At 65.6% G+C, this 226,458-nt stretch carries 206 protein-coding genes and 4 tRNA genes (2 of these 210 cut by a window edge); 102 read left to right on the top strand and 108 right to left on the bottom strand.

Annotated features, from left to right (window positions below; genetic code table 11):
- Together RAM80_RS27570 and ada are read left to right on the top strand one after the other, a co-directional pair.
- Positions 1 to 258, top strand: partial view of a cupin domain-containing protein gene (locus tag RAM80_RS27570; protein ID WP_416423544.1) — the 3' end only. 291 nt of this gene lie to the left of the window's left edge; 258 of the gene's 549 nt are visible here — the last part of the coding sequence; the start codon falls outside the window, past its left edge; the stop codon is at positions 256 to 258.
- A 76-nt stretch (positions 259 to 334) separates the two neighbouring features.
- On the top strand, positions 335 to 1,168 hold the full coding sequence (ada, locus tag RAM80_RS27565; RefSeq protein ID WP_416423543.1) for a bifunctional DNA-binding transcriptional regulator/O6-methylguanine-DNA methyltransferase Ada: 834 nt from the start codon (positions 335 to 337) through the stop codon (positions 1,166 to 1,168).
- Here ada and RAM80_RS27560 read toward each other — a convergent pair whose 3' ends face one another.
- Both RAM80_RS27560 and RAM80_RS27555 read right to left on the bottom strand, forming a co-directional pair.
- Positions 1,169 to 3,289 (bottom strand): ATP-binding protein, encoded by a 2,121-nt coding sequence (locus RAM80_RS27560; RefSeq protein WP_416423542.1) that lies wholly within the window; start codon positions 3,287 to 3,289, stop codon positions 1,169 to 1,171. It lies immediately after the preceding gene.
- A 200-nt stretch (positions 3,290 to 3,489) separates the two neighbouring features.
- On the bottom strand, positions 3,490 to 4,128 hold the full coding sequence (locus tag RAM80_RS27555) for a Dps family protein (RefSeq protein WP_416423541.1): 639 nt from the start codon (positions 4,126 to 4,128) through the stop codon (positions 3,490 to 3,492).
- Positions 4,129 to 4,390: 262 nt separating this feature from the next.
- Here RAM80_RS27555 and RAM80_RS27550 point away from each other — a divergent pair, with 262 nt between their 5' ends.
- Positions 4,391 to 5,452 (top strand): NAD(P)-dependent alcohol dehydrogenase, encoded by a 1,062-nt coding sequence (locus RAM80_RS27550; protein WP_416423540.1) that lies wholly within the window; start codon positions 4,391 to 4,393, stop codon positions 5,450 to 5,452.
- 105 nt (positions 5,453 to 5,557) lie between these two features.
- Here RAM80_RS27550 and RAM80_RS27545 read toward each other — a convergent pair whose 3' ends face one another.
- The 7 genes from RAM80_RS27545 to RAM80_RS27515 form a co-directional block, all read right to left on the bottom strand.
- A complete protein-coding gene (locus RAM80_RS27545; RefSeq protein WP_416423539.1) occupies positions 5,558 to 6,133 on the bottom strand; it encodes a flavin reductase family protein in 576 nt (191 codons plus the stop codon).
- A 52-nt stretch (positions 6,134 to 6,185) separates the two neighbouring features.
- A complete protein-coding gene (locus RAM80_RS27540) occupies positions 6,186 to 7,115 on the bottom strand; it encodes a 2-hydroxyacid dehydrogenase (protein ID WP_416423538.1) in 930 nt (309 codons plus the stop codon).
- The gene (locus RAM80_RS27535; protein WP_416423537.1) at positions 7,096 to 8,430 is read right to left on the bottom strand and encodes an MFS transporter; all 1,335 of its coding nucleotides are present in this window, start codon (positions 8,428 to 8,430) and stop codon (positions 7,096 to 7,098) included. Before RAM80_RS27535 ends, RAM80_RS27540 begins: the two co-directional genes overlap by 20 nt.
- 171 nt (positions 8,431 to 8,601) lie before the next feature.
- A complete protein-coding gene (locus RAM80_RS27530) occupies positions 8,602 to 9,972 on the bottom strand; it encodes a gluconate:H+ symporter (RefSeq protein WP_416423536.1) in 1,371 nt (456 codons plus the stop codon).
- A gap of 197 nt (positions 9,973 to 10,169) precedes the next feature.
- Positions 10,170 to 10,967 (bottom strand): sulfite exporter TauE/SafE family protein, encoded by a 798-nt coding sequence (locus tag RAM80_RS27525; protein ID WP_416423535.1) that lies wholly within the window; start codon positions 10,965 to 10,967, stop codon positions 10,170 to 10,172.
- Positions 10,968 to 10,978: 11 nt separating this feature from the next.
- Positions 10,979 to 12,232, bottom strand: a complete 1,254-nt coding sequence (locus tag RAM80_RS27520; RefSeq protein WP_416423534.1) for an NAD(P)/FAD-dependent oxidoreductase — start codon at positions 12,230 to 12,232, stop codon at positions 10,979 to 10,981.
- 11 nt (positions 12,233 to 12,243) lie between these two features.
- Entirely contained in the window at positions 12,244 to 12,597 is a 354-nt protein-coding gene (locus tag RAM80_RS27515) for an ArsR/SmtB family transcription factor (RefSeq protein ID WP_416423533.1), read from the bottom strand.
- Positions 12,598 to 12,678: 81 nt separating this feature from the next.
- Here RAM80_RS27515 and RAM80_RS27510 point away from each other — a divergent pair, with 81 nt between their 5' ends.
- From RAM80_RS27510 to RAM80_RS27495, 4 genes are all read left to right on the top strand, one after another.
- On the top strand, positions 12,679 to 13,542 hold the full coding sequence (locus tag RAM80_RS27510; protein ID WP_416423532.1) for an MBL fold metallo-hydrolase: 864 nt from the start codon (positions 12,679 to 12,681) through the stop codon (positions 13,540 to 13,542).
- Between the two features lie 88 nt (positions 13,543 to 13,630).
- A complete protein-coding gene (locus RAM80_RS27505; RefSeq protein WP_416423531.1) occupies positions 13,631 to 14,737 on the top strand; it encodes a Gfo/Idh/MocA family protein in 1,107 nt (368 codons plus the stop codon).
- 17 nt (positions 14,738 to 14,754) lie between these two features.
- Positions 14,755 to 15,279 (top strand): hypothetical protein, encoded by a 525-nt coding sequence (locus RAM80_RS27500; protein ID WP_416423530.1) that lies wholly within the window; start codon positions 14,755 to 14,757, stop codon positions 15,277 to 15,279.
- A 78-nt stretch (positions 15,280 to 15,357) separates the two neighbouring features.
- On the top strand, positions 15,358 to 15,759 hold the full coding sequence (locus RAM80_RS27495; RefSeq protein WP_416423529.1) for a low affinity iron permease family protein: 402 nt from the start codon (positions 15,358 to 15,360) through the stop codon (positions 15,757 to 15,759).
- Between the two features lie 124 nt (positions 15,760 to 15,883).
- Here RAM80_RS27495 and RAM80_RS27490 read toward each other — a convergent pair whose 3' ends face one another.
- Both RAM80_RS27490 and RAM80_RS27485 read right to left on the bottom strand, forming a co-directional pair.
- Positions 15,884 to 16,360, bottom strand: a complete 477-nt coding sequence (locus RAM80_RS27490) for a cupin domain-containing protein (RefSeq protein WP_416423528.1) — start codon at positions 16,358 to 16,360, stop codon at positions 15,884 to 15,886.
- 60 nt (positions 16,361 to 16,420) lie between these two features.
- A complete protein-coding gene (locus tag RAM80_RS27485; protein ID WP_416423527.1) occupies positions 16,421 to 16,738 on the bottom strand; it encodes an EthD family reductase in 318 nt (105 codons plus the stop codon).
- Positions 16,739 to 16,850: 112 nt separating this feature from the next.
- On the opposite strand from RAM80_RS27485, the gene RAM80_RS27480 reads away from it, so the two are divergent.
- Positions 16,851 to 18,173 (top strand): cation:proton antiporter, encoded by a 1,323-nt coding sequence (locus RAM80_RS27480; protein WP_416423526.1) that lies wholly within the window; start codon positions 16,851 to 16,853, stop codon positions 18,171 to 18,173.
- Here RAM80_RS27480 and RAM80_RS27475 read toward each other — a convergent pair.
- The gene (locus RAM80_RS27475; RefSeq protein ID WP_416423525.1) at positions 18,170 to 18,811 is read right to left on the bottom strand and encodes an HAD family hydrolase; all 642 of its coding nucleotides are present in this window, start codon (positions 18,809 to 18,811) and stop codon (positions 18,170 to 18,172) included. The two genes, RAM80_RS27480 and RAM80_RS27475, sit on opposite strands and share 4 nt — an antisense overlap.
- 183 nt (positions 18,812 to 18,994) lie before the next feature.
- Here RAM80_RS27475 and RAM80_RS27470 point away from each other — a divergent pair, with 183 nt between their 5' ends.
- Positions 18,995 to 19,477 carry a DUF4142 domain-containing protein gene (locus RAM80_RS27470; RefSeq protein WP_416423524.1) on the top strand — a complete coding sequence of 161 codons (483 nt, stop codon included), beginning with the start codon at positions 18,995 to 18,997 and terminating at the stop codon, positions 19,475 to 19,477.
- Between the two features lie 77 nt (positions 19,478 to 19,554).
- Here RAM80_RS27470 and RAM80_RS27465 read toward each other — a convergent pair whose 3' ends face one another.
- Both RAM80_RS27465 and RAM80_RS27460 read right to left on the bottom strand, forming a co-directional pair.
- A complete protein-coding gene (locus RAM80_RS27465) occupies positions 19,555 to 19,842 on the bottom strand; it encodes a type II toxin-antitoxin system RelE family toxin (protein WP_416423523.1) in 288 nt (95 codons plus the stop codon).
- A gap of 12 nt (positions 19,843 to 19,854) precedes the next feature.
- Complete coding sequence (locus RAM80_RS27460; RefSeq protein WP_416423522.1) at positions 19,855 to 20,148, bottom strand: type II toxin-antitoxin system Phd/YefM family antitoxin; 294 nt, start codon at positions 20,146 to 20,148, stop codon at positions 19,855 to 19,857.
- Between the two features lie 200 nt (positions 20,149 to 20,348).
- Here RAM80_RS27460 and RAM80_RS27455 point away from each other — a divergent pair, with 200 nt between their 5' ends.
- From RAM80_RS27455 to RAM80_RS27445, 3 genes are read left to right on the top strand one after another with little or no spacing between them, the layout of a single operon-like run.
- Entirely contained in the window at positions 20,349 to 20,567 is a 219-nt protein-coding gene (locus RAM80_RS27455) for a hypothetical protein (protein ID WP_008368335.1), read from the top strand.
- Positions 20,568 to 20,576: 9 nt separating this feature from the next.
- Positions 20,577 to 20,999 (top strand): 3-isopropylmalate dehydratase, encoded by a 423-nt coding sequence (locus tag RAM80_RS27450; RefSeq protein ID WP_416423521.1) that lies wholly within the window; start codon positions 20,577 to 20,579, stop codon positions 20,997 to 20,999.
- A gap of 39 nt (positions 21,000 to 21,038) precedes the next feature.
- A complete protein-coding gene (locus RAM80_RS27445) occupies positions 21,039 to 21,620 on the top strand; it encodes a GNAT family N-acetyltransferase (protein WP_416423520.1) in 582 nt (193 codons plus the stop codon).
- Positions 21,621 to 21,726: 106 nt separating this feature from the next.
- Here RAM80_RS27445 and RAM80_RS27440 read toward each other — a convergent pair whose 3' ends face one another.
- The 6 genes from RAM80_RS27440 to RAM80_RS27415 form a co-directional block, all read right to left on the bottom strand.
- Entirely contained in the window at positions 21,727 to 23,160 is a 1,434-nt protein-coding gene (locus tag RAM80_RS27440; RefSeq protein ID WP_416423519.1) for an efflux transporter outer membrane subunit, read from the bottom strand.
- A gap of 17 nt (positions 23,161 to 23,177) precedes the next feature.
- Positions 23,178 to 26,285, bottom strand: coding sequence for an efflux RND transporter permease subunit (locus tag RAM80_RS27435; protein WP_416423518.1), 3,108 nt, complete (start codon positions 26,283 to 26,285; stop codon positions 23,178 to 23,180).
- On the bottom strand, positions 26,282 to 29,479 hold the full coding sequence (locus RAM80_RS27430; protein WP_416423517.1) for an efflux RND transporter permease subunit: 3,198 nt from the start codon (positions 29,477 to 29,479) through the stop codon (positions 26,282 to 26,284). The genes RAM80_RS27435 and RAM80_RS27430 overlap by 4 nt, the downstream gene beginning before the upstream one ends.
- A complete protein-coding gene (locus RAM80_RS27425) occupies positions 29,476 to 30,558 on the bottom strand; it encodes an efflux RND transporter periplasmic adaptor subunit (RefSeq protein ID WP_416423516.1) in 1,083 nt (360 codons plus the stop codon). Before RAM80_RS27425 ends, RAM80_RS27430 begins: the two co-directional genes overlap by 4 nt.
- 510 nt (positions 30,559 to 31,068) lie before the next feature.
- Positions 31,069 to 31,701, bottom strand: coding sequence for a TetR/AcrR family transcriptional regulator (locus RAM80_RS27420; protein WP_416423515.1), 633 nt, complete (start codon positions 31,699 to 31,701; stop codon positions 31,069 to 31,071).
- Between the two features lie 61 nt (positions 31,702 to 31,762).
- A complete protein-coding gene (locus RAM80_RS27415; protein ID WP_416423514.1) occupies positions 31,763 to 32,368 on the bottom strand; it encodes a LysE family translocator in 606 nt (201 codons plus the stop codon).
- A 238-nt stretch (positions 32,369 to 32,606) separates the two neighbouring features.
- Between RAM80_RS27415 and RAM80_RS27410 the strand changes: the two genes are divergently transcribed.
- Positions 32,607 to 33,602 carry a LysR substrate-binding domain-containing protein gene (locus tag RAM80_RS27410; protein ID WP_416423513.1) on the top strand — a complete coding sequence of 332 codons (996 nt, stop codon included), beginning with the start codon at positions 32,607 to 32,609 and terminating at the stop codon, positions 33,600 to 33,602.
- A 5-nt stretch (positions 33,603 to 33,607) separates the two neighbouring features.
- Here RAM80_RS27410 and RAM80_RS27405 read toward each other — a convergent pair whose 3' ends face one another.
- The gene (locus tag RAM80_RS27405) at positions 33,608 to 35,134 is read right to left on the bottom strand and encodes an aldehyde dehydrogenase (NADP(+)) (RefSeq protein WP_416423512.1); all 1,527 of its coding nucleotides are present in this window, start codon (positions 35,132 to 35,134) and stop codon (positions 33,608 to 33,610) included.
- Positions 35,135 to 35,296: 162 nt separating this feature from the next.
- Positions 35,297 to 36,253, bottom strand: coding sequence for a LysR substrate-binding domain-containing protein (locus RAM80_RS27400; protein WP_416423511.1), 957 nt, complete (start codon positions 36,251 to 36,253; stop codon positions 35,297 to 35,299).
- 132 nt (positions 36,254 to 36,385) lie between these two features.
- Here RAM80_RS27400 and RAM80_RS27395 point away from each other — a divergent pair, with 132 nt between their 5' ends.
- The 7 genes from RAM80_RS27395 (at position 36,386) to RAM80_RS27365 (ending at position 44,297) form a co-directional block, all read left to right on the top strand.
- On the top strand, positions 36,386 to 37,345 hold the full coding sequence (locus RAM80_RS27395; protein ID WP_416423510.1) for an ABC transporter substrate-binding protein: 960 nt from the start codon (positions 36,386 to 36,388) through the stop codon (positions 37,343 to 37,345).
- A 14-nt stretch (positions 37,346 to 37,359) separates the two neighbouring features.
- The gene (locus tag RAM80_RS27390; protein ID WP_416423509.1) at positions 37,360 to 38,388 is read left to right on the top strand and encodes an amidohydrolase family protein; all 1,029 of its coding nucleotides are present in this window, start codon (positions 37,360 to 37,362) and stop codon (positions 38,386 to 38,388) included.
- A gap of 14 nt (positions 38,389 to 38,402) precedes the next feature.
- Positions 38,403 to 39,248 carry an amidohydrolase family protein gene (locus RAM80_RS27385; protein ID WP_416423508.1) on the top strand — a complete coding sequence of 282 codons (846 nt, stop codon included), beginning with the start codon at positions 38,403 to 38,405 and terminating at the stop codon, positions 39,246 to 39,248.
- Between the two features lie 30 nt (positions 39,249 to 39,278).
- Positions 39,279 to 40,136 carry an HpcH/HpaI aldolase family protein gene (locus tag RAM80_RS27380; protein ID WP_416423507.1) on the top strand — a complete coding sequence of 286 codons (858 nt, stop codon included), beginning with the start codon at positions 39,279 to 39,281 and terminating at the stop codon, positions 40,134 to 40,136.
- A gap of 3 nt (positions 40,137 to 40,139) precedes the next feature.
- Entirely contained in the window at positions 40,140 to 41,690 is a 1,551-nt protein-coding gene (locus RAM80_RS27375; protein ID WP_416423506.1) for an acetolactate synthase large subunit, read from the top strand.
- 28 nt (positions 41,691 to 41,718) lie between these two features.
- Positions 41,719 to 42,597 carry a hypothetical protein gene (locus tag RAM80_RS27370; protein ID WP_416423505.1) on the top strand — a complete coding sequence of 293 codons (879 nt, stop codon included), beginning with the start codon at positions 41,719 to 41,721 and terminating at the stop codon, positions 42,595 to 42,597.
- 152 nt (positions 42,598 to 42,749) lie between these two features.
- On the top strand, positions 42,750 to 44,297 hold the full coding sequence (locus tag RAM80_RS27365; RefSeq protein ID WP_416423504.1) for a phosphoenolpyruvate carboxykinase: 1,548 nt from the start codon (positions 42,750 to 42,752) through the stop codon (positions 44,295 to 44,297).
- On the opposite strand, the gene RAM80_RS27360 is transcribed toward RAM80_RS27365, so the two are convergent.
- Together RAM80_RS27360 and RAM80_RS27355 are read right to left on the bottom strand one after the other, a co-directional pair.
- Entirely contained in the window at positions 44,272 to 45,426 is a 1,155-nt protein-coding gene (locus RAM80_RS27360; RefSeq protein WP_416423503.1) for a lactonase family protein, read from the bottom strand. The two genes, RAM80_RS27365 and RAM80_RS27360, sit on opposite strands and share 26 nt — an antisense overlap.
- A 55-nt stretch (positions 45,427 to 45,481) precedes the next feature.
- Complete coding sequence (locus tag RAM80_RS27355) at positions 45,482 to 46,789, bottom strand: MFS transporter (RefSeq protein ID WP_416423502.1); 1,308 nt, start codon at positions 46,787 to 46,789, stop codon at positions 45,482 to 45,484.
- 290 nt (positions 46,790 to 47,079) lie between these two features.
- Here RAM80_RS27355 and RAM80_RS27350 point away from each other — a divergent pair, with 290 nt between their 5' ends.
- Together RAM80_RS27350 and RAM80_RS27345 are read left to right on the top strand one after the other, a co-directional pair.
- Positions 47,080 to 48,018, top strand: a complete 939-nt coding sequence (locus RAM80_RS27350) for a helix-turn-helix domain-containing protein (RefSeq protein WP_416423501.1) — start codon at positions 47,080 to 47,082, stop codon at positions 48,016 to 48,018.
- A 307-nt stretch (positions 48,019 to 48,325) separates the two neighbouring features.
- Positions 48,326 to 49,315: a hypothetical protein gene (locus RAM80_RS27345; protein ID WP_416423500.1), complete on the top strand. Its 990-nt coding sequence runs from the start codon at positions 48,326 to 48,328 to the stop codon at positions 49,313 to 49,315.
- A gap of 480 nt (positions 49,316 to 49,795) precedes the next feature.
- On the opposite strand, the gene RAM80_RS27340 is transcribed toward RAM80_RS27345, so the two are convergent.
- The 3 genes from RAM80_RS27340 to RAM80_RS27330 form a co-directional block, all read right to left on the bottom strand.
- A complete protein-coding gene (locus tag RAM80_RS27340; RefSeq protein WP_416423499.1) occupies positions 49,796 to 51,712 on the bottom strand; it encodes a TolB family protein in 1,917 nt (638 codons plus the stop codon).
- A 126-nt stretch (positions 51,713 to 51,838) separates the two neighbouring features.
- On the bottom strand, positions 51,839 to 52,825 hold the full coding sequence (locus tag RAM80_RS27335; RefSeq protein ID WP_416423498.1) for a hypothetical protein: 987 nt from the start codon (positions 52,823 to 52,825) through the stop codon (positions 51,839 to 51,841).
- Positions 52,826 to 52,894: 69 nt separating this feature from the next.
- The gene (locus RAM80_RS27330; RefSeq protein WP_416423497.1) at positions 52,895 to 54,160 is read right to left on the bottom strand and encodes an MFS transporter; all 1,266 of its coding nucleotides are present in this window, start codon (positions 54,158 to 54,160) and stop codon (positions 52,895 to 52,897) included.
- Between the two features lie 556 nt (positions 54,161 to 54,716).
- Here RAM80_RS27330 and RAM80_RS27325 point away from each other — a divergent pair.
- Positions 54,717 to 55,526 (top strand): glycosyltransferase family 2 protein, encoded by an 810-nt coding sequence (locus tag RAM80_RS27325; protein ID WP_416423496.1) that lies wholly within the window; start codon positions 54,717 to 54,719, stop codon positions 55,524 to 55,526.
- Positions 55,527 to 55,634: 108 nt separating this feature from the next.
- Complete coding sequence (locus RAM80_RS27320) at positions 55,635 to 56,816, top strand: YncE family protein (protein ID WP_416427575.1); 1,182 nt, start codon at positions 55,635 to 55,637, stop codon at positions 56,814 to 56,816.
- Between the two features lie 218 nt (positions 56,817 to 57,034).
- Here RAM80_RS27320 and RAM80_RS27315 read toward each other — a convergent pair whose 3' ends face one another.
- The 6 genes from RAM80_RS27315 to RAM80_RS27290 all read right to left on the bottom strand — a co-directional run bounded on the left by RAM80_RS27315 (position 57,035) and on the right by RAM80_RS27290 (position 63,553).
- Entirely contained in the window at positions 57,035 to 58,087 is a 1,053-nt protein-coding gene (locus tag RAM80_RS27315; protein WP_416427574.1) for a DUF1615 domain-containing protein, read from the bottom strand.
- Positions 58,088 to 58,138: 51 nt separating this feature from the next.
- On the bottom strand, positions 58,139 to 59,413 hold the full coding sequence (locus RAM80_RS27310) for a histidine-type phosphatase (RefSeq protein ID WP_416423495.1): 1,275 nt from the start codon (positions 59,411 to 59,413) through the stop codon (positions 58,139 to 58,141).
- Entirely contained in the window at positions 59,403 to 61,532 is a 2,130-nt protein-coding gene (locus RAM80_RS27305) for a TonB-dependent receptor (protein ID WP_416423494.1), read from the bottom strand. Before RAM80_RS27305 ends, RAM80_RS27310 begins: the two co-directional genes overlap by 11 nt.
- 69 nt (positions 61,533 to 61,601) lie before the next feature.
- Positions 61,602 to 62,021, bottom strand: coding sequence for an ExbD/TolR family protein (locus RAM80_RS27300; RefSeq protein WP_416423493.1), 420 nt, complete (start codon positions 62,019 to 62,021; stop codon positions 61,602 to 61,604).
- Positions 62,021 to 62,749, bottom strand: a complete 729-nt coding sequence (locus tag RAM80_RS27295) for a MotA/TolQ/ExbB proton channel family protein (RefSeq protein WP_416423492.1) — start codon at positions 62,747 to 62,749, stop codon at positions 62,021 to 62,023. The genes RAM80_RS27300 and RAM80_RS27295 overlap by 1 nt, the downstream gene beginning before the upstream one ends.
- Before the next feature lie 102 nt (positions 62,750 to 62,851).
- Entirely contained in the window at positions 62,852 to 63,553 is a 702-nt protein-coding gene (locus tag RAM80_RS27290) for an energy transducer TonB (protein WP_416423491.1), read from the bottom strand.
- 1,001 nt (positions 63,554 to 64,554) lie between these two features.
- Here RAM80_RS27290 and RAM80_RS27285 point away from each other — a divergent pair.
- Positions 64,555 to 65,055: a GNAT family N-acetyltransferase gene (locus RAM80_RS27285; RefSeq protein ID WP_416423490.1), complete on the top strand. Its 501-nt coding sequence runs from the start codon at positions 64,555 to 64,557 to the stop codon at positions 65,053 to 65,055.
- 112 nt (positions 65,056 to 65,167) lie between these two features.
- Here RAM80_RS27285 and deoC read toward each other — a convergent pair whose 3' ends face one another.
- Together deoC and RAM80_RS27275 are read right to left on the bottom strand one after the other, a co-directional pair.
- Complete coding sequence (gene deoC, locus RAM80_RS27280) at positions 65,168 to 65,830, bottom strand: deoxyribose-phosphate aldolase (protein WP_416423489.1); 663 nt, start codon at positions 65,828 to 65,830, stop codon at positions 65,168 to 65,170.
- A 93-nt stretch (positions 65,831 to 65,923) separates the two neighbouring features.
- On the bottom strand, positions 65,924 to 66,064 hold the full coding sequence (locus tag RAM80_RS27275) for a hypothetical protein (RefSeq protein ID WP_416423488.1): 141 nt from the start codon (positions 66,062 to 66,064) through the stop codon (positions 65,924 to 65,926).
- Here RAM80_RS27275 and RAM80_RS27270 point away from each other — a divergent pair.
- The 6 genes from RAM80_RS27270 (at position 66,063) to RAM80_RS27245 (ending at position 68,403) form a co-directional block, all read left to right on the top strand.
- On the top strand, positions 66,063 to 66,230 hold the full coding sequence (locus RAM80_RS27270; protein ID WP_416423487.1) for a hypothetical protein: 168 nt from the start codon (positions 66,063 to 66,065) through the stop codon (positions 66,228 to 66,230). The genes RAM80_RS27275 and RAM80_RS27270 overlap by 2 nt on opposite strands.
- A gap of 10 nt (positions 66,231 to 66,240) precedes the next feature.
- Positions 66,241 to 66,561 carry a YXWGXW repeat-containing protein gene (locus RAM80_RS27265; protein ID WP_416423486.1) on the top strand — a complete coding sequence of 107 codons (321 nt, stop codon included), beginning with the start codon at positions 66,241 to 66,243 and terminating at the stop codon, positions 66,559 to 66,561.
- A gap of 79 nt (positions 66,562 to 66,640) precedes the next feature.
- Complete coding sequence (locus tag RAM80_RS27260; protein ID WP_416423485.1) at positions 66,641 to 67,216, top strand: RNA polymerase sigma factor; 576 nt, start codon at positions 66,641 to 66,643, stop codon at positions 67,214 to 67,216.
- Entirely contained in the window at positions 67,206 to 67,640 is a 435-nt protein-coding gene (locus tag RAM80_RS27255; protein ID WP_416423484.1) for a hypothetical protein, read from the top strand. The genes RAM80_RS27260 and RAM80_RS27255 overlap by 11 nt, the downstream gene beginning before the upstream one ends.
- On the top strand, positions 67,637 to 68,110 hold the full coding sequence (locus RAM80_RS27250; protein WP_416423483.1) for a periplasmic heavy metal sensor: 474 nt from the start codon (positions 67,637 to 67,639) through the stop codon (positions 68,108 to 68,110). The genes RAM80_RS27255 and RAM80_RS27250 overlap by 4 nt, the downstream gene beginning before the upstream one ends.
- 83 nt (positions 68,111 to 68,193) lie before the next feature.
- On the top strand, positions 68,194 to 68,403 hold the full coding sequence (locus RAM80_RS27245) for a YXWGXW repeat-containing protein (RefSeq protein WP_416423482.1): 210 nt from the start codon (positions 68,194 to 68,196) through the stop codon (positions 68,401 to 68,403).
- Positions 68,404 to 68,486: 83 nt separating this feature from the next.
- Here RAM80_RS27245 and RAM80_RS27240 read toward each other — a convergent pair whose 3' ends face one another.
- Both RAM80_RS27240 and RAM80_RS27235 read right to left on the bottom strand, forming a co-directional pair.
- Positions 68,487 to 69,770, bottom strand: coding sequence for an MFS transporter (locus tag RAM80_RS27240; protein WP_416423481.1), 1,284 nt, complete (start codon positions 69,768 to 69,770; stop codon positions 68,487 to 68,489).
- Positions 69,771 to 69,910: 140 nt separating this feature from the next.
- Positions 69,911 to 70,813: a cupin domain-containing protein gene (locus tag RAM80_RS27235; protein WP_416423480.1), complete on the bottom strand. Its 903-nt coding sequence runs from the start codon at positions 70,811 to 70,813 to the stop codon at positions 69,911 to 69,913.
- A gap of 121 nt (positions 70,814 to 70,934) precedes the next feature.
- On the opposite strand from RAM80_RS27235, the gene RAM80_RS27230 reads away from it, so the two are divergent.
- Positions 70,935 to 71,435, top strand: a complete 501-nt coding sequence (locus RAM80_RS27230) for a hypothetical protein (protein ID WP_416423479.1) — start codon at positions 70,935 to 70,937, stop codon at positions 71,433 to 71,435.
- Here RAM80_RS27230 and RAM80_RS27225 read toward each other — a convergent pair.
- The 5 genes from RAM80_RS27225 to RAM80_RS27205 all read right to left on the bottom strand — a co-directional run bounded on the left by RAM80_RS27225 (position 71,387) and on the right by RAM80_RS27205 (position 76,808).
- A complete protein-coding gene (locus tag RAM80_RS27225) occupies positions 71,387 to 72,862 on the bottom strand; it encodes a PLP-dependent aminotransferase family protein (RefSeq protein ID WP_416423478.1) in 1,476 nt (491 codons plus the stop codon). The genes RAM80_RS27230 and RAM80_RS27225 overlap by 49 nt on opposite strands.
- 17 nt (positions 72,863 to 72,879) lie before the next feature.
- Complete coding sequence (locus RAM80_RS27220) at positions 72,880 to 74,316, bottom strand: transporter (protein WP_416423477.1); 1,437 nt, start codon at positions 74,314 to 74,316, stop codon at positions 72,880 to 72,882.
- Between the two features lie 94 nt (positions 74,317 to 74,410).
- A complete protein-coding gene (locus RAM80_RS27215; RefSeq protein WP_416423476.1) occupies positions 74,411 to 75,175 on the bottom strand; it encodes an alpha/beta fold hydrolase in 765 nt (254 codons plus the stop codon).
- A gap of 103 nt (positions 75,176 to 75,278) precedes the next feature.
- Positions 75,279 to 75,740, bottom strand: a complete 462-nt coding sequence (locus RAM80_RS27210; protein ID WP_416427573.1) for a cytochrome P460 family protein — start codon at positions 75,738 to 75,740, stop codon at positions 75,279 to 75,281.
- A 36-nt stretch (positions 75,741 to 75,776) separates the two neighbouring features.
- Positions 75,777 to 76,808 (bottom strand): alpha/beta fold hydrolase, encoded by a 1,032-nt coding sequence (locus tag RAM80_RS27205; protein ID WP_416423475.1) that lies wholly within the window; start codon positions 76,806 to 76,808, stop codon positions 75,777 to 75,779.
- Between the two features lie 187 nt (positions 76,809 to 76,995).
- Here RAM80_RS27205 and RAM80_RS27200 point away from each other — a divergent pair, with 187 nt between their 5' ends.
- The gene (locus tag RAM80_RS27200; RefSeq protein ID WP_416423474.1) at positions 76,996 to 77,739 is read left to right on the top strand and encodes a response regulator; all 744 of its coding nucleotides are present in this window, start codon (positions 76,996 to 76,998) and stop codon (positions 77,737 to 77,739) included.
- On the top strand, positions 77,736 to 79,046 hold the full coding sequence (locus RAM80_RS27195; protein ID WP_416423473.1) for a sensor histidine kinase: 1,311 nt from the start codon (positions 77,736 to 77,738) through the stop codon (positions 79,044 to 79,046). Before RAM80_RS27200 ends, RAM80_RS27195 begins: the two co-directional genes overlap by 4 nt.
- Positions 79,047 to 79,532: 486 nt before the next feature.
- On the opposite strand, the gene RAM80_RS27190 is transcribed toward RAM80_RS27195, so the two are convergent.
- Positions 79,533 to 80,465, bottom strand: a complete 933-nt coding sequence (locus RAM80_RS27190) for a LysR family transcriptional regulator (protein WP_416423472.1) — start codon at positions 80,463 to 80,465, stop codon at positions 79,533 to 79,535.
- Positions 80,466 to 80,563: 98 nt separating this feature from the next.
- Here RAM80_RS27190 and RAM80_RS27185 point away from each other — a divergent pair, with 98 nt between their 5' ends.
- From RAM80_RS27185 to RAM80_RS27155, 7 genes are all read left to right on the top strand, one after another.
- Complete coding sequence (locus RAM80_RS27185; RefSeq protein ID WP_416423471.1) at positions 80,564 to 81,304, top strand: SDR family oxidoreductase; 741 nt, start codon at positions 80,564 to 80,566, stop codon at positions 81,302 to 81,304.
- Between the two features lie 22 nt (positions 81,305 to 81,326).
- The gene (locus RAM80_RS27180; RefSeq protein ID WP_416423470.1) at positions 81,327 to 82,175 is read left to right on the top strand and encodes an ureidoglycolate lyase; all 849 of its coding nucleotides are present in this window, start codon (positions 81,327 to 81,329) and stop codon (positions 82,173 to 82,175) included.
- Between the two features lie 109 nt (positions 82,176 to 82,284).
- A complete protein-coding gene (gene denD / locus RAM80_RS27175) occupies positions 82,285 to 83,259 on the top strand; it encodes a D-erythronate dehydrogenase (protein ID WP_416423469.1) in 975 nt (324 codons plus the stop codon).
- Positions 83,260 to 83,312: 53 nt separating this feature from the next.
- Complete coding sequence (locus RAM80_RS27170) at positions 83,313 to 84,671, top strand: MFS transporter (RefSeq protein ID WP_416423468.1); 1,359 nt, start codon at positions 83,313 to 83,315, stop codon at positions 84,669 to 84,671.
- Complete coding sequence (locus tag RAM80_RS27165; protein ID WP_416423467.1) at positions 84,668 to 85,552, top strand: NAD(P)-dependent oxidoreductase; 885 nt, start codon at positions 84,668 to 84,670, stop codon at positions 85,550 to 85,552. The genes RAM80_RS27170 and RAM80_RS27165 overlap by 4 nt, the downstream gene beginning before the upstream one ends.
- A 16-nt stretch (positions 85,553 to 85,568) precedes the next feature.
- On the top strand, positions 85,569 to 87,353 hold the full coding sequence (locus tag RAM80_RS27160) for an IlvD/Edd family dehydratase (protein WP_416423466.1): 1,785 nt from the start codon (positions 85,569 to 85,571) through the stop codon (positions 87,351 to 87,353).
- Between the two features lie 16 nt (positions 87,354 to 87,369).
- Complete coding sequence (locus RAM80_RS27155) at positions 87,370 to 88,539, top strand: fumarylacetoacetate hydrolase family protein (RefSeq protein ID WP_416423465.1); 1,170 nt, start codon at positions 87,370 to 87,372, stop codon at positions 88,537 to 88,539.
- 118 nt (positions 88,540 to 88,657) lie between these two features.
- On the opposite strand, the gene RAM80_RS27150 is transcribed toward RAM80_RS27155, so the two are convergent.
- Both RAM80_RS27150 and RAM80_RS27145 read right to left on the bottom strand, forming a co-directional pair.
- Positions 88,658 to 90,001 carry a histidine kinase sensor domain-containing protein gene (locus RAM80_RS27150; protein WP_416423464.1) on the bottom strand — a complete coding sequence of 448 codons (1,344 nt, stop codon included), beginning with the start codon at positions 89,999 to 90,001 and terminating at the stop codon, positions 88,658 to 88,660.
- Positions 89,998 to 90,711, bottom strand: a complete 714-nt coding sequence (locus RAM80_RS27145; RefSeq protein WP_416423463.1) for a response regulator transcription factor — start codon at positions 90,709 to 90,711, stop codon at positions 89,998 to 90,000. Before RAM80_RS27145 ends, RAM80_RS27150 begins: the two co-directional genes overlap by 4 nt.
- A 233-nt stretch (positions 90,712 to 90,944) precedes the next feature.
- On the opposite strand from RAM80_RS27145, the gene RAM80_RS27140 reads away from it, so the two are divergent.
- On the top strand, positions 90,945 to 93,155 hold the full coding sequence (locus tag RAM80_RS27140; RefSeq protein ID WP_416423462.1) for a TonB-dependent siderophore receptor: 2,211 nt from the start codon (positions 90,945 to 90,947) through the stop codon (positions 93,153 to 93,155).
- A gap of 115 nt (positions 93,156 to 93,270) precedes the next feature.
- Positions 93,271 to 94,689 (top strand): YncE family protein, encoded by a 1,419-nt coding sequence (locus RAM80_RS27135; protein WP_416423461.1) that lies wholly within the window; start codon positions 93,271 to 93,273, stop codon positions 94,687 to 94,689.
- A gap of 301 nt (positions 94,690 to 94,990) precedes the next feature.
- On the opposite strand, the gene RAM80_RS27130 is transcribed toward RAM80_RS27135, so the two are convergent.
- The 5 genes from RAM80_RS27130 to RAM80_RS27110 form a co-directional block, all read right to left on the bottom strand.
- A complete protein-coding gene (locus tag RAM80_RS27130; RefSeq protein ID WP_416423460.1) occupies positions 94,991 to 95,686 on the bottom strand; it encodes a TerC family protein in 696 nt (231 codons plus the stop codon).
- Between the two features lie 9 nt (positions 95,687 to 95,695).
- Positions 95,696 to 96,985 (bottom strand): CitMHS family transporter, encoded by a 1,290-nt coding sequence (locus RAM80_RS27125; RefSeq protein WP_416423459.1) that lies wholly within the window; start codon positions 96,983 to 96,985, stop codon positions 95,696 to 95,698.
- An 82-nt stretch (positions 96,986 to 97,067) separates the two neighbouring features.
- Positions 97,068 to 97,757, bottom strand: a complete 690-nt coding sequence (locus RAM80_RS27120) for an RraA family protein (protein ID WP_416423458.1) — start codon at positions 97,755 to 97,757, stop codon at positions 97,068 to 97,070.
- 14 nt (positions 97,758 to 97,771) lie between these two features.
- Positions 97,772 to 98,746, bottom strand: coding sequence for a hydroxyacid dehydrogenase (locus tag RAM80_RS27115; protein ID WP_416423457.1), 975 nt, complete (start codon positions 98,744 to 98,746; stop codon positions 97,772 to 97,774).
- Positions 98,747 to 98,831: 85 nt separating this feature from the next.
- Positions 98,832 to 99,737 (bottom strand): LysR family transcriptional regulator, encoded by a 906-nt coding sequence (locus RAM80_RS27110; protein WP_416423456.1) that lies wholly within the window; start codon positions 99,735 to 99,737, stop codon positions 98,832 to 98,834.
- A 105-nt stretch (positions 99,738 to 99,842) separates the two neighbouring features.
- Here RAM80_RS27110 and RAM80_RS27105 point away from each other — a divergent pair, with 105 nt between their 5' ends.
- The 5 genes from RAM80_RS27105 (at position 99,843) to tal (ending at position 103,950) form a co-directional block, all read left to right on the top strand.
- Positions 99,843 to 100,265 (top strand): NUDIX hydrolase, encoded by a 423-nt coding sequence (locus tag RAM80_RS27105; RefSeq protein ID WP_416423455.1) that lies wholly within the window; start codon positions 99,843 to 99,845, stop codon positions 100,263 to 100,265.
- Between the two features lie 216 nt (positions 100,266 to 100,481).
- Positions 100,482 to 101,279 (top strand): endonuclease/exonuclease/phosphatase family protein, encoded by a 798-nt coding sequence (locus tag RAM80_RS27100; protein WP_416427572.1) that lies wholly within the window; start codon positions 100,482 to 100,484, stop codon positions 101,277 to 101,279.
- On the top strand, positions 101,276 to 101,704 hold the full coding sequence (locus RAM80_RS27095; protein WP_416423454.1) for a hypothetical protein: 429 nt from the start codon (positions 101,276 to 101,278) through the stop codon (positions 101,702 to 101,704). The genes RAM80_RS27100 and RAM80_RS27095 overlap by 4 nt, the downstream gene beginning before the upstream one ends.
- Before the next feature lie 122 nt (positions 101,705 to 101,826).
- Positions 101,827 to 102,828, top strand: coding sequence for a tRNA dihydrouridine(20/20a) synthase DusA (dusA, locus tag RAM80_RS27090; protein ID WP_416423453.1), 1,002 nt, complete (start codon positions 101,827 to 101,829; stop codon positions 102,826 to 102,828).
- A 195-nt stretch (positions 102,829 to 103,023) separates the two neighbouring features.
- A complete protein-coding gene (gene tal, locus RAM80_RS27085) occupies positions 103,024 to 103,950 on the top strand; it encodes a transaldolase (protein WP_416423452.1) in 927 nt (308 codons plus the stop codon).
- Positions 103,951 to 104,073: 123 nt separating this feature from the next.
- Here tal and rssC read toward each other — a convergent pair whose 3' ends face one another.
- Positions 104,074 to 104,556 carry an anti-sigma factor antagonist RssC gene (gene rssC, locus RAM80_RS27080; RefSeq protein WP_416423451.1) on the bottom strand — a complete coding sequence of 161 codons (483 nt, stop codon included), beginning with the start codon at positions 104,554 to 104,556 and terminating at the stop codon, positions 104,074 to 104,076.
- Complete coding sequence (gene rssB / locus RAM80_RS27075) at positions 104,553 to 105,737, bottom strand: two-component system response regulator RssB (protein ID WP_416423450.1); 1,185 nt, start codon at positions 105,735 to 105,737, stop codon at positions 104,553 to 104,555. The genes rssC and rssB overlap by 4 nt, the downstream gene beginning before the upstream one ends.
- A 269-nt stretch (positions 105,738 to 106,006) precedes the next feature.
- On the opposite strand from rssB, the gene RAM80_RS27070 reads away from it, so the two are divergent.
- Positions 106,007 to 106,306, top strand: coding sequence for a PilZ domain-containing protein (locus tag RAM80_RS27070; protein ID WP_416423449.1), 300 nt, complete (start codon positions 106,007 to 106,009; stop codon positions 106,304 to 106,306).
- A gap of 50 nt (positions 106,307 to 106,356) precedes the next feature.
- On the opposite strand, the gene RAM80_RS27065 is transcribed toward RAM80_RS27070, so the two are convergent.
- Positions 106,357 to 107,058, bottom strand: coding sequence for a VacJ family lipoprotein (locus RAM80_RS27065; protein ID WP_416423448.1), 702 nt, complete (start codon positions 107,056 to 107,058; stop codon positions 106,357 to 106,359).
- Between the two features lie 197 nt (positions 107,059 to 107,255).
- On the opposite strand from RAM80_RS27065, the gene RAM80_RS27060 reads away from it, so the two are divergent.
- On the top strand, positions 107,256 to 107,843 hold the full coding sequence (locus RAM80_RS27060; RefSeq protein WP_416423447.1) for a phosphonoacetaldehyde phosphonohydrolase-related protein: 588 nt from the start codon (positions 107,256 to 107,258) through the stop codon (positions 107,841 to 107,843).
- Between the two features lie 122 nt (positions 107,844 to 107,965).
- A complete protein-coding gene (locus RAM80_RS27055) occupies positions 107,966 to 108,229 on the top strand; it encodes a DUF4404 family protein (RefSeq protein ID WP_416423446.1) in 264 nt (87 codons plus the stop codon).
- Positions 108,230 to 108,337: 108 nt separating this feature from the next.
- Here the strand turns inward: RAM80_RS27055 and queF are convergent, their stop codons facing one another.
- The 4 genes from queF to RAM80_RS27035 form a co-directional block, all read right to left on the bottom strand.
- A complete protein-coding gene (gene queF / locus RAM80_RS27050) occupies positions 108,338 to 109,168 on the bottom strand; it encodes an NADPH-dependent 7-cyano-7-deazaguanine reductase QueF (RefSeq protein ID WP_416423445.1) in 831 nt (276 codons plus the stop codon).
- A gap of 133 nt (positions 109,169 to 109,301) precedes the next feature.
- Positions 109,302 to 110,546 (bottom strand): lipoprotein-releasing ABC transporter permease subunit, encoded by a 1,245-nt coding sequence (locus RAM80_RS27045; RefSeq protein WP_416423444.1) that lies wholly within the window; start codon positions 110,544 to 110,546, stop codon positions 109,302 to 109,304.
- Between the two features lie 60 nt (positions 110,547 to 110,606).
- Positions 110,607 to 111,290: a lipoprotein-releasing ABC transporter ATP-binding protein LolD gene (gene lolD, locus RAM80_RS27040; protein WP_416423443.1), complete on the bottom strand. Its 684-nt coding sequence runs from the start codon at positions 111,288 to 111,290 to the stop codon at positions 110,607 to 110,609.
- 7 nt (positions 111,291 to 111,297) lie between these two features.
- Complete coding sequence (locus RAM80_RS27035; RefSeq protein WP_416423442.1) at positions 111,298 to 112,545, bottom strand: lipoprotein-releasing ABC transporter permease subunit; 1,248 nt, start codon at positions 112,543 to 112,545, stop codon at positions 111,298 to 111,300.
- Positions 112,546 to 112,639: 94 nt separating this feature from the next.
- On the opposite strand from RAM80_RS27035, the gene RAM80_RS27030 reads away from it, so the two are divergent.
- A complete protein-coding gene (locus RAM80_RS27030) occupies positions 112,640 to 113,227 on the top strand; it encodes a PilZ domain-containing protein (protein ID WP_416423441.1) in 588 nt (195 codons plus the stop codon).
- Positions 113,228 to 113,271: 44 nt separating this feature from the next.
- The gene (locus RAM80_RS27025; protein ID WP_416423440.1) at positions 113,272 to 113,994 is read left to right on the top strand and encodes a glycerophosphodiester phosphodiesterase; all 723 of its coding nucleotides are present in this window, start codon (positions 113,272 to 113,274) and stop codon (positions 113,992 to 113,994) included.
- A gap of 42 nt (positions 113,995 to 114,036) precedes the next feature.
- Here the strand turns inward: RAM80_RS27025 and sthA are convergent, their stop codons facing one another.
- Both sthA and RAM80_RS27015 read right to left on the bottom strand, forming a co-directional pair.
- On the bottom strand, positions 114,037 to 115,431 hold the full coding sequence (sthA, locus tag RAM80_RS27020) for a Si-specific NAD(P)(+) transhydrogenase (protein ID WP_416423439.1): 1,395 nt from the start codon (positions 115,429 to 115,431) through the stop codon (positions 114,037 to 114,039).
- Positions 115,432 to 115,584: 153 nt separating this feature from the next.
- Positions 115,585 to 116,607, bottom strand: coding sequence for an FAD:protein FMN transferase (locus RAM80_RS27015; protein ID WP_416423438.1), 1,023 nt, complete (start codon positions 116,605 to 116,607; stop codon positions 115,585 to 115,587).
- Between RAM80_RS27015 and RAM80_RS27010 the strand changes: the two genes are divergently transcribed.
- The 3 genes from RAM80_RS27010 (at position 116,602) to RAM80_RS27000 (ending at position 120,086) form a co-directional block, all read left to right on the top strand.
- Positions 116,602 to 117,225 carry a chalcone isomerase family protein gene (locus RAM80_RS27010; RefSeq protein WP_416423437.1) on the top strand — a complete coding sequence of 208 codons (624 nt, stop codon included), beginning with the start codon at positions 116,602 to 116,604 and terminating at the stop codon, positions 117,223 to 117,225. The genes RAM80_RS27015 and RAM80_RS27010 overlap by 6 nt on opposite strands.
- A gap of 159 nt (positions 117,226 to 117,384) precedes the next feature.
- The gene (locus tag RAM80_RS27005; protein ID WP_416423436.1) at positions 117,385 to 118,674 is read left to right on the top strand and encodes an MFS transporter; all 1,290 of its coding nucleotides are present in this window, start codon (positions 117,385 to 117,387) and stop codon (positions 118,672 to 118,674) included.
- A 270-nt stretch (positions 118,675 to 118,944) separates the two neighbouring features.
- A protein-coding gene (locus tag RAM80_RS27000) for an IS3 family transposase (RefSeq protein WP_416422999.1) occupies positions 118,945 to 120,086 on the top strand; the annotation gives its coding sequence in 2 pieces (ribosomal slippage) (positions 118,945 to 119,194 and positions 119,194 to 120,086; 1,143 coding nt in all).
- A 617-nt stretch (positions 120,087 to 120,703) separates the two neighbouring features.
- Here the strand turns inward: RAM80_RS27000 and RAM80_RS26995 are convergent.
- On the bottom strand, positions 120,704 to 122,167 hold the full coding sequence (locus tag RAM80_RS26995) for a glyceraldehyde-3-phosphate dehydrogenase (RefSeq protein WP_416423435.1): 1,464 nt from the start codon (positions 122,165 to 122,167) through the stop codon (positions 120,704 to 120,706).
- Between the two features lie 188 nt (positions 122,168 to 122,355).
- On the opposite strand from RAM80_RS26995, the gene mfd reads away from it, so the two are divergent.
- Positions 122,356 to 125,805: a transcription-repair coupling factor gene (gene mfd / locus RAM80_RS26990; protein WP_416423434.1), complete on the top strand. Its 3,450-nt coding sequence runs from the start codon at positions 122,356 to 122,358 to the stop codon at positions 125,803 to 125,805.
- Between the two features lie 38 nt (positions 125,806 to 125,843).
- Positions 125,844 to 128,141 carry a DEAD/DEAH box helicase gene (locus tag RAM80_RS26985; RefSeq protein WP_416423433.1) on the top strand — a complete coding sequence of 766 codons (2,298 nt, stop codon included), beginning with the start codon at positions 125,844 to 125,846 and terminating at the stop codon, positions 128,139 to 128,141.
- 203 nt (positions 128,142 to 128,344) lie between these two features.
- Here RAM80_RS26985 and RAM80_RS26980 read toward each other — a convergent pair whose 3' ends face one another.
- From RAM80_RS26980 to RAM80_RS26970, 3 genes are all read right to left on the bottom strand, one after another.
- Entirely contained in the window at positions 128,345 to 129,097 is a 753-nt protein-coding gene (locus RAM80_RS26980) for an S-methyl-5'-thioinosine phosphorylase (protein WP_416423432.1), read from the bottom strand.
- 9 nt (positions 129,098 to 129,106) lie between these two features.
- On the bottom strand, positions 129,107 to 130,117 hold the full coding sequence (nagZ, locus tag RAM80_RS26975; protein WP_416423431.1) for a beta-N-acetylhexosaminidase: 1,011 nt from the start codon (positions 130,115 to 130,117) through the stop codon (positions 129,107 to 129,109).
- Between the two features lie 171 nt (positions 130,118 to 130,288).
- A complete protein-coding gene (locus RAM80_RS26970; protein WP_416423430.1) occupies positions 130,289 to 130,996 on the bottom strand; it encodes a TetR family transcriptional regulator in 708 nt (235 codons plus the stop codon).
- Positions 130,997 to 131,261: 265 nt separating this feature from the next.
- On the opposite strand from RAM80_RS26970, the gene lexA reads away from it, so the two are divergent.
- Together lexA and sulA are read left to right on the top strand one after the other, a co-directional pair.
- The gene (lexA, locus tag RAM80_RS26965) at positions 131,262 to 131,870 is read left to right on the top strand and encodes a transcriptional repressor LexA (RefSeq protein WP_027978423.1); all 609 of its coding nucleotides are present in this window, start codon (positions 131,262 to 131,264) and stop codon (positions 131,868 to 131,870) included.
- A gap of 10 nt (positions 131,871 to 131,880) precedes the next feature.
- On the top strand, positions 131,881 to 132,357 hold the full coding sequence (gene sulA, locus RAM80_RS26960) for an SOS-induced cell division inhibitor SulA (RefSeq protein WP_416423429.1): 477 nt from the start codon (positions 131,881 to 131,883) through the stop codon (positions 132,355 to 132,357).
- An 88-nt stretch (positions 132,358 to 132,445) separates the two neighbouring features.
- On the opposite strand, the gene RAM80_RS26955 is transcribed toward sulA, so the two are convergent.
- The 7 genes from RAM80_RS26955 to RAM80_RS26925 form a co-directional block, all read right to left on the bottom strand.
- Complete coding sequence (locus RAM80_RS26955; protein ID WP_416423428.1) at positions 132,446 to 132,679, bottom strand: hypothetical protein; 234 nt, start codon at positions 132,677 to 132,679, stop codon at positions 132,446 to 132,448.
- A 50-nt stretch (positions 132,680 to 132,729) separates the two neighbouring features.
- Positions 132,730 to 133,254: a DUF6586 family protein gene (locus RAM80_RS26950; protein WP_416423427.1), complete on the bottom strand. Its 525-nt coding sequence runs from the start codon at positions 133,252 to 133,254 to the stop codon at positions 132,730 to 132,732.
- A 129-nt stretch (positions 133,255 to 133,383) separates the two neighbouring features.
- Positions 133,384 to 136,014 carry a type I DNA topoisomerase gene (topA, locus tag RAM80_RS26945; RefSeq protein ID WP_416423426.1) on the bottom strand — a complete coding sequence of 877 codons (2,631 nt, stop codon included), beginning with the start codon at positions 136,012 to 136,014 and terminating at the stop codon, positions 133,384 to 133,386.
- 97 nt (positions 136,015 to 136,111) lie between these two features.
- Entirely contained in the window at positions 136,112 to 136,363 is a 252-nt protein-coding gene (locus RAM80_RS26940; RefSeq protein ID WP_416423425.1) for a DUF1653 domain-containing protein, read from the bottom strand.
- Between the two features lie 77 nt (positions 136,364 to 136,440).
- The gene (fadA, locus tag RAM80_RS26935) at positions 136,441 to 137,616 is read right to left on the bottom strand and encodes an acetyl-CoA C-acyltransferase FadA (RefSeq protein WP_416423424.1); all 1,176 of its coding nucleotides are present in this window, start codon (positions 137,614 to 137,616) and stop codon (positions 136,441 to 136,443) included.
- 30 nt (positions 137,617 to 137,646) lie between these two features.
- Positions 137,647 to 139,794, bottom strand: a complete 2,148-nt coding sequence (gene fadB, locus RAM80_RS26930) for a fatty acid oxidation complex subunit alpha FadB (protein ID WP_416423423.1) — start codon at positions 139,792 to 139,794, stop codon at positions 137,647 to 137,649.
- Positions 139,795 to 140,422: 628 nt separating this feature from the next.
- Positions 140,423 to 140,860, bottom strand: a complete 438-nt coding sequence (locus tag RAM80_RS26925; protein WP_416423422.1) for a hypothetical protein — start codon at positions 140,858 to 140,860, stop codon at positions 140,423 to 140,425.
- Between the two features lie 111 nt (positions 140,861 to 140,971).
- On the opposite strand from RAM80_RS26925, the gene RAM80_RS26920 reads away from it, so the two are divergent.
- A complete protein-coding gene (locus RAM80_RS26920; protein ID WP_416423421.1) occupies positions 140,972 to 141,412 on the top strand; it encodes a universal stress protein in 441 nt (146 codons plus the stop codon).
- Between the two features lie 76 nt (positions 141,413 to 141,488).
- On the opposite strand, the gene RAM80_RS26915 is transcribed toward RAM80_RS26920, so the two are convergent.
- Positions 141,489 to 143,411 carry an ATP-binding cassette domain-containing protein gene (locus RAM80_RS26915; protein WP_416423420.1) on the bottom strand — a complete coding sequence of 641 codons (1,923 nt, stop codon included), beginning with the start codon at positions 143,409 to 143,411 and terminating at the stop codon, positions 141,489 to 141,491.
- A gap of 201 nt (positions 143,412 to 143,612) precedes the next feature.
- On the opposite strand from RAM80_RS26915, the gene RAM80_RS26910 reads away from it, so the two are divergent.
- Positions 143,613 to 145,541, top strand: coding sequence for a transglycosylase SLT domain-containing protein (locus tag RAM80_RS26910; RefSeq protein WP_416423419.1), 1,929 nt, complete (start codon positions 143,613 to 143,615; stop codon positions 145,539 to 145,541).
- Positions 145,542 to 145,574: 33 nt separating this feature from the next.
- Here RAM80_RS26910 and RAM80_RS26905 read toward each other — a convergent pair whose 3' ends face one another.
- Both RAM80_RS26905 and RAM80_RS26900 read right to left on the bottom strand, forming a co-directional pair.
- Positions 145,575 to 146,378: an MOSC domain-containing protein gene (locus RAM80_RS26905; protein WP_416423418.1), complete on the bottom strand. Its 804-nt coding sequence runs from the start codon at positions 146,376 to 146,378 to the stop codon at positions 145,575 to 145,577.
- A gap of 119 nt (positions 146,379 to 146,497) precedes the next feature.
- Positions 146,498 to 147,424, bottom strand: coding sequence for a chemotaxis protein CheV (locus tag RAM80_RS26900; RefSeq protein ID WP_416423417.1), 927 nt, complete (start codon positions 147,422 to 147,424; stop codon positions 146,498 to 146,500).
- A 520-nt stretch (positions 147,425 to 147,944) separates the two neighbouring features.
- Here RAM80_RS26900 and RAM80_RS26895 point away from each other — a divergent pair.
- From RAM80_RS26895 to RAM80_RS26885, 3 genes are all read left to right on the top strand, one after another.
- The gene (locus RAM80_RS26895) at positions 147,945 to 148,409 is read left to right on the top strand and encodes a hypothetical protein (RefSeq protein ID WP_416423416.1); all 465 of its coding nucleotides are present in this window, start codon (positions 147,945 to 147,947) and stop codon (positions 148,407 to 148,409) included.
- 580 nt (positions 148,410 to 148,989) lie between these two features.
- Positions 148,990 to 149,880, top strand: coding sequence for a sensor histidine kinase (locus RAM80_RS26890; protein ID WP_416427571.1), 891 nt, complete (start codon positions 148,990 to 148,992; stop codon positions 149,878 to 149,880).
- A complete protein-coding gene (locus RAM80_RS26885; RefSeq protein WP_416423415.1) occupies positions 149,877 to 150,536 on the top strand; it encodes a response regulator in 660 nt (219 codons plus the stop codon). The genes RAM80_RS26890 and RAM80_RS26885 overlap by 4 nt, the downstream gene beginning before the upstream one ends.
- 85 nt (positions 150,537 to 150,621) lie before the next feature.
- On the opposite strand, the gene yegS is transcribed toward RAM80_RS26885, so the two are convergent.
- Together yegS and RAM80_RS26875 are read right to left on the bottom strand one after the other, a co-directional pair.
- Positions 150,622 to 151,524: a lipid kinase YegS gene (gene yegS / locus RAM80_RS26880; protein ID WP_416423414.1), complete on the bottom strand. Its 903-nt coding sequence runs from the start codon at positions 151,522 to 151,524 to the stop codon at positions 150,622 to 150,624.
- Entirely contained in the window at positions 151,500 to 151,658 is a 159-nt protein-coding gene (locus tag RAM80_RS26875) for a hypothetical protein (RefSeq protein WP_416423413.1), read from the bottom strand. The genes yegS and RAM80_RS26875 overlap by 25 nt, the downstream gene beginning before the upstream one ends.
- A gap of 237 nt (positions 151,659 to 151,895) precedes the next feature.
- On the opposite strand from RAM80_RS26875, the gene RAM80_RS26870 reads away from it, so the two are divergent.
- The 11 genes from RAM80_RS26870 (at position 151,896) to RAM80_RS26820 (ending at position 166,108) form a co-directional block, all read left to right on the top strand.
- Entirely contained in the window at positions 151,896 to 153,332 is a 1,437-nt protein-coding gene (locus RAM80_RS26870) for an undecaprenyl-phosphate glucose phosphotransferase (protein WP_416423412.1), read from the top strand.
- A gap of 1 nt (position 153,333) precedes the next feature.
- Entirely contained in the window at positions 153,334 to 154,788 is a 1,455-nt protein-coding gene (locus RAM80_RS26865; protein ID WP_416423411.1) for a mannose-1-phosphate guanylyltransferase/mannose-6-phosphate isomerase, read from the top strand.
- A 75-nt stretch (positions 154,789 to 154,863) separates the two neighbouring features.
- A complete protein-coding gene (locus RAM80_RS26860) occupies positions 154,864 to 155,640 on the top strand; it encodes a polysaccharide biosynthesis/export family protein (RefSeq protein WP_416423410.1) in 777 nt (258 codons plus the stop codon).
- Between the two features lie 24 nt (positions 155,641 to 155,664).
- Entirely contained in the window at positions 155,665 to 157,653 is a 1,989-nt protein-coding gene (locus RAM80_RS26855) for an exopolysaccharide transport family protein (protein WP_416423409.1), read from the top strand.
- A complete protein-coding gene (locus RAM80_RS26850) occupies positions 157,653 to 158,831 on the top strand; it encodes a glycosyltransferase (protein WP_416423408.1) in 1,179 nt (392 codons plus the stop codon). The genes RAM80_RS26855 and RAM80_RS26850 overlap by 1 nt, the downstream gene beginning before the upstream one ends.
- Positions 158,832 to 158,833: 2 nt before the next feature.
- Positions 158,834 to 160,153, top strand: coding sequence for a beta-xylosidase (locus tag RAM80_RS26845; protein WP_416423407.1), 1,320 nt, complete (start codon positions 158,834 to 158,836; stop codon positions 160,151 to 160,153).
- Between the two features lie 13 nt (positions 160,154 to 160,166).
- Positions 160,167 to 161,384 carry a glycosyltransferase family 4 protein gene (locus tag RAM80_RS26840; protein WP_416423406.1) on the top strand — a complete coding sequence of 406 codons (1,218 nt, stop codon included), beginning with the start codon at positions 160,167 to 160,169 and terminating at the stop codon, positions 161,382 to 161,384.
- On the top strand, positions 161,375 to 162,475 hold the full coding sequence (locus RAM80_RS26835; RefSeq protein ID WP_416423405.1) for a glycosyltransferase family 4 protein: 1,101 nt from the start codon (positions 161,375 to 161,377) through the stop codon (positions 162,473 to 162,475). Before RAM80_RS26840 ends, RAM80_RS26835 begins: the two co-directional genes overlap by 10 nt.
- Positions 162,475 to 163,872, top strand: a complete 1,398-nt coding sequence (locus tag RAM80_RS26830; protein ID WP_416423404.1) for an O-antigen ligase family protein — start codon at positions 162,475 to 162,477, stop codon at positions 163,870 to 163,872. The genes RAM80_RS26835 and RAM80_RS26830 overlap by 1 nt, the downstream gene beginning before the upstream one ends.
- On the top strand, positions 163,869 to 164,690 hold the full coding sequence (locus RAM80_RS26825) for an acyltransferase (protein ID WP_416423403.1): 822 nt from the start codon (positions 163,869 to 163,871) through the stop codon (positions 164,688 to 164,690). Before RAM80_RS26830 ends, RAM80_RS26825 begins: the two co-directional genes overlap by 4 nt.
- An 8-nt stretch (positions 164,691 to 164,698) precedes the next feature.
- The gene (locus RAM80_RS26820; protein ID WP_416423402.1) at positions 164,699 to 166,108 is read left to right on the top strand and encodes a lipid II flippase MurJ; all 1,410 of its coding nucleotides are present in this window, start codon (positions 164,699 to 164,701) and stop codon (positions 166,106 to 166,108) included.
- Between the two features lie 52 nt (positions 166,109 to 166,160).
- On the opposite strand, the gene RAM80_RS26815 is transcribed toward RAM80_RS26820, so the two are convergent.
- The 3 genes from RAM80_RS26815 to moaB form a co-directional block, all read right to left on the bottom strand.
- Positions 166,161 to 167,087 carry a glycosyltransferase family 2 protein gene (locus RAM80_RS26815; protein ID WP_416423401.1) on the bottom strand — a complete coding sequence of 309 codons (927 nt, stop codon included), beginning with the start codon at positions 167,085 to 167,087 and terminating at the stop codon, positions 166,161 to 166,163.
- A gap of 141 nt (positions 167,088 to 167,228) precedes the next feature.
- Complete coding sequence (gene glp, locus RAM80_RS26810; RefSeq protein ID WP_416427570.1) at positions 167,229 to 168,416, bottom strand: gephyrin-like molybdotransferase Glp; 1,188 nt, start codon at positions 168,414 to 168,416, stop codon at positions 167,229 to 167,231.
- A gap of 22 nt (positions 168,417 to 168,438) precedes the next feature.
- A complete protein-coding gene (gene moaB / locus RAM80_RS26805; protein WP_027978453.1) occupies positions 168,439 to 168,978 on the bottom strand; it encodes a molybdenum cofactor biosynthesis protein B in 540 nt (179 codons plus the stop codon).
- Between the two features lie 76 nt (positions 168,979 to 169,054).
- Between moaB and mobA the strand changes: the two genes are divergently transcribed.
- The 9 genes from mobA to RAM80_RS26760 all read left to right on the top strand — a co-directional run bounded on the left by mobA (position 169,055) and on the right by RAM80_RS26760 (position 175,414).
- Positions 169,055 to 169,639, top strand: coding sequence for a molybdenum cofactor guanylyltransferase MobA (gene mobA / locus RAM80_RS26800; RefSeq protein ID WP_416423400.1), 585 nt, complete (start codon positions 169,055 to 169,057; stop codon positions 169,637 to 169,639).
- A gap of 87 nt (positions 169,640 to 169,726) precedes the next feature.
- Positions 169,727 to 169,948 carry a YgdI/YgdR family lipoprotein gene (locus RAM80_RS26795; protein WP_027978455.1) on the top strand — a complete coding sequence of 74 codons (222 nt, stop codon included), beginning with the start codon at positions 169,727 to 169,729 and terminating at the stop codon, positions 169,946 to 169,948.
- A 78-nt stretch (positions 169,949 to 170,026) separates the two neighbouring features.
- Positions 170,027 to 170,103, top strand: a tRNA-Pro gene (locus RAM80_RS26790).
- Positions 170,104 to 170,252: 149 nt separating this feature from the next.
- Positions 170,253 to 170,576: a DUF4258 domain-containing protein gene (locus RAM80_RS26785; protein ID WP_416423399.1), complete on the top strand. Its 324-nt coding sequence runs from the start codon at positions 170,253 to 170,255 to the stop codon at positions 170,574 to 170,576.
- A gap of 4 nt (positions 170,577 to 170,580) precedes the next feature.
- Positions 170,581 to 171,021 carry a transcriptional regulator gene (locus RAM80_RS26780; protein ID WP_416423398.1) on the top strand — a complete coding sequence of 147 codons (441 nt, stop codon included), beginning with the start codon at positions 170,581 to 170,583 and terminating at the stop codon, positions 171,019 to 171,021.
- Between the two features lie 91 nt (positions 171,022 to 171,112).
- On the top strand, positions 171,113 to 171,679 hold the full coding sequence (locus RAM80_RS26775) for an NADPH-dependent FMN reductase (protein WP_416423397.1): 567 nt from the start codon (positions 171,113 to 171,115) through the stop codon (positions 171,677 to 171,679).
- A gap of 257 nt (positions 171,680 to 171,936) precedes the next feature.
- A complete protein-coding gene (locus tag RAM80_RS26770) occupies positions 171,937 to 172,617 on the top strand; it encodes a polyphenol oxidase family protein (protein ID WP_416423396.1) in 681 nt (226 codons plus the stop codon).
- A 90-nt stretch (positions 172,618 to 172,707) separates the two neighbouring features.
- On the top strand, positions 172,708 to 173,727 hold the full coding sequence (locus RAM80_RS26765) for a transporter (RefSeq protein ID WP_416423395.1): 1,020 nt from the start codon (positions 172,708 to 172,710) through the stop codon (positions 173,725 to 173,727).
- Positions 173,728 to 173,800: 73 nt separating this feature from the next.
- Positions 173,801 to 175,414 carry an inorganic phosphate transporter gene (locus tag RAM80_RS26760; protein WP_416423394.1) on the top strand — a complete coding sequence of 538 codons (1,614 nt, stop codon included), beginning with the start codon at positions 173,801 to 173,803 and terminating at the stop codon, positions 175,412 to 175,414.
- 156 nt (positions 175,415 to 175,570) lie between these two features.
- Here the strand turns inward: RAM80_RS26760 and RAM80_RS26755 are convergent, their stop codons facing one another.
- The 8 genes from RAM80_RS26755 to RAM80_RS26720 all read right to left on the bottom strand — a co-directional run bounded on the left by RAM80_RS26755 (position 175,571) and on the right by RAM80_RS26720 (position 182,412).
- On the bottom strand, positions 175,571 to 176,467 hold the full coding sequence (locus RAM80_RS26755; protein WP_416423393.1) for a pseudouridine synthase: 897 nt from the start codon (positions 176,465 to 176,467) through the stop codon (positions 175,571 to 175,573).
- 56 nt (positions 176,468 to 176,523) lie between these two features.
- A complete protein-coding gene (locus RAM80_RS26750) occupies positions 176,524 to 176,838 on the bottom strand; it encodes a transcriptional regulator (RefSeq protein ID WP_416423392.1) in 315 nt (104 codons plus the stop codon).
- 134 nt (positions 176,839 to 176,972) lie between these two features.
- Positions 176,973 to 177,404, bottom strand: a complete 432-nt coding sequence (locus RAM80_RS26745) for a D-Ala-D-Ala carboxypeptidase family metallohydrolase (RefSeq protein ID WP_416423391.1) — start codon at positions 177,402 to 177,404, stop codon at positions 176,973 to 176,975.
- 116 nt (positions 177,405 to 177,520) lie between these two features.
- On the bottom strand, positions 177,521 to 177,757 hold the full coding sequence (locus RAM80_RS26740; RefSeq protein WP_416423390.1) for a glutaredoxin family protein: 237 nt from the start codon (positions 177,755 to 177,757) through the stop codon (positions 177,521 to 177,523).
- Positions 177,758 to 177,799: 42 nt separating this feature from the next.
- Positions 177,800 to 178,762, bottom strand: a complete 963-nt coding sequence (locus RAM80_RS26735) for an acyltransferase family protein (RefSeq protein WP_416423389.1) — start codon at positions 178,760 to 178,762, stop codon at positions 177,800 to 177,802.
- Between the two features lie 122 nt (positions 178,763 to 178,884).
- Positions 178,885 to 179,859, bottom strand: coding sequence for an acyltransferase family protein (locus RAM80_RS26730; protein WP_416423388.1), 975 nt, complete (start codon positions 179,857 to 179,859; stop codon positions 178,885 to 178,887).
- Between the two features lie 48 nt (positions 179,860 to 179,907).
- A complete protein-coding gene (locus RAM80_RS26725; RefSeq protein WP_416423387.1) occupies positions 179,908 to 181,002 on the bottom strand; it encodes an acyltransferase family protein in 1,095 nt (364 codons plus the stop codon).
- A 201-nt stretch (positions 181,003 to 181,203) separates the two neighbouring features.
- A complete protein-coding gene (locus tag RAM80_RS26720) occupies positions 181,204 to 182,412 on the bottom strand; it encodes an ammonium transporter (protein WP_416423386.1) in 1,209 nt (402 codons plus the stop codon).
- Positions 182,413 to 182,707: 295 nt separating this feature from the next.
- Between RAM80_RS26720 and RAM80_RS26715 the strand changes: the two genes are divergently transcribed.
- The 5 genes from RAM80_RS26715 (at position 182,708) to RAM80_RS26695 (ending at position 185,509) form a co-directional block, all read left to right on the top strand.
- Positions 182,708 to 183,022: a DUF883 family protein gene (locus tag RAM80_RS26715; RefSeq protein WP_416423385.1), complete on the top strand. Its 315-nt coding sequence runs from the start codon at positions 182,708 to 182,710 to the stop codon at positions 183,020 to 183,022.
- 15 nt (positions 183,023 to 183,037) lie between these two features.
- Positions 183,038 to 183,412, top strand: coding sequence for a phage holin family protein (locus RAM80_RS26710; protein WP_416427569.1), 375 nt, complete (start codon positions 183,038 to 183,040; stop codon positions 183,410 to 183,412).
- Positions 183,409 to 183,741: a hypothetical protein gene (locus RAM80_RS26705; RefSeq protein WP_416423384.1), complete on the top strand. Its 333-nt coding sequence runs from the start codon at positions 183,409 to 183,411 to the stop codon at positions 183,739 to 183,741. The genes RAM80_RS26710 and RAM80_RS26705 overlap by 4 nt, the downstream gene beginning before the upstream one ends.
- Before the next feature lie 93 nt (positions 183,742 to 183,834).
- Positions 183,835 to 185,001 (top strand): EAL domain-containing protein, encoded by a 1,167-nt coding sequence (locus RAM80_RS26700; protein WP_416423383.1) that lies wholly within the window; start codon positions 183,835 to 183,837, stop codon positions 184,999 to 185,001.
- Between the two features lie 343 nt (positions 185,002 to 185,344).
- Positions 185,345 to 185,509 carry a hypothetical protein gene (locus RAM80_RS26695; RefSeq protein ID WP_416423382.1) on the top strand — a complete coding sequence of 55 codons (165 nt, stop codon included), beginning with the start codon at positions 185,345 to 185,347 and terminating at the stop codon, positions 185,507 to 185,509.
- An 87-nt stretch (positions 185,510 to 185,596) separates the two neighbouring features.
- Here RAM80_RS26695 and RAM80_RS26690 read toward each other — a convergent pair whose 3' ends face one another.
- Genes RAM80_RS26690 through RAM80_RS26680 form a run of 3 tightly spaced genes read right to left on the bottom strand, consistent with a single transcriptional unit; the run spans position 185,597 to position 188,507 of the window.
- Complete coding sequence (locus tag RAM80_RS26690; RefSeq protein ID WP_416423381.1) at positions 185,597 to 186,427, bottom strand: amidohydrolase family protein; 831 nt, start codon at positions 186,425 to 186,427, stop codon at positions 185,597 to 185,599.
- A gap of 27 nt (positions 186,428 to 186,454) precedes the next feature.
- On the bottom strand, positions 186,455 to 187,747 hold the full coding sequence (locus tag RAM80_RS26685; RefSeq protein ID WP_416423380.1) for an MFS transporter: 1,293 nt from the start codon (positions 187,745 to 187,747) through the stop codon (positions 186,455 to 186,457).
- A gap of 28 nt (positions 187,748 to 187,775) precedes the next feature.
- Positions 187,776 to 188,507 carry a GntR family transcriptional regulator gene (locus RAM80_RS26680; protein WP_416423379.1) on the bottom strand — a complete coding sequence of 244 codons (732 nt, stop codon included), beginning with the start codon at positions 188,505 to 188,507 and terminating at the stop codon, positions 187,776 to 187,778.
- A 177-nt stretch (positions 188,508 to 188,684) separates the two neighbouring features.
- On the opposite strand from RAM80_RS26680, the gene RAM80_RS26675 reads away from it, so the two are divergent.
- A complete protein-coding gene (locus RAM80_RS26675; protein WP_416423378.1) occupies positions 188,685 to 189,152 on the top strand; it encodes a MarR family winged helix-turn-helix transcriptional regulator in 468 nt (155 codons plus the stop codon).
- 53 nt (positions 189,153 to 189,205) lie between these two features.
- Here RAM80_RS26675 and RAM80_RS26670 read toward each other — a convergent pair whose 3' ends face one another.
- The 4 genes from RAM80_RS26670 to mhpT form a co-directional block, all read right to left on the bottom strand.
- A complete protein-coding gene (locus tag RAM80_RS26670) occupies positions 189,206 to 191,029 on the bottom strand; it encodes a feruloyl-CoA synthase (protein ID WP_416427568.1) in 1,824 nt (607 codons plus the stop codon).
- A gap of 61 nt (positions 191,030 to 191,090) precedes the next feature.
- A complete protein-coding gene (locus RAM80_RS26665; protein WP_416423377.1) occupies positions 191,091 to 192,539 on the bottom strand; it encodes an aldehyde dehydrogenase in 1,449 nt (482 codons plus the stop codon).
- Between the two features lie 128 nt (positions 192,540 to 192,667).
- Entirely contained in the window at positions 192,668 to 193,498 is an 831-nt protein-coding gene (locus tag RAM80_RS26660; protein ID WP_416423376.1) for a p-hydroxycinnamoyl CoA hydratase/lyase, read from the bottom strand.
- A gap of 71 nt (positions 193,499 to 193,569) precedes the next feature.
- The gene (gene mhpT, locus RAM80_RS26655) at positions 193,570 to 194,793 is read right to left on the bottom strand and encodes a 3-(3-hydroxy-phenyl)propionate transporter MhpT (protein ID WP_416423375.1); all 1,224 of its coding nucleotides are present in this window, start codon (positions 194,791 to 194,793) and stop codon (positions 193,570 to 193,572) included.
- 225 nt (positions 194,794 to 195,018) lie between these two features.
- Here mhpT and RAM80_RS26650 point away from each other — a divergent pair, with 225 nt between their 5' ends.
- The gene (locus RAM80_RS26650; RefSeq protein ID WP_416423374.1) at positions 195,019 to 195,288 is read left to right on the top strand and encodes a hypothetical protein; all 270 of its coding nucleotides are present in this window, start codon (positions 195,019 to 195,021) and stop codon (positions 195,286 to 195,288) included.
- A 98-nt stretch (positions 195,289 to 195,386) separates the two neighbouring features.
- On the opposite strand, the gene RAM80_RS26645 is transcribed toward RAM80_RS26650, so the two are convergent.
- The 5 genes from RAM80_RS26645 to RAM80_RS26625 all read right to left on the bottom strand — a co-directional run bounded on the left by RAM80_RS26645 (position 195,387) and on the right by RAM80_RS26625 (position 203,621).
- Complete coding sequence (locus tag RAM80_RS26645; RefSeq protein ID WP_416423373.1) at positions 195,387 to 198,986, bottom strand: transporter substrate-binding domain-containing protein; 3,600 nt, start codon at positions 198,984 to 198,986, stop codon at positions 195,387 to 195,389.
- A gap of 9 nt (positions 198,987 to 198,995) precedes the next feature.
- A complete protein-coding gene (locus tag RAM80_RS26640; protein WP_416423372.1) occupies positions 198,996 to 199,622 on the bottom strand; it encodes a response regulator in 627 nt (208 codons plus the stop codon).
- A gap of 31 nt (positions 199,623 to 199,653) precedes the next feature.
- A complete protein-coding gene (locus RAM80_RS26635; protein ID WP_416423371.1) occupies positions 199,654 to 200,382 on the bottom strand; it encodes a molecular chaperone in 729 nt (242 codons plus the stop codon).
- Positions 200,383 to 200,526: 144 nt separating this feature from the next.
- Entirely contained in the window at positions 200,527 to 203,046 is a 2,520-nt protein-coding gene (locus tag RAM80_RS26630) for a TcfC E-set like domain-containing protein (protein WP_416423370.1), read from the bottom strand.
- 89 nt (positions 203,047 to 203,135) lie between these two features.
- On the bottom strand, positions 203,136 to 203,621 hold the full coding sequence (locus tag RAM80_RS26625) for a CS1 type fimbrial major subunit (RefSeq protein ID WP_416423369.1): 486 nt from the start codon (positions 203,619 to 203,621) through the stop codon (positions 203,136 to 203,138).
- 244 nt (positions 203,622 to 203,865) lie between these two features.
- On the opposite strand from RAM80_RS26625, the gene RAM80_RS26620 reads away from it, so the two are divergent.
- The 8 genes from RAM80_RS26620 to csrA all read left to right on the top strand — a co-directional run bounded on the left by RAM80_RS26620 (position 203,866) and on the right by csrA (position 214,999).
- Entirely contained in the window at positions 203,866 to 204,921 is a 1,056-nt protein-coding gene (locus RAM80_RS26620; protein ID WP_416423368.1) for a DNA topoisomerase IB, read from the top strand.
- An 852-nt stretch (positions 204,922 to 205,773) separates the two neighbouring features.
- The gene (locus tag RAM80_RS26615; RefSeq protein WP_416423367.1) at positions 205,774 to 206,442 is read left to right on the top strand and encodes a TIGR02466 family protein; all 669 of its coding nucleotides are present in this window, start codon (positions 205,774 to 205,776) and stop codon (positions 206,440 to 206,442) included.
- Between the two features lie 114 nt (positions 206,443 to 206,556).
- Positions 206,557 to 207,762, top strand: coding sequence for a hypothetical protein (locus RAM80_RS26610; protein WP_416423366.1), 1,206 nt, complete (start codon positions 206,557 to 206,559; stop codon positions 207,760 to 207,762).
- Positions 207,763 to 207,869: 107 nt separating this feature from the next.
- Positions 207,870 to 209,060, top strand: coding sequence for a hypothetical protein (locus tag RAM80_RS26605; protein ID WP_416423365.1), 1,191 nt, complete (start codon positions 207,870 to 207,872; stop codon positions 209,058 to 209,060).
- 69 nt (positions 209,061 to 209,129) lie between these two features.
- Positions 209,130 to 211,652 carry an excinuclease ABC subunit A gene (locus RAM80_RS26600; protein ID WP_416423364.1) on the top strand — a complete coding sequence of 841 codons (2,523 nt, stop codon included), beginning with the start codon at positions 209,130 to 209,132 and terminating at the stop codon, positions 211,650 to 211,652.
- Positions 211,653 to 211,923: 271 nt separating this feature from the next.
- Positions 211,924 to 212,724, top strand: coding sequence for a glucose 1-dehydrogenase (locus RAM80_RS26595; RefSeq protein WP_416423363.1), 801 nt, complete (start codon positions 211,924 to 211,926; stop codon positions 212,722 to 212,724).
- Positions 212,717 to 214,528 (top strand): glycoside hydrolase family 15 protein, encoded by a 1,812-nt coding sequence (locus RAM80_RS26590; RefSeq protein ID WP_416423362.1) that lies wholly within the window; start codon positions 212,717 to 212,719, stop codon positions 214,526 to 214,528. Before RAM80_RS26595 ends, RAM80_RS26590 begins: the two co-directional genes overlap by 8 nt.
- Positions 214,529 to 214,801: 273 nt before the next feature.
- The gene (csrA, locus tag RAM80_RS26585) at positions 214,802 to 214,999 is read left to right on the top strand and encodes a carbon storage regulator CsrA (RefSeq protein ID WP_027979421.1); all 198 of its coding nucleotides are present in this window, start codon (positions 214,802 to 214,804) and stop codon (positions 214,997 to 214,999) included.
- 90 nt (positions 215,000 to 215,089) lie between these two features.
- On the opposite strand, the gene RAM80_RS26580 is transcribed toward csrA, so the two are convergent.
- The 4 genes from RAM80_RS26580 to RAM80_RS26565 form a co-directional block, all read right to left on the bottom strand.
- The gene (locus tag RAM80_RS26580) at positions 215,090 to 217,501 is read right to left on the bottom strand and encodes a response regulator (RefSeq protein ID WP_416423361.1); all 2,412 of its coding nucleotides are present in this window, start codon (positions 217,499 to 217,501) and stop codon (positions 215,090 to 215,092) included.
- Positions 217,502 to 217,541: 40 nt separating this feature from the next.
- A complete protein-coding gene (locus RAM80_RS26575; RefSeq protein ID WP_416423360.1) occupies positions 217,542 to 218,000 on the bottom strand; it encodes a response regulator in 459 nt (152 codons plus the stop codon).
- A gap of 21 nt (positions 218,001 to 218,021) precedes the next feature.
- On the bottom strand, positions 218,022 to 220,280 hold the full coding sequence (locus RAM80_RS26570) for an ATP-binding protein (RefSeq protein WP_416423359.1): 2,259 nt from the start codon (positions 220,278 to 220,280) through the stop codon (positions 218,022 to 218,024).
- Positions 220,281 to 220,508: 228 nt separating this feature from the next.
- The gene (locus RAM80_RS26565) at positions 220,509 to 221,249 is read right to left on the bottom strand and encodes a hypothetical protein (protein ID WP_416423358.1); all 741 of its coding nucleotides are present in this window, start codon (positions 221,247 to 221,249) and stop codon (positions 220,509 to 220,511) included.
- A gap of 344 nt (positions 221,250 to 221,593) precedes the next feature.
- On the opposite strand from RAM80_RS26565, the gene RAM80_RS26560 reads away from it, so the two are divergent.
- Entirely contained in the window at positions 221,594 to 221,875 is a 282-nt protein-coding gene (locus RAM80_RS26560) for a type II toxin-antitoxin system RelE/ParE family toxin (RefSeq protein ID WP_416423357.1), read from the top strand.
- Between the two features lie 8 nt (positions 221,876 to 221,883).
- Positions 221,884 to 222,189 carry a HigA family addiction module antitoxin gene (locus RAM80_RS26555; RefSeq protein WP_416423356.1) on the top strand — a complete coding sequence of 102 codons (306 nt, stop codon included), beginning with the start codon at positions 221,884 to 221,886 and terminating at the stop codon, positions 222,187 to 222,189.
- A 48-nt stretch (positions 222,190 to 222,237) separates the two neighbouring features.
- Here the strand turns inward: RAM80_RS26555 and RAM80_RS26550 are convergent, their stop codons facing one another.
- The 6 genes from RAM80_RS26550 to uvrC form a co-directional block, all read right to left on the bottom strand.
- Positions 222,238 to 223,602: an ArnT family glycosyltransferase gene (locus RAM80_RS26550; RefSeq protein WP_416423355.1), complete on the bottom strand. Its 1,365-nt coding sequence runs from the start codon at positions 223,600 to 223,602 to the stop codon at positions 222,238 to 222,240.
- 149 nt (positions 223,603 to 223,751) lie between these two features.
- Positions 223,752 to 223,838: transfer RNA gene (locus RAM80_RS26545), tRNA-Leu, on the bottom strand.
- Positions 223,839 to 224,056: 218 nt separating this feature from the next.
- Positions 224,057 to 224,130, bottom strand: a tRNA-Cys gene (locus RAM80_RS26540).
- 43 nt (positions 224,131 to 224,173) lie between these two features.
- Positions 224,174 to 224,249: transfer RNA gene (locus tag RAM80_RS26535), tRNA-Gly, on the bottom strand.
- Positions 224,250 to 224,315: 66 nt separating this feature from the next.
- A complete protein-coding gene (gene pgsA, locus RAM80_RS26530) occupies positions 224,316 to 224,876 on the bottom strand; it encodes a CDP-diacylglycerol--glycerol-3-phosphate 3-phosphatidyltransferase (protein ID WP_416423354.1) in 561 nt (186 codons plus the stop codon).
- Positions 224,877 to 224,909: 33 nt separating this feature from the next.
- Positions 224,910 to 226,458: the 3' portion of an excinuclease ABC subunit UvrC gene (uvrC, locus tag RAM80_RS26525; protein WP_416423353.1), read on the bottom strand. Its footprint extends 275 nt past the window's final position; 1,549 of the gene's 1,824 nt are visible here — the last part of the coding sequence; the start codon falls outside the window, past its right edge; it ends in the stop codon at positions 224,910 to 224,912.

The following is a 226,458-nucleotide window of genomic DNA, read 5'->3' as shown; positions in this document are numbered from 1 at the left end:
CCCGGCCGTGACATGCGCATGCTGCGCGAGCTGTACGCCCCCGGCGCGCACTCGGGCGACGAGTTCATCGTGCACAACGAAGGCGAGGAATGTGGCGTGGTCACCCGCGGCACCATCGAGCTGACCATCGACGGCCAGACCAGCATCCTCAATGCCGGCGACGGCTACTACATCCCCACCACCCTGCCCCACCGGTTCCGCAACATCGGCCAGGACGAGGCAGAGATAATAAGCGCCAACACCCCGGCCAACTTCTAAACGCGCAAGACTCGGAGTGTTTTGCCGGCCCCCGCAGGGCTAAGCTGGGGCCACGTTCAACTGCCAGGCCACGCCCATGAGACCCACCACCCACGATGCCCACGCCGCCCTGGTCACCCGTGCCTGCGCGGTACTGGACGCCGCCGCCAGCCCGCCGTCGCTGGCGCAGCTGGCGGCCGAGGTGGGGCTGAGCCCCTACCACCTCCATCGGCTGTTCAAGCGTTTCACCGGCCTGACGCCCAAGGCCTACGCCGACGCACGCCGCGCCCAGCGCGTGCGCGAGCAGCTCAAGCCCGGCGGCACGGTGACCGAGGCGGTGTACGAGGCCGGCTTCAATTCCAACAGCCGCTTCTACGAGTCCAGCAACCAGCGCCTGGGCATGAAACCGGTGCAGTTCCGCAACGGTGGCGCTCGCGCCACCCTGCGCTTCGCCCTGGGCCGCTGTTCGCTGGGCGATATTCTGGTGGCAGCCAGCGAGCGCGGCGTCTGCGCGATCCTGCTGGGCGACGACCCCGAGCAACTGCTGCAAGAGCTGCAGGACAGCTTTCGCAACGCCGAGTTGATTGGCGCCGATGCCGAGTTCGAGCAATGGGTGGCCCAGGTGGTGGGCTTCGTCGAGGCGCCCGGCATTGGCCTGGACCTGCCGCTGGACGTGCGCGGCACGGCGTTCCAGGAGCGGGTATGGCAAGCGCTGCGGGCGATACCGGTGGGCAGCACCGCCAGCTACGCCGAGGTGGCACGGCTGATCGGCGCGCCCACGGCCACCCGCGCGGTGGCCCAGGCCTGCGGCGCCAACCGCCTGGCCGTGGCCATTCCCTGCCACCGGGTGGTGCGCAGCGACGGCGCGCTGTCGGGCTACCGCTGGGGTGTGGAGCGCAAGCGCCAGCTCCTTGCGCGCGAGGCGCGCTGATCAGTCCTGTTCGGCCTGCAGCACGCGGCGTACCATCGCGGTCAGCGCGTCGGGCCCATAAGGTTTGCGCAACAGGTGCTGGTGCGGCGCCAGCTCATAATTGCGCGAGATGATGTCGCGGGTGTGCCCCGAGGCGAACAGCACCGGCAACGGCGGCGTGCGGGCCTGGGCCCAGGTGGCCAGGTCAGCGCTCTTGACCTGGCCGGGCATGACCACGTCGGTGAAGATCAGGTCCACCCGCAGGCCGTCGAGCAGGAAGCGCATGGCCACGTCGCCGTTTTCCGCGGTGATCACCCGGTAGCCTGACTGCTCCAGCAGCTCGGCGGCGGTGGCGCGCACCTGCTCGTCGTCCTCGACCACGAGGATGGTCTCCTCGCCATCGATCATGACCGCCGCCCCCGGCACCTCCTCGACGCTTTCGGCCGCGTGGCTGCGCGGGAAATACATCTGCACCGTGGTGCCCTGGCCCTCAACGCTGCAGATTTCCACGTGCCCGGCGCTCTGGCGGACAAAGCCGAACACCATGCTCAGGCCCAGGCCGGTGCCGTGGCCATCGGGCTTGGTGGTGAAGAACGGCTCGAAGGCCTGGGCCAGGGTGGCCGGCGCCATGCCCACGCCGTCATCACTGACCGACAGCCGCACATAGTCGCCGGGGCTCAGCTCCTTGCCGGTGCAAAACTCATGGCCCAGCACCACGTTGTCAGCGCTGATCACCAGCTCGCCCTCGCCGCCCATGGCATCGCGGGCGTTGAGGGCCAGGTTGAGCACGGCGTTTTCCAGCTGGTTGCGGTCGACGTGAATGCTCCACGGCTGCTCGGGCGTGTGCATGCGCACCTGGACGGTTTCACCCATGGCGCGCAGCAGCAATTCGCCCAGGCCGTCGTACAGCCGGCGCAGGTTATAGACGCCTGGGGACAGCGGCTGGCGACGGGCGAAGGCCAGCAGCTGCGCCGACAGCTTGGCACCGCGCTCCACGGCGGCCAGGGCGGCGGCCACCCGGCGCTGGATGGGCGCGTTGTCCTGCTGCTGGCGACCCAATAGGTGCAGGTTGCCGGCGATCACCTGCAGCACGTTGTTGAAGTCATGGGCCACCCCACCGGTGAGGCCGCCCAAGGCTTCGAGCTTTTGTGACTGGCGCAGCTTTTCCTCGGCCTCGGAGCGGGCGCGCACCTCCTGCTCCACCCGCTGTTCGAGGTTGCGCGTGAGCTGCAGCAGGGAGTCTTCGGCGATCTTGCGCTCGTGAATGTCGATCAGCACCCCCGGGAACCGCGAAGGCGCCCCCTGGGCGTCGTAGTCACAGCGGCCGCTGGCCTGCACCCAGCGGTAACTGCCATCGGCACGCTGCAAGCGGTACTCGGCGTTGTAGCCCGAGTGCTGCTGGATGGCGACGTCGATGGCCGCCTGCACGCGTTGGCGATCATCATCGTGGATGGCCGCCAGTGCCTGCTCGGCGGGCAGGTGCTCCAGCGGCGTGCCGGGTGGGTAGAGGAAAGTACGCGCAAAACGCTCGTCACCCGAGAGCTGGCCGCCCTTGATGTCCCACACGAACGAACCCAGCACCGCGCCGGTGTTGAGGGCCATCTGCAGGCGCTCACTGGTGGCCCGGTGCGCACGCTCGGCGGCTTCACGGGCACGCTCGGAGAGCACGTGGGCGGTGGTTTCCACGACGATGGCCATGACCCCGGCGGGGCTGCCGTCGTCGCCCGGCACCGGGCTGTAGTAGAGGTCCATCCACACGTCTTCGGGCACGCCGTTGCGCAGCAGCACCAACTCCTTGCTGTGGTAGCTCAGGGTGCCGCCGGCCAGGCAGGTGTCGACCACGTTGCGGTTGAAGTCGGCGACTTCCGGCCAGCCCATTTCCACGGGCGAGCCCAGCAGGTACGGGTGGCGGCCACCGGCGAACAGCGAATAGGCGTCGTTGTAGATCATGTAGCCGGGGCGGCCCCAGAGCATCACCAGCGGCACTGGCGAAGCCAGCAGAAACTGCGTGGCCATGCGCAGGGCGGGCGACCAGAGGTCGAATGGGCCGAGTTCGGTCAGCGACCAGTCAAAGCCGCGAATACGCGTGGCCATTTCACCACGCCAGCCTTCACAGCCGTGGTCTTTGGAAAGGAATTGCATCGCGGGGCTCGGACTCCGTGGGCGGGGTTGCGCCCTACGAGTCTAACGCTGGGGAGAGGGAAAGCACATAGGCGGCGCGACGCTCCCGTAGCCGCTGCCGAAGGCTGCGCTGGCCCGCGTGCACCCTGGAGATCTTCGGTGCATGGGAAGGCCAGCGCAGCCTGGCGGCAGCGGCTACGGGTTGCGTGGCGTGGCTGGCATCAGTGGCCGGTGACGTCGCCGTTGCGGCTGGTCTCGAACAGGAACCACGTGCGCTGTTCGGTTTCGTCGATCCAGTTCTCGATCAGGCTGGCGGTGGCGATGTCGTTGTACTTGTCGCACAGTTCGTGGACTTCGCGCATGTAGGCGGCCAGGCCTTTGTTGTCACCCTGCAGCTCGGCCAGCATGTCCAGCGGCTGGACGAATTCGGCGTCGTTGTCGAGCACCGACTTCAGGCGCGCGATGTGGCCGATGGAGCGCAGCGAGTTGCCACCGATTTTACGGGTGCGCTCGGCGATGGCGTCGACCATGGCGAAGATCTCGGTGGCGTGGTCGTCCAACAGCAGGTGGTAGTCGCGGAAGTGCGGGCCGCTGACGTGCCAGTGGAAGTTCTTGGTCTTCAGGTACAGCGCGAACACGTCGGCCAGCAGGCGGTTCAACGCGCCGCTGAGGTCACGGGTGGCGTCGCTGCCCAGGTCGGTGGGAGTGGCCAGCGCGCGGGCGCGGGTCTTCAGGGCGGCAGGCTTGTCGAGTGCGGCCTTGGCAGCGGCAGGCGCTTTTGCCGAGGCAGGCTTGGCGGCGGGCTTTTTCGCCACTGCAGGTTTCTTCGCGGCGGCGGGCTTCTTGGTCGGGGTAGCCATTGCGGTAGTTCTCCTTCGGTCTTGGAGCGGAAGATTCATGCAGCGGCCGAATGTCTCGACGACGCGCTGATCCCCCAGCCTAACAGGTCGCTTTCCAGCAACTCAATCTGATCATTACCTTGGGCTTTGGTTTCGTCATTTCAAGAGGTGTTCGCGGCAGATCGCCTCGACCTGCCAATCTTCATTCATCGGTGAAACGTTTCATGGCACTTAAGCGGGACTATGCTGTTCCAAGCTTTTTTCCCCCACCAAGGTGAGTGTCATGATCAAGACATACAGCTACGCCGCCCAGAGCGCCAGCGACGCCCTCAAGCCCTACCGGTTCGAACGCCGCTCCCCCGGCGCCGACGATGTGCAGATCGACATTCTCTACTGTGGCGTGTGCCACTCCGACCTGCACACCGTGCGCAACGAATGGCACAACACCCTGTACCCGTCGGTGCCGGGCCACGAGATCGTCGGCAAGGTGACGGCGGTGGGCGCCAACGTGAAGCACTTCAAGGTCGGCGACCTGGCCGGCGTCGGTTGCATGGTCGACAGCTGCCAGCACTGCGCGTCCTGCGCCGAAGGCGAGGAACAGTACTGCGAGAACGGCTTCACCGGCACCTACAACGGCCCGGTGTTCGGCGGCGAGAACACCTTCGGCGGCTACTCCGACACCATCGTGGTGAAGGAGAAATTCGTCCTGCGCATCCCCCACAAGGACAACCTGGCGGCCGTGGCGCCGCTGCTGTGCGCGGGCATCACCACCTACTCGCCGCTGAGCCACTGGAAGGTCGGCCCGGGCAAGAAGGTGGGCGTGGTGGGCCTGGGCGGCCTGGGCCACATGGCGGTGAAAATCGCCCACGCCATGGGCGCCCACGTGGTGCTGTTCACCACCTCGCCCAGCAAGCGCGAAGACGGGCTGCGCCTGGGCGCGGACGAGGTCATCGTGTCGAAGAATGAAACCGAGATGGCCACCCAGGCCAACCAGCTGGACTTCATCCTCAACACCGTGGCCGCGCCGCACAACCTCGACCCGTTCCTGGCGCTGCTCAAGCGCGACGGCACCATGACCCTGGTGGGCGCGCCGGACTCGCCGCACCCCTCGCCTACCGTGTTCAACCTGATCTTCAAGCGCCGCAGCCTGGCCGGCTCGTTGATTGGCGGCATTCAGGAAACCCAGGAGATGCTCGATTTCTGCGCCAAGCACAACATCGTCTCGGACATCGAGATGATCGCCATGAAGGACATCAACCAGGCGTACGAGCGCATGCTCAAGGGCGACGTGAAATACCGCTTCGTGATCGACATGGCCACCCTCAAACAGGAAAACGCCGCGTAACCCCGTAGCAGCGGCCACAGGCCGCGTCCCGGGAATACGCGGTGTTCCGGACGCGGCCTGCGGCCGCTGCTACGGGTGGTGAAACGGGTTTGTGTGGCGCCCTGGTTAAAGCATGTTGCCTTTTACTGGCGCACCGATCGCCATGAAATGCCCGCCCGCCACGTGGTGCAGCGTGCGCAACGCATCATGCCCTTCAAAATGCCAATGCCCTTCGCTGAACACCCGCGCATCCGCCTGGGCGCTGATCACTTCGCCCAGGAACAGGTCGTAGGCGCCCTGGTTGTGCGGTTCGGGCAGCAGGCGGCACTCCAGCCAGGCCACGCAGCCTTCCAGCAGCGGCGCGTCCAGCTGTTCGCCGGCGAAGGTCTGCAGGCCGTAGGTGGCAAACTTGTCCAGGGTCTGCCCGGCGGTGTTGCCCACGGTCTGGACGATGTCGGCCTGGGCCACGCAGGGCACCTGCAGCACGAAGGTGCCGCTGGCCTCCAGCAGTTGCCGGGTCCAGGTGGACTTGTCCAGCACCACCGCCACTTTTGGCGGCTCGAAGTCCAGGGGCATGGCCCAGGCGGCGGCCATGATGTTGCGCTGGCCCTGGTGGGCGGCGCTGACCAGCACGGTGGGGCCGTGGTTGAGCAGGCGGTAGGCCTTGTCCAGCGGCACGGGCAGGCGGTGGTGGGCGGTCATGGCATGGGCTCCGGCAAAAGCACGCAGTGTACCAAGTTGCCGCCCGCCCGCGTCAGGCCGGGATCGGCGTGGGCAGCGGCCGACCGGCGAAATGCGCCGCCAGGTTGGCCAGGGTCAGGTCAGCCATGGCCTGGCGCGTGGCCCAGGTGGCGCTGGCCATGTGCGGGGTCAGCAGCACGTTGTCCAGCCCCAGCAAGCCTGGGTGCGGGCGCGGTTCATCCTCGAACACGTCCAGCGCCGCGCCCGCCAATTGGCGGGTGGCCAGGGCCTGGAACAGCGCCGCCTCGTCCACCACGCTGCCGCGGCCGACGTTGATCAGGTAACCCTCGGGCCCCAGCGCTTGCAACACCTGGGCATCCACCAGGTGGAAGGTCTGGGCGCCACCGCCCACCGCCACCACCAGGAAGTCCACCGCCGCGGCCAGGCTCTGCGCATCGGGATAGAAGCGGTAATCCACCGGCTGGCGATTACGCCCGCAGTAGGCGATGTGCATGCCAAAGCCTTCGGCACGGCGGGCAATGGCCTGGCCAATGCGGCCCAGGCCGATGATGCCCAGGCGTGCGCCGCTGACCTTGCGGGTCCAGGCAATAGGGCCGTCGGCCCAGCGGCCCTGGCGCACGAAACGGTCGGCCGGGCCGGTGCCACGGGCGATGCCCAGCAGCAGCGCCATGGCGAAGTCGGCGACGTCGTCGGTGAGCACGTCGGGCGTGTGGCTGACGGCGATGCCGCGCTCGCGCGCCGCCGCCACGTCGACGCCGTCGTAGCCCACGCCGAACACCACGATGACCTCCAGCGCCGGCAGGCGCTCGATGAGCGCGCGGCTGACCCGCGACTCGCCGTTGGCCACCAGCGCGCGAATATGCGCGGCGCCCTGCCCCAATTGGCTGCCCTGCTCGTCGCCCTCGAGCACGGCGAAATCGGCCAGCAGGCGTTCGGTGAGCTTTTCCGGCAGGCGGGCGATCTTAAGCACGTTTGCGTTCATTGACGGTTCCTTGCAGGTGAGCCTGGCCACGGGCGCGCTCGGCGCCCAGGTAAAGCCCCAGCACGCCGCCGGCCAGCAAGGCGCAGGCGACCAGCAACAGGGCGTAGTCGTAGGTGTGGGTGACGTCCTTGATCCAGCCCATCACCGGCGGCAGGCCCAGGCCGGCCAGGTTGGCGATGGAGTTGATCAGGGCAATGGACACGGCGGCGGCCGGGCCCGACAGGTATTCAGTGGTGGTGGCCCAGAACACCGGCGTGGCTGCCCAGTTCAACGCCACGGCAACCACCAGCAGGCCGTAGGCCAGGCCATGGTTGCCGCAGAACACCGCCACGCCCAGCACAATGCCGGCCGCCAGCAGGGGCCCGCCCAGGTGCAGGGCGCGTTCGCCATTCTTGTCGGAATGCCGGCCGTTGGCGTACATGAACACGCAGGCCAGCAGGAACGGCAGCGCCGACATCAGGCTGACCACGAACGAGCCCTGCCCCGACACCGACTGCACGATCAGCGGCAGGAACAGGGTGATGCCGATGGTGCCGAACGCCTGCAACAGCCAGAACAGGCTTAGCAGCCACACCACCGGGCTGCGGAACGCCTTGTGCCAGGCATCGTTATGGGAGATCAGCGTGGTGCTCTGCTCGGCGGCGATGGTGCTGGCCAGCCAGGTCTTCTGCCGTGCGTCCAGCCAGTGGGTGGTCTGCGGCGAGTCCGGCAGGTAGCGCAGCACCACCACGCCCAGCATGGCGGCGGGAATGCCTTCGAGCAGGAACAGCCAGCGCCAGCCGCTCACCGAGGCCATGCCGTCCAGGTGCAGGAACGCGCCGGACAGCGGCAGGCCGATCACCGAGGCCAGCGCCGCGCCGATGTAGAAGAACGACATGGCCTTGGCCCGGTCGCTGCGCGGGTACCACTGCGACAGGTAATAAATGATGCCCGGCGTGAAGCCAGCCTCGGCGGCGCCCAGCAACAGGCGCATCACATACAGCTGGTTGGCGGTCTGCACCAGGCTCATGCCAGCGGCGACGATGCCCCAGGTGATCATGATGCGGGCGATCCAGCGCCGCGCGCCGACCTTGGTGAGGATCAGGCTGCTGGGCACTTCCAGCAGGATGTAGGTGAGAAAGAACAGCCCCACGCCCAGCCCGTACATCGCCGCCGACAGGCCCAGGTCGGCGTTCATCTGCAGCGCCGCCACCGAGATGTTCGACTTGTCGATGTAGGCCACCATGTACAGCAGCATCAGGAAGGGGATCAGCTTGAGATTGAGCTTGGCCAGGGTGCTGGCGTGCAAGCCGTCGTTCAGCGTGGGCTGGGTCATGACGGGTCTCTCTATTGTTGTCGTTATGGAGGTGCAATGAGGGAGACCATAAACCAGCACAGATGCAGATTCAATATATGAATTATCATCCCGATATATGGGATAAAAACTGAAACGTTACAGTTCCGCAGGCAGCCACGTAGCAGCTGCCGCAGGCTGCGTCCTACAGTCTCAAGCCAGGAAATGCCACAACAGCAACGTCCCCACCAACCCCACCACCGAGACAATCGTCTGCAACACCGACCACACCCAGATGGTCTGCTTCAACTGCAGCCCGAAGTACTCGCGCACCATCCAGAAGCCCGCATCGTTCACATGGCAGAAGAACACCGAGCCAGCCCCGATGGCCAGGGCCACCAGCGAACTCTGGGTCGCGGCCAGCCCGGCCATCATCGGCGCCAGGATACCCGCGGTGGTGGTGGTGGCGACGGTGGCGGAGCCTGTGGCCTGGCGCAGGGCCACGGCGATCAGCCACGCCAGCAGCAGGTACGGCAGGTGCGCGCCCTCGGCGGCCTTGCTGATGGTCTGGCTGACGCCGGCGTCCAGCAGGGTCTGTTTGAGGCCGCCACCGGCGCCGATGGTCAAGAGCAGCACGGCGATCGGCCCCAGCGCCTTGCGCAGGGTGTTGCCGACCTGCTCGCGCGGCAGGCCGTTGGCCCAACCCAGGCAGACCACGGCGGCCAGTACGGCGATACCCAGGGCAATCAGCGGCTCGCCGAGGAACTTCAGGGTCAGCGCCAGGGTGGTCTCGGGGGCTAGGGCCACCTTGGCCAGGGTGCTGCCGAGCATCAGCAGCACCGGCAGCAGGATGATCAACAGCGAAATGCCGAAGCCGGGCTGGCGCTGGGCCTGGGGCTTGGCGCTGAACAGCGCGCCCAGCTCGGCCGGCTCCTGCACGTCCATGCGCCGCGACAGCCAGTTGCCGTACAGCGGGCCGGCGAGGATCACCGCCGGCAAGGCAATGCTGAAGCCCAGCAGCATGGTCAGGCCCAGGTCGGCGTGCAACGCGCTGACCGCGATCAGCGGCCCCGGGTGCGGGGGCATCAGCGCATGCAGGGTGGTCATGCCGGCCAGCGCCGGGATGGCGATTTTCAGCAGCGGCTGGTTGGACTGGCGAGCCATGACGAAGATGATCGGCACCATCATCACCAGGCCCACTTCGAAGAACAGCGGCAGGCCGATCACCAGCGCCACCAGGGCCATCACCCACGGCAGGCTGCGGCCCTTGCCCAGCCCCAGCAGGGTGCTGGCGATGCGGTCGGCGGCGCCGGACTCCGCCATCAGCGCGCCAAGCATGGAGCCCAGCGCAATGATGATGCCGGCCTCGCCGAGGATGCCGCCAGCGCCCTTGCTGAACGCCTTCGCCACCTCCTCCGGCCCCAGCCCGGCACCGACGCCGGCAATGAAGGTGCCGACCAGAATGGACAGGAAAGGCGGTAACTTGGTGGCGCTGATCAACACGATGATGGTGGCGATGGCCACCGCACAGCAGACGATGAGGCGGGTGTCGTGGGCAAGCCAGGCGAGGTTGTTCGGGTCCACCGGGTACTCCTTATTGTTGGCAGATACAGCTGCAACATTTTGTTGCAATTTGCCAACAGAATACCCCATTGCACCGTAGCAGCGGCCACCAGGCCGCGTCCTGTCACACCGTAGCCGCTGCCGAAGGCTGCGCTGGCCCTGTGCCCCACTGGAGATCTCCAGGGTTCACCCCGGCCAGCGCAGCCTGGCGGCAGCGGCTACAAGGTTGAGCCCAGGTAGATGGCGACAGCCACGCACAGGCCCGCAAACCCTACCTGCAACACCCGTGCGGGAATGCGCGGCGACAGTAGCCGGCCCGCCACCATCCCGGCCACGCTGGCAGCAATGAACACCCCGCCCTGCAGCGGGATGCGCACCCCGGCGTGCAGCGCACCGACCACCGCCATGCCCGACACCAGGGCAATCACCATCAGCGAGGTGGCGATGATGCCGTGCACGCGGATGTCGGTCAGCTGCCGGAACGCCGGCACCAGCAGGAAGCCGCCGCCCACGCCGAGCAGGCCGGTGAGGAAGCCGCAGCAGGAGCCCACCAGCGACAGGGTGATGCTGCAGCGCAGGGTCCATTTCAGGCGCCCGGTCTGGTCGTTGAGCATGCAGTTCTTCTGCTCCCAGCCGTGGTCGATGCCCGACCCCGCGCACTTGGCCTCGCGCGCCTGGCTGAACATGCGCCAGGCGACGATCAGCAGCACGCCGCAGAACAGGCCCACCAGCAAATGATCCGGCAAGCGGTGCGCCACCAGCAGCCCCAACGGCGTGAACAGCGTGCCCAGCGCCGCCATCAACAACGCCGCACGCCAGCGCACGATGCCCTTGCGCAGGCCGTCGATGGCGCCCACCGCTGCTGCAGCGCCCACGGCCAGCAGCGCCACCGGCGCCGCCTGGGTCATGGGCCAGCCCAGGCCAAGCACCAACGCCGGCACCGCGAGAATGCCACCGCCGGCGCCGGTGAGGCCCAGCACGATGCCGATCAAGCCACCCAATACCAGTGCGAGCATGCCCCGCCCTCCTATTCAGCAGCGCTGCAGCGAGTCAGCCATTCGCGGCCCTTGAGCATGCCGTTCCAGTAGAACCACGGCAGGAAGCTGGCCTTCAACCACCAGGCCGAGCGCCGCGCCACGGTGGAGTCCCAGGGGAAGCTGGGCAGCAGCTTGCCGCCGTAGCCGAACTCGGCCAGCACCACCCGGCCCTTCTCCACCGTCAACGGGCAGGAGCCGTAGCCGTCATAGCGCAGCGGCAAGGCGCGGCCGGCACGCAGGGCCAGCAGGTTCTCGGCCACCACCACGATCTGCTTGCGCGCCGCGGCGGCGGTCTTGGCGTTGCTGGTGGAACACACGTCGCCCAGGCCGAACACGTTGGCGTACCGCACGTGCTGCAGGGTGCCGGGGTCTACCTCGCACCAGCCGCCCGCGTTGGCCAGGCGGCTTTCACGCACGCAATCGGGCGCCACCTGCGGCGGCACCACGTGCAGCAGGTCGAAGGGCTTGGCCTGGCGGACGCGGGCGCCGTTGGCGTCCAGGCTTTCGAACCAGGCGGTCTTGGCCGGGCCATCGACCTTGACCAATTGCGAACCGAACGCCAGCTGCGCCCGGTACTTTTCGATGTACTTCATCAACGCCGGCACATACGTGGCCACGCCGAACAGTGCCGGGCCGGCGAGGTTGAACTCCACGTCAATGTGCTTGAGCACGCCGCTGCGCCGCCAATAGTCGCACGACAGGTACAGGGCCTTCTGCGGCGCCCCGGCGCACTTGATCGGCATGCCCGGCTGGGTGAACAGCGCCTTGCCCTGGCGCAACTGCTGTACCAGTTGCCAGGTGTAGGGCGCCAGGTCGTAGCGGTAGTTGGACGTCACCCCGTGCTGGCCCAACGTCTGCTCCAGGCCCTCGATCTGCTCCCAGGCCAGGCGCAGGCCGGGGCACACGACCAGCTGCCGGTAGCCCACGTGGCGGCCGTCGGCGAGGGTTACCCGCTGGCCATCGGCATCGATGCCCTGCACCGCCGCCTGCAGCCACTGCACGCCCTTGGGCATCACCTGGGCCATGGGCCGGGCGGTGCTGCCGACGTCGTAGGCGCCGCCGCCCACCAGGGTCCACGCCGGCTGGTAGTAGTGGGTGTCGCTGGGTTCGATGAGGGTAATGGCCAGGCCCGGCTGGCGCTTGAGCAGGCTGGCGGCAAGGCCGATGCCGGCAGCACCGCCGCCGATGATCAGGATGTCCGCGTTGCTGGCGGTCGCACCCTGTTGCTGCGCATTATCGTGCATGGGGTCCACACTTATTGAGGAAGAACGGACGAACCGAGGCTGGCCAGCACCGTGCCGCAATACAGGCCCGACAAGGTCTTCATGACCTGGATGACTTCATGGCTGGCGAGCCCGTAGTAGATGTACTTGCCCTCGCGGCGGGTGGCCACCAGGCCTTCGTCGCGCAGCACGCCCAGCTGCTGGGACAGGGTGGGCTGGCGCACGCCGGTGCCAGCCTCCAGCTCGCCGACGTTGCGCTCGCCCTGGGTGAGTTGGCACAGAATCAGCAAGCGGTCTTCGTTGGCCAGCGCTTTCAACAGCGCACAGGCCTTGGAGGCACTGGCGCGCAGGCGCACGACGTCGTCGGTGGTCAGGCAGGTTTCCATGGCGGGGTCGCTCTCGATCACTTTCTGTGATTACATTATGTTTAAATATAGATTATTGAACAATAGACTGTGGAGCAATTCATGACCCCACGTATCCAGCCCTTCTTCGACAGCGGCTCGTCGACCTTCAGCTATGTGGTGTATGAAGCGCCGGGCAGCGCCTGCGCAGTCATCGACTCGGTGCTGGACTACGACCACAAGGCCGGCCGCACCGGCACCGAACAGGCCGACGCCATCATCGCCTTCGTCCGTGCCCAGGGCCTGCAGGTGCAGTGGCTGCTGGAGACCCACGCCCACGCCGACCACCTGTCTGCCGCACCCTACCTGCGCGCGCAACTGGGCGGGCGCATCGCCATCGGCGAGGGCATTCGCCAGGTGCAGAAGGTGTTCAAGACAGTGTTCAACCTGGAGCCCGGCTTCCGCCTCGACGGCTCGCAGTTCGACCAGTTGCTCACGCCCGACCAGACCTTCAGCATCGGCAACCTGCCAGTGCGCGCCCTGCACGTGCCCGGCCACACCCCGGCGGACATGGCGTTCCTGATCGGTGCGCACGACCTGTTCGTCGGCGACACGCTGTTCATGCCCGACGTTGGCACTGCCCGCTGCGACTTCCCCGGTGGCGACGCCGAGCAGCTGTACCAGTCCATCCAGACCCTGCTGGCCTTCCCCGCCGACACCCGCCTGCACCTGTGCCACGACTACCCGCCCGAGGGCCGCGAAGCGCAATCGCAGACCACCGTCGCCGCCCAGCGCCAGGGCAACATCCACGTGCGCGACGGCATCGACCAGGCGCAGTTCGTGGCCATGCGCACCGCCCGCGACGCCACCCTGCCCATGCCCGTGCTGCTGATGCCGGCGGTGCAGGTGAACATCCGCGCCGGGCAGTTGCCGCCCGCCGAGGACAACGGCGTGCGCTACATCAAGATCCCGCTTGACCGGCTGTAACGCAATCGGGCGGAACTTGTAGGGCCCAGGCTTGCCCATTCCTGCATGGCGCCGGTATTTCACCGGCCGGTCTTGCAGGAGTCATGACATGCCTGATGCACACGGCAAGGTTCGCTACGCAGTCGTCGCCGGCGGCTGGATTTCCCAGGGGGCGTTCATGCCCGGCATCGGCCAGACCGACAATTCGGTGATGACCGCGCTGGTCACCGGCGACCCCATCAAGGCCCGCGACCTGGCGGCCGAGTACCAGCTCAAGAGCTACCACTACGACGAGTTCGCCACGCTGCTGGCCAGCGGCGAGATCGACGCGGTGTACATCGCCACGCCCAACTTCCGCCACCGCGAATTCGCCGTGCCGGCCCTGGAAGCCGGCATTCACGTGCTGCTGGAAAAACCCATGGCCACCAGCGAGGCCGACTGCCTGGCGATCAACGCCGCGGCCAAGCGCAGCAACGCGCTGCTGATGGTCGCCTACCGTCTGCACTGCGAGCCGGCCACGGTGGAGATGATCGGCAAGGTGCGCGCCGGCGCCATCGGCGAGCCGCGGCTGTTCACCTCGACCTTCACCCAGCACACCAAGGAATCCAACCACCGCGCTCACAGCGGCTACTGGGCCGGCCCCGTGGCCGACATGGGCCCCTACCCGCTCAACGCGGTGCGCAACCTGTTCGGCGAGGAGCCGCTGGAAGTCTCGGCGGTGGGCATCCACACCCCCGGCCGGCATTTCGACAGCCATGACACCGTCACCGTCACCCTGCGCTTCAGCCAGGAACGCCTGGCGCAGTTCATCGTCAGCTACAGCCTGCCCGGCAGCCAGCGCTTCCAGTTGCTGGGCAGCGAAGGCGAGATCGAGGCTTCGCCGTGCTTCGGCTTCGGCGAAGGCGTGGCCATCGGCTACCGGCTGATCAAGGACGGCGAGCCTCACGAACATGAACACCCGGTGGTGGACCAGTTCGGCGGCGAGACCCAGTACTTCTCCGACTGCATTCTCAAGGGTGAGCAACCCGAGCCCGACGGCGACGAAGCCTGGCGCGACGTGCGCGTGCTGGCGGCCATCGAAAAAGCCCTGGCCAGCGGCACGCCGCAACGCCTGGAGCCACTGGCGCCGCGCCGCGGCATCCAACCCGGCCAGGCCCGGCAGCTGCCGTTGGCCAAGGTGCCGCCGTACATCAACACCGCCGAACCGAACGACTGAGCCAGGGGGCCGAACGCTTGAGCCGAATCATCACTTCACGCTTGCCGCACGACACCGACGAAGCCCGCGAAGCGCAAATGTTCGGCAGCCCCAAGGACCGCCTGGATTTCTACCGCCGCGAGATCCAGTACGAGACGGCGATCCTCTCCAACCGCACCAACGCCTACCTCTCGGCGCAGGCGTTCCTGGTGATCGCCTACGCCTCGTCCATGGCCAACCTCAACCCCGAATGGGGCAAGCTGTTCACCCTGGTGGTGCCGCCGGTGCTGGCGCTACTGGGGGTGCTGTGCTCGCTCAACGCCTGGCCGGGCATTCGCGCGGCCTACGACATCATCGACCACTGGCACTTCAAGCAGAGCGGCCTGCTGCGCGACACCCCGGCCATGGGCCTGGCCTATGACGACGAGCCGCTGTTCAGCGAAATGGAGTCCAGCCACAAGGGCTACCGCAAGTCGCTGATGTTCTCGATGCGCGCGCCGTGGCTGTTCGCGGTGTTCTGGATAGGCCTGGGGGCGTTCGCCCTGGCGATCCAGTTGGGCTAGATGAAATCGCATCTGTAACAAAGAATTTCGACGCAGCGCCGAGGTCTATCCCTTAACCCCCTTCAGGACCCCACTGCCATGAAATTCGCATTGTTTTCCAACGCCTTGTCCAAGGCCTGCGGCAGCCCGCGGACGTTTATCGTCGCGGTGTTGCTGATTGTGGTCTGGGCCGTGACCGGGCCGTTCTTTCATTACAACGACACCTGGCAGCTGATCATCAACACCTCGACCACCATCATCACCTTCCTGATGGTGTTCGTGATCCAGAACACCCAGAACCGCGATAACGACATCCTGCACATCAAGATCGACGAACTGCTGCGCGCCACCAAGGACGCGCAAAACGCGGCGCTGGACCTGGACGACCTGGACGCCAAGGAGCTGACCACCATTCGCAAGCAATACCGGTCAATGGGCACCAATGAGACCATCGAGGTGACGGAATCCAAGACCACACTCAAGGACGACCCGGCGGCCTGACGTGCCCACCGTTACGCGGTGCCTGGGACGCGGCCTTCGGCCGCTGCTACGGATGCCCTGGGACGCGTCCGGAAACGCCACGGTGTACCTGCCCTTACGCGACCGGGAACGCCGCGGGGTGCGCTCAAGCCCAGATCGCCCCACCCACCACCGGGTCCTGCGCCGGCAGCGCCAGCTTGGCGATGCGCGTGCGCGAGGCATGGTGGGTGGCGGCCTTGGGGCGCTGGATGTCGTAGTCTTCCTGGCCCTGGGGGTAGGCGCCCACCACCAGGAAATCGTCGCTGTGGGACAGCGCGCAATGGCCGGTGCCCGCCGGCAGCACCAGCACGTCACCCTGCACCAGGCTGATGATCTGCCCCTGCTCACCGCCCAGCATCACCCGTGCGCTGCCGCCGGCCACGCCCAGCACTTCGTGGGCGTTGGAGTGGTAATGGTGGTAGTCGAAAATCCCGTCACGCCACAGCGGCACCCACTGGTGCCGCGCGAACAACTGCTCGAACGCCGCCGCATCGCCGGCCACCTGGTGGTAAACCAGGGCCGGCAACGGGTTGTTGGGCACGCGCCCATCGTCACGAAAGTACAGCTGCTCTGCTGGGGTCATGGGGGGCTCCCGGTGGCTGTGCATGTGGGTTGGAAACCCCGGACCCCGGGATTGTTCCCCTCACACCTCGACCAGCACTTCGCTGATCTGCACCACTGGCACCAGGTCGGTGTAGTTGGGGATGTCGCCGTTGAGCACCGCGGCGTGGGGCACGAAGGCCTGCTGGAAGGTCTCCAGCGACTCGCAGTAGAAATGGCACAGGCCCAGGTACGGCGGCGTGGAACCCGGCAGGCCACCGGCCAGGCCCTTCTCCACCGAATACTTCAGGCAGGCCGCGCCCATCAGCTCCTTGAGCAGCGGCATGTGCTTGTCGCGGTAGTAGTCGAAGTCGAACCGCGCGTCCGGCTGGTAGGGGTACATCACGCTGACTTTGATCATCACGGTCTCCTGGGGGAATGAATTGACCGCTCGATAGTAACGCCAATTCAACTAACCGGTCGCGGCAAAGTCACAGTTAGTACCTGCCACGCACCAAGACGTTGAGGAATCAATGAGTTTCATTCTGTGGATGTCAGTGCTCGGCGCCCTGCTGCTGTTGCTGGCGCTGACCTCGTCCTACCTGCGCTGGCTGCCGATGACCACCTCGGCGGTGTGCCTGGCCTTCGGCATGGCGCTGGGGCCGGTGGGGCTGGGCCTGGTGAACATGGACTTCGCCCGCGCCGCCAGCTGGCTGCAACGCCTCACCGAAATGGCCGTGCTGTTCTCGCTGTTCGGCACCGGCATCAAGCTGCGCCTGGGCCTGCGCCGCACCGCCTGGCGCGCCGCCTACCTGCTGGCCGGGCCGGTGATGCTGCTGTCGATCGCCGGCGTGGCGCTGCTGGCCCACTACGGCCTGCACCTGTCCTGGGGCCTGTCGGCGTTGCTGGGGGCAATGCTCGCGCCCACCGACCCGGTGCTGGCCGCCATGGTCCAGGTCAGCAGCGCCCACGACTTCGACAAGGTGCGCTACGGGCTGTCAGGCGAGGCTGGGCTCAACGACGGCGTGGCCTTCCCGTTCGTGATCTTCGCCCTGATGCTGATCGACCACGTGGAACTGGGCCTGCCCGACATCGGCGCCTGGGCCCTGAAGAACCTGGTGTGGGGGGTGCCGGCGGGGCTGGCCATCGGCTACGGCCTGGGCCGCCTGCTGGGGCAGATGATGATTGCCCTGCGGGTGCGCCACGCCGACAGCGCCGAATCACCCAACGACTTCGTCGCCCTGGCGCTGATCGCCATCAGCTACGTGGTGGCCTATGGCGTGGACGCGTTCGGCTTCCTCGCGGTGTTCGCCGCCGGCGTCGGCCTGCGCCAGGCCGAGGCGCGCGCCTCGCACACCGACATTCCCGCCGAGCACCTGGCCCGGCCGCTGGACCCGCACACCCGCCCCACGCCCCAGGAAGAGCAGGACGACAGCCAGCTGGCCGCCGGCACGATGATGGCCGACATCCTCACCTTCGGCGACCTGGTGGAGCGTTCCATGGAGGTGCTGCTGATCACCCTGCTGGGCGCGGCCCTGTCGCTGTACTGGGACTGGCGCGCCATCGGCCTGGGGCTGGCGCTGTTCTGCGTGATCCGCCCGCTGAGCGTGTGGCTGCTGGTGCGCGGCAAGTACCTGGACGGCCACCAGCGGGCGCTGCTGGGTTGGTTCGGCATTCGTGGCATCGGCTCGCTGTACTACCTGTGCTTCGCCATTGCCCACGGCCTGCCGGCGTCCATCCAGCACAGCGCCATCAGCCTGACGCTGTCGGTGGTGGCGCTGAGCATTCTGCTGCACGGCGTCAGCACCCAGCCGTTGCTGGCGCACTATGAACGCCGCCACCGCAAGGCCGGCTAGAGGCTGGCGAGCAAGGCCTTGAGCGCCTGGTAGTCCGGCACGTGATGGAAGCCGGGCTGGCCGTCGAACTGGGCGAAGTCAGTGTCACCATAGCCGGCGACCCGTGCGCCGGCGGCCAGGCCTGCCTGCACGCCGGGGATGCTGTCATCCACCAGCAGGCACTCATCGGGCGCCAGCTTCAACAACTGGGCGGCGGCCACGATCAGCTCCGGCGACGGTTTCCAGGCATTGACCTCGTAGGCGCTGACGATGTTGCCGTCGAAGGCGTCCCACAGGCCCGCGGTCTTCAGGCAGGTCTCGATCTTGGTGCGCGGGCCGTTGGAGGCCACGCACTTGGGCAGTTTCAGTTCGCGGACGAAATCCAGGGCGCCGGGCATGGCTTCCAGGCCGGCGGCGAACAGCTCCAGGCTGCGGCTGCGGAAGTCGCGCATGAAGGGCTCGGCGTCCAGGTGCGCGTGCTCTTCGCACAACTCGCCGACGAAGATGGCGAACTGCACACCGCGAAAGCGCCGCAGCACTTCCTCGTGGGGCAGGTGAATGTCGCGTTCGGCCAGCAGCTGGCGCAACAGCCCGGCCGCCATGCGTTCACTGTCGACCAGGGTGCCGTCGCTGTCGAAAATAACGCCTTTGATGGTCAATGAGTGGCTCCTGTGGTGGCGTGGTATCAGGCAAAGCCTGCCCCGTGGGCGACACTTTGTCCACCCTGGCGCCCCGGACGCCGCCTGGCGGCAGCTGCTACAGTGCAACTGAGCAAAGCTTCATTTGTCCAAAGCCGGCAAAGCGATTCTCATAGCCCATTTGCTCCGCCCGAGACCTTACCCATGAACCACCGCACAACCCTGCAACTGGGCCTGGCCCTGCTGATCGCCAGCACCGGCACCGCCTTCGCCGCGCCCAACGCCTTCGTCACCAAGGCCATGACCGGCGCCGCCACCCAGGTGCTGCTGGCCCGGCAAGGCGCCGGCAAGTTCCAGCAGCCCGACATGCAGACCTACACCGGGGTGATGGTGAAGGACAACACCATCATCAGCGAGCAGCTGACCGACGTGGCGAAGAAGCTCGATATCGACCTGCCGCCAGCCCCCACCAAGGCCGCCCCCGCCCCTGCCGTGGCCGGCAAGACCGCCGAAGCCAGCTTCGCCCTGTACCAGGTCAAGGTCACCCAGGACCTGGCCAGCCTCTATGAAGCCGAGGTCAACAGCAACGACGCCCCCGAGCTCAAGGCCTTCGCCCTGGCGCAGCTCAAAGACGTGCAACGCCACGGCAAGATGGCCCAGCGCCTGTCCAAAACCTACAAAAAGTAACCCCAGCCCCCCCGTAGCAGCTGCCGCAGGCTGCGTCCCCAGCCACCGCGAACCCCGGACGCAGCCTGCGGCAGCTGCTACACGCGCTCGGCGGCTGCGTCATAGACTTCGCTGTCGCGCCGGGCTCCCACGGCAATGATCAGCACGATGATCGACTGGCCGTCCACCCGGTAGACAATCCGCGTGTCCCCCGTCCTGATCCGTCGGCAGCCAGCAAGGCTGCCCCTCAGCGGCTTCCCGACCTTGTCGGGCTCGCCATTGACGATGCGCTCCTCAATCACGTCGAGTATGCGGTTGGCCGCGTAGGCGCCAAGCTGATCGAAGTCGTCCGTGACTTCCGGATGGTAAATAACCGCCCAAGTCATTGGGCCTCCTTGTCATTGATCGTTGTTGGCGTAGCGCGCACGCATGTCCGAATGAGAGATGACCTTGGCGGCGTCGAACGTCGCCAGCCGGTCACGCGCAGCCGCTTCAATGCGCAGGTTCTCCAGCTCATCCTGCATATCCTGGTAAGCCTGGACGTTCAAAATGACCGCCGCAGGCTCGTTATCTTTGAACACCACCAGCCGATCGGTTGCCCGGCTGGTCACTTCCTTGAGCTTGGCACTGAAGCCCCGTACCAGGGCCGTGACCGAAACAGCCTGTTCAGCACGGTCAAGCAATGAAGCCATGACGACCTCCTTAACAGATAATTACGCATACTTTTGTACATGTTTTAAAGCATACAGCATTACAGTGGGCGGGATCAGAAGCCAAGGCTGCCGCCGGTCGCCATATCCACCCCATCACCTCGCCCAACGATTGTCCCGCCCCTGTCACCATTGAGTGCTACCTTGATGTGATCCTCGCAAAACCGCCTCAAGGAGCGATCATGGCCCATCAGATGTTTTCCAGTGTCATTGCCTACTCGCAGCACTGCGAACGGGTGATCAAGGAGATGTTGCATGCCCGCCCCAGCCTCGACCGGCAGAAGGTGATGACCTGGGTGGACGAGCAGAGCCACGCCCATTCCGAAGGGGAACCGCTGGAGTACCTGAAGGCGCTGAGCGCCAAGGTGCGCGCCGGCCTGCCCATGCCCTGGGACAAGTGAGGGAACGCCATGCGCCTGATCTGTACGGCAATGTGTGTAATGCTGGTCAGTGGTTGTTCGTCCTACCGCAGCGACCACCCCGACCCCGTGCCCAAGGAACGCCTGCTGGGCCTGCAAGCGCCGCTGGACAACGCCAGCACCCTGGTGGTGCGCCGTGACATCGGCATGCTCGGTGGCGGCTGCTACGTGGCGGTGAAGGTCGACCGCACCGTGGTGGCACGCATCGGCATCGGCGAGATCGCCACCTTCAACGTGCCCGCTGGCGACCGCATCGTCGGCATCGCCACCGACACCGCCGACGACACCCTGTGCGGCAAGGGCAGCCTGAACCGCGAGATCCTCGTGCAGGCCAGCGCCGGGCAGGCGGAAAACGTGCGCATCGTCAGCGAAAACAAGCAGGGCTTCGCGATTTTGCAGGACAAAAAGCCGTAGACTTCGCAGGTCATTCACTCGCGTATTGGCAGGACCTGCATGCAAGCACTCGAAGGCCCGCGCATTCTGTTGCGGCCGCTGCAACCCGACGACGCCACCGCCCTGGTGGCCGCCGCCAGCGATGGCGAACTGTGGACCCTGCCCTTCACCGTGGTGCCCTCGGCCGCCACGGTGCAGGGCTATATCGAAGCGGCGCTCAAGGGCCGCGACGCCGGCACGGTGCTGCCCTACGTGACGGTGCTCAAGGACACCGGCGAGGTCATTGGCAGCACGCGTTTCTGGAAGGTCGACCGGGTGAACCGCAAGCTGGAGATCGGCAGCACCTGGATCGCCGCGCGCTGGCAGCGCAGCTTCGTCAACACCGAGGCCAAGTACCTGATGCTGCGCTTTGCCTTCGAGACGCTGAATTGCGTGCGGGTGCAGTTCACCACCGACGAGATCAACGCCAGGTCACGGGCGGCGATCCTGCGCCTGGGGGCAAAACAGGAAGGGATCGTGCGCAACGAACGGATCATGCCTGACGGGCGCAAGCGCAATTCGGTGCGGTTCAGTGTGATTGATGAGGAATGGCCGCAGGTGCGGGCGCAGCTCGAAGCGCGATTACAGCCACACCGCCCGTAGCCGCTGCCGCAGGCTGCGCTGGCCCTATGCCTCGCTGAACATCTCCAGCGGACGCCAGGGCCAGCGCAGCCTGGCGGCACCGGCTACAGGTAGGGGGGCCGGCCGCTTATTCCCCGGTCCACGACCCACCCAGCGCCGCCTGCAGCTGCACGCTGGTGACCAGCTGCGTCGCCACCAGGCTCAGCAGCGTCTGCCGCTCGCTGAGGCTGGTGGCCTGGGTGGTCGCCACGTCCAGGTAGTCGATCACCCCCGCCTCATACTGGTCGCGGCTCACCGAGGCCGACTCTTCCGCCGACTGCGCCGAGGCGCGGCGCGCCACCAGCTCCGGCTCCAGGGTACGCAGCTCCACCAGGTAGTCCTCGACCTCGCCCAGGCCGGTCAGCACCGTCTGCCGGTAAGTCGCCACCTTGGCGTCATAGGCAAATTTCGCCTGCTCCACCGCGGCCTTGGTAGCGCCGAAGTCGAGGATAGTGCCGGTCAGGCTCGGGCCGATGGACCAGAAGCGGTTGGGCACCGAGAACAGGTTGCTGATGGTCGAACCCTGGTAGCCGCCGCTGGCGCTCAGGGTCAGGTCGGGGTAATACGCGGCGGTCGCCACGCCCACGGCGGCATTGGCGGCAGCCATCTGGCGTTCGGCGGCGGCGATGTCCGGGCGGCGTTCCAGCAGGCGGCTCGGCACGCCCAGGGGCACGGTAGGCACGTGGTACTGCCAGCCCGCGTCCACCGCCAGGGCGAAGTCGGCCGGCGCCTTGCCGATCAGCAGCGCAATGGCGTGCTCGTACTGGGCGCGCTGCCATTGCAGGTCGAGCATCGACGCCTGGGCACTCTGCAGCTGGGTCTTGCCGGTGGCCAGGTCGGCACGCGAGGAGATCTGCTCGTCGTACTTGTTCTGGATCACCTGCAGGTAGCGCTGGTAGCCCTTGATGGTCTCGCCGTACAGGGCAATGCGCTGGTCGAGGATGCGCAGCTGGAAGTAGTCCTGGGCCAGGGTCGACTGGGCGCTGAGGGTGGCGTTGGCCAGGTCCGCGGCGCTGGCCTGGGCGCTGGCGCGGTCTTCTTCGACGGTGCGGCGCAGCTTGCCCCAGATGTCGGCTTCCCAGCTCAGGCTGAGGCTGGCCGAGTGTTCGTTCTTCGGCGAGGCGGCGCTGGAGGTGCTGGTGCTGCTGCTCGACGAGCCGGTGCCGGTTTCGCTGCGGGTGCTGGACGCCGTGCCGGTCAGGGTGGGGAACAGGTCGGCGCGCGACTCGCGCACCAGCGCCAGGGCCTGGCGGTACTGGGCAGCGTACAGCGCCACGTTCTGGTTATTGACCTGCACCTGGGCCACCAGCGCGTTCAGCTGCGGGTCCTGGTACAGCTCCCACCAGGGGCCCTTGGGCAGCTCGTCCTGGGGGCTCGCCGCTTTCCAGCCCTCGGCCTCCTTGAAGGTGGTGGAGATGGGCGCGGTGGGCTTCTTGTAGTCCGGGCCGACCATGCAGCCGCCCAGCAGGGTGCTGGCCAGCAGCACGGCAACGCAGAGACGGGAAGGCAGTGGAGCGTTCATTCATTAACCCTTGTCAGTCAGCCGGGCACGTGGGTGCGGCGGATACGCGTGTGCCAGAAGTGCCGGGTGGCGCGGCTGGCACGGTCGAGATAGAGGTACACCACCGGGGTGGTGAACAGCGTCAACAATTGGCTCAACGCCAGGCCGCCAGCGATGGCCACGCCCAGCGGCTTGCGCAGGTCGGCGTCGCCGCCGCTGCCCAGGGCCAGCGGCAAGGCGCCGAAGAACGCCGCCAGGGTGGTCATCATGATCGGCCGGAAACGCATGCGGCAGGCTTCGATGATCGCCTGTTCGGGCGGCAACTTGCGCTCGCGCTCGGCCACCAGGGCGAAGTCGATCATCATGATGGCGTTCTTCTTGACGATACCGATCAGCAACAGGATGCCGATCAGCGCGATCACCGTCAGCTGCATGTTCACCGCCTTGAGCAGCAACAACGCCCCTACCCCCGCCGACGGCAGCGTCGACAGGATGGTCAGCGGGTGGATGTAGCTCTCGTACAGCACGCCCAGCACGATGTACACCGCCAGCAAGGCCGCGGCGATCAGCCACGGCATGCTCGCCGCCAGCGCCGCGTAGGCCTGGGCGGTGCCGGCAAAGCCGGCCTGGATGTCCCGTGGCAGGCCGACCTTGTCGACGGCGGCGTTGATGGCTGCGGTGGCCTGTTCCAGCGACACGCCGTCCTGCAGGTTGAAGGCGATGGTGCTGGTGGCCGACTGGCCCTGGTGCGCCACTGCCAGCGGCGCGTTGTCGGGGCTGAAGGTGGCGAACGCGGTCAGCGGCACCTGCTGATTGTCACTGTTGATCACGTACATGCGTTGGAGCATGGTCGAGTCACTGGTGTACACCGGGTCCAGGCCCATCACCACGTGGTACTGGTTGAGGGTCTTGTACAAGGTGGCCACCTGGCGCTGGCTGTACGAGTTGTTCAGCAGGTTGTCGATGTCACTGACGCTGACGCCCAGGCGGCTGGCGGCGGCGCGGTCGATGTGCAGCTTGAGCTCCTGGCCGCCGGTCTGGCTGTCGGAGTCGATGCCGGTCAGCTCGGGCAAGGCGCGCAGCGCCGCCTCCACCTTGGGCTCCCACACCCGCAGCAGGTCGAGGTCGTCGGCCTGCAGGCTGAACTGGTAGGTGGCGTTGGCGCTGCGGCCGCCCACGCGGATGTCCTCGGCGGGCATCAGGAACAGCTGGATGCCGGCGACCTTGTTGTTGGCCTTGGTCAACCGGTTGGCGATGGCCGCGGCGCTGCTGGTGCGCTGCTTGTAGTCCTTGAGGCGGATGAAGAAGTCGCCGGTGTTACGCGAGCCGGCGCGGCCGCTGCCGGTGGACGACATCACTGCCTCCACGTCGGGGTCGGCGGCCAGGTCGTGGGCGATCTGCATCAGGTGCGGCTTGAGCGCCTGGAACGAGATGTTCTGGTCGGCGCGCACGGCGCCCATCAGCACCCCGGTGTCCTGGGCCGGGAAGAAGCCTTTCTGCACCGTGGCGTACAGGTAGACGTTGAGCACCACGGTCAGCAGCAGGCTGAACATGGTCAGCAGGCGGTGGCGCATCACCCAGCCCAGCGCGGCGATGTAGGCGCCCTGCAGGCGCGCCAGCGCGGCTTCGATCCACTGGTAGATGCGCGGCTCCCGGGCGTCGTGCGCCGGCTGGCGCAGCAGCATCACGCACAGCACCGGGGTCAGGCTCAGGGACACCACCATGGACAGCGCCAGGGCGATGCTCAGGGTCACGGCGAACTCGCGGAACAGCCGGCCGACGATGCTGCCCATCAGCAGGATGGGGATGAACACGGCGATCAACGACAGGGTCATGGACAGCACCGTGAAGCCCACCTCGCGGGTGCCCATCAGCGCCGCCCGCAGCGGGCGCATGCCCATCTCCTGGTAGCGGGCGATGTTCTCCAGCACCACGATGGCGTCGTCCACCACGAAACCGGTGCAGATGATCAGCGCCATCAGCGACAGGTTGTCGAGGCTGTAGCCCAGCAGGTACATGATCGAACAGGTGCCGATCAGCGACACCGGCAGCACCACCGCCGGAATCAGCGTGGCGCGCAGGTTGCGCAGGAACACGAAGACCACGGCGATCACCAGCAGGGTGGCGATCAGCAGGGTTTCCTCGGTGTCGTGCAGCGAGGCACTGACCGTGGGGCCACGGTCGATCACCGGGATCAGCTGCACGTCGCCGGGAATCTCGCGTTGCAGCTCGGGGATCAGCGCCTTGATGCTGTCGATGGTCTGCAGCATGTTGGCGCCGGCCTGGCGGGTGACGCCCAGGGTTACCGACGGCTGGCCGTTGTAGTAGCCGCCGACGAAGGCGTCTTCCACCGAGTCGTAGACGTTGGCCACGTCACTCAGGCGCACGGCCGTGCCATTCTGGTAGGTGATCACCAGCTGCTGGTAATCCACTGCCTTGTCGATCTGGTCGTTGCCGTCGATCACCCAGCTCTGGCCGTCGCCCTGGAGGATGCCCTTGGGCTTGGCCTTGGTGGCGTTGTCGATGGCTTCGCGCACGGTCTCAAGCGAAATGCCGGCGTTGGCCAGCAGGTTGGGCTGGATATCGATACGCACCGCCGGCAATGCGCCGCCGCGCACCGACACCTCGCCCACGCCGTTGACCTGGGAGATTTTCTGCTGCAGCTTGCTGTAGGCCAGGTCGTAGAGCTCGCCCGGGCTGCGCGTGGACGAGGTCAGCGCCAGCATCAGCACCGGCGCCTCCGAGGGGTTGGCCTTGCGGTAGGTGGGCAGCGACGGCATGGAGCTGGGCAGCAGGCTGCGCGAGGCGTTGATGGCGGCCTGCACGTCGCGGGCGGCGCCGTTGATGTCGCGGTCCAGTTCGAACTGCAGAATCAGCGTGGTCGAGCCCTGGCTGCTGGTGGACGTCATCTCGGTGATGCCGGCAATCTGCCCCAGGCTGCGCTCCAGCGGCGTGGCCACCGTGGCGGCCATGGTCTCGGGGCTGGCGCCGGCCAGCGAGGCGCTGACCATGATGGTGGGGAAATCCACCTGGGGCAACGGCGCCACCGGCAGCAGCTTGTAGCCCAGGATGCCGGCCAGGGTGATGCTCAGGCTCAGCAGCAGCGTGGCTACCGGCTTGCGGATGAACAGCCGCGACAGGTTCATGCCTGCGCCCTGCCACGGTTGAGGCGGGCCTTGGCGCGCTCGCTGATGCGGTCAAACATCAGGTAGATCACCGGCGTGGTGAACAGCGTCAGCACCTGGCTCAGCAGCAGGCCGCCGACGATCACCAGGCCCAGCGGCCGGCGCAGCTCGGCGCCGGCGCCGGTGGCGAGCATCAGCGGCAAGGCGCCGAACAGCGCCGCCAGGGTGGTCATCAGGATCGGCCGCAAGCGCAGCAGCGCCGCCCGGTGGATGGCGTCGCGCGCGTTCAGGCGCTGGTGCTGGCGGCCCTCCAGGGCGAAGTCGATCATCATGATGGCGTTCTTCTTGACGATACCGATCAGCAGAATCACCCCGATCAGGGCGATCAGGCTGAACTCGGTGCCGGTCAGCAGCAGCGCCAGCAAGGCGCCGATGGCCGCCGAGGGCAGCGTCGAGAGGATGGTCACCGGGTGGATGAAGCTCTCGTAGAGCATGCCCAGCACGATGTACATGGTGATCAACGCCGCCAGGATCAGCCACAGGGTGTTGCCGGTGGCGGTCTGGAACGCGTCGGCGGCGCCCTGGTAGCGCAGGGTAATGCTGCTGGGCGCCTGCAACTCGGTCATCACTTCGCTGATGGCCTGCTGCGCCTGCTCCAGGGAATAGCCGTCGGCCAGGTTGAACGACAGGGTCACGGCCGGGAACTGGTCCAGGCGGCTCAGCGACAGCGAACCGGTGCGCTGGCCGACCTTGGCGATGTCGGTCAGGCGCACCATCTGCGCGGCGGTGGTGGTGGTCGACGAGCTGGTGGTCGAGGCACTGCTGCCGGTGGTCGTGCCCGTGGTGGTGGTCACCGTGCTGCTGTTGCTGCCGGTGGTGCTGGTGGTGGCCGCGGCCAGGTAGATGTTGTCGAACGCCGCCAGGTTCTGCTGGAACTTGCCCGGCACCTGCAGCACCACGCGGTACTGGTTGGACTGGGTGAAGATGGTCGAAATCAGGCGCTGGCCGAAGGCGTTGTACAGCGCGGTGTCGACGTCGGACGCGGTGATGCCGTAGCGCATGGCTGCGGCGCGGTCCAGTTCCACGTAGGCCACCAGGCCCTGGTCCTGCAGGTTGTCGATGACGTCGCGCATTTCCTTGCGGTGCTGCAGCTTCTCCATCAGTTTGGGGATCAGCGCCGACAGGTTGGCGCTTTCCGAGTCGTCCAGGGTGAACTGGTACTGGCTGGGCGTCAGTTGGTCGTCGACGGTGAGGTCCTGGGAGCTGACCAGGTTCAACTGCAGGCCGGGCACGTCCTTGGCGGCCTTTTCCAGGCGGGTGATGACCTGGGTGGCGGTGTCGTCGCGGTCCTCGAACGGCTTGAGTTCGATCTGCAGGCGGCCGTTGTTCAGCGAGCCGTTATTGCCGTCCACGCCAATGGTGGACGACACCGATTCCACCGCCGGGTCCTGGCGCACCACCTCGACCATGGCCTGCTGGCGCCGCTCCATTTCACCGAAGGAGACGTCCTGGGAGGCGCGGGTGAAGCCCTGGATCAGGCCCGTGTCCTGGGTGGGGAAGAAGCCCTTGGGCACCACCAGGTAGAGGAAGCCGGTAAGGGCCACGGTGCCCACCGCCACCAGCAGGGTCAGGCGCTGGTGGTCCAGCACCCACACCAGGCCGCGGTCGTAGGCGTTCAGCACCTTGTGGTACTGGTGGTCGCCCCATTGCGCGAAGCGGCTCTGGCCGCCTTCGGGCACGTGGCGCAGCAGGTGCGCGCAGAGCATGGGCGTCAGGGTCAGGGAAATGACCATGGACACCAGGATCGCCACCGCGAGGGTGATGGCGAACTCGCGGAACAGGCGGCCGACCACGTCGCCCATGAACAGCAGCGGGATCAGCACGGCGATCAGCGAGAAGGTCAGCGAGATGATGGTGAAGCCGATTTCCTGCGAGCCTTTCAGCGCCGCAGCCATGGGCTCCTCGCCCTCCTCAAGGTGCCGCGAGATGTTCTCCACCACCACGATGGCGTCGTCGATGACGAAGCCGGTGGCGATGGTCAGGGCCATCAGCGTCAGGTTGTTCACGCTGAAGCCGGCCAGGTACATCACGCCGAAGGTGCCGATCAGCGACAGCGGCACCGCCAGGCTGGGGATCAGGGTGGCGGTGAAGTTGCCGAGGAAGGCGAAGGTCACCAGCACCACCAGGCCGATGGACAGCAGCAGCTCGATCTGCACGTCCTTGATGGAGGCGCGGATGGTCTGGGTGCGGTCACTGATGACGGTGAGCTTGACCGAGTCGGGCAACGCTGACTGCAGGGTGGGCAGCTTCTGCTTGATGCTGTCCACCACCTCGATGACGTTGGCGCCGGGCTGGCGCTGCACGTTGATGACGATGGCCGGCTTGCCGTTGGCGCTGGCCGACAGGTACTGGTCCTGGGGCGCCTCGGCCGTGGTGGCGACGTCTTTCAAGCGCAGGGCCGCGCCGTTTTCATAGGCCAGCACCAGCTCGCCGTATTCCACGGCGTCGCGCAGCTGGTCGTTGGCGTCGATGGTGATGGAGTGCGAGGGGCCGTCGAAGCCGCCCTTGGAGCCGTTGACGTTGGCGGCGTTGACCTTGTCGTACACGTCTTCAAGCGTCAGGCCGTGGGCCGCCAGGCTGGTGGGGTTGACCTCGATCTTCACCGCCGGCTGCTGGCCGCCGGCCAGGCTGACCATGCCCACGCCGGAAATCTGCGAGAGCTTGAGCGCCACGCGGGTGTTGATCAGGTCCTGCACGCGGGTCAGCGGCAGGCTGTCGGAAGTGGCGGACAGGGTCAGCACCGCCGTGTCGGCCGGGTTCACCTTCTTGTAGGTGGGCGGGTTCGGCAGGTCGCTGGGCAGCAGGCTGTCGGCGGCGTTGATGGCCGCCTGCACTTCCTGCTCGGCCACGTCCAGGGACAGGTCCAGGGAGAACTTCAGGGTAATCACCGAGGCACCGGCCGAACTGGTCGAGTACATCTGCGACAGGCCCGACATCTGCCCCAGCTGGCGCTCCAGCGGCGCGGTGACCGCCGAGGCCAGCACGTTGGAGCTGGCGCCGGGGTACAGGGTGCTGACCTGGATGGTGGGGTAATCCACTTCGGGCAGGGCCGAGGTGGACAGCAGCCGGTAGGCGAAGATACCCGCCAGCATCACCGCCAGCATCAGCAGCACGGTGGCGACCGGGCGCTGGATAAAGAGTCTGGACGGGTTCATTCGGTTTGCGCGCCGGCTGCGGGCTTGGCGGTTTTAGCCGGCTTGGCGCTGGCGCCGGTGTCGGGTTTCTCCACCTCGACCTTGCTGCCATCGCGCAGGTGATCGATGCCGCGGGTCACCACCTGTTCGCCGGCGGCCACGCCCTGGGTGATCACGGTCTGTTCGCCGAACACCGGGCCCACCTTGATGGTGCGGCGCTGCACCTTGCCGTCCTTCACCGCGTAGAGAAACTCACCGTCGCTGCTCAACTGCACGGCCGCCGAGGGCACCACCACCGCGTTGTGCAGGGTGTCGGTGGTCAGCTTCACGTTGACGAACTGGTTGGGGTAGAGCTTCTCGTCCGGGTTGTCGAACAGCGCCTTGAGCTTGATGCTGCCAGTGCTGGTGTCGATCTCGTTGCTGATGAACTTCAGGGTGCCGTTGGCCAGCGGCGTGGTGCCCAGCTGGTCCAGCGCCTGCACGCCCAGCACTTCACCCTTGCGCACCTTGGGCAGCAGGGTTGCCAGCTGCGCCTGGGGAATGCTGAAGGTCACGGCGATGGGGTTGGTCTGGGTCACGGTGACGATGCCGGTGGTGCTGCTGGACGCGACGATGTTGCCCGGGTCCACCAGGCGCAGGCCGACGAAGCCATCGATGGGCGAGACGATCTTGGCGTAGATCAGGTTCAGCTTGGCGGCGTCGATCTGCGCCAGGTCGGCCTTCACCGCGCCCTGGTACTGGCCGACGGTGGCCATTTGCGTGTCCAGGTCCTGCTTGGCGATGGAGTCCTTGGCGAACAGGCGCTGGTAGCGCGCGGCGGTCAGCTGGGCGCTTTTGAGCAGCGCCTGGTTCTGCGCCAGGTCGCCCTGGTACTGGTCCAGGGTGGCCTGGTAGGCCCGCGGGTCGATCTGCGCCAGCAACTGGCCCTTCTTCACGAACTGGCCTTCGGTGAAGTACACCGCCATCAGCTCGCCGTCGACGCGGCTGGTGACTGTCACCGAATAATTGGGGATCACCGTGCCCAGCGCCTGCTGGATCACCGGCACGTCGGCGGTGCCAGCGGTGCCGACCGCGACGCTGACCGTGGCGTTGGCATCCATGCCCGGCCCACCGTGCCGGCCACCCGGGCCTGCGGCACGCGCGGCACCGGCTTCAGGGGTTTCGCTGGACGACGGGGTGTGCCGAACGTAGATAAAGGCCGCACCAATGGCTGCGGCTATCAGGAGCACAAGCACGAGGCGCTTGCGAGAGCGGGCTGCCGGGATCTGGGTCATTGAAAGCTTCTGCGTGGGCAATGGACAAGGGAGGTAACGGGCGTCAGGTCTGCTTTGGGCACATCACTTGGCAGCATAGCCAGTAAATGTGCAGGGAATGTGCAGACATCGCCTGCGAGGCGAGCCGCAGGGTAAGAGCAGTGAGGGGCCGGTAAGTTCATTGGGGCATTTGACCCTGCCCTGCCCCCCATGCCAACCCTGACGAACGGGCTTTGCCATTTATTTACAAAATGTTGACGAAGAGCCCACACCCCCGTAGCAGCTGCCGCAGGCGGCGTCCGCTCTCACCGCGGTGTCCCGGGAAAACCGCAGCGGCCGCTGCTGCGGGTTTTGCGATCACGCGCGAATGGAGGCTTCCAGGTGCGCCAGGTAGCCATCGAACCGCGCCACCAGGTCCAACTGCTCCGGGAACCGCAGCCATTGCAGCTGCAACCCGTCCATCATCGCCAGGCACTCCTGCACCACCCCGCCCAGGTCGACGTCGGCGCGCACCTCGCCCAGCGCCACCAGCTCCTGCAACTGCCCCACCATGCGCGCATGAATGGTGCTGTAGCGCCCCTGGAACCAGGCCCAGGCCGGGTGGCCTTCCACCAGGCTTTCGGCGTTGAGCATGCTGAAGGCGCGGATCACCCCCGGCGCCGTGGCGTTGGAGCGGTTGATGGCGCTGAGGCTGCCCAGCAGCCCGCTGAGGGTGGGTTCGCCGCGCACCTCGTCGGCGATTTTCTGGCTGACCGCGTCGCGGCGGTCCAGCACGCCCATCAACAGCGCGGTCTTGTTGGGGAAATGGTGCAGCACCCCGGCGACGGAAATACCGACGATTTCGGCGATGCGCGCAATGGAGGCGCCGCCGTAGCCTTCCAGGGAAAACATCTGCAAAGCCGCGTCCAGCAGCTCTTCGCGGCGTTTCTCGCCCTTGGGCGCGCGGCGCTGGCGCGGCGCGGGTTTGGCAGGTTGGGAATCAGCAGTCATGAACAGCGTCTTTTATTATCCAGGCCCCACCCTAGCGCGATCCGCCCGGCCACGGCAAATCTCAGCCCTTGAGCAGCGGGTACAACGACAGCACCAGCATCAGCGCCATGCCCCAGTTGAACAGGCGCAACCAGCGCGGCTGGCTGAGCACCGTGCGCAGCGCGCTGCCACAACTGACCCACAGCGCCACGCTGGGCAGATTGATGAGGGCGAACAGCGAGGCAATCACGAACACGTTCACCAGGTAGCCCTGGGCCGGCGCGTAGGTGGTGATGGCGCCGATGGCCATGATCCAGGCCTTGGGGTTGACCCACTGGAACGCTGCCGCGCCCAGGAAGCTCATGGGCCTGCGGGTATCTTCCACGGCGGCGGACGGCGGCCCGGAGCGGGCAATTTTCCACGCCAGGTACAGCAAGTAACTGGCACCGGCCCAGCGCAGCACCGTGTAGGCCCAGGGCAGCACCTTGAACACCTCGCCCAGGCCCAGCCCCACGGCAATCACCATCACCATGAAGCCCAGGCTCACCCCCAGCGCGTGGGGCATGGAGCGGCGGAAACCGAAGTTCACCCCCGAGGCCAGCAGCATGGTGTTGTTGGGGCCCGGAGTGATGGACGACACCAGGGCGAACAGGGCGAAGGCGTACAGCAGGTCGAGGGAGGACAGCATGGGAAGGACTCCGGGGGGCAGGCTGAGAACACTACGGCATCACCCTGCGGGGCAGCAGATACAGCTAGGCAAAATTGGACCAGTACAATTTTTAAAACACCAAAACAGCACCATTACAGATTGCCGTGCGATGCCCCTCCTTAACCATTCGCTCAAACCCGATGATGTTTTTCTCAATGGACGCAGCCCCTCCCCTACCCCCACCTTGAGTCACGCTAAAATGGCCGAGGTACACACTGTGAAGCATCTCGACTGGTATCTGCAGATCAACCTGAAGGCGCGGCACTTGCGCCTGCTCGTGGCGATCGACACCTACCGCAATCTGACCCAGGTGGCCGAGGTCACCCATGTCACCGTGCCTGCCGTGTCGAAGTCACTGGCGGAACTGGAGCGCGGGCTTGGCCTGGCGTTGTTTTCACGCACGGCACGGGGCTTGATGCCCACGCCGTACGGCGACTGCCTCATTCGCCACGCGCGCACCATGCTGGGAATCCTGCACCAGGCCCGCGACGAACTGAAAGCGCTGAGCTCGGGCGCCGAAGGCAAGGTGCGCATCGGCATGTTGCCGGCTTCGGCGTCGGTGCTGGTGCCGCAGGCGTTGAGCCTGCTCAAGGAGCAATCGCCGGGTACCAACGTGACGGTGATCGAAGGCACCACCGAATCGCTGCTGCCCGAGCTGTGGCAGGGCCGTCTTGACCTGGTGGTGGGCCGCCTGCCGCCCCCCGACACCCTCGGCAGCTTCGAGGAACAGGAACTGCTCGAAGAACCCGTGGTGCTGATGACCGGCCGCCACCACCCGCTTGCCCGCAGGAAAACCCTGGAATGGTCGGACCTGTGCGCCTACCCCTGGATCCTGCCGCCACCGGGCTCGATCCTGCGCGACCCGCTGGAACGGGCGCTCGAAGCGAATGACGTGCCCCTGAGCAACAACTACATCGAGACCCTGTCGATTCACGTTGTCCGCGCCCACCTGCAAGTCTCGGACTTCATTGCGGTCATGGCCGAGTCACTCGCTAATGACGCGGTACAACCGTTCCATAAGCTGCCACTGAACCTGCCCCGGCTGCTGCGCCCGACCGGGGTGCTGTGGAACCGCAACCGTGGCCTCACACCCAGTGCCGAGCTCATGGTGGCCTGCCTGCAAGGGGCCGCCGAGCAGCTCCTCACAGGCTTTACCCCCACGTCCTCCCCGGCCAAGGCCAGGCGCACCCGCCCAGCAACGGATGCGCGCTGATACGGCTACTGCAGATCGTTCGGCAGGACGCTGTCCGGCAGGTTCTGGTAGCAGACCGGACGCAACCAGCGGCGAATGGACAGCGTGCCCACCGAGGTGGCGCCAAAGTTGGTGGACGCCGGGTAAGGCCCGCCATGGACCATCGCATCGCAGACCTCCACGCCAGTGGGGAAGCCATTGACCAGCACGCGCCCGGCCTTGCGTTCAAGGATCGGCAGCAGGTCGTTGGCGATGGCGCAATCCGCCTCATCCATGTGCAGGGTGGCGGTCAATTGCCCGCCGAGGGACTGGGCGACTTCGCGCATTTGCGCCAGGTCGTCCACAGTGACGATCATGCCGAGTGGGCCGAAGACCTCTTCGCCGAGCAGGTGATTGGCCAGCCAGTCCCGGCCGCTCACGCAGAAGAGGTCAGGCGAGGCGTCACGCACGTCGCAGGACGAAGCCAGCAGCGAGCGCACGCTGGCGTGTGCGGCAATGCGGTCGCGCCCGCCGCGGTAGGCCGCCGCGATGCCGGCGGTGAGCATGGCCTGCGGCGGGGTCTGGGCCAGGGCGGCACGCGCGGCCTCGGCAAAATCGACGCCGTCGGTGCCTTGCATCACCACGGCGATGCCCGGGTTGGTGCAGAACTGCCCCGCGCCCAGGGTCAGCGAAGCGGCCCAGCCGGCACCGATTTCCGCACTGCGCGCCGCCAACGCGGCCGGCAGCAAGAACATCGGGTTGACCGACCCCAGCTCACCAAAAAACGGGATGGGCTCAGGCCGCGCCATGCACAGGTCAAACAGCGCCCGGCCACCGCCAAGGGAGCCGGTGAAGCCCACGGCGCGGATCAACGGGTGCTGCACCAGCGCTTCGCCCACGTCGCGCCGGCCACCTTGAATCAGCGAGAACACGCCGGGGTGGATGCCACAGCGCGTGATGGCGGCAACCACCGCCTGCGCAACGATTTCGCTGGTGCCAGGGTGCGCGGAATGCCCCTTGACCACCACCGGGCAGCCCGCCGCCAGCGCCGACGCGGTGTCGCCGCCTGCCACCGAAAACGCCAGCGGGAAGTTCGAGGCGCCGAAGACCGCGACCGGGCCAATCGGCCGTTGCATCAGGCGCAGCCTGGGGCTCGACGCGGATTGTGGGTGGGTCAGGTCGGTATCGGTGCGGCGGTCCAGGTAGTCACCCTGGCAAATATGGGCGGCGAACAGACGCAGTTGCATCACGGTGCGCCCGCGCTCGCCGATCAGCCGGGCCACGGGCAAGCCGGTTTCCTGGCTGCCGATCTCGGTGATCAGGTCGGCGCGTGCCTCGATTTCATCGGCAATGGCCTCCAGGAACACCGCGCGCGCCTCCCGGGAGCTGTAGCCAAAGGAGCAGAACGCCGCTTCGGCGGCCCGGCAGGCCTCATCGACCAGCGCGGGCGTACCCACCGAGAACGAGTGCGCGGGCCCGTGGGCCGGGGCAGAGCTGAACCGGGCTGGCGTTGCAACCTGCACCCCCGCGATAAAGTGTTGCCCGTGGGGGACGAAAGTAGACACGACGCTCATGGGGCATCCTTCAGGTAGGTCAGTAGGGGACTGGAGCGCGCCGGACAGGCGCACCCAGACAGGCACCGCGATAGTGTCGATGCCCCCCTTCAGGGTCCATTGAGAAAACCCACCCACGCTTTAAGCGTATGGTTAACCCCAGGCCCGACTGCCTGCGCGCGACTACGCGGGTGACAGCTCGCCCAGGCGCGCCGACTGGTGCCGGGCAGCCTCTTCCAGGCACTCGACCATCAGCTCGGCACTGGGTGTCAGACCACGGTCGCGGTTCCACAACACGCCCACCGGCCGCACCAGCCTGGGCATTTTCAAGGGCAGCACATGCAGGGGCTGCACGGGGTCGCTGGCGATCGACACCGCCATGATCGCAATGGCATCGGACACGCGCAGGTGCGCGCGGACGACGTGAATCGAAAGCGTCTCGATGTAATCGCTGCTCAGCGGTACGTCATTGGCTTCCAGCACCCGCTCCAGCGGGTCGCGCAGCAGCGAGCCGGGGGGCGGCAGTATCCAGGCGTAGGGGCTGAGGTCCGACCACTCCACGGTCTTCCTGCGGGCCAGCGGGTGATGCAGGCCGGTCATCAGTACCACCGGTTCTTCCAGCAATTCCTTCTCTTCGAAGCTGCCGAGGGTGCCCGGCGGTGGCATGCGGCCGACCACCAGGTCGAGGCGGCCCTGCCAGAGCTCGGGCAGCAGCGACTCCATGGTGCCCTCGATGATCGTCACATTGGTGCTGGCCGAGCGTTGCTTGAGCAGGCCAAGCGCCTGGGGCAGCAGCACCGAGGCCGAGGCCGGCAGCATGCCGATGCGGATCTTGCCCTCCGCCCCCGAACTCAAGGCCTTGAGCTGGTCGCGGGCGTCATGCAGCACCGTCAACATGGAGCGCGCATGCCGAATCAGGCACTCGCCATAGGGTGTGGGCATCAGGCCCTGGGTGGTGCGCGAGAACAACGCCAGCCCCAGGCCGCGCTCCAGTTCGCTCAATGACTTCGACACCGCCGGCACGGTCACGTGCGTGACCTCGGCCACCTGGGTCAGGTTGCGGTACGTGTCGATGGCCACCAGCAGGCGCAGGTGGCGCGCCTTCAGGTTGACCTGCAGGTACCAGTCGAACTCTGCCATGCGGTGCTCCTCAGCGTCTTTACCATTTCGTTAAGCCTAACCCATTTTTACTCAATCGACCGGCACGCCACTCGCGAGCACCATAGGTCCACACGTAGCCGTTTGACAAAAATCACCCCTCAGGAAAGATCAATGTCAGTTCATCTCAAGATTGCCATCGCCGATCATCCCCATACTGCTGCGATCCGCAGCGGCGCCATCAAGATCGAAGGCGTGGAAGCCGAATTCGTCACGGTGAAGCCGCAGATCGCCGCGTTCCGCCGCATGGTCCGCGATGTCGAATTCGATGTCTGCGAAATTGCCCCCACCACCTACATCATCGCCCGTGCCTATGGCGCTCCGTTCGTGGCCCTGCCGATTTTCGTCGTGCGGCGCTTCCACCATTCAGGCCTGCTGGTGCGCCCGGATGCCGGCATCAAGACCCCGAAGGATCTTGAAGGCAAGAAGGTCGGCGTGCGCGCCTACTCGGTGACCACGGGCGTGTGGACCCGCCAGGTGCTGATGGACGAGTTCGGCCTCGATTCGAGCAAGGTCACCTGGGTGGTCGACGACGAAGAACACGTGACGCAGCTCGAGCTGCCCGCCAACGTGATCCACGCCACCCGCCCACTGGCCGAGATGATGGCTGACGGCGAACTGGCCGCAGGCTTTGGCGGCGCCGCCGGCATCGGCCGTACAGGCAACCCTGTCGACGGCTGGAAGGAAGTGGCGGCCGACTACCCCGATCTCTTCCCCAATGCCGCTGAAATCGAAGCCGAGTACTACGCACGCACCGGCGTCTACCCCATGCACGGCACCATCGTCGTCAAGGACTCGATCCTGGCCGAGCACCCATGGGTGGCCAAGGCCATCTACGACGCCTTCGAGCAGGCCAAGCAGGACTACCTGGCCCGGCTTGATAGCGGCGATGCCACCAGCGAGACCGATAAAAAATACCTCGAACTGCGCGAAGTCGTCGGCCACGACCCACTGCCCTACGGCATCGAAGCCAACCGCAAGACCATCGAGGCCCTGGAGTCGACAGCGTTCAAGCAGGGCCTGACGCCGCGGCGCATGGCCATGGACGAGCTGTTCGTGGATCCCCAGGCCTGAATTTTCCGGAGCACATGATGATTATTGATTGCCACGGTCATTTCACCACCGTACCCGCGTCGTTCCGAGAGTGGCGCGCCAAGCAGATCGAATTCGCCGACGACCCGCTCAACGCGCCGGCGCGGTCTGGCGCCCATGTGACCGACGAACAGATTCGCGAGGGCGTCGGCAACGGCCAGTTGCGCCTGCAAAAGGAACGCGGCGGCGACCTCACCCTGTTCTCGCCGATCGCCGGCCTGATGAGCCACCACCTAGGCAACGAACGCACCAGCCAGGAATGGGCGGAAATCTCCAACGACCTCGTGCGCCGGGTCTGCGACATCTACCCCGACAACTTCGTGCCCGTGTGCCAGCTGCCCCAGTCGCCCCTGGCGCCGCCGAAGAACTCCGTCGCCGAGCTGCGCCGCTGCGTGGAGCAGATGGGCTTCGTGGGCTGCAACCTCAACCCCGACCCCAGCGGCGGCTACTGGACCGGCACGCCGATTACCGACCGCGAGTGGTACCCGCTGTACGAGGCCATGTGCGACCTGGACGTGCCGGCCATGGTCCACGTCGCCGCGTCGTGCAACCCCTGCCACCACGGCACCGGGGCGCACTATCTGAACGCCGACACCTCGGTGTTCATGCAACTGCTGCAAAGCGACCTGTTCAAGGACTTCCCTACCCTGCGCCTGGTCATCCCCCACGGTGGCGGCGCCGTGCCCTACCACTGGGGGCGCTACCGCGGCATGTCGCTGGAGATGGCCAAGCGCCCGCTCGAAGGGCTGCTGGACAACATCTTCTTCGACACCTGCGTCTACCACCACCCCGGCGTCGAGCTGCTGACCAAAGTGGTGCCCACCAGCAACGTGCTGTTCGGCTCGGAAATGGTCGGCGCCGTACGCGGCCGGGACCCGGACACCGACCATTACTTCGACGACACCAAGCGCTACCTGGACGCCTGCACCGCGCTGACCGATGCCGACCGCCACGCCATCTTCGAAGGCAACGTGCGCCGCGTCTACCCGCGTCTCGACAAGCATCTGAAGGCCAAAGGCAAGTAAGCCAGGGACAGACCATGAACATTATCGATATCCACCCGCACATCATCTCCGACGACGACAAGCGCTACCCGCCCGCCCCGCTGTTCGGCAAGCGTTCAGACTGGTCGCAGGAGCGCCCCAACACCGTCGAGGCGCTGGTGCAGGCCATGGACGAAGCCGGCGTCGCCAAGGCCGCCATCGTCCACTCCTCGACCACCTACGGCTTCGACAACCGCTACGTCGTCGATGGCTGCAACCAGTATAAGGATCGGCTCGTCGCCGTTGGCTCGGTGGACATGCTGGCTGACGACGTGCCCGCGGTGATCAAGGCCTGGGTCGACCAGGGCCTCGCCGGCCTGCGCATTTTCACCGGCGGTTCGACCAAGGACTTCGACCCCAGCGAGCTGGATAACCCCAAGTCGTTCAAGGCCTGGGAAATGCTCGCCGAGCTGAACCTGCCGATGTGCATCCAGACCGGCCCGACCGGCTTGCCCTACGTGCGCATGCTGGCCGAGAAATTCCCCGGGGTGAACATCATCCTCGACCACCTGGGCCGCCCGGACGTGCTCGACGGCCCGCCCTACGCCAACGCCGCCAGCCTGTTCGCGCTCGCCGACCTGCCCAACCTCTACCTGAAGCTGACGCCGCGCATCTTCGGCGACGTGGCAAAGGACAAGGCCAGCGCCGAGACCTTCTTCCCCCTGGTCGTCAAGGCGTTCGGCGCCCGGCGCATGGCCTGGGGCTCCAATTTCCCCACCTCGCCCGGCACCCTCAAGGAAATCCTGGCGACCGCCGAGCAGGGCCTGGCCTGCCTCACCGATGAAGACCGCCAGTGGATCTTCGGCAAGACCGCGCAAGCGCTGTACCCGGCACTGCGCTGAGGCTGCCCCCCTTTTCATGAGGAAATGAACATGAGCAACACCCGTCTCAACAGCATCATCCGCGCCTTCGAGTCCGGCAACCCTGCCTACCTGGCCTTCGCCAAGCTGGACAAGCAGACCGCCATCGAAATGAGCGACTCCCCGTACGACGGCATCGTCTACGAGATGGAGCACAACCCGTACGATGTCAGCGCCCTGGGCGACTCCTTGCAGTACATGCTCAGCCGCAAGCAGATCGCCGAATCGGGCTCGGTGGCGCCACGGGTGACGCCAATCGCGCGCATCCCGGCCAACGGCATCGAGATGAACCAGAGCTTCGCCAAGCAGGTGCTGGACCGCGGCTGCTACGGCGTGATCTGGCCGCACGTGGCCACCGTCGAGCAGGCCTACAACGCCGTCGCCTCCTGCCGCTATGCCCGCCCCAAAGGCGCGGCGCTGTACGAGCCCAAGGGCGTGCGCGGCGACGGCCCGGCCAACGCCGCGCGCTACTGGGGCCTGACCATGGGCGAGTACTACCAGAAGGCTGACGTCTGGCCGCTGGCGCCACAGGGTGAAATCCTGGTGGGCCTGATGTGCGAGAGCACCCAGGCCATCGACAATCTGGACGACATGCTCGCCAACGTTCCCGGCATCGGTTTCATCCTGATCGGCGAAGGCGACCTCAGCCAGGAACTGGGCCTGCCCCGCCAGTACGAGCACCCGGAAGTCCAGGACGCCATGCGCCGTATCGTCGAGACCTGCCGCAAGCACGACGTCATCGTCGGCAACCCCCATGTAACCGCCAACAACCATCGCCGCCTGCTGGACGAGGGCTACCGCGTGCTGCTGTCGGCGCCCAAGCGCTCCTACGGCGTGGTTGGCCAGGCGCGTGAACTGGCGGGGTACTGACCGATGAACGGCGCAGAAAGTCTCGTCTCGACCCTGGTCGACCAGGACGTGGACATTTGCTTTGCCAACCCGGGCACCTCGGAGATGCATTTCCTCGCAGCGCTGGGCGGCAACCCGCGGATGCGCAGCGTGCTGTGCCTGTTCGAAGGTGTCGCCACCGGCGCAGCCGACGGCTGGTACCGCATGAAGGGCACGCCCGCCTCCACGCTCCTGCACCTGGGGCCGGGCCTGGCCAACGGCCTGGCGAACATCCACAACGCCAAGCGCGCCTCGTCGGGCATGGTCAACATCATCGGCGAACATTCGGCGTCACACCTCAAGTACGACCCGCCGCTGACCTCCGACATCGAAGGCCTGGCGCGCCCGCTGAGCCACTGGGTGCGCCGCGCGGAATCGGCCGACTCCATCGCCTGGGACACCGCCCAGGCGGTGACCAAGGCCAGCGAGCACCCCGGCCAGATCGCCACCTTGATCCTGCCGGGCGACGCGTCCTGGCAGCAGGCCGGCGCCGCCCCGGTGCTACCGCCGCCGGTGGCCGCCCGGCGCAAGGCTCCCAGCGCAGAGCGCGTCGAGCATGTGGCGCGGGTGCTGCGCTCGGGTGAGCCGACGCTGATCATCCTCGCCAACAAGGCCACGCGCGGCGCGGCGCTGGAGAAGGCCGGCCGCGTCGCCGCGGCCACCGGCGCGCAATTGGGCTCGCAGTTCTTCACCGCCCGCATCGAGCGCGGCGCAGGTTTCGTGCCCCTCTCGCGCATCCCCTACGCCGTGCCACAGGCCATGGCCTTCCTCAAGGACTTCAAGCACATCATCACCGTGGAGACGCGCGAGCCCGTGGCGTTCTTCGCCTACCCGGACAAGCCGAGCCTGCTCAAGGCCGAGGGCACCCTGGTGCATGGCCTCGTCGAGGCGGACGAGGACAGCGAACTGGCCTTCGACATGTTGCTGCAGGCGCTGGGGGCCAGCGGTGTGCCCGCGATTGTGCAGCCGCGCATCCAGACTGCCGTGCCCACCGGCGCGCTCAACCCCACCAGCATTGCCCACGCACTGGCAGCCGCCATGCCCGAGCATTGCATCCTGGTGGACGAGTCGCTGACCACCGGCCGCGAGTCCATCGGGCTGACCATCGGCGCGCAGCCCCACGACCTCATCAACAACATGGGCGGCTCCATCGGCTACGCCACGCCCGTGGCCACCGGCGCGGCGCTGGCCTGCCCGGAGCGCCGGGTGTTCTGCATGGTCGGCGATGGCAGCGCCATGTACACCATCCAGTCGCTGTGGACCCAGGCGCGCGAAAACCTCAACGTCACGACGATCATCTTCGCCAACAACACCTACGCCATCCTCAAGGCCGAGTACGCCAACATGGGGGCCGGCACGCCCGGGGAGCGCGCGCTATCGATGATCGACATCGACCGCCCGAGCATCGACTGGCAGGCCATGGCGAAAAGCATGGGGGTGCCCAGCGTCGCCGTGGATACCGCCGAGGGTTTCTACCGGGCCATGGCCAATTCGGCCCGCGAGCCGGGCCCTTGCCTGATCGAAGTCAAACTCTGAACCCGTCGCACATTCGAAGGAGCTTCCCATGGCGCTGACCTTGCGCACCAACCTGGCTGATTATCCGGTCACCAAGGCGATGAAGGACGGACGCGTGACGTCCGACCTCGTCACGCTCGACTACTGCGGCCCCACGCCTGCGCACAACGGCTTCAAGGCCATGGTGCGCGAGAACCAGTTCGATGCCGGCGAACTGGCCATCGTCACCTTCCTGCAGGCCAAGGCCTACGGCAAACCCTACGTCCTGCTACCTGCGCCGATTTCGGGGCGCTTCCAGCACCACTGTGCCGGCTTCAACCTTGACCTGGGGCACCTTGACCCCAAGGACCTGGAAGGCAAGCGCGTGGGCGTGCGCACCTATTCGCAGACCACTGCGCTGTGGATTCGCGGCGTGTTGCGCCATGAATACGGGGTCAACCTCGACAAGGTCACCTGGATGACCCTCGGCGACGGCCACCTGGCCGAGTACCATGACCCGGCCAACTGCGTGCGCCTGCCGGCAGGGTCCAATATTCCGCAGATGATGCTCGACGGTGAACTCGACGCGGCGCTGCTCGGCGAAGACATGCCCAAGGACCCACGCGTGCGCACCGTGGTGCCCGATGCGCACAACGCCGCCAAGGCCTGGTACGCGCGCGAAGGTTTCGTGCCCATCAACCACATGTTCGCCATTCACCAGGATATCTCCCGGCAACACCCCGAGGTGGTGAAGGAGATCTACCGGATGATCGCCGAAAGCCGCGCGCTCACCGAAGGCGGTGTGCCGGCCGTCTTCCCGCCCCTGGGGCTCGAGGCCAACCGCAAGGGGCTCAAGACCGCGATCGACTGGGCGTTCGACCAGAAGATCATCCCGCGCGCCATGTCGGTCGACGAACTGTTCGACGACGTGACCGGCAACCTCGGCTAACCGCAGCCGAACCACCCCTCCATCGTTAGCCCCCAGCGCAGTGCCGGATGGCTGCGCCCCCACACGCCTTGGCCTAGGGCGCACGGGGGCGCAGTCATCGGCATGCCTTTTGTTCAGCCCCCCAGCCTGGCGCCATGCCAAGGGAAGCCGCAATGACCGTAGTAACCGAAGGTGCCGTACACATCAACCCGAGCCGCGCCCGGCTGATTGAACGCGCGATTGAGCGTGGCGAAGGCCAGTTGGCCGACTCCGGCGCCCTGGTCGTGACCACCGGCGCGCGCACCGGGCGCTCGCCCCAGGACCGCTTCATCGTCGACGAACCGGGCACCCGCCATGCCATCGACTGGGGCAAGGTCAACCGCCCTTTTGATGCAGGCAAGTTTGACGCCCTGTGGGAGCGGGTCGAGGGCTACCTGGCCGGCTGCGAGCAGTTCGTCTCACGGGTTCACGTGGGCGCCGATCAACACCACTACCTGCCGGTGGTCATGACCACGCAGACGGCCTGGCAGCAGCTGTTTGGCCAGAACCTGTTCATTCGCCCGGAGGTTTACAACCCCAGGGGCAAGGACGAGTGGCAGATCCTCAACGCCGCCGGTTTCCACTGCGTTCCCGAGCGCGACGGCACCCGCAGCGAAGGGTGTGTCATCTTGAACTTTGCCCAGCGCAAGGTGCTGATCGCCGGCATGCAGTACGCCGGCGAAATGAAGAAGGCCCTGTTCTCGGTGCAGAACTTCCTGCTGCCGCACCATGAAGTGCTGCCGATGCATTGCTCCGCCAACGTCGGTGACGATGGCAGCACCACGCTGTTCTTCGGCTTGTCCGGCACTGGCAAGACCACGCTGTCCGCAGACCCCGAGCGCTACCTGATCGGTGACGATGAGCACGGCTGGGGCGAAGGCGTGGTGTTCAACCTGGAAGGTGGCTGCTACGCCAAGACCATTGACCTGAGCCAGAAGCACGAGCCGATCATCTGGGACGCGATACGCTTCGGCGCCCTGGTCGAGAACGTTGTCCTGAATGAGGCGCGAACCGCCGATTATGCCGACACTCGCCTGACCGAGAACGGCCGGTGCGCGTACCCGCTGGAGCACGTGGAAAAACGTACCAGGGACAACCTGGCTGGCGAGCCGCAGGCGATCATCTTCCTGACCTGCGACCTGTCCGGCGTGCTGCCCCCGGTATCGATCCTGAGCAAGGACGCGGCGGCCTACCACTACCTGTCGGGTTACACGGCGCTGGTGGGTTCCACCGAGATGGGTTCAGGCGCGGGCATCAAGGCGACGTTCTCCACCTGCTTCGGCGCCGCCTTCCTGCCGCGCCCAGCGCGTGAATACGCCGCCCTGCTGATCAAGCGCATTGAAGCGTTTGGCTCGCAGGTCTACCTGGTCAACACGGGCTGGACCGGCGGCCCCTACGGCACGGGCGAGCGCTTCAGCATCCCGACGACGCGCCGAATCATCGCCGCGATCCAGAGTGGCGCCCTCGCAGGCGTTGAGACCGAGCACCTGGCGGTTCTTAACCTGACGGTGCCCACCGCAGTGCCCGGTGTCGAGACCCGGCTGCTGAACCCGCGCAACACCTGGGCGGACCAGCAGGCGTATGACGCCACCGCCCGGCAGCTGGCCGGGCAGTTCATCGCTAACTTCGCCCAGTTCAGCGGGGTTGATCAACGGATCATTGCGGCAGGGCCACGCCGGTAAAGTGGGCAAACACCGGCTGCGGGATGCTCGCCTCGAAACCGCTCGGGGTGAGCATCCCGGATTGGGGGTCGATCTTGAAGGAGGTCACATTGTCGGATTTCAGGTTGGCGACCACCAGCCAATGACCGGCAGGCCCGATAGCCAATTCCCACGGGTAGCTACCGCCCGAGCCGATCCGCTGGATCGGCTCCAGGCACGTACCCTGGGCGATGCGGTAGACCACCAGGGTATCGGTGCTTCGATCGGCGACGTAGAGGAATTTCTCCCCGGGGCCAATCTTCATCGACGAGGCGCTTTTTGGCCCGGTAAACCCTGCCGGGAAGGTATCCACCGAGGCGCCGTAGCGGAGGGTTTGCGTTGCGGGCTCCCAGGTCACGCAACGCACCTGTGCCGAGAGCTCGGACAGCAGGAACCCGTGCTGGCCATCCTGCTGGAATTCGATGCCTCGCGGCCCGGTGCCCGGTGCCATTTGCACGAATGGCGTGGGGCCTTGGGCCAACTGGTGACCCTTGCCCTTCAGCTGGTACATGAACACCCTGTCTGCGCCGAGGTCGGGCACCAGCAGCTCGTGTGTGCCTTGCACCAGGGTAATGCTGTGAGCATGGGCCTGGGTCTGCCTGGCAGTCGGTCCCGTGCCGAAGTCCGCGAGCACCGAGCTCACTGGCTGAACCTTGCCGTCGGCGGCCAGGGGTAACACCGCCACCTGGCCGCCGCCGTAATTGGCCACCACGAGACTGTGATGCAACCCGTCGTAAAGCATATGGGTAGGGCCACTGCCACCCGACCCGACGCGGTTGAGTTCCGTCAATGCACCGGACGCTCGGTCCATGCTGAAGGCTACAACTTCGCCATTGGCCTCGCCGTTGTTGCCAACTTCACTGACGCTATAGAGAAAGTGGCCGCCAGGGTCTTGTACAACCCAAGTGGGGCGAAGCACTTTTGCAATTTTCTGGACGTTCGAGAAACTGCCATTATCGAGATTGAAAACAGCGTTATAAATATAATCCCCATGGGTGCCAAAGTAGACCCTGGTTGCGCTGTTGTTTTCAGACGCTGCAGACGCCAGGGAACTATAGAGCGCAACGAATAACGCGCCGAGCTTCATGCCTTTTAGAACGTCCATACCCATGACCTTAGTCTCCTGCCAGGCAGTGTATTTATAATTCGACGTTATCCAGCGGTCTCTACGCCTGGCTACTGTTCAAGGCGGTGCTGGCAATGGGTGCGCTTGCCACCTGGGGCCCATTGATCTTCGGCGCCCAGGCACGTCTCATCAGCACCACGGTGCTGGTGACGCCCAAAAACAGGAAAACGAAGATCGCGATCATCGGCAGCGTATAACTGTGGCCGACATGCAACAGCCAGCCCGACAGGCTGGCCGACACACCACCCGCCAGACTCGTCGCCACTTGTTGAAGCCCGGTGTTCAAGCCGGTCGCCTGCCTGGGGATCAGCGTCAGCTTCACCAGCGCGAGGTTGTTGGTGGTGACCAGGCCCAGCAGCGTCAAGGACAGCACGTTCCAGCACAGGGCCACCGCCACGCTCGACGCATAAGCGCCGAACAACACGGTCATGCCGCCAGTAAAACCGGCCACCATGAAGGCCTTGCGCACCGCCACCGCGTCGTGCCCGCGCAGGATCAATCGGTCTGCTGCCCAGCCGCTGACCGCGGCCCCGAGCGCGACGCCACAAAAGCTCAGTGCCGTGTAAAAGCCCGCCTGCGTCAACGACAGCCCCCGTTGCTCGACGAGGTAGGCCGGCATCCAGGTCATGCAGAAGAACACAAAGTAGGCGTAACAGAAGTTGGTGATCAACCCGCCCCACACCACCGGGCTCGCCAGCAGATTGCGCAGCGGCACGGTCGCCGCGTGCTGCTGTCGTTCGGCTAACTCGGCGCGGTCCGGAAAGTCGTTGCGCACCATCAGCAACCAGGGCAGCAGCCACACCAGGCCGGCCAGGCCGGTCACCATGAACATGACTTTCCAGGAGGTGCCTGCAATCAGCCAGGCCGCCAGGGGCGCGCCCAGGGCCGGCCCCATCTTGCCGCCAATCGCGTAGATGGCCAGCGCGGAGCCCTTCTGCGTTTCTTCGAAGCGGTTGGCGATGTACCGATAGGTCGCCGGCACCACGACGGCTTCGGCCGCACCAATGATGACGCGCACCACCAGCAGCGCGCCGAGGGAATTCACCAGGCCGGTGGCCGCCGCCGCTACGCACCAGAGGAAGAAGCAGATTGCGTACGGCCATTTGACCCCGTAGCGGTCCACCAGCCAGCCCATGGGCAGTTGTAAAACGCCGTACGCCCAGAAGACCGATGAACCTAGCCAGCCTCTTTCGACGTGCGTCAGGGCAAATTCCCGAATGAATTGAGGATCGGCCATGGCGGCCGACATGCTGGAGCGGTCTGTCCACGCAATCATCAAGCCGAATGCGAGCAGGACGATGACGCCCCAACGGTTTTCGAGGCGTACGGCTTTCTGGATACTCTCCACTGCTTCCTCTCGGACCTGTTTTTTTAATTGTTGTCAGTCAAGACGTCCGTCGCTTCCGTGAACCCCACCGGGTGGTTGCCTGGACGCTCGGTGACGATCATCAACCGGGGCCAGCGGGCGGGTCCAGTGAGTTTTGTGGAGTGCCTGTTAACCAAACGGTATACCCCGTCGCAGCACGCCAACTGCCCCTCGCAGCGGCCAACGAGACAGGGTTTACATTCTGCGCAAGGCTGTGATTTGCTAAATGGCATGCACCGGGTCGGCACGTTGACCGTTGCCAAGGAGCCGTTATGACGCACAGTTCGAAAACAACATCTCGACACGAGTCAGACACCAAGGTCACGCTCAAGACGGTACCCAAGGTCCGCTTGTATGTGGAGCGGCGCGAGGAAGAAGGGCATTGGTTCGTCAACATCGGCCACGTCACCGAACGCGGCCGCTGGCGCACCGAACCTCACGCGCATCCCGGGTACGGCCAGATTATCTTCGTGCGCAGCGGCAACGGTGTGATGAATCTCGAGGGTTCGAGCATCCCGTTCGAAGGGCCGTGTGTGTTGTTGCTGCCAACCGAATGCGTGCATGGGCTCGATTATGAAAACGACGTGGACCGCTGGGTGGTGACCATCGAGGTGTCCTACCTGGCCCAGCTCTACGCCCGCCTCCACGCGTTCATCCAACTGTGGTCCCTGCCGCGGATGATTGCGGTGCCCTCAACGACCGGCATGGCAAGCGAACTCTTCGACCTTATCACGCGGCTGGCGCAGGAACTGGACGCCAAACTGTTCGGTCACGTGGTGGGCGCCGAAGCCCTGCTGACGCAGATGTTCCTGCTGCTGGTTCGCCAGGCTCGCCTCGATCAGCCGGACGATGGCGGCGCCTCTGGCAATGAGACCCGCCTGGCGGAACGCTACCGTGAACTCATCGATCAGCATTACCGGCAAAACCTGCCATTGCAGGACTACGCGTCGATGATGGGCGTGTCGGTGGTGCAGTTGCGCGCCGCTTGCGCGGCAGCCACCGGGCACAGCCCGACGAAGATGATCCACGCGCGCATCATCACCGAAGCGAAACGCAACCTGATTTTTGGCGAGATGGCCATCGAACAGATTGCCTTCGGCCTGGGCTTTTCCGACGCCGCGTACTTCACGCGCTTTTTCCGCCGGGAGGTGGGTGAGGCCCCCAGCCAATTCCGGCTGACGGCGCGGGAACAGTCGCAACGAGCGAAATAAGTCGCGTCGCACCTTGCTTCCTTTTCCATGAATCGTGGCGCCAGCCGTGCGCGCGGGCCGCTTGCGCCCGCCTTCCCCACCGTCCCGCAAAAAATGCCAGCGAATCTCACTTTTGTGTAAAGGCATAGGCCTGGCCGCCCAATAACATTCCCTCCAAGCACCGTAAAAAATACCCAGTGCCCACTTCATCAGCCAATTGACTTCGGTGCGACCGAATCAAGTGTGGCGAACAACCACGCCTGGCTGATGAATATAAGTCCCCTGCAACGTGTTTTATAAAAACAACAAAATCAATACGGATGGAAACATGAGAAAAACTTCCAAACCTTTGCCCAGGTTGCTGCTCGGCACGGCGATTCTCTGTTGTTTAAGCGAGTATGTTTTCGCTGAAGAGATCATTGATGCACCGACGACGTCCGCTTCGCCACAGGCCACACTAATCCAGCAAACGCCAGACAATACCAACGCGCCGCACGCGTTTCCGGACCTGGCGAAGTTGGACGAACAGGTTGGCAAGCCGCCGGTGTCGTGGAACGACACTTTTATCGGCTATCGCGTCGGCAATGATTTCCACTTCCCGGGTGTTGCCGACAAGATCAAGCAGAACATTGGTTACCTGACATCCACCGGCGGCTTCAAGTACGGCAGCTATGCCTTTAACGTCGATTACCGGGTGTCAGACTCGGCGAACCCGGAGGCTGGTGGGCCGAACAATGGGGGGGCGCAAGAGGTGTACAGCGTGGGTCGCGTCACGGCCAGCGCCAGCAAGATTTTTGGCCGGCAAATCGGCATTGGCGTGATTCGCGACGTCGGCCTGACCGGGGGGTATGAGTTCGGCACGAAGAACGATGCCTACGCCCAGCGAGCGCGCATGCTGGTGCTGGGCGGAACAGTTGAGTTCGCCCTGCCGCGCGGCTTCTGGAACCTGACCGTCGGTGCGCGCACCGAGAGCAACCATAACGGCATTGTCGGCACGGACGTGGACTACGACACCGCCGCGCACCTCGAAAGTACCTGGCTCTATCCGTTCCGCGCAGGCCCGGTGCCCTTGATCTTCCGTGGTTTTGTCAGCATCACGGGGCCAAAGGGCAAAGATGGTTTTGGCGTCAAGACGACAACCGAATACCTCACCCGCGCTGCGTTGCTGGCCGACATCGGCTCATTCGCCGGTCAACCGCGCACGCTGTATGCGGGTGTCGGTTACGAGTACTGGAAGAACATGTTCGGCACGCCGAGTGATGAAGCGGTCAACACCAGGACGTCGACCCCGATGCTCCAGGTTGAAGTGCATTTCTAATCGATTGCTGGCAAGCCCCGTAGCAGCGGCCATTGGGCCGCGTCCCGGCCCACGCGGTGCCCGGGACGCGGCCTGCGGCCGCTGCTACGGGTACGGCGCATGGAAAAACCGCAGCCCCGTAGCAGCGGCCATGGGCCGCGTCCTGGCCCACGCGGTACCTGGGACGCGGCCTGCGGCCGCTGCTACATCCTGTGGGAGCTGGCTTGCCAGCGAGCTGCTGGGGCCATAAAAGCTCGCTGGCAAGCCAGCTCCCACAAAGACAGTTGCTGCTACGGGGGCGGCGCAGTCCTGTAGCAGCGGCCATGGGCCGCGTCCTGGCCCACGCGGTGCTTGGGACGCGGCCTGCGGCCGCTGCTACGGGTGCAGCGCGGGATTTCGTGTAGCCGCAGCAATCTGCGCCAAGGCAGTTGCTGCTATGGGGCGCAAACAAAAACGCCCTGCTATCGCACGGCGTTTTCATTGCTTCCCGGCCAAAACCGCTTACTGATTCGGCACGTACAGCGGCATCGAATCTTCCCACAACGTATCGGTGATCGCGTGCTGATTGGAACCGTCGGCGTTCATCACCCAGTTTTGTCCGTCAGGCTGGAACGTGTTGTCGTACAGCGCCAGTTCATCGCGGAAGCCATAGACCCCCGAGCTGTAGGCGATCCGCCCGTCATACAGCCACACCGCGTGCCCCTGGTTCGCCCCCGGCGTGGTCAGGCGGGTGACGGCCGTGCCATCGGGTTTGATCGTGTACACGTCGTAATGGAACTTGTTTGGATCGGTCGGGTTGATTTCCTTGCGCGTGAAGACAATTTTGCTGCCATCGGGCGACCAGCCCGGCAGGTTGTCCGCCTCGTTCGTCAACTCCGTGGTCTGGCGAGTCTCCACATCCAGGATGCGCAGGCCTTGGACTTTCGGGCTCCACACGCGGTAGACGATCTTCTTGCCGTCCGGCGAGTAGCTCGGGAAACCGGCATTGATCGAACCGTCCGTGAGGATTTCCGGCTTGCCGTCCATGCTGCCATCAGCCTTGATCCGGGCAATGCGCCCCGGGCCCATGCCCCGCGTGAAGAACCAGTCACCAATGCCGAACGCCACCCACTCGCGGTTCGGCGACCAGGTTGGCTGGAACGCGCCTGCCAGGCCCTTCTGGATCATGTCCGCCGGCAGGCCGCTGTTGGCCGGGTCGTAGATGCGCTGGTAACCGGTGAAATCCGGATTGATGATGGCAATCGACGAGCCCATCGCCTTTTCCGTGTACACCAACTTCTTGCGGTCAGCCGACAGTTGTGGGAACACGTCGATGTAGCGGTAGCTCCACCCCGGGTCGAAGCTGAACAGCGGCGTGCCATTGGCACGGGCCGGCCGCATGGTGATCTTTTCGTAGACCACCTTGGTACCGTCAGCCGAATAGTGCGGCGAGCGGATGCCGCTGTTGGCGGTCGAGCGCGCACCACCCGCGGTGGTGTAGAGACCTTCGGTGTCGCCCCCTTTCACGTGATAAGCGACATTGCTGTCCGAGATAAATTGCGGGAACACCTTGAGGCCTGGCGTCGACGTCAACGTGGTCCGCGACAGCGTGGCCACGTCGACCGCAACGATTTGCGAGCTGACCTTGTTGATCAACTCCGGACGGTGCGCGCCCCAGGTGGACTCGACGGGCGTCTCATAAAACGCGACGCGCTTGCCATCGGGCGACCAGGTCGGCGAGCCTTCGTCAAAGCCGGGGTTGCTGGCAAGCTGCTTCCAGCCCGAGCCATCGGGATGAATCAGGTAGATGCTGCTTTCCTGGGTGCGCTCCCAGCCAACCGGCAGGTTGTGACCACGCCAGTCCGAGCCGATATCCGAAGCCAGGGCGAGCCACTTGCCATCCGGCGACCAGCTCGGCCGGAAGAAGCTGTGGGGCTTGGCCGGGTCGAACTTGATGGCACCGGTGACGTTCTTCAACGCGCCGGTCGCAATGTTCAGCGTCCAGATATTGGTGGTGCCAAACGCATCCTTGCCGCGGCGCGACGAGACGAAGGCAATGACGTGGGGATCGGTCGGTGAAAAGACCGCCGCGTCGTCAATGGCGACGTGGTCGGTCAGCCTTTTCAGCTGCGTGCCGTCGGCTTTCACGCGGTACAGATTGGCTTCGCCGAGGCCGTCCCGCTCAGAGGTAAAGACGATCCACTGGCCATCTTTCGAGAATGAGGCGTGGTAATCGAAACCCGGGGTGGGCAGCAGCTTGTGCTCGTCGGTGCCGTCGGCGTTCGCCACATACAAGTCCGAAGTCACCGGCCCGAGGCGGTTCAGCAAGGCCGTGCCTTGGGTGGCGGTCGCCGCGTGTGCGCTTGAGGAAATGACAATCCAGGTGCCCCAGATGGCTGAGTAAGCCATGAGCTTTTTGAGAGGGGAGTTCAGATACACAGCTAATGTCTCCGTTATTATGCGTGGCTGAGCGACAGATACACCCTGCGCTCAACTGCCTCCTGCGTCGCTATCCAGACAACGCGTTGTGTGTGCTTTGCTGCGAAGTGTCCGTGGTACCCCTTGTCAGCAGTCGGGCTGCCAATACATGAAGCCCATACCTTCGCCCGTGCCTGCAGCTGTGCGCCAGCAGGGCACGTAGTCCACCAGGGTCATCTGCGCGCCGGTCTGCTCCACGGCCTTCATCACACTCACGTACAGCTTGATCTCCGAGGTGCCCGACTGATACGAACGCTCGTCCACCGCGGCCAGCCCTTCGTAGTCGTACTCGGACAGCATTTTCATGATGCGATGGTCGAACGCCTCGTCGTTGACGAAGTGCGACAGGCCGCCAGAGGCAAAGATGCCCACGCGAACGTCCTCTGGCCACGCGGTGATGGCGTCGCGCAGCACGCGGCCAAACTCGATGCAGCGCGCCATGGACGGCTGGGTCGGCGGGTAGAAGCAGTTCATGATGATCGGCACGTGCGGCGGCGGGTTGTCCGCCATGATCTGGTGGTAGACGAAACTGTAGGCATGCGGCACGACCGGGTAGTCGGGCAGCGGCTTCATCCACACGTTATCGGGCCAGGCAAACAGATCGGTGAGGTCAAAGTGCTCGCCCTGGAAATACTTGATCAGGTACGCCGCCAGCCCCGGGTGGCACTGGTGGGTGACAGGGTGATCGGGGGCATACACCGAACGCTGCGGCGGCCCGTTATGCACCTCTGCGCCGCTGTAGATGGCGATCGAAGGCGAAAAATCAGTGAAGATTTCCTTCTGGTCCTTGCCCAGGATGATGGCCACGTCGATGTTCGCATCGCGGTACGCCTGCGCCATGACATCCAGCGCCTCGCGGCAGCGAGCCGCGCGCGCAGTACGTTCCTCCAGCGTGAGGAAGGGCTCGAAAGCCGCCTCGCGATGGGCCTCCAGTTCAGGGTAGGTCCAGGTGCGGTTGCGGTACCACAGTTCAGGGTTGTTGCGATCGCGCTCGCCATTGATCAACCAGTCCTCTGGCGCCTGCCCCAGCATGCCGCTGTGCGGCACGGCCATTCCGAATACAATTTTTGCCATGCAATCAATACCCCATTTTTTGTTCTGGCCAGGCGTGGCCTTCACAGGATTCGCCAACGGTGCCGTGTGCTACGCGCTGCGCAGTTGCCCACAGGGCTCGCTGATTTTGGGTGCCCATTCGGGGCGGTACAGGACGATGGTGGCGAACGCGCCGATCAGCAGAAACGCCAGGATCACTTTCATCGGCAGGTCGTAGCTGCCACTGGACTGCAACAGCCACCCCGAAAGGCCGGCCGCCACGCCGCCGGCAAGGCTTGTCGCGAGCTGCTGCACGCCCGTCACCAGTCCCACCATCTGCTTGGGGATCAAGGTCATGCGCGACAACACAAGGTTGTTGGCTGTGGTCAAGCCCAGGCACGAGAGGGAAAAGGTGTTCCAGAACAGCGCCATGTTCTGCGTTGGCGCATAGGCGCCGAGCAACACGGTGCCCGCGAGCGTGAAGCCACAGACAACGAAGGCCTTGCGGATCCGCACGGCGTCATAGCCCCGCGCGATGATGCGGTCCGCCGCCCAGCCCGCCAGCACCGCAACCACGGCGATGCCGGCGAAGCTTGCGAACGTGAATAGCCCCGAACTGGATATCGACAAGCCGCGTTGCTCGACCAGGTACGCCGGCATCCAGGTCATGCAGTAAAAGGCGAAGTAGCCGTAGCAGAAGTTGGTAATCAGCCCGCCCCAGATGACCGGGCTGCTCAGAATGCCGTGCAGGCTCACCGTCCGCGGTTGATGGGTCACCCGGGACAGCTCGGCCTTGGACGGGAAGTCGTTGCGCACGGTCAACAGCCAGGGGATCAGCCACAACATGCCGACCAGGCCCGTGGCAATGAACATGACCTTCCAGGAATAACTCACGATCAACAGGGCCGCGACCGGGGCACCAATGGCGGGGCCCAGCTTGTTGCCCATGGCGAGCAGGCCGGCCGCGAGGCCGAGGCGCCCCTCATCGAAGTTGTTGCGTATCCAGCGGTAGCTGGCGGGCACCACGATCGCCTCGGACACACCGATCAGCAGGCGCAGCGCGATCAGACTTTCCAGTGCGTGGACGACGCCCAGCAGCAGGGTAAAAATGCACCATGCGCCGAAGGACACTGCGTACGGCCATTTCACCCCGTAGCGGTCGGCCACCCAGCCCATCGGCACCTGGAACAGGCCGTAGGACCAGAAGAAGGCCGAGTTGAGCCAGCCCCTGTCCAGGCTCGACAGTTGAAAGTGTTGGATGAAGGAGGGATCGGCCAGCGCAGACGAAATACTGGTGCGGTCGACGTAGGAAATAAGGACGCCCAGCGCAAGCAGTGCAAGCACGGCCCAGCGGGCTCTCGGTGTCAGGATTTGCATTGTTTTTATTGACCTGTGAGCGACTGTGTCCACCCCCTGTGCGCTGAAGCACGCCGATCGGGGGTGCCTTGACCCGGCTTATGCAAGGGCGGGATGGCTTGCATTATTTCCCGATTCACCAGGCAATGGCCCTACACAAAAGTCACTTTCACCGGTACTTTTTCATGGGCGGCGGGGCGCCATGACACGCTGGGCCGCCCGCTGTCGCCGACTTGTCGCCCGCCACCACAGGTACAGTTTTGTCAGCACGAAACAAAACCAGTACAACCCTCTGTACCTCGCGTCTTTCAAGCGTCCCCGCCGGGTCACTGCGTCTGCAAAAACGCCCTTGCCGCGAAGTTTGAAACATATATTTACATATGCCTTACACAACTTTCGCCCCTGTCGACATTTCCTTGCCACACCTATAACAAAATTTTCACGCCACTGGCGCGATAGTTTCATCTTGTTGAACGACTCCAATGATCGCCTTCCCCACCCCCGGAGTTTTCCCGCAGCGCCTGACTTATCGGGCAAGTTACAGACATCAATGTACGCGATGTATCAAGGAGACAACATGAACATTCCAACCGACCCCATCCCGACCGCGCCACGCTTCAGTATCGCCATGGTCAACTACAAGACCTGCGAGATGACCCGTGCCTGCCTGGAGTTGCTGCGCGAGCAGCTGGTCGGCCTGGACGTGCCGGTGTGGGTGGTGGACAACAACTCCGCGGATGACAGCACCGATTACTTGCGCAGCCTGGATTGGATCAATCTTCTGGAGCGCGTACAGCCCGCGGGGGAAGCCGGCCATATTGCCCACGGCAAGGCACTGGATATGATCCTGGAGCGTATCGACACCGACTATATACTGCTCATGCATACTGACACTTTCATATATAACCCCGAAGTGTTCAGCTTACTGCTTGATATGATTACCAAAACGCCCACTACCGCCGCCGCAGGCTGTTTCGAGCAACTTGACCGGGGCTTGCTGCGCACGGCATGGCGCTTCAGTTCTCGCTATTGCAAGCATCACTACCGGCGCATGGCCCGGGCGCTGGGTTTGTCGGCCCGCGAGCCGAAGCCGTGGAAGGAAACCCACCTCAAGAGCTTCTGCACCTTGTGGAATGCCAAGGCCATGAAGCACCGGGGCCTGCACTTCTGCATGGATGACCGGGTGCCGGGCTACACCCTGCAGGACCGCATGGTGGCCTCCGGCTTCTCCATCGCTACCCTCTCCGCCCACCGCCTGTTCAAGTACCTGGACCACATCCAGTCCGGCACCGTGGCCGCCCGTGGCACCTACGGCAAGGACCACCGCCGCACGCGCATGTACGACCATGCCCTGGCGCGCCTGCACCATAAAACCGCCGGCACCTGATCCACCTCACCCCGCAAGGCGTTATTTTCAGGGGCCTTGGGGGCATGGCTGCGCTATAGTGTCGCACTTTCCCAGCCTGCCCTTTTCGAGGATGTCCCTGTGGCCTCAATGCTGACCTTGCGCGCCATGTTGAAACCGGTTTCAGTCCTAGCCCTGTCGCTGCTCGCCGCCCACGCCGTGAGCGCTGCCGACTGGGTTGTATCGTCCAACGACGGCAAGTACCAGCGGGTACAAGGCCGCGACACCTACCCCGACGCCGCCAAGCCCGACACCCTCACCGTGCTGGACGCTAGCGTGTTCCCGCCCAAGGTCAACCAGACCGTGGAAGTGGAAAACGGCATCCAGGGCCCGCCCCAGGCCGCCGCCATCAGCCCCGACGGCAGCCTGGCCCTGGTGGCCGCCCCCACCCGCTTCGACCACGCCGCCAAGCAGCTGCAGATGGACACCTTCCTGCAGGTGGTGGACCTGTCCGCCAAGCCCGCCACTGTCAGCAAGATCGAACTGGGCAGCCACCCGCAGGCCGTGGCCTTCGACCGCAGCGGCAGGTGGGGCGTGGTCACCTGCGTGGACGGTGGCGTGCGCCCGCTGCGCATCGACGGCCATCAGGTAACCGTGCTCGACAGCATCGCCCTGGGCAGCAAGCGCCTGGCCGGCGCGGCGTTCACCCACGACGGCCAGCATGTGCTGGTGTCGCTGCGCGATGAGCAAGGCGTGGCGGTGCTGAGCCTGGTGGACGGCAAGTGGGCCGACAGCGGCGACCGCATCAGCACCGGCGTGGCGCCCTACACCATCGACGTGTCCAGCGACGGCCACTGGGCGGTGGTCAGTAACGTTGGCCTGGCCGGCCTGCCCAATTACAAGGGGCGCCTGGCCGGTGATGAAGACAGCGTGACCCTGGTCGACGTGTCCAAGGTGCCGTTCCGCGCGGTGCAGCACCTCAACGTGCCGTCGCTACCTGAGGGCGTGGCGATTTCGCCGGACGGCAAGTGGATCGTCGCGCAGTCCATCGACGGCTCCAACCTGACCCCGGGCAACCCCGGCGTGCGCGCCCATGGCCGGGTGACCCTGTTCGCCCTGCGCAACGGCAAGGCCGAGAAGGTCAACGACGTGGCCGACGGCAATTCGTCCCAGGGCGTGGTGTTCAGCGCCGACAGCAAGCACGTGATCGTGCAGTTCAACGTCGAGCATCAGCTGGGCTTGTACAGCATCGAAAACGGCAAGCTGGTGGACAGCAAGCAGCGCATCGAACTGAGCGGCGGCCCCTCGTCGCTGCGCAGCGCCCCGCGCTGACCCCACCCTTACACTCCCCGTAGCAGCGGCCGCCGGCCGCGTCCTTCCAGCCACAACGCGGTGGCATTGGACGCAGCCTGCGGCAGCTGCTACGGGGAGTGGCCAACCAACCTTACGCTCCCCCGCACGTCGGCGTAGCAGCGGCCGCAGGCCGCGTCCTTTCAGCCACACCGCGGTGGCATTGGACGCAGCCTGCGGCAGCTGCTACGGGGAGTTGGTCAGTCGCGTGCTACGCAGCGCGCGCGGCGTTCGTCCACGCGGCGGGCGAACCAGGCGGTGGTCAGGTGGCGGGTGATCTTCGGGCTTTCCAGGGTGATGCCCGGCAGAATCGCCCGCGGCAGCGGCTTGCCGGCCACCTGGTCGGCCAGCTCGAACACCCGCTGGTACACCCGCGTGTTCTCGAAATCGAGCTGTTCGCCCTTGTCCAGCGCGTTGCGAATGGCGCTGTCGCTCATGTCCAGGCGCTTGCCCAGCGAGCGCACCGCCAGCTCCGTCTGCCCGGCGCTGAGCGAACCGTAGTCAATCAGGTCGCCGTCCAGCGCCAGCCGCGCCTTCACCAGGCGGTTCAACGCCGCCTGGAAAGCCGCGTTGCGGCTGGCGTAGTGGCCGGCGTTGAAATCGGCGAAACGGTACAACGGCTCAGGATAGTGCACCGGGTAACCCAGCAGGTGGGCGGTGCCGAAATACACCCCGCCGCGGCGGCTGAACACCTCGCGGCGTACCGTGCCTTGCATCGTGTACGGGTAGCCACGCGCGTTGCGTTCGGCGAAGGCCACGCTGACCTGCATGGGTCCGGCAGTGTGTACTGGATTGAGGGTGCCGAACAGCTGGCCACCCAAGGGCACTATGCCGATGAAATCATCGAACACATCACTCAGCTCGCGCTCCGAGCGCACGCTGGCGATGCGCTGGGCGTAGCTCTTGCCGGTGGGGGACTTGATCGCCAGCGCCGCGTCCACCAGGAAGCCCGGCACGTGCAGGCGCGCCGCACGCCGGTCGATCTCGGCACGGGCGATGCCACCCAGGCCGGGCACTTGCGGGTCGGCCTGGAAGTTGGACTCCTGCTCGATGACGGCGATCACCGAACACAGGTTCTGCGTGCTGGGCTCCAGGGCCTGGGCCTGGAACGCCGCCTGGATGTCTGCCGCCCAAGCCTGGCGCTGGCTGGCCGAGGGCGGCAGCAGGCGCGCGACCTTGGCGCGCACCTGCTCGGGGGTGAGGCTGGGCTGCTGCGCCTGATGGCTACAGGCGGCCAGCGCCAGCAGCCCCATCAGCAGTAAAACGTGTTTCAGCTGGCTCAATCCTCACCTCGGTTTCAGGGTTTATTCATCAGCATAGGCCTGCGGCTCGGTGGCGGTACTGTCGATACGCGCAGCCATGGCCTGTTCGAACTGCGCCAGGGGTATCAGCGCCTTGCCGTCCGGGCCGCTGAACTGCACCCGGTACGGCGCGGCGTGGCTCAGGTCACGCAACTGGTCCAGGCTCTGCGCCACGTACGCCAGGCTCACGTAGCGCTGGCCGTCGCGCGGGTCCAGCCAGCGTTCGAACAACAACGTGCCGCCGGGCGCCGCATCGTTTTGCGGGTACTCGGCAATCTTCCAGTCAAAGCCCAGCAGCGTGCGTAACTGCGCGATGTTGCTGTCATGCCCCACGTAGGCCAGCCACGACGCAGGCGGCGGGCCACCGGCCAGCGACCGGTCGGCCTGCGCCAGCGCCAACAGCACCTGGTGCAGCAATTGCGAGGCGCCGCGCCTGGCAATGTAGGGCAGGTGCTGAGTCAGAGCATATTTGCCGCTGCGCAGTTCCATCAGGCCGGCCACTTGCGCCGCATTGGTGGCGTGACCGAAGGCCACCTGGGGCAACGGCATGCCTTCGGCGTACTCCATGCGGATGGTCTCGGCCATGGCCGCGCCCAAGCTCAGCGGGCCGCTGAGCTTCACAGTACTGCCCTTCTGCTTCAGGCCCCAGGCCTGCTCGCTGAGCGCGCAGGGTTTGCCCTTGGCGCAAGTGGCCGGCACGCCGACCACCTGCTGCATGCGCAACAACGCCGCGCTGTAACGGTCATGCGCCGCCTGCGGGCTGCCGCCCATGGCGCCAAGCATGGCCTGCTCGGCCTGCTGGCGGTCCAGCGCGCCCAGGCCGTTTTCACTGGCGTGGAACAGCCGGTCCTGGCTGGCGCGGCCGTGGTGCACCGGCACCTGGCAGCCCGGGAACATGCCGTCCAGCAGCGCCTTGCCGGTGGCGCGGGTGCGCGCCGCCGGGCTGGCCAACAGGTACACCTGGCCGGCGCCGGGGCAACCGTCGGCGGCCAGCAGGCCCTGCTCCTTCAGGTAGCCGCGTTGCCACTGGCCCAGCAGCACCGTCGCGGCGCGGCCATGCTCGGTCAACTGGCCGTCAGCCACCGCGAACCTCGGCCAGGGCTTGCCAGAACCGGCGTCCAGCGCCGCGGTGTCGGTGGCCGGGCGGATGCCGTGGCGCATCACCAGCACCACCTTGTCCAGGCGCAGGCCATGGGTGTCGAGGGTATCGGCATGGGCAATGGCGCTGCTTGCCAGCGCCAGGGCCAGGGTGAACAGGCGCAGCGGTTTAGAAGTCATAACGGGCATTCACGCTCAGGGTCCGAGGCGAACCGGGTTGCAGGTAGTTTTCCTGGTACCAGGTCCAGTATTTCTTGTTGGCCAGGTTGGTGACGTTGGCGCCGAAGGTCAGCGCGTGGCCGCCGGCGAGCTTCATGCGGTAGCCGCCGCCGGCGTCGAACAGGTTGTAGGCGTCCAGGGTGTTGACGTTGCCCGAGTCCACCGCCATGGGGCCGATGCGTTGGGCGCCGGCACGCACGAACAGGCCCGGCAACGCGCCAATGCGGTAGGTGGCCTGGGCGGCGGCCTGGTAGTGGGCGGCGCCGGCGGCGCGGTTGCCGTCGACGTCGCCTGCGTCCAGGTACTCGGAGTCCAGGGACATGACGCTGCCTTCGAGGGTCAGGCTGTCGATGGGGTCGACGCTGGCGTTCAGCTCCAGGCCCTGGTAGCGGATGGTGCCGCTCTGCACGTATTCGTTCTGGCTGTTGGTGTATTCCGCGCCGCGGTCGATGCGGAAGGCGGCGGCGGTGGCGCTCCAGTTGCGGCGCTGCACCTTCATGCCGATCTCATACTGTTTGCTGCGCAGCGGGCCCAGGGTGCTGTCTTCGTTGACCGTGCCGGTGGGCGCGGTGCCGCCCGCTTCCAGCGACTCGACGTAGCTGACATAGGCGGTGAGGTCCTTGAGCGGCTTGTACATCAGCGCCACGGTGGGCGTCGCCGGGCGCGCCTTGTAGCGCACGGCGTCGCTGGTGGCCGAGTCGTGGGTCATCTCGCGGAAGGTTTCGTTGCGCAGGCCCAGCAGTAACGACCACTGCTCGCCCAGGCCGATGGTGTCGCTGGCGAAGACCGCGCTCTCCTTGATCTGGTCGTCGCCGTAGGTGCCACCGCTGTAGTCGATGTCATAGACCGAGAAAATCGTCGGGTCGTAAAGGTTGCCCTTGCCGACGGTGGTCTTGGGCGTGTTCACCGACTTGCGCGAATCGAGCTGCGAGTAGCTGCCGCCCAGCACCACGTCGTGGCTGAACCAGCCGGTGTCGAACTTGCCCTCCAGGGTGCCCATGGCGTCGTTGTATTCGTAGCCGTGGTATTCGGAGGTGACCTTGTCGGAGTAATTGCCGCTGTTGCTACTGATCTGGTACTGGTCCTTCACGTAGCGGCGGTCCGAGTCGCTGTAGCGGTACGCAAGCTTGCCCTGCCAGTTGGGGTTGAACTGGTAGGTGGCCGACAGCGTCGACAGGCTGTAGTCGACGTCGGTGTAGGAGCCGTTGCTGTACAGGCGCTTGCTGCCGTCGATGGCCTTGGGCAGCGAGTACGAGGGGCTGACCACGATGTCGGTGCCACCAGAGGTGGTGCGCTGTTGGTACAGGGTGTCGAAGTTGAGGGTCAGGTCATCGGTCAACTTCGCGTCCAGCGCCAGGCCCACTGCCGTGCGGTTCACCGAGGAGCCGCCGCTGGCCGCGTCGCCCTCCTCGTGCACCAGGTTCAGGCGGTAGCCGAAGCGCGGGTCGTCCAGGCGGCCGCCAACGTCCACGTGCTCCTTGTAGACGTTGTCGGACTGGTAGCCGGCGTCGACGCTGAAGATGCTCTTGTCGGTCGGCCGCTTGGTCACGTAGTTGACGATGCCGCCGGGGCTGCCGAAACCGTACATGAAGCCCGACAGGCCCTTGAGCACTTCGACGCTGTCGAACATCTCCAGGGGCATTTCCACGCCGCGGTTGATGTTGGCCATGCCGTCCACCTTGTAGCCGTTCAGGTCATCCAGGGGCAGGCCGCGCACGGCCAGGGTGGCCGGGTGGGTGCCGTAGCTGGAGCTGATGGAGGTCACCGAGGCGTCGTACTTCACCGCCTCGGAGAGGATGCCGGCCTGGCGCTGCTGGATCTCTTCGCTGCTGACACTCTTGAGCGAGAATGGCGTGTCGATGGCCGCCTTGCTGCCCAGGGCGCCACTGGACATCTGCTTGTGCAGGTCGGGCTTCTTCGCCTTGGCGGCCTTGACGGTGACCTGGGGCAAGGTTGCCAGCAGGCTGTCATCGATGACCGGGGCCGGGTCGGCCGCCCAGATCGACGGGGCCAGGGCGAAGGCGGCAAGGCCTGCGCCGGTGCGCAGGGACAACGGGTGGAACGGGTGGTTGCGACGCATGACGGTACCGAAAAATGAGCGCACGACGCCGCCCACCCGGGTACGGGCAGGGGCGATCGAGGCGTTGGGTTAAGGGGTGACGGCCTGGGTGACGAAGCCGATTTTTTCCAGGCCGCCGGACTGCGCGGTGGCCATTACTTGCACGACTTTCTCGTAGGGCGTGTCACGCTGGGCACGCAGGTGCAGCTCGGGCACCGGCTGGCGCGCCGCGGCCTCGGCCACCAGCGCCGGCAGCTCGCTGTCACTGATGTCGCGGTCGTCCCAGTGCAGGTGGCCGCTGCTGTCCAGGGCCAGGTCCACGGCCACCGGCGGCTTGTTGTCCTGCTGGGCGGCGGCGTGGGGCAAGTCGATCTTGACGCTGTGCTGGATGGCCGGCACGGTGATGATGAAAATCACCAGCAGCACCAGCATCACGTCCACCAGCGGCGTGGTGTTGATCTCCGGGTTGAAGCTGTCGTCTTCCAGTTCGTCCTGCAGTCCGCCGGCCATCACACGTACTCCGCGCGGGCCCGGGGCATGGCCCGTTGCGGTGACTGGCCCTGGGGTGTGGCGCGGGCGCCGATCACCAGCAGGTCATGCAGCTCGAAGGCGAATTTGCCCAGCTCGCCCAGGGTCTGCTTGTTGGTGCGCACCAGCAGGTTGTAGGCCAGGGTGGCGGGGATGGCCACGGCCAGGCCCAAAGCGGTCATGATCAGCGTCTCGCCCACGGGGCCGGCCACCTTGTCGATGCTGGCGTCGCCGGTCAGGCCGATCTTCATCAGCGCGTGGTAAATGCCCCACACGGTGCCCAGCAGGCCCACGAAGGGTGCGCTGGAGCCCACGGTGGCGAGAATCGCCATGCCGCCCTGCAAGCGCGCACCCACGCCAAGCGTGGCCTGGCGCAGCGCACGGTTGAGCCAGTCGCTGAAGGCCGGCGGGTTCATGCCGCTGTCCAGCGCCTCGCGGTGCTGGGTGGCGGCGCTGACGCCGGCGTGGGTCAGCGCTGCATAGGAAGGCTCGCCGCCCAGCTGGCGCAGGCCGTCGCTGAGGGTCGGCGCGGCCCAGAAGGCGGCCAGCAGGCGCGGGGTGCGCACCCGGGACAGGGCCAGACGCACCAGCTTGTCGGCGATCACGTACCAGGACGCCAGCGACATGGCCAGCAGCATCAGCGCCACGCCACGGGTGACGGCGTCGGCCTGCCCCCACAGCATGTCCAGCCCTAACGAAGTATTTTGCATGGTGTTGCTCTCCAGGTCATCAAAGGGATAAAACGCGCCCGAGCGCTGTCCTGGCAGGACCGCCAACGGGATGAGATTCAGGGTTGAAAAAGGGTGACGCGGTCAGCTGTCGAGCTGGAACCGCAGCGGCACGATCACGTACACCGACATGGCCCGGCCGTCCTCGCGGTACGGCTTGAACAGCGCCGCCCGGGCGGCCGCCCTGCCCGCCTCGTCGAGGCTGCCGAAGCCCGAGGAGCGCAGCACATCGATGTGCCCCGGCTTGCCGCTTTCATCCACCAGCACGCGCAGCACCACGGTGCCTTCGTTGCCGTCCTCGCGGTCACGGTCGGGGTATTGCGGCTCGGGGGCGCGCAGGTATTCCACGCCATGGGTGATGGTTTTCGGCGGCGCCGGTGGCGGCACGGGTGCCGCGGCCACGGCAGGTGCGGCGGCGACGGCAGCGACCGCGGGTGTTGGGGTGGGCGCTGGCGTTGGCTTGGCGGCGGCCACGGGCCGTGGTGTCGGCGCCTTGGCCACGGGCTTGGCTAGCGGCTTGGCCACAGGCGTTGGCGGCGGTGGTGGCGGCGTGACCGGCGCGGCGGGCGGTTGTGGCGCCGCGACCGGGGCTGGCGCAGGTTCATTGATCACCGACGCATAGAGCGTGCGCGGCTGGCTGACCGCCAGCGGCGCGGGCGCCTGACGGCCAAACCAGCTCAGCGCCAGCACGTGCACGGCCACCACCGCGGCCACCTTCACGGCGCGGGCCGGTAGCTTGGTCGGCACCGTGGGTAACGGCAGGGGTGTGCTGATAGCGGTGTGCATCGTCGTGACTCTCCCACCCTGGCGGTGGGCCAGGGACTGCTGTCCATATGCGCTGCGGGGGCCGCCGGGGTTTCTGGCCCGGGGCTTGCGTTTGTGGGGGCTGATGGTAGGTAGCGCAGATGACAGGTGGGTTACGGGAGGGAGAAGTAATTGGTAATGTTTCGCTTACATATCCCCAGTCACCCGCCCGGGCGGGAAGTACGCAGCAAGCTGCCACGCTTGTGATCCGGCTTGTGATCCGGCGCTTGATCTAGATCTTGATCTGGCTTTTGATCTGCTGTTGATCTGGCTTTTGATCTTGATTGTATGCCCCGTAAAGCGCCCGGGCCGACTGGAGGCGTTGACCAGGCGGCAGCCCGCAGGGCCCTTCGGCGCAGCCGAAGGAAACGGCAACCCGCCAGCTTTTATAGCGGGGGCCGTTTGCCGCCTGGGCGACGCCGGAAGGAGGGGACCCGTAGCGCAGCGGAGGGCCCAAGCAGGGGCAAGCCCTTTTTGCTTCCTTTTTGGGGCGACTGCCAAAAAGGGAGTCGCCGTAAGGGCGAAACGGTCGGTGGTCGCACCACGAAAATGGATATGTTCGAAATCGCCGAAGCGGGATACCAAATCTGTGACCATATCCATTACCGAGGGTGATGCAGAATCACCTTTCCGGCCTTACGCCGGCTCACTTTTTGTCAAACGCCACAAAAAGTAAGCAAAAAAGGCTTGCCCCTGCTTGGTCCCTACGCTTCGCTGCGGGTCCCCTCCCTCCGGCGTCGCCCAAGCGGCCGACGGCCCGGAATAGAAGCGCCTCCGGTTCCGTCTTCCCCGGCTACGCCGTGGACCGCTTGAGCGCCGCCTCCAGTCGGCCCTGGCGCTTTATGGGGCACACAATCAAGATCAAAGGCCGCACGGGATCAAGGTCAAGGTCAACAGCGGTTCGCGGCGCGACCAATGCTGGTGCTACTTGAATGCACCCAACGTGCTGGGCAAACTGCACTTTTTTGCCTCGGACCCCCACCATGGCCCACCCCAACCAGCCCCTGCAAATAACCCGTTTCCAGCCTACCGACGAACCCGGCGTAATCAACGTTATCCTGCCGATCCAGCAAGCCGAATTCGGCATCCCCATCACCGCCGCCGACCAGCCGGACCTGCGCGCCATCGGCGAGTTCTACCAGCAGGGCAACGGTGATTTCTGGGTGGCCAAGGCCGGCGAGGAAGTGGTGGGCACCATCGGCCTGAAAGACATTGGCGAAGGCCGCGCCGCCCTGCGCAAGATGTTCGTCGCGCAAGCCTATCGCGGCGCCGCGTACGGCACCGCCTCACGCCTGCTCACCACGCTACTGGAAGCCGCCCGCGCACGCGGCGTGCAGCAGATCCTGCTGGGCACCACCGCACAGTTCCTCGCCGCGCACCGCTTCTACGAGAAACACGGCTTCCACGAAGTGGCCAAGCACAACCTGCCCGCCTCGTTCCCGCTGATGGCCGTGGACAGCAAGTTCTACGCCCTGACCCTCTGACAGCTACCCGTAGCAGCTGCCGCCAGGCGGCGTCCAGCTGCAACGCGGTGGGCCTGAAAGCACGCGGCGCTTGCGGACGCGGCCTGGCGGCCGCTGCTACGGGGGGTTACAGTCAATTGCCGCTGACGATGGCAACGCTGGCGCTGCACCCCAGGCGCGTCGCGCCGGCTTCGATCAGCGCCAGCGCGGTGGCTGCGTCGCGTACACCGCCGGAGGCCTTGACACCCACGCCCGGGCCGACGATACGGCGCATCAGCGCCACGTCGGCCACGGTCGCCCCGGCCTTGCCGAAACCGGTGGAGGTCTTGACGAACGCCACGCCCAGGTCGCGGCAGATTTCGCAGGCGCGGATTTTCTGGATGTCGTCGAGCAGGCAGGTTTCCAGGATCACTTTCAACGGCACGCCGCCACAGGCGTGCAGCACCTGGGCGATGTCCTCGCGCACATGGTCGAACAGGCCTTCCTTGAGCCAGCCGATGTTCAACACCATGTCGATTTCCGTGGCACCGGCGGCGATGGCGCACTCGGCCTCGAAGGCCTTGGCCTGGCTCACGCACACCCCCAGGGGGAAGCCCACCACGGCGCACACCTTCACGCCGCTGCCGCGCAGCCGTTGCGCCGCGTGGTAGACCTGGGCCGAGTTCACGCACACGGCGTGGAAGCCGTGCAGCCGCGCCTCCTGGCACAGCTGGGTGACCTGGGCGCTGGCGGCGTCGGCCGCCAGCAGGGTGTGGTCGATCATGGCGGCCAGGGCGGCACAGTCCAGCTTGCTCATCACGGGTGCTCCTGCGGGTAATTAGCGTGCCAGCACGAAACTAACACACCCTGGCCCCGCCCATCACCCGTGGGACGCGGCCGCAGGCCACTGCTACGCTAGATTGGCGACCGCAGAAGGTTGTTCGATGGCGCCATAGCGCCAGCAGCAATGGCGATGGCCCGGGACAAACACACAACCGCTCACGCTGGTCAGCATGATCACGGTCAACAGCACGGCAAGGCGGCGGGTCATGATGGTATTCCTCTGGTTGGGGCAAGCGCCCATGGCGGGCGGTTACTGTTTTGAACGCCGGACGGGGGTGAAATCCGTCGCCGAAAAAAATTTCATTTTCGTGCGACGGATTGCGCCGACCTGGCCGTTAAACCCATCAGCAGCGTTCACCGTCGAACGCGCTTGAAGGAGTTGTCATGAGACTTGCCCGACCTCTGGCCAAACTACGCTATGTCCTGATCATCCCGTTTGCGCTGGCTTCGCTGATGAGCGTGCCGGCGTTCGCCGAACCCGAGATCATCATTCGCCAGGCGCCGCCGCCCCCGCGCGCCGAGATGTTCCCCCGCGAGCGCCCCGGCTACGCCTGGGACCAGGGCCACTGGCGCTGGGCCGGCAACCACTACGAGTGGGTCCCGGGGCACTGGCAGCCGATGATGCGTGGCGGCCACTGGATCCCTGGCCACTGGGCGCAGCGCGGCCCGGGCTGGCGCTGGGTGGACGGCCACTGGGCCCGCTGAAGCCCTGCCTGGGTGCGGGTAATGCCCGCGCCCAGGCGTTATTCGAGCTAACGCCCCGCCCACTCACCGAGACGTGCGATTGAACGAAACTGACCCGGACGTGGAGTTGCTGGCCCGCATCGGCAACAACGAACCGGCGGCCGTCAACGAGATGGTGTCGCGCAAGCTGCCCCGCCTGCTGGCGTTGGCCAGCCGCCTGCTGGGCGATGCCGACGAAGCCCGCGACGTGGCCCAGGAGAGCTTTCTGCGCATCTGGAAGCAGGCTGCCAGCTGGCGCCCCGGCCAGGCGCGGTTCGACACCTGGCTGCACCGGGTGGCCCTGAACCTGTGCTACGACCACCTGCGCCGCCGCAAGGCCCACGGCCTCGACGACGCGACGCTGGAGCAGTTGGCCGACCCGGCCGGCGCCCCCGAGGACCAGCTGCTGGCCAGCGACCAGCAAGCGCGCATGGCCGCCGCCCTGGCCGCCCTGCCCGACCGCCAGCGCGAGGCCATCGTGCTGCAGTACTACCAGGAACTGTCGAACATCGAGGCAGCGGCGCTGATGGACATCAGCGTCGAGGCATTGGAAAGCCTGCTATCGCGAGCCCGGCGCAACCTGCGCAAGCAACTCGCCGAACCGGTTGGCCCGGGAGGAAAACAGCATGACGCCTGAACGCTTTGAGTACCTGGCCGATGCCTACGGCGCCAACCTGCGCCGCTGGCCCGCCGCCGAACAGCCGGCGGCGCGCGCGCTGCTGGACAGCGGCGATGCCCAGGCCCGCGCCAGCCTGGCCCAGGCGCTGGCGTTGGACACCCTGCTGGACAGCCACCGCCTGCCCGCGCCCCACCCTGCCCTGGCACACCGCATTGTTGCGTCCGCGGCGCTGGCGCCGCGGCGTTCACTGTGGCGTGGCCACCAGACCCTGTGGTCGCGGCTGGGGCTGCTGGGCGTGGGCCTGGCCGGTATCGCGGCGGGCATGCTGGCGGTGTCGCTGAGCCTGTCCATGGGCAACGGCGCGGAAGCCTTGCCGAGCATTTTCGACCAAAACGATGCCGATATCGTCTACTCCATCAGTACCGAGGACAGCGAACAATGACTCAAGCCCGTAGCCCACTCAAGCCCTGGCTGGCCGCCTCGCTGGTGCTCAACGTGTTCCTCATCGGCGGCGTGGCCGGCGGCGCCTACCAATGGCTGTCGCACCCGGCGCCCGTGGTCGGCCCGGTGGTGCAGCACGGGCTGCGCCAGGTGATGGTGCAACTGCCGGTGCAGCGCCGCCATGAACTGCGGCGCCTGCTGCGCGAAACTCGCGAGCAGAGCCAGCCGTTGATACTGGCCGGGCGCCAGGCGCGCCAGGACGTGATGCAGCAACTGCGCGCGCCCACCCTCGACCGCGACGCCCTGGTGGCCGACCTGGGCCGCGCCCGCGACGCCGACCTGGCCCTGCGCGCCCGGGTCGAAACCAGCCTGGCCGACTTCGCCGCCACCCTGCCGGCAGACGAGCGCGAACAGCTGGCCAAGTCCATGTACCTGCGCGGCCAGGGCAAGGCCAACAGGCCGCAGCCATAAGGCGACGGATTTTCCCGCCGCCGGCGTTAAACCTTGCAAGCCCGCCGAACCGGCGTGGCTATGGCTTACGCAAGGAACCTCCCATGTTCAAGACTTTCAAGGCTGCCATCATCGCCACCCTGGTGGCGGCATCGCTGTCTGGCTGTATCGTCGAACCCGTCCACCCACGCCGCCCGCCACCGCCGGTGGAAGTGGTGCCGGTGATGCCGGCGCCGGGGTACCACTGGGTGCCGGGCCACTACCGTTGGGGCCCAGGCCGTTGGGTGTGGGTGCCGGGGCATTGGCGGTATTGATCGCCACTCCTGACGCCGCCTGCGGCAGCTGCTACGAAACCTGTCGCAGCGGCCGCAGGCCGCGTCACGGCCGCCGCGGTGTATCAGGCCGACCGCGCCTGGGCCCGGACGCCGCCTGCGGCAGCTGCTACGGGGGTGTTGGGATCCTTGAGGAGGATGAGGTAGGCCAGCGCCGAGCAGGTCGCCACCACCGCGCTGATCACGAACGCCGACGAGAACGAGCCGCTCTGCTGCACGCTGAAGCCGGTGAGGATCGGTGCGATGGAGCCTGCCAGGTAGCCGCCGAAGTTCTGGATGGAACCAAACGACGCCACCCGCTCCGACGGCACAATGGTGTTGACGATCATCCACGCCGTGGCGCTGGAGATGTTGATGAAGAACAGCGCCGCACACAGCAAGGCCACGCACGCCGCCAGGTTGCTGGCGAAGGCGACGATCAGGGTGAACAGCGCCCCGCCCAGCAGGCCGGTGATGATCACCAGCTTGCGGCTGGCCAGCACCTTCATGCCGCGCGCCACCAGGGCGTCGCAGGCCTTGCCCGCCACCACCGTGCCGGCGGCGCCGAACAGGTAGGCCAGCGACACCACCCACGCGGTGCGGTACAGGTCCAGGCCGTGGGCCTTCTCGAAGTAGCCGGGCATCCAGGTCAGGTGCAGCCAGATCATGTAGATCACGCCCATGAAGCCCAGGAAGGCGCCCCAGGTATTGCGGTCGCGCAGCAGCGCCGACCAGCGCAGCTTGGGCGCGGTTTTCGCCACCACAGGCTGTGGCTCGGTACGGCCAGTCTCGGCCATGTACTGCGCCTTGCTCTTGTAGAACGTGAACCAGCACGCCGCCAGCACCAGGCCGATGATGCCAGTCAGCACGAACATGCCGCGCCACCCCAGGTGCACCATGAACAACGTCAGCAGCGGCGGTGCCAGGCACGGGCCGATGCAGGTGGCCGACCACACCCAGCCGGTGGCGGTGCCGCGCTCCTGGGTGTCGAACCACTCTGACAGCGCCTTGGCCGCCGAGGGGAACACCGGCGCCTCGCCGATGCCCAGCAGCACGCGCATGCCCAGCAGGTGGCCGAAGCCGCTGAACAGGCCGAACGCGGCCTGCGCCAGCGACCACACTATCAGCGAACCGCCCAGCGCCAGCTTGCTGCCCAGGCGGTCGATCAGCGCACCCATGGGCAGCTGTGAAAACGCATAGGCCAGGGAAAACGCCGACAGCAGGAAGCCCATCTGCGTGGGGCTGATGGCCAGGTCGTGCTGGATGGAGGTGTTGGCGATGGACAGCGCGCTGCGGTCCAGGTAGTTGACCACGCCGATCATGAACAGAAAAACGATGGTCAGCGTCTTGAAGCTTTTTATTGTTTTCATGACACGCCTCTTTGAGCGGTTGACGCCTGCATGCCGGGGCACGGGCGTCGTTGCACTCTAGTCAGCGTGGTCGGGTTTGCCCAATGACAACATTCCATTGGGCGATAACCTGGGGTTATTGGCGCCTCGTTACGGCCACCTCACCCCTGCCCTTCATCGGCAGCCCAGGCGTTGTCGTCACGCGGCGCGCGGCCAAAAAACGCCTTGTAGGCACGGCTGAACGCGGCTTCCGATTCATAGCCCACGGCAAAGCCCACCTCGCCCACCCGGTGGCGGCCCTGCAGCAGCATGGTTTTCGCCAGCGCCAGGCGCCACTCGTTCTGGTAGCGCAACGGCGGCCGCCCCACGAGTGCGTTGAAACGCTCGCAGAAGTTGGAACGCGACATGCCCGCAACCGCCGCCAGCGCAGCGATGCTCGACGGCTGGCCGGGCGCTTCGTGGATAGCTTTCAACGCCCGCGCAACGCGGGGGTCGGACAAGGCCTTGAGCCAGCCGGCGGCCGCGCCTTGCTGCACCCAGGTGCGCAGGATGCGAATGACCACCAGGTCGATGAGCCGTGACACCATCAATGCCCCGCCCGGTTGCGTGTCGTTGGTTTCCAGCAACATGAAATGCAGGATGCCTTCCGACCACGCCGCAGCGTCGGCATGGCTGAGGTGGATCAGCCACGGCAGGCTGAACACCATGGCTTCGAAGCTGCTGGCGTCGAACCAGAACCGGCAGACCACGACCTCGGCACGCCCCTCGCCCGCCGTGATGTCCAGCCCCGACAGTGCGTGCGGCAACAGCAGGATGTCGCCCTGCCGTACTGTTTTTGCGGGCTGATCGCCATGGCGAATCTGCAGCTGGCCGTCACGTAGCATGCACACATGGGCGCTTTTTTCATCCAGCACCAACGCGTCCCCCGCTGGCACCACGGCCGAATAGACGCGGTCGCCCGTGAGGCGAATTTTCGCCAGCACCTGGGACAGCAGGTCCGCCGCGGTGAAACCTTCCAACTGCATTTCCGGATGAATGATCAAGCTTTCAAGGGAATCCATCATGTCTGCCCGGCCATGCCATGGTTAATCTGAGCAACAAGCATAACGCGTTTCAGACGATATCCATGCACGGCCGCCACGCAGGTGACTGTGCCTTTCATCCAACTACACGGAAGCTATTCACATGTTCGGTATTTCCCCCCTTGGCTGGCTCCACACCCTCGGCAGCCTGCCGGCGGTTCCGCTGGCCGCCTACATGTTCTGGCGCCATGGGCGCATCGTGCCGCGCTCGACCCCAGGGCGGCTGTACCTGGTGTCAATGGTGATCGGTGCCTGCACCGTGTTCCTGGTGGCGCACCAACCGGTCAGCAACATCATCGGCGCGGTGACCCTGGTGGTGCTGCTGGCGGGCTATGCCGCGGGGCGCCTACCGTGGCTGGGGCGCGCGCGGGTTTACCTGGAAACCATCCTGCTGAGCTTGACGGCGTTCCTGCTGATGCTGCCCACCGTGTCCGAAACCTTGCGCCGTGTGCCGGACGGCCACCCCATCGTGACCGACCCGCACGCACCGCTGCTGGTGGGTGTGCAAGGCGGCCTGCTGGTGCTGCTGATCATCGGCGTCAGCGTGCAGGTGCTCTATTTGCGCAGGGCAGGCAGGGCGACTGCGCAACCGGCCTGCGGCTGAAGCCCACCCCCCGCCTGCCACGCACAGCGCGCGAGCACCTCGAAACAACGCGCCACCTGGGGCGACAGCGTGCGCCCTAGGCACAGGCGAATGGCCGTGCTGTCGGCGCCATCGGCAGAGAAGATGCCGCTGCCCGCCACATGGCAGCCGCCCTCCCCGGCCAGCCTGCGCAGCAACGCCATGTCGGTATGCGCAGGCAGCCTCACCCAGTGAATGAAGCCGCCCGCTGGCGGCTGGTACAGCGTGCCGGGGGGAAAGCGGGTGCTCACCACCCCCGCCACATACTCGCCAAGGCTGGCCAGGTGCGTGCGCAGCCGCGCGCAATGCGGCGCCAGGTAGCCGCGGCCGATGAACGCGTCGAGCACGTGTTGCGCCAGGCTTGAAACCGCCAGGTTGCGCGCGAACATCTGCGCCAGGATGGCCGCGCGGTAGCGCCCGGCCACGCACCAGCCCACGCGGTAGCCGGGCGCAATGGTCTTGGAGAAGGACGCGCAGTAGATCGTCTGCCCGCTGCTGTCGTAGCTTTTCAAGGCACGCGGGCGCGCCTGTTCAGGGACCAGGTCGAAGAAGATATCGTCCTCGATGATCGGCACGCCCGCCTCGCATGCCAAAACCGACAGCCGTGCCCGGTGCCCCTCGGGCATGATGAAACCGCAGGGGTTCTGCAGGGTGGGGTTGAGGAAAATCACATCGACTTTCTTCTGCGCCAGCGCCTCTTGCAGGTGGTCGATATCGATCCCCGTTGCCAGGTGAGTGCGCAGGGGCAGCGCGCGCATGCCCAGGCGCTCGATGGTCTGCAGGATGCCGTAGTAGGTGGGCGTCTCGATGGCCACGGTGGCGCCCTTGGGCGCCACGGCTTCCAGCGCCAGCTCCAGGGCGATGGTGTCGCCGGAGGTGATGAGAATATCGTCGGGCCCGCAGGCCACGCCGCGCGCCAGCATCAACCCGGCAATGCGCCGGCGCAGCGCCGGCAGGCCCGGCGGCGGCACCAGCCCCGCCAGGGAAACCTGTGCTTGCGCGGCCAGGGCCGCCAGGCACTTGTTCAGCAACACCTGCGGGGTGAGTTCGTCATGCAGCACCGCCGAGCTCAGCGACAGCGTCGCGGGGTTGGCGGCCTGGGCGAGCATGGCCACCACCGCCTGGTTGACGTTTACCGTGACACTGGAGAAATCGTGCGGCGCAGGGCTTGCCGCTGTGCCTGGCGCCGCCACGAAATAGCCCACCCGTGGCGTGGCCAGCACATAAGCGCTGGCCTCCAGCTCGGCCAACGCCCGTTGCACGGTAGTGATGCTGGTGCCGAACAGCCGCGTCAGTTCGCGCACCGAGGGCAGCCGGGCACCTGGCTGCCACTCGTGGCTGTCGATCTGGCGCACGATCCAGTCCTTGACGGTGCGCCAGCGCTTCTGCTGTTTTTCGATCCTGTCCATGGGCGCTCGTCTGTCAGCTAGGCATTACCTGGCGCAAGGTAAAGCAAAGCGATGCCGCTTGCAGCAACGATGATCACGTTGAACACCACCAGGCCGAAGGCGAACCGCACCAGCGCGTGCTCCTCCTCGCGGTTGGCGCCCGCAAGCCCGGTGACCAGCGACAGAATCGACAGCGAACCCAACGCACCATGCCCGGCGGCGCTGTTGACCATGGCTGCCAGCCATGGCCCGTGCGCCACGCCCAGCGCCGCAATGGAAGGCATGACCAGGGTGTTGCCGCCCACGTTGGAGCCGGTGACGTAGCCGGCAAGGCCTGCCAGCAGCGCCACGGTGGGTGCCAGCGCCACACCCGACAGCGACTGCAGGGAACGCTGTGCTTCCAACAGGAAGCCGGCGTTGACCATCACCTGGGACAACAGCAGGAACAGGAATATGGTCGCCAGCGGAAACTTCGCGCGCTTGACCAACGCCGCCCACGGGAACCCTTCGGCAGCGCCCTGCCGCATCGCCATCAACATCGTCACCAGCACCAGCGCAACGCCCGGTGAGGCCAGCGGCTTCCACGCCACATGCTCGCCCCTGACCACCCAGGCGCCGTCCCAACCCGACAGCAGGAACAGACCGCGCAAGCCGATGATCACCGCCAGCAACGCCAGGTACGGCCACGCCGCCTGCGGCCAACGGACCAGGCGCTTGCGCTGCACCGCCGCCAGCCCCAGCCCAACCGCCGCCACCGCCAGCCCCGCAAGCACCCCGGCCACCTCCGGCCCCAGCCAGCGGTTGACGCTGAACAGCACCGTCACGAACAGTGCCGCCACCAGCAACAGCCCCAGCCACGCCAGCAGGTGGCGAACGCCAGCCTGCCACAGCGCCACGGCGGCCAGGCCAAGAAACACCGGCGCACTGACCAGCGCCGAGTGGCTGCCCAAGACATCCACCGGTACATGCGCCAGCTGCGCGCCAATCACCGTGGCCAGGCCCAGGGTGCCCCACGGCATGACCACCATGCCCGCCAAGGCGACTTTCATCCCTGCCTGGCGGCTGAACAGGCTCATCAACAAGGGCACCGTGGCAATTAGCGACACGCCGAAACCGGTCATCGCCTCCAGCAACGGCGCCAGCCCCAGCACGATGAAAATCACCTGGGCCGGTGGCGTCCAGCCCAGCTCCTTGACCCAGGCGCCGATGGCTTGCGGTGCACCACCGCGCTCCACCAGCAGCACAAACGCCAGGCCTGGCGCGATCACGCAGGCGGTGCTCAGGAACAGAATACCGGTGTCCTGGGCGATGGCCGCCGTGACGGCAGCGCTGAACGGCGCCGCCACCCCCAGCCCCCACAGCAGCAACACCCCCGCCACACCGGCCAATGCCGCCTGCACCGGGGGCCGGCGTACCAGCAGAATCAACGCGAGCACCAGGCCGATGGGCGACATTTGCAGCAAGAGTGAATCCATGGGGGGCGCTCCTTGATCGTTGGTCAGGGAGCGATCTTGCCGGGTTCGGTTGGGGCGAAAGAGATACAGATACACGCTGTTTTCCAATACAGGCCTAACCCGCAGCTGCCGCCGTCTCGATCAGCTTCGCCACCGCGTCTGGGTGCGAGACCATCACCACGTGGGAGCCGCCCTTCACCACCTCCACCGCCTTGGCCGCCGCGCGCTTGGCCATGAACGCCATGGCCTGGGGCGGGATGTTCTTGTCGTGGTCGCCGTAGATGTACCACGACGGGATGTGCTTCCAGGCGGCCGCGTCGGTCTTCTCGTCAAGCGCGCCTTGGGCCAGCGGGCGCTGGGTGGCGGCCATCAGCGCGGCCTGGGCGGCGGGCACGTCGGCGGCGAACTGGTCGTGGAATTTGCCCTGCTGGATGTACAGGTCCTTGCCACCGTCGGCCAGGCTGACCGGTGGCGCCAGGGTTGGGCCCAGGGTGCTGCCGGGGAACTGGCCCACCAGCTGCGCCACGCTTTCGCCGGCGTCGGGGGCGAAGGCACTGACGTACACCAGCGCCTTGACGTTGGCCTGCTGGTCGGCGGCGCTGGTGATTACATTGCCGCCGTAGGAATGGCCCACCAACACCACTGGCGTGTGAATGCTGCTGACCAGGTTGGCCACGGCGGCCGCGTCGCTCTTCACCCCGCGCAGGGGGTTGGCGGCAGCCACCACGGGGTAGCCGTCGTGTTCGAGGATCTTCACCACGCCGTTCCAGCTGGAGGCATCGGCGAAGGCGCCATGCACCAGGACGATGGTGGGTTTGGCCGGTTCGGCGAAGGCCGAGAGGCAGACGGAACAGGCCAGTGCAGCGATGACTTTTTTCATGGGTGACTCCGTATTGAAGTGGTTCACAGGTGCCTTGGACGCGGCCTTTGGCCGCTGCTACGGCGTTGCCCGTAGCAGCTGCCGAAGGCTGCGTCCTAGGTGTTCACGGGGCGAATCGGGTAAACACCAGGTCGTGGTTCTGCACCTTGGCCTGGTGGCAGGCGTAACAGGTCTGGTGCTGCGCCGCGTCCGCCGGCTGGCCGTTGATGAACCGGCCGAAACCCCAGCCACCGGTGGCGGCATAGCGCTTCGAATCCTTGACCATTACCTGCACCGTGGTGGCCGCGCCAGGGATGGACGCCGGCTCGAACTCCGGCGACTGCACGTGCTTCCAGGCCAGCTTGACCAGCACCGTGCCGTCGGGGAACGGCTGGCTGCCAGCTTCGTAAGCCTTGATGGCGATGTCATTGCCCAGCACCGCTCGCAGTTCGTTCAACGGCGCAGCCTCCTGGGCCGGGGCTACCAACGCCCACTTGCGGTAGCCGTCGGGCAGCGCCACGCCGTAGATCGGCGACAGCGGGCCTGCGGCCAGGGCCGCGCCGCTGGCGACCAGGGCGCAACCCATCACGAGTGATTTGAATGTCATGACGCCTCCGTGCGCTTACAGGTGGTCGGCGTCGACGATGGCCTGGGCAAACGCCTGGGGTGCCTCTTGCGGCAGGTTGTGGCCAACGCCGCCGCTGATCAGGCGGAAGTCATACTTGCCGGTGTAGCGCTTGGCGTAGGCCTCGGCCGGTGGGTGCGGGGCGCCGTTGGCGTCGCCTTCCAGGGTGATGGTGGGCACGCTGATGGCCGGCGAGGCGGCGAGTTTCTGCTCCACGGCGGCGTAGCGTGCCTCGCCCTTCACCAGCCCCAGGCGCCAGCGGTAGTTGAAGATCGACACCGGCACGTGGTCGGGGTTTTGCAGGGCGGCGGCGCTGCGGTCGTAGGTGGCGTCGTCGAAGTTCCACTTCGGCGAGGCCAGCTTCCAGATCAGCTTGGCGAAGTCGTGGGTGTTCTTTTCATAGCCCAGGCGGCCACGCTCGGTGGCGAAGTAGAACTGGTACCACCACTGCAGTTCGGCGGCCGGTGGCAGCGGCGCCTTGCCGGCTTCCTGGCCACCGATCAGGTAGCCGCTCACCGCCACCAGTGCCTTGACGCGCTCGGGCCACAGCGCGGCGACGATGTCGGCGGTGCGCGCGCCCCAGTCGTAGCCGCCCAGCACCGCCTGCTTGATGTGCAGGGCGTCCATGAAGTCGATCAGGTCCTGGGCCAGGGCGGCGGGTTCGCCGTTGCGCGGGGTCTTGGCCGAGAGGAAGTGGGTGTCGCCGTAGCCGCGGGCGTAGGGGATCAGCACGCGGTAGCCCTTGTCGGCCAGCGCCGGCGCCACGTCGGCGTAGCTGTGAATGTCGTACGGCCAGCCGTGCAGCAGAATCACCACCGGGCCATCGGCCGGCCCCACTTCGGCGTAGGCCACGTCCAGCAGCCCGGCCTTCACGTGTTTCAGCGCGCCGAACGAGGTGTGGCTGCCCACGGTGATGGGCGCCACCTGGTTGGCGGCGGTGTCGGCGGCGCTGGCGTTGGCCCAGGCACCCAGTTGCAGCACGGCAGCCAGCACGGAGACAGCGAACGGTTTGGACAGAGTCTTGTACATGGTGGAGCTCCTTGGCGTGGTGTTCTCGATGGCGCTATTTGGCCCGCCACATGTGTTCGCCATGTTTCGCCAGCGGGCGGCAAAAGCCGGGTTATGTATCGGGTCCAGTTCCAGATACAAACAGATACATTAGCCCCTCCCTGGCTTGCTAGACTGGCCACCATTCCCCTGATGCAAGGACGCCGCCATGGACTCCCGCGCCGACCACGTATTGATCGTCGACGACGATCGTGACATCCGCGAGCTGGTAGGCAACTACCTGAAAAAGAACGGTTTTCGCGTAACCCTGGCCGCCGATGGGCGGGCCATGCGCAGCTTCCTGGAAGCCGGCCAGGTGGACCTGATCGTGCTGGACATCATGCTGCCCGGCGACGATGGCCTGGTGCTGTGCCGCGAGCTGCGCGCCGGCAAGCACCGCTACATTCCGGTACTGATGCTGACCGCCCGCGACGACGACACCGACCGCATCATCGGCCTGGAAATGGGCGCCGACGACTACCTGGTAAAACCCTTCGTGGCCCGCGAACTGCTGGCACGCATCAACGCCGTGCTGCGCCGCACGCGCATGTTGCCGCCCAACCTTGTGGTCAGCGAACAATCGCGGCAGCTGGCCTTCGGTGTGTGGCGCCTGGACACCACGGCGCGGCACCTGCTGGCCGCCGACGACTCAGTGGTGGCCCTGAGCGGCGCCGAGTACCGCATGCTGCGGGTGTTCCTCGACCACCCGCAGCGGGTGCTGAGCCGCGACCAGCTGCTGAACCTGACCCAGGGCCGCGACGTCGACCTGTTCGACCGCTCCATCGACCTGATGGTCAGCCGCCTGCGCCAGCGCCTGCTGGACGACGCCCGCGACCCCGCCTACATCAAGACCGTGCGCAACGAAGGCTACGTGTTCAGCTTCCCGGTGCAACTGCTCGGGGACGCGCCGTGAAGCACCGGCTGCGCTGGCCGCGCACCCTCGCCTCGCGCCTGTCGCTGATTTTCCTCACCAGCCTGGTGCTGGCCCAGGGCCTGGCCGTGGCGCTGCAGGCGTACGAGCGCTACAGCAGCGCCAAGACCCTGATGCTGGGCAACTTCGAGCGCGACGTCGCCACCTCGGTGGCCATCCTCGACCGCCTGCCAGCGGCGGAACGGCCGGCCTGGCTCAAGCGCCTGGAGCGCCCCAACTACCGCTACCAATTGGACGAAGGCGCCCCCGGCCAGGCCATGGACAGTGGCAGCGAGCCCACCTCGGTGCAGTCCATGCGCATGACGTTGGCGCCCGACTACGCCCTGAGCTTTCGCGACATCCCCGACAGCCGCCCGCACTACCAGGCGCACCTGCGCCTTAAGGACGGCCAGCCGCTGACCATCGACGTACGCCCCTCGGTCAGCCCGGTGTCGCCGTGGCTGCCGGTGACCCTGGCCGGGCAACTGGCGTTGCTGCTGGCTGCCACCTGGCTGGCGGTGCGCACCGCCATCCGCCCGCTAACGCGGCTGGCCAAGGCAGTGGACAACCTCGACCTCAAGCAGCACCCCGTGCACCTGGACGAACAGGGCCCCACCGAGGTGGCCTACGCCGCCATCGCCTTCAACAGCATGCAGGGGCGCATCGCCGCCTACGTCAAAGAGCGCGTGCAACTGCTGGCCGCCATCTCCCACGACCTGCAAACCCCCATCACCCGCATGAAACTGCGCGTGGAGTTCATGGACGACAGCCCCGACAAGGACAAGCTGTGGAGCGACCTGGGCGAGATCCAGCACCTGGTCAAGGAAGGCGTGGCCTACGCCCGCAGCACCGAACCGTCCAGCGAAGCCAGCTGCCGCCTGCAACTCACGCCCTTCCTGGAAAGCCTGGTGGGCGACTACCACGACACCGGCAAGGACGTGCAACTGGCGGCCGCAGGCAACCTGGTGCTGGACACCCGCCCCCAGGCGCTGCGGCGGCTGCTGACCAACCTGATCGACAACGCCCTGAAATTCGCCGGCGCCGCCCAGGTGCAGGTGCTGACGGAGGGCGGCTGCACCCTGCGCGTGCTGGACCGTGGCCCGGGCATTCCCGAAGAAGCGTTGGCGCAGGTGCTGCAGCCGTTCTACCGGCTGGAAAGTTCGCGCAACCGCGACACGGGTGGGACCGGGTTGGGGTTGGCGATTGCGGTGCAGTTGGCTGAAAGTCTTGGCGGGACGTTGCGGTTGTATAACCGTGAGGGTGGGGGGTTGTGTGCGGAGGTTAGCCTAGGCCCCAACCCTGCCCCGTAGCCGCTGCCGCCAGGCTGCGCTGGTCCCCTGCCTCACTGGAGATTTTCAGGGTGCACGCAGGCCAGCGCAGCCTGCGGCAGCGGCTACAAGCGCTTGCACCGCGCAAGAGTTTATGCAAACCGTCAAAAGCCGTGGCCAACACCGTGAACCTGTTGTTGGAAGAGGGTTGCGCGGTGCTTGAGGTGATTGAGGCGCGTGGCGCCTTTCTGCGCCAGCCCACACCGTTCGCGTAGCCGCTGCCGCCAGGCTGCGCTGGCCCCCTGCCTCGCTGGAGATTTTCAGGGTTCACGCGGGCCAGCGCAGCCTGCGGCAGCGGCTACAAGCGGTTGCACCGCGCAAGAGTTTATGCAAACCCTCAAAAGCCGTGGCCACCACCGTGAACCTGTTGTTGGAAGAGGGTTGCGCGGTGCTTGAGGTGATTGAGGCGCGTGGCGCCTTTCTGCGCCAGCCCACACCGTTCGCGTAGCCGCTGCCGCCAGGCTGCGGCTACGGTTCTGCGGCGCCCAGCAGTTGATCGGCGAACGCCTGCGCCGCCCACCCCGGCACCTCGTTGCGGCGGGTGATCACGCCGTAATCATCCAGCACCAGCGGGAACGGCAGGTTCAGGCGCGTCAACCTGCCTGCGCGGATGTCCGGCTCGACCATGGACTCGGCCAGCATCGCCAGCATCGGCGCGGTCTGCAGCAGTTGCAGGGTGGTCTGCATGGAGATGGTCTCCACGGTGTTGCCCGGCGAGGCCATGCCGGCTTCGGCGAAGGCGCGCTCCAGGCGCGCGCGCATGGGCGTGCCGGCGGGGTAGACGATCCACGGCCAGTTGCCCAGCTCGGCCAGTGGCAGGTCGCTGTTGCCGGCCAGCGGGTGTTGGCTGCCGGCTACCAGGCACAGCGGCTCGGGGGCCAGGGCGCGGAAGTCGAAGAGCTGGCGGTGGCGGTCGAGGGTGAAACGGGCGATCACCAGGTCCAGCTGCTTGTGCTCCAGCAGGCTCAGCAGGTTGGCGCTGGTGCCCTCCAGCACGTCCAGGGTCAGCAGCGGCCAGCGCTGCTTGATGCCGACGATGGCCTGGGGCAACGCCTGGGAGGTGGGGGCAAAGATGGTGCCGATTTTCAGCAGGCCGTGGCCGCCTTCACGCAGGTCGTTGACCTGGCCGACGAAGTGGCGGGCGTCGTTCAGGGCGATTTGCGCGTAGCGCGCCACGTGCACGCCCAGGTCGGTGGGCACCAGGCTGCGCGGCAGGCGCTGGAACAGGTCGAAGCCGAGCATTTTCTCCGCCTCGCGCAGCATCTTGCTCACGGCCGGCTGGCTGATGCTCATCTGCTCCGCCGTGGCGTGCATGTTGCGCGTGCGCGCCAGGGTGTCGATCAGCACCAGGTGGCGAAAGCGCAGCCAGTTGCACAGTTGGTTGAACGAAACATCCGCCATGCGATAACCCCCGGTTATTGAACCTTGAGGATATCTCATTGGCGCTTATCGGCAAGGCGTTCTAGTGTTGACCCACAATAACAACAGGATGACCCGCCATGACCGTCACCGGAAAACGCGTTCTCATCACCGCCGCCGCCCAGGGCATCGGCCGCGCCTCGGTACTGGCCTTTCAGCAGGCCGGCTTTGAGGTGATTGCCACCGATTTGCGCATCGACAGCCTGCGTGATGTGCCGGGCATCCAGGCCCTGGCCCTGGACGTCACCGACGCCCGGGCCGTGCAGCAGCTGACCGCCCAGGTGGGCACCCTCGATGTGCTGTTCAACTGTGCCGGCTTCGTGCACAGCGGCAACCTGCTGGCCTGCGACGACGAGGCCTGGCAGCGTTCCTTCGACCTCAACGTGACCGCCATGTACCGCATGATCCGCGGCGTGCTGCCGGGCATGCTGGCGGCGGGCAGCGGCAGCATCGTCAACATGGCCTCGGTGGCGGGCAGCGTGAAGGCGGTGCCCAACCGCTTCGCCTATTCGGCCAGCAAGGCGGCGGTCATCGGCCTGACCAAGTCCGTGGCCGCCGACTACGTGGCCAAGGGCATCCGCTGCAACGCCATCTGCCCCGGCACCGTCGACTCGCCGTCGCTGCGCCAGCGCATCACCGAGCAGGCCCGCGCCGAAGGCCGCAGCGAGGCCGAGGTGTACCAGGCCTTCGTCGCCCGCCAGCCCATGGGCCGCCTGGGCACCCCCGAGGAAATCGCCCGGCTGGCGGTGTACCTCGGCTCCGACGCCAGCGCCTACACCACCGGTGGCGTGCACGTCATCGACGGCGGCATGAGCAACTAATCCCCCTGACCAGGAACTGACCATGAAACTGCTGCGTTACGGCCCCAAGGGCCAGGAAAAACCCGGCCTGCTGGATGACCAGGGCCAACTGCGCGACCTCAGCGGCCACGTGCACGACATCGGCGGCGCCACCCTGGAAGCCGCCAGCCTGGCGAAGCTTGCGCAACTGGACCCCCGCAGCCTGCCGGCGGTGCCGGGCAGCCCGCGCATCGGCCCGTGCGTGGGCCAGGTGGGCAAGTTCGTCTGCATCGGCCTGAACTACGCCGACCACGCCGCCGAATCGGGCATGGCGGTGCCCAGCGAACCGGTGATTTTCAACAAGTGGACCAGCGCCATCTGCGGCCCCAACGACAACGTCGAAATACCCCGCGGCTCGACGAAGACCGACTGGGAAGTGGAGCTGGGCGTGGTGATCGGCAAGGCCGGGCGCTACATCAGCGAGGCCAGTGCCATGGACCACGTGGCCGGCTACTGCGTGATCAACGACGTTTCCGAACGCGAATGGCAGCTGGAGCGCGGCGGCACCTGGGACAAGGGCAAGGGCTTCGACACCTTCGGCCCCATCGGCCCGTGGCTGGTGACCCGCGATGAAATCGCCGACCCGCACCAGTTGGACCTGTGGCTGGAAGTGGACGGCCACCGTTACCAGCACGGCAACACGCGCACGCTGGTGTTCCAGATCCCAGCGCTGATCGCCTACCTGAGCCGCTGCATGTCACTGCAGCCGGGGGACATCATTTCTACCGGCACCCCGCCGGGGGTGGGCCTGGGCATCAAGCCCAATCCGGTGTTCCTGCGCCCTGGCCAGGAAATGCGCCTGGGCATCACCGGCCTGGGCGAACAACGCCAACGCACCACCCAAGCCGACTAACCCGTAGCAGCGGCCGCAGGCCGCGTCCCTTGCGCCACAGCGGTGGGGCGGACGCAGCCTTCGGCAGCTGCTACGGGGGCATTGAAACCATAAGAACAAGGAAAACATCATGCGCATTCTGATCACCGGTGGCACCGGTTTCATCGGCAAGCAACTGGCCCAGCGCCTGCTGGACCTGGGCAGCGTCACCCTGCAGGGCCAAGCCGCCCAGCCCATCGAACGCATCGTGCTGTTCGACGCCTTCGAGGGCGAAGGCGTGCCCACGGACCCGCGCGTGGAGGTGATTACCGGCGACGTCAGCGACGCCACCACCCTGGCCCGGGTCACCGACGGCGTGGACCTGGTGTGGCACCTGGCAGCCGTGGTCAGCAGCGCCGCCGAGGCCGATTTCGACCTGGGCATGCAGGTCAACCTGCACGGCCTCATGACCCTGCTCGAGACCCTGCGCCAGCAAGGCCGGCAGCCGCGCGTGGTGTACGCCAGCGGCTTCGCGGTGTTTGGCGGCACGCTGCCGGCGGTGGTCAACGACGACACCGCGCTGACCCCGCAGTCCTCCTATGGCATGCAGAAAGCCGTGGGTGAATTGCTGGTGGCCGACTATGCGCGCAAAGGCTTTATCGACGGCCGCGTGCTGCGCCTGCCGACCATCGCCGTGCGCCCGGGCAAGCCGAACAAGGCTGCCTCGACCTTCTTCAGTTCCATCATCCGCGAGCCGCTGGTGGGCCTGCCCGCCGTGTGCCCGGTGCGCCCCGACACCCAGGTGTACCTGTCGTCGCCGCGCCGCGCGGTGGAAGCGATGCTGCTGGGCATGACCCTGGCCCCCGAGACCCTGGGCAGCCAGCGAGTGATCCCCCTGCCCGGCCTGACCACCACTGTCGCCGACATGGTCAAGGCGCTGGAGCGCGTGGCCGGTCCCGAGGCGGTAAAACTGATTCGCTGGGAACCCGACGCCACCATCCAGCGCATCGTCGAAGGCTGGCCCAGCCAAGTCGAGGCGCCCTACGCCAGCGGCCTGGGCTTCAGCGCCGACGCCGATTTCGACGCCATCGTGCAAGCACACATCGAGGACACCGCCCCCCGCTAGCCGACACCGCTTGCACACGCCCCCACAACAATAACAAGGCGAGGCCACGCGACATGAACACACCCGATCCAGCCATCCTGGACCTTGAAAAACAGACCATCAGCCGCGTGACCAGACGCCTGGTGCCCTTCCTCATCCTACTGTTCGTGGTGGCCTTCCTGGACCGCACCAACGTCGGTTTCGCCGCGTTGAAAATGAACCAGGACATTGGCATCAACCAGACCATCTATGGCCTGGGCGCCGGGATCTTCTTCCTCGGCTACTTCCTGTTCGAGGTGCCCAGCAACATCATGCTGCACCGCTTCGGCGCGCGAGTGTGGATTGCCCGCATCATGGTGACCTGGGGCCTGATCGCCGGCGCCATGGGCCTGCTGCAGACCGCCGGGCACTTCATCACCCTGCGCGTGCTGCTGGGCATCGCCGAGGCCGGGTTCTTCCCCGGGGTGATCTACCTGCTGTCACTGTGGTTCCCCAGCCGCTACCGGGCGCGGATGATCGCCACCTTCTACCTCGGCGTGCCGATTGCCCAGGTGATCGGTGCACCGTTGTCGGTGGGGCTGATGCAGCTGGGCGACAGCATCGGCGTGGTCGGCTGGCGGCTGATGTACATCGCCGAAGGCGTGCCGGCAATCCTGCTGGGCGTGGTCTGCTACTTCTACCTCACCGACCGCCCCGCCGACGCCCACTGGCTGACGCCGCAGCAACGGCAATGGCTGATGGACACCCTGGAGCGCGAAGAACGCAGCAAGGCGCTGGCGGTGGACGCCGGCCTGAGTAAAGGCCAGATGATTCGCAGAGCCCTGGGCAACCGTCAGGTGTGGCTGCTGGCGCTGGTGTATTTCGGCATCACCTCGGGCTCCAACGCCATGAACTTCTTCCTGCCCAGCGTGCTGCAGTCGTTCCGCGCCTCGTTCGGCCTGGACCTGGGGCTGATGCAGAACGGCCTGATCAGCGCCATTCCCTACGCCCTGGCGGCGGTGGCGATGATTCTCTGGAGCCGCCGTTCCGACCGCCTGCAAGAGCGCCACTGGCACGCCGGCGGCGCCGCGTTGCTGGCGTCGGTGTCGATCGCCCTGGCGCTGTTGATCAACCAACCGTGGATCATCGTCATCGGCTTCGTGCTGCTGGCCATCGGCGTGTACAGCGCCATCAACGTGTTCTGGGCCGTGCCGGGCCAGGTGCTGACCGGGGTGGGTGCCGCTGCCGGCATCGGCCTGATCAACTCCATCGGCAACCTCAGCGGTTTCTCCGGGCCGTATCTCACCGGCCTGCTCTACACCACCACCGGCAGCTACACGCCGGGCTTCCTGGTGATCGCCGCCCTGGTGGGCGCGGCCGGCATCGGCATGATGCTGATGCCCCGCCGCCCGGCACCTGCGGCCGACGCCACCCTGATTGGAGACAAGGCATGAGCCACCCCGTTATCGCCTTCATCGGCACCGGCATCATGGGCGCGCCCATGGTGCGCTGCCTGCTGCGCGCCGGCTTCCACGTGCGCGCCTGGAACCGCTCGCCGGCCAAGGCCGCCGCGCTGGCCGCCGACGGCGCCCAGGTGCTGGACAGCGCCGCGGCGGCTGCCCAGGGCGCCGATGTACTGATTTGCATGCTCAGCGACGGGCCGACCTGCACCGACGTGTTGTTCGGCGCCAATGGCGCCGCCCTGGCCCTGCGCCCAGGCGCGCTGGTGGTGGTGATGAGTTCGATACCGGTGGACGCCGCCACCGACCACGCCCGCCGCTGCACCGAGTTGAGCCTTGAGTACCTGGACGCACCGGTGTCGGGCGGCGAGCGCGGCGCCCGCGAGGGCAGCCTGGCGATCATGGCCGGCGGCACGCCGCAGGCGTTCGAGCAGGGCCTGGCGGTGCTGGCGGCCATGGGCCGGCCGGTGCTGGTGGGCCCGGCGGGCAGCGGTGAACTGGCCAAGCTGGTGAACCAGCTGATTGTCGCCAGCACCATCGCCACCGTCGCCGAAGGCCTGTTGCTGGCCGAACGCGGCGGCGCCGACCCGGCCAAGGTGCATGAAGCGCTGATGGGCGGCTTCGTTGATTCGCCCATCTGGCGCCAGCACGGCCAGCGCATGATCGACGATGAATTTACCCCCGGCGGCCCGGCCAAATGGCAGCTCAAGGACACCCGCACCGCCCTGGCCCATGCCCACGGCCTGGGCCTGAGCCTGCCGGTGGCGACCCTGGTGGATGGCCTGTTCAGCGCGCTGGTGGACGCCGGCGACGGTGACCTGGACCACGCCGCCCTGATCCGCCAATTGCGCCGCCACAACCAACTGCCTGCCTGACGCCCCGGAGCCTGCCATGAGCCAAACCCCACCCCGCCGCCTGCGCAGCCAACTGTGGTTCGACGACCCCAGCCACGCCGACCTGACCGCGCTGTACACCGAACGCTACATGAACCAGGGCCTGACCCGCGCCGAGCTGCAGTCGGGCCGGCCGATCATCGGCATCGCCCAGACCGGCAGCGACCTGACGCCCTGCAACCGCCACCACATCGAACTGGCCAAACGGGTCAAGGACGGCATTCGCGACGCCGGCGGCATTCCCATGGAATTCCCCGTGCACCCCATCGCCGAGCAGTCGCGCCGGCCCACCGCGGCGCTGGACCGCAACCTTGCCTACCTGGGCCTGGTGGAAGTGCTGCACGGCTACCCGCTGGACGGCGTGGTGCTGACCACCGGCTGCGACAAGACCACCCCGGCGTGCCTGATGGCGGCCGCCACCACCGACCTGCCGTCGATTGTGCTGTCGGGCGGGCCGATGCTGGACGGCTGGCACAAGGGCAAGCTGATCGGCTCGGGCACGGTGCTGTGGCATGCGCGCAACCTGCTGGCCGCCGGCGACATCGACTACGAAGGCTTCATGGAGATGACCACCGCCGCCTCGCCCTCCATCGGCCACTGCAACACCATGGGCACGGCGCTATCGATGAACGCCCTGGCCGAAGCCCTGGGCATGTCGCTGCCCGGCTGCGCGAGCATTCCGGCGCCGTACCGCGAGCGCGGGCAGATGGCCTACGCCACCGGCCTGCGCATCGTCGACCTGGTGCGCGAGGACGTGCGCCCCTCGCAGATCATGACCCACGCCGCGTTCGAGAACGCCATCGCCGTGGCCTCGGCCCTGGGCGCGTCCACCAACTGCCCGCCGCACCTGATCGCCATCGCCCGCCACAGTGGCATCGACCTGAGCCTGGACGACTGGCAGCGGGTGGGCGAAGACGTGCCGCTGCTGGTGAACTGCATGCCGGCCGGCGAATTCCTCGGCGAGGGCTTCCACCGCGCCGGTGGCGTGCCGGCGGTGATGCACGAACTGGACAAGGTCGGCCGCCTGCACCGCGACTGTCGTAGCGTCAGCGGCCGCAGCATGGGCGAGATCGTCGCGGCGGCGCAGACCGTCGACCGCCAGGTGATCCGCAGCTACGAAGAACCGCTCAAGCACCGCGCCGGCTTCATCGTGCTGAGCGGCAACTTCTTCGACAGCGCCATCATGAAGATGTCGGTGGTCGGCGAGGCGTTCCGCAGCACCTATTTGAGCGACCCGCAGCAGCCCAACTGCTTCGACGCCCGCGCCATCGTCTTCGACGGCCCGGAGGACTACCAGGCGCGCATCAACGACCCGGCGCTGGAAGTGGACGAGCGCTGCATCCTGGTGATTCGCGGCTGCGGCACCGTGGGCTACCCCGGCAGCGCCGAGGTGGTGAACATGGCGCCGCCGGCCGAGCTGATCAAGCGCGGCATCGACTCGCTGCCGTGCCTGGGCGATGGCCGCCAGAGCGGCACCTCGGCCAGCCCGTCGATTCTCAACATGTCTCCGGAAGCGGCGGTGGGCGGCGGCCTGGCGCTGCTGCGCACCGGCGACACGCTGCGCATCGACCTCAACAGCCGCAGCGTCAACCTACTGGTGGATGACGCCACCCTGGACCTGCGGCGCCAGGAGGCGCTGCCGGCCATTCCGCCCTCGCAGACGCCATGGCAGGAGCTGTACCGGCAACTGGTGGGGCAATTGTCCACCGGCGGTTGCCTGGAGCCGGCCACGCTGTACTGGCGGGTGATTCCGGAAAACGGCGCGCCGCGCCATTCTCACTGAGTGCAAGGACGGCCTTATGTCACTGACCATTGAAAATTCCCTGCCCCACGACTGGCAACGCGCCACGCTGATCGGCCGCGCCTGGTGCCCCGGCACCATCGCCGGCCCCGCCGTGGTGGTGATTCGCGACGGCCGTGTGCTGGACTGCACCGCCAGCTTCGCCACGGTGAGCGAACTGCTCAACCGCCACGACCCGCTGGCCGCCGTGCGCGGCGCCAGCGGCACCGACCTGGGCAGCGTCGAGGCGCTGCTGGGCAACAGCGGCGAACAGCGCGACGACCGCCGCCCTTCCCTGCTGGCGCCCATCGACCTGCAGGTGATCAAGGCCGCCGGGGTGACCTTCGCGGCCAGCATGATCGAGCGGGTGATCGAGGAAAAGGCCGCTGGCGACGCGCGCCAGGCCGAGCGCATTCGCGCCCTGGTGCACGAGGTGATCGGCGACAACCTGCGCGACTTGCAGCCCGGCTCGCCCCAGGCCATGCAGCTCAAGCAGGTGCTGATCGAACAGCAGATGTGGTCGCAATACCTGGAGGTGGGCATCGGCCCCGACGCCGAGATTTTCACCAAGGCGCCGGTGCTGGCCGCGGTGGGCAGCGGCAGCGCCATTGGCGTGCACCCCGGCTCGCACTGGAACAACCCGGAGCCTGAAGTAGTGCTGGCGGTGGACAGCCACGGGCGCATTCATGGCGCCACCCTGGGCAATGACGTCAACCTGCGCGACTTCGAGGGCCGTAGCGCCCTGCTGCTGAGCAAGGCCAAGGACAACAACGCCTCGTGCGCGCTGGGGCCGTTCATTCGGCTGTTCGACGAGCATTTCAGCCTGGACGAGGTGCGCGGCTGCGAGGTGGGTTTGCGTGTGGAGGGCGAAGACGGTTATGTGCTGCAGGGCCGCAGTTCCATGGCGCAGATCAGCCGCGACCCCGAAGACCTGGCCGGCCAGGCGCTGAACGCCAACCACCAGTACCCCGACGGTTTCGTGCTGTTCCTGGGCACGCTGTTCGCCCCCACCGAAGACCGCGACCAGCCCGGCCAGGGCTTCACCCACAAGGCCGGCGACCGTGTCAGCATCCACAGCCCGGCCCTGGGCGGGTTGCACAACCACGTCACCGGCAGCGACCAGGCGCCGCCGTGGACCTTCGGCGTAGCGGCGCTGATGCGCAACCTCTCCCGCCGCGGGTATTTGTAGCCCGCCCCTGGCTGCGACTGTCTTTGTGGGAGCTGGCTTGCCAGCGAGTTTTTAGGGCCTCAACAGCTCGCTGGCAAGCCAGCTCCCACAACATCGCGTCCGAGGCCCACACGGTCCATCACGCCACCGGCAACCGCAGGTTCAACCGCAACCCCGGGTTAAGGTTCTGCGCCCACAGTTCCCCGCCCTGCAACTGCACCCGGCAGCGGGCGATGGTCAGGCCCAGGCCAAAACCGTCGCCCCCCGGGCGGCTGGCGCTGAGGCGGGTGAAGGGTTCGAAGATGCCCTCCAGCGCGCCCTCGGCCACGCCGGGGCCCTGGTCATCGATCCACAAGTGCCAGTGATCCGCCTCGCGCCGGCCGCCCAGGCGCACCTGGCCGTGGCTGGGGGAATGGCGGATGGCGTTGCGCAGGATGTTTTCCAAGGCCTGGGCCAGGCCGTTGAGGTGGCAACGCACCCAGCAGGCGTCGCCCAGGGTGTTGGGCAGCTGCTCGGGCTGCCAGCCGGACTCGAAGCAGGCGTCCTCGCGCAGCATCTCCCACAAGGTACCGACGTCCACGGCGTCCAGCGCCAGCTGCGGGCGTTCGGTGTCCAGCCACACCAGCTCCAGGGTGTCGTCCACCAGCTGGCGCATGCCCTGCACCTCACGCGCCAGGCGCTGGCGCAGGGCCTCGGCGTCGGCGTCGCTTTCCACCGCCACCTGCAGGCGGCTCAGGGGCGTGCGCAGTTCGTGGGACATGTCGCGCAGCAGCCGCCGTTGCAGCGCCACGGTGCGTTGCAGGCGGTCGGCCATGTGATGAAAGGCGCGGCCCAGGTCGCCCAGCTCGTCGCCACGGCGGCTGATGGCCGGGTCCAGCCGCGCGCCCAACTGGCCTTCGCGCAGGGCATTGGCGTAGGCATGCAGGTGCGCCAGCGGGCCGATCAGCAGCCGGTACAGCAAGGCGCCCAGCAGCAGCGCCAGGGCGCCAGGCACCAGCCAGTGGGCCACCACCTGCCAACCCACCGAGGTGGTGGGCACGAAACGTTCGGGCAGGCGCATCACCAGCTGCCCGCTGCCGGGGTCCACCGGGAAGGCGATCTTTATGATCGGCCGCTCGCGGGCGCGGTCGCTCATGGCCCAGTCCAGCTCGCGGGCGAAGCCCAGGCGGTGGCGCTCCACGCCGCTCAGGCGGCGCTCGCCCAGGGGTTGCAGGTCGGGGCCCAGCAGCACTGCCCAGCCCGGTTCGCGGGCGTTGAACTGCAGCAGCCAGCGGTCGATTTCCGCCGGGCCGCCGTTGCGCCACACTGCCTCGGCTTCGGCGGCATAGCCCTGCAAGGTGTTCTGCGCCGCGGGCGACAGGCGATAGCCCTCGCGCTCGAAATGCATGCCCCAGGAACGGCTGACGCAGATGATCAACAGGATCAGCACCAGCAGCAGCCCGCTCAGGCTCCAGAACAGCGAATGACGCCCGGGCAGCTTCATGGCTGGTTCCTCAGCACGTAGCCCTTGCCCCACACCGTCTCCACCCGGCCCTCGAAACCGATGGCCGCCAGCTTGCGGCGCACGTGGCTGACGTGCAGGTCCAGCACCCGGTCCTGCAGCGAATAGGGGCGGTGCAGCACGCGCTGGTAGAGGAAGGTCTTGCTCAGCACTTCCTCGGGGTTGGCCAGCAGGGTTTCCATCAGCCGGAACTCTACCGGCGTCAGCCCGGCGCGCGCGTGGCCCAGCACCAGGTCCTGGCTGCCGTCGTCGCAGCGGCGCAGCGCCCCGCTCGCGTGGCACACCGGCGGCGTGCGCTCGTAGGCCACGCGGCGCAGCACGGCGTCGATGCGCACGTCCATCTCGCCCATGCTGAACGGCTTGGGCAGGTAGTCGTCGGCGCCCTGGCTGAAGCCGACGATGCGGTCCTGCTCGGCGCCCAGGGCCGACATCAGAATCACCGGCACGCGGTTCTGCCGCCGCAACTGGCCCAGCAGGCTCAGGCCGTCGCGGCTGGGCAGCATGATGTCCATGAGGATCAGGTCGTAGCCGCGCCAGTCGTGCAGGTCGTCGCTGCCGGCCACGTCGTTGCACACCGTCACCTCGAAGCCGCGCTTGCGCAGGTGCTGGCCCAGGTGGGCGGCAAGCAACAGGTCGTCTTCCACGGCGAGGATTCGCGGCGCGGCAACAGGTGGGCAGGTACTGGCAATCACGGGGCAAGCTCTCGGCGGACTACGGGGCGACTCGGATGCAAATTATAATTGTTATCAAATATAGCCAAACCACCTTTACGAAATTTACAAACCGGCGCTGCGGGTAAATTTTGTAAATACGATTTACTCTCAATTACGACACCCTATCATCGCCCCCCGTCTGGACGACTGCCCCGCCCTGCGACATGGACTGCCGCGGCTGGGGCCTCAATCACTCAAGGGGAGTTATCGTCGTGCTTTTTCATGCCTCACTCAGTCGTCTCACGCTGGCCATCCTGGCGGCCTCCGTCTCACCCGCGCTGCTGGCCGAAGACGCTGCCATCACCCTGGACAACACCCTGGTCACCGCCGAGAAAGAACTCAAGCAGGCGCCGGGCGTGTCCGTGATCACCGCCGACGATATCCAGAAAGCCCCGCCGGTGAACGACCTGTCCGACATCATCCGCAAGATGCCCGGCGTCAACCTCACCGGCAACAGCGCCAGCGGCGTGCGCGGCAACAACCGCCAGATCGACATTCGCGGCATGGGCCCGGAGAACACCCTGATCCTGATCGACGGCCTGCCGGTGGAGTCGCGCAACTCGGTGCGCTACGGCCGCACCGGCGACCGTGACACCCGCGGCGACACCAACTGGGTGCCAGCCGATGAAGTGCAGCGCATCGAAGTGCTGCGCGGCCCCGCCGCCGCCCGCTACGGCAACGGCGCGGCGGGCGGCGTGGTGAACATCATCACCAAGCAGCCCACCCAAGAAACCCACGGCAACTTCAGCGTCTACACCGACATGCCCAAGGACAAGGACGAGGGCGCCACCAAGCGTGCCACCTTCGGCCTCAGCGGCCCGCTGACCGACAACCTGACCTACCGGGTGTACGGCAACCTGAGCAAGACCGACCGCGACAGCAGCGACATCAACGTGGGCCACGAAGCCGCCGGCGAGGCCGCCGCCTCGGGCGCCGAGGGCGTGCGCAACAAGGACATCAACGGCCGCCTGAGCTGGAAACTGGATGACCGCCAGAGCCTCGACTTCGACGCCAGCTACAGCCGCCAGGGCAACATCTACGCCGGCGACAACCAGTACAACCAGAGCCTGACCAGCAAGAAGGCCGCCAGCGCCGCGCCGTGGGTAGGCCGCGAGACCAACGTGATGTACCGCAACAACTTCGCCATCACCCACAACGGCGACTGGGACTTCGGCACCAGCAAGTTCTTCCTGCAGTACGAGCACACCCGCAACCGCCGCCTGGACGAGGGCCTGACCGGTGGCGTGGAAGGCACCATCGACTCCACCGACTTCTCCACCAGCGACCTGAAAAGCTACCTGGCCCACGGCGAATTCAACCTGCCGCTGGCCACCCGCCTGCCCCAGGTGCTGACCCTGGGCGGCGAGTTCAACCGCCAGGAACTCGATGACCCGGCCTCCACCAGCCAAGCGCTGTCCTCGGGCAGCTACTACAACGGCAGCACCAGCGCCGACAGCATCGCCGGCTTGGCCTCGGGCACGCGCAGCAGCAAGGCGGCGGCCAACATCGGCTCGCTGTTCGCCGAGGACAATATCGAGCCCTGGGAAGGCGCCACCCTGACCCCCGGCGTGCGCATGGACGACCACACTAACTTCGGCGTGAACTGGTCGCCCAGCCTGAACATGTCGCAGAAGCTCAACCAGGACTTCACCCTGAAGGCCGGTATCGCCCGCGCGTTCAAGGCGCCGAACCTGTACCAGCTCGACCCTAATTACCTGCTGCTGAGTTCGGGCAACGGCTGCCCCATCGGCAGCACCGGCAGCTGCTATATCCAGGGCAACGACGACCTCAAGGCCGAGACCAGCGTCAACAAGGAAATCGGCCTGCAGTTCAAGCGCGACGGCTGGGTGGCGGGCCTGACCTTCTTCCGCAACGACTACCACAACAAGGTAGTGGCCGGCACCGACGTGCTGGGCTACTCCTCGGGTGGCAACATGATTCTCAAGTGGGAGAACGCCAGGAAGGCCGTGACCCAGGGCCTGGAAGCCAACCTGACGGTACCGCTGGCCGACAACCTGACCTGGACCACCAACGGCACTTACATGCAGGAAAACAAGGACCTGGACACCGGCAACGTGCTGTCGATGATTCCCAAGTACACGGTCAACTCGATGCTGGACTGGCAGGTGAACGACAAGTTCTCCACCCAGCTGAGCATCACCAGCTTCGGCCGCCAGAAGCCACCGACCGTGGGCACCACCAAGGTCGACGCCGCCGGCGTGAACACCGACGAGGTGGGCGCCTACAGCCTGGTGAACCTCAACGTCGGCTACCAGGTGACCAAGAACGTGCGCCTGGGCGCCGGCGTGAACAACCTCTTCGACAAGAAGCTGTACCGCGAAGGCAACTCCAACAGCGCCGGCGCGGCCACCTACAACCAGCACGGCCAGGCCGTCTACGCCAGCGTGGCCACTTCGTTCTGATGCTTTACAAATGTACCAAAGTGTAAAAATCAGAATGCGAATCATTGCTTATTGATATGATCGCTGCCCCGCGGGCCTCCGCGGGGCATGCCCCTCTTTAAACATGGAGTCTTCGATGAAACCTCGCAATCGCGCGCTGTCCCCCGCCAGCCAACTGTGCAAGCTGGCCTCGCTGATCGGCCTGATGAGCCTGGGCATGCAGGCCGCCATGGCGCAGTCGGCGTTCGACACCCCGGACCCGGACTACCAGGGCCAGATCATGGCCATGCCGGCCGAAGGCGGCGCCATCACCGCAGGCAGCGACGTGCACCTGATGGGCCGCGGCTTCAAGCCGGGCCAGCACATCACCCTGACCCGCGGCACCACCGTGCTCAACGCCGAAGCCTACGTGGCTGACGCCCAGGGCGGCTTCAAGGGCGAACTGAAAGTGCCGGCCGACGCCGCCGTGGGCCAGCAGCCAATTGTGGTCACCGTCAGCAACCCGGCGGCCGCCGCCGTGCTGCCGCTGAAGATTTCCCCGGTGGTACCGCTGTCGGGCACCGAGCGCTTCAAGCAGACCAGCACCAAGCTGGTGCCGGGCCTGTACCAGTCGGCGGTCAGCGCCAAGAGCGGCGCAGTGTTCGTGACCGCCGCCGTGGGCCGCCCGCCGGTGAAGGAATCGCAGCTGCTCAAGCTCAACCCCAACACCCTGGCCGTCGAAGCCCGCGCCACCCCGGCCGCCGCCCCGGGCCGCGAGCCGGGGAACGTCTATGCCGTATACGGCGTGGGCGTCGACGACCGCAACGGCAACGTTTGGGTCACCAACACCCGCCAGAACAGCGTGGCCGTGTACCGCCAGTCCGACCTGGGCCTGGTCAAGCAGTTCGCCCCCGACACCGTCGCCCACGCCCGTGACGTGGTGGTGGACGCCGGCCTGGACAAGGCCTTCGCAGGCGCCACCGGCACCTCGACCATCGTCATGTTCGACGCCGGCAAGCAGACAGTCGAACGCACCATCGAGATCAAGTCCAACCAGCGCGGCGAGCGCGCCGCGCCGTTCACCGTCGCCAGCCTGCACCTGGACGCCCAGAACCACAAACTCTACACCGTGAGCCTGAGCACCAACGAAGCGGCGGTGATCGACGCCAAGACCGGCAACGTGGAAAAAGTGTTCCCCATCGAAGGCGTGAAAATGGCCATGGGCGTGGCCTACGACGCCAAGACCAACCGCCTGTTCGTGGCCGCGCAGAACAGCGACAACCTGGCCATCGTCGACGTCGCCAGCGGCAAGACCCTGCATCTGGTACCCACCGGCGCCGGCCCGCTGAACGTCACCTTCGACCCGGTCAAGCGCCTGGCCTACGTCAGCAACCGCGGCGCCGGCACCGTCACCGTGGTCGACCCGGACGGCAAGCTGGTGGCCAACCTGGACGACGGCACCTTCCCCAACCACGTCGCCACCGATGGACAGGGCAACGTGTTTGCGGTGAACAAGTCCAAGGGGGCGGATGACAAGGATGGTGATCGCATCACGCGCATTACCCAGGTGCGCTGATAGCCCCCTGACGCGGCCTGCGGCCGCTGCTACGGGTTGACCTGTAGCAGCGGCCGCAGGCCGCGTCACAGGCTCCCTCCTCCCTACCAGGACTTACCCTACAACAAACCGACCTCGCACAAAGGACGGCCGCAGTAATCTCTGCCAAGGTAATTGTTGCTACGACCCTCCCTGTGGGACCGGGCTCTGCCCGCGAAGGCCTCAATGCAGAGGCTCAGGCAAACCGTATTGTTCTTTTCGCGGGCAGAGCCCACTCCCACGAAAGCCAGTTGCACCCCTGTAGCAGCGGCCGCAGGCCGCGTCACAGACGACGCGAAGCCTGGGCGGCCGGCTGGTGGCTGCCCAACCAGGCGCCCAAGGCCACCACCAGCACTGCCCCCGCCGCACTCGCCGGCCAATGCAGCCACGTCACCTCGACCAACCCCGGCACCAGCCGCGCGCTGTCACCGGCCATGCCCCCCGCGATCCAGCCGATCAACCCCGCGCCCGCTTGCACCAGCCACGGCCAGCGCTGCATCGCCGCCAGCACGAAGCGGCTGCCCAGGACGATGATGGGGATGCTGATCAGCACGCCCGCCACTACCAGGTAGACGTTGCCCCGCCCTGCCCCGGCCACCGCCAGCACGTTGTCCAGGGACATCACCACGTCGGCGACGATGATGGCCTTGATGGCGCCCCACAGGCGCGTGCCGCCATCGATTTCCTCGGCGTCATCTTCACGGTTGGCGGCCAGCTTGATGCCGATCCACAACAGCAACAGCGCCCCCACCAGCTTCAACCACGGCACCGCCAGCAGCTGCATGGCGAAGCCCAGCATCACCACCCGCACGCCAATGGCCCCGGCCATGCCGCCGTAGATGGCCTTGCGCTGCAGCGCCTTGGGCAGACGCCGGCAGGCCATGGCGATGACCACGGCGTTGTCGCCACCCAGCAGCAGGTCGATGGCGATGATCTGCGCCAGGGCAGTCCACAGGAAAGGGTCGGTTATCCAGTTCACGGGGGCACCTCAATGAACGAACAGCGGGAAGATGCCGGTCAGCAGCGACACCGCCAGCAGAATCAGGCAGCTCACCAGCGACCAGCGCAGGGTGTAGCGCTGGCTCTCGGCGTAGTCGAGCTTGAGCATGCTGACCACAAGGTAGGTGGACGCCACCAACGGGCTGAGGATGTGCACCGGCTGGCCGATCAGCGAGGCGCGGGCCATCTCGATGGCGCTGATGCCATGGGCCTGGGCGGTCTGCGCGAGGATGGGCATGATGCCGAAATAGAACACGTCGTTGGACACCAGCCAGGTCACCGGAATGCTCACCAGCGCGGTGATCACCGCCATGAACGGCCCGAACGCTTCCGGTATCACCTTCAGCAGGCCCTGGGCCACCGAGTCGGCCATGCCGGTGCCGGTCAGCACGCCGGTGAACACGCCGGCGGCGAAGATCAGGCTGGACACCGCCAGGATCGGCGGCGCATGCAGCTCCAGCTGCGCCTGCTGATCCTTGAGCCGCGGGAAGTTGACCACCAGCGCCAGGCACGCGGCAATCATGAACAGGTAGCTCAGCGGCAGCAGTTCCAGGCACAGCGCCAGGATCAGCAGCACCGTCAGGCACCAGTTGAAGACGAAGCGCCAGCCGCTGTCGCCACGGTGCTCCTTGTGGTCGGCAAAATGACCGTTGAGGTCAATGGCACCGCCCAGGCGCGCGCGCTCGCGGCGGCCGAACAGCCAGGCCAGGGCGAAGGTCCATAGCATACAAGCCAGCAGGCCCGGCAGCATGGGCACGAACATCTCGCCCACGTCCACGTGCAACGCCGTGGCCGCCCGTGCGGTCGGCCCGCCCCAGGGCACCATGTTGCCCAGCCCCGCCACTTGCAGCAGCAGGCAGCACACCATGGGCAGCGACAGGCCCAGGCGTTTGTAGATGGGCAGGAACGCCGACAGCACGATCATATAGATGGTGGCGCCGTCACCGTCCAGGGCGACGATGAACGCCAGCGCTACGGTGCCGACGAAGATTTTCACCGGGTCGCCGCGCACCGCGTTGACGATGCGCGTCACCAGCGGGTCGAACATACCCGCCTCGGTCATGGTCAGGAAGAACAGCATGGCGAACACCATCATCACGCCGTTGGGCGCGACCATGCGCACGCCATCGAGGATGAATTTGCCGACGTCGGCGTGGAAGCCACCGATCAGCGCGAACACCGTGGGGATCAGGATCAGCGCGGTCAACGCCGAGAGTTTCTTGCTCATCAGCAAGAAGATGAAGCAGGCCAACATGATAAAACTGAGCATCATGAGCATGGCGTTTTCCTGTTTTTTATAGTTGTACAGGGGGTGCCGCGAGCGGCATCACCGCAACCGATGATGCCGACATTCTAGCCAGTCAGACGGGCAGGCCCTTGCTGCGCAGCAATGAATCGAAGCGCTCCGGGTCGGCAGTGCCAGCGCGGTTGGTCTCGCGGATGCCCGCCTCGCGGTCCAGGTGCGCCAGGGTCTTGGGCAGCAGCGCCGCGGCGTCCTGGGCCGGGATGGCGATGACGCCGTCGGCGTCGCCCAGCACCAGGTCGCCGGGCAGCACGCACAGGCCGGCGCAGGCGATGGGCACGTTGATCTCGCCCGGGCCGTCCTTGCTCGGGCCACGGTGGGTGTGGCCGGCAGCGAACACCGGGACGATGCCCTCGGCCAGTTCTTCCAGGTCGCGCACAGCGCCGTCGATGACGATGCCGCCCAGCTTCACCCGCAGCGCGGTGGTGCGCACCAGGCCGCCGATGACCGCCTGGCTGACGTCGCCGCCGCCGTCGATGACCAGCACGTCGCCAGCCTGCACCATCATCAGCGCCTTGTGCACCATCAGGTTGTCACCGGGGCGCACGCGCACGGTGAAGGCCGGGCCGCAGAGCTTCAGCGACAGATCGCCATGGTAGGCGCGCAGGCCGCGGGCGCCGATGCTGCGGCCCATGCAATCACCGGCAACCGCCACGGGAATCTCGCGGAAGGCCTGCACCAGGTCTGCCGGCAGGCTGGCGACGCGTGGGTTGATGCGGTAGCCCGCAGGCCATTGTTGAGCAGTCATGACAGTACTCCAGTTCAGTGTTGAAGAACCTGTGGGTTGACGCAGGCGCTGGCAGCAGGCGGCATGCCGTCGAGAAAGCCCAGCACGTTGCGCGCAGCACCTGCGGCCATGGCAGCCAGCGCCGCCGGAGTGGAGCCACCCACGTGCGGGGTCAGCACCACGTTGTCCAGGCGCAGCAGCGAGCTGTCGGCCGGCAGCGGCTCCACGGCCATGGTGTCGAGGCCGGCGGCGTACAGTTGGCCGCTGGCCAGCGCCTGCACCAGCGCGGCTTCGTCCACCACTTCGCCACGGGCGGTGTTGATCAGCAGCGCGCCTTCGGGCAGCAGCGCCAGCTGTTCGGCGCCGATCAGGTTGCGGGTCTGGGCGGTGAGCGGCACGTGCAGGCTGAGCACCTGGCTGCGCCCGAGCAACACGCTCAAGTCGTCGATGCGCTCGGCGCCATCCAGCGCGGCGTCGGCGGGCAGCAGCGGGTCGTGCACCAGCACCTGCATGCCGATGGCCTGGCAGGCCCGGGCCACGCGCCGCGCCACCTGGCCAAAGCCGATCAGGCCCAAGGTCCGGCCGCTCAGCTCCAGCCCGTCCTGGGCACGAGACCAGCGGCCCTGGCGAATTTCCCGATCCATCCAGCTGACCCGGCGGGCGGCGGCGAACATCAGGCCCAGGGTCATTTCGGTGACCGATTGCGCATTCGCGCCGGGCGTCACGTACACCGGGATGCCCCGCCCAGTGGCGGCAGCCACGGCGATATTGCTGACGCCAACGCCGTGCTTGGAGATGACTTTCAAGGTAGGACAGCCGTCGATGGCGGCGGCGGTCAGGTCCAGGGTGCGGGAGATAACGGCGTCCACCGGCTCGCGAGCGAGAATGCGTTCGATGTCGGCGGGGCCTTGCTCGGGTGTCACGTACAGCACCCGGCAACCCTGGGCCCGCAGCAGTTCCAGGCCAGCGGGCGCCAGGCGTGGGGCGGTCACAAGAATGGTATGAGGCATGGGCAGGATCTCTGGCTTGTTATTGTTCGCTGCCGAAAGTATCCCCGCGGTTATCCTTTATTTCTATTAGCGTATTTTCAAGAAATCATTCTTCGCAGGAATGATTTAACCGCAGGATCTCAATGAAGCGCCGCGTAGCCGGCGACAGGTAGCCGTCAGCGCGGTGCAGCACGCCGAAACGCCGGGCCATGGTGGTCAGCGGGTTGGGAATTTCCACCAGGCCGCCGCCGTGGCGGCTGTCGGCCAGGTTGCGCCGTGAGAGGAAACTCAGCAGCCCGGTCTCGGTGATCAGGTTGGGCACCGCGGCGATGGAGCTGGTGGCGATGGCCACCCGCGGCGCCGGCAGTCCCTGGGCCAGGAACGCCTGGTCCAGCCACTGGCGCGTGGCCACCGATGGCGCCGAGAGAATCCAGCGGTACTCGCACAACGCTTCCAACCGCACCTGGCGCCCGGCCAGCGGGTGGTGGGCGCTGGCGGCCACCACCACTTCGTCACTGGCGATGGGCAGCTCCACCAAGTCATCGTTGCGGGTGCCCAAAGGCCCCACCACCAAGTCCAGCAGGTCCTTGCGCAGGGAGTCGTGCAGCACGTCGTTCATGCCAATTTGCAAATCCAGCACCACCGCCGGCGCTTCTTCCTGCAACAGCCGGCAAGCACGCGGCATCAGGTATTCGGCGGTGGTGGCTGCCGCGCCGACGCGAATGGTGCCGGCCAGGCCCTTGCCCAGCGACGAGGTCTGCCGGTGGGTTTCGTCGAGCATGCGCTCGATCAGCAGCGAGCGGTCGCGCAGCAACTGCCCGGCATCGGTGAGGCGGATGCCGCGGCCGATGCGCTCGAACAGCTCGGCGTCGTAGGCGCTTTCCAGGCGGTCGATGCACTTGGACAACGCCGACTGGGAGATATGCAGCGCCTCGGACGCCCGCCCCAGGTGGCCCAGTTCGGCGACCTTGATGAAGTAGACCAGGTCGCGAATCTGCAGGTTGATGCTCATCGAGGCGGTGCTCCCGGCAATCCTTGTGGGTGGGCGCGCAAGGATACCTTATGCACCGCCCGCACCGCCCTGTAGAGTGGCGCCAAGCCCTGCCGAGGATTCGCCATGCCGCCCCACCCGCCCTTTTCCGGCGCCAAGATCGCCCTGCTGTGCGAAGGCCAGATCCTCACCTACCAGCGCGACGACAAACCGAGCATCCCCTGGCCGGGGCTGTGGGACTTGCCCGGTGGTGGCCGTGAGGGCGATGAAACGCCTGTGCAGTGCGCCGCCCGCGAGACCTGGGAAGAGTTCGGCTTGACCCTGGATGAAAGCTGGATCGTCTGGACCCGCGCCTACCCTGGCCAGGGCATGAACGGGCTGGATACCTGGTTCTTCGTCGCCCAGGTGCCGGTGGGCACCTTCGAACAGGTGGTGTTTGGTGATGAAGGCCAGCGCTGGGAGGTGACTGGCGTGGAAGCGTTCCTGGCGCGCAGCGACGGTATCGACCGGCTGCAGGCGCGGCTGCGCGAATACCTTTCGGCACGGTGACGGGTCTCAAAGGGTAACAGTTCAAGGATTGTCCGAAGCGGCCGCCACGATACAATTCCGACCTCCAGACTCTGCGGCAACTTCAAGACGATAAAGGAGTGAGCAGCGATCAATTGCAACGCGGCAATGACCTGAAGGCTGACTCTCGTGATGCTGAACATGACATGGTGAAACTATCGACTTGCACCACCGGCGGCAGGCGCCTCGCGATACCCCATCACCCCGGCCTTCGATGAAATCATCAGGTCGCTGCTGCAGGACCGGAATTCGGACATCGTTGGACTATGCGAAGTTGATGACACGGATATCGAACATATTGAGCAATTGCTACAACGCCCCGCCCTCTCACACTTCAAGGTCATCAGCCTTTACAAAAAAGGCCGCTCCATTGACGACTTGTGCCTGATCTACAACACAACCCGGCTTGTTCCGAGGGGTACGCCGCAGTACGCCAACGCTCGTGATACCACTTACGACACGTGGCTGAAAGCAGGTGTTTTCATATGCCTTGAGTTGCACGGCCTTGGGCTTGTATTCATCGGGCTGTCTCACTGGCAAAGCCGTAATACCCTGCCAGAGGGCTCACCCTCGCGTTTCAAGCTGGGCGTGGCGCTAAATGCGACGGTGACGAAGATTCGTCGTGAAAACCCAGGCGCGCCCATCATTCTGTGCGGCGACTACAACGACGAGCCCTTTGACCCCTCCGTTGTACATGGGCTGGGCGCCACCCGCGATGTATCGCTGCTCAAGACCCGGAAAAACGCCCTGTTCAACCCATTCTGGCCCCTGATGGGGTCGCCCAGTTGCAGCGAACTGCCTCCCGGCACGTTCCTCACCAGTGGCAAGGGCGTGTCCTCGCTGCTGATGTTCGACCACATGATGCTGTGCTCGGCGGCCTTGCGCTGCTGGAAAGTGGCGGATAGAGCGGTGCTCAATGAGATACCCGCCAAGGAATGGAAAAAAGTATCAGACCACTACCCTATCTTCCTGACTCTCAAGAGCGCCACCCCATGAACTTTCTAGACGCCGTAAAACAGGGAATGTGCAAGGCGCGCGAGGCCGATGCTGCCACCTGTGAAGTCAACACGATATTCGAGGCCATCAACCTGGACCTGGCGCGATTCGACGAATCGGTAAACCTCAAGCTTGCACGAACGGTATCCACCGTCGCATCAATAAAATCAGTGACCAGCTTCTTCACCGAAGTCACCAGCGAATACGCCCCCGAAGATGTCATCCAAATCACCGTGACAACACAGGGCGCTTCGACCACGTCGGTCATCGCGAAGTGGCGCCAGCACACCGATGGCTTCCCTTGCGTGCTGTCATTTGAAGGGGAAGAGTTCACCTGCACAACGGGCGATGACCTGCGCGCGGCCTTCTCGGAGCTATTCAGCACAGCCAGCTTCGGCCGGGCGCTGGTGGCGTCATTGGAATAAGCGGAAACCCGGGCTGCGGGCGGGTCTGGTAGAATAGCGGCCTAGATCCGCCCATCACCCATGGGCCCTCGGCAGCATGCACCCTGACCATGCCGCCCCTACGCCCAGAATGTCCGAGCAATATGTCTTCCAATACCGCTGCCGTAACTGCCGTTGAACCCTCGCGCCGCTTCAGCGTGGCCCCCATGATGGACTGGACAGACCGCCACTGCCGCTTCTTCCTGCGCCTGCTCTCCGCCAACGCCCTGCTCTACACCGAGATGGTCACCACCGGCGCGCTGCTCAACGGTGACGCCGCGCGCTTTCTGCGCCACGACGACACCGAGCATCCGCTGGCCCTGCAACTGGGTGGCAGCACGCCGGCAGACCTGGCGGCGTGCGCGCGCCTGGCGCAGGAGGCCGGGTATGACGAGGTGAACCTGAACGTGGGTTGCCCCAGTGACCGGGTGCAGAACAACATGATCGGCGCGTGCCTGATGGGGCACCCGGCTCTGGTGGCCGATTGCGTGAAGGCGATGCGCGATGCGGTGTCGATTCCGGTGACGGTGAAGCACCGCATCGGTATCAATGGCCGCGACAGTTATGCCGAGCTGTGCGATTTCGTCGGCCAGGTGCGTGAGGCCGGGTGCCGCAGTTTTACCGTGCACGCGCGCATTGCAATCCTGGAGGGCCTGTCGCCCAAGGAGAACCGTGATATTCCGCCGCTGCGCTATGACGTGGCGGCGCAGTTGAAGGCTGATTTCGCGGACCTTGAAATCGTGCTGAACGGCGGCATCAAAACCATGGCCGAGTGCCAGGCGCACCTGAATACGTTTGACGGGGTGATGCTGGGCCGCGAGGCGTATCACAACCCGTACCTGCTGGCGACGGTGGACCAGGAGCTGTTCGGCAGCACGGCGCCGGTGATTTCCCGTGCCGAAACCCTGGCGAAGATGCGCCCCTATATCGCCCGGCATATCGAGGAAGGTGGCGCGATGCACCACGTGACCCGGCATATCCTCGGCCTGGGCCAGGGTTTCCCGGGGGCACGCAAGTTCCGCCAGTTGCTGTCGGTGGACATTCACAAGACCAACGACCCGCTGGGGTTGCTGGACCAGGCAGGTGGGTTGCTCGAAGGTCGCTGATGCCCTGTAGCAGCGGCCGCCAGGCCGCGTCATGGACGTTGCGCACGTGACGCTGCCTTCGGCAGCTGCTACGGGGAACCGTTGCGGCCTTTTGGGGCTCTAAACGGCAGTCTTCTTCCACCCGGTGGCCGCAGCGCTTGAGCGCTTGGCGGCGGTCGGGTAATGTCACTCAATCGCACAGGACAGAGCACGCTCATGACTTCCAAGCTGGAACAACTCAAGCAATTTACCACTGTGGTTGCCGACACCGGTGACATCGATGCGATCAGCCGCCTCAAGCCCGTGGACGCCACCACCAACCCTTCGCTGCTGCTCAAGGCCGCGTCGATGCCCGGCTACGCCGAGCTGCTGAACGACGCCGTGCGCGACGTGAAGGGCGATATCGGCCTGGCCTGCGACCGCTTCGCGGTGTCGGTGGGCAGCGGTATCCTCAAGGTGATCCCGGGCCGCATCTCCACTGAAGTGGACGCCCGCCTGTCGTTCGACGAACCAGCCCTGCTGGGCAAGGCCCACCAGTTGATCGACCTGTACGACAAGGCCGGCGTTGGCCGCGACCGCGTGCTGATCAAGCTGGCGTCCACCTGGGAAGGCATCCGCGCCGCCGAGAAGCTGGAGAAGGAAGGTATCCAGACCAACCTGACCCTGCTGTTCTCGTTCGCCCAGGCCGCCGCCTGCGCCGACGCCGGGGTGTTCCTGATCTCGCCGTTCGTGGGCCGCATCTACGACTGGTACAAGAAGTCCACCGGCCAGGAATACACTGGCGCCGAGGACCCGGGCGTACAGTCGGTCACCCGCATCTACAACTACTACAAGGCCAACGGCTACGACACCGTGGTGATGGGCGCCAGCTTCCGCAACATCAGCCAGATCGAAGAGCTGGCCGGTTGCGACCGCCTGACCATCAGCCCCGAGCTGCTGCAGAAGCTGTCGGATGACACCGGCACCCTGGCGCACAAGCTCAAGCCAGGCAATGGCGGCGAAGCCAAGCACCCGTTGACCGAGGCGCAGTTCCGCTGGGAGTCCAACGAGGACGCCATGGCCACCGAGAAGCTGGCCGAAGGCATTCGCCAGTTCGCCCGCGACCAGGAAAAACTGGAAGCGCTGCTCAAAGCCAAGATCTGATCGCGCCGCAGCAATGAAAAAGGGCGACTCCCATGGGAGTCGCCCTTTTTTGTGCCTGGCCTGGCGGAAGAGTTGCGGTGGCCGCATCGCGAGCAAGCTCGGCTCCTACAAAAGCGAGCCGGGTCAGCTGCGTTCGAGGGCGCTGACCAGGTCGTGGAACGCCTCGCGGTTGGAGTCGTTCAGGCCCATGAGGATCTTGTGCGCCTCCAGCACCTTGGTGCGCACGATGTCTTCGGACTGGTCCTGGGACGGCAGGTCGGTCAGGCACTCGGGGCACGGGATCGGCCGGCCGACGATGTTGAACACCTGGTCGAAGCCCATGGATTGCAGCAGGCGCGTAATGTCCTCGTGGGTCGTGACCACGGTGGGCAGCAAGCCAACCTTCTGCCGCGACAGGATCGACAGCTTGGCCAACAGGCCCAGCGTGGTGCTGTCAATGCTGCGCGTCTCGGTGAGATCGATGACGATCGCCGAGAAGTTCAGGGCAGTGAAGATCTTCTCAATAGTCGCATCCAGCGCCGAACACAGGGTCAGGCGCACTTCACCAACAAATTTCAGCACGAAAGTGCCATTTTGTTCAGCGAACTGGATTCTACCAGTACTCATTCTAGGTTCCTGCTTAGCACCATCAGGGCGATATCATCCGGCATCTCCCCAAGCGTGGCCAATCCAAACTTGCGCCGCAGGCCATCCAGGCCGCCGCCGACTTCCTTGACGATTTCCGGCAAGGCAGCCTCTTTATCTTTGAGTGTTTCGCCGGGCAAAAGGTCCAGAATGCCATCAGAGAACAAGGTCAAGCTGAAGCTCTCCGGCAATTCCAGCACGTGGTCAGTGTAGGTGGCTTCGTTGAACAGCCCCACCGGCAAGCCACGTCCTTCCAGGTAACGCACCTGGCCCTGGCTGAAGAACACCGGCAGCGGCAAGTGCCCGCCGATACTGTAGGTCAGCAGACCTGTGTCTTCGTCGATCACCCCGCCCACCATGGTCACATGCTTGCCCAGCTTGCAGTTGATCAGCCCGCGGTTGATGTGGCCCAGCACTTCCGACGGCTTGAACTCCGGCAGCGTGCCATTGCGCTTGAATTCGAACATCAGGCGCGTGGTCATGAATTTCAACAGCACGGTCACGAAGGCCGAGGAGGCACCATGCCCGGAAACGTCAGCCAGATAGAATGCCACTCTACGCTCATCAACGCGAAAACAGTCGACGAAATCACCTGAAAGGTACAAAGAGGGGATTATCTGGTGCTCGAAGGTGAAGCCGTCGACCACCCACGGGCTCTCGGGCAGCATGTTCATCTGCACCTGGCGCCCGGCGTTCTGGTCCTCCTGCAACAGGTGCAGGCTGGCTTCCAGTTCGCGGTTGGCGGTTTCCAGCTTTTCGCGATAACGCTGGTTTTCCTTCAGCAACCAGGCACGGTCGAGCGCCCGGCGCACCGAGTGCTCGAGCACCGCCAGGTCTTCGAGGGGCTTGATCAGGTAGTCGGACGCACCCAGGCGCAAGGCCTCGACGGCGTCGTTCATGACCCCGGCACCGGACAGCACGATCACCGGCATGTCCGGCGCGCGCTCGGTGACCTGGCGGATCAGCTCAAGGCCGCCGACCTGCGGCATGCGCAAGTCGCAGATCACGAGATCGGGCTGTTCCTGCTCGAATACCTGAAGTCCCTCCAGGCCGTTGCAGGCCTGCAGGACGCTGAAACCACTGTCTTCCAGGTAGGCGGCGAGACTCGCACGCACTACGTCGTCATCATCGATTATCAGCAGCGTGGCACTGGTTTTCTGCATGTGGGCAAACGGCGCCAGAAATTGGTTGGCGTAAGGTACTCGGCCGGGCCTGAGCTCGCTTACTGGATTCACTTCTAGCCTCTCTTGGCAGTGGTTGCAAGGCCAAAGCCTGCCACACTGAACCAGAGGTGCCCTCTAAGGCGCAGACGGTACTCCCATCCGCCGGGTGTTTCAAGCGTGTGCCGATGGTCGCTTGCTGTCTTTACAGCGCAAATCACCGGGGGTTATAAAAACCTATCCGCAAGCAACCTAATGGAAGGATGCAGCCCATGTCCCAAGCCGAGCGCGACTTCGCCGAAAAACGTGATTTCATCCGCATGACGATCAACGCCAAGGTGTTTCTCATCGTCGACGGCCAGCGCGTGCTGGGCGTGTGCCGCGACCTGTCCAGCACCGGCATGCAGATCGAGGCGCGCAGCGCGTTGCGGGTGGGTGACGTGGTGGGCGTGCACCTGCCCTCCGAGCACGCGGCGCTGCGCGACCTCGACGCCCAGGCGGAGGTGGTGCGCATCGAGGAACTGGGCGCCGGCTTGCAGACCATCGGCCTGAGCATCGTGGAGATGCGCTGAGCAACAAAAAGGCGACCACACGGGTCGCCTTTTTTTCATGCCGCGGTGAATCAGAAATCGTCGACGACGTGGCCGTCCTTGATCTTGTATTCGCGCGTCTGCAGGTAGGCGTTGCGGATGAAGATGTACTTGTCGCCGTTGATCATCTTCTCGGCCTGCAGCAGCTGGGCGCGGGTGTCGACGATGCTCAGGGCGAACAGGCTGTTGCGCAGCGACATGTCGTCCATGTAGCGGTACGGCTGGGTGAAGCTGTCCGGGTACTTGGCGATGCCGTCACGCACGGTGCTCGGGCCCAGCAGCGGGATCATCACGTACGGGCCGCTCGGCACGCCCCACTTGCCCAGGGTGATGCCGAAGTCCTGGTCGTTGCGCTGCAGGCCCATGCGGGTACCCACGTCGAACAGGCCGGCGACGCCCAGGGTGGTGTTGAGCAGCAGGCGCGCGGTGTCGACGCCGGCGGCCTGGGGGTTGGCCTGCAGCACGTCGTTGGCGAAGTTGCCGACGTCACCGATGTTGTTGAAGAAGTTGTGCACGCCATCCTGCATGAACTGCGGCGTGATCCACTGGTAGCCCTTGGCGATCGGCTTCAGCGCGTAGGTATCCAACGTGTCGTTGAAGCGGAAAATGACGCGGTTGGCCCCTTCCCATGGGTCTTCATCGGCGGCCTGGGCCACAACCGGGGCCAGGACTACGCCGGCGATCAGGCAGGCCTTGGCCAGACGATCGATCACACCCGTACCGATCAAGCGCATAGATGTTACTCCTTGGATTCGATTCACGCCCCCGCTGCGGGGCCGCATTACAAAGTGACACAGTATAAGGCTTCTGGACCAACTGCGTCAGTTTAGTCGCAAGGTGGGCATTCTCCGACCAAAGTAGCGTCACGCCGGATTCATACAACTGTCACGCATTCCCCGTAGCCTTCATCGGTCCAAACAGGGAAGCCGACATGCCTGACACCGCACCCTGCGTCCCCACTTTCACCGCGCTGCTGTTCGGCCTGAGCGGCTGCCTGGTGGATTTCGGCGCACGCACCGAACCCGACGCCGGCCCGACCCCCGGCGCCCTGCAAGCGTTGAAACTGCTGCGTCACCAGGGCGTGCCCTGCGCGTGGCTGGATGAACTGGACGACACCCTCGCCCTGCCCCTGGCCGCACCGCTGCCGCGCTGGGTAAAAGCCGTCGGCGTGCCCGATGGCAACCCCTGGCCCGCCCCCGATGCCTGCTGGCAGGCACTGATGCACTTGAACGTCTCGCGCCTGGACGGCTGCGTGCTGGTCAGCGGCAACCCGCGGCTGTTGCAGTCGGGGCTCAACGCCGGGCTGTGGACCGTGGGCCTGGCGTCGTGCGGGCCGCTGTGCGGGCTGTCCGTCGAGCAATGGGGCGAACTGGAAGCGCGCGAGCGCGACCTGCTGCGCGGCAAGGCCACGCTGAAGCTGTTCGCCCTGGGGGTGCACTCGGTGATCGACCACCTGGAAGAGCTGGAAGCCTGCCTGGCCGACATCGCCCTGCGTCGCTACAAGGGTGAAAAACCCTGATACGACTGCATTGATCAGGATCATGCAGGGAACGCGGTGGTGGATTAATCTAAAGGTCAGTCATGGACCTTTGGCACCGCGCCGCGGTCAATGGCTGTGCCTATCATTGAAGGGAGATCGCCATGCCTGCCCGCGAACTGCAAGAGCAATTGAACACATTGCGCGAGCAATTGGAGCAGAACCCGCCGCTTAACGAAGAGGAGCGTGCCAACCTGCACGACCTGATGGCCCAGATCGAGGCCGAGCTGCAACTGGAAACCGCCACCAACAACCCCAACCTCGCCGACGGCGTGAACCTGGCCGTGGAACGGTTCGAAGTGGAGCACCCGGGGCTTGCCGGGACGCTGCGCAACATCGTCCAGACCCTGGGTGGCATGGGGATCTGACCCAGCCCCGTAGCCGCTGCCGCCAGGCTGCGCTGGACCGATGCCTCGCTGAAGAACTTCAGGGTCCACACCGGCCAGCGCAGCCTACGGCAGCGGCTACAGAATCCGTTACTGGCGCACCAACCGTGCGTTTTCCAGGGTGACCGCCGAGGTGCTGCGGTACGGGTTGATGTCCAGCCCGCCGCGGCGCACGTAGCGCGCGTACACCGTCAGCTCCTGCGGGTCCAGCAGGCGCTTCAAGTCCATGAAGATGCGCTCCACGCACTGCTCGTGGAAGTCCGAGTGCTGGCGGAAGCTCACCAGGTACGCCAGGAAGCTGGCGTGGTCCAGGGCCGGGCCGCGGTAGTGCACGGCCACGCTACCCCAGTCGGGCTGGCTGGTGACCGGGCAGTTGGACTTCAACAGATGGCTGTGCAGGCTCTCCTCCACCACGCGCGACGGGTCGCAGCGCAGCAGCTCGGGCTGCGGGTGCTCGTAGCTGGAAATGCTCACGTCCAGGTCGTCGACGCACACGCCCGGCAAGGCCACCACGCCTTCGGCCTGCACCTCGGCCAACGAACGCACGCGCACGCCTACCGGCTTGCCAGCAGCAGCAGACAGGTCCTTGACCAGGCAGGCTTCCAGCGCCTGCACGCTGTCGAACGGGGTCTGGTTCAGGGAGTTGAGGTAGAGCTTGAACGACTTCGACTCGATGATGTTCGGCGAGTCGGCCGGGATGCTGAATTCACCGATGGCCACCACCGGCTTGCCCGATGGCAGCAGCCACGACAGTTCGAAGCAGTTCCAGAAGTCGACGCCCTGGTACGGCAGGGTCTCGGCGCTCAGGCCCAGCTCGGCCCATTTGGCCGCGCGCGGGATGGGGAACAGCAGGGATGGCGTGTAGGTGGAGATGTATTCGCTGGACTTGCCCAACGGCGAATGTTCGGCTGCGGGATGCATGTTGGAAACCTGGACGTGAGTAAACCCGCCCAGTTTACCACGCACTTTGCGTGCCCAGTGGTTGCATTCGACGCGGCCCGTGGCCGCTGCTACAGGGCCAGTCGTAGCAGCGGCCGCACGCCGCGTCAGGGGGTCACTCGTAACGCAACGCGTAGGCCGGTTCGATCTGCGCAGCGCGCCAGGCCGGGTACACGGTGGCCAGGAAGCTGAGGATCAGGCCGGCACTGCAGATCATGATCACGTCGCCCGCCTGCAGGTCCGACGGCAGGTTGCTGATGAAGTACACGTCCGAGGTGAAGATGTGCTGGCCGGTGGTGCGTTCCAGCCAGCCCACCACGGCGCTGACGTTGATGGCGGCGATAACCCCCAGCACGCCGCCGATCAGGGTGCCAACCACGCCGATCACCGTGCCCTGGACCATGAAGATGCCCATGATCTGCCGCGGCGTGGCGCCGATGGTACGCAGGATGGCGATGTCGGCGCCCTTGTCGTTCACCACCATGATCAGCGTGGCGATGATATTGAACGCGGCGACCGCGACGATCATCAGCAGCAACAGGCCGATCATGGTCTTTTCCATCTTCATGGCGCTGAACAGGCTGCCCTGGGTGTGGGTCCAGTCGTCGGCCTTATAGCCCTCACCCAGGCTGGCGGCGATGGCCTTGGACACCTGGGGCGCCATGTACAGGTCCTTGAGCTTGAGCCGCACGCTCTGTACCTGGTTGGGCTGCCAGTGCTGGATCTGCGCGGCGTCGGCCATGTGGATCAGGGCCATGGAGCCATCCAGCTCGGCGCCCACCTTGAACACGCCCACCACGTTCAGGCGCTGCAGGCGTGGGGTGATGCCACCCGGTTCGCCGCTGAGCTCCGGCACGATCAGGGTGATCTTGTCACCCACGTTGAGGCCGAAGCGGCGCGCGGTGATGTCGCCGATGACCACGCCGAACTCGCCCGGCTTGAGGTCCTGCAGCGCGCCCTTGGTGATGTGGTCGGCAACGATCGAGACCTTGCCTTCCTGGGCCGGGTCGACGCCGCTGACCTGGATCGGCTGCATGTAGCCCTTGTAGGACAGCATGCCGTCCATGTCGGTGAACGGCACCGCGGCCAGCACCTCGGGGTTCTTCAAGGCGGCGGCGGCCACCGGCTGCCAGTCGTCCAGGGGCTTGGCGCCGAGGATTGTCGCGTGGGGCACCATGCCGAGGATGCGCGAACTCATTTCCTTCTGGAAACCGTTCATCACCGACAGCACCACGATCATCGCCAGCACGCCAAGGGCCAGGCCGATCATCGAGGTCATGGAAATGAACGAGATGAAATGGTTGCGGCGCTTGGCCCGAGTGTAGCGCGCACCGACGAAGATGGATAAGGGTCTGAACATACGTCAAGGCACCTGGAAAAAGGGTTGGAGCAACGCCCGGGCGAACCCGGGCGCAAGGGCTTAGATCGGGACCAGACGGCCCTCTTCCAGGCGCAGCACACGGTCCATCTGCCGGGCCAGGTTGAGGTCGTGGGTCACCACCAGGAAGGCGGTGCGCAACGACACGCTCAACTCCAGCATCAGGTCCTGGATACCCTGGGCGGTGTGCTGGTCGAGGTTACCGGTGGGCTCGTCGAGCATCACCAACCCAGGTTTGTTCACCAGCGCACGGGCGATGGCCACCCGCTGGCGCTCGCCGCCCGACAGCTCGGCCGGCTTGTGCGACAGCCGGTGGCCCAGGCCTACGCGCTCAAGCAGCGCGGTAGCACGCTGTTTGGCTTCTGGAATGGGCGTCTTGCCGATCAGCAGCGGCATGCACACGTTCTCCAGGGCGGTGAACTCGGGCAGCAGGTGGTGGAACTGGTAGACGAAGCCCAGCGCGCGGTTGCGCAGCAGGCCGCGGGCCTTCTCGTTCAGCGCCGACAGCTGCTCGCCGGCCAGCCAGACGCTGCCGGTGCTGGGCGTGTCGAGGCCGCCGAGCATGTTCAGCAGGGTGCTCTTGCCCGAGCCCGACTGGCCGACGATGGCCACGCGCTCGCCGGCGAACAGCTCCAGCTGCAGGTTCGACAACACTACCACCGACTCCGGGCCTTCCTCGTAGGATTTGCCCAGGTTGCGGCAACTCAGCACTGCTTTATCACTCATGCCCAACTCACTCATAACGTAGCGCCTCTGCCGGCTGGGTGCGCGCTGCACGCCACGCCGGGTACAGGGTCGCGAGGAAACTCAGGACCAGTGCCGCACCGCAGACCATGAACACGTCATTGGCCATCAGCTGCGACGGCAGGTAATCGATGAAATAGACGTCGGGGTTGAGGAACTTGTGCCCGATGACCTTTTCCAGCAGCGCGATGGCGCCGCTGACGTTGACGGCCGCGAGCATGCCCAGCCCGGCACCGATCAGGGTGCCGACGACGCCGATGACGGTGCCCTGCACCATGAAGATACGCATGATCTGACCGGGCGTGGAGCCCAGGGTGCGCAGGATGGCAATGTCGCCGCGCTTGTCGTTCACCACCATCACCAGGGTGGAGATGATGTTGAACGCCGCCACCGCAACGATCAGCAACAGCAGCAGGCCGATCATGGATTTCTCCATGCCGATGGCCTGGTACAGGTTGCCGTGGGTGCGCGTCCAGTCACGGGCGTAGTACTCGTCGCCCAGGCCCTGGGCGATCTGCCAGGAGATGCGCGGCGCCTGGAACAGGTCGGCGAACTTCAGCCGCACGCCCTGCACCTGGCCCGGCTGCCAGCGGTGCAGGCGCGCCAGGTCGTCGAGGTTGGTCAGGCCCAGGTAACCGTCGATCTCGCCGGCGCCCACGTGGAAGGTGCCGGTGACGGTGAAGCGCTTCATGCGCGGGAACATGCCGGCCGGGGTGATGCTGACTTCCGGGGTAACGAAGGTGACCTTGTCGCCCACCTTCACGCCCAGCTTGTTGGCCGCGTTGTCGCCCAGCATGATGCCGAACTCGCCGGCCTTCAGGTCGTCGAGGCTGCCCTGCTTGATGAACTGGTCAAGGATGGTGACCTTGCGCTCCTCCGCCGGGTCGACGCCATTGAGCAGCATCTTCTGGACCTTGCCGTCATTGGTCATCAGGCCCTGCATCTGGGTGTAGGGGGCTACCTCCAGCACCGCGGGATTCTGCTTTACTTTACTGGCAAGGGCCTGCCAGTCATCAATGGGCTTGCTGGACTCGATGGTCGCGTGGGGCACCATGCCGAGCACGCGGGTGCGCATTTCATGATCGAAGCCGTTCATCACCGAGAGCACCACGATCATCACGATCACGCCAAGGGCGAGTCCGATCATCGAGGTCAGGGAAATGAATGACACAAAATGATTGCGACGCTTGGCGCGGGTGTAACGCGCGCCGATGAAAACGAAGAGAGGTCTGAACATGTCGGGGCTTGTTCGAATGAAAGAGGAACGTCCTTGTGGCGGGGCTTGACGAGCAGCTTTACACTCAGACCACCGCCGCTACCATGGGTTCGCCATGTCGACATTAGATGAAGAAGATCGCCGCGAATACTACCGTATCGACGATAGGATCGCACTGGAAATTCAACCACTTTCAGCTGCCGACGCCGCTGGCACGGACTTGTTGCAAGATGCTTCGCCGCTGTTCAACCTGCTCAGCGAACTGCACCTCAGCGAATTCGAGTCCCAGCACCTCCTGCGCCAACTCAGCGACAGCGACCGCACCCTGGGCAATTTCCTCAAGGCCCAGAATAAGCGCATCGACCTGCTCAGCCAGGTGGTGGCGCAAACCATCCTGGGGCACATCGGCGAGCCACGGCCGGTGGTGTTGTCCGAGGGTGGCGTGGAATTCCGCCAGGCCGAGGCCATTGCCCCGGGCAGCCGCGTGTCGGTGAAAATGGCGCTGATGCCCCAGGCCTTGGGCCTGCTGCTGCGTGCCAAGGTCACCCACTGCGACGCCAAGCCCGACGGCCAGTTCGAGATTGGCACCGAGTTCGATGACATCAGTGACGCCCAGCGCCAGTTGCTGGCCCGTTACATCCTGCAAAAGCAAGCGGCCGAACGGCGCCGCGAACGTGAACAAAACGATTCCCCGGGTGCCTGAGTTTCAGCCCTCCTCCGACTTCTGCATTTTTTGAAGGAACAGACGTGACCCTTATTTATGGCCACCGCGGCGCCAAAGGCGAAGCACCGGAAAACACCCTCACCAGTTTCCAGGAATGCCTCAAGCACGGCGTGCGCCGTTGCGAACTGGACCTGCATCTGTCCCGCGACGGCGAGTTGATGGTCATTCACGACCCGACCCTGAAGCGCACCACCGACCGCCGCGGCAAGGTGGTGGAGCACGACGCCGCGGAGCTGGTGACCTACGACGCGCGCAAGGGCGGCCCGGGCTGGGTGCAGCCCTGCCCCATCCCGCGCCTGGAAGACCTGTTCAAGGCGTGCGATTTCGAGCACTGGCAGCTGGAGGTCAAGAGTGCCTCGCGCACCCGCGCCGCCACCACGGTGCTGGCAATTCGCGAGCTGGCCCAGGAATACGGGATGCTGGACAAGGTGACCATCACCTCGAGCTCCCGGGAAGTGCTGCGCGCCGCTGCCGAGCTGACCCCGGACCTGGCCCGTGGCCTGGTGGCCGAATACGCCTGGCTGGACCCGTTGAAGGTGGCCCAGAACTACGGCTGCAATCTATTGGCACTGAACTGGACGCACTGCACCCCCGAGCGCCTGATCAAGGCCCAGCGCCAGGGGTTGCATGTGTCGGTGTGGACGGTCAACGAGCCGGCACTGATGCGCCGGCTCGCCGACTTCGGCGTTGACAGCCTGATTACAGACTTTCCCGGTTTGGCCACCGCCACGCTCGGGAATCGCTGAAATCGGTATCCCCGGCCGGCTCAGGCCACCGGCCGGAGCCGCTCAAAAAAGCCGGTTCAGGCCGTCATAGGCCGCTACCCGATAGGCTTCGGCCATGGTCGGGTAGTTGAAGGTGGTGTTGACGAAATACTTCAGGGTATTGAGTTCGCCCGGCTGGTTCATGATGGCCTGGCCGATGTGCACGATCTCCGACGCCTGGTCGCCGAAGCAATGCACGCCGAGGATCTCCAGCGACTCGCGGTGGAACAGGATCTTCAGCATGCCCACCGGCTCGCCGGAGATCTGCGCGCGGGCCATGCCCTTGAAGAACGCCTTGCCCACCTCGTACGGCACCTTGGCCTGGGTCAGCTCGGCCTCGGTCTTGCCGATGGAGCTGATCTCGGGAATGGTGTAGATGCCGGTCGGCACGTCGTTGACGTAGCGCCAGCTGCCATTGTCCACCACGCTGCCGGCGGCCGAACGGCCCTGGTCATAGGCGGCACTGGCCAGGCTCGGCCAGCCGATCACGTCGCCGGCGCCATAAATGGTCGGCACGCTGGTGCGGTAGGCTTCGTCGACGGTGATCTGGCCACGGCCGTTGACCTTGATGCCGATGTTCTCCAGGCCCAGCTTGTCGGTGTTGCCGGTACGGCCGTTGCACCACAGCAAGGCGTCGGCCTTGATCTTCTTGCCGGACTTGAGGTGCAGCACCACGCCGTTGTCCAGGCCTTCGACGCGCTCGTACTCTTCGTTATGGCGGACCATGACGTTGTTGTTGCTGAAGTGGTAGCTCAGGCCCTGGGAAATTTCCGAGTCCAGGAAGCTCAGCAGTTGCTCGCGGTTGTCCACCAGCTCCACCAGCACGCCCAGGCCGCTGAAGATCGACGCGTATTCGCAGCCGATGACCCCGGCGCCGTAGATGATCAGTTTGCGCGGGGTGTGGGTGAGGCTCAGGATGGTGTCGCTGTCATAGATGCGCGAGTGGTGGAAGTCGATGTCGGCCGGGCGATACGGGCGCGAGCCGGTGGCGATGATGATCTGCTTGGCCACCAGTTTTTCCTGGGCGCCGTTGGCACAGATCACTTCCACGGTCTGCTCGTCGGAGAAGCTGCCGGTGCCGAAGAACACGTCGACGCGGTTGCGCGAATAGTAGGTGGTGCGCGAGGCAACCTGCTTGGCGATGACCTGCTCGGCGCTTTTCAGCACATCCGGGAACGAGAACCAGCGCGGCTCGCCAATGGCCCGGAACATGGGGTTGGTGTTGAACTGGATGATCTGCTTGACCGAGTGACGCAGGGCCTTGGACGGGATGGTGCCCAAGTGGGTGCAGTTGCCGCCGACCTGGCGGCGGCTGTCGACCATCGCCACCTTGCGCCCCGCCTTGGCGGCGTTCATTGCCGCGCCTTCACCCGCGGGCCCGGAACCCAGCACCACTACATCATAGTTGTAGACAGCCATGCGTACTCCTTCAGAACAGGCCGAGGCACCAGTCTGGTACCTCCGGCTCAACATGCCGCCAGCGCGGCATCGAAAACTCGGGGATGCAGTCTATAGAAGCGGAATTGCCGCGAACATTAACCCTTGGTCGCGTCAAAGGCTATCACCTGCACGTCAATGATCAACTTTTCCTGCTGCCGCCATCCGTTCGAATGCAGGCGTCGGCCGGCTGGACAGCATCTCGCCATCGCGGCGCACGAACAGCGCGGCGATGTCGTGGCCACTGGCGTAGTCCCAGCCCTGCTCCGGCCCCAGGATCATCAACAGGGTCGACAGGCCATCGGCCGACAACGCCGAAGGATGAATCACCGTGACCGAGGCCAGGGCGTGGGTGATGGGCGCGCCGGTGCGCGCGTCGAGCAGGTGCGAATAACGCCGGTGCTCCTGTACGAAATAGTGGCGGTGCTCGGCCGAAGTGGACACGCCGTAGCCGTCGACGCCCAGCACCTGGCTGGCCTGCTGGTCGTCGGCGCGCGGGGTGGGCACGCTGGCCTGCCAGGCGCTGCCATCGGGCTTGCGCCCCGCCGCTTTCAGCTCGCCCGTGGCCTCGGCCAGGTAGCTGCCGATGCCCAGCGCCTGCAGCCGCGCGCCGATACGCTCCACCGCATAGCCGGCGGCGACGCTGTTGAGGTCGACCTGCACGGCGGCGTCCTTGCACAACTGGTTGCCGCTGATACTCAGGTGGCGGTAGCCCACGCGCTGGCGGGTCAGGGCCAGCACGGCCGGGCGCGGCACCTGTTGCAGGCGGCTGTGCGGACCAAAGCCCCACAGGTTCATCAGCGGCCCCACGGTCTGGTCATAGGCGCCATCGCTGGCACTGGACAGCGACTGGCCGTACTGCACCAGTTCCAGCACCGCCGGCGGCATCACCCGGCAGCTGTCGGCCGGCAAGGCGTTGAAGCGCACCAGTTCGGAGTCGTCGCGGTACAGCGACAGCTGCTGGTCAAGCTCGCCGAGGATGCGCTCCACCTCCGCCTGCACCTGCCCGGGCCGTGGCGTATGGGCGGTGGGCACGTATTGAATGGTGTAGCGACTGCCCATGGTGGGCCCGCTGAAGGACTCCACCGGGTCGCCAGCGCTGCAACCCGCCAGGGTCGTCAGCAGGTTGAGCAGGAGAAAAGGACGGGCAAGGTGCATGGGCAGGCGAATTTTGACTTAACCTTGAGGCAGACATTCGAGGAAGACGCCATTATGCGCCACAAGCCGCTGTTGCTTCTGCTCTTCTTCTGCGCCCTGGCCTGGGGCAACAGCGCCGACCGCCTCAACGAGGCGAATTTCGCCACGCAATGGGGACAGTCGCCGACATTGCAGCGCAAAAACCAGGCGCTGCTCAATTACCTATTCGTCGACGTCTACGCCGCCGCTTTCTATACCGAAGCCGACGTCAGCCCGCAGCAGGCCGTGGACAGCCTGCGCGACCAGCGCCTGGAGCTGTTCTACTTCCACGACATCGGCCGCGACGACGTGATCAAGGCCGCCAACCAGACCCTGCAACGCCAGGCCAGCCCCAACCAGCTGCGGGCGGCCCGGCCGGAAATCGACCGCCTGCACCAGAGTTTTATCGACATCCATGCCGGTGACCGTTATGCCCTCACCTACAACAGCGCATCGGGGCTCACCCTGGAGCGCAACGGCCAGGTCATTTTTATCAGCAAAGACAAGGACTTGGCACGTTTATACCTGAACATCTGGCTGGCCCCCAGGGGCCTTTCTGACAACTTGCGCGAGGCACTTTTGCAGCCTCGGGCATCTTGATCGATCGGCTGAAACGTTACACCTTCCAGGCAGAATCGTTGCCAAGTCCTACACTTATACATATTGTTACAAATTATTTTTCGCAAAACGGCCCCAAAGCCTGCGAAAGGCCGTGCGCTGCGGCCACCAACTACAACAATTTGCAGTGAGTGCACTTCCATGGTCTCGACCACAGGCAAGGGCAAGGCGATTTTTCGCGTTGTCAGCGGCAACTTCCTCGAGATGTTCGACTTCATGGTGTATGGCTTCTACGCCACCGCCATCGCCAAGACCTTCTTCCCCTCCGACAGTGCCTTCGCCTCGCTGATGCTGTCGTTGGCGACGTTCGGCGCCGGCTTCCTCATGCGCCCGCTGGGGGCGATATTCCTCGGCGCCTACATCGACCGCCATGGCCGCCGCCAAGGGCTGATCGTCACCCTGGCAATGATGGCCATGGGCACCGTGCTGATCGCCTGCGTGCCCGGCTACGCCACCCTGGGCGTGGCGGCGCCGCTGCTGGTGCTGCTGGGCCGCTTGCTGCAGGGCTTCTCGGCCGGCGTGGAACTGGGCGGCGTGTCGGTGTACCTGGCGGAAATCGCCACGCCCGGCCGCAAGGGCTTCTTCGTCAGCTGGCAGTCCGCCAGCCAGCAGGCTGCGGTGGTGTTCGCCGGCCTGCTGGGCGTAGCCCTGAACCACTGGCTAAGCCCCGAGCAGATGGGCGACTGGGGCTGGCGCGTGCCGTTCCTGGTGGGCTGCATGATCGTGCCGGCCATCTTCATGATTCGCCGCTCGCTGGAAGAAACCCCGGAGTTCCAGGCCCGCAAGCACCGCCCCAGCCTCAAGGAAGTCGTGCGCTCCATCGGCCAGAACTTCGGCCTGGTACTGGCCGGCATGGCGCTGGTGGTGATGACCACCGTGTCGTTCTACCTGATCACCGCCTACACCCCCACCTTCGGCAAGGCCGAGCTGCACCTGTCCGACTTCGACGCCCTGCTGGTGACCGTGCTGATTGGCCTGTCGAACTTCTTCTGGCTGCCGGTGATGGGCGCGGTGTCCGACCGCATCGGCCGCAAGCCGCTGCTGCTGGCGGCGACCATCCTGGCGATCCTCACGGCCTACCCGGCGCTGAACTGGATGGTGCAGGCGCCCAGCTTTGAACGCCTGCTGATGGTAGAGCTGTGGTTATCGTTCCTGTACGGCAGCTACAACGGCGCCATGGTGGTGGCGCTGACCGAGATCATGCCAGTAGAAGTACGGACCACCGGTTTCTCGCTGGCCTACAGCCTGGCCACCGCCACCTTCGGCGGCTTCACCCCGGCGGCCTGCACCTACTTGATCCATGTGCTGGACAACAAGGCGGCGCCGGGGATCTGGTTGAGTGGTGCGGCGGTGTTGGGGTTGGTGGCGACGTTGGTGTTGTTCCATGGGAACAAGCATGCACTGCGGACAGCTGAGGCTGCTAGGGCGTAAATACAGCCCTATGATCTGCTGTTGAGCCGCCGTTGATCTGCTTGTGATTTGGGTTCTGATCTTGATCTGGCTTTTGATCTTGATTGTATGCCCCGTAAAGCGCCAGGGCCGACTGGAGGCGTCGATCAACGGGCTGCCCGAAGGGCCGAGGCCGCAGGCCGAAGAGACGGTAACCCGCAGGCTTCTATAGCGGGTGCCGTCTGATGTGGCCTAATTATCCCGGACACGCCCAAAGGAGCGGTAATCTACCGCTCAACCAAGAGGTGTTCGATGTCCCGACGTAATTTTTCGACAGAGTTCAGGCAAGAGGCAGCAGCCCTTGTTCTTGATAGTGGCTACACCACTCCAGAAGCCTGCAAAGCCATGGGCGTGGGCCCGACCGCACTGCGTCGGTGGGTGGAACAACTCCGCCAAGAGCGTTTTGGCATCACCCCTGAAACGGCCTCTGCCATGACGCCTGAACAACAGCAAATCCAGGCGCTGCAGGTAAAAATCCGCAAGCTCGAGCTGGAGAAGGAAATCTTAAAAAAGGCTACCGCTCTCTTGATGAACGATTCCCTCGATCGAAGGCTTTGATCGATGCGTTAAGTGAGCGTTTCTCGGTGACTGATTTGTGTCGTGTTTTTGGGATAAGCCGCAGCGGTTATTACGAGCATCTCAAGCGCCGCAATTGCCCCGATCCAGACCGGGAACGGCTGAAAACGTTGGCCACAGGGCTGCACGCCGAAAGTCGAGGCTCCATGGGCGCACGAGTATTGTCTGCGGCGCTCAAGGCCCAGGGCGAACAGGTGGGGCGTTTTTTGGCCGGGCGGTTAATGGCCGAGGCTGATTTGCGGAGCATTCAACGTCGGCCAAACCCTTATCGCCTGGCCACGGTGGAGGCAAAATTTGCACCCAATCTATTGGAGCGCCAGTTCGAAGTGTCGGCGCCCAATCGGGTTTGGTGTGGTGATATCACCTATATCTGGGCGGGGACGCATTGGCTCTATCTGGCGGCTGTCCTCGATCTGTATGCCCGGCGGATCGTGGGTTGGGCCATCTCCAAAAGCCCCGATTCGGCATTGGCGTGCAAGGCATTGGAGCTGGCTTATCAGGCCCGCGGAATGCCCGACAAGGTCATGTTTCATTCGGATCAAGGCTGTCAGTACAGCAGTGAGCTGTTTCGCGACAAGCTTGAAGGATTCGGGATGAGGCAAAGCATGAGCCGGCGTGGAAACTGCTGGGATAATGCACCGATGGAGCGTTTTTTCAGCAGCCTGAAGTCAGAATGGATACCCAAGAAAGGCTACCAGGACGAGGCGAAGGCCAGGCCGGATGTGCTTCGATACGTGATCCATCATTACAACCAGGTCCGGCTTCACAGCCATAACGAGTACCGCACGCCGGTGGAGCATGAAAGGCTGGCGGCGTAGCTCCTAAACAAATGTCCGGGATTGGTTGACCAGATCAGTCTGCCCGTTGAGCGGCGCCGGAAGGAGGGGACCCGTAGCGCAGCGTAGGGCCCAAGCAGGGGCAAGCCCTTTTTGCTTACTTTTTGGGGCGACTGCCAAAAAGTGAGTCGCCGTAAGGGCGAAACGGTCGGTGGCCGCACCACGAAAATGGATATATCCAGAAACGTCATAAGCGGGATCCGACCATCGTGAACATATCCATTTCCTAGGGTGATGCACAATCACCTTTCCGCCCTTACGGCGGCTCACTTTTTGTCAAACGCCACAAAAAGTAAGCAAAAAAGGCTTGCCCCTGCTTGGTCCCTCCGCTTCGCTGCGGGTCCCCTCCCTCCGGCGTCGCCCAAGCGGACGACGGCCCGGAATAGAAGCGCCTCCGGTTCCGTCTTCCCCGGCTACGCCAGGGACCGCTTGGCCAACGCCTCCAGTCGGCCCTGGCGCTTTATGGGGCACACAATCAAAATCAAGGGCCGCACCGGATCAAGATCAAGAGCAGCTCGCGGTGTTTCGACGGTTGCCGTTAACGGCAACAAAAAAGCCCCGGCATCACTGCCGGGGCTTTTTCATTTCCAAGCTAGCGCTTAGCGTGGAAACGCTGGCGGATTCACACCCGCCATGTCTTCCATCACCCGCACTACCTGGCAGCTGTAGCCAAATTCGTTGTCGTACCAGACGTACAGCACAACGCGGTTGTCATTGGCGATAGTCGCCTCGGCGTCCACCACACCGGCGTGGCGCGAGCCGACGAAGTCGGTGGACACCACTTCCTGGGAGTTCACGAAGTCGATCTGCTTGTGCAGGTCCGAGTGCATGGCCATCTGGCGCAGGTACTCGTTGATCTCTTCGCGAGTGGTGGCCTTTTCCAGGTTCAGGTTCAGGATGGCCATCGAGACGTTCGGCGTCGGCACGCGAATGGCGTTGCCGGTCAGCTTGCCGGCCAGCTCAGGCAGGGCCTTGGCAGCAGCGGTGGCGGCGCCGGTCTCGGTGATTACCATGTTCAGCGCGGCGCTGCGGCCACGGCGCGAACCCTTGTGGAAGTTGTCGATCAGGTTCTGGTCGTTGGTGTACGAGTGAACGGTCTCGACGTGGCCGTTGACGATGCCGAACTTGTCGTTGACGGCCTTGAGCACCGGCACGATGGCGTTGGTGGTGCAGGACGCCGCAGAAACGATCTTGTCGTCAGCGGTGATTTCGCCATGGTTGATGCCGTGGACGATGTTCTTCAGCTTGCCCTTGCCCGGTGCGGTCAGCACCACGCGGTCGACACCCGGGCAGGCCAGGTGCTGGCCCAGGCCGTCGGCGTCACGCCATACGCCGGTGTTGTCCACCAGCAGCGCGTCGCTGATGCCGTACTGGGTGTAGTCGACTTCGGACGGGTTCTTCGCGTAGATAACCTGGATCAGGTTGCCGTTGGCGGTGATGGTGCTGTTGGCTTCGTCGATGGTGATGGTGCCGTCGAACGGGCCGTGTACCGAGTCGCGACGCAGCAGGCTGGCGCGCTTGACCAGGTCGTTCTCGGCGCCCTTGCGCACCACAATGGCCCGCAGGCGCAGGCCGTCGCCGCCACCGGTCTTCTCGATCAGGATGCGTGCCAGCAGGCGGCCGATGCGACCGAAGCCGTACAGCACGACGTCCTTGCCCTTGCGTGGGGAAGCGTTCTGCTGGCCGACGATGTCGGCCATTTCTTCACGAACGAACTGCTCGGCAGTACGGCCGTTGCCCTGTTCCTTGAACTTGTTGGCCAGGCGGCCCAGGTCCACCGAGGCGGCGCCCAGTTTCAGCTCGCTCATGGCCTTGAGCAGGGGGAATGTCTCGTGGACAGACAATTCAACTTCGCCGGCCTGGCGGTGACGCGCAAAGCGGTGGGCCTTGAGGATCTGAATGACGGAACGGTTGATCAGGCTGCGGCCATAGATCGAGCTCACCACGTTGTTATTGCGGTAGAGCTGACCGATCAGCGGAATCATCGCCTCGGCGAGCGCTTCACGATCGATCCATTCACCAAGACACTGGTCGGGCTTCTGAGTCACGGGAACCTTCCACATGTAGGGACAGAAAAAAGGGGCTACATTATGACTTCGCGCGCACGCCGGAGCAATGAGCGCCTGTCGACACAGGCTCATAGACCGGGCTTTGCGGCGAAGGTTTCGTTTTCGAGCGGTCGAAACTGACAGCCCGGCCAAGGGTCGGTACAATCGTTGTCTTTGTCGCAACGCCTGGAGCCTGACCGCCCGTGCCTGTCCTGCGTCTACCGCTACTGTCCTCCACCGCGGGGAAACACACCTGGGGCAACCTGCCAGGGGCCGCCCTGAGCCTGGCCATTGCCGAAGCCGCCAGCGCCGCCAAGCGCTTTACCCTGCTGCTGACGGCCGACAGCCAGAGCGCCGACCGGCTGGAGCAGGAGCTGCGCTTCTTCGCCCCCGGCCTGCCCGTGCTGCATTTCCCTGACTGGGAAACCCTGCCGTACGACCTGTTCTCGCCGCACCAGGACATCATTTCCCAACGCATTGCCAGCCTGTACCGCCTGCCGGAGCTCGACCACGGGGTTTTGGTAGTGCCGGTGACCACTGCCCTACATCGGCTGGCGCCCACGCAATTCCTGCTCGGCAGCAGCCTGGTGCTGGACGTCGGCCAGAAGCTGGACGTGGAGCAGATGCGCACGCGCCTGGAGGCCAGCGGCTACCGCTACGTGGACACGGTGTACGAGCACGGCGAGTTCACCGTGCGCGGCGCGCTGATAGACCTGTTCCCCATGGGCAGCAAGCTGCCCTACCGCATCGACCTGTTCGATGACGAGATCGAGACCCTGCGCACCTTCGACCCGGAAACCCAGCGTTCCATCGACAAGGTGGACTCGGTGCGCCTGCTGCCGGCCCGCGAGTTCCCGCTGCAGAAGGAAGCCGTGACGCGCTTCAAGGCGCGCTTCCGCGAGCGCTTCGACGTCGACTTCCGGCGCACGCCGATCTTCCAGGACCTGAGCAGCGGCATCACCCCGGCCGGCATCGAGTACTACCTGCCGCTGTTCTTCGAGGACACCTCGACGCTGTTCGACTACCTGCCCCAGGACACCCAGGTGTTCTCGCTGCCGGGCATCGAGCAGGCCGCGGAGAACTTCTGGAACGACGTGCGCAACCGCTACGAGGAACGCAAGATCGACAAGCAGCGGCCGCTGCTGCCGCCGGCCGAACTGTTCCTGCCAGTGGAAGACTGCTTCGCCCGCCTCAAGGGCTGGCCGCGCGTAGTCGTCAGCCAGGCCGACATCGAGCCTGGCGTGGGCCGCGACCGCTTCCCGGCGCAGGTACTGCCCAACCTTGCCATCGAGGCCAAGGCCAACCAGCCGCTGGCGGCGCTGTCGAACTTCCTCGACCAGTTCCCCGGCCGCGTGCTGTTCACCGCCGAATCGGCGGGCCGCCGCGAGGTGCTGCTGGAGCTGCTGGACCGCCTCAAGCTGAAGCCGAAGACCGTCGACGGCTGGGCCGATTTCGCCGGTGGCAAGGACCGCCTGGCCATCACCATCGCGCCGCTGGACGAGGGCCTGGTGCTGGACGACCCGGCCCTGGCGCTGGTCGCCGAGAGCCCGCTGTTCGGCCAGCGCGTGATGCAGCGCCGTCGCCGCGAAAAACGCACCGACGGCAACAACGACGCGGTCATCAAGAACCTCGCCGAGCTGCGCGAAGGCGCGCCGGTGGTGCACATCGACCACGGCGTGGGCCGCTACCTGGGCCTGGCGACCCTGGAAATCGAAAACCAGATGGCCGAATTCCTCACCCTGGAATACGCCGAGAACGCCAAGCTCTACGTGCCAGTGGCCAACCTGCACCTGATTGCCCGCTACACCGGCAGCGATGACGCCCTGGCGCCGCTGCACCGGCTGGGCTCGGAAACCTGGCAGAAGGCCAAGCGCAAGGCCGCCGAACAGGTGCGCGACGTGGCCGCCGAGCTGCTCGACATCTACGCCCGCCGGGCGGCACGCAAGGGCTACGCCTTCGCCGACCCGTCGCTGGACTACGCCACCTTCAGCGCCGGCTTCCCCTTCGAGGAAACTCCCGACCAGCAGTCGGCCATCGAGGCGGTGCGCGAGGACATGCTCGCGCCCAAGCCCATGGACCGCCTGGTGTGCGGCGACGTCGGCTTCGGCAAGACCGAGGTGGCCATGCGCGCGGCGTTCATCGCCGTGCACGGCGGCCGCCAGGTGGCCATCCTGGTGCCCACCACCCTGCTCGCCCAGCAGCACTACAACAGCTTCCGCGACCGCTTCGCCGACTGGCCGGTGCGCGTCGAGGTGATGAGCCGCTTCAAGTCCGCCAAGGAAGTCAGCGCCGCCGTGGCAGAGCTGGCCGAAGGCAAGATCGACATCGTCATCGGCACCCACAAGCTGCTGCAGGACGACGTCAAGATCAAGAACCTGGGCCTGGTGATCATCGACGAGGAACACCGTTTCGGCGTGCGCCAGAAGGAGCAACTCAAGGCCCTGCGCAGCGAAGTGGACATCCTCACCCTGACCGCCACGCCCATCCCGCGCACGCTGAACATGGCGGTGTCGGGCATGCGCGACCTGTCGATCATCGCCACCCCGCCCGCGCGGCGGCTGTCGGTGCGCACCTTCGTCATGGAGCAGAACAAGAGCACCGTGAAAGAGGCGCTGCTGCGTGAGCTGCTGCGTGGCGGCCAGGTGTACTACCTGCACAACGACGTGAAGACCATCGAGAAGTGCGCCGCCGACCTCGCCGAACTGGTGCCCGAGGCACGCATCGGCATCGGCCACGGGCAGATGCGCGAGCGCGAACTCGAACAGGTGATGAGTGACTTCTACCACAAGCGCTTCAACGTGCTGATTGCCTCGACCATCATCGAGACCGGCATCGACGTGCCCAGCGCCAACACCATCATCATCGAGCGCGCCGACAAGTTCGGCCTGGCCCAACTGCACCAGCTGCGTGGCCGCGTGGGCCGTAGCCACCACCAGGCCTACGCCTACCTGCTGACGCCACCCCGGCAACAGATCACCCCGGACGCCGAAAAGCGCCTGGAGGCCATCGCCAACACCCAGGACCTGGGCGCCGGCTTTGTGCTGGCCACCAACGACCTGGAAATCCGTGGCGCCGGCGAGCTGCTGGGCGAAGGCCAGAGCGGCCAGATCCAGGCAGTGGGCTTCACCCTGTACATGGAAATGCTCGAACGCGCGGTGAAGGCCATCCGCAAGGGCGAGCAGCCCAACCTCGACCAGCCCCTGGGCGGCGGCCCGGAGATCAACCTGCGCCTGCCGGCGCTGATCCCCGAGGACTACCTGCCCGACGTGCACGCGCGGCTTATCCTGTACAAGCGCATCGCCTCGGCGGTGGACGAGGACGGCCTCAAGGACCTGCAGGTGGAGATGATCGACCGCTTCGGCCTGCTGCCCGAGCCGACCAAGAACCTGGTGCGCCTGACCCTGCTCAAGCTGCAGGCGGAAACCCTGGGCATCAAGAAGGTCGACGCCGGCCCGCAAGGCGGCCGCATCGAGTTCGCGGCCGAGACGCCGGTGGACCCGCTGGTGCTGATCAAGCTGATCCAGGGCCAGCCCAACCGCTACAAGTTCGAAGGCGCCACGCTGTTCAAGTTCATGGTGCCCATGGAGCGCGCCGATGAACGCTTCAACACCCTGGAGGCGCTGTTCGAGCGCCTGACGCCGAAGTCCGCATGAACATGATTGTCGTTTTGAACAAGGTGTCTGCCAGCTAAATGTCCGAACACCTGACCACCCTCGAACCCCGGCCACGCTTGTGGCTGGGGAGTGTCGAGTTCAGCGCCTTCGAACCGCGCAACGGCCGCATGCAGCGGCATATCCAGCACCGCGCCGCGCTGGCGTTCGGCTACGCCGGGCACTATGTGTCCAGCAACCGCCTGCCTCACGAACCGAGCGTGGCGCGCCAACCCCTGAGCGAAAAACTGCTGCGCGAGACCCTGCAGAACCTGGGCTTTCGCATCGCCACCCGGCAAAGCAAGGCGCTGCCCGAAAGCGCCGGCGACATCTTCGAGCTGCCCAGCGACAGCGCCTGGCTGCGCTTCGTGCTCAACGACCTGCCGGTGCTGCGCGACCAGGGCTGGGAGATCGAGTATTCGGACGACTTCGCCTTCGACCTGACCCCGGTGGACGACTGGTACGCGGTGATTGACGAGGCCGGCGACCGCGACTGGTTCGACCTGGAGCTGGGCATCGTGGTCAACGGCGAACGCCTGAGCCTGCTGCCGATCCTGATCAACCTGCTGCGCACCCACCCCGAACTCCTGAACCCGGCGCAACTGGCGCGGCGCCGCGACGACGAGCAGATCCTGGTGCCGGTGCACAGCCCCCAGGGCAACAAGGCCAAGCTGATCCAGGTAGCCCTGCCCTATGGCCGTCTGAAACCGGTGCTGGCGACCCTGGGCGACTTTTACCTGCGCGAGCCGGGCGAGACCCGCCTGCGCCTGTCCACGCCCGATGCCACGCGGCTCAACGCACTCAAGGAGCTGCCGCTGAGCTGGGAAGGCGGCGAGCGCCTGCGCGGCTTTGCCGAACGCCTGCGCGACATTCGCACCCAGCCCGCCGGGCCGCCCGCCGACCTCAAGGCCACGCTGCGCCCCTACCAGCATGAAGGCCTGAGCTGGATGCAGGCCCTGCGCGAGCTGGAAGTGGGCGGCATCCTCGCCGACGACATGGGCCTGGGCAAGACCCTGCAGACCCTGGCGCACCTGCTGAGCGAGAAAAACGCCGGGCGCCTGGACCGGCCGGCCATGGTGGTGATGCCCACCAGCCTGATCCCCAACTGGCAGGACGAGGCCCAGCGCTTCGCCCCTACCCTGCGCGTGGCCGCGTTGCACGGCGCCGGGCGCAAGAAGCATTTCGACCACCTGTTCGACTACGACGTGCTGCTGACCACCTACGCCCTGCTGCCCAAGGACCTGGAGGTGCTGAGCAAGGTGCCGCTGCACGTGCTGATCCTCGACGAGGCGCAGTACATCAAGACCCCGGGCAGCAAGGCCGCCCAGGCGGCACGCCAGCTGCGCGCGCGGCAGCGCCTGTGCCTGAGCGGCACGCCGCTGGAAAACCACCTGGGCGAGCTGTGGTCGCTGTTCCACTTCCTGCTGCCGGGCTGGCTGGGCGACGCCAAGGCGTTCAACCGCGATTACCGCGTGCCCATCGAGAAACACGGCGACCAGGAGCGCCTGCAGCACCTTAATGCGCGCATCAAGCCGTTCCTGCTGCGCCGCACCAAGGAGCAGGTGGCCACCGAGCTGCCGGCCAAGACCGAGATCACCCACTGGGTGGAGCTCAACGAGGCCCAGCGCGACGTGTACGAGACCGTGCGCCTGGCCATGGACCGCAAGGTGCGCGAGGAAATCAACCGCAAAGGCGTGGCACGCAGCCAGATCATCATCCTCGAGGCGCTGCTCAAGCTGCGCCAGGTGTGCTGCGACCTGCGCCTGGTCAACAGCGTCACGCCCCCGCGCCCCGGCCACAGCTCGGGCAAGCTGGCCAGCCTGATGGAAATGCTCGAGGAGCTGCTGCTGGAGAATCGGCGCATTCTGCTGTTCTCGCAGTTCACCTCGATGCTGGGGCTGATCGAGCAGGAACTGCAGCACCGCGGCATCGAGTACGCGCTGCTGACCGGCTCCACCAAGAACCGCCGCATACCGGTGCAGGACTTCCAGAAAGGCAAGGTGCAGATCTTCCTCATCAGCCTGAAGGCCGGTGGCGTGGGCCTGAACCTGACTGCGGCCGACACGGTGATTCACTACGACCCGTGGTGGAACCCGGCCGCCGAGCACCAGGCCACCGACCGTGCATACCGCATCGGCCAGGAGAAGCCGGTGTTCGTCTACAAGCTGATCACCCGCGGCACGGTGGAGGAGAAGATCCAGCACCTGCAGTCGGAGAAATCGGCGCTGGCCGCCGGCATCCTCGAAGGCCGCGAGACCGGCGATTGGAAGCTGGCCCCCGAAGACATCGACGCGCTGTTCGAACCCCTGCCCGGCCGCAAGCCACGCAAACCGAAATAAACCCCGTAGCAGCGGCCACAGGCCGCGTCCGGATGCACCGCGTATTCCCAGGAAGATTGCGCCGAGGCCGGACGCAGCCTGCGGCAGCTGCTACGCCGCCCTCTGTAGCAGCGGCCGCAAGGTCGCGTCCGGATGCGCCGCGTATTCCCGGGAAAATTGCGCCGGGGCCGCAAGGCCGCGGCCGGGGGCGCCGCGCACCCGCGTTACGGGCGGGTGGCCGGGTTTGCCAGGACGTGGGCCAGGGTGGCCTTTACCTGGCCCATGCCGTCGTGCAGTGCCTGTTCGATCTCGGCCATGGTGATCACTGCCGTCGACTTGCCCGCCGCTGGGTTCACCACCAGCGCCAGACAGGCGTAATCCAGGTCCAGCTCGCGGGCCAGCGCCGCTTCCGGCATGCCGGTCATGCCGACGATGTCGCAGCCATCGCGTTCCAGCCGCACGATCTCCGCCGCGGTTTCCAGGCGCGGGCCCTGGGTGCAGGCGTACACGCCGAAATCGCTGTGGGCCAGGCCCTGCGCCGCCAGCGCGACGATCAGCCGGGTGCGCAGCGCCTCGGTGTAGGGGTAGCTGAAATCGATGTGGGTGACCTGCTCCAGGTCATCGGCGAAAAAGGTGTGCTCGCGCCCGCTGGTGTAATCCACCAACTGGTGCGGCACGCACAGGTGCCCGGTGCCCATGGCCGGGTGAATGCCACCCACCGCGTTGACTGCCAGGATGGCCTGGGCGCCGGCCTGCTTCAGCGCCCAGATATTGGCGCGGTAGTTGACCTTGTGCGGCGGCACCCGGTGCGGGTGGCCGTGGCGCGCCAGGAACAGCACCTCGTGGCCGGCGTACTCGCCCTGGAGGATATCCGCCGAGGGCGCCCCATAGGGCGTGTCCAGGGCCAGGCTGCGGGTGATGGTCAGCCCATCGAGCTGGGTCAGGCCGGTGCCGCCGATAATCGCGTAGACAGTCATGAATTACCCTCAGTCGATCAGTTGGGCGTCGCGCAGCGCTCCGACAGCGGTAAGCCAGCGTGGATCCTGGCGGTATTCGACGTTGCTGAACGCCTGGCCACGCATGCCGGCGATGCGCGGCGACGGCTGCACCTGCAGGCGCTGGGCAGCGCTGAGAGCCAGTTCGGCGGCGGCGCGGTCGTTGCACACCAGGCCCATGTCGCAACCGGCGCTCAAGGCCGCCTCGATGCGGCTGGCGGCGTCGCCGACCACGTGGGCGCCGGCCATGGACAGGTCGTCACTGAAGATCACACCGTCGAACTTGAGCTCGCCGCGCAGGATGTCCTGCAGCCAGCGGCGCGAGAAACCGGCCGGTTGGCTGTCGACCTGGGGATAGATGACGTGGGCCGGCATCACCGCCGCCAGCTGCTGGCTCAGGCGCGCGAACGGCACCAGGTCCAGGGCGCGGATCTGCTCCAGGCTGCGCTCGTCGGTGGGGATGGCCACGTGGGAGTCGGCCTCGGCCCAGCCATGGCCGGGGAAGTGCTTGCCGCACGCGGCCATGCCGGCGGCGTTCATGCCCTTGATAAAGGCACCGGCCAGGGCGGTGGCGCGCTCGGGGTTGCCCTCGAAGGCGCGGCTGCCGACCACGGCGCTGCGCTGGTGATCCAGGTCCAGCACCGGGGCGAAGCTCAGGTCCAGGCCCACCGCCAGGACTTCGGTGGCCATGATCCAGCCGCACTGCTCGGCCAGGTACTCGGCGTTGGGGTTGTCGGCCAGCGCGCGCATGGCCGGCAGCCGCACGAAGCCCTGGCGCAGGCGCTGCACGCGGCCGCCTTCCTGATCCACGGCGAGAATCAGGTCCGGGCGGATGGCGCGGATCGACGCGGTCAGCTCGCGCACCTGGCGGGCGTGTTCGATGTTGCGGGCGAAGATGATCAGGCCGGCCACTTCGGGCTGGCGCAGCAGGTGCCGGTCTTCGGCGGTCAGCCAGGTGCCGGCGATATCGACCATCAACGAGCCTTGGAGGCGGGAAGTCATGGGGTAGTCCTTGATTCGCGGGTGCATGCGTGCCGCCCCACGCAGCCTGGGGCCGCGCAGGGGTCGATCAGCAAGGGGGTAAACACGGCGCCTGGACGACGCCGCAGGTTCAGAATAGGCATGGGCGGCTAGCTTAGCGGAAGCTGCCGGCCACGCCCACCGTCAATTGTTTCAGGCCTTGGCCAAGGCCGGCGTGGACTTGCTGCGCGGGCGCAGCTGCGCGGTGGCCATGGCCTCGTCGGTGACGCCGCTGTCGGCGCGCATGCCGGCAGCCAGGAACGGCACCATCAGGCGCATCACCTGCTCGATGGAGGTATCGATGCCGAAATTGGTCTCGGCGATGGCCCGCAGGGCCTTGATGCCGGACATGCTGAACGCCGCGGCGCCAAGCATGAAGTGCACGCGCCAGAACAGCTCCAGCGGCGGGATACGCGGCGCGGCTTCGTTGACCAGCAGCATGTAGCGGCGGAACACCTTGCCGTACATGTCTTCCAGGTAACGGCGCAGGTGGCCCTGGCTCTGGCTGAACGCCAGGCCCAGCAGGCGCATGAAGATCGACAGGTCGTCGCCGCTGCGCGGCTGCACCACCATGGCCTGCTCCACCAGGATTTCCAGCAGTTCTTCCAGGTTGGCCTTGTGCTCGGGGCGCGCCTGGCGGCGGTCCAGCTCACGCTCGAGGCTGACGCAGAAAGGCCCCAGGAAGCGCGAGAACACCGCCTGGATCAGGGCTTTCTTGGAGCCGAAATGATAATTCACCGCCGCCAGGTTGACCCCGGCCTTGCTGGTGATCAGCCGCAACGAGGTTTCGGCAAAACCTTTTTCCGCGAACAACTGCTCGGCAGCGTCGAGTATGCGTTCAACGGTTTCCGACTGGGCCATGCTAACTCCACCTGACAAACACTTGTTTGAAACATACGTTTCATACCCCTGCCCTGTCAAGTCCGGGCAGGCGTTTTGTGTCTGGTCGGTCACGTATTTAACCACAGCCGGTGGGGGTTTCGCCCCCATTGCCGGGGTTTCGCCACGAAGCAACCGCCAGGCGGCATGGCGGCCTCGAGGGACGAGCGGTGGGCACGGCAGGATTGCCAAGCCCCGCATACTGTATATAATCCCAGTCACTGTATAAAAAGACAGAGCGATCGACATGCTGAAACTGACGCCACGCCAAGCCGAGATCCTGGCTTTCATCAAGCGCTGCCTCGACGACAACGGCTTCCCGCCCACCCGCGCGGAAATCGCCCAGGAACTGGGTTTCAAGTCGCCGAACGCCGCTGAAGAACACCTCAAGGCGCTGGCGCGCAAGGGGGCCATCGAAATGACCCCGGGCGCGTCCCGCGGCATCCGCATTCCCGGTTTCGAGGCCAAGGCCGACGAATCCACCCTGCCCATCATTGGCCGGGTCGCTGCCGGTGCGCCGATACTGGCCCAGCAGCACATCGAGGAATCCTGCAACATCAACCCCACCTTCTTCCACCCCCGCGCCGACTACCTGCTGCGCGTGCATGGCATGAGCATGAAGGACGTCGGCATCTTCGACGGTGACCTGCTGGCCGTGCACACCTGCCGCGAGGCCCGCAACGGCCAGATCGTGGTGGCGCGCATCGGCGACGAAGTCACCGTCAAGCGCTTCAAGCGCGAAGGCAGCAAGGTCTGGCTGCTGGCGGAAAACCCCGAGTTCGCACCCATCGAAGTCAACCTCAAGGATCAGGACCTGGTCATCGAAGGCTTGAGCGTCGGCGTCATACGCCGATAAAGGAGGCTCCATGCAGTTCCCACACTCGATGCAACCGGCCCAACTGTCCCTGTTCGAGGCCTTCATGGCTCAACCCGTGGCGCCGCTGTTCACCCACGCCACCGAAGTGCCCTGGACGGCGCCGCAGCCCGAGGTCTTCAGTGAAGTGTCATTGCGTGGCGCTGCCGGGAACTGCCTGAACCTGCTGGCCCCGATGCTGCGCGAGCTCAGCGAGGACCAGGACGCCCGCTGGCTGACCCTGATAGCCCCGCCCGCCAGCCTGACCCAGGCCTGGCTGCGCGACGCCGGCCTGAACCGCGAACGCATCCTGATCCTGCAAACGGGCGGCAACCAGAGCGCCCTGCAGCTGACCTGCGAGGCGCTGCGCCTGGGCCGCAGCCACACGGTGGTGAGCTGGTTGCACCCGCTGGCCAGCAGCGCGCGCCAGCAGTTGATTGCCGCCGCACGCCTGGGCGACGCCCAGAGCCTGAACATTCGCATGGGGTAGAACGTCTGTGGGAGCTGGCTTGCCAGCGAGCTTTTAAAGATCAAAAGCTCGCTGGCAAGCCAGCTCCCACAGACTCAGTCGCGCCAGATCAATGCAGGACGCGCGGGCCTTCTTCTTTCTCCAGCTCGCCTTCCACCATCTTGCCCGCCATCTGCACGCCCACGCTGAGCATGGCCTTGGCGACTTCAACATGCTGTCCTTGCAGGAAAGCCTTGGCGTCTTCCGAGAAGTCCAAGGTCACGAGCGAGCCTTCATCCTCGGCGCGGCGCAGTTCAATTCGGCCGTCGGGCAGCTCGACAATTTCAAGAAAGGACGTTGGCATAAAGGGGGGTTCTCCACGTGAGGGCGCTATTGTAGCAGCCGCTGACGCAATCAGCACTCACTGAGGCCATCGCGGTAACGAATGGCCAGACTCTTGAGCTGCTGGCGCCAGCCCTCCAACACCTCGCGGGTCAGTTCCTCAGGCTCCTCAGGCGCATCCAGGTTGACCGCCACGATCAGTGGCTGGGTGACATCACCTTTCGCTACCTTCGGCGCCTGGGGCGGGCGATGCAGCGCCGCGTGGGCGGCCAGCAGTTCGTACACCCAGCTGCCTGGGGCCTGGGCCAGCTCGACCAGCTCGGCCATTTCCGGGATGGCGATCTGCGCCAGAATCTGCGGGGTCAGCAACTCTTCGGCGCGCGGCGTAGCGGCCTGGGGCAAGCGGTAGAAACCGGCGATTTCATGGCACAGGCCCAGCAAGGCACCGTACAGGTGGAACAACGACGACTCGCGCTCGGCCTGGATGCGCGCCAGGGCGTTCATGGCCTGGCCCTGCTCGGCCTTGCCCATGGCTTCCAGGGAGAGGCCGGCGAAGTAAATTTTCTGATTGGTGCGGGTGTAGAGTTCGTGGGCCATGGCGGGCACCCTCCAGTAACGACGGGGTTCGGGCAGACGAACAGTTTCAGCGATGAACGCCCGCCGTCGCAAGATAAATATCGGGCCATAAAAAACCGCGCCGGGGCGCGGTTTTTTCTCAGGGATGAATCAAGCCGGCTCTTTCTCTTTCGCCCGCTTGTCTTCCACCTTCCAGCTGTCGCCTTCGTAGAACGCGCGCCAGCCAGTCGGCTTGCCGTCCACTTCGGTCTGCACGTACTGCTCCTTGGTCTTGCGGCTGTAGCGGATCACCGATGGGCGGCCATCGGGGTCCTTCTTCGGCGCTTCGCAGAGGAAGTGGTACTTGGGATCGATCTCGTCCTTGTGCGGGATGATCTCGATGACCAGTGGCGCACGGGTCTCGCGGTTTTTCGGGAACTGGCTGGCCGCCAGGAACAGGCCCGAGGCGCCGTCACGCAGCACGTAGGTGTCGTTGACCTTCTCGCACTTGAGTTCCGGCATCTTCACCGCGTCCATCTTCGGCGGCGCCGCCTCGCCGCTCTTCAGCAGCTTGCGGGTGTTCTTGCACTCGGGGTTGGTGCAACCGAAGAACTTGCCGAAACGGCCGGTCTTGAGCTGCATCTCACTGCCGCACTTGTCGCATTCCAGGCTCGGGCCTTCGTAGCCCTTGATGCGGTAGTTGCCTTCCTCGATCTCGTAGCCCACGCAGTCCGGGTTGTTACCGCAGATGTGCAGCTTGCGCTTCTCATCCAGCAGGTAGGCGTCCATGGCGGTGGCGCAGATCGGGCAGCGGTGCTTGCCACGCAGCACCAGCGACTCGGATTCACCCTCGTCGTCGGCGGCGATCTCGTCGCCCGGCACCAGGTTGATGGTGGCCTTGCAACGTTCTTTCGGCGGCAGGCTGTAGCCCGAGCAACCCAGGAACACACCGGTGGACGCGGTACGGATCATCATGTGCCGGCCGCACTCGCGGCAGGTGATGTCGGTCGGCGTCGGCTGGTTGGCACGCATGCCGCTGTCGGCGGAACCAGCCACTTCCAGCTTGTTCTTGAAGTCGCCGTAGAACTCGTCCAGCACGTTCTTCCAGTCGCGCTCGCCCTGGGCCACGTCGTCGAGGTTCTCTTCCATGCCGGCGGTGAAGCCGTAGTCCATCAGGTTGGAGAAGCTCTCCGACAGGCGCTCGGTGACGATGTCGCCCATCTTCTCGGAGTAGAAGCGGCGGTTGTGCAGGGCCACGTAGCCGCGGTCCTGGATGGTGGAGATGATGGCGGCGTAGGTCGACGGGCGACCGATACCGCGTTTTTCCATCTCTTTCACCAGGCTGGCTTCGGAGTAGCGCGCCGGCGGCTTGGTGAAATGCTGGGTCGGGTCCAGCTCGATCAGCTTCAGCTTCTCGCCCTGGTCCATTTCCGGCAGCACGTCGTCGTCGCCCGGCTTGGCCATCTGTGGCATCACGCGGGTGTAACCGTCGAACTTGAGGATACGGCCCTTGGCACGCAGCTCGAACTCGCCGGCGGCCACGGTGACGGTGGTGGACAGGTACTGCGCTGGCGGCATCTGGCAGGCCAGGAACTGGCGCCAGATCAGCTCGTACAGGCGCTCGGCGTCACGCTCCATGCCCGCCAGCTTGGTGGGGTGGGTGTTGACGTCAGACGGACGAATGGCTTCGTGCGCCTCCTGGGCGCCTTCCTTGCTGCTGTACACCATGGGCGCGGCCGGCAGGTACTGCTTGCCGAATTCGCTCTCGATGTAGCTGCGCGCCATTTCCACCGCGTCGGCGGACAGGTTGGTGGAGTCGGTACGCATGTAGGTGATGTAGCCGGCTTCGTACAGACGCTGGGCCATCATCATGGTCTTCTTCACGCCGAAGCCCAGGCGGTTGCTGGCAGCCTGCTGCAGGGTCGAGGTGATGAACGGTGCCGACGGCTTGCTGCTGGTCGGTTTGTCTTCACGCTTGACGATGCTGTAGGTGGACGCCTTGAGCTTGGCCAGGGCGGCCATGGCCGTGGCTTCGTTCAGCGGCTTGAAGGCCTCGCCGTTCTCGCGCGCCACTTCGAAACGCACCTTGGCGTGCTTGGCGGTGCCCAGGTCGGCGTGGATCTCCCAGTACTCTTCAGGGATGAACGCACGAATTTCGCGCTCGCGCTCCACCACCAGTTTCACGGCCACCGACTGCACGCGGCCAGCCGACAGGCCACGGGCGATCTTCGACCACAGCAGCGGCGAGACCATATAGCCCACCACGCGGTCGAGGAAACGGCGCGCCTGCTGGGCGTTGACGCGGTCGATGTCCAGCTCGCCCGGCGTGGAGAAGGCCTCCTGGATGGCCTTCTTGGTAATTTCGTTGAACACCACGCGCTTGTAGCGGGTGTCGTCACCACCGATGGCTTCGCGCAGGTGCCAGGCAATGGCTTCCCCCTCGCGGTCCAAGTCGGTTGCGAGATAGATGGTGTCGGCATCCTTGGCGAGACGGCGCAGCTCCTCGATCACCTTCTCCTTGCCGGGAAGGATCTCGTAGTGGGCTTTCCAGCCGTGCTCGGGGTCGACGCCCATGCGCGCCACCAGCTGCTTGCGCGCCTTTTCCTTGGGCGACAAGGCAGGCGCCTCGGCGGCCGCGGCCTTGCCACGCTTCACCGGTTCTTTCGTGGCGCTAGCCGAACCGCTGGTGGGCAGGTCTCGGATATGGCCGATACTCGACTTCACCACGTATTGGTTGCCCAGATACTTGTTGATGGTCTTGGCCTTAGCCGGGGATTCCACAATGACCAGCGATTTGCCCATGGATCGGAAAATTCCTGAATACTAGAAATGAAAGCGATTGGTGCCTTCGAGGCACCGCTATATATAGTGGCGACGAAACGAGGTCAAGCGCGGATGATCAAGCGATCTCGTCGCCGGGCTGCTCGAACAGGCTCGGTTCGGCCTCGACCAAAGCAAAGCGCGGTACGCGCTCGCCGTCAACTTCGACCGACTCCAGGAACATGCTCAGCGGCCGTACCCACAGGCCAAATTCGCCGTACAGCGCCTGGTAGCAGACCACCTCTTCCTCGCTTTCGGAATGGCGCGCAACACCAAATACGCGGTAGTGAGGCCCTTTGTAGTGACGATAGAGCCCTGGCTGTAGCTGCATGTTTGCCTCGCTTGAACAAAATATCCTGAAAAACAAAAACCGGGGCACCTGGCCCCGGTTCGCCGACTCGCGAGCGCTTAGACGCGTTCGAAGACGGTGGTGATGCCCTGACCCAGACCTACACACATGGTGGACACCCCGAAGGTGCCGTTGTTCTGCTTCATGACATTCAACAGGGTGCCCGAAATACGTGCACCAGAGCAACCGAATGGGTGACCCAGGGCGATGGCGCCGCCGTGCAGGTTAACCTTCTCGTTCATCTTGTCGAGCACTTTCAGATCCTTCAGCACCGGCAAGGCCTGTGCGGCGAAGGCTTCGTTGAGCTCGAAGAAGTCGATATCGTTGATCGAAAGGCCTGCGCGCTTCAGCGCTTTCTGGGTCGCCGGCACCGGGCCGTAGCCCATGATTGCAGGGTCGACGCCGGCAACGGCCATGGAGCGGATCACTGCCATCGGCTGAATGCCCAGGTCTTGGGCACGTTGGGCCGACATGACGATCATGCAAGAGGCACCGTCGGTAATTTGCGACGAAGTGCCGGCTGTCACGGTGCCACCTTTGGGGTTGAACGCAGGACGCAGCGCGGCCAGGCTCTCCAGGGTAGTGTCCGGACGAATGGTCTCGTCGTAGTCGAACATCTTCAGGAAGCCGTTCTCGTCATACCCTTGCATCGGGATGATCTCGTCCTTGAACTTGCCTTCCACGGTAGCCTTGTGGGCCAGTTGGTGGGAGCGCAGGCCGAAGGCGTCCTGGGCTTCGCGGGTGATGCCGTGCATCTTGCCGAGCATTTCCGCAGTCAGGCCCATCATGCCCGAGGCCTTGGCGGCGTACAGGGACATGTGCGGGTTGGGATCGACGCCGTGCATCATGCTCACGTGGCCCATGTGCTCCACGCCGCCGACGACGAACACGTCGCCGTTGCCGGTCATGATCGCCTGGGCGGCGGTGTGCAGCGCGCTCATGGACGAGCCGCACAGGCGGCTGACGGTCTGGCCGGCCGCGGTGTGCGGGATCTGGGTCATCAGCGACGCCATGCGCGCGATGTTCCAGCCCTGCTCCAGGGTCTGGTTCACACAGCCCCAGATCACGTCCTCGACTTCGCTCGGGTCGACCTTGACGTTGCGTTCCAGCAGTTTGCTGATCAGGTGCGCCGACATGTCTTCGGCGCGGGTGTTGCGGTGCATGCCACCCTTGGAGCGGCCCATTGGCGTGCGACCGAAGTCGACGATCACCACATCTCTCGGATTCAAGCTCATAAATACGTTCTCGCTCTAGTCGTTGGGCGCTTAACCGAAGAAGCTCTGGCCGTTCTTGGCCATCTCACGCAGCTTCGCGGTGGGGTGGTACAGCGGGCCCAGGTCGGCGTACTGGTCTGCCAGGGCGACGAAGTTGGCCACGCCCAGCGAATCGATGTAGCGCAGCGCGCCGCCACGGAACGGAGGGAAACCGATGCCGTAGACCAGGCCCATGTCGGCCTCGGCCGCGGTTTCGACGATGCCGTCTTCCAGGCAACGCACGGTCTCCAGGCACAGCGGAATCATCATCCAGTTGAGGATGTCGTCGTCGCTCAGCTCGCGCTGCTCGTAGACGATCGGCTTGAGCACTTCAAGCACCGAGGCGTCGGCGACTTTCTTCGGCTTGCCCTTCTTGTCGGTCTCGTAGGCGTAGAAGCCCTTGCCGTTCTTCTGGCCCAGGCGGTTGGCCTCGTACAGCACGTCGATGGCCGAACGGCGGTCATCTTTCATGCGGTCCGGGAAGCCTTCGGCCATCACGTCGCGGCCGTGGTGGCCGGTGTCGATGCCGACCACGTCCATCAGGTAGGCAGGGCCCATCGGCCAGCCGAATTTTTCCATGATCTTGTCGACGCGCACGAAGTCGATGCCGGCGCTGACCAGCTTGGCGAAGCCGCCGAAGTACGGGAACAGCACGCGGTTGACCAGGAAGCCCGGGCAGTCGTTGACCACGATCGGGTTCTTGCCCATCTTCTTGGCGTAGGCCACGGTGGTGGCGACTGCCACTTCGCTGGACTTCTCGCCACGGATGACTTCCACCAGCGGCATCATGTGCACCGGGTTGAAGAAGTGCATGCCGACGAAGTTTTCCGGACGCTTGAGGGCTTTCGCCAACAGGCTGATGGAAATGGTCGAGGTGTTGGACGCCAGGATGGTGTCCTCCTTGACCTGGGCTTCGACTTCGGCCAGCACGGCCTGCTTGACCTTGGGGTTCTCGACCACGGCTTCGACGACGATGTCGACGTGGCCGAAATCACCGTACGACAGGGTCGGGCGAATGGCGTTGAGCGACTCGGCCATCTGCGCGGCGGTCAGGCGGCCTTTCTCGACGCGCTTGCCCAGCAGCTTCGAGGCTTCGGCCAGGCCTTGCTCGATGCCCTTCTCGTTGATGTCCTTCATCAGGATCGGGGTGCCCTTGACGGCGGACTGGTAGGCAATGCCACCGCCCATGATGCCGGCGCCGAGCACGGCGGCCTGCTTCACGTCGTGGGCCAGCTCGTCGTAGGCCTTGGCCTTGCGTTTCAGTTCCTGGTCATTCAGGAACAGGCCCACCAGGCTTTGCGCAGCCGGGGTCTTGGCCATTTTCACGAAACCGGCGGCTTCGATTTCCAGGGCCTTCTCGCGACCGAAGTTGGCGGCTTTCTGGATGGTCTTGATGGCTTCGACCGGGGCCGGGTAGTTCGGGCCGGCCTGGCCGGCGACGAAGCCCTTGGCGGTCTCGAAGGCCATCATCTGCTCGATGGCGTTGAGCTTGAGCTTGTCCAGCTTGGGCTGGCGACGGGCCTTGTGGTCGAACTCGCCGCTGATGGCGCGCTTGACCAGGTCCAGGGCGGCCGCGTGTAGCTGCTCAGGCGCGACCACGGCATCGACGGCGCCGGCTTTCAGGGCGTCATCGGCACGGTTTTCCTTGCCCGAGGCAATCCACTCGATGGCGTTGTCGGCACCGATGATGCGCGGCAGGCGCACGGTGCCGCCGAAGCCTGGGTAGATGCCCAGCTTCACTTCCGGCAGGCCGATCTTGGCGGTGGCGGACATCACGCGGAAGTCCGCGGCCAGGCACATTTCCAGGCCGCCGCCCAGGGCGATGCCGTTGATGGCGGCCACGGTGGGCACGCCCAGGTCTTCGAAGTCGCTGAAAATGCGGTTGGCTTCCAGGTTACCAGCGACCAGTTCGGCCTCGGGCAGCTTGAAGTTGTCGACAAATTCGGTGATGTCCGCGCCGACGATGAAAACGTCCTTGCCACTGCTGACAATCACGCCCTTGATGCTGGCGTCGGCCTTGATGGTGTCCACCGCCTGGCGCAATTCGCCCAGGGTCAGACGGTTGAATTTGTTAACGGACTCACCCTTGAGGTCGAACTTCAATTCGACGATGCCACTTTCAAGAGCCTTAACCGTGATGGCTTTACCTTCGTAAATCATCAACTGATCTCCACGATATGGAAGCTGAACTGTACACGCCAAACGCTGGTGCGAGGCCGGCAGGCGCCTTGACGCCGGTTGCCGCTCCCTCGCTTCCAGACACACCCGTCAGCGCGATATTCGGGATTCTGTATAAGAGCGTTCCTACAAGACAAACGCTCAATTCATACGCCCGTTTGATTTGGGTATGCACACATTCAGGGAAAAACCGGCAATTGTCAAATGCGCTGGAAGGCGGCAAAAACGCGACTTTGCGGTCACGCGTGCGTCATAACAGCGCACGCCGCGCCGGGACTGATGACGCAACATTCAGCAACAGCATGGCACATACCCATGACAGCCAGATACACCGGGGCCTGGGGCAAACCAAACGTCGCAGGGAAATAAAAAGAAAGGAATTTTGAAAGAGGCCGGCGTAAGATCGCTTCGCGACTACACTGTCGACCACACATGCAGAAAATGTCTTACCGGCCTGCCTGGCCAACCCCAGCCCGACGCAGATTATCGGGCTTTTTATTGCCCGAAATCTAACGCCCCGACACCTGTGGGAGCTGGCTTGCCAGCGAGCTTCTTGTTCCGCAACAGCTCGCTGGCAAGCCAGCTCCCACAGGGCGACAGCCCCCACAGGTCATGCCAGCGCTTTCAGCACCTGGTCGATTGCCACCAGCACACTCACCTCCCCGCGCTCGCCCCAGTACAGGGCGATCAACTGTTGACCTGCGTCAACCTTGTAGACATTACCCGGCAACGTGGCGAACTGCGCGAGTAAGATCGGGTCTTCACAAGGTTCGCGCCATTGGTTGAGCCAGGTCCCCGGCTCGGTCTGCCAGTAGCAGAACCGCGCGGCCGTGGCCGACCGCCGCGGCCGGCAGTACTGCGCGCAGGGGCTTGGCGGCTGCTGGGGCAGCCAGTGCGGCCATTCCTGGGGCATCAGCTGCATGGCCAGGCCCAGGCGGCGCGCTTCCATGCGCAGGGCCATCTGGCCGCTCTGCTTGCGCGAGGGGCGCAGCCACACCAGGGGGCTTAAAACCAGCGCAAGGATTGACACCACTATCCATACCGTCATATGACTGTGCACCCTGTAAAACTTTTAGAAATGAGTTGGTTAGGACACGCGCAAACAGACCGACTTGAAACCGGCCATACTTAGCCTATCGCCACGTCAGGAGAGCTTCCCATGCCCTACCAACATATTCTGGTCGCCGTCGACCTGACCGAAGAGTGCGATCCGGTGATCCACCGGGCCCGCGAGCTGTCTTCCAGCCAGGACGCCAAGCTGTCCCTGGTGCACATCGTCGAACCCATGGCCATGGCCTTCGGCGGCGACGTGCCCATGGACCTGTCGCAGCTGCAACAGCAGCAGTTCGACCAGGCCAAGGAGCGCCTGGAGCGCCTGATCACCAAGTACCCGGAACTGACGAAAGAGAATTGTCACCTGACCTATGGCCAGCCCAAGCAGGAAATCCATGGCCTGGCCAAGGAAAAGGGTTGCGACCTGGTGGTGGTGGGCAGCCATGCCCGCCATGGCCTGGCGCTGTTGCTGGGCTCCACGTCCAATGACGTGCTGCATGGCGCGCCCTGTGATGTGCTGGCGGTACGCCTGAAGAAACCCGAGTAATCGCGGCGCCCCCATCGCGGCCAAGGCCGGCTCCTACCTGTAGGAGCCGGCCTTGGCCGCGATGGGGCAACACGGATCAGGCGTCGAGCTCAGCCCAACGCTCGACCATCTCGTCCAGCTTGGCCTGGGCCTGTTCCAGCTCGGCAATCACCTTGGCCGTCTCGGCCGCCGGCTTCTGGTAGAAACCCGCATCCGCCATGGTCGCTTCCAGCGCGGCAATCTTCTGCTCCTGGGCGTCGATCTCACCCGGCAAGGCTTCCAGCTCGCGCTGCAGCTTGTAGCTGAGTTTCTTCTTCGCAGGGGCAGCAGCTTCCACTGCCGGTGCCACGACGGCTGCCGGGGCAGTCACCACGGCGCTGTTAAGCTCGGCCTTGCCCGACTTGTTCTCGGTAACGCCCAGCAGCTTCGGCGAACCACCCTGGCGAATCCAGTCCTGGTAGCCACCCACGTACTCGCGCACCTTGCCCTCGCCTTCGAAGACCAGGGTGCTGGTCACCACGTTGTCGAGGAAGGCCCGGTCGTGGCTGACCATCAGCACGGTGCCCTTGAAGCTGGACAGCACTTCTTCCAGCAGTTCCAGGGTTTCCACGTCCAGGTCGTTGGTCGGTTCATCGAGCACCAGCAGGTTGGCCGGCTTGCTGAACAGCTTGGCCAGCAGCAGGCGCGCACGCTCGCCACCCGACAGCGCCTTGACCGGCGTGCGGGCACGCTGCGGGCTGAACAGGAAGTCGCCCAGGTAGCTGAGCACGTGGCGGTTCTGGCCGTCGATCTCGATGAAGTCCCGGCCTTCGGCCAGGTTGTCGATCACGGTCTTTTCCAGGTTCAGCTGGTGGCGCAGCTGGTCGAAGTACGCCACTTCCAGGCGCGTACCGGCCGCCACGGTGCCGCTGGTGGCTTCCAGGTCGCCCAGCATCAGCTTGAGCAACGTGGTCTTGCCGGTGCCGTTGGCGCCCAGCAGGCCAATGCGGTCCTGGCGCTGCAGCACCATGGAGAAGTCCTTGACCAGGAACGGGCCGCCCGGGTGGGCAAAGCTGACGTTCTCGACCACCATCACCTGCTTGCCGGATTTCTCTGCGGTATCAAGCTGGATGTTGGCCTTGCCCTGGCGCTCGCGACGCTCGCTGCGCTCGACGCGCAGCTCTTTCAGGGCGCGCACGCGGCCTTCGTTGCGGGTACGACGGGCCTTGATGCCCTGGCGAATCCACACTTCTTCCTGGGCCAGGCGCTTGTCGAACAGCGCGTTGGCAGTCTCTTCGGCCGCCAGCATGGCTTCCTTGTGCACCAGGAAGCTGGCGTAGTCGCCGTTCCAGTCGATCAGGCCGCCGCGGTCCAGTTCCAGGATGCGCGTGGCCAGGTTCTGCAGGAAGGAACGGTCGTGCGTGATGAACAGCACGGCGCCGCCGAAACCGCTCAAGGCCTCTTCCAGCCAGGCAATCGCACCGATGTCCAGGTGGTTGGTAGGCTCGTCGAGCAGCAGCAGGTCGGGCTCGGACACCAGCGCCTGGGCCAGCAGCACGCGGCGGCGCCAGCCACCGGACAGCTGCGCCAGGGTCTTGTCGGCCGGTAGTTGCAGGCGGCTCAGGGTGCTATCCACCAGTTGCTGCAGGCGCCAGCCGTCGCGGGCCTCGAGGTCCGACTGGACGTGCATGAGCTTGGTCAGGTCTTCATCGGTGACGATGTTCTGGCTCAGGTGGTGATATTCGGCCAGCAACGCGCCCACACCATCGAGGCCTTCGGCAACCACGTCGAACACGGTGCGATCGTCGGCCACCGGCAGTTCCTGCGGCAGCTCGCCGATCTTCAGGCCCGGCGCACGCCAGACCTCGCCTTCGTCAGGCTTCTGATCGCCCTTGACCAGGCGCAACATGCTGGACTTGCCAGTGCCGTTGCGACCGATGATGCAGACCCGCTCTCCACGGGCGATCTGCCAGGACACTTTGTCCAACAACGGCATCGCGCCGAAAGCGAGGGACACATCGCTTAATTTGAGCAGGGTCATGTGTTTCTCCAAAAACCGGGCGCGCATTCTACCTGACTTGAGCGCCCAGCACAGTAAATGCCGCCATATGGGCCGGACGGTCTGAATTCATCTGTTGTTACAAGCACAATGCTTTCATCGGCCACCCGCAACCGGCTAAGCTAATGGGAAATCAGTGCAGGCAACGCCGCACTTGTCATGCCTTATCTGCACGGATGTCTCATGCGCGGTCGCCTGTCTAGCCTCTTGTCCTGCCTGCTGCTCTCTGCCACCGCCGTCTCCTGCGCCCACGCAGTGGACCTGACCACCCAGCGCCAGTATTACGACGAGGCCAAGCGCGCCCTGGCCAAGGGCGACAGCGGTCCCTACTACCGTTACGCGCCGATGCTCAGCGACTACCCGCTGGAGCCGTACCTGGCCTATGACGAGCTCACCGCCCGCCTGAAGACCGCCAGCAACGACGAGAACGAGAAATTCCTCGCCGCCCACGGTGACCTGCCCCAGGCCAACTGGATGAAGCTGCGCTGGTTGCGCTGGCTGGCGGAACGCGGCGACTGGGACACCTTTGCCAAATATTATGACGCCAAGCTCAACTTCACCGAGCTTGACTGCCTCAACGGCCAGTACCAACTGGGCCACAACCAGAAGGCCGAGGGCTACGCCAGCGCGCAGAAGCTGTGGCTGACCGGCAAGACCCAGCCCGACGCCTGCGACGCGCTGTTCGGCCTGTGGGCCGCCGACGGCCAGCTGACCGAAGACAAGCGCTGGCAGCGCCTGAAACTGGCCGCCCACACCCGCAACTACGCCCTGGCCAACGCGTTGGTCGCCACCCTGCCGACCCTGGGCAACCAGGGCCGCCTGCTGATCAGCGTGGCGCAGAACCCCGAGCTGCTCACCGACCCGTCGCGCTTCCAGCCGGCCACCGAGGCCATGTCCGACGTGGTCGGCCTGGGCCTGCGGCGCCTGGCCAAGCAGGACCCGGACCGGGCCATGCAGATGCTCGACGGCTACGCCAGCAGCATGCACTTTTCTCGTGACGAAAAGGTGGCCATCGCCCGGGAAATCGGCCTGACCCTGGCGCGCAACTACGACCCGCGCGCCCTCGACCTGATGACCCAGTACGACCCCGAGCTGCGCGACAACACCGTCACCGAGTGGCGCCTGCGCCTGCTGCTGCGCCTGGGCCGCTGGCAGGACGCCTACGACCTGACCCGCCGCCTGCCCCAGGACCTGGCGGCCACCAGCCGCTGGAAATACTGGCAGGCGCGCAGCCTGGAGCTGGCGCAACCGCAGAACCCGCAGGTGCCGCTGCTGTACCGCAACGTGTCCAAGGAGCGTGATTTCTACGGCTTCCTCGCCGCCGACCGCACCCAGGCGCCCTACTCCCTGGCCAACCGCCCGCTGGTGATCAGCCAGGCACTGATGAACAAGGTGCGCAACACCGCGGGCATCCGCCGCGCCATGGAGCTGCTGGACCGTGGCCAGGTGGTGGACGCACGCCGCGAGTGGTACTACGTGAGCAACCTGTTCAGCCGCGACGAAATGGTCGCCCAGGCCAAGCTGGCCTACGACATGCACTGGTACTTCCCGGCTATCCGCACCATTGCCCAGGCGCAATACTGGGATGACCTGGACATCCGCTTCCCCATGGCCCACCGCGAGGCCCTGGTGCGCGAAGCCAACAACCGCGGCATCCATGCCAGCTGGGCGTTCGCCATCACCCGCCAGGAAAGCGCGTTCATGGACGACGCCCGTTCGGGCGTGGGCGCCATGGGCCTGATGCAGCTGATGCCCGGCACCGCCAAGGAAACCGCGCGCAAGTTCAGCATTCCCCTGGCCTCGCCGCAGCAGGCCATCGACCCGGACAAGAATATCCAGCTGGGCGCCGCCTACCTGAGCCAGGTGCACGCGCAGTTCAACGGCAACCGCGTGCTCGCTTCCGCCGCCTACAACGCCGGCCCCGGCCGCGTGAAGCAGTGGCTGCGCGGCGCCAACCACCTGAGCTTCGACGTGTGGGTGGAGTCGATTCCGTTCGACGAGACCCGCCAGTACGTGCAGAACGTGCTGTCCTACGCAGTGATCTACGGCCAGAAGCTGAACATCCCGCAGCCGATCGCCGACTGGAACGAACGCTTCTTCGACGACCAATAACCCCGTGGACGCGGCCTTTGGCCGCTGCTACGGTTATTCGAGAACCGTGACGGGCATGCCGACCTGCAGCTGCCCTACCCCGTCGTTGACCAGGTTCTGCCCGAACATCACGTCGCCATCCACCTGGCGATAGGTCTTGAGCGTCGCCAATGGCTCGCGATCGTCACTGCGTACTCCGGTCGCGGGGTCGATGGTGGTAAGGATGCAGCGCGAGCACGGCTTCACCACCCGGAACTCCACCTCGCCAATGCGAATGCGCTTCCAGCCATCCTCGGCGAACGCCTCGCTGCCGGTGACCACCAGGTTGGGGCGGAACCGCAGCATCTCCAGTTCACGGCCCACGCGGCTCGACAGGTCATCCAGCGACGCCTGGCCAATCAGCAGTAATGGGAAACCATCGGCGAAGCCCACGCGATCGCTGTCCAGGCCGTAGCCGGCCTGGGTGCTGCGCGCCCGCTCGACCGGCACCTGCACCAGGCGCGTCGGTTTGCCTATAAAGGAAGAGACCCACTGGGCTGCCTCATCGCCCGCATCAGGCACGCGCAGGGTGTCCCGCCAGATGGTCACGCCGCGCAACGGCGCGTCGGCGCCAGGGGTAGGCACGAACAGCGGCGCAAGGCCCGGTGCCGACAGTTGCAGCCCGGCATCGCCCTGGTGGGCGGCGCCCAGCTGGCTCATGTGTGCCTCGGCGCGCTGGGTCAGGAAGCGCCCGCTGGCCTCGTCCACCAGCATCCAGCGACGGTCACCGGCCAGGCCCAGGCTGTCCAGGGCGGATGCCTGCAAGGGTTCGGCGATGGCGGATTTGAGGGGGTAGCGGTAGAGGGCGCTGAGGTGCATGGCGGCTTCCTGCGGTCAATTTAGACCGGCAGTTTATCACGCCACTTCTTTGTGGGAGCTGGCTTGCCAGCGAGCTGTTGAAGCCTGGAAAGCTCGCTGGCAAGCCAGCTCCCACAGGGTCAGTTATCCAGCAACAGGCGTTGGCGCACCACGTCCACCAGCTTGTCCGGCTGGAACTTGGACAGGAAGTTGTCGCAGCCGACCTTCTTGACCATCGACTCGTTGAAGCTGCCCGATAGCGAGGTGTGCAAAACCACGTACAAGCCGCGCAGCCGCGGGTCGTTGCGGATCTCGGTGGTCAGGCGGTAGCCGTCCATCTCGGGCATTTCCGCGTCGGTGAACACCATCAGCAGTTTGTCCGTGAGGTTTTCGCCGGCATCCGCCCAGGCCTTGAGCATCTTCAGCGCCTTGAGGCCATCGCTGGCCACGTGCATCTTCACCCCCAGCTGGGACAGAGTGTCGCGCAGCTGCGCCAGCGCCACGGTAGAGTCGTCCACCAGCAGCACTTCCCTGCCCCGGGCCCGGGCCAGCACGGGGTCTTCAAGCTTCTCGCGGGACACCTTGGCGCTGTAGGGCACGATCTCGGCCAGCACTTTCTCCACATCGATGATTTCCACCAGTTGGTCATCGACCTTGCTGATGGCGGTGAGGTAGTGCTGGCGGCCAGCGCTGGTAGGCGGCGGCAGGATGGCTTCCCAGTTCATGTTGACGATGCGGTCCACGCCGCCCACCAGGAACGCCTGCACCGAGCGGTTGTACTCGGTGACGATGATGGTGCTGTTGGGCCCCGGCTGCAGCGGGCGCATGCCGATGGCCTGGGACAGGTCGATGACCGGCAGGGTCTGCCCGCGCAGGTTGACCACCCCGCACACGAAAGCGTGGCGCTGGGGCATCAGCGTCAACTTGGGCAGTTGCAGCACCTCCTGCACCTTGAACACGTTGATGGCGAACAATTGCCGGCCCGCCAGGCGAAACATCAGAATTTCAAGGCGGTTCTCACCCACAAGCTGGGTACGTTGGTCTACTGTGTCGAGAATGCCGGCCATCGATGACTCCTGGGGACGATGCTGAGGTGAACTGATAAGGGTTATCGGCAGCGCGCGACCGATCTTGAAGCCCGACGAAATACACGCTGGCGAGCATTGATGTCACATTAACATCATGCTTAACTGATCGCATTGCCGTCGCTGAACATTTAGATACAAAACTGCTAAGAACCCTCCCTTCTTATCAGGGATTCCCCTATAGGCAATCGGGCGAAACCTGATATTCGCAATATCCAATAGCCATTAATGTGACGCCATTCTCAATGCATGAACGGAGTCAGGCTTTTGTTCGCTCGCTTTTTATCCCCCGATCGCAGCCTTCGGAGCGGCAGCAAGGGCCTGATTTCATCTTTTCCCGCCAAGACAATGTGTCTGGCTTGTGGCTCGCAGGACACATTGAAAATGACAGCGCAAATGCCAGCCATCCGTGCGCGGATGCAGCTAAGCTTGAGTGGCCAGATGGAACCAACGCACGGACCGCACGCAATGGACGCGTCCGCACGGAGTTGTGGAGATCAACATGCTCAATGACACCCAATGGTCATGTGCCCTGCCTGACTTCCTCGTCGAGGCCCAGGCCATGCTGAACAAATTGCAGGAATGCATCAGCCACCTCGAACTGATCCGCAATGATCAGGACGCCGCCGACTGCCTGCTGTACACCCTGGAAAGCCTTGGTTTACGGGCCCAGGGCCTGTCACTTGAGCAAGTGGCTGCATTTTGCCAGCAGCTGCGCCAGCTGCTGCACCTGGCAAAACCGCGCAATCGTTTGGAGGGGGCCACACTCAAGGCGCTCAACGAATGCCTCACCCTGCTGGCCTGGCAACTGGAGCTGATCGACCCACGCACCGGCCAGTTGAGCCTGGACAGTGACGAACAGGTGGCGCTGGTGGAGGCCCTGGCGGTCACCATCGACTCGAACCTCGCCCCTGTGCCTCCCACCGCGGGCAAGGCCAGCGGGCAATTGGACCGACGGGTCATGTGACCCCGACTGCATCCACTTTGTTGCCAGTTCCATACACCGCGCCAGGGCGCGGTATAATTGTGCGTTCATGAAATGACCAGCCATTCACCTAGGCCACCCTCAGCTATTCCCCTAGGTACAACTACCCCCGGCTTTCTGTAACTTTGGCATTACACTCAAAGTTACCAGGAGTGCGTTCCTGCCCTATGATTGTGCATTTTTGTCCGTTGACTGAAGTTGTTCAGGGGCCTGAGTTGCAATGTGATGACAACCGTACTCCAGCCGCCCCCAATGATGGCGATGTGATTGCGCTCGCGAGATAACTGTTAACGCCGAAAATAAACCTGACCGTTCAGGCATATATTGCTGAACAGGCGACCAACTGTTGATGAAGTGATACCATGGCAGACCTATTCCCCCCACGGACCGGATGCCCTGACCACCTGACACTTGCAAGGTGTCATCGGGAATCGGGCGATATGTTCTATTCATTTGCATCTTTCGCCCACGGCGCTACATCTAGAGCATGGAGCCTTGGAAACGGCTTTCAACAACGCCTTAACCGGTTCTCAGCAGCGACTTTTTCTTGGCTCCGTTTTCTATGTACGCCAGTTTCAGAAAATACACATCGTGGCCAATGGGCGTGCAACACATGCGCTGGTTGACGGTATTGCTGTGCCTGGGCTCGCTGTTGGGCAACGCCTGGATATTCGCCACCCAAGGCACGGTTCCCGCGGGGCTGCTGGCCATCAACATCGCCGCCATGCTCAGCGTATGGGTGCAGCATCGCAACGCGCAGAAGTCCATCGCCTTCAAGCCCCAGGAACTCGCCGACCACCTGTTGCAGGTGCAGGAAAACGAACGGCACCGCCTGAGCCGGGAACTGCACGATGACATCGGCCAGCTGCTGACTGCGGCCAAGATGCAATCAGACTGGCTGCAAAGACGCCTGCCCAACGACCTGGAAGAAGGCTTCACAACGCTGCGCGAGACCATCGACGAGACCCTGACCAAGGTCCGCGACGTGTCCGCCATCCTCAACCCGCGCCAGCTCACCAGCCTGGGCCTGGAAGCCAGCCTGCGCGGGCACCTGCTGCGCACCCTGGAAAACACCCAGGTGAACTGGACCCTGGAATGCCACCAGGCCATGACCGGCATCCCCGAGGAGATGGCGGTGGCCGCCTTCCGCATTACCCAGGAAGCGGTGACCAACCTGCTGCGCCATGCCCGGGCGACCAACCTGCTGGTGCGCCTGCAACGCACCCCCGAAGGCCTGCACCTGTATGTCAGCGATGACGGCGTGGGCTTCACCCCCGTCAGCGACCCGGCCAGCCATGGCCTGCGGGGCATGTCGGGCATGCAGGAGCGCGCCACGCTGATTGGCGGCTGGCTGAAGGTCAATAGCCAGCCCGGCCAGGGCACCCAACTTGAAGCACTCTTCCCCTGGGCGCCGCGCGCCCTGCAACGAGCCAAACTCGGCAAAGGCCTATGATCTGCAAATTATTGCTGGTGGACGATCATTCCCTGATCAGGGCGGGCGTGCGCGCCCTGGTGTCGGATATTCCCGGTTACGCGGTGGTGGGCGAGGCCAGCGATGGTGCACAACTGGTGGACATGGTGCGCCGGCTGGACCCGGACATCGTCCTGCTCGACCTGTCCATGCGTGACACCGGCGGGCTGGAAGCCCTGGGCCGGCTGCAGGCCACCCGGGCGCGCAGCAAGGTACTGATCCTGTCCATGCATACCGACCCGGAAATGATCATGCAGGCGCTGGAGATGGGCGCCCATGGTTACCTGCTCAAGGACACCACGGCCGTCGAGCTGGGCCAGGCGCTGGACGCCCTGCGCAGCAACGAGCGTTACCTGAGCCCGGCCATCGCCCACACGGTGATCAACCAGGCGCTGATCCGCGCGCAGAGCAGCCGCCCGGAACAGGCCGACAACCACAACCTCACCCCGCGCCAGCTGGAGATCCTGCGGCTGATCGTGCGCGGCAAGTCCACCCGCGAGATCGCCACCGGCCTGGGGCTGAGCGTGAAGACCGTGGAAACCCACCGCTCGCAGATCATGAAGCGCCTGCAGATCTTCGACGTGGCGGGCCTGGTGCTGTTCGCCGTGCGCGAGCGCATCATCAGCCTCGACGATTGATGATTGCGCCGGCATTGCGGAACTCCTGACGCAGCCTGCGGCCGCTGCTACGCAGGGAGTGATGTAGCAGCGGCCGCAGGCCGCGTCACGGGCGCCCGCGCGACAACAGCGGTGAATTCGCCGGCAGATGCACCTTCAGGGCGCCAGGCCGGGCGCTGAAACGCAGGCTGTCGCCCGTCAGCGGCTCGCCGTCGAGGTTGATGTCCAGGCCCTCGGCACTGTGGATCTCCACCCACGGCAGGCGCACCCGAACGAACAGGTTATCCACTCCGAGCCCACCAGCGAGCAAATCCTTCAAGGTGCTGAACACCTCGGTGGGCGCCGGCAGGATGCTGATGTCCAGCAGCCCGTCATCCGCCACCGCCTCGGGGCACAGCACATGGCCACCACCCGCCTGCCGGCCATTGCCGATGCCCAGCGCCAGCAACTGCCCTTCCCACTCGAAGTCTGGCCCGCGCAGGCAGCCGTAGGCCGGGCGCAGCTCGGCGAAGCGCGACAAGCCGGTGAACAGGTAGGCCGCACCACCCAGCACTTTTTTCAGGTCGTCGGAGGTGTTGGCCGTCACCTGGCTGCCGAACCCTCCGGTGGCCATGTTCAGGAACAACTGCCCGCCTACCTCGCCCAGGTCCACCGGCCGGGCCGGTGCATCCAGCAGCGCCAGCGCCCCGGCACAGTCCAGCGGCACGCCGGCGGCACGGGCAAAATCGTTGGCGGTGCCCAGGGGCATCAGCACCAGGCTGGCGTCAGTGCCCGCCAGGGCCATGGCCTCGGCGATATCGCGCAGGGTACCGTCACCGCCCCCGGCGATGATGTGCGGGTAACCGGCCGCCAGCGCTTCCGCCACCAGGCGCTGGGCATCCCCCGCCTCCCAGGTCAGCCTTACCGCCAGCTCGACGCCTGCCGCCCGCTGGGCTTCCACGGCGCGCCGCACGTCCTCGTTGAGGGCCTGCTTGCCGTGCAGAATCAAAAATGCCTTGCGCGCTGCCATGCCGTTTCCCCGTCTAGAACCGCCCCCTGAAGCGTTTCGACCACACCACCGTCAAAAAAAGCCATACAGATCATCGGCGATTGCATATTTTTTTGGCGCTTTGCGCGTTTTTGATTCGCAAGGCGGTGTTTCATGGACTTTACTCAGGTTTCAAAGTGCCATCGGAAAGATTGCCTTCGAGGGCCATTCAATCGTAAATTAATATTTGTAACGGAAAACTGACGCAAAAACCCCCGCCAATAATAAAACGACAAAAAATTGCCACCAGGGACGGAGTCAGCAACAAACGGTAACACCCAACGTACACAATGGAACTGCCGCAATTCTTGTTGTCGGCCTTGGATCACCAATGGTCTGGAGGGAAGGGATTTATGCGCTTGCAACCCGTGGACAGTCTGCTGATGACTCGGCCCAGTATGGTCGAGTATTTCCTGTTCGCTATCCGCCTGGTCCACGGGCTTACCGCCATCGCCCCTGGCTTGCTGATCTTGATGATCGATTCGAACATCAAGCCCGGCGCCGTGAAGGACGACCTGGCCGTGCTGGTGTTCTTCGGTTTTCTCAGCGTGCTGATCTTCCAGGCGCTGGGGGTGTACGCCGAATCGATCTTCAGCAACCGCCTGCGCTTCCAGACCACCTTCTACGCCTGGGCGTCGGCGTTCTGCCTGTTGCTGTTCATGCACCGGGCGCTGTCGCTGTTCGATTTCATCAGCAACCTGCAGCTGGCGATCTGGTTCATCGGCACCTTCATCCTGTTCGGCATCGAACGGATGATCATCCTCACCCTGTTCCAGCAACTGATGGTGCGCGGGGTGTTCCTGCAGAACGCGGTGATCCTGGGCGCCACCGAAAACGGCCAGCGCCTGGCCGAGTACCTGCTGCAGCACCAGGACATCCGCTCCGGCGTGGTGGGTTTCATCGACGACCGCATCGCCCGGCTGCCCAAGACCCTGGTCAACCTGCCCCTGCTGGGCAACAGCCAGGAGCTGGAGCAACTGATCCGCGACGAGAAGGTCACCCAGGTGCTGGTGGCCATCCCCTGGTCGGCGGAAAACCGCATGGACTACATCATTCGCGAATTGCGCCGGCTGCCGGTGAACGTGCTGCTGGTGCCGGACATGGTCGCCTTCCGCCACTCGCACAACCGCATCACCGAAGTCGCCAACCTGCCGATGTTCAACGCCTCCGAAGTGCCGTTGCGTGGCTGGTCGCCGTTCTTCAAGCGCCTGGAAGACATGCTCATCTCCAGCCTGGCGCTGGTGGCGCTGTCGCCGATCATGCTGCTGGTGGCGCTGGCCATCAAGCTCGACTCCCCAGGCCCGGTGCTGTTCAAGCAGAAGCGCTACGGCTACAACAACCGCCTGATCGAGGTGTACAAGTTCCGCTCCATGCACCAGCACCAGGCCGATGCCAACGCCGAGAAGCAGACCGTGCGCGGTGACTCGCGCATTACCCGGGTAGGCCGCTTCATCCGCAAGACCAGCCTGGATGAGCTGCCCCAGTTGTTCAACGTGTTCGGCGGCAGCATGTCGATGGTCGGCCCGCGCCCCCACGCCACGGCCACCAAGGCCGCCGGCATCCTCTTCGAAGAGGCGGTGAAGGAATACACCTCCCGCCATCGGGTCAAGCCGGGCATCACCGGCCTTGCGCAGATCAACGGCTACCGCGGCGAGACCGACACCCTGGAAAAGATCGAGAAACGCGTGGAGTTCGACCTCGAGTACATCGAGAACTGGTCCGTGTGGTTCGACCTCTACATCCTCTTCCGCACTGTTCCGGCAGTGCTCCTGACGCGCGAGGTTTATTGAAATGGGCACGCTCATTCCCTGCATTATCGCCGGCGGTGCTGGCACCCGCCTGTGGCCGGTATCCCGCGAAGCGATGCCCAAGCCTTTCATGCGCCTGCCGGATGGCGAGAGCCTGCTGCAGAAAACCTTCCTGCGCGCCGCCGGCCTGCCCGGCGTCGACCGCCTGCTGACGGTGACCAACCGCGAGGTGTTCTTCCGCACCGTGGACGACTACCGCCTGCTGAACAAGGGTCGCGCGGGGCTGGATTTCATTCTTGAACCGTTCGGTCGCAATACCGCCCCGGCCATTGCCGCGGCGGCCCTGCACACCGCGCGCCTGTACGGCGAGGACGCGCAGCTGCTGGTGCTGCCCGCAGACCAATTGATCACCGACGTGGCGGCATTCACCCAGGCCGTGGAGGCCGCGCGCAGCCTGGCCGACCAAGGTTGGCTGGTGACCTTCGGCATCATCCCCACCCGCGCCGAAACCGGCTTCGGCTACATCGAGAAGGGCCAGGCCTTGACCGAAGGTGGTTTCCAGGTGGCGCGCTTCGTCGAGAAACCCAACGCCGCCACCGCCCAGGAATACCTCAAGGGCGGCCTGCACCTGTGGAACGCCGGCATGTTCTGCATGCGCGTCGACGCCATTCTGCGCGAGTTCCAGGCCCACGCCCCGGACGTGCTGGAGGCGGTCAACACCTGCCTGGCCGCCAGCCACCGCAAGGACGGCAACCGCGAACTGCAGGTGGAACTGGACAGCGGCGCCTTCGCCAACGCCCCGGACATTTCCGTGGACTACGCCATCATGGAGCGCTCGCAGAAGGTCGCGGTCATCCCCTGCAACCTGGGCTGGAGCGACATCGGCTCGTGGGAAGCGGTGCGCGAATTGAGCCCGGCAGACACCAACGGCAACCAGTGCAACGGCGAGACCGTGCTGCACGACGTGCACAACTGCTACATCGACTCGCCCAAGCGCCTGGTGGGCGGCGTGGGCTTGGACAACCTGATCGTCATCGACACCCCCGACGCCTTGCTGATCGCCGACGCCGCGCGCAGCCAGGAGGTCAAGTTCATCGCCCAGGAACTCAAGCGCCAGGGCCACGACGCCTACCGCCTGCACCGCACCGTCACCCGCCCGTGGGGCACCTACACGGTGCTGGAGGAAGGCAAGCGCTTCAAGATCAAGCGCATCGTGGTCCGCCCCAACGCCTCGCTGTCACTGCAGATGCACCACCACCGCAGCGAGCACTGGATCGTGGTCAGCGGCATGGCCCGCGTGACCAATGGCGAGCGCGAGTTCCTGCTCGACACCAACGAATCGACGTTTATCAAGCCTGGCCACACCCACCGCCTGGTCAACCCCGGGGTCATCGACCTGGTGATGATTGAAGTACAAAGCGGCGAGTACCTGGGCGAGGACGACATCGTGCGCTTCACCGACATCTACGGCCGCGTGCCGGAAGCACCCAAAGCCTGACCCTTGACCTCTAACGCTGCACCGACCCGGATTCGCCAGGGAGCTGTATTTCATGCACCACAGGAAGACTGACCAATGAAAAAAGTGTTGCTCATATTAAGTATTGTCATGCTCGCCGCATGCAGCAATCAGGCTAAGGTTTCATTGCCCAGTAACGACGTGCTGAAAGCAGCTCACCAGGCCGGCGACGCACTGGCCGGCAAACCCCTGCCACCCCAGCGCATCCGCCCGGGCGACACCTTGAGGATTGTGCGCAACACTGGCGAGGCGCCGTCGATTTCGGCGTTCACCGCCAACACCATCTATGAACTGACGCTGTTCACCGTGCAGAACGACGGCACCTTCGCCTACCCCTACGTGGGCCAGGTCAAGGCGGTCGGCCTGTCCACCGAAGAGCTGACCAAGGTGCTGGAGGTCAAGCTGGAGAACATCTACCGCGAGACCTCGCTGACCATCAACATCAACGCTGCGCCGGGCAACACGGTGTTCGTCGGTGGCGCGGTGCGCAACCCGGCCAACCTGTCGGTGAACGTCGCCACCACCCTCGACCAGGCCATCGTCGGCGCCGGTGGCGTGCTGTCGGTGGCCGACAGCGGCAACGTCGCGCTGATGCGCCAGGAGCCCGACGGCAAGTACAAGACGTACTTCTTCGACTACGCCAGTTCCCTGTATGCCAACAACGACCGCCCGCCCGTATGGCTGCAGCGCGGCGACGTGGTGTTCGTGCCCAAGTCCCACGTGGGCAACGGCATCGAGTGGGTGGACCTGTATTTGAACCAGCTCATCCCGTTCACCAAGTCCATCGGCCTTGGCGTGACGTATGACCTGCGCAACTACAACTCCTCCAACTGAAGCTAATCGCCAAGGACAACAGACATGATCAATATCCGTTCCTTCCGCGATTTGCTGCGGCTGTTCTTTATCTTCAAGCGGGAAGTGAAAATCACCGTGGCGGTGACCTTCGTGGTCATTCTGCTGGGTGCCTTCCTGCTTCCCAACCGCTATGAATCCACCGCGCTGCTGCTGGTCAAGCCCGGCCGCGACAGCACCCTGCCCATCGAGATGAGCGACCGCCAGACCGCCGTGATCCCGCTGCAGCGCGACCCGGTGGCCGACGAGGAGCGCATGCTCACCGGCCGCCCGATCACCCGCCTGGTGGCCGAGCAGTACCTGGATGACCAGGCGCGCCAGCCGCACCAGGAAGGCGTGGTAGCCAGCATCAAGTATGCCGTGAAAGGCGCGGTGCAGAGCCTGGCCGACATCGGCCGCGGCTTCCTCCAGGCCCTGGGCCTGGTAGAGAAGCAGACCCCCGTGGAGCGCCTGGCGACCCAGCTGGAGAAGAACTTTACCGTGACCCACGCCACCGGTTCCTCGGTGATGGAGGTCAGCTTCACCTGGAGCGACCCGCAAGTGGCGCAGACCGTGGTGAAGAACTGGCTCGACAAGTATCAGGAAGAGCGTACCCGCACCCTGGGCCGCAAAAGCCTCTATTCCTTCTATGAAGGCGAGAGCAAGGCCACCCAGCAGCGCATTCTGGACACCAAGAAACGCATCCAGACCCTGCTCGACAAACTCGGCGCGGTGAGCATCACCGAGCGCCTGAACGATGTGTCGCGCAACCTCAACGACCTCAAGGGCGAACGCCTGAACACCCTGCGCTCCATTGCCTCCACCCAGGCCGGGCTGGACGTGCTGAAGCAACAGATGAACGGCATTCCCAAGGAAATCAGCATTGCCCGCGAGATCGCCCGCAACCCCGACCGCGAGGACCTGAGCCAGCGCATCAACACCAAGCAGATCGAGAAACAGGAACTGCTGCGCACCTTCAAGGATGACGCCCCGCCGGTCCGTGCGATCAACACCGCCATCGCCAACCTGCAAGCGCTGATGAACGGCGAGAACGCCACCGTGCAGCGCTCGCAGAACATGGCACCCAACCCCATCTACACCCGCCTGCAGAACAGCTACGCCGACCAGGCCGCCAGCCTCAGCCGCCTGAAATCCCAGGCCGCCCAGCAGGAGACCCAGCTGGCCAAGCTGGAAGCCGACCGCACCCAGGCCGTGGGCCTGGAGCCGGAACTGTCGCAGTTGCAACTTGAACTGGACGCCGCCGAGAAGAGCTTCGCGCTGTACAGCGACAGCCTGGAAAAAGCCCGCATCGACCGTGAACTGGACGCCAGCCAGATCAGCAACATCGCGGTGATCGAGCAGGCCACCCTCAACCCTAGCCGCGTGTTCCCGAAAAGCCTGCTGATGCTGCTGTTCGCCATCCCGATCAGCCTGGCTGTGGGCCTGCTGGCGCTGTACTTCTTCTACCTGCTGGACCAGCGCATCCACGACGGCGACAAGATCGAGGAACGCTTCGGCATCAAGGTGTGGACCAGCCTGCAGGACATCAGCGGCCAGGACGCCCAGCGCATCAGCGCCTTCACCGCCAGCATGTACCGCCTGTACGGCGTGCTGCCGCTCAAGCAAGTGGCACTCAGCGGCCTGAGCATCGGCCTGACCTCGGCGCGCAAGGGCGAAGGCGTGAGCTTCGTCATCGAGCACCTGCGCAAGCTGCTGGAAGACCGCGGCCACAAGGTCCGTGTCAACGGTGAGGCCAGCGCGCAACCGGGCGAAATCGTGCTGCTGGACGCCGCCGGGTTCTTCTCCAACCAGGAGGCCTTCGTGACCTTGCGTGAAGCCGACCTGATCGCGCTGATCGTGGAAGCCGAGAAGACCACCGTGCCGGTGCTGGAGAACGCCGTGTCGATCCTCAATACCGCGTTCAAGCACGTGGACGGCATCATCATCAACCGCCGCCGCTTCGAGATCCCGGCCAAGGTGCTGAACTTCATGACCCGCATCCGGAGCCATGCCTGATGCATATTGCCCTGCTGGCCCCCCTGCCACCGGAACAGAACGGCATCGCCGACTACGCCGGGCACCTCAAGCACGCCCTGGAGCAACGGGGCGTGACCGTCAGCACACCGCTGGCGGGCCTGGGCAACGACGTGCAGCGCACCCAGGAGGCGCTGCAGGCGTTTGACTGGAAGGGCATCGACCTGGTGCACGCCGAGATCGGTGGTGGCCGCCTGGCCGAGTTCAACGGCCTGCGGACCCTGCGCCAGCGCTTCCCGCGCCTGCCGCTGACCGCCACCGTGCACGACCCCGAGCGCCTGGTATGGCGCCGCGAACAGCTGCCCTGGCCGCTGTCGATGGTGGCGGGCATGCCCAACCCGTTGCCGCAGGTGGCCACGGTGCTGGCCGACCCCTTGTGCCTGCGCGAGGAACGCCTGCTGGCGCGCAGCCTCACGCGCCTGGTGACCCTGACCCAGTCGGGTAGCCAGTGCCTGAAACAACGCATGGGCCTTGCGACCGAACAGATGGTGGTGATCCCCCACGGCAACCTGGTCATTCCACCGGCGCCGCTGCCACCGCTGGAGCCCCTGCGCCTGCTGTACTTCGGTTTCATTTACCGTGGCAAGGGCATCGAGGACCTGCTCGACGCCCTGGCCCTGACGTTCAGCCAGCAACCGGCGCTGCGCGAGCGCATCCGCCTGACCCTGGCCGGTGGCAGCGAACCGGAAATGGCCTTCGGGCCGTCGGGCAGCTACCTGGACCAGCTGCGCCAGCGCATCAGCCAGCTGCAACTCAACGACAACATCGAGTGGGGCCTGGACCTGCCCGCCGCGGACATCCCGGCGGTCATCCAGGCCCATCACGTGATGGTGCTGCCCTACCGCGAGTCCAGCAAGCTCAAGCTGCTGGGCAACCTGCGCGGCACCAGTGGCGCGCTGTCCTGGGCGGTCGCGTGCGGGCGCGGGGCCATTACCTCCGACGCCCGCTCGTTCGCCGAGGAAGTGGCCCACGACAACGGCGTCATCTTCCCCCAGGGCAATGTACCGGCCCTGGCCGCAGAATTGAGTCACCTGTGCGCTGCTCCCGAGCTGGCCATTCGCTGGGCCGAGCACGCCAGTCTGATCGGCAGCCAACGTACCTGGCCACTCACGGCCGGGCGTTTTGTGCAAATGTTCGAGGACGCCTGTGGAGGCCGCTGATCATGTGGAAGAAGCCAATCGTATGGATACCCGTCCTGCTGTGCGCCGCCGTGGCGTTCAGCACCCTGCCCTGGAGCGACAAGGCCGAGGCTGACATCAGCCTCAAGGGTCCGCGAGCGGTCACATGGAGTGACTTCCTGGGCGTCAACGCCCAGTTCGAATATTTTGACCCCTCGGTCTACCAGAAGCAGATGGCCGCGCTCGACGCCCTGGGCCTGACCTGGGTGCGCCTGACCATCCATTGGCCGATCATCGAGCCCACCCAGGGCAACTTCGACCTCACCGCCCTGGACGGTGCCATGACTGCCATGGCCCAGCACAAGTACAACATCCTCGCCTACATGGTGGGCTCGGCAACGTTCGACAGCAGCGCCCCCAGCGGCGCCGCCAGCACCGACCAGTACCCGCCCACCGACTACAGCATCTTCGCCGACCGCATGACCATGCTCGCCAAGCGCTACCCGCAGGTGAACACCTGGCAGGTGTGGAACGAGCCCAATATCGTCTGGCTGCCCAAGGAAGACCCCACCGCCTACGGCAACCTGCTGTTCAGCACGGCCACCGCCATTCGCAAGGCCATCCCCGACAAGCCCGTGGCCACCGCCGGCATGGCCTACTACAGCCAGATGCGCAGCACCGACGGCCTGATGCTGGCCGACCTGCTGACCCAGGGCCTGCCCACCAGCAATATCGTCGCCGCCTACCACCCCTACTCCGAATACCCCGAGGGCGACGACACCACCGCCAAGGACTTCATCCAGCGCGGCAACTACATCAACAGCGCCCTGCACGCCAAGGGCGTGACCCAGGTGTGGGCCACCGAGTGGGGCTGGTCCAGCTACGCAGGCCCGGTGGAAATGCAGGCGGTGATCGGCGTCGACGGCCAGGCCGACTACACCCTGCGCCGCCTGGCGTTGATGAGCGCCATGGACTACCAGCGCATCTTCCTGTTCAATCTCAATGACCTGGACGCGCGCGCCTCGGCCCGCGACCAGTACTACGGCCTGGTTGACCTGAACGGCAACCCCAAGCCGGTCTACACCGCCCTGAAGAATTTCCTCGGGGTGACCGGCGCGCGCCTGGAACCGGCGGACCCACCCGCCTACACCAACGGCCCGGGCGACCTGTTCAACGTGGCCTGGACCCGCGCCGACGGCACTCATCTATGGCTGTTCTGGAGCGCCTCGGGCACCTCGGTCAGCCTGCCTTCGGTGACCTCGGCGACGCTGTTCGACCCGCTGCAGGGCACCAGCACCACCCTGGCCAACGCCCAGGGCATCAGTGTTCCGCTCAAGACCAGCCTGCAAATGCTGGTCTGGTAACAAGGACGATTGAATGCGCATTTTATGGACACTGCCGTATTTGCCCTGGCCTACCACCAGCGGCGGCAAGACCCGTCAGTACCACCTGTTGCGCAGCCTGGCGGCGCGCGGGCACCGAATCACGCTGCTGGTGCAATCCAAGACCGAGGTCGACCAGGCCACGCGCAACGCCCTGGAGCCGTTCCTGGAGCAGTTGATCGTGTTGCCGCGTCGGCCCCTGCGCAGCCTCAAGACCCTGCTGGCGGTGCTGGCGGCGCCTTACCCGATGCTGGCCAGCATCAACGGCCTGGCACCGGAGCTGGAACGCTATTTCGACCAGTTGCTGGCCACCCCGTGGGACGTGGTGCAGATCGAGCACAGCTACAGCTTCCAGCCCTACGAACGAGCGCTGCAACGCCACGGCCAGCCGTTCCTGCTCACCGAGCACAACATCGAGTCGGCCCTGGGCGCGGCCAGCTATGACCGCCTGCCCGGCTGGATGAAGCCGTTCACTGCCTACGACCAGTGGCGCTACCGGCGCTGGGAGCAACGCGTGTTCAGCCAGGCCGCACAGCTGGTGGCGGTGACCGAGGCGGATGCCCGGCAGATGCAGGTGCTGTTCCAGCGCCAGGCGTCGGTGGTGGTCAACGGCGTGGACTGCCCGCATTACGCCACGGTGCGCCCGGCCTTCGACAGCCAGCGCCTGCTGTTCATCGGCAACTACGAGTACAGCCCCAACCTGGATGCGGTGGAATGGGCGCTGGATGAAATCATGCCCAAGGTGTGGGCGCTGAACCCCGAGGTGCGCCTGGCGGTGTGCGGCTTCGCCCTGCCCGCCCAGTGGCGCCAGCGCTGGCCCGACCCGCGGGTGGAGTTCCAGGGTTTCGTGCCCGACCTGCGCGCGCTGCAGGAGCAGACCGCGGTGTTCTTCGCGCCCCTGCGCCAGGGCGGCGGCTCCAAGCTCAAGGTGCTGGAGGCCATGGCCGCCGGCCTGCCGGTAGTGACTACGGGCCAGGGCGTGTCGGGCCTGGCGGTCAGCAATGGCCAGGACTACCTGGGCAGCGAAACCGCCGAAGGCCTGGCCCAGCTGCTGGCCGACGCCGTGCGCGACCCGGCCCGCCTGCAACAACTCTCCGAAGCCGCGCGCCGCTACGTGCGCGGCCATCACGACTGGGCCGTCGCCGCGGCCCAGCTTGAAGACGTCTATTCACGGCTTTTGCAACCTATGGAAGACACCAGCGTATGCGCATAGGACTGGATTATCGCCCGGCCACCAGTTACCCCAACAGCGGCATCGGCCGCCAGACCCTGGCCCTGGAGCAGGCGCTGCGGGCCAACCCGGACGTGCAGTTGCAGTTGTTCAGCGTAGCCCCCGAGGACCACCTCATCCGTCGCAAGGCCCACTGCCCGCGCTGGGGCGCCCCGCTGGCCGGGGTGCACCGGTTGCCGCTGCGGCTCAAGTTCGAGGCCGGCTTCCTGCCCGGTTCCCTGCGCGAAGCCGGGGTGGACACCTACATCGCCAACTTCAACATGGGCCTGCCACTGGCGCGCAAGCCCGAGGGCATGAAGTACATCCTGCAGTTGCACGACCTGTTCCAGCTGACCCTGACCAACGCCCACGGCTCGCAGCTCAAGGCGCGGGTCTATGGCTACACCGACAAGCTGTCGATCGGCTGGTCGGTGAAGGTCGCCGACCGCATCTGGGTGCCGTCGCAGTACACCGCAGACGAGGTGGCAAAGCTGTTCCCCCAGGCCCGCGACAAGACCCGCGTGCTGCCCAACCTGGTGCTGCCCTACACCGACGCCCTGGCCGACATCAGCGACCTGCAGCTGCCGCCGCGCTATTGGCTGGTGGTGGGCACGCGCGAGCCGCGCAAGAACATTCCCTGGTTCGTGGCCGCCTGGCAGCAGGCGCGCCAGCAGAACCCCGAGGTGCCCGAGCTGGTGCTGGTAGGCGCCCGCGAGCACCTGCAGGTGGCCCAGCAACATTTGCACGGCATGCACTTTGTCAGCGGCATCAGCGACGCCCAGCTGCACGCCCTGTACGCTGGCGCGTCGCGGCTGTGGCAACCGTCCTACGCCGAAGGCTTCGGCCTGCCGGTGATCGAGGCGCTGGCCCAGGGCACCCCGGTGGCCGTGGCCAACGGCTCGGCGCTGGACGAGATCACCCCGCCCGACAGCCCGCGCTTCTCGCCCACCGACACCGGCGCGCTGGTGGAACTGATGAAGGAACTGGCCCTAGACCATCCGGTCGACAGCGCCCCGCTCAAGGCCTGGGCCGACGGCTACGGCGAGCAGGCCTACCGCCAACGCTTCGATGAATTGCTCGGGGAGCTGCGCTGATGCCACTGGCCTTTCCGCTCGCGCTGATCACCAGCATTACCTTCGGCGTGCTGGCCTGGCTGTTGCCCGCGCCCAAGGTGCTGGCGGTGATGATAGGCATCGCCGCCATCGTCACCGTTATTCGCAAGCCCCTGTGGGGCCTGCTGTTGTTTGCCGTGATCGCCACCTTCCTGCCCTATACCACGGTCAACGTCGGCATTCGCACCACGGTGTCGGAAGCGCTGATCATGCTGGTGTGGGCCAGCGTCATGGCCCAGCACCTGTTCGGCCAGATGCACCGGGCGCCGAAGCTGCTGCACACCGAGCGCATGGTGGTGGCGTTCATGCTGTTCACTGCCCTGCCGTTCGTGGTCGGCCAGATTGTCATCGATGCCGCCGGCAATGGCCCGGTGAACTGGGTGCGCTGGCTGTTCAACCTGTCGACGCTGTTCCTGGTGCCGCGGCTGCTGGACACCCAGGAAAAGCGTGAGCAACTGGTCATCGGCCTGCTGCTGGGCACCCTGTTCCTGTTGCTGCTGGCGATCCCGGTGTACCTCAAGGACAGCACCCCGGCCACCCTCACCGACATTCTCGGCAAGCTGGGCTATGGCTCCATCGACCAGCTGAGCGAAGGCCTGGCCGGCCTCAGCAGCCGCATGGCCTCGGGCTGGACGCACCCCAACATCACCGGTGGCGCCATGGCCCTGCTGGTGCCGCTGGCCGCCTGCTTCGGCCTGACCCGCAAGGGCTGGCCGCGCGCCCTGGGCATTGCGGTGACCCTGCTGGGCATGTTCGGCCTGCTGCTGACCGGTTCGCGGGGTGCCCTGGTGAGCCTGGTGCTGGTGCTGATGTGGCTGGCGCGCAAGCGCCTGCCCTACACCGGCCGCGCCTTGATGGTGGGCCTGGTGGGTGCGGCACTGCTGCTGATGTTCTACCCGCCGTTGCAGGACCGCGTGCTGGACCTGTTCTCCAGCAATGACGCCAGTACCTCGGTGCGCTTCGACGAATACTCGAACTTCCCCCGCGCCATGGCCATGTACCCGCTGGGCATCGGCTTCAAGGTCGACCCGCCGGTGCCAGGCACCACGCTGTGGGGTATCTCCAACCTGTACCTCAACTACATCTACAAGGTGGGGGTCATCGGCCTGGTGATGTTCCTGCTGGTGGTGCGCAGTTGGTGGCGCGCCAGCGGCCCCACCACCAAGACCCTGGTGCTGACCCATGACAACGCCATCTGGCTGGGCACCCTGGTGGGCCTGCTGGCGGCGCTGGTCAGCGGCCTGTTCGACCACTATTTCAGTTTCACCATGGTGCTGGTCGCACTGTTCTGGCTGTTGTTGGGTCTCAACCTGCACGAGGCCCAGCGGCTGCGCGCCGCACCTGCCACTACTTCAGTCCCTGTTGGAAGCCGCCTATGAGACATCGTCTACTTCACTCCCATAATCTGCGGCAGGCACTGCCCGAATACGCCATCAAGATGGGTGTGAGCCTGGAAGAACTGGAAAGCGCCTACGAATGGATGCTGGCCAACGAAGTGATCTTCGAACAACCACTCAAGGGCAACATTCTCACCTTCATCAGCTACGTGAACATCGAACCGCGCATCGAACACCCCCTGGCGCGACGCTTCTACGCCCTGCTGGGCCGCGAGCTGAAAGGCGCGCTAATCCCCTTGTACGGCAAGAACTGGGCGACCCTGCGCGACCGCTGGCTGCGGGCCTGGGAACAGGCCTACAACATCCTCATCTGCAAGATTCCCAGCCACACCTTGCGCCTGGCCTGGCTGCGCCTGGGCGGGGCGAAGATCGGCAAGGGCTCCTCGGTGTGGCGCAACACCGAGGTGCTGGGTGTCGACAGCCTGCGCATCGGCGATGACACCACCGTGGGCTGGCACTGCCAGCTCGACGCCCGCGGCGGGCTGATCATCGGCGACCACGTGACCATCGCCTCCCACGTGCTGATCATCGCCGGTGGCCATGACACCCAGGCGCCCGAGTTCTGGGCCGTGGGCGGGCCGGTGTACATCGAGGACTACGCCTGGATCGCCACCCGCGCGCTGCTGTCGTTTGGCGCGCACGTCGGCGAGGGCGCGATCGTCGGTGGCAACACCGTGGTCAGCAAGCCGGTGCCGCCCTATGCCATCGTCGGCGGGCCCAACGCCGAGGTGAAGGGCGAGCGCTGCCGCAACCTCAACTACAAGGTGGGCGGCAAAGGCCTGTTCACCCTGTTCCACTGAGGCCTGCCATGTTCGGATCGACGCTGTGGCTGACCCTGGCGACGCTGACCGGCCTGGCCGCGGGCTTTGCCCGCGAATGGCTGCTGGTGGCGTCCTGGGGCGCGGGCGGGCAGAGTGACGCCTTCCTGGTTTCGCTGTTCCTGCCCGAGGCCCTGCGCATGGCGCTGGCGGCCGGGCTGCTGAGCGCCGCTGCGCTGCCGCTGTTCCAGCAGCGCGACAGCGACGGCCAGCGCGCCTGGCTGGGCGCGCTGGTGCCACGCATTCTATTGCTGGGCCTGTTGCTGGCGCTGCTGCTGAGCCTGGCCGCGCCGCTGCTGGTACGCGCCATCGGCCCGGGCCTGGACAGCGACGGCTACGCCCGCGCCGCGGGTTCCCTGCACTGGCTGGCCTGGTGCGCGCCGGGCTTCCTGCTGCATGCGCTGTTCTGCGTGCCGCTGCAGGCGCGCTCGCGGTTCGTGCTGGCCGGCCTGGGGTCGCTGCTGTTCAACCTGCCGCCGGTGCTGTACCTGGCCATCCTGCGCCACGACGCCACCACCACCGGCATGGCCTGCGCCTGCGTGCTGGGGAGCTGGCTGATGCCGGCGGTGCTCACGCCGTCGCTGCTGCGCAACGGCTGGCGGCCGTGGCAGCGTGAACAGGCGCCAGGGGCGGTGAAGGAGCTGCTGCAACGCATCGGCCCGCTGCTGAGCAGCAACCTCGCCAGCCAGGGCCTGGCACTGCTGGAGCGCATGGTGGCGTCGCTGCTGGGCGAAGGTTCGGTGACCTGGATCAACCTGGCCCGCAAGCTGATCAACCTGCCGCTGATTGCCCTGATGAGCCTCAACCAGGTGCTGCTGGGCCTGATGAGCGGCAGCGCCGGCGAGCAACGCCTGACCCTGCTGCGCAAGGGCCTGAGCAGCGCCACCCTGCTGACCGTGCCGGCGGTGACCGGCCTGATCGGCGCCTCGGCGGCGCTGGTGGCACTGCTGCTGCCCAACCAGTCGGCTGGCAGCCCGCTGCCCGAACTGCTGGCCTGGTTCTGCGCACCGCTGATGTTCGGCGCCTGGAACGCCCTGCTGGCGCGCTACGCCTACGCGGCGGGCGACACGCGCATGCCGCTCAATTGCGAACTGCTCGGCAGCCTGCTCAACGCCGTGCTGCTGGGCGTGCTGCCGTGGGCCTTCGGCCTGATCGGCATTGCCATGGCGGCGCTGTGCGGCGTGCTGCTGACCGGGATGCTGCTGATGCGCCGCCAGGCCCTGCTGGGGCAATTGCCGTGGCGCAGCCATTGGCTGCTGGGCGCGGTGGCGATGCTGCTGGCGGCGCTACTGGTGCACCCGTTGCCGGGCATGTGGGTGCAACTGGGCGTGAGCTGCGTGTGCGGGCTGGTGCTGCTGGTGGGGCTGGGGATGTGGCTGCGGCCCTGGGCGCGCGCCTGAAGCACCCACGGCGCGCCCCGTGGCACCGGCCGCAGGCCGGGTCGCGCCGTGCTCAGGCGTAAGGGCTGTCCCAGTAACGCTTGTGCATCCCCAGGCGTTTCTTCCACTTCACCGGCAAGCGTGCTTCCTGCTGGCTGAACTTGTACGCCAGCAGCTTCAAGCCGTTGCGCAGGAACGAGGCTGGCCACAGCCAGCACCGGCGCACCCCCAGGTACTTGAGCTCTGACTTCACGTAGCGCAAGCCCTCGCCACCTGCCCCGCCGAACTGCTCGCGAATCCAGGGTTCGCGGGCCTGGAACACGCCGATGTCGAAGTAGCGGCGGAACTCCTCGGCCAGGGTGTAGTTGTGCGAATGCCGGCAGCAGGCATCCCCGGCATAGGCAATCTTCCAACCGGCCACCAGCATGCGCGCGGCCACGTACATGTCTTCCGAGAGGATCACGTGCAGCGGGAAGCCGCCCACCTGCATCAGCGCCTTGCGGCGGTAGGCGGCGAACGAGTTGGACATGAAACAGGTCTTGATGCCCAGGCGGTCGACGTCGGCCATGCTCTTGAGCTGCGAGCTGGCCGGGTAGTTGAACGCCCGCGCGTGGGCCGACAACAGGTTGGCGTCCTTGTGCGCCAGCTGCCGCCCGCACACCGCGCCCACGCTGTCATCGGCGAAGGGCGCGACGATGCGCGCCAGCGCCTGGGGGTCTTCGAGGTAGGCATCCTGGGTCATGAACACGTACACGTCATAGCCGGGAAACTCCTCGACCATGCGCTGGCGCGTGCCACCGTGGTTGAACTCGCGGCTAGGGATCAACAGGAAATGGTCGGCGCATTCGCGCCCAAGTTCGGTGGTGCCGTCGCTGGAGGAGGAATCGACGATCAGGGTATCGAAATCAATCGTCTGGCTACCCAGCGAATCCAACAGACGTTGCAGATCCCTTTGACCATTGTAGGTTGGGACCACGCACGCTACTTTCAAAGTCGTCATGGCCATATCCCCACGTGATTGCCAAGTCCATTTGTTGCGGCCATTGGCGGTGCAGGCCAAGCCTGCCGACAACGGCACCCGATGTGCGGTACAGCGTGTTGAAGATTAGCGCACACGGGGCCGAGGCCGGTAACAATTAATTCAGGCCAGCACTTCGCTCAGGGGAATGAAGCGCACGCGGTCGCCTTCGGCCAGGGTGCGGCCTTCCAGCACCTCCACCAGGCCCTCGGCCCAGGCGGCGCTGCGCAGCACCCCGGAGCTCTGGTTGGGGTAGATGACCGCGCGACCGTTCTCCAGGCGCCCGCGCAGGTACTCGCGGCGGTTACCCGGCTTGCCCCAGGTAAAGCCCACCGGCACCTCGAACGCCAGCGGCGCGACGTCGGCCACGCCCATGCGCCGCAACAGGTACGGCCGCGCCAGCAGCGCAAAGGTCACCAGGGTGGAGGCCGGGTTGCCTGGCAGGCCGATCACCGGCACGCCACGGAAATGCCCGAAGGTCAGCGGCTTGCCCGGCTTGATCGCCAGCTTCCACAGCGCCAGCTCGCCTTCCTCGCGCAAGGCCACGCCGAGGAAATCCGCCTCGCCCACCGACACACCGCCGGTGGACAGGATCAGCTCGGCCTGGCCCAGCTCGGCCAGGCGCGCGCGGGTGCGGGCGAGGTCGTCGGGCAGGATGCCGGCGTCGATCACCTCGCAGCCCAGGCGCTGCAGCCAGCTCACCAGCAGGCGGCGGTTGCTGTTGTAGATCTGCCCCGGTGCCAGCGGCTGGCCGGGATCCACCAGCTCATCGCCGGTGGACAGCACCGCCACGCGCACGCGCCGTACCACGTCCAGCTCGGCGTGGCCCAGGGACGCCGCCAGGCCCAGTTCGATCGGGCCCAGGCGCGTGCCGGCCGGCAGCACCTGCTCGCCGACGCGGGTTTCCTGGCCTTGGGGGCGGATGTTCTGGTTCTGGCTGAGCGCTTCGGTGAAGCGCACGCGGCCGTCGTCCAGCACCTCGGCGTTTTCCTGCATTTCCACGCAGTCGGCACCCGCCGGCACGGGCGCGCCGGTGAAGATGCGCGCGCAGGTGCCCGCCGCCAGCGGCGTGGGCATCTGCCCGGCCTGGATGCGCTGGCTCACCGGCAGCGGCTCGCCGCTCCAGTCGGCCAGGCGCAGGGCGTAGCCGTCCATGGCGCTGTTGGACCAGGGCGGCAGGTCCAGGGTCGACACCAGGTCGGTGGCCAGCACCCGGCCATCGGCGTCGGCCAGGGCCACGCGCTCGGTCTCACGCAAGGGCGCCTGGTCAGCCATGGCCAGCAGGCGCTCCAGCGCCTGCTCCAGCGGCATCAGCGGCTTGGCCGCGCCCAACTCAGCCACGGGACTGGCAGGGCTCGGCCTGCTTGAGGTGAGGGACGAAGTTGCACGGGCGGTGGCGCACGTCCAGCTGCTCGGCGAGGATACCGTCCCAACCGGTGCGCACGGCGTTGGTGGAGCCCGGCAGGCAGCACACCAGGGTGCCGTTGGCCAGGCCCGCCAGGGCGCGCGATTGCACGGTGGAGGTGCCGATGTCCGGCACGCTGATCTGGCGGAACAGCTCGCCAAAACCGTCCACCTGCTTGTCCAGCAGGCAGGCCACGGCCTCGGGGGTGCTGTCGCGGCCGGTGAAGCCGGTGCCGCCGGTGATCAGCACCACCTGCACCACGTCCTCGGCGATCCAGTGGGCGACTTTCGCGCGAATCTTGTACAGGTCGTCCTTGAGCAGCACGCGCTCGGCCAGCAGGTGGCCGGCGGCGGTCAGGCGGTCGACGAACATTTGCCCGGAGGTGTCGGTTTCCAGGGTACGGGTGTCACTGACAGTCAGCACCGCAATATTGAGCGGCACAAAAGGTACATCAGCCTTGGCTTTCATCAGGGCTCGTCCGGTTGTGTGTAGGAATAGGCAGTGTTATATCACAGCAGCCCTCATCTGAAGACCGAGACCTGCGATGCCCGACACTGCCCTGCCCGCCTGTTCCGTCCTGTTGCTGGCCGGTGGCCGTGGCCAGCGCATGGGCGGTCGCGACAAGGGCTTGCTGCCCTGGCGCGGCCAGCCGCTGATTGCCCACCTGCACGCCCGGGTGCGCGGCCTGGGCGACGACCTGATCATCTCCTGCAACCGCAACCAGGCCATTTACGCCGCCTACGCCGACCGCCTGGTAGGCGACGACAGCGCCGATTTTCCCGGCCCCCTGGCAGGCATTCGCGCAGGGCTGGCCGCCGCCCGCCACAGCCACCTGCTGGTGCTGCCCTGCGACGTGCCGGGCATTGACGGCGACTTGTTGCAGGCCATGCTGCGCTTGGCCTTCGCGCAGCCGCAACAACCGCTGATGGTGCGCCAGGGCGAGCATTGGGAGCCGCTGCTGTGCGTGATCCCGGTGGCCCATGCGGCGGTGTTCGAGCAGGCCTGGCAGGCCGGCGAGCGCAGCCCGCGCCAGGTCATGCTGGCCCTTGGCGCCCAGGCGCTGCAGTGCCCGGCCGATGACCCGCGGCTGGCCAACCTCAACACCCCGCAGCTGCTGGGGGATGCCTGACAGTGTCAAAAAAATGGAACTCACCCAGGGTACAACCGTCTCAAACCTTGTACATGGAACAATCGTCCCCCTTTGGAGAAACAGACAATGACTAAACGGACCCTTCCCGCTCTGCTCCTGGCAATGGGCCTGGCCACCCTGGCGGGTTGCTCCACGCCCACGGTCATCACCCTCAACGACGGGCGCGAGATCCAGGCGGTGGACACGCCCAAATACGATGAAGACTCGGGCTTCTACGAAATCAAGCAGCTGGATGGCAAGGAAACCCGCATCAACAAGGATCAGGTACGCACCGTCAAAGAGCTGTGACGGCCTGACCCCAGGGGCACGCCTGGCCGGCGTGCCCCCACTTGCCGAGCGCCGATTTTGGAATAGAATCAGGTCTATCGGGGTGTAGCGCAGCCAGGTAGCGCGTCTCGTTCGGGACGAGAAGGCCGCAGGTTCGAATCCTGTCTCCCCGACCAGTTTTGTGAAGAAAAGCCCGCCTTGTGCGGGCTTTTTTGTGCCCGGTGTTCCAGGACATAGCCGGGAAACAAAACCGAACAATCGATTCATTGACGGCTGGGTGTTGTCATTTAGCATAGCGCGACCTATAGTTTTTATAGATTAAGCCATGATCAGGTCGCTGCCGTACCCGCTTCCGAAACAGACCGCGCTCAGCTTGATTCGCCAGATCGCAGTGAATTCGGGCCGTGTCCTGTACACGGCCCATGCGCGACAAAGAATGACCGAGCGCGAGATCACCTTGCCGGATGTCATGGAATGCCTGGCCAAAGGGCAAATCACTGAAGGGCCGGCCTACATGCCAAAAGGGGATTGGCGCTTCACACTTTCCTGGTTCCGGGCAGGGTCACCCCTCCAGGTTGTGGGCGCGATAGATATTGACGAGGACGGGACGTATCTCGTCGTGGTGACTGCGATTCAAAAGCAGAGGTAAATTTATGTACCACTACGTTGAGAGCGGCTTGCCGAACGTGTGGCTGAGCAACGGCTACGTACTGAAACAGACGTCATATGGTGAAGCCTTGGGCATCACCGATGTGCAAGGGCTGCACGACACAATAGGCAAGGCACTGGCAGAAAAACCGGCACCGCTGACAGGCGCCGAATTTCGGTTTCTGCGCAAGGAATTGGGCTTGTCCCAGGAGCGCTTGGGCGACATTGTCGGGCTCACCAGCCAAGCGGTGGCTATCTGGGAAAAAACCGGCAAAATTCCAACCGTGAGTGATCGCTATTTGCGAGGTTTGTATTTGGAGGCGAAGACAGGGGAAGCCGACCTCATGACTGCCATCAACAAGATCAACGACCTTGATCACCATCTTTATGAATTGAAGCTGGCGTACGAGGGCCGCTGGCACAGCGAGGGACAACAATGCGCCTGAAGGCGCTCCTTCATTCGACGTAGCAGCTGCCGCAGGCTGCGTCAAAAGCCCCCGCCGCCGCCTCGAACCACCCACGCAAAGGACCCTGCCCATGCCCCACCTCCTCACCCTCTGCGGCAGCCTGCGCCAAGGTTCATCCAACCGCGCGCTGCTGCAGGCCGCCGCGCAACTGGCGCCCCCGGGCCTGCACCTCAAGCACTACGAGGGCATCAGCGAGCTGCCATTGTTCAACCCCGACCTCAGCGACACGCCACCGCCTTTGGTGCAAGCCCTGCACGCAGCGGTGGACGCCGCCGACGGCCTGCTGATCGCCTGCCCCGAATACGCCCGCGGTATTCCTGGTGCCTTCAAGAACGCCTTGGACTGGCTGGTGGCCAGCCAGCAATTCCCCGGCAAGCCGGTGGCGCTGTTCAACGCCTCCCCACGCGCCAGCGACGCCCAGGCGGCGCTGCGCCTGGTGCTGCGGACCATGTCGGCGCACCTGGTGGAGCAGGCGTCGGTGACGGTCAACCTGTTGGCCAAAGGCATGACGGCAGCGGACATCGTTGCCGATGGGCAGGTGGCTGAAGTGGTGGGGGCCGCGTTGCGGGCGTTCGAGCTGGAGATTCTGTTGGGGGAAAAGGTGGATGCCTCGCTGGCCGGACTGCGCGGCGGCTGACCCTACACAACCCTGTAGCAGCAACGGTCTTTCGCCGAAGGCCGCGTACAAGGTGCCGCGCTATTCCCGGCACACCGCAGCGAACCCGGACGCCGCCTGCGGCAGCTGCTACAGGGCTGCGCGCACCGCCGATCGCGCTGTAGCAGCGGCCGAAGGCCGCGTCATGGCCAACACGCCCAGCGCCTGTGACGCGGCCTAGCGGCCGCTGCTACAGGCGCATTATCCTGTTCCACCCAACATCCACGGAAAGCCCTTTCATGCGCTGGACCGCCAACAACCTGGCCGACATCCCCGGCATCGCCCATGGATTCCTCGGCATCGACGATGCGCTGCCTGCCGATACCTTCTGTTGCAACCAGAAGCACACCGCCGAGATCGTCGCCCCCACCCACGGGGACGTGATCGCCGATGGCCTGTTCACCGATCAGCAACGGCCCATCGCCGTCTTCACCGCCGACTGCCTGCCCGTGCTGATGGCCTCCACCGACGGCCGGCACGTGGCCGCCGTGCACGGCGGCTGGAAGGGCCTGCGGGCCGGCATCCTGGGCAACGCCCTGCGCCGCTTCGACCAGGCGCGCGTGCCACGGCACCGCGTGCGCGTTGCCATCGGCCCGTCGATCAAGCCCTGCTGCTATGAGGTGAGCGATGATTTTCGCACGCTGTGGGCCGGCTCGAATCCACCCTGGTATCAGCAGCGTCCGGCCCCCGCGCAGCCAAACGCCCTGCCGCAGCCACCAGCCATGAACACCCACGGCCTGTGGTTCGACCTGGCGCGCTACGGCCAATTGCTGTTGGCCGAGCAAGGCATTGCCGCCGATCAGGTCGAGGTCGTCGACCTCTGCACCTGCTGCCATACCGACGCGCTGGGTAGCTACCGCCGCCGCACTCACTGGCCGGCGCCGCGCACCCAGCAATTTTCATGGATTGCGCGAACCTAGATGAACATTCACATCCGCTCACAAACTGTCACATAACTGCAATATTTCCTCCTCATGATCGCGCCATCAGCCCTTGCGCCGCGAGCCGACATGAATTCGAGCATCATCAAGAGCCACCAGGACTCGGACCTTTTCGGCTTGCTGTACGGCTACCGCTTCCGCCCCGGCGGCCCGGTGTGCGAGCTGGATTCGGCCGCCGTGCTGCAAACCCTGGGCGACGCCGAGCACAACGACGAGTTCGTCTGGCTGCACCTGAACCTGGCCCACGCCGGCTGCGAGCGCTGGATGCGCGCGCACCTGCAGCTGCCCGATGATTTCTACGAATCCCTGCACGAAGGCTCGCGTTCCACGCGCATCGAGCACGTCGACGACGCCCTGCTGGCGGTGGTCAACGACGTGGTGTTCAACTTCGGCATGGTCTCCTCGGACATTTCCACCCTGTGGCTGTGCGCCAACGAGCGGGTGCTGGTCAGCGCCCGCCTGCAGCCGCTGCACTCGGTGGACAAGCTGCGTTCGTCGGTGAAGCGCGGCGAGCGCTTCCGCTCGCCCATGGAGCTGCTGGTGCACCTGTTCCGCGACCAGGCCGAGGTGCTGACGCAGATCGTGCGCAAGACCAGCATGAGCGTCGACAATATCGAAGACCAGCTGCTGTCCCTGCGCCTGAGCAACAACCGCGCTGAACTGGGCAGCATGCGCCGGGTGCTGGTGCGCCTGCAGCGCCTGCTGGCGCTGGAGCCGGGCTCGTTGCTGCGGCTGCTGAACCGGCCGCCGGCCTGGCTGCAGGAGGATGACGTGCAGGCCCTGCGCCAGGCTACCGAGGAGTTCGCCCTGGTGCTCAGCGACCTCACGGCCCTGGGCGAACGCATCAAGCTGCTGCAGGAAGAAATTGCCGCCAACCTCAACGAACAGAGCAACCGCACCCTGTTCACCCTGACCGTGGTGACGGTGCTGGCCCTGCCCATCAACATCATCGCCGGCTTCTTCGGCATGAACGTGGGCGGCATCCCGCTGGCCAGCGACCCGGAGGGCTTCTGGATCCTGGTGGCGCTGGTGGCCACCTTCACGCTGCTGGCCGGGCGCTGGGCGTTCCGCAAGCGGACCGACTACTGACCCGGGGCTGACGCCAGTCTGTCACATTTTGCAACGATTATGAGGGTTCCCTCCCTCAATCGAGTTGCCTGACATGGCTACGCCAACCCTGGCTTCTTCATCCCCCAGCAGTACTCAAGCGCGCCCGCAGTTTGACCGCAAGCCAGGGCGCGGCACCCTCATCGGCTTCTTCATCGTGCTGGCCATCGGGCTGATCTACAGCACCTGGAGCCTGGTGACCGACGTCGACGAGATGGGCACCATCGTCACCACCTGGACGCCGTTCATCCTGCTGGGCGTAGCCCTGCTGATCGCCCTGGGCTTCGAGTTCGTCAACGGTTTCCATGACACCGCCAACGCGGTGGCCACGGTGATCTACACCCATTCGCTGCCGCCGCAGTTCGCGGTGGTGTGGTCGGGCCTGTTCAACTTCCTCGGCGTGCTGACCTCCAGCGGCGCGGTGGCGTTCGGCATCATCGCCCTGCTGCCGGTGGAGCTGATTTTGCAGGTGGGCTCATCCGCCGGCTTCTCGATGATCTTCGCCCTGCTGCTGGCGGCCATCATCTGGAACCTGGGCACCTGGTGGCTGGGCCTGCCGGCCTCCTCGTCGCACACCCTGATCGGTTCGATCATCGGCGTGGGCGTGGCCAACGCACTCATGCACGGCCGCGACGGCACCAGCGGCGTGGACTGGGGCCAGGCGCTGAAAATCGGTTACTCGCTGCTGCTGTCGCCGCTGCTGGGCTTCGCCTTCGCCGCGCTGTTGCTGGTGGTGCTGCGCGTGTTCGTGAAAAACCGCGCCCTGTACAAGGCGCCCGTCAGCGACGCGCCACCGCCATGGTGGATTCGCGGCCTGCTGATTCTGACCTGCACCGGCGTGTCCTTCGCCCACGGCTCCAACGACGGCCAGAAAGGCATGGGCCTGATCATGCTGATCCTGGTGGGCACCCTGCCCATGGCCTACGCCCTGAACCGCGCCATGCCGGCCGACCAGTCGGTGCAGTTCGCCGCCGTGGCCCAGGTGACCCAACAGGCGCTGGTCAAGGCCGCGCCAACGCCGGTGAACGGCGACCCGCGGGCGATCCTGACGGACTATATCCGCAACAAGCAGGCTACCCCGGAACTGGTACCGGCCCTGGCCGCCATTGCCGGGCTGATCGGCAACGAGGTCAACGCCTACGGCAGCCTTACCGCCATCCCTGCCGCCGCGGTGGGCAACGTGCGTAACGACATGTACCTGACCTCCGAGGCGATTCGCCTGATGGACAAGGACAAGGTCGGCCAGTTCGACGCCGACACTCAGGCCAAGGTCTCGCAGTTCAAGCAGCAGATCGACAGCTCCACGCGCTTCATCCCACTGTGGGTGAAAGTGGCCGTGGCCATCGCCCTGGGGCTGGGCACCATGGTGGGCTGGAAGCGCATCGTGGTGACGGTCGGTGAGAAAATCGGCAAGAACCACCTGACCTACGCCCAGGGCGCCAGCGCCGAAGTGGTGGCTATGCTGACCATCGGCGCGGCGGACATGTACGGGTTGCCGGTGTCCACCACCCACGTGCTGTCCTCGGGCGTGGCCGGGGCCATGGTGGCCAACGGCTCGGGGCTGCAGATGCGCACCATCCGCAACCTGGTGATGGCCTGGGTGCTGACCTTGCCGGCGGCCATCCTGCTGTCAGGCTCGTTGTACTGGTTGTTCAACTCGGTGTTCTGACCAACGCCCCGTAGCAGCGGCCTAAGGCCGCGTCCCCAGGCACCGCGATCCTCCGGGGACGCAGCCTTCGGCAGCTGGACCAACGCCCCGTAGCAGCGGCCTAGGGCCGCGTCCCCAGGCACCGCGATCCGCCAGGGACGCAGCCTTCGGCAGCTGCTACGGGAAGGTTAGTGTCAGGCGGCTCTCGAAGCTGCGTTCCTCACCCGTCAACGGGTCCTTGAAGCGCAGGCTCTGCGCCAGCAGCTTCAACGGTTTCGCGTAATCATCCGCCTCGCCCTGCCCGCACACCTGCGGGTAGAACGGGTCGTTGCACAGGCTGGCCCCCAGCGCCGTCATGTGCACCCGCAGCTGGTGGGTCTTGCCGGTGATGGGATAGAGGATGTAGCGCCACAAATCCCCATGTTTCTCCCCCACCTCCACCAACGTCTCGCTGTTGGGCACGCCGTCCACTTCCTGCATGCGGAAGAACGGCTCACCGTGCACCATGCGGCTCTTGTGCACCAGCGGGAAACTCAGGTGCGGCAGCGCCGGGGCGATGGCGTGGTAGCGCTTGTCGATCTGGCGGTTGGGGAACAGCGACTGGTAGGCCGAGCGGCTCTCGGGGTTGGCCGAAAACAGCACCAGCCCAGCGGTGTGGCGGTCGATGCGGTGCAGCGGCACCAGGTGCGGATTGTCCAGGCGGCGGATCAGCCGGCGCAGCAGGGTGTGCTCCACGTACTCGCCAGTGGGCGTCACCGGCAGAAAGTGCGGCTTGTCGGCCACCACCAGGTGCTCGTCCACGTGCAGGATCTGCTCCTGGGCGGCGATGGGCTTTTCATTGGGCACTTCACGGAAATAGTGAATGCGCAGGCCCTGCTTGTAGGGCAGGTCGACCGTTATCGGCTGCCCCTGGGCGTCCAGTACCCTGCCCCGGGCAATGCGGTCCAGCCACTGGGTGCGGTCGATGGCCTTGAAGTGATCGCACAGGCAATCGAGCACCGTCGTCCAGGGACCAGGCGGCAGGCTGAGGGTGCTGGCCTGGTGATGGGCAGCGTTGAAGGCACGATCGGACATGGGCAGGGCTCTGGGCTAAGGCAGCCTGGCATTATCCCCCAGTGCCGCGCCCGCTGTCATTGCGCGTGGGCCTGGCGCGCCGCGTCGGTGAACTCCTTGAGCCAGCGCAGCACCTGCACCGCTTCCCAGCGAGTGGGGTCGTACAGGGCGTACAGCAGGCCCTCGTAGCCCACCACGTCCAGCGGGCGATGGTAGCCGGCACGCTGGAACAGTGCCTCGATCTCGGCGAAGCAGGTGTTGAAATGCAATTTGTTGAAGGGCGTCTTGCCTTCCGTTACCAGGCCATCGAGGCGCAGCTCCAGCACCGCCTCCTGGACCACTTCCGGGCTCATGCGGTTGACGCTGTATTTCAGTTGTTCGACATTGACCACGGGGGCAATCCTCTGACTTCGTTGCTCAGGGCACGCGCGGGCGCCCTGCGGTATACACTTTCACCACCACTGTATTTATATACAGCATAAGGATCGCTACCCTCTGCGTCAATGCGCAGATGATCGGTGGCGCCTCAGACAATCCCGGGCAGGTAGCCGGTGTCCTTGCGAATGGTCAGCACTTCGCGGCGCGGTGGCCGCTCGCTGACGGCCAGGTGCACCCAGCGGTCGAACTCCAGGATCAGCTGGTCGAACACCAGGCCGCTGTCGGCGATCAGTTCCACCGTTTGCCGCGGCGCCAAGCCCACCACCGTGAAATCCGCGGCCAGGCCACGCAGGTGCGCACTGGTGGGCGAACCGCCAATCAGCGCGTTCAACGCCGGGCCACGGTAGCCGCTGCTGATCAGCAGCGGCGCGTCCACCAGGGTGCGGATGGCCTCAAGCAGCTGGCACAGGCGGCGCAGGTTGGCGATAACGGCCGCGTCGGGGGTGTTGTCGATGCCGGCCTTGGCGGCCGAGGGGGAGGCAATCATCTCTGCCAGGGTGAAGTTGTCGCTCAGGTTCATGCTGTCGCTCCTTGACGTGCGCACGGGTGCACCGGCCATTGTCCGGGGCCGGTGGAGGGAGCGTGTAGTTATCTATGTAGGCGCGGCGACGGGGCAGCGGGAAAGCCTGCGCAGGCTCAGCGCACGAAGGCGACCACCTGGGCGGTGTCGAACGGCCAGCGCAGTTCGGCACCGGTGTCGATGCGCAGCAGCACGGGGATGTGCAGCGAGTAGCTGTCGAACAGCGCGGGGTTTTCGGCGATGTCGATCAGTTCCACCTGCAACCCGTGCTCCACCAGCGGCATCAGCTCAGCCTCGGCCAGCTCGCACAGGTGGCACCCCAGGGTTCCAAGCAATTGGCATTCAGCAGGCATGATGCTTACCGGGCAAGGTGGGAATGGGCCCTATTCTAGAACCTACAGGATAAACCGCCAACGCCGGCTGGCGGCAATCACCAGGGGTGCCACGGCCAGGGTCAGCAGCGCCACCAGCAGGGCCATCAGGCTGCCGTACGCCAGCCCCGCAGCCATCGCCGCGAACATCAACAACGGGTGGGTGAAGTAGACCGCCGCCGACAATCGACCCACGCGGTCACCCGTGCCTGGGCGCGGGTAATGCAGGGCCAGCAGCACCACCACCGGGGCCACCAGCGGCAGCGTGAACATGAAGTCAAAATTGATGACGCGGTCGGGGGCGTGCTGGTAGTTGAACCACGACTCGGCCAGCATCAGCAGCAGCGCCACCACCAGCCAACTCCACAACAGCCCCGGGGCCAGGCGTGCCGGCACCTGGTGGCGGGCCAGCAGGAAGCCCGTCGCCACGAACGGGAAGCCCATGAACAGGAAGTTGCGCGCCGCGTAGTCGTTCTGGTTGAAGTGTTGCAGGAACGCCTCGGGAATCTGCACGTAGGCCCGCGCGTACTGCAGCGCCAGGCCCAGGGCAAAGGCAATCAACGCCAGCGCGGCGACCTGCCAGGTGCGGCGCTCGCGCACGGCATACAGCAGCAGGCCACCACCGATCATGCCCAGCAGGTACCACAGGTGGAAGAAGCCGATCAGCCACTGCTTGAGCGCCAGCAGCACCGCGCCCACGCCTGAACCCGCCACGTAGAACGGGCTGTAGACCAGCATCCAGAACACGTACAGCAGCACGATGCGCCCCAGCCAGCGGCGTATGCCGGCCGCGCCCTGCAGCGCCTGGCCGAGGAAATAGCCGTTGATCAGGAAGAACACCGGCACCGCGATGCGCAGCAGGCCGTTGCACAACAGGTAGCCCGGCAGGCTGTCGTTGCCACCCAGCACCTTGCAGTGCATGGCCACTACCATCAGCGCCAGCAGCAGCTTGAGCCGGTCCAGGTTTGCGTTGACGATCTTGCTCATCCCTAAGCGCTCTAGTGGGCGAAATTGGAAAAACCTGGAGCAGTCCAACCGCCACACAGCGTAGCAGCGGCAACAGCCACCATCTTATCGGTGATGGCTATTTGCCGTCGAGCCTCGCGCACCTAGAGCATGAAACGCCAGCGCTGGTTCATGGCAATCAACAGCGGCGCCAGCGCAACGGCCGCCAGGGTCACCAGCGCCACCATGAAGTTGCCATAGACCACCCCCGCGCCCAGGGCACACCACAAGATCAGCGGGTGCACGAAGTACACCGCCGATGACATCTGCCCTACGTAGACGCTCTGGGTGGGCCGGTCGTAGACCATCACCAGCATGAACAGCGCCGGCGCCACCAGTGGCATCGAAGCCAGCAGGTCGAAGTTGAACAGGTGCACCGGGTCATTGCGGTAGTTGAGCTCGGACTCCAGCAGCATCAGCGCCATGGCCAGCAGCAGCCAACCCCACACCAGGCTGCGGTTGAGGCGCAGGTGCAGCGGGTGGCGCGCCAGCAGGTAGCCCAGGGCCATGAACGGAAACGCCATGAACAGGAAATTGCGCGCGGTGTAGTCGTTCTGGTTGAAGTGCTGCAGGAAGTCATTGGGAATGTGCACGTACACCCTGGCGTACTGCAGCGCCACGCCAATGGCGAAGGTGGCCAGGGCCGCGGCCGCAAGAGTGGCGGTGGAGCGCTGGTGCAACACGAACAGCAGGGCGCCGGCGCCGATCATGCCCACCAGGTACCACAGGTGGAAATAGCCGATGACCCATTGCTTGATGGCCGCCAGCATATCGGCAAAGCCCAGCCCCGTGAGGTACAGCGGGCTGTAGATGACCATCCAGAATACGTAGAGCATGGTCACGCGCCATAGCCATTGGCGCATCACCGGCCAGGTCATGGGCGCCTGGCCCAGGAAGTAGCCGTTGATGATGAAGAACACCGGCACGACCACGCGGAAAACACCATTGCACAACAGGTACCCGGCCAGGGTGTCGTTGCCGCCGAGTATCTTGCAATGCACCGCGACCACGATCAGGGCCAGGGTAAGTTTGAGCCAGTTGAGGTTTGCATTGACTGTTTTTGTTGTTGTTTTGCCCATGTGATGTCACCTGACGAAAAAGCGCCAAGCCCCGTGACGACGAATGCGTCACACCGTGTCGTACCCCCCGCGTGCCGGTGCCTTGCGAAAGCGCTGGTTGCACCACGCCGTGGCGCGGTCCAGCAGCGGTTTCTCGAACACCCGGTACGCCACTGCCCCATAGCACAACGTGGCTGCCAGCATCAGCAGCACAAACGCCAGGTTGTCCCACAGACTGTCCGGATTCGCGCCCACCAGGCGCCACACCTGCCCCATCACCCCGAGCACCAGCAGGTGCGACAGGTAGACGGTGTAGGACATGTCACCTATGTGCGTAAGCAAGCGCGGTACCGTGATCAGTTTTCGCCGTTCCAGCAACGCCAGCGACAAGGTCAGCGTGCCGAACACCAGGGCAGCCGCCAGCATGCGCGGCAGCCCCACCGTCTTGTACAGGCCCAGGCTGGCGATCAGCGGCATGCCTACCAGCACCGAGGCCAGCAGCATCACCCAGACCACGCCGGTGGGCAGCGCGGCACTGCGCGCCGAATAGAAGTAGCGCGCCACGGCGCAGCCAACGATGAATTCCAGGGCGTAGGGGTGCAGCATGATCCGCAGCGCCGGGGAATAGTCCTGCCAGTCCTGGGTCAGGTTGAAGGCCACCAGCACCAGCGCCCAACCCGCCAGCAGCCAGGGCAGCCACTGTTCGCGCAGGAACAGCAGCGCGGCAAACACCAGGTAGAACCACAGTTCGAACACCAGCGACCAGGCCACCATCACCAGCAGCACCTTGTCGCTGGGCAGCAGCAGGAAGGACATGCCCAGGTTCGAGTCGCCGTGGGTGGAATTGACCAGCCCCGGCGCCGCCAGGTAGATGCCCAGGGTAATCAGGTAATAGAGCCAGTAGTTGGGATAGATGCGCGACAGGCGATTGAACAGGAAGCGCTGGCCCTGCACCCAGTCCTGGTGGCGGCCGCGGGTGACTATGACCATGACGAAGCCGCTGATGACGAAGAACAGGTCGACGCCCAGCTGGAAGAAATCCACCATGGATGGCAGCAACAGGTCGCCACCGCTGTATTTGGCTTCAACCGCCGCCATGTGGAACAACACCACGCCCACTACCGCGACGCCCCGCATGCCCTGCAACGAAAACAGGCGCTCCATACCCCTTGCCCCTTGTGTTCGAACCCCATACCAAAGCCGTGGCCCAGGGTAAATGCTCCTGGGCCAACTGCATGCTATGCCGAACGCCGACGCAAGAAAACCATTGGTTTATGGCGTCAAACTGCCATCACCCCCACCCTCCGTAACAGCGGCTGCAGGCCGCGTCCCCAAGCGCCGCATCGCGGCCGGGACGCCACCCGGTCAATCGTGGTTGACCGCGCCAATCTTGTGCAGCGACAGGTCGGCGCCGTAGTACTCCTGCTCCTGGCTCAGGCGAATACCCACCACTGCCTTGAGCAGCCCGTACACCGCAAAGCCGCCCACCAGCGCCACGGCCACCCCGGCCAGGCTGCCCAGCACTTGCACGGCCAGGCTCACGCCGCCCATGCCGCCCAGCGCCTGCTGGCCAAAGATGCCGCAGGCCACGCCGCCCCACACGCCACAGATGCCGTGCAGCGGCCACACGCCCAGCACGTCATCGATCTTCCACTTGCCCTGCGCGGCAATGAAGCAGCCCACGAACAGCGCGCCGGCGATGGCACCGGTGGCCAGGGCGCCAATGGGATGCATCAGGTCGGAACCGGCGCACACCGCCACCAGCCCGGCCAGCGGGCCGTTGTGCAGGAAGCCGGGGTCGTTGCGGCCCACGATCAGCGCGGCGATGGTGCCGCCGACCATGGCCATCAGCGAGTTGATCGCCACCAGGCCGCTCATGCCCGCCACGCTTTGGGCGCTCATGACGTTGAAGCCGAACCAGCCGACAATCAGAATCCACGAGCCCAGCGCCAGGAACGGAATGTTCGACGGCGCGAACGCCACCACGCGGCCATCGCGATAGCGGCCCTGGCGCGGCCCCAGCAGCAGCACCGCCGCCAGCGCCAGCCAGCCGCCCATGGCGTGCACCACCACCGAGCCTGCGAAGTCATGGAAGGTGGCGCCGAAATGCGCCAGCAGCCACGGCTGCACGCCAAAGTTGCCGTTCCAGGCAATGCCCTCGAAGAACGGGTAGACGAAGGCCACGATCAGCGTGGTGGCGCACAGCTGCGGGACGAAACGCGCACGCTCGGCGATGCCGCCGGAGATGATCGCCGGAATGGCCGCGGCAAAGGTCAGCAGGAAGAAGAACTTCACCAGTGCATAGCCATGGTCCGCGCTCAGCTCGCTGGCCGGGGCAATGAAGGTGACGCCATAGGCGATCCAGTAGCCTATAAAGAAATAGGCCAGGGTGGACACGGCGAAGTCGCTGAGGATCTTCGACAGCGCGTTCACCTGGTTCTTCTGGCGCACGGTGCCGACTTCCAGGAACGCGAAGCCGGCGTGCATGGCCAGGACCATGACAGCGCCCATCAGCAGGAACAGGGTATTGGAGCCGTGAATCAGTGTTTGCACGGCGCTTTGCAGATTATCCATCGAGAAGGCAGACCTGAAGTCCGGAAAAACAGCACCAAAGCAGGTCGACCGATGAGTCATTGCACCAATATGGGACGTGCAACGCGCTCTTTATTCGACTGCGTGGTAATTTTTCCTCGGGTTTATTTCGTTTGGGTTAAGGTTTATTTCCACCGCAGGCTCTGGCGCGCCGATCTGGCGCACGGGCCTGCTGTTATGCACCAACGAAAAGCAAAAGCTGTACCAGGCAAACGTGAAGGAACCTTCAGAAAGCCTGGGCACTCGAAACACCAGACGCCAACCAATGGAGAGCACCATGGCCCGCACCACGGCAAAGACTGCACAAGACGTACTGATGGCTGATTTTCAGACGTTGGTGCGCGACACCGAGAAGCTGCTGGACCACACCAAGACCCTGGCCGGCGACCAGGCTGACGAGCTGCGCGAGCAGATCCACGACAGCCTGCTGCGCGCCCGCGAAACCCTGAAGGCCACCGAGCAGACCCTGCGCCTGAAGGGCGAACTGGCCGTGGCCAAGACCGAGGCCTACGTGCAGGAAAACCCCTGGCAGTCCATCGGCATCGCCGCCGGCGTGGGCTTCCTGGTCGGCCTGCTGGCCACAAGGCGCTAACCGATGGCCTTGGACATGGACTCGAAATCGACGGCCGCCGGGCCGTCGTCGCGGCGCCTGGGCGCGGCTCTGCTGGGCCTGTTGCACAGCCATGTGGAACTGTTCGGCATCGAACTGCAGGAGCAGAAATCGCGCACCTTGAGCCTGCTGCTGTTCGCAGGCTTGGCGCTGGTATTCGCGCTGCTGGCACTGGTGGCCTTGTCAGGCCTGATCCTGATTCTGCTGTGGGACAACTACCGCATGCAGGGCATGATTGGCCTGGCGGTGTTCTACCTGCTGGCGGGGCTGTTCTGCGCCATGAAGTTGAAAGCGGCGATCTTCGATGAATCCTCGCCGTTCAGCGGCACCCTCGAAGAGCTGGCCAACGATCGGGAGCGCCTGTTGCCATGAGTGCACCGAACCTGCCACAGAACCAGTCGCGTCGCGAAATGCGCAAGGCCTTGATCCGCTTGCGCATGGAAATGCACCGTCAGGAAATTCGCCACGAATCCGGCCAGCTGATCAACCCCTTGAACCGCCTGCGCGGCATGGGCCAGTCGGTCCAGGACGGCCTGGGCATCAAGCATGCACCGTTGTGGGGCCTGGCCGGCGTGGTGCTGCTGGGCTTCCTCACCGGCAAAGGTGCCAAAAGCGGCGGCACTGGCGGGCTGACGCGCCTGGTGAAGCTGGGCACCAGCCTGCTGCCCCTGATCAAGCTGGCCATGCAACGCAAGGACTAGATTGCCATCATTTGGCTACATTCTTGCAAAGGCCCTAGGCCATGCCCCGGTTCCGGCCGGGGCGCTCAAGAAGCTGCCATCTGAGGAGCCGCCGTGTTCGACGGGCAACCGCTCGCCTGGTTTCAACCCTTCATCGATACCGCCACCGGCCGCATCGCCGGCGTGGAGGCCCTGGGCCGCCTGCGCCAGGCCGACGGCACGGTGCAGTCGGTGGGGCCGCTGTTCAGCGACCCACGCACCCTGGCCCCGGCCCTGCGGCGCCTGGACCGGCAGATCCGCGGCGACGCCCTGGCCCGCCTGCATGAGGCGCCGCAGGACTGGTTCCTGAGCCTGAATATCTCGCCGCGCTGGATCAGCCGCGTGCGCGACAACCAGCCGCTGCCCAGCCTGACCCAACTGCAGCGCCACGGCGTGCCGGCCGAGCGAGTGGTGTTCGAGATCACCGAACTGGGCGGCGACAGCCGTCGCCTCAGCCAGGTGGTGCAGCGCTACCGCGAGGCCGGCGCGCGCATCGCCATCGATGACTTCGGCGCCGGCTATTCGCAACTGGACCGCGTGCTGGCGCTGCAACCCGACATCCTCAAGCTCGACATGCGCCTGTTCCAGGCCGCCGCCCGCGGTGGCCCCAGCAGCGAAGTGGTCAAGGCCCTGGCACAGATGGCGGAGAAGACCGGCTGCTGGATCATCGCCGAGGGCGTGGAAACCGAAGCCGAGCTCAACTTCGCCCTGGAATGCGGCTCACGCTACGTGCAGGGCTACCTGTTCGCCCGCGCCGAACCGGACTTCTTCCCCGCCGACGCCTTCGTCACCCGCTTCGCCGCCCTGCGCGAGCGCTACGTGCAGCAGAAACTGGGCGAGCGTGCGCGGCTGATGAACCTGCGCCTGCAACTGGGCGAGCTGATGGCCGTGCTGCAACCCTGGGCCCAGGCCGGCGCCCCTGCCAGCGCCCTGCCCCGGCTGGACGCCTACCCCTGGCTGCTGCGCTTCTACCAGTGCGACCGCCACGGCACCCAACTGACCCCCAACATGGAATGGCGCCAACAGGGCTGGCACGCCGACCCCAGCTACCTGGGCCACAACTGGTCGTGGCGCCCGTACTTCTACCACCTGCTGGCCGAAGGCTGGGACGAACGCCGGCTGATCCTGTCCAGCACCTACCGCGACGCCACCAGCAACCAGTATTGCCTCACCGCAGGGCAGTTCTTCGCCAACGGCCAGCGGTTGTTGTTGATTGACGTGGATGCGGCGCATCTGGGGTGATGGGAGGTGCGGTGCGCCAGGACGCGGCCTGCGGCCGCTGCTACGTACTGTGGGAGCTGGCTTGCCAGCGAGCTGTTGAGGCCCTGAAAACTCGCTGGCAAGCCAGCTCCCACAAAGACAGTGCTGCTACAGGTCGTGCGCCCCAGGTCTGTTTTTCAGCGACGACACAGACAGGCTTGATTGTTTATATCGAACGATCCTTCAATGCTAGCGAAATACCAGCATTTACTAGCAAAACCCTAAAAATCGCTGAAAGCCGCGTTTTAGACACCTCAAGATACATTTGACGTGGCGAAAGATTCGGCTACTATCGCCCGCACAAAAACTGCAGATGGCTTTACGGATGAAGATCAAGATCGAAAAAAACAACAACGATTCCTCCTGCCTGGTCTGGCTGAACGACGACCCCGTGACCTTCCGCACCGAGGAAGAAGCACAGGCCTACGTCGATCAGCTCAAGGCACGACTGGAGGCGGTGCCTGTACTGGCCGCCGAACTTCAGGACTAGGCGCAGCGCTGGATCACTCGTCACTAAAGTTGTACCCCGCCAAACGCTCGTAGCCGCACTGCCAACCCTGCGGCTACGACGCCAGCCTCAAAAGCCGAACAGCTTCCCCGGCCCATCACACAGAATCGCCCGCCGCTGCGCCGCCCACGGCACCAGGCTCTGGAACAGCTCGAACTCACCCGCGTAATTCACCTGCCGCTCGTGCTGGGTGTGCGGCCAGTCGCTGCCCCACATCAGCCGGTCGGCGCCGAAGTGCTCGATCAGCAGCGGCACCGCGTCGTGGGCGAACGACAGGTTCTCGCTGTGGGTGCCGCCCAGGCGGTAGACCCCGGAGAGCTTGACCCAGGTGCGCTTCCCGTCGCCCAGTTCCAACAGGCGCTGGAAGGTGGCGTGGCTGGCGCCGAAACCGGCGTGGGGGCGGCCGAAGTGGTCGATGGCGACCTTGCAGCCGTAGCGCTGCAGCGCCGCCCACAGGCTGGGTATGTCTTCGATCTGGCGGTGCAGCTCCACGTGCCAGCCCAGCTCCGCCACCGTTTCCAGCAGCGGCGCCCAGGTGGGCGACGCCAGGTCCGGCAAGGCCTGACCCATGAGGTTCAGGCGGATGCCGCACACGCCCAGCCGGGCCATGCGCTTGAGCTGGGACTGGCTGACGTCCGGCGCCACCACCGCCACCCCGCGCAGCTGCTCGGGGGCAGCGGCCAGGGCCTGGAGCAGGTGGCTGTTGTCGGTGCCCAGGAAGCTGGGCTGCACCAGCACGCCGTGGCTTAGCCCCTGTTCGCGCAGGTGACCCAGCCATTGCGCCAGGGTGGCGTCGTAGTCCGGGGTGTAGCGGCGGCCGTCGACGAAGTCGAGCTGGCGGCCGAACACGTGGGCGTGGGCGTCAATGCCGAGGATGGGCAAGGGGGCGGTCAGTGGCATGGTGATGGTCTGCATGGAGTGATGGGGTCAGGCCCGTGACGGGTGGGTGCCCGCCACAGGCTTGGGGGTGGCGCCCGGGGCCTCGGCGACCAGGCTGCGGCCGCGGGTTTCGGGGAGTGCCAGGGCGGCGATCATCGCCACGCCGTAGGCAATGCCGGCGTCGATGCCGATGGCCGAGCCCAGGGACATGCTCGCGCTCAGGTGGCCGACCATGGCCGGGAACACCGCGGCCACCACGCGGCCGAAGTTGTAGCAGAAGCCCACCCCGGCGCCGCGCACGTCGGCCGGGTACAGTTCGTTGAACAACGAGCCGAGGCTGGCGGGAATACCGGCGGCGAAGAAGCCCAGGGGGAAGCCCAGGAACAGCATCTGCTGGTTGGTGAGCGGCAGGAACAGGTAGGCCTGCACCGTCAGCACGCAGCAGAAGGCGAACAGGATGATGTTCTTGCGCCGGCCGATGCGGTCCACCAGGAAACCACTGGCCACGCAGCCGCAGAAGAAGGCGACGATGATCACCGCCAGGTAGCCGCCCGAGCTCAGCACCGAGAGGTTGCGCTCGGTCTTGAGGAAGGTCGGCAGCCAGGTCATCACCGCGTGGTAACCGCCGTGGGCGCCCAGGCCCAGCAGCCCGCCCAGCAAGGTCACGCGCAGCAGTTGCGGGCGGAAAATGGCCGCCATGGCCGCGAACAGGTTCAAGGGCGCGGCCTTGGCCTGTTGCTGGCGCAGGAAGCTGTCCGGCTCCGGCACGCTGCGGCGCACGTAGATGATCAGGATGGCCGGCAGCAGGCCCACCAGGAACATCACCCGCCAGGCGTAGTCCGCGGGCACGAAGGAATAGATCAGCGTGAACACCCCTACCGCGGTGCCCCAGCCTACGGCCCAGGCGCTCTGCACCGTGCCCATGACCTTGCCGCGGTAGCGCGCCTGGATGCTCTCGGCCATCAGCACCGCACCCGCCGCCCATTCGCCGCCAATGCCAAAGCCCTGCAGGGCCTTGATTACCACCAACTGGTTGAAGTCGGTGACAAACGCCGAGGCGAAGGTGAACAGCGAGAACCACAGGATCATCCACTGCAGGGTGCGCACCCGGCCGTAACGGTCCGACAGCGTGCCTCCCAGCCAGCCGCCCACCGCCGACGTGATCAGGGTGACGCTGCTGATCAACCCGGCCTGGGTGTTGCTCAGGGCGAACGCGGCGATCAGCGCCGGAATCGCCAGGCCAAACATCTGCACTTCCAGGGCGTCCAGCGCCCAGCCGCCGAAGCAGGCCCAGAAGGTCTTGCGCTCGCGCGCGGTGACGTCTCGATACCAGGTGAACATGTTTTCTTATCCTTATGGGTGGGACAGGTCAGCGGATTTCGACGCTGTAGCGGAAGTGCCGGGCGTGGCCCCAGGAGCGCCGCCATTCCAGGGGCTGGCCGGCGTAGTTGCGCGCCACCCGTTCGATCACTACCACCGGGCTACCGGCGTCAACGCGCAGCAGGCGCGCGTGCACTTCGCTGACTGCTTCGGCGGTGAGGGTCTCGTCGGCGGCGGCGATCACCTGCCCGCACAGACTTTCATACACCGGGTACAGCAGCGGGCCGTGGGCATTGAGGTCGTGGTCGAGGATGGCGGCGAACGGTTCGTGGGGCAGCCAGATCTCTTCCACCAGCAGCGGCTGGGCGTTGATCAGGCGCAGACGCAGCAGGCGGATGACCGGGGCGCCGGGCTCCAGGGCCAGGGCATGGGCCACGTCGGCAGGCGCCTGCAGGGCTTCATTGGAGAGGATGCGGCTTTCCGGCACCTGGCGGGCGCCGTCGGCGTCCTGGAAACGGAAGAAGCGGAACAGCGAGGACTGGAACTGCGGGCGGCGGACGAAGGTGCCGCGGCCTTGCTGGCGTTCCAGCAGCGACTCGCTGACCAGTTGGTCGATGGCCTTGCGCACGGTGCCGATCGACAGGCCGTACTCGGCCGCCAGCGCCGACTCGGTGGGAATGGCCGCGCCAGGCTGCCAGCGGTTGCTGGCGATCTGCTCGGCGAGCTGGTCGCGCAAGCGCTGGTACAGCGGCAGGCGCTCGTCACTGGAAAGACTGTTCATGGCAGACGGGCTCTTTTAGTTATGTAGTCATCTATATGAATCTGGAATCAGTATTCGCTGCCTCCGTGCGTTCGTCAAGTCGTCGCCCCTGCCCTTCGTCGTCCGGCAAGGTGGTACACCTGGGGCGGGATAAACCGTTATACTGGTTAACGATTCCCCTAATAAAAGCCCGATACCATGGCCACTCCCAGCTCCCCGCCCACCACCCCCGACCCGCTGGACACCGGCGTGCTCGACGATCTGATCGGCTATGCCCTGCGCCGCGCGCAGATCCAGGTGTTCCAGCACCTGGTGGAACAGCTCAATGCCTATGACCTGCGCCCGGCGCAGTTTTCCGCCCTGGCGATCATCGCCCAGAACCCCGGCCCCACCCAGGCGGAACTGGCCAAGAGCCTGGCCATCGAACCGCCGCAGGTGGTGCCCATGGTCAACAAGCTGGAAGAACGCGGGCTGGCCTTGCGGGTGCGCTGCAAGCCGGACAAGCGTTCCTATGGACTGTTCCTGAGCAAGGCCGGCGAGGCGTTGCTCAAGGAACTGAAAGAGGTGGCCGCGCGCAGCGACCAGGAGGCCACGGCGAACCTGAGCGCCGAAGAGCGCGAGCAGTTGCTGGGGTTGTTGCGCAAGGTGTATCAGGGTAACGCCTGAGCCTGTGGACGCCGCCTGCGGCAGCTGCTACGTAGCAGCGGCCGCAGGCCGCGTTATCGGGCCAGGGTACGCGGTACCTTGCCGGCGTACAGGTCGTCGATCAGCGCGGCGCGGCCTTGCAACACCAGGCGCTGGTTGATCGAGCCCTTGTCGGTGATCTCGCCGCTGTCGATGGACGGCGGCTGCTGCGCCAGGCTCGCCCAGTCGATGCGGCTGGCGCTGCCGGTGGCGTGCTGGTTGAGGCGCCCCAGCAGGTCCGCCAGCCAGGCTTGCACAGGTGCTGCCGCCAGCACCTGTGCCACCGTGGCATCGGCACCCAGCCCTGCCAGCTGGCGGCACTCGTCCAGCCGCGGGAAAATCAGCAGCCCCAGGCGCTCGCGATCCGGGCCCGCCACCACCACGTCATGCACGTACGGCGCGCCGTCGAGGATCACCCGCGTGCGCAGCGGCCCGACGCTGACGAACACCCCCGAGGACAGCTTGAAGTCCTCGGCGATGCGGCCATCGAACATCAACCCCAGCTGCGGGTTCTGCGGGTCGGCCAGGCGCACGGCGTCGCCGGAGCAGTAATAACCCTGCTCATCGAACGCCTCGCGGCTCTGCTGCGGCGCGCGCCAGTAGCCCGGCATCACGTGGGGGCCACGGAAGCGCACCTCCAGCTTGCCGTCGCGCGGCACCAGCTTGACCTCGCAGCCAGGCGCCGGCAGGCCGACGTAGCCGGCCACCGCCAGCGGTCCGGTGGTGAAGGTGCACGACGGCGCGGTCTCGGTCATGCCCAGCCCGGCCATCATGCGGATGCGCTCGCCGCAGTGGGCCACGGCAACCTTGTCCAGGCGGTCCCACACCGATTGCGACAGCCCTGCCCCGGCGAAGAAGAACAGCTTCATGCGCGCGAAGAAGCGCTCGCGCAGGTCACCGTCCTGCTCCAGCTGGCTGACCAGCTCCTCCCAGCCCTTGGGCACGGTGAGGTAGGCCGTGGGCGAGATCTCGCCCAGGTTGCGCAGGGTCTCGGCGAACAGCGCGGGGGTGGGCTTGCCGTCGTCGATGTACAGGCTGCCGCCGTTGTACAGCACGATGCCGACGTTGTGGCTGCCCCCGAAGGTGTGGTTCCACGGCAGCCAGTCCACCAGCACCGGCGGCTCGTCGGCGAACTCGGGAAAGGTCTGCAGCAGCATCTGCTGGTTGGCGCAGAGCATGCGCTGGGTGGTGACCACGCCCTTGGGTAGCTTGGTGGAGCCCGAAGTGAAGAGAAACTTGGCGATGCTGTCGGCGGTCACGGCAGCGAACGCCGCGTCCGCCAGGGCTGGGTCGGCAGCGCCGAGCAGTTCATCGAAGGCCAGCCCGGGCGACTGCCCATCGGCAAAAATCACCGGCACATCCGCTGGCAGCACTGCCTCTATAGCTGGCAGGTAGGCGCTATCGCTGGCGAACACCAGGCCTGGCGTCAGGGTGTCGATGATGTGGCGCAGCTTGCCGTAGTCCCGCGACACCAGCGAGTAGGCCGGCGACACCGGGCAATACGGAATGCCGGCGTACAACGCGGCGCAGGTCAGCTGCAGGTGCTCCAGGTCGTTGCCCGACAGGATCACCAGCGGCCGCTCGGCGCTGAGGTTGAAGCCCAGCAGCCGTGCGGCGATCACGCGGGTGCGTTCGAGCATCTGCGCGTAGCTGATGCGCTGCCATTGGCCCTGGCCGTCGCGGCGGGCGGCGAAGGTCTGCTGCGGGCGCGCCTGGGCCCACTGCACCAGGCGCTCCATCAGCCGCTGGGGGTGTGCCTGCAGCGGTTCCAGGGCGCGCATGTGCAGCACCCCTTGCACTTCATCGACCTGCACCTGGGGGTGGCCGATGTTCACGGCGCGCCAGGGCGCCGCTGCCATTGAACGATTCACGCGATGTCCCTCTGCTTGTTGTTATTGGAAGCAGTTAATGGGGTTGCGGTTAGATTGGGTAGTGACGAGGGCCGTTCTGCAGCGTTACCCAACGCAGCTGGGTAAACTGCTCGATGGCGGCGCTGGCACCAAAGCTGCCGTAGCCGCTGGCCTTCACGCCGCCGAAGGGCATGTGCGCCTCGTCGTGCACGGTGGGGCCGTTGATGTGGCAGATGCCCGACTCCAGGCGCTGGGCCAGGGCCAACGCGCGGCTGGTGTCGCGGCTGAAGATGGCCGCCGACAGGCCGAAGGCCGAATCATTGGCCAGCGCCAGCAGCGCCTCGTCGCCAGCGGCGCGCTGCACCACGGCCACCGGGCCGAACGACTCCTCGTGGTACAGGCGCATGGCCGGGGTCACGTGGTCCAGCAGCACCGGCTGCATGACGCTGCCCTGCACCGCGCCACCACACACCTGGGTGGCGCCCAGGCTGACCGCGTCGGCCACCAGCGCCTGGAGGCGCGTGGCCGCCGCAGGGTCGACCAGCGAACCGAGCACCGAGCGGCTGTCCGCCGGGTCACCGGCGCGCAGGCCGGCGACCTTGCGCGCCAGCCGCGCGACGAAGTCATCGGCCACCGCCGCGTCGACGATCAGCCGCTCGGTGGACATGCAGATCTGCCCCTGGTTGAAGTAGGCGCCGAAGGCCGCCGCCTCCACCGCCGCGTCCAGGTCGGCGTCGGCCAGCACCAGGAACGGCGCCTTGCCGCCCAGCTCCAGCAACGCCGGCTTCAAGTGCCGCGCCGCCACTTGGCCGATGATACGGCCGACATGGGTGGAGCCGGTGAAATTGACCCGGCGCACCGCCGGGTGGGCGATGAGCCGCTCGACAATGGCCGCGGCATCGGCCGGGGCATTGCTGAGAATATTGACCACGCCGGCGCCGATGCCGGCGTCCTCCAGCACCTGGCCGATCAGCCGGTGCACCGCCGGGCTCAGCTCCGAGGACTTGAGCACCACGGTGTTGCCGCACGCCAGTGGCATGGCGATGGCGCGAGTAGCGAGAATCACCGGCGCGTTCCACGGCGCAATGCTGAGAATGACGCCGCACGGCTGGCGCAGGGCCATGGCGAAACTGCCGGGCACATCAGACGGGATGACCTGGCCGTTGACCTGGGTGGTCAGCGCTGCGGCCTCGCGCAGGATGTTGGCCGCCAGTTGTACGTTGAAGCCGTACCAGTTGGCCATGGCCCCGGTCTCGGCGGCCATGGCCATGAATTCGGCGCTGCGCGCGAGCATGCCGTCGGCGGCGCGCAGCAGGCGGTTGCGACGCTCGCCGGGGCCCAGCGCGGCCCAGGCCGGGAACGCCGCGTGGGCAGCGTCCACTGCGGCGTCGGCGTCTTCGAGGGTGGCGGCCGCGGCAATCGACACCACCTGCCCGGTCATCGGGCAGCGGCGCTCGAACGTGCGCCCGTCGCGGGCGCCCACGGCCTTGCCGGCGATCAGCAAGGGGACTTCGAACATGGTGCATTCCTCGTTGTTATGGTTGTCGGGAATGATGCGTTGTTACGACGGTACGTGTGGGAGCTGGCTTGCCAGCGAGATTTTCAGGGGCCCGCAAAACTCGCTGGCAAGCCAGCTCCCACAACGGGTCAGCGCTTGTAGGCTTGCAGGCCGGGCTTGATGCTCTTGTCGTCGAGGAATTGCTTGAGGCCCTGCTCGCGGCCATGCTCGGGATCGCGCAGCTGCGCCTGGTCGAGCTTGGCGTACAGGTAGTCCTCGCTCTGCTCCCAGGTCAGTTCGCGGCAGCGCTTGAAGCCGTTCTTCGCCGCGCGCAGCACCACCGGGTTCTTGTCCAGCAGGTCCTGGGCCAGCAGGATAACCTCTTCGCGCAGCTGGTTGAGCGGCACGCTCTTGTTCACCAGGCCCATCTCGGCGGCCTTCTGCCCGTCGAAGGTCTTGCCGGTCATGATGTAGTACAGCGACTGGCGGTGGCCCACGGTGTCGGCCATGGCCTTGCTCACCAGGTTGCCCGGTGGGATGCCCCAGTTGATCTCCGACAGGCCGAACGTAGCCTCGTCGGCGCAGATGGCCAGGTCGCAGGCCACCAGCGGGCTGAAGCCGCCGCCAAAGCACCAGCCGTTGACCATGGCGATGGTCGGCTTGCTGTACAGGCGCAGCAGTTTCCATTGCCATTCCGAGGCATCACGGCGAATGCGCTCCTGCAGGATCTCGGGGCCGGCGTCCACTTCGCGGAAGTATTCCTTGAGGTCCATGCCGGCGGTCCAGGCGCTGCCGGCGCCGGTCAACACCAGCACGCGGGCGTCGGCGTCCTGCTCGACGGTTTCCAGCACGTCGCGCATTTCCCGGTTGAGGGTGGGGCTCATGGCGTTGCGTTTTTCCGGGCGGTTGAGGGTTACCCAGGCGATGCCGTCCTCGACGTCGACGGTCACGGTCTGCCAGCGGTTTGCGTAGCGGCTCATTTCACACCTCTTGTTCTTGGGCTGTGCGTTGTGGATGAAGAGACAGTAATGGCTAAAACTGGTTACGTCAATTAATCGTTAATGCTATTAACTATATTTCCAGAAAAAGCCTTACCCCTCCCTTCACCGACCAACGCCAACGCCGCCAGCGCCGCGACCACCAGCCCCGGCGAGGCCGCCAGCAGCACCCCGCCCACACCCGCCCCGGCCGCCAGGATCTGCCCCGCCGCCAGCGGCCCGGCCATGGACCCCAGGCGCCCCACCGCCACGCACGCGCCCACGCCGGTGGCGCGCATGTCCGCCGGGTAGACCCGTGGCGCCAGCGCATACAGCACCAGCTGCGCGCCGATGCAGCAGTAGCCGCCCAGCACGCCGGCCAGCGCCATACCGGTGAACGTCGCGGCCAGGCCCAGGCCGGCCAGGGCCACCAGCATGCCCAGGTAGGCGATCACCACCGCCAGCCCGGTGCGCCGGCGGTCCATCAGCCGGCCAGTCAGCAGCGAGCCTGCGGCGCCGCCGAGGTTGAACAGCACCTGCACCCAGCCGGCCTGCACGCGGTCGAAGCCCTTGGCCATGAGCAGCGAGGGCAGCCAGTTCAGCAGCAGGTACAGCACGGTCAAAGTGAAGAAGCACGCCAGCCACAGCAGCAGCGTCTGCCGCGCCCGCCCCTGGCTGAACAGGCGGCCGGCGGGCGAGCCCTCGGCACGCTGCGACGGTGCCGTCACGCCCAGGCGCGGCAGCCACACCAGCAGGGCCACGGCGATCAGCAGCGGCGCCAGGCCGCCGATGTGAAACACCGTGCGCCACTGCTCCCCTACCCCCGACAGGCTGATCAGCGAGGCCAGCGCACCGCCCAGTGGCACGCCGCAATAGGTCAGGCTGACGGCGGTGCTGCGCAGCCGCGGCGCTGCAGCCTCGCTGGCCACGGCAATGATGATGGGCAGCGCCGCGCCCAGGCCGAGGCCGGTCAGCAGCCGCGCTAGCAACAGGCCGGGGTAGCTGCTGGCATGGGCGGTGAACAGGGTGAAGGCGCCGAACAGTAGCACCGCCGCCAGCAAGGTGCCCTTGCGTCCGGCACGGTCGGCCAGCCAGCCGCCCAGGAAGGCGCCGGGCAGCAGGCCCATGAGCCCGGCGCTGAATACCCAGCCCAACTGTGCGGGTGCCAGGCCGAAGGCCTTGGCGAGGAAGGGTGCGGTGATACCGGTGGATTGCAGGTCGAAGCCTTCGAGCAAGGCCACGGCGCAGCACAGCGCGACGGTCAATACCGGCCGCGGGGAAGCGGGACGTACAGGCATGGTGTGCATCTCTTGTTGTGGTTGTGGTGGCACATGGATAATACGATTAATGATTATATACATTAACCAAATGCCTGCCAGCCATGCCCCGTCCTGCAAGCGTTTTGCCTGCATCTTTGTCTGAACGAAGCGACAACAACATCTGTCGTACCAAATAAGCCATCTACACTGGCTTGTGCTTGTCCTAAACGAGATGGTTCAACCAATTGATCGAGGACGTCATCCATGAAGCGAATCTTGAGCTGTGGGCTGTTGGTGCTGGCAGGGGCGTTGAGTTTCCAGGCCAGCGCCGCCGGCGAGACCGAGACGTGCAACGCGAACATCCAGCGCTTGCAGGACCGCATCAACAGCGCTGCCACCACTGACCCCAAAGTGCACGAGCTGGTGGGCAAGGACATCGACTCTGCCGCCGCAGCCCGCGACAAGGGCAACGTGAAGGACTGCATCGAGATCACCGACCGGGTGAAGAGCCGGTTGGACAAGTACAACAAGTAAACACGTAGCAGCGGCCCTTAGGCCGCGTCCGGTCGCGCCGCAGCGCAACTGAAGCACCGCGGCGCGACCGGACGCGGCCTGGGGCCGCTGCTACGGGGTCAGGCGCGGCAGCGGACCTCCAGGCCCGCGGTCAGTTCCTGCAGCGCATCGCGCAACTGCTCCACCCTGCCCGCCAACGGCTGCTGCGCATCCGCGCACGCCCGCTCCACCAGTTCGCACGCCTCCAGCACCTGCGCAGCACGGATTATGCGCGCGCCGCCCTTGACCCGATGCGCCAGGTTGGCGATGCCTTCGCGGTCGGCCTCGACGTCAAGCATGGCCAGGCTGCCCAGGTCCTGGCGGCAACACTCCACCAGATCGCCGAGAAGGCCTTTGAGCGCCACGCTGTCGCCCGCGGTCAGCTCTTCCAGTGACGCCAGGTCGATGCCATCGCTGGCCGGCGCCACCGTCACCTGCCCACCCTGGCCAGGCTGCAGGGCCACGGCCAACTCGGTCAGGCCCAGGGGCTTGAACAGGCAACCGTCCATGCCCGCTTCCAGGCAACGCACCCGTTCCTGGGGCACCGCGTTGGCGGTGAAGCCCAGCACGCGGCAGCGCGGGCGGCGCTGCCGGCGTTCGTGCACGCGAATCGCGCGCACCAGCTGGTAGCCGTCCAGGCCCGGCATGTTGCAGTCGCTCATGACCACGTCGAACTGCCCGCCCAACCAGGCGCGCAAACCGCTGCCACCGTCCTCGGCCAGGGTAACCCGGTGGCCCAGGTACGCCAGTTGCTGCTGCAACAGGATGCGGTTGGCGCGGTAGTCGTCCACCACCAGGATGTTCAGCGCCGGGCCCTGGCTAGGCACCTCCGGCGCCACTTTGGGCGGCGGCACGGCCTCGGCGCGCGGTAGCTGCAGTTCGATCACCACCTGCGTGCCTTCGCCCAGGGTGCTGTCCAGGCTCATGCTGCCATCCATCATGGCGCACAGGGTGCGGCTGATGTTCAGCCCCAGCCCGCAGCCTTCGCGGGCCGAGTGCTGATGATTGCTGGCCTGGGCGAACGCGGCACCCAGTTTCGACAGCTCGTCGGGCGGGATGCCCACGCCGGTGTCGCTGATCGTCAACTGCACCCCCACGGCGGCGTCTTTCGGGGTGAAGACCACCCGCACCAGGACCTGGCCGCGCTGGGTGAACTTCACGGCATTGCTGATCACGTTGGAGATGATCTGCTTGAAGCGCAGCGGGTCGAGCATGACCGGGGTGTCGGCCTGGCCCTGCACCTCCAGGGCCAGGCGCAGGCGCTTGTGCCGCGCCTGCCCCTGGAACAGCCGCTCCACGGCCTCCACATGGGCCATCAACAGGGTGGGCACGGGCGCCAGGGTCAGCTGGCCGGTCTCGATGCGGGTGATGTCGAGAATGTCGCCAATCAACGCCAGCAGGCCACTGGCAGCGCCGGCCGCCACTTCGATGGACAGGTGGTCCAGGCGGCCCTGCTGGGATTTCTTCAGCGCCAGTTCGAGCATGCCGGTGATGGCGTTCATCGGTGTGCGGATCTCGTGGCTCATGGTGGCCAGGAACACCGTCTTGGCGTGGTTGGCGGCCTCGGCCTGCTCCTTCGCCTGCTGGTAGGCCAGCAGCAGGCGCTGGCGCTCGGTGATGTCGACCCAGCCACCGATCAGGCCGGCGATCTGGCCGTCGCCGGCCTTGTAGGGCAGCACCCAGTGGTAGATGGTCTTGGTTTCGCCGCTGCGCAATTGCACTTCACGGTCCTCGACCACCTTTTCCCCCGCGTCCATGGCCTCCAGGTAGGCCTGCTGGTAGTCCTTGGCCTGCTCGGCGGTCAGGGCGATGGTCTGCCCCACGGGCTTGCCGATGACCTCGTCGCGCAGCACCTGCAACGCTTCCAGGTAACTGGCATTGCAGGTCACCAGCTCACCGCTGCGGTCACGCACATACAGCGGGTGCGGCGTGCCATCGATCATCTCGCGCATGAACTCCAGCTGGTCGGTCAGCTTGGCCTCGGCTTCGCGCCGGCGCTTGACCTGGCGCCGCAGCTGGCTGAGCCAGCCCAGCAGCAGGCCCAGCAGCACCAGGGTGGTGATCAGCAGTTGCACGATGTGCCAGCGGTGCCGCGACCAGAAGCTATCCTCCAGCACCACTTCGCCGCGCCAGCGGGCGGCCAGGTCGTTGAATTCCTGGGGGGGAATGGCCAACAGCGCCTTATTGAGGATGGACAGCAGCTCGTGGGCCTGGCGCGAGGTGGCGAACGCCAGGCTGGCCGGGCGCACCGGCAGCGTGGCACTGATGCGCAGCCGCCCGGAATATTGGCGCTGGATACGATAGCGCGCGCCAATCAGCGTGAGGATCGCCGCATCGGCCTTGCCCTCGGCCACCAGCGTCAGCGCATGGTCGGCACTGCGCGCGCCCACAGGGATGATGGCAGGGTACTGGTCGACCACCCGGTCGCGCATGAAGCTGCCATGGATCAGCGCCAGGCGCTTGCCGCTCAGTTGCTCCAGCGACTGCGCAGTGCCCCGCTGGTCACGCGTGACCAGCACCCGCGGGCTGCTCAGGTAGGCGCGGGTAAACCCCAGGTGCTCCTCGCGGGCGCGGCTTTGCGGCAGGGCCGCGATCAGGTCGGCCTCGCCGCGTTCCACCTGCTCGGTCATCGCCTCCAGGGTGGTGCCGGACTGGACGTCGAAGCGCAGCCCGGTCATCTGCCCGATCACGTCCAGCACCTGGGCGCTGATGCCCCGGTAGCGGCCCTGGGCATCGCGGTAGCTGACCGGCAGGAACTGGTCGTCCATCAATACCCGCAGCGTCGGCGCAGTGGCCAGCCAGCGTTGTTCGGCCGCGTTCAACCCCAGCTCGCGGCGCTGGCCGATGCTGACGCCGCCGACACTCCAGCGCCCCAGGATAGCCCGCCGCTCGCTCTCGGGAATGGCCTGCAGCGCGGTATTGACCAGGGCCAGCAGCCGGCTGTTGCGCGGCGACAGGGCAAAGCCGAAATGGTTGCTCTGCGCCTGCACCAGGTGGCTGAGGAACAGGCCGTTGAGCTGGCCCTTGTTGATCTGGTAATAGGCCCCCAGGGCGTTGCCCAGGAACACATCCGCCTGGCCGAAAGCCACCGCCCCCAAGGCCGCCAGCGTCGAGGGGTAGAGCTGCAGGTGGGCGTTGGGGTACAGGTGTGTGACCATCTCGCGCGGCAGGTAGAACTCCTGCATGGCCAGGCGGCGGTCATCGAGGCCGCTGAGCAGTGCCGTGCGATCGTCGGTGCGGGTAGCCAGCACCGAATCGTCCTGGGCGTAGGCTTCGGACAGCACCAGGTAGGCCATGGACGCCTCGAAGCCATTGGAGGTCCCGAGCATGTCGATGGCACCATCGCGCACCGCCGCCAGCGCCTCCGCCCGTGAAGGGTAACGCACCACTTCCACGCTCAGGTTCAGCAGCGTGGCCACCAGCGCCGCGTAGTCGGCGGTGATGCCTTCGTACTCGCGGCCGGTGCCCAGCACATCGAACGGCGCGTATTCGGGCTGGCTGACGCCCAGGCGCAGGGTGCGCTGTTGCCATAGCCAGCGGCGGTCGTCATCGGTCAGCTCCAGCTGCTCGATTTCAGCCGCGGCCAGGTTCGAGCGGCCGTAGAGCATGGGCGCCGCGTCATCGGCCAGCGCCGGGCACGCCAGCCACAGCCACAGCCAGCACAGCATCCGTGCCTTCATCGCGGCGTCCTATATCAGCGCATGGCGCCTGGCCAGATCCGCCAGGTCGACCAGGGATTTGACCCGCAACTTCTCGATCAGGCGGGTTTTGTAGGTGCTCACGGTCTTGTTGCTCAGCAGCATTTCGTGGCCGATGGCCTTGTTGCTGTAGCCGCGCGCCAGTTGCTGCAGAATCAGCAGCTCGCGGTCGGTGAGCCGGGCGATGCACTGGGCCTCGCTGTCCAGGCTGTCGCCACGGTGCACCGAACTCAAGGCCACGTCGGGAAAGTACGAATAGCCGCTGCGCACGGCCTGCACCGCCTTGGTCAGCTCGTTGAGGTTGTCGGACTTGGAGACGTAGCCGGCCGCGCCGGCCTTCATGCAGCGCAGGGAAAAATAGTCCGGCGCCTGGGACGTCAGCACCAGGATCTTGATCGGCAGCTGCATGTCCCGAATACGCGCGATGACCTCCATGCCGTCGAGCCGGGGCATGGCGATGTCGAGGACCAGCAGCTCGGGCATCCAGTCGCGGATCACCGCCAGGGCGTCCACGCCGTTGTCCAGCTCGGCCACCACCCTGATCTTCATCTTCTCCAACAGCAACCGCACGCTGGCGCGGATAAACGGGTGGTCATCGACAATCATCGCTCTGTACATGGCATCCTCGCTGGGGCTGGCAAATCGTTGCTCAACCCCGAAACTCGACCTGGCGCGATTGCTCGCCCTCGATCAATTCAAACCGGTACTGGCGCCCCGGCTGTTTGGTGAAGCTGCGACGCGAATTGGGCAGCAGGTGGTGCTTGGTGGTGACTTCGCATTGCTGGCCGCTGGCGTCGCAGTCGTTGAAATGGTCCAGCACCACGGTGCTGTTGCCCTGGTTGGGCACCAGGAAGCGCCCCGGCTCCTGCAGCACCTGGGTGTCGAAGCGGGTGGCCTGGGGCCGCACGAACAGCAGCGAGCCGTAGCCGGCGAGGATATTCACCCCCGCCTTGAGCGAATCCTTGTACTGCTCGCTTTCCTGTTGGGTCAGGGCAAAACCGTCGTTGACCTGGGGCAGCACCGGGATGAAGCGCAGGCGGAAGTAGCGTTCGCGATCGCGCTCGCCGCGGTACAGCAGGCGCACGGCCTGCATGCCGTTGGCCGGCACGATCAGCCGCGCCGGGCTGGCCACCAGCGCACGCTGCTCGGCCGGCAGGCCGTCCATGGGCACCTCGCGCGAGGTGCCGTCGGCGGCATAGACGATCTCGGCCACGCTGACCTTGACGAAAGCAGTGCTGTCGCCGCTGTTGCGCACCCGCTTGAGCTGGGTGCTGCGGTTGCCGTCCAGGTAGTCATAGAGGCCGCCGATATTGAGTTGCGGCGCGGCCTGCAGCAGCCCGGGCAACAGGCAGGCGATGGCAACGATGAGTCGTTTCATGATGGTTGACCTTGCAGTGACGGGGCAGCGCTGCCAGGTGGCCGGCGACTGCGCCCATTATTGGAAAACTGATCGACGCGGGATGTAGGCCGATTCCCAAACACCCCGTCGAAATTTCCGAGTTACCTTCGTGCCGATGGCGGCCTAGGCGCCCTCGCCCGCCGCTCCATCGGCCTGGGCCAGGGTGTCGGTGGTGCAACGCTGGTCGCCCACCAGCAGCACTTCGTTCTCACGCCGCGCGTGCCTGGCGTCCAGGCGCAGGAAGCACACCCTGGCGCCTTTGTGGCGCACTTCGAGGGTGGGCGTGGACTCGCTCATCTCCACCGCGAAGAAGCCGTCGGCCTCGCTGACACTGCGGCTGGCATGGTTGATCACCAGCGCCCCCTTGAGCGGCTGCCCCTGTCCGTCCAGCAGGCGCCCGAGCACGGTCAGGGTGCGCATCACCCGCACCTGGCGGTACTCCACGCCGCCCTTGTTCAGGTGGTAGCCCAGGCTGGCCGGCTGGATCACCGCCGCGTGGGCATCGCGGCCGGCGAAGTCCAGCTGCACGCTGCCGGACTTGTAGGCCTGCACCGCGATCACGTTGCGCCCCGGGTGCAAGGCGGTGCTGGCGCCGGAGATATCGTCGGCGCGCAGGTCCAGTTGCGCCAAATCCGAATCCACGTCGACGATCAGGCCGGCGTCATACAGCCCGTACTCGCCGCTCATGGCCACGTGCCCTTCGCCCAGGGCCAGGGTGCTCTCCAGGTTCAGGCCACCCGACAGCTCGCCGTTGTAGGAAGAGTTCTGCGCGTAGGCATCACCGAACAGGTAACCGTTCTGGAACTGGGTGTTGGCCCCGAAACCGGCGCCGTAGCGGTCCGCCGACACCGAGCCGGAGACGCTGCGCAGGGTGTGGTGCTGCAGGTCCTGCTGATAGGTGAGCGTGGCGGTCTGGTCGCGGCCGCCATCGCGCGAGGTCTGGCTGCCGACGCTGGCCGACAGGCGCTGGCCGGGCTTGCCCAGCGCCAGGCTCAGGCTCAGGTTGACGCCACGGTTGCGCTGGCTGCCGGAGCTGTAGGTGCCGGGGCGGTCGAACAGCGACAGCCGCCAGGTGGCGTCCGAACCCTTGAGGGTGCCGTGGTAGGCCCAGCCCAGGTCCATGGCCATGCCCTCGATGGCGCCGCTGCTGTGGGACAGGCGCGCGCTGACGGTGTTTTCACGGGTCAGGCGGTGGCTCAGGGACAGCGAGCTTTGCTGGGTCTGGCCGCCGCGCCAGTTACTGTAGCGGCGCGGGTTGTCGCGGCGGTCCAGCTTGGGCGGCTCGGTCCAGGCGCGGGTGTGGCTGGCCACCAGGCTGCCGCGCTCGTAGTTGAAGATGCCCTGCAGGTCGAAGCCATCGCCCTGGTCCTGGGTGTGGTACAGGTTGCCGAACAACTTGAAGCGGTCATGGGGGTCCCAGTCCAGCGACGTACCGTACTGCACGCGGTCGTCGACGCGTTGGGCCGACAGGCCGACCACGGCGCGCGGGTGCAGCAGGTAGTTGGTGAGCACGCCGGCGCTCAGGCCGCCTTCCTCATCCTGGTTGTCCCAGTTGCTGAGCAGGTCGCGCTGCTGGCCGGCGAACAGGTTGTAGCGCCAGCGCTGCTCGGGGTTGGCCCAGTTGCCGGGCTTGTAGATGAACTCGGGGGTGCGCGAGGTCACCTGGCCGTCTTCCACCAGGCGCACCTCCACCTCGTAGATACCGCCGGGCAGCACGCGGGTGTCGATGGCTTGCAGGCCAGCCTGCACCGGCTGGCTATTGATCAGCTGGCCGTTGCGGTAGATCTCGACCACGCCCGGACGGTTGGGCGTGACGTAGATCGGCGTGCTGCTGGGTGCGCCGTTGTTGATGGCCAGGCTGTCGCTGCTGCCGAACATCACTCCCACCGTGGCGTCGGGGCTCGAGCCCATCAGCCGCGGCTGGCGGGTGAGGCCCTGGGAGCTGGGCGTGAAATAGCCCAGGCGGAAAAAATGCGCGGGGCTGAGCCGCTCGCCGTACAGCTGGTCGACGCGGTGGCGGGACTGGGCACCGACCTCGTTGCTGCGGTCAGCCTGCACGTTGGCAAGGCCGGTCCAGCTGCCGAGGCTGCTCTGCCCTTGCAGGGCGTAGCGGCCACTGGTCTGGTCGCCGTCGCGGGCCAGGTTGAGCTGGTTGCGCACGATCAGGCCGCGGCTGCCCTGCTCGGGCAGCGAATAGAAGCGTGCCTGGGCCGGGTCCTGCTCCACGGCACGGGTCAGTATCGATAGCTGCGAGTTCACCAGGCTGTAGTGCAGGGCCACCAGGTCCTGGGCGCAGTCCTTGAGGCAGTTGCCCAGGGACCGGCCGTCCACCAGCAGGTCGCGCCAGCGCTGGCGGGTGGCATCGGGTTCGTGGCTTTCGTCCACCTGGGTGAACTCCAGCAGTTGCACGGTTTCGTTGCGTGACAGCACGATCATGGCCTCGCCAAGGAAACGGCCATCGAGGTCGACGCGCACGGCCAGCGGCACGTCGAAGAAATGTTCGCTGAAATCACTGGGCAGGTTCTCGGCCTGGCTCAGCACGCCCAGCGGGGTCGGCGCGGAGGGCGCCGCCTGGGCCTGGGCACACCACAATGACGCGGCACAACAACCCAGCGCCAGGCGAATGAAAAATGCAAGGTTCATGACAGGCGCCATCTACGGTTCACGGGTAAACCGCGCCCGCCCCGCGCCACGGGGCACAGGTCGGGAACGGTAATAAAGGTGAAACGCGATCAGTTACCCGGCGGGGTGACGGTTTCGAACATCATGTTGACCACGCCCTGGTAGGCACCCGGCACGTAGGTGGAACCGTCGCCCAAGGCCGCTACCTGGAACGACACAGTGCTGCCGGGTGCTGCCTGGGCGGCTGTTACCACTTCGGCAGCCGTGGTGGTCAGGGTCTTGCCAGCCACCGACACCTGCAGGCCGATGTTGCTGCCACCGCTGGTCATTACCGGCGGCGTCAGCACATAGGCGGAGATGGCGCCGGTGGTGCTCTTGACCTGCAGCTGCTTGGTGATCGGGGTCAGGGTCTGCTGGAAGGGGTTCCAGGCCATCTCCTGCGGATCGTTCATCCAGTTGCCGCCCACTGGCTCCACGTAGAAGCTGTCGGTCGGGATGACAGCCGTCACCGTCACTTGCTTCTCGATAGGGTCGACAGCCATCGCATTACCGACAACAAGCAGGGCCAATGGCAGGGCGAGGAACAGCTTTTTCATGGTGGATCTCCGTTGTATTCGTTGAGTGGGCAGCACGCCTGCCCTACCGACCGCCAGGCCGAGCGAGCAGGCCCGGGCAGTCAACGGAGCGAATTATTGGCGACGCGACTTGTGCGAAAAGTCGGACAGTTCCGAACGAAACGAGGAAATTTCCGAAGCCCCTGTTTCCGGGGCCCGCACGCCGATGGCACCTGCGGCACAGGCCGTGGTCCATCCTTCATGCCCCCCTGGAAACCTATGCGCCATGGCCGAAATCAACGACATCGCCGCCGACCTGCCCGACCTGCCTCCCGACCTGCATTACGTCGACGACCAGCAACCCGGCATTCGCCGCGAGCGCCAGGGCGACCACTTCGTCTACTTTCACGCCGATGGCGGCCGCGTGGACGACGCCGAAGAGATCAAGCGCATCAACGCCCTGGCCGTGCCTCCCGCCTACACCGACGTGTGGATCTGCAGCGACCCGCGCGGCCACCTGCAGGCCACCGGCCGTGACGCCCGTGGCCGCAAGCAATACCGCTATCACGCACGCTGGCGCGAGGTGCGTGACCAGGACAAGTACGCGCGCATGATCGAGTTCGGCAAGGCCCTGCCCAAGCTGCGCAAGCAACTGGAGGGGCACCTGGCGCTGCCCGGCCTGGACCGCAACAAGATCATGGCCACGGTGATCTCGCTGCTCGACACCACGCTGATCCGCGTGGGCAACACCCAGTACGCCCGGGACAACCGCTCCTACGGCCTGACCACCTTGCGCAACCGCCATGTGGCGGTGAAAGGCAGCGCCATCGAATTCCACTTTCGCGGCAAGAGTGGCGTTGAACATCGAGTATCGGTGCGCGACAAGCGCCTGGCGCGGATCATCAAGCGCTGCCTGGAGCTGCCCGGCCAGCACCTGTTCCAGTACCTGGACGAGCAGGGCGAGCGGCACACGGTCAGCTCCAACGACGTCAACGCCTACCTGCACGAAATGACCGGCGCCGACTTCACCGCCAAGGACTACCGCACCTGGGCTGGCAGCGCGCTGGCCCTGGCCATGCTGCGCGAGTTGCACTGGCAGCCCGAGCCGGAGGCCAAGCGGCAAATCGTCGAGATGGTCAAGGCCGTGGCGCGTACCCTAGGCAACACCCCGGCGGTATGCCGCAAGTGCTACATCCACCCGGCCGTGCTGGAGCGGTATGTGCTGGGGGAGCTGGCCAAACTGCCGAAGCCGCGCAAGCGTAAAGGGTTGCGGTTGGAGGAAGTGGCGTTGGCGACGTTTTTGCAGAGGTTGGTGGCTGCGCAGGAGGCTGCGGCGGCGTAGTGCTGACTGCAGCGGCAGCCGTAACCGGCCTGCACTGCCGCTGCCGTAGATCTTGATCTTGATCCCGTGAGGCCTTTGATCTTGATTGTGTGCCCCATAAAGCGCCAGGGCCGACTGGAGGCGTTGGCCAAGCGGTCCACGGCGTAGCCGGGGAAGACGGAACCGGAGGCGCTTCTATTCCGGGCCGTCGGCCGCTTGGACGACGCCGGAAGGAGGGGACCCGCAGCGAAGCGTAGGGACCAAGCAGGGGCAAGCCTTTTTTGCTTACTTTTTGTGGCGTTTGACAAAAAGTGAGCCGGCGTAAGGCCGGAAAGGTGAAGTGGCATCCCCCGAAAAAATGGATATGTTCATGGTCTTCGGATCCCGCTTCGGCGATTTCGAACATATCCATTTTCGTGGTGCGACCACCGACCGTTTCGGCCTTACGCCGACTCACTTTTTGGCAGTCGCCCGGTGTGCCGGCCCAGCCAAAAAATAAGCAAAAAGGGCTTGCCCCTGCTTGGGCCCTACGCTGCGCTACGGGTCCCCTCCTTCCGGCGCCGCTCAACGGGCAGACGGCACCCGCTATAGAAGCCTGCGGGTTACCGTCTCTTCGGCCTGCGGCCTCGGCCCTTCGGGCAGCCCGTTGATCGACGCCTCCAGTCGGCCCAGGCGCTTTACGGGGCATACAATCAAGATCAAAAGCAAAATCAAAAGCCAGAGCAAAAGCCAGATCAACAGCAGATCAACAGCAGGTCACAGGCCAGGTCACAGGCTGGATACGGCCTGGATCACAGGCTCGCCGCCTGCCCGCTGGCGCGGGGGGCGCGCACTGGGCGATAATTGCCACCTCCTCCGCCCGCGAGCCCCGTCATGTCCGACTCCAGCTTCCCACCGCAGGTCGCCCCCGACCAGATCAAGATCACCCGGCTGTTCCCCACGCCCATCGCCGCGTTGCAACACCCGGACTTCGAGCACCTCAACGAACGCCTCAAGACGGTGATCCTGGCGCGCAGCGAGTCCCATCCCGGCACCCAGCACAGCAACCTGGGCGGCTGGCAGTCGGACGACGGCTTCACCGACTGGGCCGGTGAACCCGGCGCGCAGTTGCTGGCCTTCGCCCAGGAGCTGGCCAACCAGCTGTCGGCCGTCAGCTCGCCGGAACATGGCCTGATCGAGGCGCACCTGAAGTGGAACTACAGCGCCTGGGCCAACATCAACCGTCGCGGCCACGCCAACGCCCTGCACGGCCACCCGGGCTCATTCTGGTCCGGGGTGTACTGGGTGGATGACGGCGGCCGCGCCGATGACCCGGCAGTGGGCGGTGAACTGGAGTTCGTCGACCCGCGCGGCATCACGCCCATGCTGCTCAACCCGGCGCTGCGCATGCGCATCGAAGGCTGCCTGGGCGCCGGCGCGGGCCACGCCCACACGCCGCAAAGCGGCACGCTGCTGATGTTTCCTTCCTGGCTGTTGCACTCGGTGCGGCGCTACGAGGGCGACCGCCCGCGGATCTCCGTGGCGTTCAACTTCTCCATCTGAGAGCCGCCCGGCCACTTCGCGCCGGGAGGTTTCTTTAGGAAAAGTCCTACAGAATAGGCCGTCTTTACCCACAACAATGGCTGTTTCTTGAAAGCACATTGGAAGGGACGCCACATGAAAAGGGCTCATCTGCAACTTGCCTCGCTAGGCCTGACGCTGCTCACCACGCCAGGCTGGGCCAGCGAGCTGGACATCACCGCCGAATTCATCCCACGCGTCAGCTCGCCCGGCAACGTCAAGTTCGTCAACACCACGCCGGTATCGGGCTACTGCGCGAATAACAACCCAAGTTGCCGCCCCGGGGACTTCACCATCCTGTTTCCCCTGACCATCCAACGCGAATGGATAACCCCCGGCGCCATCGAGGGTCACAACTACCAACGCGTCGACGGCGAATGGAAAACCGTGTGGGTCACAGGGGACAACGGCGCCGCACCAGCACCGGTGCGCTTTCGCCTGAACCTGCTGGGCCGGCGCTACAACCGCGGCACCCTGATGCCCGGCGGCGAAGTGGGCAGCATTGGCATCATCGCCAACCGCGCCGGAGTGTCGGGAGCAAGCACAGGCGGTTGTCAGGGCCGGGTGGGAGCCGGCGCCGATGCCCTGTACTCATTTGCCTGGAGCGTGCCCGAAGGGGTCGTCACCTGCACCCGGCCACCCGCGGCCGGCGTGATGGGCCCTTATGCAGGCAACCTCAACCAGATTTCGGTGGGTTATGAGCTGGAGGCCCCCAACCCCTTCGCCCTGGGCAACGGCACCTATCGCGGCAGCCTGCGCTACAGCCTCGGCCCGGGCATGCAGATCGACCTGGGCAGCGGCCAATACGACGAGCAGCAGATCAACTTCAATTTTGAACTCACCGTGCAGCATGAACTGCGCGTGGATTTCCCCGACGGCAGCGACCACGCCGTGCTGGAGCCCGACAGCGGCTGGCAGCATGGCAACCGCCAACCGACGCGGCTGCGGCGCACGCACCCGTTCCTGATCTGGGCATCCGCCCCCATGAAGATGTACCTCAAGTGCGCAGCGCCTGTGGGCAACCAGTGCAGCATCCGCGAGCCGCTAAGCGGCCATCAGGTGCCCATCGTGGTGGCGGTGACCCTGCCGGGCGAAGTGCGCCACAACGGCGCCGTGCTGCACGAACAGCCGTTGCCACTGGGCGAGGCCCAGGCGCTGCAGCTCCAGAACGTGGCGGTTGCCGCCGGGCGCCAGGCGCGCATGCATTACTGGGTGGAGCCGTCGTATCTGGCGGCGATGATGCAGAACGCCGGCCGGCAGTACAGTGGCGAGGTGACCATCGTCTTCGACGCGCAGTTGTAAGTTTGCGCATTTTGGGAATCGCCCTACAGACGGATGACGTACTGACCGGCAAAATCTTTCCCTCTATACGAGGAGAGGGGAAACACGCCGTGAACTGGATGCGATGCATGGGGCCCAGCCTGCTAGTGCTTGTCGGCACTACACCCCAGGCCAGCGAGCTGGCGATAACGGCAGAGTTCGCGCCCCGTGCCAGCGCGCCGAACGCGGTGAAGTTTACCAACACCACGCCGCAGTCAGGCTACTGTAATGGCTCGGTCCATTGTCGCCCAGGCGAGTTCACCCTCACCATTCCCCTGACCATTGAGCGTCAGTGGCAAAACCCCGGCCCACCCGAGGGACATGGCTACCAACGAGTGGACGGCGACTGGAAAACCGTCAACGTCAGCCATGACCGCGGCCCGATGACGGTACCGCTGCAGTTTCGCCTCAACCTGCTGGCGCGCCGCTACGACCTGGGCACCCTGGCGCCTGGAGGCACGGTGGGCAGCATCGGCATCGTCGCCAACGCCTCGGGCGCGCAGGGCGCCAGTAGCGGCGACTGCCGGGGGCGCGCGGGGGCCGGCCATGACACCATGTACAGTTTCGCCTGGACAGTGCCGGCCGGCTGGACAACCTGCAGCCGCCCGCCCAAGCCCGAGCCGCTCGGTCCATACACCGGCACGATCAGCCAGGTGTCCATTGGCTATGAACTCGAGGCGCCCAACCCCTTCGCGTTGAGCAATGGCACCTATCGGGGTGCCCTCACCTACACCCTGGGTCCTGGCCAGCAGATCGACCTGGGCAACGGCCAGTACAGCGATGCCCAGGTAACGTTCAATTTCGAGCTGAAGGTGCTGCACGAACTGCGCGTGGATTTCCCCGCTGACTCCCACCGCGTAGTGCTGGAGCCCGACGGCGGCTGGCCACGCTGGTTGGCCGGCAGCCGCTTGCCGCCGCGCCTGGAGCGGGTGCACCCGTTCCAGATATCGGCGTCGGCGCCCATGAAGATGTACCTCAAGTGCGATACCCTCCTGTCCAACCGATGCAGCCTCCGCGAGCCGATCAGTGGCCACAGGGTACCCCTGGTGGTGGCGGTATCGCTGCCCAGGGAAATTCGCCATAAGGGTAACCCCGTCCAGGCACTGCCCCTGCCGTTGGGCGAAGACCAGGCGCTGGCCTTCCAGAGCGTGGCCGTCGCCGCGGGGCGGCCTGGGCGGCTGCATTACTCGGTGGACGCGCCGTACGTGGCGACCATGATGAAGCGCACCGGCCGCCAGTACACCGGCAACGTAACCATCGTCTTCGACGCGCAGCTGTAACTGCGGCGCACTTTGCCAACCGCCGACGGTCGGTTATAAGACGTGATCGCCATTGCAGGTGCAGCCTCCATGAAACCCATCGGCCAGTCCGGCTACGTGCGCGTGCGCGGTGCTCGCGAGCACAACCTCAAGAACGTCGACGTCGACATTCCCCGCGACGCCCTGGTGGTGTTCACCGGGGTATCGGGTTCGGGCAAATCGTCCCTGGCCTTCGGCACCTTGTACGCCGAGGCGCAGCGGCGCTATTTCGAATCCGTGGCGCCCTATGCGCGGCGGCTGATCGACCAGGTCGGGGTACCGGACGTCGACGCCATCGACGGCCTGCCACCCGCCGTGGCCTTGCAGCAGCAACGGGGCACGCCCAGCACCCGGTCCTCGGTGGGCAGCGTGACCACCCTGGGCAGCCTGGTGCGCATGCTGTACTCGCGCGCCGGGCACTACCCGGCGGGCATGGGCATTCTGTACGCCGAGGACTTCTCGCCCAACACGCCCCAGGGCGCCTGCCCCGAGTGCCATGGCCTGGGCCGGGTGTACGAGGTGAACGAGCAGACCATGGTGCCCGACGACTCGCTGACCATCCGCGAGCGCGCCGTGGCCGCCTGGCCCACCGCCTGGCAAGGCCAGAACCTGCGCGACATCCTGGTGACCCTGGGCTATGACGTGGACATCCCCTGGCGCGACCTGCCCCGCGAGCAACGCGACTGGATCCTGTACACCGAGGAACAACCCACGGTGCCGGTGTACGCCGGCTTCACCCCGGCCGAGACCCGCCAGGCGCTCAAGCGCAAGCTGGAGCCCAGCTACCAAGGCACCTTCACCGGGGCCCGGCGCTACGTGCTGCACACTTTTACTCACTCGCAGAGCGCGCTGATGAAAAAGCGCGTCAGCCAGTTCATGCGCGGCGCCCTCTGCCCGCTGTGCCAGGGCAAGCGCCTGAAGCAGGCGGCGCTTCAGGTGACCTTCGCCGGGCTGGACATCGGCGAGCTGTCGCAGATGCCGCTGGCGCGCCTGGCCGAGGTACTGAAGCCCCTGGCGGCCCATGGCCCCAGCGCCAGCGCCGGGCTGTCGGTGGAAAAGCAGCTGGCCGCGCAGCGCCTGGCCCATGACCTGCTGCAGCGCCTGCACACCCTCACCGACCTGGGCCTGGGCTACCTGGCGCTGGAGCGCAGCACGCCGACGCTGTCGTCCGGCGAGCTGCAGCGCCTGCGCCTGGCCACTCAGCTCAATTCCCAGCTGTTCGGGGTGATCTACGTGCTCGACGAGCCCTCGGCCGGCCTGCACCCGGCCGATGGCGAGGCGTTGTTCACGGCGTTGCAGGGTTTGAAGGCCGCCGGTAATTCGCTGTTCGTGGTGGAGCACGACCTGGAGACCATGCGCCGCGCCGACTGGCTGGTGGACGTCGGCCCTGCCGCTGGCGAGCACGGCGGCACCGTGTTGTTCAGCGGGCCGCCCCATGGCCTGAGTGATATCGAAGAATCGCAGACGCGCCTGCACCTGTATGGCGGCGCGGTGCCGGTGCCCTACCCCCGACGCCCGGTGCGCGACTGGCTGAAGCTGGCCGACGTCACCCGCAACAACCTGCACCAACTGGCGGTGGCGTTCCCGCTGCACGCCTTCACGGCCGTCACCGGCGTGTCCGGTTCGGGCAAGTCCAGCCTGGTCAGCCAGGTGCTGCTGGAGCTGGTGGCCACCGCCCTGGGCCACGCCCTGCCCGATGAAGAAGAAGGCCAGGACAACCCGCTGGAAGACGCGGCGCCGGTCACCGAGTCAGGGCATATCGTCGACGGCATGGCCGCCATCCAGCGGCTGGTGAAGGTCGACCAGAAACCCATCGGCCGCACTCCTCGTTCAAACCTTGCCACCTACACCGGCCTGTTCGACCAGGTGCGCAAGCTGTTCGCCGCCACGCCCCAGGCCCGCGAGCGTGGCTTCGACGCCGGGCAGTTCTCCTTCAACGTCGCCAAGGGGCGCTGCCCGCAGTGCGAGGGCGAAGGCTTCGTCAGCGTCGAGCTGCTGTTCATGCCCAGCGTCTACGCGCCCTGCCCCACCTGCCACGGCGCCCGCTACAGCCCGCAGACGCTGGAGGTGCAATGCCTGGGCCTGAACATCGCCCAGGTGCTGCAACTCACCGTGGACCAGGCCTGCGCGGTGTTCACCGGGCAGCCGGCCATCAGCCGCGCGCTGACGGTGCTGCGCGACATCGGCCTGGGCTATTTGCGCCTGGGCCAGCCGGCCACCGAGCTGTCGGGCGGCGAGGCCCAGCGCATCAAGCTGGCCACCGAACTGCAACGTGGCCAGCGCGGCGCCACCCTGTACGTGCTGGACGAACCCACCACCGGCCTGCACCCCTGCGACGTCGACCGCCTGCTGGCGCAGCTCAACGGTTTGGTAGATGCCGGCAACACGGTGATCGTGGTGGAACACGACATGCGCGTGGTGGCCCAGAGTGACTGGGTGATCGACATGGGGCCGGGGGCTGGCGACAAGGGCGGCACGGTGGTGGCCAGCGGGCGCCCGGAGAAGGTGGCGAGCGCGAAGGCCAGCAAGACCGCCCCCTACCTTGCCGCAACGCTTGCAAACACCCCCCCGTAGCAGCTGCCGCAGGCTGCGTCAGGCTGCGACGCCGTCTGCCTGGGGATGCGCGGGGCGTTCGGACGCGGCCAGCGGCCGCTGCTACAGAATCGTGCAACGCTTACCCGCGTAGCAGCTGCCGCAGGCTGCGTCAGGCTACGACGCGGTCCGCCTGGGGGTGCGCGGAATGTTTGGACGCGGCCTGTGGCCGCTGCTACAGGGCAGGGATTTGCGCTGAACTCCTGGCGCCGCGCGCCAGTCGACTGTGCACGCCCATTGCCCGGAGAACGGCATGCACATTTCCCTGCAACATCAGGTCGCGCTGGTGACCGGCGCCAGCTCTGGCCTGGGCGCCGGGGCCGCGCTGGCCCTGGCCGAGGCCGGCGCGGCGGTGGTCATCAACTACAACCGCCATGGCGAGCCCGCCGAACAGCTGGCCGAGCGCATACGCCAGCAGGGCGGCAAGGCCATCGCCGTGCAGGCCGACGTCTCAAAAGAAGACCAGGTGCAGGCCCTGTTCGCCCGCACCGTGGAGACCTTCGGCGCGCTGGACATCCTGCTGGCCAACTCCGGCCTGCAGCGCGACGCCGCCACCGTCGACATGACCCTGGCCGACTGGAACCAGGTGCTGGAGGTGAACGTCACCGGCCAGTTCCTCTGTGCCCGCGAGGCCCTGCGCCAGTTCACCCGCCAGGGCCCGCGGCATTGGGTGTCGCGGGCGCTGGGCAAGATCATCCACATGAGCTCGGTGCACCAGCTGATTCCCTGGGCCGGCCACGCCAACTACGCCGCCTCCAAGGGCGCGGTCGACCTGCTGATGCGCAGCATCGCCCAGGAAGTGGGCGGCCAGCGCATCCGCGTCAACGCCATCGCCCCGGGCGCGGTGCGCACGGCCATCAACCAGGACACCACGGCGGGCGACAACGCCAGGCGCCTGCTGGAACTGATTCCCTATGGCCGCCTGGGTGAGGTCGAGGACGTGGCCAACGCCGTGGTCTGGCTGGCCTCCGATGCCTCGGACTACGTGCACGGCACCACCCTGTTCATCGATGGCGGCATGAGCCTTTACCCAGGATTCAAAGACAATGGCTGAACACAATTCGCAGCGCCCCATCCAGGCCCACGGCATCATCGGCGACATGCGCAGCGCCGCCCTGATCGCCGACACCGGCGCGGTGGACTTCTTCTGCTGGCCGGATTTCGACAGCCCGTCGATTTTCACCGCACTGCTGGACACCCCCGACGCCGGGGTATTCGAACTCGGCCCGGTGCTGCCGGACGCGCGCCGCCAGCAGATCTACCTGCCCGACAGCAACATCCTGCAGACCCGCTGGATCGACCATGACGCGGTGGTGGAGATCACCGACCTGATGCCCATCGGCGAAACCGCCGATGACCTGCCGCGCCTGGTGCGGCGCATCCGCGTGGTCAACGGCAGCGCTCAGGTACGCATGCGCTGCCGGGTGCGCCACGATTACAGCCGCGCCGCCTCCAGCGCCCGGCAGGACGGCGACAGCGTCTGTTTCACCGCCGACGGCCAGCCGGGCCTGCGCCTGGCGTCCTGCCAGGCACTGAGCGCCACGGGTGACGGTTGGGCGCTGGCCGAGTTCGAACTGGCCGAGGGCGAGTGCGCCGAATTCATCCTGGGCGGCGACGACGACCCGCTGGTGCGCGCCGGCCAGGGCCTGAGCTGCTTCGAACACACCCTGAAGTTCTGGCGCGACTGGCTGCGCCAGTCCCACTACCAGGGCCGCTGGCGCGAGATGGTCCACCGCTCGGCCCTGGCGCTGAAGCTGCTGACCTCACGCAAGCACGGCGGCATCATCGCCGCCCCCACCTTCGGCCTGCCCGAGCAGGCCGGCGGCGCGCGCAACTGGGATTACCGCTACACCTGGATCCGCGATGCCTCGTTCACCGTCTACGCGTTCATGCGCCTGGGCTTCAGCGAAGAGGCCAATGACTACGTGCGCTGGGTGCGCGCGCGGGTCAGCGACTGCTGCCAGGAGAGGGTCGACCTGCGCCTGATGTACGCCCTGGACGGCCGCCAGCAGCTGCCGGAGAGTGAATTGCCGCAGCTGGCCGGCCACGGCGGCGCGCGCCCGGTGCGCATCGGCAACGACGCCTACACCCAGACCCAGCTGGACATCTACGGCGAGCTGCTGGACGCGGTGTACCTGGCGAACAAATACGGCGAGGCCATCTCCCACGAAGGCTGGACCAATGTCTGCACCCTGGTGGACAAGGTGTGCGAGCGCTGGCAAAGCAAGGACGTGGGCATCTGGGAGATGCGCGACAACCCGCAGCACTTCCTGCACTCGCGGCTGATGTGCTGGGTGGCCCTGGACCGCGCCCTGCGCCTGGCCAACAAGCGTTCGTTGCCGGCACCCTTCGCCCGTTGGGACGAGGTGCGCCAGGCCATCCACGCCGACATCTGGGACAACTTCTGGGACGCCGACGCTGGGCACTTCGTGCAGCACCTGGGCAGCCGCGACGTCGACGCCGCCCTGCTGCTGATGCCGCTGGTGCGCTTCGTCGGCGCCAGCGACCCGCGCTGGCTGGCGACGCTGGCGGTGATCGAGCGCGAGTTGGTGCGTGACGGCATGGTCTACCGCTACCGCAGCGGCGACGGCCTGGACGGCGAGGAAGGCGCCTTCACCGCGTGCAGCTTCTGGTACGTGGAGTGCCTGGCGCGGGCTGGCCGGGTGGAGCAGGCGCACCTGGAATTCGAGCAGCTGTTGCGCTACGCCAACCCCCTGGGCCTGTACGCCGAGGAGTTCGACCGCCAGGGCTGCCACCTGGGCAACACGCCCCAGGCGCTGTCGCACCTGGCGCTGATCAGCGCGGCCAGCTTCCTCGACCGCAAACTGGGCGGCCAGCGCACCCATTGGCAACCGTGACCCCCGTGCACGATCCCGTAGCAGCGGCCGCCAGGCCGCGTCCGGGGCCCTGGGGCATGACGAATTGTGCATGCGCAATGAAGTTTTTCATTCAGGCAGGCGCAAACGCGCGGAAACAGCCATAATGGCATGCATCACATCCTGATACTTATTTGTTTCCTATTCTGAAAAGACCGGATCAAGGCAAGTTCGGGGAATTTAATCCGGTCCTGTGCGTCTCAATCCCGACCCAAACGTCATAAGTGGACTCACTGACCCAGCAAGGAGCAGCACATGCTGATACTCACCCGTAAAGTAGGCGAGACCATCGTCATCAACGACGACATCAAAATTACCATCCTGGGCGTAAAGGGGATGCAGGTCCGCATCGGCATCGACGCGCCGAAGGAAGTCCAGGTTCACCGCGAAGAAATCTACAAACGCATTCAGGCCGGCAGCCCTGCCCCCGAAAAAGAAGACCACAACCACTAAGGTCTCCTGCGTTCCCGCCTTGCCGCCTGGGCCTTAGGCCCAGTCGCACGTCTTCCAAGCACCCACAGCGCTGAAGGTGCCCCTGTTCACTCAGGGCAGCGGCCGCGTGTCCGCAAGGCTGCGCTCGGGCATCAATGCCTGCTCGAGCTTGTCCGCCAGCTCGTCGTCACGGAACGGTTTCTGCACCACCAGCGGGTCCTGCCCCTCGAAGCCGCCCATGTCCGCATAACCGGTGATGAACACCACCGGCAGCCCGGGGAATACTCCCCTCGCCACCTGCGCCAGCTGCGCGCCGTTCATGCCAGGCATGGCGTAGTCGGTCACCAGCACATCCACCTGCTCGCTCAACACGTCCAGCGCGGCCTGCCCGCTGGCGGCTTCCAGCACCCGGTAGCCCAGGCGCGCCAGCAGCTGCGCGGTCAGCTCGCGCACCTGGTGGTCGTCGTCCACCAGCAGCACCGTGCGGTCGCCGCCGCTGAGCGGGCGCTCGACGCTGGTGGCAACGACGGCCACCGGCCGCTCGACATGGGCGGCCAGGGCCGGCAGGTAGACGTCCACCGTGGTGCCCTGCCCCGGCGCCGTGACAATACCCACGCCGCCGCCCGACTGCTTGGCGAAGCCGAACACCTGGGCCAGGCCCAGGCCCGAGCCCTTGCCGATGTCCTTGGTGGTGAAGAACGGCTCGAAGGCCTTGGCCAGCACCTGGGCGCTCATGCCACTGCCGGTGTCGCCAATCGATAGCACCACGTAGGCTCCCGGCTCGGGGTCCTGGGGGTGCTGCGCCGGGCGCTCGACGATTTCATTGCGGGTCGCCAGGCGCAGGGTGCCGCCACCGGGCATGGCGTCGCGGGCGTTGATGGCCAGGTTGAGGATGATCATCTCGGTCTGGGTCGGGTCGACCAGGGCGCTCCACAGGCCGTCATCGGTGTGGGTCTGGATCCAGATGCTGCCGCCCAGGGTGCGCTGCAGCAGCTCGAACATGCCGAACACGGTGTCGTTGAGGTTGACCGGAATCGGTTCCAGCCGTTGCCGACGCGAGAACGCCAGCAGCTGGGCGGTAAGCTTGGCGCCACGCTCGCCCGCCTCGCGAATGTTGTGCAGGCGGCTTTGCACCTTCTCGTGCACCCCGCGTTCCAGGTCGCGGGACAGGAAGGTGGCGCTGGTGAGGATCACCGTCAGCAGGTTGTTGAAGTCGTGGGCGACGCCGGCCGTGAGTTGCCCCACCGCCTCCAGCCGCTGCATCTGCTGCAACGTGGCCTCGATGCGCTCGCGCTCCTTGATCTGCTGGCGCAGCTGTTCGTTGGCCGCGGCCAGTTCGTCGAGCACCATGCGTTCGCTGGTGATATCACGCACTGCGGCGTACATCAGCTCTTCGTCGGGCACGATGGTCCAGGACAGCCAGCGGTAGTCGCCGTCGGCGTGGCGCATGCGGTTGACGAAGCGCGTAGAGACATTGCCGCTGGCGATGTTCTCGGTCTCGCGCACCGTGGCGCCGATGTCGTTGGGGTGCACCAGCTCCCACAACTGCATCTGCCCCAGAGTCTGCCGCGACCAGCCCAGGGCGTCTTCCCAGGCCGGGTTGAGGGCGATGGGCGACATGTCGAAGCGCATCACCGCCAGCAGCTCGCGGGACAATTCCCAGGTGCGGTCGCGTTCGCGGGTGCGTTTTTCCACCCGGTCGCCGAGCAGCTCATTGAGGCGCTGCAAGGCTTCGGTGGCTTGTTTCTGCTCGGTGATGTCCTGGATCACGCCGGTGAAGCGCACGCACACCAGGCCCTCGAAGAACGCCCGGCCACTGGTGGACAGCCAGCGCTCGCCGCCATCGGGCAGCAGCGCGCGGTATTCGGCCTGGTAGCCGACGTTGCCCTCGGGCGACATGGCCTGGGCCATCCTGGCCTCCACCAGCGGGCGATCCTCGGGGTGGCAGTGGACGAGAAAATAATCCAGGTCGATGGGCGTGGATTCAGGAATGCCGTACAGCGCCCGGCAGCGCTCGTCCCACAGCAGCAGGCCGGTGACCGGCGACAGGTCCCACACGCCCATCTGCGCGGCATCGATGGCCAGGCGCGCACGCACTTCCACCTGCTGCAGGTTTTCCTCGGCGCGCACGCGCTGGCGACGTTCGTCCACCTCGGCCAGGGCGCGCTTCACGGCCTTGGGCAGCAGGCTCAGGTTCTGCTTGAGCACGTAGTCGATGGCGCCCAGGCGCATCATCTCCACGGCGTTTTCCTCGCCGAACACGCCGGAGAGGAAAATGAACGGGGTTTGCGGGGCAATTTCCCGCGCACGCTGCAGCACCTGGGCCCCGGAGGACCCCGGCAGCAGGAAGTCGCACAGAATCAGGTCAAACACTTTGGTGCGCAGGACCTGCTCGGCACCCTGGTGGTTGAACACCAGTGTCGATTCGATCACCAGGCCGGCTCGCTCCAACGTGAGCAAGCTCAGTTCGGCGTCGCGCGGGCTGTCTTCGATCATCAGCAATTGCAAGGGCTTGGACAGCATACGCAGGTGTCGTTCTCGCTTGATGTAGACCGCTAAAGGTTCAGGTAGGGCGGCGCTGCAAGCGCAACGACCCCGGCGGTGGCTCGTTGAGCACGGCCCAGAATATGCCCAGGTCGGAGATCGCCGCGACGAACTCCTTGAACTCCACAGGCTTGACCACGTAGGCGTTGACCCCCAGTTCATAGGCGCGCAGCAGGTCGGGCTCCTCGCGCGACGAGGTCAGCATCACCGTGGGAATGCTGCGCAGCTCGGGCGTCTCGCGCACCGCCTTCAATACTTCCAGGCCATCGACCTTGGGCAGCTTGAGGTCCAGCAGCAGCACCGCCGGGTTGCCCTCCAGGCGCTCGGCATGGGCGTTGCGGCGAAACAGGTAGTCCAGCGCCTCGGCGCCGTCACGCATGACGATCACTTCGTTGGCCAGCTGGCTGCGCTCCAGCGCCACCAGCGTCAGTTCCAGGTCTCGTGGATTGTCTTCCACCAGCAGGATGGGTTTAAGCATGTGCAGCCTCGGTAAAAAAATTCAGTCTTGGGGGCTGGCCGCGGGCCGGGGCAAGGCGAAGCTGAAGGTCGCCCCTTCGCCCAGGCTGCCCTGGGCCCACACGCGGCCGTCATGGCGTTCGATGATGCGGCGCACGCTGGCCAGGCCGATGCCGGTACCCTCGAACTCTTCCATGCGGTGCAGGCGCTGGAACACGCCGAACAGCTTGTCGACGTACTGCATGTCGAAACCCACACCGTTATCACGAACATAGACCACGATTTCGCCCAATTGCTCCTCGGCGCCGATCTCGATGATGGCCGGGGTGCTGTCGCGGCTGTACTTGATGGCGTTGCTGATCAGGTTGCGCAGCGCCAGGTGCAGGAACGCAGCGTCAGCCACCACCCGCGGCAGGGCCTGGATGCGCCATTGCACCTCGCGTCCTTCGTAGTCAGGGGCCATTTCCAGGCGGATGGCCTCCACCAGCGCGCCCAGGTCGACGTCGGACAGGCGCAGGGCCGCGCGGCCCATCTGCGAGAAGCTCAGCAGGTTGTCCACCAGGCTGCCGGCGAAGCGCGCCGACTCGCCGATGTGGTCGAGGAAGCGCTGGCCGCGCTCGGAAAGCTTCTCGCCCTCGAAGTCGCCCAGCAGCTCGGCGTAGCCGGCGATATGCCGTAGCGGCGCGCGCAGGTCGTGGGACACGCTGTAGGAGAACGCTTCCAGCTCTTTGTTCGAACGCTTGAGCTCGCCGGCCAGCTGCGCCAGTTCCTCGGCCTTGCGCAGCACGATGCCCAGCACCGCGGTGCGCAGCTCGGCCACACCCTCCACCTCCAGCGGGTCCCAGGGGGTGGAGAAGCCTTTCACGGTCTGCTGCCAGCTATCGAAACTGTTGCGCGGGGTCAGCACGCCGCTGGCGCTGACCGCCTTGGCCGGCTGCCCGGCCCAGGTCACGGTGCGCGCCTGCTCGGGCTTGAACCAGATCAGGTAGTGAGAGTGGATTTCCGAAATCGCCACGGCCAGCACGCCACCCACGTGGGCGGCCAGGCCCTGCAGGCTGGAAATGTCGCGGCCCACGTTGTCACTGTGGAACACCGTGCCGCCGCCGCGTTCGGCCAGCCACTCGGTCAGCGCCAACACCAGTTCCTGGGGCGGGGTCTGGCCCACCAGGTCGCAGCTGGACGAGGTGATGATGGCGGCCCCCGTGGCCTGGGCAAAGCCCAGCAGGGTGTCGCTGAGCGCCAGGGCGCCCTCGCGCACGCTGTCGCGGTCGGCCATGGCCGACAGCAGCTGCACGATCTGCTGGCGCACGCCCAGCAGGCGCTGGTTGCGCACGTGCAGCTCCATGGATTCGATCTGCAGCGACAACACGCTGCCCAGCAGCTCGCAGGCCGTACGGCTCTGGAAACGCACCGGGCGCGGCTCGGCGTGGTGGCAGGAAATCAGGCCCCAGAGCTTGCCGCCGACCACGATGGAAATCGACATGGACGCCAGGGTGCCCATGTTGCGCATGTACTGCAGGTGCACCGGCGACACGCTGCGCAAGGCCGCGTGGCTGAGGTCCAGCGGCTTGGCGGTGACCGGATTGAGCTGCGGCAACAGCGCCGCCGGCACGTAGTTGGCGTCCTCGATCACGCGGATGCGGTTGGCGCAATACAGCGCCCGCGCCTGGGGCGGGATGTCCGAGGCGGGGAAACACAGGCCCAGGTAACTGGGGTAACCAGGGTCGGCCTGCTCGGCCAGCACCAGGCCGTTGCCTGCCTCGTCGAAACTGTAGGCCTTGACCCGGCCGAAACCGGTGATGCGCTTGACCTCGGCAACCGCCTGGGCGCACACCTGCTGGATGCTCTGCGAACCCTGCAGTTGGCCAATGAAGGTACGCACCAGCGGATACAGGCTGGCATAGGCGGCCAGCACGTCGCTGGCGGGCTCGAATTCGGCGATCAGCACACCGTCGAAGCGGTGCACCATCAGTGCGATTGGCGGGCCGTCATAGGTGCCCACGGCAAAGCGCACGTCCGCCACGTGCACCGGCTTGTGCTCCTCGCTGGCGCGCTCGGCCAGCAGCCGTACCACCTGGGCGCCGTTGTGCAGCAACGCCGGCAACGCCTGCCCCAGCCACCAGGGAGCGGGCTCGCCCAGCCAGTGCTGGATGTTCTCACTGACCTGCAGCACCACCAGGCTCTGGGGGTCGAGCACCAGCATGAAGCCATGGGGCTGGATACTGCCCGGCAGGTGGATGCGTTCTTTCGCGCAGTTGTCAGTGGCCTGGGCCAAGGCAGCTGAATTGTCGCCGGATGTCAAAGAAGATCTCCTTATGCGTGCCGATCAATCCGGTACGGAAATGGCACGAATCATGGTCATCCGCTTATAAATCAAACAGACAGTCAGGACTCAGACAGCACAGTAGCAAATTCTATCGCGTTGCCTTGGAAAAAACCTCTACAGACGTTGTACAACCCGCCACCCCGTAGCAGCTGCCGAAGGCGGCGTCAGGGTACGTGACGCCGCCTTCGGCAGCGGCTACGGGGGTCACATCCCTTTCGCCACCAACTCCTTGCCGTAGCTCACCAGCCAGCCGCGCACCTGCGGCGTGGTGCCGGCCTTGTCCGCCAGGTGGTGGGTGTTGTTCGACACCCAGGTCAGCCGGGTGTAGCTGTTGCCATTGCCATCGCGCACGCCGTACATCATGCCGCGGTGGCCGCCCAGGTCGACGTTGGCCAGCTCCTTGATGGTGGTCACCGACACGCCCTTGAGCACCATGTCCTGCAGCAGCAGGTCACCGTCCGGGCAATGCAGGTAGCGGCGCAGCCCGTTCAAGCCGGCATCGGTGGCCACGCCCATCTTGTACGACGCCTGCACCTCGCACTGCCGTGTCAGGCTCAGGCGCGGCGCCTCGTACAGCCCCGGCCCGTTGGCGCGCTTGCGCGCCGGGCGCTGGGCCTGCATCTGCGCCAGGCGCGTGGCCATGCTGGCGTTGTCCACGGTTTCCACGTAGCTGCTGGGTTTCCGGCGCTGGCGCAACTTCTCCGCGATCAGCGCCCGCTCCTCGGCACTGGGCCCGCTGCCGGGGCCGCTGCTGGCGCGCAGCAAATGCGCGCTGGTCATGGCCGATTCCAGGTTGTCCTGGTCCTTCAAGGGAATGTCATAAATCGAGATTTCGCGGTTGCCTTCGGCCACCGTCGGTCGCTCAAGCGGCGCGGCGTGGCCAGACAGCGCTACCACCACCGGGGAAAACAATAGGCCGCAGGCCAGGGCTTTGCTGGGGGTCATGGTTTCAGTCCTTGAAACACGGGGGCTACGCATTGGATCAACACGGCCGTGGAATCGTTTTACTACAAACAGGATAAATGGGGAATGCGGGGTGGGGGGTGATTTGGGTCAAGGGTGGGGTGTCGGTGTTCCGCCTGCCCGTGAGTTACGTTCTGTTATCAATTTGCGCCGCGTGTCGGGTAGCCAGCGGAGGATTGAGGAGCAACGATAGGCAGGCTTTCCCCTTCGCATCAGAAATTCCATGAGCTCATCGAGGCCGCGCACTTCCTGTGCCTCACTGGACAGGAAATTGAAAAGCCCGCAAATTCCTGTAAGCTGCATATTAACGGATAACGTTAACCATTATGACGATTCGATCCTTTCGCTGCACTCAGACGGAACTGCTATTCAAAACCGGCCGAACGCGCCGCTGGAGCGCCATCAGCAGGGTATGTGAGCGAAAATTGACAATGCTGGATGCCGCCGTGGAGCTTGATGATCTGAGATCACCACCTGGAAACTGCCTTGAGGCGCTGGAAGGCAACAGGTTTGGCCAGTGCAGCATACGCATCAACAGACAATACCGAATTTGCTTCACGTGGGGGCGTACTGGCCCGGAAAACGTGGAGATAGTCGACTACCACTGAGGCTAACCATGCACAACAACGGCATGCGCCCCATTCATCCGGGCGAAATTTTGAAGGAAGAGTATCTGGAGCCGCTAGGCATCACCGCAGCCGCCCTTGCCCGGGCACTGTGCGTCTCTGCCCCCACGGTGAATGACATTGTTCGGCAACGTCGGAACATCAGCGCTGATGTTGCACTGCGTCTAGCGGCCGCACTGGGAACTACCGCCCAATTCTGGCTAAACCTGCAGGCAGCCTACGACCTGCGCAGAGCGCAGATGGAGAACGGTGATCAAATATGTCGGGAGGTTCACCGCCTTCAATCCTGCGCTTGACGCTCAAGGCAGGCCGCACCGGCCACGTCTTCAGCAAATACCGTCAGCTCACCAAAACCAATACGGCAAGAACTTCGGCGTAGGCTCCACCGCCAGCTCCAGTTGGTAGGTACTGGCATTGAACAGGAACGCATCCAGCCACAGGAACGCCACCAACCCGAACGCCAGGGTGATGAACTCCCGGTGCGCATGGCCGGCCAGCTGCCTGGCCAGCAGCGGGCGCGCCAGCGCCAGGAGCAGGCAGCCGCCGATGACGACCGGGTAATTGGGCTGCAGCGGCGTGGCGGCGACCTGGTTGTACGCCACCACCACCAACAACATCGCCAGCCCCACTAGCGGCAGGTTCAGGCAAAAGCGCAACAAGCCGCGCCGCGCCTTGGCGAACTGCCCGTCAGCGTCGACGAAGATGTAGGCGGCCAGCAGGGCAATGGCCGGGGTAATCGAGAGGATGTAGCGCGGCTTCTTCGAGTTGGGGATGGTGAAGAACACCAGCAACGCGAGTAGCCAGGCCGCGAGGTACAACAGCAATGCCGTGTCCGCTTGGCGCGGTGCGGCCAGGAAGTGCCGGCAGCGCTTGAAGATCACGTGCAAGGCGTAGAACACCGTCACGCCATACGTCAGCAGGCCAGCGCTGAAATAGAAGTAGTAGCGCGGCGCGTGGGTATTGGCCAAGCGCCCCAGGCCTTGCATCATCAGTACTTCCATCATGAACGCCCTGCCCCCTTGCACATAGGCCGCCCACGTCAGCAATGCCACGCCGACCATCAGGGTCAGCCCCGCAACCAACAGGAAGTAGCACAGCGTTCGCCATTGCCGGCTCAACGTGTAGTAAGCCGCCACTACAATGGTGGGCCCGATAAGCCCCACCGGCCCGCGGAAGAAAAAGCCCAGCGCCAGCGCTACCCCTATCAGCGGCAGTTGCGCCCGCACCTGCTTAATATCGGCGCGGTACGCCAGGTAAAAACACAGGAGCGTTACCAGCGCCGGGTAAACATCCAGCGCCAGGTAACTTACGCCATCGAGAAACGCCCAGGTAAATAATGAAAACAGCACGCCATAGGCGCCCCAGCGCTTGTCGTGCAGCGCCCCCAGCTTGTAGACGAACACCAGCATCAGTGCGCCGGCGATGCACACGGGCAGCCCCATGGACAGGATCGACAAGCGGCCAAACGGCAACGAGGCCAGGTACACCAACAACGTATTGGCAATGGTGTAGTCAGGATACGGCTGCAAGTCATCGGCGATGGGAAACAGCGTCAGGCCGTGATGCAACATGTAGTCGGCGAAGTCGACAAAGCGGGTGGTGTAGTTGAGTACGGCGGGTTTGTATTGCAGCGCCATCAGTACAACGAGGCTGATCAGGAAGATGCTCCTGCCAGGCCGCTGGGCGACCTGCCTGATTAAAACGTCCATGGTGCGGGTATTTCCCCAAAAAATCGGACGATAACATGGGAAAAACAGGCGCACCATGAACGGTGACTGTCTTGTTACAAAGTAAAAACAGAGCGTCAGAAACAACAAAGGCCTGCCAGCACAGTGTGCGGCAAGCCCTTGTATGGAGTTGGTGCCCGAAGCCGGGGTCGAACCGGCACGTCCTTACGAACGGGGGATTTTAAGTCCCATGCGTCTACCAATTTCGCCATTCGGGCGGTAGCGCGGTGTTGCTTGCAACAAGGAATTTCAAATCCCCTGCGCTGGCTGTGTAATAACCATCGAAATCATCAGGCCATACAACAGCGAGCCGTTGAATATATACATCCCCCCCTGATCACGCAACAACCATCAGGGGCTTTCCAAGACAAAATATTACACTGCCCTGGAAATAAAAAAGCTCTGTAGATCAAGGATCTACAGAGCTCGTTTATAATGGAGGCCGAGGTCGGAATCGAACCGGCGTAGACGGATTTGCAATCCGGAGCATAACCACTTTGCTACTCGGCCTCAAATGTGAAGCAACTTTACAACCGCTGCTCCACATGTAAAGTGGAGCGGGAAACGAGACTCGAACTCGCGACCCCGACCTTGGCAAGGTCGTGCTCTACCAACTGAGCTATTCCCGCGTCGTGTTGATGGGCGCCATTCTAACGATTTAAAAATCGCCGTCAACCCTTTGATTCAAAAAAGTTTTATTTATTTTCAGAATGGCTGTTCAGGTGCGGCCACGCAGCGCGCAGGTAGTGCGCCATGGACCACAGCGTCAGCGCCGCCGACACCACCAGCAGGCCATAGCCCAGCAGCACCCAGAAGGTAATAGCCGGCGGGTTGGCCAGCAGGATCACCAGCGCCAGCATCTGCGCAGCGGTTTTCCACTTGCCCAGGTTGGACACCGCCACATGGGCGCGCGCGCCAATCTCGGCCATCCATTCGCGCAGCGCCGACACCACGATCTCGCGGCCGATGATCACCGCTGCCGGCAAGGTCAGCCACACGTTGTGGTGGGCCTGCACCAGCAGCACCAGGGCCACCGCCACCATCAGCTTGTCGGCCACAGGATCCAGGAACGCACCAAAGGGTGTGCTCTGCTCCAGGCGACGCGCCAGGTAGCCGTCCAGCCAATCAGTGGCGGCGGCAATGGCGAAGACCGTGCTGGCCGCCGCATAACTCCACTCGTAAGGGAGGTAGAACAGCAGGATGAAAAACGGAATGAGCAGGACGCGCAGAACGGTAAGCAGGTTCGGGATATTCATCGGCACAACTGGCGGCTGGGTGAGTGGGGCATTCTACTCGCTGTGCAGATTCGCATAAATCGACTCCGCCAGCTTTTTGCTGATGCCAGGGGCTTTGGCAATTTCTTCGATGCTTGCACGAGACAGCTCCTGCAAGCCACCAAAATGTTTCAACAAATCGCGTCGACGCTTCGGCCCCACGCCCGCCACCCCTTCCAGGGTGGAGGTGCGCCGGGTCTTGCCACGCCGGGCCCGGTGGCCGGTGATAGCAAAACGGTGGGCCTCGTCGCGGATCTGCTGGATCAGGTGCAGCGCCGGCGAATCCCCCTTCAGGGTGAATTCGTGGGCCACGTCGTTCAGGTACAGGGTTTCGAAACCGGCCTTGCGGGTGGTGCCCTTGGCCACGCCCAGCAGGATCAGGTCTGGCACCGCCAGCTCTTCGAGCACCTCGCGGGCCATGTTCAGCTGGCCCTTGCCGCCGTCCACCAGCAGCACGTCGGGCAGCTTGCCCTCGCCTTCCTTGAGCCGGCTGAAGCGCCGGGTCAGGGCCTGGTGCATGGCGGCGTAGTCGTCGCCAGCGGTGACGCCTTCAATATTGTAACGGCGGTAGTCCGACTTGATCGGCCCCTCGGGGCCGAACACCACGCACGAGGCCACGGTGGCCTCGCCACTGGAATGGCTGATGTCATAGCATTCCAGGCGCTGCGGCGGCTCGTCGAGGTTGAGCACTTCGGCCAGGGCGTCGAACCGCGCGGCCACGTGCTGGCGGTTGGCCAGGCGCGCACTCAGGGCCTGCTCGGCGTTGGTCACTGCCAGCTGCTGCCAACGCGCGCGAGTGCCACGCACCCGGTGGCTGACGCTGAGCTCGCGGCCGCGCAGGCTGTCGATGGCGGCCACCAGGGCTTCGACGTCCTCGGGCACCACGTTGACGATCAGCTCGCTGGGCAGGTCGCGCTCCGAACTGGTGAGGTAATACTGCGCGAGGAACGCCGACATGACCTCGGCCACCTCCTCCTCGATGCCCACCTGCGGGAAAAAGTTCTTGCTGCCCAGCACGCGCCCGCCGCGCACGCTGATCAGGTGTACGCAGGCGCCGCCCGGGTTGACGAAGGCCGCCACCACGTCGACGTCGCCGCTGCCGCCTTCCATGCTCTGCTGGTCCTGGACCCGGCGCAGCAAGGCGATCTGGTCGCGCAGCAAGGCGGCGTTCTCGAAGTCCAGGGCCATGGCGGCCTTTTCCATACTCGCCGACAGTTCATTGGTGAGCTGGTGGCTGCGCCCTTCGAGGAACATGATCGAGTGGCGGACGTCCTCGGCGTATTCCTCCGGCTCCACCAGGCCTACGCAGGGCGCCTTGCAGCGCTTGATCTGGTATTGCAGGCAGGGCCGGGTGCGGTTCTTGTAGTAGCTGTCCTCGCACTGGCGCACGAAGAAGGTCTTCTGCAGCAGGCCCAGGCTTTCGCGGATGGCACCCGCGCTGGGGTAAGGCCCGAAATACTTGCCCTTGGCCTTCTTTGCCCCGCGGTGAATGCTCAGGCGCGGGAACTGGCCATCGGACAGGAACACATAAGGGTACGATTTATCGTCGCGCAGCAGGATGTTG

The sequence above is a fragment of the Pseudomonas sp. App30 genome (assembly GCF_047947025.1).
GTDB lineage: Bacteria > Pseudomonadota > Gammaproteobacteria > Pseudomonadales > Pseudomonadaceae > Aquipseudomonas.
Note: the sequence above shows the minus strand (reverse complement) of the source record. Positions and strands in the feature narration are given on the sequence as shown.

Excerpts from the sequence above, each read along its gene's own strand:
- RAM80_RS26625 (WP_416423369.1), bottom strand. The coding sequence starts at position 203,621 with ATGAAAAAGCTGTTCCTCGCCCTGCCATTGGCCCTGCTTGTTGTCGGT.
- RAM80_RS27005 (WP_416423436.1), top strand. The coding sequence starts at position 117,385 with ATGGTCTCGACCACAGGCAAGGGCAAGGCGATTTTTCGCGTTGTCAGC.
- RAM80_RS26760 (WP_416423394.1), top strand. The coding sequence starts at position 173,801 with ATGGCTACGCCAACCCTGGCTTCTTCATCCCCCAGCAGTACTCAAGCG.
- mhpT (WP_416423375.1), bottom strand. The coding sequence starts at position 194,793 with ATGCCTGTACGTCCCGCTTCCCCGCGGCCGGTATTGACCGTCGCGCTG.
- RAM80_RS27120 (WP_416423458.1), bottom strand. The coding sequence starts at position 97,757 with ATGACTGCTCAACAATGGCCTGCGGGCTACCGCATCAACCCACGCGTC.
- RAM80_RS26920 (WP_416423421.1), top strand. The coding sequence starts at position 140,972 with ATGCCCTACCAACATATTCTGGTCGCCGTCGACCTGACCGAAGAGTGC.
- RAM80_RS27420 (WP_416423515.1), bottom strand. The coding sequence starts at position 31,701 with ATGACTGCTGATTCCCAACCTGCCAAACCCGCGCCGCGCCAGCGCCGC.
- RAM80_RS27415 (WP_416423514.1), bottom strand. The coding sequence starts at position 32,368 with ATGCTGTCCTCCCTCGACCTGCTGTACGCCTTCGCCCTGTTCGCCCTG.
- RAM80_RS27350 (WP_416423501.1), top strand. The coding sequence starts at position 47,080 with ATGACGCACAGTTCGAAAACAACATCTCGACACGAGTCAGACACCAAG.
- RAM80_RS27480 (WP_416423526.1), top strand. The coding sequence starts at position 16,851 with ATGAGTTTCATTCTGTGGATGTCAGTGCTCGGCGCCCTGCTGCTGTTG.
- RAM80_RS27320 (WP_416427575.1), top strand. The coding sequence starts at position 55,635 with ATGCTGACCTTGCGCGCCATGTTGAAACCGGTTTCAGTCCTAGCCCTG.
- RAM80_RS26985 (WP_416423433.1), top strand. The coding sequence starts at position 125,844 with ATGTCCGAACACCTGACCACCCTCGAACCCCGGCCACGCTTGTGGCTG.
- RAM80_RS27105 (WP_416423455.1), top strand. The coding sequence starts at position 99,843 with ATGCCGCCCCACCCGCCCTTTTCCGGCGCCAAGATCGCCCTGCTGTGC.
- nagZ (WP_416423431.1), bottom strand. The coding sequence starts at position 130,117 with ATGACTTCCCGCCTCCAAGGCTCGTTGATGGTCGATATCGCCGGCACC.
- RAM80_RS26840 (WP_416423406.1), top strand. The coding sequence starts at position 160,167 with ATGCGCATTTTATGGACACTGCCGTATTTGCCCTGGCCTACCACCAGC.
- RAM80_RS26870 (WP_416423412.1), top strand. The coding sequence starts at position 151,896 with ATGCGCTTGCAACCCGTGGACAGTCTGCTGATGACTCGGCCCAGTATG.
- RAM80_RS27515 (WP_416423533.1), bottom strand. The coding sequence starts at position 12,597 with ATGGAAACCTGCCTGACCACCGACGACGTCGTGCGCCTGCGCGCCAGT.
- RAM80_RS27560 (WP_416423542.1), bottom strand. The coding sequence starts at position 3,289 with ATGCAATTCCTTTCCAAAGACCACGGCTGTGAAGGCTGGCGTGGTGAA.
- RAM80_RS27400 (WP_416423511.1), bottom strand. The coding sequence starts at position 36,253 with ATGGCAGAGTTCGACTGGTACCTGCAGGTCAACCTGAAGGCGCGCCAC.
- lolD (WP_416423443.1), bottom strand. The coding sequence starts at position 111,290 with ATGAGTGATAAAGCAGTGCTGAGTTGCCGCAACCTGGGCAAATCCTAC.
- RAM80_RS26735 (WP_416423389.1), bottom strand. The coding sequence starts at position 178,762 with ATGAGCAAGATCGTCAACGCAAACCTGGACCGGCTCAAGCTGCTGCTG.
- RAM80_RS27035 (WP_416423442.1), bottom strand. The coding sequence starts at position 112,545 with ATGTTCAGACCTCTCTTCGTTTTCATCGGCGCGCGTTACACCCGCGCC.
- RAM80_RS26755 (WP_416423393.1), bottom strand. The coding sequence starts at position 176,467 with ATGTCCGATCGTGCCTTCAACGCTGCCCATCACCAGGCCAGCACCCTC.
- RAM80_RS26670 (WP_416427568.1), bottom strand. The coding sequence starts at position 191,029 with ATGGCAGCGGCGCCCTGGCGCGCCGTGAACATCGGCCACCCCCAGGTG.
- RAM80_RS27300 (WP_416423493.1), bottom strand. The coding sequence starts at position 62,021 with ATGGCCGGCGGACTGCAGGACGAACTGGAAGACGACAGCTTCAACCCG.
- RAM80_RS27095 (WP_416423454.1), top strand. The coding sequence starts at position 101,276 with ATGAACTTTCTAGACGCCGTAAAACAGGGAATGTGCAAGGCGCGCGAG.
- RAM80_RS26785 (WP_416423399.1), top strand. The coding sequence starts at position 170,253 with ATGATCAGGTCGCTGCCGTACCCGCTTCCGAAACAGACCGCGCTCAGC.
- RAM80_RS26660 (WP_416423376.1), bottom strand. The coding sequence starts at position 193,498 with ATGAGCCGCTACGCAAACCGCTGGCAGACCGTGACCGTCGACGTCGAG.
- RAM80_RS26980 (WP_416423432.1), bottom strand. The coding sequence starts at position 129,097 with ATGACTGTCTACGCGATTATCGGCGGCACCGGCCTGACCCAGCTCGAT.
- mobA (WP_416423400.1), top strand. The coding sequence starts at position 169,055 with ATGCCCGACACTGCCCTGCCCGCCTGTTCCGTCCTGTTGCTGGCCGGT.
- RAM80_RS26795 (WP_027978455.1), top strand. The coding sequence starts at position 169,727 with ATGACTAAACGGACCCTTCCCGCTCTGCTCCTGGCAATGGGCCTGGCC.
- RAM80_RS26740 (WP_416423390.1), bottom strand. The coding sequence starts at position 177,757 with ATGCCTGCTGAATGCCAATTGCTTGGAACCCTGGGGTGCCACCTGTGC.
- RAM80_RS27185 (WP_416423471.1), top strand. The coding sequence starts at position 80,564 with ATGACCGTCACCGGAAAACGCGTTCTCATCACCGCCGCCGCCCAGGGC.
- RAM80_RS27540 (WP_416423538.1), bottom strand. The coding sequence starts at position 7,115 with ATGAACGCAAACGTGCTTAAGATCGCCCGCCTGCCGGAAAAGCTCACC.
- RAM80_RS27315 (WP_416427574.1), bottom strand. The coding sequence starts at position 58,087 with ATGGGGCTGCTGGCGCTGGCCGCCTGTAGCCATCAGGCGCAGCAGCCC.
- RAM80_RS27305 (WP_416423494.1), bottom strand. The coding sequence starts at position 61,532 with ATGCGTCGCAACCACCCGTTCCACCCGTTGTCCCTGCGCACCGGCGCA.
- RAM80_RS26695 (WP_416423382.1), top strand. The coding sequence starts at position 185,345 with ATGAAGATCAAGATCGAAAAAAACAACAACGATTCCTCCTGCCTGGTC.
- RAM80_RS26770 (WP_416423396.1), top strand. The coding sequence starts at position 171,937 with ATGCGCTGGACCGCCAACAACCTGGCCGACATCCCCGGCATCGCCCAT.
- RAM80_RS27370 (WP_416423505.1), top strand. The coding sequence starts at position 41,719 with ATGGCGCTGACCTTGCGCACCAACCTGGCTGATTATCCGGTCACCAAG.
- RAM80_RS27445 (WP_416423520.1), top strand. The coding sequence starts at position 21,039 with ATGCAAGCACTCGAAGGCCCGCGCATTCTGTTGCGGCCGCTGCAACCC.
- RAM80_RS27015 (WP_416423438.1), bottom strand. The coding sequence starts at position 116,607 with ATGCACCTTGCCCGTCCTTTTCTCCTGCTCAACCTGCTGACGACCCTG.
- RAM80_RS26645 (WP_416423373.1), bottom strand. The coding sequence starts at position 198,986 with ATGAAGGCACGGATGCTGTGCTGGCTGTGGCTGTGGCTGGCGTGCCCG.
- RAM80_RS27240 (WP_416423481.1), bottom strand. The coding sequence starts at position 69,770 with ATGAAAACAATAAAAAGCTTCAAGACGCTGACCATCGTTTTTCTGTTC.
- RAM80_RS27495 (WP_416423529.1), top strand. The coding sequence starts at position 15,358 with ATGAAATTCGCATTGTTTTCCAACGCCTTGTCCAAGGCCTGCGGCAGC.
- RAM80_RS27425 (WP_416423516.1), bottom strand. The coding sequence starts at position 30,558 with ATGGATGCCAACGCCACGGTCAGCGTCGCGGTCGGCACCGCTGGCACC.
- RAM80_RS26610 (WP_416423366.1), top strand. The coding sequence starts at position 206,557 with ATGAAAAGGGCTCATCTGCAACTTGCCTCGCTAGGCCTGACGCTGCTC.
- RAM80_RS26685 (WP_416423380.1), bottom strand. The coding sequence starts at position 187,747 with ATGTTCACCTGGTATCGAGACGTCACCGCGCGCGAGCGCAAGACCTTC.
- RAM80_RS26640 (WP_416423372.1), bottom strand. The coding sequence starts at position 199,622 with ATGTACAGAGCGATGATTGTCGATGACCACCCGTTTATCCGCGCCAGC.
- RAM80_RS27345 (WP_416423500.1), top strand. The coding sequence starts at position 48,326 with ATGAGAAAAACTTCCAAACCTTTGCCCAGGTTGCTGCTCGGCACGGCG.
- queF (WP_416423445.1), bottom strand. The coding sequence starts at position 109,168 with ATGCATCCCGCAGCCGAACATTCGCCGTTGGGCAAGTCCAGCGAATAC.
- RAM80_RS27365 (WP_416423504.1), top strand. The coding sequence starts at position 42,750 with ATGACCGTAGTAACCGAAGGTGCCGTACACATCAACCCGAGCCGCGCC.
- tal (WP_416423452.1), top strand. The coding sequence starts at position 103,024 with ATGACTTCCAAGCTGGAACAACTCAAGCAATTTACCACTGTGGTTGCC.
- RAM80_RS26900 (WP_416423417.1), bottom strand. The coding sequence starts at position 147,424 with ATGGCCGGCATTCTCGACACAGTAGACCAACGTACCCAGCTTGTGGGT.
- RAM80_RS26875 (WP_416423413.1), bottom strand. The coding sequence starts at position 151,658 with ATGAAACACCGCCTTGCGAATCAAAAACGCGCAAAGCGCCAAAAAAAT.
- RAM80_RS26550 (WP_416423355.1), bottom strand. The coding sequence starts at position 223,602 with ATGGACGTTTTAATCAGGCAGGTCGCCCAGCGGCCTGGCAGGAGCATC.
- topA (WP_416423426.1), bottom strand. The coding sequence starts at position 136,014 with ATGGGCAAATCGCTGGTCATTGTGGAATCCCCGGCTAAGGCCAAGACC.
- RAM80_RS27235 (WP_416423480.1), bottom strand. The coding sequence starts at position 70,813 with ATGATGGATTCCCTTGAAAGCTTGATCATTCATCCGGAAATGCAGTTG.
- RAM80_RS26575 (WP_416423360.1), bottom strand. The coding sequence starts at position 218,000 with ATGCTTAAACCCATCCTGCTGGTGGAAGACAATCCACGAGACCTGGAA.
- RAM80_RS26745 (WP_416423391.1), bottom strand. The coding sequence starts at position 177,404 with ATGAACCTGAGCGACAACTTCACCCTGGCAGAGATGATTGCCTCCCCC.
- RAM80_RS26910 (WP_416423419.1), top strand. The coding sequence starts at position 143,613 with ATGCGCGGTCGCCTGTCTAGCCTCTTGTCCTGCCTGCTGCTCTCTGCC.
- RAM80_RS26720 (WP_416423386.1), bottom strand. The coding sequence starts at position 182,412 with ATGGATAATCTGCAAAGCGCCGTGCAAACACTGATTCACGGCTCCAAT.
- RAM80_RS26890 (WP_416427571.1), top strand. The coding sequence starts at position 148,990 with ATGTACGCCAGTTTCAGAAAATACACATCGTGGCCAATGGGCGTGCAA.
- RAM80_RS27390 (WP_416423509.1), top strand. The coding sequence starts at position 37,360 with ATGATGATTATTGATTGCCACGGTCATTTCACCACCGTACCCGCGTCG.
- rssC (WP_416423451.1), bottom strand. The coding sequence starts at position 104,556 with ATGAGTACTGGTAGAATCCAGTTCGCTGAACAAAATGGCACTTTCGTG.
- RAM80_RS26940 (WP_416423425.1), bottom strand. The coding sequence starts at position 136,363 with ATGCAGCTACAGCCAGGGCTCTATCGTCACTACAAAGGGCCTCACTAC.
- RAM80_RS27285 (WP_416423490.1), top strand. The coding sequence starts at position 64,555 with ATGGCCCACCCCAACCAGCCCCTGCAAATAACCCGTTTCCAGCCTACC.
- RAM80_RS26665 (WP_416423377.1), bottom strand. The coding sequence starts at position 192,539 with ATGTTCGAAGTCCCCTTGCTGATCGCCGGCAAGGCCGTGGGCGCCCGC.
- RAM80_RS26555 (WP_416423356.1), top strand. The coding sequence starts at position 221,884 with ATGCACAACAACGGCATGCGCCCCATTCATCCGGGCGAAATTTTGAAG.
- RAM80_RS27535 (WP_416423537.1), bottom strand. The coding sequence starts at position 8,430 with ATGACCCAGCCCACGCTGAACGACGGCTTGCACGCCAGCACCCTGGCC.
- glp (WP_416427570.1), bottom strand. The coding sequence starts at position 168,416 with ATGCCGCTGGAGCAGGCGCTGGAGCGCCTGCTGGCCATGGCTGACCAG.
- RAM80_RS26725 (WP_416423387.1), bottom strand. The coding sequence starts at position 181,002 with ATGGAGCGCCTGTTTTCGTTGCAGGGCATGCGGGGCGTCGCGGTAGTG.
- RAM80_RS26705 (WP_416423384.1), top strand. The coding sequence starts at position 183,409 with ATGAGTGCACCGAACCTGCCACAGAACCAGTCGCGTCGCGAAATGCGC.
- RAM80_RS27165 (WP_416423467.1), top strand. The coding sequence starts at position 84,668 with ATGAGCCACCCCGTTATCGCCTTCATCGGCACCGGCATCATGGGCGCG.
- RAM80_RS26650 (WP_416423374.1), top strand. The coding sequence starts at position 195,019 with ATGAAGCGAATCTTGAGCTGTGGGCTGTTGGTGCTGGCAGGGGCGTTG.
- RAM80_RS27555 (WP_416423541.1), bottom strand. The coding sequence starts at position 4,128 with ATGGCTACCCCGACCAAGAAGCCCGCCGCCGCGAAGAAACCTGCAGTG.
- RAM80_RS26955 (WP_416423428.1), bottom strand. The coding sequence starts at position 132,679 with ATGCCAACGTCCTTTCTTGAAATTGTCGAGCTGCCCGACGGCCGAATT.
- RAM80_RS26605 (WP_416423365.1), top strand. The coding sequence starts at position 207,870 with ATGGGGCCCAGCCTGCTAGTGCTTGTCGGCACTACACCCCAGGCCAGC.
- RAM80_RS27205 (WP_416423475.1), bottom strand. The coding sequence starts at position 76,808 with ATGTACAAGACTCTGTCCAAACCGTTCGCTGTCTCCGTGCTGGCTGCC.
- RAM80_RS26715 (WP_416423385.1), top strand. The coding sequence starts at position 182,708 with ATGGCCCGCACCACGGCAAAGACTGCACAAGACGTACTGATGGCTGAT.
- RAM80_RS27215 (WP_416423476.1), bottom strand. The coding sequence starts at position 75,175 with ATGAAAAAAGTCATCGCTGCACTGGCCTGTTCCGTCTGCCTCTCGGCC.
- RAM80_RS27290 (WP_416423491.1), bottom strand. The coding sequence starts at position 63,553 with ATGCACACCGCTATCAGCACACCCCTGCCGTTACCCACGGTGCCGACC.
- RAM80_RS26865 (WP_416423411.1), top strand. The coding sequence starts at position 153,334 with ATGGGCACGCTCATTCCCTGCATTATCGCCGGCGGTGCTGGCACCCGC.
- RAM80_RS26690 (WP_416423381.1), bottom strand. The coding sequence starts at position 186,427 with ATGCCACTGACCGCCCCCTTGCCCATCCTCGGCATTGACGCCCACGCC.
- RAM80_RS26970 (WP_416423430.1), bottom strand. The coding sequence starts at position 130,996 with ATGGCCCAGTCGGAAACCGTTGAACGCATACTCGACGCTGCCGAGCAG.
- RAM80_RS27150 (WP_416423464.1), bottom strand. The coding sequence starts at position 90,001 with ATGAAGCTGCCCGGGCGTCATTCGCTGTTCTGGAGCCTGAGCGGGCTG.
- RAM80_RS27230 (WP_416423479.1), top strand. The coding sequence starts at position 70,935 with ATGTTCGGTATTTCCCCCCTTGGCTGGCTCCACACCCTCGGCAGCCTG.
- RAM80_RS26995 (WP_416423435.1), bottom strand. The coding sequence starts at position 122,167 with ATGTGGAAGGTTCCCGTGACTCAGAAGCCCGACCAGTGTCTTGGTGAA.
- RAM80_RS27380 (WP_416423507.1), top strand. The coding sequence starts at position 39,279 with ATGAGCAACACCCGTCTCAACAGCATCATCCGCGCCTTCGAGTCCGGC.
- RAM80_RS26635 (WP_416423371.1), bottom strand. The coding sequence starts at position 200,382 with ATGAAACGACTCATCGTTGCCATCGCCTGCCTGTTGCCCGGGCTGCTG.
- RAM80_RS26815 (WP_416423401.1), bottom strand. The coding sequence starts at position 167,087 with ATGACGACTTTGAAAGTAGCGTGCGTGGTCCCAACCTACAATGGTCAA.
- RAM80_RS27550 (WP_416423540.1), top strand. The coding sequence starts at position 4,391 with ATGATCAAGACATACAGCTACGCCGCCCAGAGCGCCAGCGACGCCCTC.
- RAM80_RS27360 (WP_416423503.1), bottom strand. The coding sequence starts at position 45,426 with ATGGGTATGGACGTTCTAAAAGGCATGAAGCTCGGCGCGTTATTCGTT.
- RAM80_RS26630 (WP_416423370.1), bottom strand. The coding sequence starts at position 203,046 with ATGAACCTTGCATTTTTCATTCGCCTGGCGCTGGGTTGTTGTGCCGCG.
- RAM80_RS27330 (WP_416423497.1), bottom strand. The coding sequence starts at position 54,160 with ATGCAAATCCTGACACCGAGAGCCCGCTGGGCCGTGCTTGCACTGCTT.
- RAM80_RS27470 (WP_416423524.1), top strand. The coding sequence starts at position 18,995 with ATGAACCACCGCACAACCCTGCAACTGGGCCTGGCCCTGCTGATCGCC.
- RAM80_RS27450 (WP_416423521.1), top strand. The coding sequence starts at position 20,577 with ATGCGCCTGATCTGTACGGCAATGTGTGTAATGCTGGTCAGTGGTTGT.
- RAM80_RS27155 (WP_416423465.1), top strand. The coding sequence starts at position 87,370 with ATGTCACTGACCATTGAAAATTCCCTGCCCCACGACTGGCAACGCGCC.
- RAM80_RS26675 (WP_416423378.1), top strand. The coding sequence starts at position 188,685 with ATGGCCACTCCCAGCTCCCCGCCCACCACCCCCGACCCGCTGGACACC.
- RAM80_RS27250 (WP_416423483.1), top strand. The coding sequence starts at position 67,637 with ATGACTCAAGCCCGTAGCCCACTCAAGCCCTGGCTGGCCGCCTCGCTG.
- fadA (WP_416423424.1), bottom strand. The coding sequence starts at position 137,616 with ATGAGCTTGAATCCGAGAGATGTGGTGATCGTCGACTTCGGTCGCACG.
- RAM80_RS26765 (WP_416423395.1), top strand. The coding sequence starts at position 172,708 with ATGAATTCGAGCATCATCAAGAGCCACCAGGACTCGGACCTTTTCGGC.
- RAM80_RS27395 (WP_416423510.1), top strand. The coding sequence starts at position 36,386 with ATGTCAGTTCATCTCAAGATTGCCATCGCCGATCATCCCCATACTGCT.
- RAM80_RS26845 (WP_416423407.1), top strand. The coding sequence starts at position 158,834 with ATGTGGAAGAAGCCAATCGTATGGATACCCGTCCTGCTGTGCGCCGCC.
- RAM80_RS27440 (WP_416423519.1), bottom strand. The coding sequence starts at position 23,160 with ATGAACGCTCCACTGCCTTCCCGTCTCTGCGTTGCCGTGCTGCTGGCC.
- RAM80_RS26835 (WP_416423405.1), top strand. The coding sequence starts at position 161,375 with ATGCGCATAGGACTGGATTATCGCCCGGCCACCAGTTACCCCAACAGC.
- RAM80_RS26680 (WP_416423379.1), bottom strand. The coding sequence starts at position 188,507 with ATGAACAGTCTTTCCAGTGACGAGCGCCTGCCGCTGTACCAGCGCTTG.
- dusA (WP_416423453.1), top strand. The coding sequence starts at position 101,827 with ATGTCTTCCAATACCGCTGCCGTAACTGCCGTTGAACCCTCGCGCCGC.
- RAM80_RS26950 (WP_416423427.1), bottom strand. The coding sequence starts at position 133,254 with ATGGCCCACGAACTCTACACCCGCACCAATCAGAAAATTTACTTCGCC.
- RAM80_RS26820 (WP_416423402.1), top strand. The coding sequence starts at position 164,699 with ATGTTCGGATCGACGCTGTGGCTGACCCTGGCGACGCTGACCGGCCTG.
- RAM80_RS27385 (WP_416423508.1), top strand. The coding sequence starts at position 38,403 with ATGAACATTATCGATATCCACCCGCACATCATCTCCGACGACGACAAG.
- csrA (WP_027979421.1), top strand. The coding sequence starts at position 214,802 with ATGCTGATACTCACCCGTAAAGTAGGCGAGACCATCGTCATCAACGAC.
- RAM80_RS27065 (WP_416423448.1), bottom strand. The coding sequence starts at position 107,058 with ATGCGCTTGATCGGTACGGGTGTGATCGATCGTCTGGCCAAGGCCTGC.
- RAM80_RS27405 (WP_416423512.1), bottom strand. The coding sequence starts at position 35,134 with ATGAGCGTCGTGTCTACTTTCGTCCCCCACGGGCAACACTTTATCGCG.
- RAM80_RS27030 (WP_416423441.1), top strand. The coding sequence starts at position 112,640 with ATGTCGACATTAGATGAAGAAGATCGCCGCGAATACTACCGTATCGAC.
- RAM80_RS26895 (WP_416423416.1), top strand. The coding sequence starts at position 147,945 with ATGCTCAATGACACCCAATGGTCATGTGCCCTGCCTGACTTCCTCGTC.
- RAM80_RS27210 (WP_416427573.1), bottom strand. The coding sequence starts at position 75,740 with ATGGGTTGCGCCCTGGTCGCCAGCGGCGCGGCCCTGGCCGCAGGCCCG.
- RAM80_RS26905 (WP_416423418.1), bottom strand. The coding sequence starts at position 146,378 with ATGCACCTCAGCGCCCTCTACCGCTACCCCCTCAAATCCGCCATCGCC.
- RAM80_RS26590 (WP_416423362.1), top strand. The coding sequence starts at position 212,717 with ATGGCTGAACACAATTCGCAGCGCCCCATCCAGGCCCACGGCATCATC.
- RAM80_RS27135 (WP_416423461.1), top strand. The coding sequence starts at position 93,271 with ATGAAACCTCGCAATCGCGCGCTGTCCCCCGCCAGCCAACTGTGCAAG.
- RAM80_RS26925 (WP_416423422.1), bottom strand. The coding sequence starts at position 140,860 with ATGACGGTATGGATAGTGGTGTCAATCCTTGCGCTGGTTTTAAGCCCC.
- RAM80_RS27435 (WP_416423518.1), bottom strand. The coding sequence starts at position 26,285 with ATGAACCTGTCGCGGCTGTTCATCCGCAAGCCGGTAGCCACGCTGCTG.
- RAM80_RS27335 (WP_416423498.1), bottom strand. The coding sequence starts at position 52,825 with ATGGCAAAAATTGTATTCGGAATGGCCGTGCCGCACAGCGGCATGCTG.
- moaB (WP_027978453.1), bottom strand. The coding sequence starts at position 168,978 with ATGAAAGCCAAGGCTGATGTACCTTTTGTGCCGCTCAATATTGCGGTG.
- fadB (WP_416423423.1), bottom strand. The coding sequence starts at position 139,794 with ATGATTTACGAAGGTAAAGCCATCACGGTTAAGGCTCTTGAAAGTGGC.
- RAM80_RS27465 (WP_416423523.1), bottom strand. The coding sequence starts at position 19,842 with ATGACTTGGGCGGTTATTTACCATCCGGAAGTCACGGACGACTTCGAT.
- RAM80_RS27310 (WP_416423495.1), bottom strand. The coding sequence starts at position 59,413 with ATGACTTCTAAACCGCTGCGCCTGTTCACCCTGGCCCTGGCGCTGGCA.
- RAM80_RS27460 (WP_416423522.1), bottom strand. The coding sequence starts at position 20,148 with ATGGCTTCATTGCTTGACCGTGCTGAACAGGCTGTTTCGGTCACGGCC.
- RAM80_RS26855 (WP_416423409.1), top strand. The coding sequence starts at position 155,665 with ATGATCAATATCCGTTCCTTCCGCGATTTGCTGCGGCTGTTCTTTATC.
- pgsA (WP_416423354.1), bottom strand. The coding sequence starts at position 224,876 with ATGAATATCCCGAACCTGCTTACCGTTCTGCGCGTCCTGCTCATTCCG.
- RAM80_RS26615 (WP_416423367.1), top strand. The coding sequence starts at position 205,774 with ATGTCCGACTCCAGCTTCCCACCGCAGGTCGCCCCCGACCAGATCAAG.
- RAM80_RS26620 (WP_416423368.1), top strand. The coding sequence starts at position 203,866 with ATGGCCGAAATCAACGACATCGCCGCCGACCTGCCCGACCTGCCTCCC.
- RAM80_RS27245 (WP_416423482.1), top strand. The coding sequence starts at position 68,194 with ATGTTCAAGACTTTCAAGGCTGCCATCATCGCCACCCTGGTGGCGGCA.
- deoC (WP_416423489.1), bottom strand. The coding sequence starts at position 65,830 with ATGAGCAAGCTGGACTGTGCCGCCCTGGCCGCCATGATCGACCACACC.
- RAM80_RS27490 (WP_416423528.1), bottom strand. The coding sequence starts at position 16,360 with ATGACCCCAGCAGAGCAGCTGTACTTTCGTGACGATGGGCGCGTGCCC.
- RAM80_RS26850 (WP_416423408.1), top strand. The coding sequence starts at position 157,653 with ATGCATATTGCCCTGCTGGCCCCCCTGCCACCGGAACAGAACGGCATC.
- RAM80_RS26775 (WP_416423397.1), top strand. The coding sequence starts at position 171,113 with ATGCCCCACCTCCTCACCCTCTGCGGCAGCCTGCGCCAAGGTTCATCC.
- RAM80_RS27375 (WP_416423506.1), top strand. The coding sequence starts at position 40,140 with ATGAACGGCGCAGAAAGTCTCGTCTCGACCCTGGTCGACCAGGACGTG.
- ada (WP_416423543.1), top strand. The coding sequence starts at position 335 with ATGAGACCCACCACCCACGATGCCCACGCCGCCCTGGTCACCCGTGCC.
- RAM80_RS26830 (WP_416423404.1), top strand. The coding sequence starts at position 162,475 with ATGCCACTGGCCTTTCCGCTCGCGCTGATCACCAGCATTACCTTCGGC.
- RAM80_RS26780 (WP_416423398.1), top strand. The coding sequence starts at position 170,581 with ATGTACCACTACGTTGAGAGCGGCTTGCCGAACGTGTGGCTGAGCAAC.
- RAM80_RS27275 (WP_416423488.1), bottom strand. The coding sequence starts at position 66,064 with ATGACCCGCCGCCTTGCCGTGCTGTTGACCGTGATCATGCTGACCAGC.
- RAM80_RS26580 (WP_416423361.1), bottom strand. The coding sequence starts at position 217,501 with ATGCTGTCCAAGCCCTTGCAATTGCTGATGATCGAAGACAGCCCGCGC.
- RAM80_RS27125 (WP_416423459.1), bottom strand. The coding sequence starts at position 96,985 with ATGCTCATGATGCTCAGTTTTATCATGTTGGCCTGCTTCATCTTCTTG.
- RAM80_RS26565 (WP_416423358.1), bottom strand. The coding sequence starts at position 221,249 with ATGACCCCCAGCAAAGCCCTGGCCTGCGGCCTATTGTTTTCCCCGGTG.
- denD (WP_416423469.1), top strand. The coding sequence starts at position 82,285 with ATGCGCATTCTGATCACCGGTGGCACCGGTTTCATCGGCAAGCAACTG.
- sulA (WP_416423429.1), top strand. The coding sequence starts at position 131,881 with ATGCAGTTCCCACACTCGATGCAACCGGCCCAACTGTCCCTGTTCGAG.
- RAM80_RS27055 (WP_416423446.1), top strand. The coding sequence starts at position 107,966 with ATGCCTGCCCGCGAACTGCAAGAGCAATTGAACACATTGCGCGAGCAA.
- RAM80_RS26885 (WP_416423415.1), top strand. The coding sequence starts at position 149,877 with ATGATCTGCAAATTATTGCTGGTGGACGATCATTCCCTGATCAGGGCG.
- RAM80_RS27295 (WP_416423492.1), bottom strand. The coding sequence starts at position 62,749 with ATGCAAAATACTTCGTTAGGGCTGGACATGCTGTGGGGGCAGGCCGAC.
- RAM80_RS27455 (WP_008368335.1), top strand. The coding sequence starts at position 20,349 with ATGGCCCATCAGATGTTTTCCAGTGTCATTGCCTACTCGCAGCACTGC.
- RAM80_RS27510 (WP_416423532.1), top strand. The coding sequence starts at position 12,679 with ATGACCCCACGTATCCAGCCCTTCTTCGACAGCGGCTCGTCGACCTTC.
- RAM80_RS27045 (WP_416423444.1), bottom strand. The coding sequence starts at position 110,546 with ATGTTCAGACCCTTATCCATCTTCGTCGGTGCGCGCTACACTCGGGCC.
- RAM80_RS26595 (WP_416423363.1), top strand. The coding sequence starts at position 211,924 with ATGCACATTTCCCTGCAACATCAGGTCGCGCTGGTGACCGGCGCCAGC.
- RAM80_RS26730 (WP_416423388.1), bottom strand. The coding sequence starts at position 179,859 with ATGGGCAAAACAACAACAAAAACAGTCAATGCAAACCTCAACTGGCTC.
- RAM80_RS26915 (WP_416423420.1), bottom strand. The coding sequence starts at position 143,411 with ATGACCCTGCTCAAATTAAGCGATGTGTCCCTCGCTTTCGGCGCGATG.
- RAM80_RS26560 (WP_416423357.1), top strand. The coding sequence starts at position 221,594 with ATGACGATTCGATCCTTTCGCTGCACTCAGACGGAACTGCTATTCAAA.
- RAM80_RS27525 (WP_416423535.1), bottom strand. The coding sequence starts at position 10,967 with ATGCTCGCACTGGTATTGGGTGGCTTGATCGGCATCGTGCTGGGCCTC.
- RAM80_RS27060 (WP_416423447.1), top strand. The coding sequence starts at position 107,256 with ATGCCTGACACCGCACCCTGCGTCCCCACTTTCACCGCGCTGCTGTTC.
- RAM80_RS27265 (WP_416423486.1), top strand. The coding sequence starts at position 66,241 with ATGAGACTTGCCCGACCTCTGGCCAAACTACGCTATGTCCTGATCATC.
- RAM80_RS27170 (WP_416423468.1), top strand. The coding sequence starts at position 83,313 with ATGAACACACCCGATCCAGCCATCCTGGACCTTGAAAAACAGACCATC.
- yegS (WP_416423414.1), bottom strand. The coding sequence starts at position 151,524 with ATGGCAGCGCGCAAGGCATTTTTGATTCTGCACGGCAAGCAGGCCCTC.
- RAM80_RS27270 (WP_416423487.1), top strand. The coding sequence starts at position 66,063 with ATGATGGTATTCCTCTGGTTGGGGCAAGCGCCCATGGCGGGCGGTTAC.
- RAM80_RS27505 (WP_416423531.1), top strand. The coding sequence starts at position 13,631 with ATGCCTGATGCACACGGCAAGGTTCGCTACGCAGTCGTCGCCGGCGGC.
- lexA (WP_027978423.1), top strand. The coding sequence starts at position 131,262 with ATGCTGAAACTGACGCCACGCCAAGCCGAGATCCTGGCTTTCATCAAG.
- RAM80_RS27110 (WP_416423456.1), bottom strand. The coding sequence starts at position 99,737 with ATGAGCATCAACCTGCAGATTCGCGACCTGGTCTACTTCATCAAGGTC.
- RAM80_RS27520 (WP_416423534.1), bottom strand. The coding sequence starts at position 12,232 with ATGCACGATAATGCGCAGCAACAGGGTGCGACCGCCAGCAACGCGGAC.
- RAM80_RS27325 (WP_416423496.1), top strand. The coding sequence starts at position 54,717 with ATGAACATTCCAACCGACCCCATCCCGACCGCGCCACGCTTCAGTATC.
- RAM80_RS26710 (WP_416427569.1), top strand. The coding sequence starts at position 183,038 with ATGGACTCGAAATCGACGGCCGCCGGGCCGTCGTCGCGGCGCCTGGGC.
- RAM80_RS27220 (WP_416423477.1), bottom strand. The coding sequence starts at position 74,316 with ATGGATTCACTCTTGCTGCAAATGTCGCCCATCGGCCTGGTGCTCGCG.
- RAM80_RS26825 (WP_416423403.1), top strand. The coding sequence starts at position 163,869 with ATGAGACATCGTCTACTTCACTCCCATAATCTGCGGCAGGCACTGCCC.
- RAM80_RS27200 (WP_416423474.1), top strand. The coding sequence starts at position 76,996 with ATGGACTCCCGCGCCGACCACGTATTGATCGTCGACGACGATCGTGAC.
- RAM80_RS27160 (WP_416423466.1), top strand. The coding sequence starts at position 85,569 with ATGAGCCAAACCCCACCCCGCCGCCTGCGCAGCCAACTGTGGTTCGAC.
- RAM80_RS26860 (WP_416423410.1), top strand. The coding sequence starts at position 154,864 with ATGAAAAAAGTGTTGCTCATATTAAGTATTGTCATGCTCGCCGCATGC.
- RAM80_RS27430 (WP_416423517.1), bottom strand. The coding sequence starts at position 29,479 with ATGAACCCGTCCAGACTCTTTATCCAGCGCCCGGTCGCCACCGTGCTG.
- RAM80_RS27070 (WP_416423449.1), top strand. The coding sequence starts at position 106,007 with ATGTCCCAAGCCGAGCGCGACTTCGCCGAAAAACGTGATTTCATCCGC.
- RAM80_RS27225 (WP_416423478.1), bottom strand. The coding sequence starts at position 72,862 with ATGGACAGGATCGAAAAACAGCAGAAGCGCTGGCGCACCGTCAAGGAC.
- sthA (WP_416423439.1), bottom strand. The coding sequence starts at position 115,431 with ATGGCTGTCTACAACTATGATGTAGTGGTGCTGGGTTCCGGGCCCGCG.
- RAM80_RS27255 (WP_416423484.1), top strand. The coding sequence starts at position 67,206 with ATGACGCCTGAACGCTTTGAGTACCTGGCCGATGCCTACGGCGCCAAC.
- rssB (WP_416423450.1), bottom strand. The coding sequence starts at position 105,737 with ATGCAGAAAACCAGTGCCACGCTGCTGATAATCGATGATGACGACGTA.
- RAM80_RS27545 (WP_416423539.1), bottom strand. The coding sequence starts at position 6,133 with ATGACCGCCCACCACCGCCTGCCCGTGCCGCTGGACAAGGCCTACCGC.
- RAM80_RS27115 (WP_416423457.1), bottom strand. The coding sequence starts at position 98,746 with ATGCCTCATACCATTCTTGTGACCGCCCCACGCCTGGCGCCCGCTGGC.
- RAM80_RS26600 (WP_416423364.1), top strand. The coding sequence starts at position 209,130 with ATGAAACCCATCGGCCAGTCCGGCTACGTGCGCGTGCGCGGTGCTCGC.
- RAM80_RS27180 (WP_416423470.1), top strand. The coding sequence starts at position 81,327 with ATGAAACTGCTGCGTTACGGCCCCAAGGGCCAGGAAAAACCCGGCCTG.
- RAM80_RS27485 (WP_416423527.1), bottom strand. The coding sequence starts at position 16,738 with ATGATCAAAGTCAGCGTGATGTACCCCTACCAGCCGGACGCGCGGTTC.
- RAM80_RS27190 (WP_416423472.1), bottom strand. The coding sequence starts at position 80,465 with ATGGCGGATGTTTCGTTCAACCAACTGTGCAACTGGCTGCGCTTTCGC.